124 protein-coding genes, 4 tRNA genes, 1 rRNA gene, 1 other RNA gene and 1 pseudogene are annotated in these 169405 nt (G+C 41.0%); 67 read left to right on the top strand and 64 right to left on the bottom strand.

Annotated elements, in window-relative coordinates; genetic code table 11:
• Window positions 1-283 precede the first annotated feature (283 nt).
• Both rrf and K5Q58_RS03500 read left to right on the top strand, forming a co-directional pair.
• Window positions 284-399, top strand: a 5S ribosomal RNA gene (gene rrf / locus K5Q58_RS03505).
• 854 nt (window positions 400-1253) lie between these two features.
• Window positions 1254-2528: a CinA family nicotinamide mononucleotide deamidase-related protein gene (locus K5Q58_RS03500; protein WP_220752484.1), complete on the top strand. Its 1275-nt coding sequence runs from the start codon at window positions 1254-1256 to the stop codon at window positions 2526-2528.
• A 55-nt stretch (window positions 2529-2583) separates the two neighbouring features.
• On the opposite strand, the gene K5Q58_RS03495 is transcribed toward K5Q58_RS03500, so the two are convergent.
• Both K5Q58_RS03495 and K5Q58_RS03490 read right to left on the bottom strand, forming a co-directional pair.
• On the bottom strand, window positions 2584-3765 hold the full coding sequence (locus K5Q58_RS03495) for a flagellar assembly protein T N-terminal domain-containing protein (RefSeq protein WP_220752483.1): 1182 nt from the start codon (window positions 3763-3765) through the stop codon (window positions 2584-2586).
• Window positions 3766-3768: 3 nt separating this feature from the next.
• On the bottom strand, window positions 3769-4497 hold the full coding sequence (locus K5Q58_RS03490) for a flagellar basal body L-ring protein FlgH (protein WP_220752482.1): 729 nt from the start codon (window positions 4495-4497) through the stop codon (window positions 3769-3771).
• A gap of 381 nt (window positions 4498-4878) precedes the next feature.
• Here K5Q58_RS03490 and K5Q58_RS03485 point away from each other — a divergent pair, with 381 nt between their 5' ends.
• Both K5Q58_RS03485 and K5Q58_RS03480 read left to right on the top strand, forming a co-directional pair.
• Complete coding sequence (locus K5Q58_RS03485) at window positions 4879-5643, top strand: hypothetical protein (protein WP_220752481.1); 765 nt, start codon at window positions 4879-4881, stop codon at window positions 5641-5643.
• Between the two features lie 100 nt (window positions 5644-5743).
• Window positions 5744-6199, top strand: a complete 456-nt coding sequence (locus K5Q58_RS03480; RefSeq protein ID WP_220752480.1) for an LPP20 family lipoprotein — start codon at window positions 5744-5746, stop codon at window positions 6197-6199.
• Between the two features lie 77 nt (window positions 6200-6276).
• On the opposite strand, the gene K5Q58_RS03475 is transcribed toward K5Q58_RS03480, so the two are convergent.
• From K5Q58_RS03475 to argE, 3 genes are all read right to left on the bottom strand, one after another.
• Entirely contained in the window at window positions 6277-6813 is a 537-nt protein-coding gene (locus tag K5Q58_RS03475; protein ID WP_220752479.1) for a DUF1439 domain-containing protein, read from the bottom strand.
• The gene (ppc, locus tag K5Q58_RS03470; protein WP_220752478.1) at window positions 6813-9461 is read right to left on the bottom strand and encodes a phosphoenolpyruvate carboxylase; all 2649 of its coding nucleotides are present in this window, start codon (window positions 9459-9461) and stop codon (window positions 6813-6815) included. Before ppc ends, K5Q58_RS03475 begins: the two co-directional genes overlap by 1 nt.
• Window positions 9462-9610: 149 nt before the next feature.
• Entirely contained in the window at window positions 9611-10762 is a 1152-nt protein-coding gene (argE, locus tag K5Q58_RS03465) for an acetylornithine deacetylase (RefSeq protein WP_220752477.1), read from the bottom strand.
• 261 nt (window positions 10763-11023) lie between these two features.
• Between argE and argC the strand changes: the two genes are divergently transcribed.
• The 5 genes from argC (at window position 11024) to argH (ending at window position 16526) form a co-directional block, all read left to right on the top strand.
• Entirely contained in the window at window positions 11024-12004 is a 981-nt protein-coding gene (gene argC, locus K5Q58_RS03460) for an N-acetyl-gamma-glutamyl-phosphate reductase (protein ID WP_220752476.1), read from the top strand.
• Between the two features lie 14 nt (window positions 12005-12018).
• Window positions 12019-12801 carry an acetylglutamate kinase gene (argB, locus tag K5Q58_RS03455; RefSeq protein ID WP_220752475.1) on the top strand — a complete coding sequence of 261 codons (783 nt, stop codon included), beginning with the start codon at window positions 12019-12021 and terminating at the stop codon, window positions 12799-12801.
• Window positions 12802-12814: 13 nt separating this feature from the next.
• A complete protein-coding gene (locus tag K5Q58_RS03450; protein ID WP_220752474.1) occupies window positions 12815-13720 on the top strand; it encodes an ornithine carbamoyltransferase in 906 nt (301 codons plus the stop codon).
• Between the two features lie 80 nt (window positions 13721-13800).
• Window positions 13801-15021: an argininosuccinate synthase gene (locus tag K5Q58_RS03445; protein ID WP_220752473.1), complete on the top strand. Its 1221-nt coding sequence runs from the start codon at window positions 13801-13803 to the stop codon at window positions 15019-15021.
• A 137-nt stretch (window positions 15022-15158) separates the two neighbouring features.
• Entirely contained in the window at window positions 15159-16526 is a 1368-nt protein-coding gene (gene argH / locus K5Q58_RS03440) for an argininosuccinate lyase (RefSeq protein ID WP_220752472.1), read from the top strand.
• A gap of 172 nt (window positions 16527-16698) precedes the next feature.
• Here the strand turns inward: argH and K5Q58_RS03435 are convergent, their stop codons facing one another.
• A complete protein-coding gene (locus K5Q58_RS03435; protein ID WP_220752471.1) occupies window positions 16699-19302 on the bottom strand; it encodes a penicillin-binding protein 1A in 2604 nt (867 codons plus the stop codon).
• A 187-nt stretch (window positions 19303-19489) separates the two neighbouring features.
• On the opposite strand from K5Q58_RS03435, the gene K5Q58_RS03430 reads away from it, so the two are divergent.
• From K5Q58_RS03430 to K5Q58_RS03390, 9 genes are all read left to right on the top strand, one after another.
• Entirely contained in the window at window positions 19490-20569 is a 1080-nt protein-coding gene (locus K5Q58_RS03430; protein ID WP_220752470.1) for a pilus assembly protein PilM, read from the top strand.
• Window positions 20557-21135: a PilN domain-containing protein gene (locus tag K5Q58_RS03425; RefSeq protein WP_220752469.1), complete on the top strand. Its 579-nt coding sequence runs from the start codon at window positions 20557-20559 to the stop codon at window positions 21133-21135. Before K5Q58_RS03430 ends, K5Q58_RS03425 begins: the two co-directional genes overlap by 13 nt.
• Complete coding sequence (locus K5Q58_RS03420; protein WP_220752468.1) at window positions 21132-21749, top strand: type 4a pilus biogenesis protein PilO; 618 nt, start codon at window positions 21132-21134, stop codon at window positions 21747-21749. The genes K5Q58_RS03425 and K5Q58_RS03420 overlap by 4 nt, the downstream gene beginning before the upstream one ends.
• Window positions 21749-22261, top strand: a complete 513-nt coding sequence (locus tag K5Q58_RS03415; protein ID WP_220752467.1) for a pilus assembly protein PilP — start codon at window positions 21749-21751, stop codon at window positions 22259-22261. Before K5Q58_RS03420 ends, K5Q58_RS03415 begins: the two co-directional genes overlap by 1 nt.
• Window positions 22262-22280: 19 nt before the next feature.
• The gene (locus tag K5Q58_RS03410; RefSeq protein ID WP_220752466.1) at window positions 22281-24329 is read left to right on the top strand and encodes a type IV pilus secretin PilQ; all 2049 of its coding nucleotides are present in this window, start codon (window positions 22281-22283) and stop codon (window positions 24327-24329) included.
• Between the two features lie 309 nt (window positions 24330-24638).
• Window positions 24639-25154, top strand: a complete 516-nt coding sequence (aroK, locus tag K5Q58_RS03405) for a shikimate kinase AroK (RefSeq protein ID WP_220752465.1) — start codon at window positions 24639-24641, stop codon at window positions 25152-25154.
• A gap of 8 nt (window positions 25155-25162) precedes the next feature.
• On the top strand, window positions 25163-26239 hold the full coding sequence (gene aroB, locus K5Q58_RS03400) for a 3-dehydroquinate synthase (RefSeq protein ID WP_220752464.1): 1077 nt from the start codon (window positions 25163-25165) through the stop codon (window positions 26237-26239).
• A 28-nt stretch (window positions 26240-26267) separates the two neighbouring features.
• Window positions 26268-27752, top strand: coding sequence for an ATP-binding protein (locus K5Q58_RS03395; RefSeq protein WP_220752463.1), 1485 nt, complete (start codon window positions 26268-26270; stop codon window positions 27750-27752).
• A gap of 98 nt (window positions 27753-27850) precedes the next feature.
• Entirely contained in the window at window positions 27851-28690 is an 840-nt protein-coding gene (locus K5Q58_RS03390) for a Dam family site-specific DNA-(adenine-N6)-methyltransferase (RefSeq protein ID WP_220752462.1), read from the top strand.
• Between the two features lie 58 nt (window positions 28691-28748).
• Here the strand turns inward: K5Q58_RS03390 and K5Q58_RS03385 are convergent, their stop codons facing one another.
• Both K5Q58_RS03385 and K5Q58_RS03380 read right to left on the bottom strand, forming a co-directional pair.
• Entirely contained in the window at window positions 28749-28931 is a 183-nt protein-coding gene (locus K5Q58_RS03385; RefSeq protein WP_220752461.1) for a DUF2970 domain-containing protein, read from the bottom strand.
• On the bottom strand, window positions 28931-29299 hold the full coding sequence (locus K5Q58_RS03380) for a hypothetical protein (RefSeq protein ID WP_374758472.1): 369 nt from the start codon (window positions 29297-29299) through the stop codon (window positions 28931-28933). Before K5Q58_RS03380 ends, K5Q58_RS03385 begins: the two co-directional genes overlap by 1 nt.
• 308 nt (window positions 29300-29607) lie before the next feature.
• Here K5Q58_RS03380 and rpe point away from each other — a divergent pair, with 308 nt between their 5' ends.
• From rpe to trpS, 3 genes are read left to right on the top strand one after another with little or no spacing between them, the layout of a single operon-like run.
• Window positions 29608-30282 (top strand): ribulose-phosphate 3-epimerase, encoded by a 675-nt coding sequence (rpe, locus tag K5Q58_RS03375; RefSeq protein ID WP_220752460.1) that lies wholly within the window; start codon window positions 29608-29610, stop codon window positions 30280-30282.
• A 2-nt stretch (window positions 30283-30284) separates the two neighbouring features.
• Complete coding sequence (locus K5Q58_RS03370; protein ID WP_220752459.1) at window positions 30285-31025, top strand: phosphoglycolate phosphatase; 741 nt, start codon at window positions 30285-30287, stop codon at window positions 31023-31025.
• Window positions 31026-31059: 34 nt separating this feature from the next.
• Window positions 31060-32061, top strand: a complete 1002-nt coding sequence (trpS, locus tag K5Q58_RS03365) for a tryptophan--tRNA ligase (protein WP_220752458.1) — start codon at window positions 31060-31062, stop codon at window positions 32059-32061.
• Between the two features lie 104 nt (window positions 32062-32165).
• On the opposite strand, the gene K5Q58_RS03360 is transcribed toward trpS, so the two are convergent.
• Window positions 32166-33071, bottom strand: a complete 906-nt coding sequence (locus tag K5Q58_RS03360; RefSeq protein ID WP_220752457.1) for a LysR substrate-binding domain-containing protein — start codon at window positions 33069-33071, stop codon at window positions 32166-32168.
• Window positions 33072-33234: 163 nt separating this feature from the next.
• On the opposite strand from K5Q58_RS03360, the gene K5Q58_RS03355 reads away from it, so the two are divergent.
• Window positions 33235-34107, top strand: a complete 873-nt coding sequence (locus tag K5Q58_RS03355; RefSeq protein WP_220752456.1) for a DMT family transporter — start codon at window positions 33235-33237, stop codon at window positions 34105-34107.
• Window positions 34108-34228: 121 nt separating this feature from the next.
• Here K5Q58_RS03355 and K5Q58_RS03350 read toward each other — a convergent pair whose 3' ends face one another.
• The 4 genes from K5Q58_RS03350 to K5Q58_RS03335 all read right to left on the bottom strand — a co-directional run bounded on the left by K5Q58_RS03350 (window position 34229) and on the right by K5Q58_RS03335 (window position 37640).
• Window positions 34229-34801: a BON domain-containing protein gene (locus tag K5Q58_RS03350; protein ID WP_220752455.1), complete on the bottom strand. Its 573-nt coding sequence runs from the start codon at window positions 34799-34801 to the stop codon at window positions 34229-34231.
• Entirely contained in the window at window positions 34798-35391 is a 594-nt protein-coding gene (locus K5Q58_RS03345; RefSeq protein WP_102527688.1) for a phosphoheptose isomerase, read from the bottom strand. Before K5Q58_RS03345 ends, K5Q58_RS03350 begins: the two co-directional genes overlap by 4 nt.
• A 79-nt stretch (window positions 35392-35470) precedes the next feature.
• The gene (locus tag K5Q58_RS03340; protein ID WP_220752454.1) at window positions 35471-35806 is read right to left on the bottom strand and encodes a YraN family protein; all 336 of its coding nucleotides are present in this window, start codon (window positions 35804-35806) and stop codon (window positions 35471-35473) included.
• 10 nt (window positions 35807-35816) lie between these two features.
• Window positions 35817-37640, bottom strand: coding sequence for a penicillin-binding protein activator (locus tag K5Q58_RS03335; protein WP_220752453.1), 1824 nt, complete (start codon window positions 37638-37640; stop codon window positions 35817-35819).
• An 89-nt stretch (window positions 37641-37729) separates the two neighbouring features.
• Between K5Q58_RS03335 and rsmI the strand changes: the two genes are divergently transcribed.
• Both rsmI and rnpB read left to right on the top strand, forming a co-directional pair.
• On the top strand, window positions 37730-38572 hold the full coding sequence (gene rsmI / locus K5Q58_RS03330) for a 16S rRNA (cytidine(1402)-2'-O)-methyltransferase (protein ID WP_220752452.1): 843 nt from the start codon (window positions 37730-37732) through the stop codon (window positions 38570-38572).
• A gap of 80 nt (window positions 38573-38652) precedes the next feature.
• An RNA gene (gene rnpB, locus K5Q58_RS03325) (RNase P RNA component class A) lies at window positions 38653-39014 on the top strand.
• A 94-nt stretch (window positions 39015-39108) separates the two neighbouring features.
• On the opposite strand, the gene K5Q58_RS03320 is transcribed toward rnpB, so the two are convergent.
• The 3 genes from K5Q58_RS03320 to K5Q58_RS03310 form a co-directional block, all read right to left on the bottom strand.
• A complete protein-coding gene (locus K5Q58_RS03320; RefSeq protein ID WP_220752451.1) occupies window positions 39109-40104 on the bottom strand; it encodes an HlyD family secretion protein in 996 nt (331 codons plus the stop codon).
• Entirely contained in the window at window positions 40104-40442 is a 339-nt protein-coding gene (locus K5Q58_RS03315; RefSeq protein ID WP_220752450.1) for a DUF3302 domain-containing protein, read from the bottom strand. Before K5Q58_RS03315 ends, K5Q58_RS03320 begins: the two co-directional genes overlap by 1 nt.
• A gap of 614 nt (window positions 40443-41056) precedes the next feature.
• Window positions 41057-42340 (bottom strand): carbohydrate porin, encoded by a 1284-nt coding sequence (locus K5Q58_RS03310; RefSeq protein ID WP_220752449.1) that lies wholly within the window; start codon window positions 42338-42340, stop codon window positions 41057-41059.
• Between the two features lie 313 nt (window positions 42341-42653).
• Here K5Q58_RS03310 and rihA point away from each other — a divergent pair, with 313 nt between their 5' ends.
• Together rihA and rbsK are read left to right on the top strand one after the other, a co-directional pair.
• On the top strand, window positions 42654-43586 hold the full coding sequence (gene rihA, locus K5Q58_RS03305) for a pyrimidine-specific ribonucleoside hydrolase RihA (protein ID WP_220752448.1): 933 nt from the start codon (window positions 42654-42656) through the stop codon (window positions 43584-43586).
• Between the two features lie 72 nt (window positions 43587-43658).
• Complete coding sequence (gene rbsK / locus K5Q58_RS03300; protein WP_220752447.1) at window positions 43659-44594, top strand: ribokinase; 936 nt, start codon at window positions 43659-43661, stop codon at window positions 44592-44594.
• Window positions 44595-44677: 83 nt separating this feature from the next.
• On the opposite strand, the gene K5Q58_RS03295 is transcribed toward rbsK, so the two are convergent.
• Both K5Q58_RS03295 and K5Q58_RS03290 read right to left on the bottom strand, forming a co-directional pair.
• The gene (locus tag K5Q58_RS03295) at window positions 44678-44935 is read right to left on the bottom strand and encodes a YdcH family protein (RefSeq protein WP_220752446.1); all 258 of its coding nucleotides are present in this window, start codon (window positions 44933-44935) and stop codon (window positions 44678-44680) included.
• A 240-nt stretch (window positions 44936-45175) separates the two neighbouring features.
• A complete protein-coding gene (locus K5Q58_RS03290) occupies window positions 45176-45508 on the bottom strand; it encodes a TM2 domain-containing protein (RefSeq protein ID WP_220752445.1) in 333 nt (110 codons plus the stop codon).
• A 558-nt stretch (window positions 45509-46066) separates the two neighbouring features.
• On the opposite strand from K5Q58_RS03290, the gene K5Q58_RS03285 reads away from it, so the two are divergent.
• The 3 genes from K5Q58_RS03285 to K5Q58_RS03275 all read left to right on the top strand — a co-directional run bounded on the left by K5Q58_RS03285 (window position 46067) and on the right by K5Q58_RS03275 (window position 52285).
• The gene (locus K5Q58_RS03285; protein WP_220752444.1) at window positions 46067-48403 is read left to right on the top strand and encodes a patatin-like phospholipase family protein; all 2337 of its coding nucleotides are present in this window, start codon (window positions 46067-46069) and stop codon (window positions 48401-48403) included.
• Window positions 48404-48749: 346 nt separating this feature from the next.
• Window positions 48750-49055 (top strand): DUF3144 domain-containing protein, encoded by a 306-nt coding sequence (locus tag K5Q58_RS03280; RefSeq protein WP_220752443.1) that lies wholly within the window; start codon window positions 48750-48752, stop codon window positions 49053-49055.
• Window positions 49056-50155: 1100 nt separating this feature from the next.
• Window positions 50156-52285, top strand: coding sequence for a bifunctional 2',3'-cyclic-nucleotide 2'-phosphodiesterase/3'-nucleotidase (locus K5Q58_RS03275; RefSeq protein WP_220752442.1), 2130 nt, complete (start codon window positions 50156-50158; stop codon window positions 52283-52285).
• A 146-nt stretch (window positions 52286-52431) separates the two neighbouring features.
• Here the strand turns inward: K5Q58_RS03275 and K5Q58_RS03270 are convergent, their stop codons facing one another.
• From K5Q58_RS03270 to K5Q58_RS03255, 4 genes are all read right to left on the bottom strand, one after another.
• Entirely contained in the window at window positions 52432-53043 is a 612-nt protein-coding gene (locus K5Q58_RS03270; protein ID WP_220752441.1) for a hypothetical protein, read from the bottom strand.
• Between the two features lie 37 nt (window positions 53044-53080).
• The gene (locus tag K5Q58_RS03265) at window positions 53081-53776 is read right to left on the bottom strand and encodes a HupE/UreJ family protein (RefSeq protein ID WP_220752440.1); all 696 of its coding nucleotides are present in this window, start codon (window positions 53774-53776) and stop codon (window positions 53081-53083) included.
• Window positions 53777-53929: 153 nt separating this feature from the next.
• Complete coding sequence (locus tag K5Q58_RS03260) at window positions 53930-54358, bottom strand: hypothetical protein (RefSeq protein WP_220752439.1); 429 nt, start codon at window positions 54356-54358, stop codon at window positions 53930-53932.
• Between the two features lie 222 nt (window positions 54359-54580).
• A complete protein-coding gene (locus K5Q58_RS03255; protein ID WP_220752438.1) occupies window positions 54581-55525 on the bottom strand; it encodes a LysR family transcriptional regulator in 945 nt (314 codons plus the stop codon).
• Window positions 55526-55754: 229 nt separating this feature from the next.
• On the opposite strand from K5Q58_RS03255, the gene K5Q58_RS03250 reads away from it, so the two are divergent.
• A complete protein-coding gene (locus tag K5Q58_RS03250) occupies window positions 55755-56837 on the top strand; it encodes an efflux RND transporter periplasmic adaptor subunit (protein WP_220752437.1) in 1083 nt (360 codons plus the stop codon).
• A 3-nt stretch (window positions 56838-56840) separates the two neighbouring features.
• Window positions 56841-59924, top strand: coding sequence for an efflux RND transporter permease subunit (locus tag K5Q58_RS03245; RefSeq protein ID WP_220752436.1), 3084 nt, complete (start codon window positions 56841-56843; stop codon window positions 59922-59924).
• Window positions 59925-60133: 209 nt separating this feature from the next.
• On the opposite strand, the gene K5Q58_RS03240 is transcribed toward K5Q58_RS03245, so the two are convergent.
• From K5Q58_RS03240 to K5Q58_RS03230, 3 genes are all read right to left on the bottom strand, one after another.
• Window positions 60134-61378: an OprD family outer membrane porin gene (locus tag K5Q58_RS03240; RefSeq protein ID WP_220752435.1), complete on the bottom strand. Its 1245-nt coding sequence runs from the start codon at window positions 61376-61378 to the stop codon at window positions 60134-60136.
• Window positions 61379-61431: 53 nt separating this feature from the next.
• Window positions 61432-61785: a cytochrome c3 family protein gene (locus K5Q58_RS03235; protein WP_220752434.1), complete on the bottom strand. Its 354-nt coding sequence runs from the start codon at window positions 61783-61785 to the stop codon at window positions 61432-61434.
• A gap of 72 nt (window positions 61786-61857) precedes the next feature.
• Window positions 61858-63537 (bottom strand): FAD-binding protein, encoded by a 1680-nt coding sequence (locus K5Q58_RS03230; RefSeq protein ID WP_220752433.1) that lies wholly within the window; start codon window positions 63535-63537, stop codon window positions 61858-61860.
• A 425-nt stretch (window positions 63538-63962) separates the two neighbouring features.
• On the opposite strand from K5Q58_RS03230, the gene K5Q58_RS03225 reads away from it, so the two are divergent.
• The 3 genes from K5Q58_RS03225 to K5Q58_RS03215 all read left to right on the top strand — a co-directional run bounded on the left by K5Q58_RS03225 (window position 63963) and on the right by K5Q58_RS03215 (window position 66392).
• Window positions 63963-64682 (top strand): FadR/GntR family transcriptional regulator, encoded by a 720-nt coding sequence (locus tag K5Q58_RS03225; protein ID WP_220752432.1) that lies wholly within the window; start codon window positions 63963-63965, stop codon window positions 64680-64682.
• Between the two features lie 311 nt (window positions 64683-64993).
• Complete coding sequence (locus tag K5Q58_RS03220) at window positions 64994-65590, top strand: TetR/AcrR family transcriptional regulator (protein ID WP_220752431.1); 597 nt, start codon at window positions 64994-64996, stop codon at window positions 65588-65590.
• Between the two features lie 100 nt (window positions 65591-65690).
• Window positions 65691-66392: a haloacid dehalogenase type II gene (locus K5Q58_RS03215; protein WP_259651212.1), complete on the top strand. Its 702-nt coding sequence runs from the start codon at window positions 65691-65693 to the stop codon at window positions 66390-66392.
• 262 nt (window positions 66393-66654) lie between these two features.
• Here K5Q58_RS03215 and K5Q58_RS03210 read toward each other — a convergent pair whose 3' ends face one another.
• The 8 genes from K5Q58_RS03210 to K5Q58_RS03175 form a co-directional block, all read right to left on the bottom strand.
• Complete coding sequence (locus K5Q58_RS03210) at window positions 66655-67635, bottom strand: sensor domain-containing diguanylate cyclase (protein WP_220752430.1); 981 nt, start codon at window positions 67633-67635, stop codon at window positions 66655-66657.
• 186 nt (window positions 67636-67821) lie between these two features.
• Window positions 67822-68475 carry a DsbA family oxidoreductase gene (locus K5Q58_RS03205; protein WP_220752429.1) on the bottom strand — a complete coding sequence of 218 codons (654 nt, stop codon included), beginning with the start codon at window positions 68473-68475 and terminating at the stop codon, window positions 67822-67824.
• A 72-nt stretch (window positions 68476-68547) separates the two neighbouring features.
• Complete coding sequence (locus K5Q58_RS03200) at window positions 68548-69102, bottom strand: carboxymuconolactone decarboxylase family protein (protein ID WP_220752428.1); 555 nt, start codon at window positions 69100-69102, stop codon at window positions 68548-68550.
• A 444-nt stretch (window positions 69103-69546) separates the two neighbouring features.
• Window positions 69547-71628 carry a heavy metal translocating P-type ATPase gene (locus tag K5Q58_RS03195; protein WP_220752427.1) on the bottom strand — a complete coding sequence of 694 codons (2082 nt, stop codon included), beginning with the start codon at window positions 71626-71628 and terminating at the stop codon, window positions 69547-69549.
• The gene (locus K5Q58_RS03190; protein ID WP_055025539.1) at window positions 71628-71942 is read right to left on the bottom strand and encodes a YtxH domain-containing protein; all 315 of its coding nucleotides are present in this window, start codon (window positions 71940-71942) and stop codon (window positions 71628-71630) included. The genes K5Q58_RS03195 and K5Q58_RS03190 overlap by 1 nt, the downstream gene beginning before the upstream one ends.
• Window positions 71935-72240, bottom strand: a complete 306-nt coding sequence (locus tag K5Q58_RS03185) for a magnetosome protein MamC (protein WP_055025538.1) — start codon at window positions 72238-72240, stop codon at window positions 71935-71937. Before K5Q58_RS03185 ends, K5Q58_RS03190 begins: the two co-directional genes overlap by 8 nt.
• Window positions 72237-73118 (bottom strand): YtxH domain-containing protein, encoded by an 882-nt coding sequence (locus K5Q58_RS03180; RefSeq protein ID WP_220752426.1) that lies wholly within the window; start codon window positions 73116-73118, stop codon window positions 72237-72239. The genes K5Q58_RS03185 and K5Q58_RS03180 overlap by 4 nt, the downstream gene beginning before the upstream one ends.
• Complete coding sequence (locus K5Q58_RS03175) at window positions 73115-73417, bottom strand: HMA2 domain-containing protein (protein ID WP_144430204.1); 303 nt, start codon at window positions 73415-73417, stop codon at window positions 73115-73117. Before K5Q58_RS03175 ends, K5Q58_RS03180 begins: the two co-directional genes overlap by 4 nt.
• A gap of 387 nt (window positions 73418-73804) precedes the next feature.
• Between K5Q58_RS03175 and K5Q58_RS03170 the strand changes: the two genes are divergently transcribed.
• Window positions 73805-74164: an HMA2 domain-containing protein gene (locus K5Q58_RS03170; RefSeq protein WP_065110374.1), complete on the top strand. Its 360-nt coding sequence runs from the start codon at window positions 73805-73807 to the stop codon at window positions 74162-74164.
• A 7-nt stretch (window positions 74165-74171) separates the two neighbouring features.
• On the opposite strand, the gene K5Q58_RS03165 is transcribed toward K5Q58_RS03170, so the two are convergent.
• Window positions 74172-74594, bottom strand: a complete 423-nt coding sequence (locus K5Q58_RS03165; protein ID WP_080917065.1) for a hypothetical protein — start codon at window positions 74592-74594, stop codon at window positions 74172-74174.
• A 197-nt stretch (window positions 74595-74791) separates the two neighbouring features.
• Between K5Q58_RS03165 and K5Q58_RS03160 the strand changes: the two genes are divergently transcribed.
• On the top strand, window positions 74792-75739 hold the full coding sequence (locus K5Q58_RS03160) for a LysR family transcriptional regulator (RefSeq protein WP_220752425.1): 948 nt from the start codon (window positions 74792-74794) through the stop codon (window positions 75737-75739).
• Between the two features lie 17 nt (window positions 75740-75756).
• Here K5Q58_RS03160 and K5Q58_RS03155 read toward each other — a convergent pair whose 3' ends face one another.
• From K5Q58_RS03155 to K5Q58_RS03135, 5 genes are all read right to left on the bottom strand, one after another.
• Complete coding sequence (locus tag K5Q58_RS03155) at window positions 75757-76383, bottom strand: putative quinol monooxygenase (protein WP_220752424.1); 627 nt, start codon at window positions 76381-76383, stop codon at window positions 75757-75759.
• Window positions 76384-76472: 89 nt separating this feature from the next.
• Window positions 76473-77492, bottom strand: coding sequence for a zinc-binding alcohol dehydrogenase family protein (locus tag K5Q58_RS03150; RefSeq protein WP_220752422.1), 1020 nt, complete (start codon window positions 77490-77492; stop codon window positions 76473-76475).
• A gap of 205 nt (window positions 77493-77697) precedes the next feature.
• Window positions 77698-80160, bottom strand: coding sequence for a S9 family peptidase (locus K5Q58_RS03145; RefSeq protein ID WP_220752420.1), 2463 nt, complete (start codon window positions 80158-80160; stop codon window positions 77698-77700).
• Between the two features lie 158 nt (window positions 80161-80318).
• Window positions 80319-82394, bottom strand: coding sequence for a winged helix-turn-helix domain-containing protein (locus K5Q58_RS03140; protein ID WP_220752418.1), 2076 nt, complete (start codon window positions 82392-82394; stop codon window positions 80319-80321).
• A 473-nt stretch (window positions 82395-82867) separates the two neighbouring features.
• A complete protein-coding gene (locus K5Q58_RS03135) occupies window positions 82868-86521 on the bottom strand; it encodes a S8 family serine peptidase (protein WP_220752416.1) in 3654 nt (1217 codons plus the stop codon).
• 550 nt (window positions 86522-87071) lie between these two features.
• Here K5Q58_RS03135 and K5Q58_RS03130 point away from each other — a divergent pair.
• From K5Q58_RS03130 to K5Q58_RS03120, 3 genes are all read left to right on the top strand, one after another.
• Window positions 87072-90905 (top strand): S8 family serine peptidase, encoded by a 3834-nt coding sequence (locus K5Q58_RS03130; RefSeq protein WP_220752414.1) that lies wholly within the window; start codon window positions 87072-87074, stop codon window positions 90903-90905.
• 214 nt (window positions 90906-91119) lie between these two features.
• The gene (locus K5Q58_RS03125) at window positions 91120-93057 is read left to right on the top strand and encodes a methyl-accepting chemotaxis protein (RefSeq protein WP_220752413.1); all 1938 of its coding nucleotides are present in this window, start codon (window positions 91120-91122) and stop codon (window positions 93055-93057) included.
• Between the two features lie 228 nt (window positions 93058-93285).
• Window positions 93286-93717, top strand: coding sequence for a DUF6491 family protein (locus K5Q58_RS03120; RefSeq protein ID WP_220752411.1), 432 nt, complete (start codon window positions 93286-93288; stop codon window positions 93715-93717).
• An 81-nt stretch (window positions 93718-93798) separates the two neighbouring features.
• Here the strand turns inward: K5Q58_RS03120 and K5Q58_RS03115 are convergent, their stop codons facing one another.
• Window positions 93799-95319 (bottom strand): ShlB/FhaC/HecB family hemolysin secretion/activation protein, encoded by a 1521-nt coding sequence (locus tag K5Q58_RS03115; RefSeq protein ID WP_259651215.1) that lies wholly within the window; start codon window positions 95317-95319, stop codon window positions 93799-93801.
• 530 nt (window positions 95320-95849) lie between these two features.
• On the bottom strand, window positions 95850-97073 hold the full coding sequence (locus K5Q58_RS03110) for a threonine/serine exporter ThrE family protein (protein WP_220752409.1): 1224 nt from the start codon (window positions 97071-97073) through the stop codon (window positions 95850-95852).
• Window positions 97074-97278: 205 nt separating this feature from the next.
• Here K5Q58_RS03110 and K5Q58_RS03105 point away from each other — a divergent pair, with 205 nt between their 5' ends.
• The 7 genes and pseudogenes from K5Q58_RS03105 to K5Q58_RS03070 all read left to right on the top strand — a co-directional run bounded on the left by K5Q58_RS03105 (window position 97279) and on the right by K5Q58_RS03070 (window position 110743).
• A complete protein-coding gene (locus K5Q58_RS03105) occupies window positions 97279-97674 on the top strand; it encodes an MAPEG family protein (RefSeq protein ID WP_220752407.1) in 396 nt (131 codons plus the stop codon).
• A 213-nt stretch (window positions 97675-97887) separates the two neighbouring features.
• Window positions 97888-100260: a YgiQ family radical SAM protein gene (locus K5Q58_RS03100; RefSeq protein WP_220752405.1), complete on the top strand. Its 2373-nt coding sequence runs from the start codon at window positions 97888-97890 to the stop codon at window positions 100258-100260.
• 195 nt (window positions 100261-100455) lie between these two features.
• Window positions 100456-101004: a hypothetical protein gene (locus tag K5Q58_RS03095; RefSeq protein WP_259651214.1), complete on the top strand. Its 549-nt coding sequence runs from the start codon at window positions 100456-100458 to the stop codon at window positions 101002-101004.
• Window positions 101005-101533: 529 nt separating this feature from the next.
• Window positions 101534-101659, top strand: a pseudogene (locus K5Q58_RS03085) (Mobile element protein); the annotation flags it as partial.
• Between the two features lie 977 nt (window positions 101660-102636).
• Complete coding sequence (locus K5Q58_RS03080) at window positions 102637-103626, top strand: polysaccharide lyase family 7 protein (protein WP_220752403.1); 990 nt, start codon at window positions 102637-102639, stop codon at window positions 103624-103626.
• Window positions 103627-104046: 420 nt separating this feature from the next.
• Window positions 104047-107085: a TonB-dependent receptor gene (locus tag K5Q58_RS03075; protein WP_220752401.1), complete on the top strand. Its 3039-nt coding sequence runs from the start codon at window positions 104047-104049 to the stop codon at window positions 107083-107085.
• 64 nt (window positions 107086-107149) lie between these two features.
• The gene (locus K5Q58_RS03070; RefSeq protein WP_220752399.1) at window positions 107150-110743 is read left to right on the top strand and encodes a VCBS domain-containing protein; all 3594 of its coding nucleotides are present in this window, start codon (window positions 107150-107152) and stop codon (window positions 110741-110743) included.
• Window positions 110744-111551: 808 nt separating this feature from the next.
• Here K5Q58_RS03070 and K5Q58_RS03065 read toward each other — a convergent pair.
• The 6 genes from K5Q58_RS03065 to K5Q58_RS03040 form a co-directional block, all read right to left on the bottom strand.
• Window positions 111552-112130, bottom strand: coding sequence for an ankyrin repeat domain-containing protein (locus tag K5Q58_RS03065; protein ID WP_259651211.1), 579 nt, complete (start codon window positions 112128-112130; stop codon window positions 111552-111554).
• A 150-nt stretch (window positions 112131-112280) separates the two neighbouring features.
• Window positions 112281-113792, bottom strand: a complete 1512-nt coding sequence (locus tag K5Q58_RS03060; RefSeq protein ID WP_299574425.1) for a catalase — start codon at window positions 113790-113792, stop codon at window positions 112281-112283.
• Window positions 113793-114302: 510 nt separating this feature from the next.
• A complete protein-coding gene (locus tag K5Q58_RS03055) occupies window positions 114303-114875 on the bottom strand; it encodes a lipid-binding SYLF domain-containing protein (protein WP_220752397.1) in 573 nt (190 codons plus the stop codon).
• A gap of 258 nt (window positions 114876-115133) precedes the next feature.
• The gene (locus K5Q58_RS03050; protein WP_220752395.1) at window positions 115134-117197 is read right to left on the bottom strand and encodes a S9 family peptidase; all 2064 of its coding nucleotides are present in this window, start codon (window positions 117195-117197) and stop codon (window positions 115134-115136) included.
• 55 nt (window positions 117198-117252) lie between these two features.
• Entirely contained in the window at window positions 117253-118089 is an 837-nt protein-coding gene (locus K5Q58_RS03045) for a hypothetical protein (protein WP_220752393.1), read from the bottom strand.
• Between the two features lie 144 nt (window positions 118090-118233).
• Window positions 118234-118626 (bottom strand): nitrous oxide-stimulated promoter family protein, encoded by a 393-nt coding sequence (locus K5Q58_RS03040; protein WP_220752391.1) that lies wholly within the window; start codon window positions 118624-118626, stop codon window positions 118234-118236.
• Between the two features lie 309 nt (window positions 118627-118935).
• On the opposite strand from K5Q58_RS03040, the gene K5Q58_RS03035 reads away from it, so the two are divergent.
• The 7 genes from K5Q58_RS03035 (at window position 118936) to K5Q58_RS03005 (ending at window position 124731) form a co-directional block, all read left to right on the top strand.
• The gene (locus tag K5Q58_RS03035; protein WP_220752389.1) at window positions 118936-119757 is read left to right on the top strand and encodes a hypothetical protein; all 822 of its coding nucleotides are present in this window, start codon (window positions 118936-118938) and stop codon (window positions 119755-119757) included.
• 247 nt (window positions 119758-120004) lie between these two features.
• Window positions 120005-120343, top strand: coding sequence for a hypothetical protein (locus K5Q58_RS03030; RefSeq protein ID WP_220752387.1), 339 nt, complete (start codon window positions 120005-120007; stop codon window positions 120341-120343).
• A 21-nt stretch (window positions 120344-120364) separates the two neighbouring features.
• Window positions 120365-121921 (top strand): YdiU family protein, encoded by a 1557-nt coding sequence (locus K5Q58_RS03025; protein WP_220752385.1) that lies wholly within the window; start codon window positions 120365-120367, stop codon window positions 121919-121921.
• A 31-nt stretch (window positions 121922-121952) separates the two neighbouring features.
• Window positions 121953-122306, top strand: coding sequence for a DUF3630 family protein (locus K5Q58_RS03020; RefSeq protein ID WP_220752383.1), 354 nt, complete (start codon window positions 121953-121955; stop codon window positions 122304-122306).
• Window positions 122299-123339: a serine/threonine protein kinase gene (locus tag K5Q58_RS03015; RefSeq protein ID WP_220752381.1), complete on the top strand. Its 1041-nt coding sequence runs from the start codon at window positions 122299-122301 to the stop codon at window positions 123337-123339. The genes K5Q58_RS03020 and K5Q58_RS03015 overlap by 8 nt, the downstream gene beginning before the upstream one ends.
• 193 nt (window positions 123340-123532) lie before the next feature.
• The gene (locus K5Q58_RS03010) at window positions 123533-124147 is read left to right on the top strand and encodes a thiol:disulfide interchange protein DsbA/DsbL (protein WP_220752379.1); all 615 of its coding nucleotides are present in this window, start codon (window positions 123533-123535) and stop codon (window positions 124145-124147) included.
• A gap of 371 nt (window positions 124148-124518) precedes the next feature.
• Complete coding sequence (locus tag K5Q58_RS03005; RefSeq protein ID WP_220752377.1) at window positions 124519-124731, top strand: DUF1107 family protein; 213 nt, start codon at window positions 124519-124521, stop codon at window positions 124729-124731.
• On the opposite strand, the gene zapB is transcribed toward K5Q58_RS03005, so the two are convergent.
• A complete protein-coding gene (zapB, locus tag K5Q58_RS03000) occupies window positions 124728-124928 on the bottom strand; it encodes a cell division protein ZapB (protein WP_144211472.1) in 201 nt (66 codons plus the stop codon). The two genes, K5Q58_RS03005 and zapB, sit on opposite strands and share 4 nt — an antisense overlap.
• 361 nt (window positions 124929-125289) lie before the next feature.
• On the opposite strand from zapB, the gene K5Q58_RS02995 reads away from it, so the two are divergent.
• The gene (locus K5Q58_RS02995) at window positions 125290-126375 is read left to right on the top strand and encodes a branched-chain amino acid aminotransferase (RefSeq protein ID WP_220752375.1); all 1086 of its coding nucleotides are present in this window, start codon (window positions 125290-125292) and stop codon (window positions 126373-126375) included.
• A 125-nt stretch (window positions 126376-126500) separates the two neighbouring features.
• Here the strand turns inward: K5Q58_RS02995 and K5Q58_RS02990 are convergent, their stop codons facing one another.
• The 6 genes from K5Q58_RS02990 to K5Q58_RS02965 form a co-directional block, all read right to left on the bottom strand.
• Window positions 126501-130973, bottom strand: a complete 4473-nt coding sequence (locus K5Q58_RS02990; protein WP_220752373.1) for an EAL domain-containing protein — start codon at window positions 130971-130973, stop codon at window positions 126501-126503.
• 386 nt (window positions 130974-131359) lie between these two features.
• The gene (locus tag K5Q58_RS02985) at window positions 131360-132292 is read right to left on the bottom strand and encodes an acyltransferase (RefSeq protein WP_220752371.1); all 933 of its coding nucleotides are present in this window, start codon (window positions 132290-132292) and stop codon (window positions 131360-131362) included.
• A 4-nt stretch (window positions 132293-132296) separates the two neighbouring features.
• The gene (locus K5Q58_RS02980; protein ID WP_220752369.1) at window positions 132297-133193 is read right to left on the bottom strand and encodes an acyltransferase; all 897 of its coding nucleotides are present in this window, start codon (window positions 133191-133193) and stop codon (window positions 132297-132299) included.
• A gap of 161 nt (window positions 133194-133354) precedes the next feature.
• Window positions 133355-134875 (bottom strand): YifB family Mg chelatase-like AAA ATPase, encoded by a 1521-nt coding sequence (locus tag K5Q58_RS02975; protein WP_220752368.1) that lies wholly within the window; start codon window positions 134873-134875, stop codon window positions 133355-133357.
• Window positions 134876-135014: 139 nt separating this feature from the next.
• The gene (locus K5Q58_RS02970; RefSeq protein WP_220752366.1) at window positions 135015-136040 is read right to left on the bottom strand and encodes a M48 family metallopeptidase; all 1026 of its coding nucleotides are present in this window, start codon (window positions 136038-136040) and stop codon (window positions 135015-135017) included.
• 28 nt (window positions 136041-136068) lie between these two features.
• On the bottom strand, window positions 136069-137316 hold the full coding sequence (locus tag K5Q58_RS02965; RefSeq protein WP_220752364.1) for a YjgN family protein: 1248 nt from the start codon (window positions 137314-137316) through the stop codon (window positions 136069-136071).
• A gap of 327 nt (window positions 137317-137643) precedes the next feature.
• On the opposite strand from K5Q58_RS02965, the gene K5Q58_RS02960 reads away from it, so the two are divergent.
• The gene (locus K5Q58_RS02960; protein ID WP_220752361.1) at window positions 137644-138654 is read left to right on the top strand and encodes an ABC transporter substrate-binding protein; all 1011 of its coding nucleotides are present in this window, start codon (window positions 137644-137646) and stop codon (window positions 138652-138654) included.
• Between the two features lie 48 nt (window positions 138655-138702).
• Here K5Q58_RS02960 and ilvY read toward each other — a convergent pair whose 3' ends face one another.
• Window positions 138703-139575: an HTH-type transcriptional activator IlvY gene (gene ilvY / locus K5Q58_RS02955; protein ID WP_220752359.1), complete on the bottom strand. Its 873-nt coding sequence runs from the start codon at window positions 139573-139575 to the stop codon at window positions 138703-138705.
• Between the two features lie 202 nt (window positions 139576-139777).
• Between ilvY and ilvC the strand changes: the two genes are divergently transcribed.
• The 7 genes from ilvC to K5Q58_RS02920 all read left to right on the top strand — a co-directional run bounded on the left by ilvC (window position 139778) and on the right by K5Q58_RS02920 (window position 149739).
• On the top strand, window positions 139778-141259 hold the full coding sequence (gene ilvC, locus K5Q58_RS02950; protein WP_220752357.1) for a ketol-acid reductoisomerase: 1482 nt from the start codon (window positions 139778-139780) through the stop codon (window positions 141257-141259).
• 571 nt (window positions 141260-141830) lie between these two features.
• On the top strand, window positions 141831-143504 hold the full coding sequence (gene ilvG / locus K5Q58_RS02945) for an acetolactate synthase 2 catalytic subunit (RefSeq protein ID WP_220752355.1): 1674 nt from the start codon (window positions 141831-141833) through the stop codon (window positions 143502-143504).
• A complete protein-coding gene (gene ilvM, locus K5Q58_RS02940; protein ID WP_220752353.1) occupies window positions 143501-143764 on the top strand; it encodes an acetolactate synthase 2 small subunit in 264 nt (87 codons plus the stop codon). Before ilvG ends, ilvM begins: the two co-directional genes overlap by 4 nt.
• 46 nt (window positions 143765-143810) lie before the next feature.
• Entirely contained in the window at window positions 143811-144746 is a 936-nt protein-coding gene (locus K5Q58_RS02935; protein ID WP_220752351.1) for a branched-chain amino acid transaminase, read from the top strand.
• A 117-nt stretch (window positions 144747-144863) separates the two neighbouring features.
• Complete coding sequence (gene ilvD, locus K5Q58_RS02930) at window positions 144864-146723, top strand: dihydroxy-acid dehydratase (RefSeq protein ID WP_220752349.1); 1860 nt, start codon at window positions 144864-144866, stop codon at window positions 146721-146723.
• A gap of 43 nt (window positions 146724-146766) precedes the next feature.
• Window positions 146767-148305 (top strand): threonine ammonia-lyase, biosynthetic, encoded by a 1539-nt coding sequence (ilvA, locus tag K5Q58_RS02925; RefSeq protein ID WP_220752348.1) that lies wholly within the window; start codon window positions 146767-146769, stop codon window positions 148303-148305.
• A gap of 279 nt (window positions 148306-148584) precedes the next feature.
• A complete protein-coding gene (locus K5Q58_RS02920; RefSeq protein WP_220752346.1) occupies window positions 148585-149739 on the top strand; it encodes an alanine--glyoxylate aminotransferase family protein in 1155 nt (384 codons plus the stop codon).
• Between the two features lie 169 nt (window positions 149740-149908).
• Here the strand turns inward: K5Q58_RS02920 and K5Q58_RS02915 are convergent, their stop codons facing one another.
• Window positions 149909-150172, bottom strand: coding sequence for an accessory factor UbiK family protein (locus tag K5Q58_RS02915; protein ID WP_220752344.1), 264 nt, complete (start codon window positions 150170-150172; stop codon window positions 149909-149911).
• A gap of 228 nt (window positions 150173-150400) precedes the next feature.
• On the opposite strand from K5Q58_RS02915, the gene rep reads away from it, so the two are divergent.
• Window positions 150401-152413 carry a DNA helicase Rep gene (rep, locus tag K5Q58_RS02910; protein ID WP_220752486.1) on the top strand — a complete coding sequence of 671 codons (2013 nt, stop codon included), beginning with the start codon at window positions 150401-150403 and terminating at the stop codon, window positions 152411-152413.
• Window positions 152414-152454: 41 nt separating this feature from the next.
• On the opposite strand, the gene K5Q58_RS02905 is transcribed toward rep, so the two are convergent.
• Window positions 152455-155112: a diguanylate cyclase domain-containing protein gene (locus tag K5Q58_RS02905; RefSeq protein WP_220752342.1), complete on the bottom strand. Its 2658-nt coding sequence runs from the start codon at window positions 155110-155112 to the stop codon at window positions 152455-152457.
• 207 nt (window positions 155113-155319) lie between these two features.
• Here K5Q58_RS02905 and K5Q58_RS02900 point away from each other — a divergent pair.
• The 4 genes from K5Q58_RS02900 (at window position 155320) to K5Q58_RS02885 (ending at window position 155856) form a co-directional block, all read left to right on the top strand.
• A tRNA-Arg gene (locus tag K5Q58_RS02900) sits at window positions 155320-155396 on the top strand.
• 36 nt (window positions 155397-155432) lie between these two features.
• Window positions 155433-155508: transfer RNA gene (locus K5Q58_RS02895), tRNA-His, on the top strand.
• Between the two features lie 30 nt (window positions 155509-155538).
• Window positions 155539-155615, top strand: a tRNA-Pro gene (locus tag K5Q58_RS02890).
• 164 nt (window positions 155616-155779) lie between these two features.
• Window positions 155780-155856, top strand: a tRNA-Pro gene (locus K5Q58_RS02885).
• Window positions 155857-156032: 176 nt separating this feature from the next.
• Here the strand turns inward: K5Q58_RS02885 and K5Q58_RS02880 are convergent.
• The 7 genes from K5Q58_RS02880 to K5Q58_RS02850 form a co-directional block, all read right to left on the bottom strand.
• The gene (locus K5Q58_RS02880) at window positions 156033-157955 is read right to left on the bottom strand and encodes an EAL domain-containing protein (protein WP_220752340.1); all 1923 of its coding nucleotides are present in this window, start codon (window positions 157953-157955) and stop codon (window positions 156033-156035) included.
• Between the two features lie 8 nt (window positions 157956-157963).
• The gene (locus K5Q58_RS02875; RefSeq protein WP_259651210.1) at window positions 157964-158674 is read right to left on the bottom strand and encodes a transglutaminase-like cysteine peptidase; all 711 of its coding nucleotides are present in this window, start codon (window positions 158672-158674) and stop codon (window positions 157964-157966) included.
• Between the two features lie 25 nt (window positions 158675-158699).
• On the bottom strand, window positions 158700-159296 hold the full coding sequence (locus tag K5Q58_RS02870; protein WP_220752338.1) for an OmpA family protein: 597 nt from the start codon (window positions 159294-159296) through the stop codon (window positions 158700-158702).
• Window positions 159296-160666 carry a TolC family outer membrane protein gene (locus K5Q58_RS02865; protein WP_259651213.1) on the bottom strand — a complete coding sequence of 457 codons (1371 nt, stop codon included), beginning with the start codon at window positions 160664-160666 and terminating at the stop codon, window positions 159296-159298. The genes K5Q58_RS02870 and K5Q58_RS02865 overlap by 1 nt, the downstream gene beginning before the upstream one ends.
• Before the next feature lie 74 nt (window positions 160667-160740).
• Window positions 160741-162123 carry an HlyD family type I secretion periplasmic adaptor subunit gene (locus K5Q58_RS02860; protein WP_220752335.1) on the bottom strand — a complete coding sequence of 461 codons (1383 nt, stop codon included), beginning with the start codon at window positions 162121-162123 and terminating at the stop codon, window positions 160741-160743.
• Entirely contained in the window at window positions 162120-164297 is a 2178-nt protein-coding gene (locus tag K5Q58_RS02855) for a type I secretion system permease/ATPase (RefSeq protein WP_220752334.1), read from the bottom strand. The genes K5Q58_RS02860 and K5Q58_RS02855 overlap by 4 nt, the downstream gene beginning before the upstream one ends.
• A gap of 89 nt (window positions 164298-164386) precedes the next feature.
• Window positions 164387-169387 (bottom strand): S-layer family protein, encoded by a 5001-nt coding sequence (locus K5Q58_RS02850; protein WP_220752331.1) that lies wholly within the window; start codon window positions 169385-169387, stop codon window positions 164387-164389.
• Window positions 169388-169405 lie beyond the last annotated feature (18 nt).

Here is a 169405-nt window from a genome sequence, read left to right as displayed (position 1 = left end):
ATAGGCAGGGTGTGTAAGCGTTGTGAGGCGTTGAGCTAACCTGTACTAATGACTCGTGAGGCTTAACCATACAACCCAGATGAGTTTTTATCTGAGTTGATGGTAACTAGATTTATTACTTACTGTTAAAGGTAAGACTTAGTGAAGAATTTAAAGCGCTTAATAAAGTAAGGTCATAAAATGCTCCTGCATTTATGACATCAAGTACATCCATGTACTTGAAACTCAAAGAAACAGCTTTCCGAATTTAGTTAATTGCGATAAGCGATTAACACCGAATTTGCTTGGTGACAATAGCATTGTGGTACCACCTGATCCCATCCCGAACTCAGTAGTGAAACGCAATAGCGCCGATGATAGTGTGGGGTCTCCCCATGTGAAAGTAGGTCATTGCCAAGCGCCTAATTTCTCTTTTTAAGAGAGCAGATAGCCCGTTACTCACGTAACGGGCTTTTTTGTGTCTGTCATTTAAGATATACATCTTCAGAAACGAAGCTAAAGCTCAAGTTTAGACACATCAACAGCTGATAGTGTGATTGATATGCCCATGTAAAAGTAGGTCATTACCAAGCGCTTAATTTCTCTTTTAAGAGAATCGAGAAAGCCCTGACTTAACAGTCAGGGCTTTCTTCGTTTATAGCGAGTAAGAATTAGTGCAGCGAAAGACAGTGTGATTGATATGCCCATGCAAAAGTAGGTCATAGCCTAGCGCCTAATTTCTCTTTTTAAGAGAGCAGATAGCCCGTTACTCACGTAACGGGCTTTTTTGTGCTTGAAATTTGAGGGGCTGGAGTGCCAGATTAGATAATTAGCAATGATTTACTAGCCGATATTGCCATGTTTTCTAACAAGGTTAAATAAGCAGTCCATTTCAAGTGTTTTGGAGAGTAGCTAGCTGGTTACTCACGTAAGGAGCTTTTTTGTGTCTGAATTTGAGAGGCAGGAATGCCAGAGAAGAAAATTAGCGAAGATTAAGTAGCCGATAAGGCTATGTGTTCCTAAATGGAAAAATATGTAGGCCATTGCTAAATGCCTAATTATGTTTATTCAGTTGTCATTAGTTTCTACGCCCAAGTTTTCTTCGATCTATGTTTTCTACTTTTAAAGTATCCACAAAGTGCCTTAATTCTTTAGTTACTAAATTTAAATATTATATTCTCGTTGATGTTTAACATAGGTCAGCTATCTTGTTAGGCAATTCATTAACTTTTATTAGTTGAGCTAGATTTAAAGTCAGTACTTTAGGGACAAAAATGAAATTAGAAATGATTTGCACTGGTGAAGAAGTTTTATCTGGCCAGATTATTGATACTAACGCAGCTTGGGTTGCTAACACTATGATGGAGTTGGGTATTGAAACCCAACATCGCATTACAGTAGGTGATCGTTTAGAAGACCTGAAAAACGCTTTCATTGACCGAAGTCATCATGCTGATGTTATTATCGTAAATGGAGGTTTAGGGCCGACAAGTGACGATATGTCGGCTGAAGCCATGGCGATGGCCAAAGGCGAACAGTTAGTAGAAAACGTGGAGTGGCGAGAAAAATTAGTAGACTGGTTCGCTCGTAACAACAGACCGATGGCTAAGAGTAATTTAAAGCAAGCATGGTTGCCTGAGTCAGCAGTAATGGTCGATAATCCTGTGGGGACAGCTTGTGGCTTCAGAGTAAAGCTAAATAATGCTTGGTTGTTCTTTACGCCAGGTGTGCCATTTGAGTTAAAGCACATGATTAAAGAACAATTTATTCCGTTTATTAAAGATGAATTTGATCTTAGTGAAAATACCTCATTGAAAAAATTACTCACTATTGGTCATGGTGAGTCTACGCTGGCGGATAGTTTGTCTGAGCTAGCGCTGCCAGATGGCATTACCTTAGGTTATCGTTCATCGATGCCGCACATTGAAATAAAGATCTTTGCCCGTGGTGATAAAGCGATTAGTAGACTCGTTAACGTCACCAAAAAAGTAAAATCAATATTAGGTATAGCAGTGGTTGCTGAAGATAGACCTACTCTAGCATCTGAAATTCATCATCGGTTGTATCAATCTGGCTTTAGTTTGAGTGTCGCAGAATCCTGTACAGGTGGTTTGATAACAAGTCAGTTGATTGATTTTTCTGGAAGTTCATCTTATTTACATCACGGCTTAGTGACTTACAGTAATGAATCAAAAGTTAAAGTATTAGGCGTCAACCCACAAATCCTCGATGACTACGGTGCAGTGTCAATCGCAACTGTTGAATCCATGGCTAGAGGGGCAAGAGAGATCTTAGACAGCGATTTTGCACTTTCGACAAGTGGGATAGCGGGACCAGATGGCGGGAGTGACGAAAAGCCTGTTGGTACCGTTGCCATTGCACTAGCAACCAAGCACGCTGTTTATAGCCAAATGGTGAAATTGCCGAGTAGGTCGCGACAGCTAGTGCGAACGATTAGTGCTGCAATAGCTTATGACATGTTACGCCGTGCTTTGCTCGGTGAAGCGGTGATAGTGGATTATCCTTCTATATCACGATTTGCCAAGTAGTTCGTTCATCTAACTAGCTTGATGCAAATAAGCTAGTTAGATTAATTCTGTACTTTTAAAAGCTAACAGTAGTAACTACATCATATAAATCTATTTGATGCTGATTCATCCCGTTGATGTCTTCATTTTCAGGTGCTTTTAGTAAGCTAATTTTGTTACTAACTTGCACCACTTCGAGTAGGGTTGGTTCTTCTGGTGGCATCAAAGTCGACATGACTGTGTTTCTTACAGGGATATTTTTCAATTTTATATGTTGAAATATATCGCCTTTTTTAACCCCATGCATCGTTCCGATATTGATAGTAATAAATTCATCATCACGATTTATGACAGTCGCTTTAGTGGCTTCACAACTCAATGTTTGGTTGATGTCTTGTGATACTTTAAACAATGTATCGACAATAGCTTGACCATATTCACTACGCCAAAATAGGCTATTAGACATATCTACTTTGGTAAAAGAGTCAAAACTCCAGCCACCTTCTCCGTGGTATTCATCTTCAAGTAAAATACTGTCGCTGATCCTATCGTACATAAATACTTTAATGGTGAAGTTTCGTTTTGGGTAGATAGTATTTTTTAGCAAGCTGGATGTGATTTCATTGTATAGGCCGATATCGCGTATATAGCCGAAGACTAAATATTGGCTTTGAAATTGGCTGTTTAATCCATGAGAAATACCTTGAACTGATTTCAAATTAATACTGTCAAAACTAGAAACAGGTTTAAATACCATTTGCGGTATTAACTCTTCTACAAAAACACTAGGCTGATTGATGAGTTCATCTTTGAACCTTGAAGCTACATGAAAAGGTAGTGAAGAAATATCACCCGGTGTGGCTTGTTCTGGGTTAAGTAATGGGAACTGGGCAATAATGAGCTGTTTGGAATATGCATCTTTAATGCAGTTTGATTTTGAATGAAGGTTTACTTTGAGATTGACCGTTAATTTACCTGCTGTAATAGTTTCATTGAGAATGATAATTTCACTGATTTGTTGTTTTGAAATAACATTACTCTTACTACTTGTAAGAATTCCGTCTCTTACCGTATTTTCGATACTGATATAACTGCTGGCTTGAAGTGACGCATTTTCTATTGCTAGTTCTACGGCTTGCTTGCGTATTTTGTTGTAGTCATCGCCATTATATGTAATTGATGCTTGTCCGACATACCATTGTGCGAATGATGCAGTAGGTATACAGAGCATCATGATAGCAAAGAAGGTTCTCATCATTTATTAACCAAATACGTTTAGCAGTTTCGAGATTAATGAGGGATCTTGATTGTCTTGTTGCTCGCCTTTGCCACTGACTTCGATGACGGTATTGCCAACCATGCTTGAATCTATCGAATGATCAGATGCGATATCTGTAACCCTAATCTCTCCAGAAAAGCGGACATATTCGTCGCCTTTATTCAATTTTAACCATTTTTCGCCCGCAACGATTAAGTTTCCGTTCGGCAGTTTTTCTCTTACTGCAACAGTGATCGTGCCGGAAAGAGAGTTGTTATGATTACTTGCAGAGGAACTATCAAAGTTTTTGTCTTGAGAGTAGTCAGCGCTCAAATTGCTGTCGTCAATGTTGATGTTACCGGCAGTGATGTTAGGGGATAGTTCAAAGTTATTAGAGCTATCTCGTTTGTAGCTAACAGATTTTTTAGACGTCATTTCTTCATTTAGTCTAATTAAAATCATATCTCCAATATCGTATCGATTATTATTTTGATAAATATTATAAACGTTATCGGGGTTAAAGATTGAACCCGTTACCAACTGCGCTTGCTGAATGTTATTGTTTCTAACTGGTCGATACTGCGGATCTCCCTTCATCACTTCGTCAGACGGTTCTGTCACATTCACTGAGGTATTTTCTTTAGTCGGAACTTTAATCTCAGCTACTTCAGTTGTAGTACAGGCTGACATACTGAATAAAATGAATACTGCTAACGGGGTTGTTAATTTCATTTCTTAACTGTGTTGATGGTTTTGCAAATTCTAACTTCAACTTAATACTTAGATCTATACTCTGCACAGTATCTTCATTATCTTTACCCATTTTTACGTTATTAATGGTTATTTGTTACTAACTATTGCTATATATTGTTTTGGTAAGGTGTGAGTGGTGTTTAATGATTTGCAAGATAATGATAATAAATTATTAATGTATTATTCTTATTTTTATATCGGTTTTGTTTTGGTTTTTAAATATGGAATAAATCTTAATGTTTGTCAATTTTATGGATTAATATATTATAGTGGTAAGATCATTGGTTGTATTTAATTATTTTATACAGTGGTGATAATTAGAATATAATATATTTAATTGGGATTTGGTTTAATTATAATATGAGTCAACAAGAATCACTTTCTGTGCTAACAAGTGCAGCTGAGCTCATCAATACGAGTTCATCGGTTCAGTCCCAGTTAAGTGGAGAGTCAGAAAACTTTGCCGATATACTCACAGGTGTTTCTGCTGCAAGTGATGTTGCCAATGTTGCGCTGAATGCAAGCGCTATCAGTGATGTCTTTTCGGTTGATGACATGCAAGAGAAGATACTTGCGGAAGTGGGTTTAGATAACCCTGACATCCTTTCACTTAGCATGAATACCAGTATGATTTCTGAGTTGCAACAAGGCTTGTTATCATCGCTACAGACAAGCATGATAAAAAGTTCACTCAACACAGTGGCTAATATCGCAGCTGACGGTATTCAGGTTTCTGGTGATGATACTTTAGGATCAGTAAGCTCTCTAACAAGCTCTGATGATGTTGAGGATTCTAGTCTTGTAGATGATATTTATTCGTACTCTTTCGGTGAAGATGGTTTTAATCAACAGGATATTATAGATTCAGTTAATATTTTAAACCACACACCAATTTTATCTTATATTTATCAAGAAACAACAAATACTGAAATAAGTCCTGCTGCAACTTTAGCCGGAAGTGTTCTTTACTCTGATTATGTTGGTGCTGGTTCTACTGCTATTAAATTAATTATGGATTACTTTACAGAAAAAAACTCAGACGGTATTGCTGCTGGAGTTAGTTCATTTTTGTCTGATGATAATAATTCCGAGAGTGATATAGCTGAGACAATTGGAAATAGTTAATTCTGTAACTATTTAATTAGCGTTTTATCATAAATTATCACTGTAAATATTTTAATGACTATTTTTATATTAAAATGAAATATTCAGTCTGGTTACTTAAATGAAAAAATTAATATTTATTTTGGGCCTGTTAATAAGTGGTTGTGCCACTTTAGGAAGTGAATCTGAAAAATACCAACCTAGTGATTTTCCAGTACTGAATGCTGTGGGTTACGCGCCTATTGAAAAGCAACCCGCAGAGTTACGCTCAGAGCAAATTTTAATGGCAATGGAAGCGTCAAAAATTTTGGCCTATAGAGAGTTAGCTGAACAAGTCTATGGCTTACAGCTTAATTCGCAAACAGCAATACAAGGACACTCTCTGAATAATATAGCCACGAAGATCAAAGTTTCTGGTGTGATCAAAGGGGCCAAAGTCGTTAAGACTTATCCAATAGATGGTTTTTATGTCACCGAATTGGAGCTAGATTTTAAGCTAGTGCGAGATTTGTACATGCAGTCAGAAAACCCAGTGCATAGTAGTACCTTGGTGGTTGAGCCAGTAAAAAACTTTTAATGTGAGCTTTGACATTTTAGATTACTGATAAAAAATAAGCGCCTTAAGGCGCTTATTTTGCTTGAGGCGATACGATATTAAAACTTAATCACTATTTTGCCTTTTTGAACTTCAATTGCTTTTGTCATCGATGCCATTAATGCTTGGTTCGAGTCATTAGTATCGAGCACGTATACAGGTTGTGATTCTAAAAACGTTCGCAAAAACATCATCAATTGTGGGGTGATGGGTTTCAGCATTTGTTCAATATCCGCAGGTTCTGATTTAACGCTCACCAAGTCCAACTTCTTCAAAAAGATGCTTTTGGTTTCAACGTCATACCAAGGCTCTGCTTCAAAAGTGGTTTCCATGTCAGCAGAAATAGACTTAAATGGATTTTTAACCGCCATTTTTGTCAATGCTGTGACTGAAATGGTATTTGGCTTGTTACCTAACTCCACTTCCATATCATTGAGTTTCAACTGTAGACCAAATATTTGATTGCCTTGAGACACTTCATAGTGCATCTCATTATTCAGATAATCCTCTACTTCTGATTCAGTGATGCTGTACTGACTGGCGCAACCAGTCAGAAACAGCATTAAGCAAAGTAAACTCGTTTTGAATAATGTCATTATCCTGTGTTTCTCATTCCTGCAGCAACACCAGCAATGGTTAGCATTAATGCTAACTCAACCTGTTTAGAAGCTTGTTCTTCATTACGGGTACGTGCCAATAGCTCTGCTTGTAAGAAGTTCAATGGGTCGATATATGGGTTACGAAGCTTAACTGACTCTCTATTCCAAGGAGTATGAGACATTAACTCTTCTGACTCCGTTAAAGATAGAACCGCTTCAGTGCCTAATTGTAGACTTGCGCGGAGCTTTTTACCTAAATGGTGCAAGTTTTCTGGCACTAGAGTACTTTCATAGTATCGAGCAAGATTAGGCTCAGCCTTCATATAAACCATTTCAAGCATCGAAATGCGAGTTTCAAAGAATGGCCATTGTTGCTCCATTTCTTTCAATAGACTCGCTTCGCCACGCTCATTAGCAGCTTTTAGCGCTTCACCAGAACCTAACCAAGCAGGAAGCATTAAACGGTTTTGTGACCATGCAAAGATCCATGGAATCGCACGGAGGCTTTCGATACCGCCATCAACGCGTCTTTTAGCTGGTCGACTACCTAGTGGTAATTTACCCAGTTCAACTTCTGGTGTCGCGGCTCTAAAGTAAGCAACAAAGTCAGGCTCTTCACGAACAATACCTCGATAGGCTTTAACTGAGTCATCAGCAATCCGCTGCATGCATTCACGCCATTCTTGTTTTGGTTCTGGAGGCGGCAATAAGGTCGCTTCCATTACTGCTGAGGTGTATAGCGCTAAACTTTGTACAGCTACTTTTGGTAAACCGAATTTGAAGCGGATCATCTCACCTTGTTCAGTCACCCTAATACGACCGTCTACTGACCCCGGAGGTTGTGACAAAATCGCTTTATGTGCAGGCCCGCCGCCACGGCCAATAGAACCACCACGGCCGTGGAATAGCATTAATTTAACGTCTGCTTTCTTGCACACGGCAACCAGTTGTTCTTGTGCGTGGTATTGGGCCCAAGCAGCAGCCATTACACCGGCATCTTTAGCTGAATCTGAATAACCAATCATCACTTCTTGCATACCTTTGGTGTAACCACGGTACCAATCAATGTTGAGGAGTTGAGTCATGCAATCTGCTGCAGTATTTAAATCACTTAATGTTTCAAATAATGGCACCACACGCATTGGGTGCTGACAACCTGTCTCTTTTAATAACAGTAAAACGGCTAGTACGTCAGATGGTTTACTTGCCATTGAAATTACGTAAGAACCAAGCGCTGTAGCTGGTTGTGTTGCTACAAGCTGACAAGTCTTGATGACTTCAAGTACATCAGCTGATGGCTGCCAATCCGCAGGGATTAATGGTCGGCGGCTGGTTAGCTCTCTTAACAAGAAGGCTTGTTTCTCATTTTCGTCCCAGTGATCGTAATCTCCCATACCTAAATAGCGTGTGAGTTCAGCTATGACATCGCTATGACGCTCTGCATCTTGGCGTATATCTAAACGCAGCATATGAATGCCGAAACAGGCTAAGCGGCGTAACATATCTAATAACAGGCCATTGGCAATTAAACGCATACCTGATTCAGATAAACTGCGGTACAGCAACTCAAGTGGCTGTTTTAAGTCATTTAGCTCCCATACTAAATCGCTGTGATTGACATCTACTTGATGACCTTCAAGGCGGGCATTGAGATAATCAATGGTGTTACGTAGTTTGTGACGTAAGTGTCTGAGGATATCGCGGTAAGGCTCTTTGCTGTTTGGCACAAGTGCCATTAATTCAGCATTGGCATCTTCCATAGACAATTCATTTACTAGCGATACCACATCTTTAAGGTATAGACGTGCTGCTGCATGCCGATTACGGAGTAATACTTCTTCGGTGACGACTGAGGTGACAAATGGGTTGCCATCTCTATCGCCGCCCATCCAGCTTGAAAATCTTACTGGGCAAACGTCAGCAGGAATTTGCTGGCCTGTTTTCGCTTCTACATGGTCGTTTAATTGTCTTAAGAAATCTGGCACGGCTTGCCACAAAGAGGCTTCAATAGTGCTTAATCCCCAGCGCGCTTCATCTACCGGTGTTGGGCGTTCGTTACGGATTTCGTTGGTATGCCATATCTGAGCAATAAGCTGGCGCAGTCTAAGGTGAGATTGATTACGTTCGCGATCAGTTAATTGCTGATTTTCTTGCTCAGTTAAACAGTCGACTACCGCTGAATACTTTTGGATTAAGGTACGGCGTGAAATTTCTGTTGGGTGCGCTGTGAGTACTAAATCAATATCGAGCGTTTTTAAACAATTAATCACGTCTTGTTCATTGGCGTTGCTATTCAGCATTCGTCCCAATAGCTGTTCGACAGGATCGGGTACGCATACAAGCTCATCGCAGTTACGACTGATGGTATGAAACTGCTCTGCAATATTGGCTAAATTCAAGAATTGGTTAAAAGCTTTTGCAAAAGGGACTAATTCTTCGTCAGGTAATGAATTTAGTAAAGTGAGCATTTGCTGTCGTGAGTCAGCATCACCTTTACGAGACTCCTTAGCAAGAATACGAATTTGTTCTACTTTTTCAAGAAAGGCTTCGCCAAGATGATCACGCATGGTGTCACCTAAAACTTGTCCTAAGCTACTCACATTAGAACGCAAAGAAGCGTACATGTCGGCGGTTTGCTCTGCCATAATTACTCCATAATTTTAACTTAAGTAGCCGTTATTATTTTTGACTAGTGCTAGCACAATAGCTAGCTGTAAGGGTATTGGTCAATGGCTTATTTTATTAATTTAAGTACATAATCAATTAACGCTTTTATCATTGATATTTATCACAACTATTTAATACAAGCTTGATAAATAAGCTTTTTCATTAACTCTACTGTAGGAGTTAAATACTCTAAGCCAATATATTCATCCGGTTGATGAGCTTGATTAATACTACCGGGTCCCATGACGAGAGTTTGGCATCCTAATTTTTTGATATAAGGCGCTTCGGTGGCATAGTTAACCACCTCAGGTTGAGTTTTTGAGATTTCTGCAACCAACTCAGTCCAATAGCTATCGACTTTACCAGCAAAAGACTCGGAGCCTGGATATAAAGTCGATATTTCAATACTGCCAGGGTATTGCTTGTTAATTTCTGCTAGGTAGTTAATTACCATCAATTCTAAATCTGCTAGTTCCATTCCAGGTAAAGGTCGAATATCCAAGTGTAAATCGCAACATCCGCAGATGCGATTTGCTGCATCACCACCATGTATATGACCAAAGTTCATCGTCGGGTGAGGGACACTAAAGGCATCTTCACGGTAGTTTTCACTTAAATCTTGTTTAAGTTTCATTAACTGACCGACAACTTGGTGCATGATTTCGATGGCATTGAGCCCGCGAGCAGGATCAGATGAATGACCGCTGCGGCCAATGACTCTTATGCTTTGAGCTAAATGACCTTTATGCATATATACCGGTTTTAAGCTGGTAGGCTCACCAATAATAGCGTAGTCCGGTGCAATGCTTTTGGCATCGGCAAATGCTTTTGCACCGTTCATGGTGGTTTCTTCATCGGCGCTAGCAAAGATATGCAGCGGACGCTTTAACTCATGCAAAGGTATTGTTTTAAGCGCTTCCATTATTAACGCAAAAAAACCTTTCATGTCACAGGTGCCTAAGCCGTACCAACGGTTATCTTTTTCGGTTAGCTCAAAAGGGCTTTGGCTCCAGCGACCTTCATCAAAAGGGACGGTATCAGTATGTCCCGCAAGTAAAAGGCCACCTTTACCTGAGCCAATTGTTGCGACTAGATTTTGTTTACCACGGCTGTCGGCCACGGTATGAACTGTGCATTCAAAACCCATCTCTGAAAACCAAGATTGCAGAAGTTCAATAACTGCATGGTTACTCATATCTTGTTCTGCTTCTAATGCACTGATAGATGGCAATGCAATCAGCTGTTTAAAAGCATTTTTTAGTTCTGGTAATGAATTCATAGGAACCTTTTATAATCTATTGCAATAAATATGTATTCATTATTATTGCATAAGTAATAATTTGTGTTAGTCTAGCAAACAGCTTAGGTAATCACCATAACTTGATAATGATTTAAGAATATAGATATGTATTTAATTGCGATTCAACTCACTGTAACAGATCCCAAGGTAAACTATCTTCGACGATAGTTTTATTCTCGAGCCCCCTGCTCACGTATCGATTTATCTTCAACAGTTTACTTAATTAAAGACGACAAAATAATGAAAAATATCGCAATAATTGGTGCTAGTGGTTATACCGGCGCACAAATCACCGCTCTTATTGATGCAGAAGCATCACTGTCTATACAAGGCTTGTATGTGTCTGAGAACAGTCTTGATAAAGGTCGTTTACTAGCTGATTTGTACCCAACATATCAACATATCCAAATTCCTTTATCGCCTTTATCTGCTGTGGCTAAACAAGATATCGTCGAGCAAGCTGATGCCGTGGTACTTGCCACTGAGCATTCTGTCAGCTTAGAGCTTGCAGCATTCTTTTATCAACAGGGTTTAGCTGTTTTTGATTTAAGTGGTGCGTATCGTTTTGCTGATGTTGAGCAGTACCCTAAATGGTACGGTTTTGAGCATACTCAAGCAGAAGTGCTTGCCGATGCCGTATACGGTCTAGCTGAGTGGAATCACCAGCAAATTGCCCAAAGTAAAATGATTGCTGTGCCAGGTTGTTACCCAACGGCATCTTTAACGGCACTTAAACCTTTAAAATCAATGCTAACTGACGCTTATCCAGTCATTAATGCGGTAAGTGGCGTGACAGGTGCAGGCAGAAAGGCACAGCTGCATACTAGTTTTTGTGAAGTGAGCTTAACGCCATATGGTGTTTTAGGTCATAGACATCAACCTGAAATAGCCACTCACTTAGGGCAAGAAGTTATTTTTACGCCGCATTTAGGTAACTTTAAGCGTGGAATTTTAGCCACCATTACAGTGCAATTAGCTAAAGGCACTACTGAAGCTGATGTGGCTGCCGCATATCAAGTGTATGACGATTGCCCATTAGTTAGCGTTAAGCATAACCAATTCCCTAAAGTGGACGATGTGGTTAATACGCCAAACTGCATATTAGGTTGGAAATACGACCCTCAAAGTAACTATTTAGTGGTTGCCAGCGCAATTGATAATTTAATGAAAGGTGCTGCAAGCCAAGGCTTACAGTGCATTAAAATTCACTTTGGTCTTTAACAGGAAAATATACTATGTCAGATAATAAGCCTGTTATTGTGCTTAAAGTGGGTGGCGCATTACTTCAGTCAACTTCTGGAATGGCTGAGCTAATGTCAGTGGTTGCTAAGATGATGTCTCAAGGGCAGAAAGTCATTTTTGTTCATGGTGGTGGATGTTTGGTTGACGAGCAACTTGCTGCCAATGGTAAAGAAACCATCAAGCTGGACGGTTTACGGGTTACGCCTGCAGATCAAATCCCCATTGTTGTAGGTGCTTTAGCGGGAACCTCTAACAAATTATTGCAAGCTGCAGCTATCGAAGCTGGTATTGTCACGGTTGGAATGAGTTTAGCCGATGGTAATACGGTTGACGCATCGATTAAAAATGAAAACTTAGGTCTAGTAGGTGAAGTCACCCCGAAAGATTCAAGTTATTTGAATTATTTATTATCGCAGGGTTGGTTGCCTATTTGCAGTTCAATTGCTGTGTCGCCTCAAGGCGATATGTTGAACGTTAATGCAGATCAAGCTGCGACGGCGTTAGCTAAATTAGTTAACGGTCAGCTGGTTTTATTATCTGATGTGCCGGGTGTATTAGATGGCAATGGCGAGTTAATTGCGCAATTAAATCAACAACAAATTTCAGATTTAGTTCAGCAAGGCGTGATAGAAAAAGGTATGAAAGTTAAAGTAGAAGCGGCATTAGAAGTTGCTCAATGGATGGGTAAACCAGTGCAAGTTGCATCTTGGAAACAGCCTCAACAATTAATTGCCTTAGCGAACGGACAATCCGTTGGCACTCAAATTCAGCCATAGGAGTTAAATACTAATGGAACATTTATTATCAATTAAAGATTTATCGCAAACTGAGCTATTGGATTTACTGGCATTAGCGAAAAAGATTAAAGCCAACCCAGCAGATTATAACCAAGCATTAGCAGGCAAAAGTGTCGTGATGTTATTTGAAAAGCCTTCGCTGCGAACCCGCGTTAGCTTTGATATTGGTATTAATAAATTAGGCGGTCATGCGGTTTATTTAGATCAACAAAATGGTGCATTAGGCAAACGTGAGCCGGTTTCAGACTTTGCGACGAACATTTCTTGTTGGGCTGATGCCATTGTAGCAAGAACATTCTCGCACACCACTATTGCAGGTTTAGCGGAGCATGCTTCTGTTCCTGTCATTAATGCACTATGTAATTTATATCATCCTTGCCAAGGTTTAGCTGACTTTCTGACGCTATCTGAAAAGTTTGATGATGTGAGTAAGGTAAAATTAGCCTATCTAGGTGACGGCAATAACGTTACTCATTCTTTGATGTATGGCGCAGCAATTCTTGGTGCCACTATGACAGTGGTTTGCCCTCCGGGGCATTTCCCTGATGGACAAGTGGTGTGTGAAGTTCAAGCATTAGCTGCTCAATATGGCGGGGAACTTATTTTAACGTCTGACGTTAATGAAATGGGTCCACAAGATGCAATTTATACCGATACTTGGATTTCGATGGGTGACACCACTTCCATGGAAGAAATTGAAGCAAAGTTTAAACCATACCAAGTGAATATCGAACTGATGACAAAAGTGGGTGCTAACTTCTTTATGCATTGTTTACCTGCATACAGGGAAGTTGAGGCGACTGCTGAAGTGGTGGATGGTGAGGGCTCACTCATTCTGCAACAAGCAGAAAACAGAATGCATGCACAAAATGCAGTACTGGTTACCCTGTTAGGTTAAAAAAACAACATATTTCGTTGGCTGGCTTATGTCATTTGAGCGAGTCAGCATTACACAGTTTACGTTAGGAAGAATTAAAGATGTCTATTGAAAAACAAGCAATCATTAAGAAAGTTGTATTAGCTTATTCAGGTGGTTTAGATACTTCAGCTATTATCCCTTGGTTGAAAGAGACGTATGATAATTGTGAAATTATCGCTTTCTGTGCCGATGTGGGCCAAGGTGATGCAGAGCTTGAAGGTTTACATGAAAAAGCAATCGAATCTGGTGCTTCTGAATGTTATATCGTTGACTTAAAAGAAGAGCTGGTGGCTGATTACATCTATCCAACGATTGCAACGGGTGCGATTTACGAAGGAACTTATTTACTAGGTACTTCAATGGCGCGTCCAATTATTGCTAAAGCACAAGTTGAAGTTGCACGTAAAGTTGGTGCTGACGCTGTATGTCACGGTTGTACTGGTAAAGGTAACGACCAAGTACGTTTTGAAGGCTGTTTTGCAGCCCTAGCACCAGATTTAAAAGTGATTGCGCCTTGGCGTGAGTGGTCAATGGTTAGCCGTGAAGACCTATTAGATTACCTTGCTGAAAGAAACATTGAGACAACAGCATCAGCGACTAAGATCTATAGCCGTGATGCGAATGCATGGCATATATCTCATGAAGGTGGTGAGTTAGAAGACCCTTGGAACGAGCCTAGCAAAGAAGTGTGGACCATGACGGTGGCACCTGAAGATGCGCCGAATACGCCAGAATACGTTGCGTTAAATATTGCGAATGGTCGTGTGACACATGTTGATGGTGTGGCTTTATCACCTTATCAAGCTTTGATGCAATTAAATGATTTAGCTGCTGCTCATGGCGTAGGTCGTATCGATATTACTGAAAACCGTTTAGTGGGTATGAAGTCTCGTGGTTGTTATGAAACCCCTGGTGGCACGGTAATGTTTGCAGGTCTTCGTGCAATTGAAGAATTAGTATTGGATAAAACAAGCCGTGAATGGCGTGAGCAAGTTGGCGCTCAAATGGCTCACTTAGTTTATGACGGTCGTTGGTTTACACCTCTTTGTAATTCATTAATTGCCGCTTCAGAAGCGCTGGCTGAATTAGTGAATGGCGAAGTGGTTGTTAAGCTGTATAAAGGCCAAGCAAGTGTGGTTAAGAAGCGTTCACCAAACAGCTTATATTCAGAAGAATTTGCCACCTTTGGTGATGATGATGTTTACGACCAAAAAGATGCAGAAGGCTTTATCCGTCTTTATTCTTTATCAAGCCGTATCAGAGCACTTAACAGCAAATAAGCTCAGCTGTTAATAAAATATTTAAACGGGGCTTACATCTAGATTCAGATATAAGCCCCGTTTTTCATATTTAGACATCATTTTACTATTATTGCTTTAGCAACATTGATTTAAGAATTGAACAAGAGGGTATCGACATGGCTTTATGGGGCGGAAGATTCAGTCAAGAAAGTAGCGCATTATTCAAATTATTTAATGACTCATTGCCAGTAGATTACCGGTTAATTGAAGAAGATATTGTAGGTTCAATTGCTTGGGCAACCGCAATTACTTCAGTGGGTATTCTGACCCAACAAGAGTGTGAACAATTACATGGCGCATTAAACGAATTATTAGCTGAAGTGGCTGATAAACCAGAAGCCATTATCGCTTCAGGCGCGGAAGATATTCACAGCTTTGTGGAGCAGTCATTAATCGCTAAAGTTGGTGACTTGGGTAAGAAGCTTCATACAGGACGTTCGCGTAATGACCAAGTGGCAACAGATTTAAAATTGTGGTGCAGAAAAGAAGGTGAGCAATCACTTGCGCTACTCAAAAAGCTCAGAGGCGCTTTAATCGATCTCGCTGCACGTGAAATTGATGCTGTTATGCCAGGTTACACTCATTTACAAAGGGCGCAGCCAGTATTATTTGGCCATTGGTGTTTAGCGTATGTAGAGATGTTCGAGCGTGATATTAGTCGTTTAGAAGATGCACTTAAACGTGCAGATACTTGTCCTTTAGGTTCTGGCGCATTAGCAGGAACAGCTTATCCGATGGACAGACATGAAATTGCTAAATCTTTAGGTTTTGCAGCGCCAACATTGAATAGCCTTGACACTGTATCAGACCGTGACCATGTGATTGAATTATGTAGCGATGCTTCTATCAGCATGATGCATTTAAGCCGTATGGCTGAAGATTTAATCTTCTTTAACAGCGGTGAAGCAGGTTTTATTGATTTAGATGATGAAGTGACCTCGGGCTCTTCACTCATGCCACAAAAGAAAAACCCTGATGCGCTAGAGCTTATTAGAGGTAAAACTGGCCGTGTTTATGGCAGCTTAATGGGTATTTTAACCACCATGAAAGCATTACCTTTAGCTTATAACAAAGACATGCAAGAAGATAAAGAAGGCTTATTCGATGTCATGGATAGCTGGGCTATTTGTCTTGAGATGGCTGCACTTGTGTTGACTGGTTTACAAGTTAATCGTGAAAGAACCTTAGCAGCTGCACAGCAAGGTTATGCTAACTCAACTGAGTTGGCTGATTATCTAGTAGCAAAAGGAATGCCTTTTAGAGAAGCGCATCATGTGGTGGGCGAGGTTGTAGTTGCGGCGATTGCCAAGCAAACACCTTTAGAGGAATTGCTGATTTCTGAATTACAACAGTTCAGCCCGATTATTAGTGATGATGTTTATGACTGTTTGACCATTGATTCGTGTTTAGAAAAGCGTGAAGCCTTAGGTGGCACATCGCTTATTCAAGTTAAACAGGCGCTCGCTGCCAAACAAGCTAAGTAGTGTGTGGGTTTATTTTTAAAGTACTCTCTTGCAATCAATATTCGATATTAAAACAATCTGGCTTCTAATCTCGTACCTAGACTTTTAGAATAGAATGTTAAAAAGCCCTAAGTGAAGTTCACTTAGGGCTTTTTATTATGTGGTGTTTTAGTTTCTATCGAAAAATTAAACGCTATTGAAACAAATCATCCGTTGGGTTCTCGATGAAAATGTCGTCGTCAATCACTTCATCTGTTGCGTATTCTCTTGGTTCTGTACCTTCAACAAAATACTCAAAAGAAGTCGTATGATCGGTTTTACGGGTTAACAACCCGGTTGCTAAATCAATGCGAGCCGAGATAATCCCTTTAGGTGGAATAGTCGTCTTTTCCTCAGTGCCTTTTAATGCCTGATTCATAAAGTCGTTCCAGCCTGGTCCTGCTGTTTTTGCTCCCGCTTCGGCACCTGATATTTGGTTTTCAGGCCCATCAGCTACCCAACTTGTTCGTCCAAGCCTACGGCTATGATCGTCAAAACCTACCCAAAAGGTCGATGTTAAAGTTGGATTAAAACCACTAAACCAAGTATCGCGAGATTCATTGGTTGTACCGGTTTTACCTGCAATATCACGGCGTTTAATTAATCTTGATGCACGCCAAGCAGTACCATTCCAGCCAGTGCCTTTACTCCAGTCTCCACCACCCCAAATTACACTTTTTAACGCTTCAGTGATTAAAAATGCAGTTTGTTCTGTAATGATTCTAGGTGCGTAACGGCTGTTTTCATCTCCGCATTGCGTTAGCGCATTTTCTGTATTTGCAATGTCGAAGTTCGCTTTATCTTGAGCTTGTTGGGAGCGAGAAAACTCAGCTGCCATGGCGGCAAAAGGATCATTTTCTTTAGTTGTAGCTTCACTGATTACTTCTGTAGGCTCTTCAGGAGTACAAGCAAGCATTGGGTTGGCTTCTTCGATAACATTATCAAATGAATCAGTGACTTGTTTAATGAAATACGGTTCGACTAAATAGCCGCCATTAGTAAATACATTAAATGCCGTTACTACTTGTAGCGGCGTAACCGAAGGCGAGCCAAGTGCTACAGATTCATTGCGAGGCAGATCTTTTGGATCAAAGCCAAATTCAACTAATTTGGCTATCGTATTATCTAAGCCGATATGTCTCATGGCTCGAACAGACATAACATTGACTGATTGCGCTAAACCAACACGTAAACGGGTAGGGCCACCATAAATATCAGGTGAATTCTTTGGGCGCCATGCTGTGCCTTGCCGGGTGTCAGGCTTATTAATCGGCGCATTATTGATTAATGTCGCGAGGTTGTAATCTTTTTCAAGCGCAGCAGAATATATGAACGGTTTAATATTCGAACCTAACTGACGTTTGGCTTGGGTGACACGGTTATATTGGCTTTGGGTAAAACTAAAGCCACCAACCAAGGTTTTAATTGCACCATCGCTTGGCTCTAAAGATACAGTAGCACTAGATACTTGAGGAATTTGAGATAGTTGCCAATATTCGCCATTATTTCTAATCCAAATTTTTTGGCCAACAGCTAAAATATCCTCAGCTTTTTTTGGTGGCTTTCCTTGACGTCTATCTGTGATAAATTCCCGCGCCCACTTTAACCCATTCCACTCGAGTAAGATCTCTTCGCCTCTGGCGTTCAACACAGTTGCTTGCTGTTCTTCTACTGCAATAACAGCTGCAGGCATGATGCCTTGCACTGGTGAAGTACTTTTAAGGTTACTAATGATGTCGCTGGTGGCCATTGGCTCAGTATTGGTCGCTGAAGGATCTGCAGACCATAACTCCGAGATAGGTCCTCGATAACCATGGCGCTGGTCATAAGAAAATACGTTATTTCGTAACGCACTTTGAGCCTTCAATTGTAAGTCAGACGATATGGTGGTGTAGACATTATAGCCATTGGTGTAGGCGTCTTCTTCGCCATATTGGTTTACCATGTACTCGCGTGCCATTTCAGAAATATAAGGTGCATATAAATCTATTTCGGCGCCATGATACTTGGCAGTAATAGGCGCATTGATGGCTTCTTGGTATTGTGCCTCTGTAATGTTGCGTTTTTCTAACATTCGACTTAACACCCAATTACGGCGGTTTTTAGCGCGCTGGGGGTTTCGAATGGGGTTGGCTGCAGAAGGCGCTTGAGGTAAACCCGCAATCATTGCCATTTCAGGTAATGAAAGTTGCTCTAACTCTTTACCATAATAAACTTGAGCAGCAGCTCCAACGCCGTAAGCTCGATTACCCAGAAAAGAGCGATTTAAATAAAGTGTCAGAATTTCTTCTTTGGAAAGCGCTTTTTCAATTTTTAAGGCTAAGAAAATTTCTTTGGTTTTACGAATATAGGTTTTTTCACGAGAAAGAAAAAATCCACGGGCGACCTGCTGAGTGATAGTACTCGCACCTTGGCTTTTCTTACCTGTCGTTACCAAAATAACTGCGGCACGAACAATCCCGATAGGATCAATACCTTTGTGTTCAAAAAAACGGGCATCTTCGGTATCTAAAACCGCATTAATTAATTGCTCAGGCACATCTTGATATTCAATTGGTATTCTTCTTTTTTCACCAAACTGAGAAATAAGTAGTCCATCGCTACTATAAATTCTTAACGGCGTCTGTAATTTTACTGTTTTAAGAGTATTTACATCCGGTAATTCGGGTAAAAGATAATAATAAGCTGCGACAATTGTGCCGACGCCTAATAAAGTTAAGCTAAATATAGCTATAAGTATTCGTTTTATCCACTTCACCGAATTATTCCAAAAATCATAAATATGCCCGCTAGTATATAAGGGGGAAGGTTTTTGGTGAAGTAAAAACATGAAAACATAAAAAAACAAGTTGTAAAATTTAGAAACATTTTATACAAATACTTATAACGAGTTGATTTTGTGCTAATCTATTTTAAAATATAAAAAATAAATGCGATGACGGAATATGCTTTCTAAATTTTGGAAGCGTCAAGCTCCGCAAATGGTTGGAATCGATATCGGTTCTCATGAAATTAAAGCCATTTTGCTTAGCAAGACCGCTGATGGATATAAAATTCAAAACTATATATCTGCACCTATACGAAAAGGTGCAGTTGTCGATCATGAAATTCGTGATTCAGAAGCTGTGATTGAATCATTAAGACATATTAGACGTGGACTGCCAAAAGGAATTAAGTCTGCTGCTGTTGCAGTCTCAGGTTCTGCTGTAATGACCAAAGTGATTTACATGGATGCTTCGTTAAATGAAGAAGAAATGGAAGCACAGATTGAGATTGAAGCAGATAACCTTATCCCATATTCACTCGACGAAGTGAGTATCGACTTTGAAACCCTGAATGCCAACACAACTGACCCCACCAAAGTTGATGTGCTTTTAAGTGCTTGTCGTACCGATAATATTGATACTCGAATGGATTCACTAGATGCAATTGAGCTTGATACCAAGGTTGTTGATGTTGAAGCTTACGCTTTGGGACGTTCGTCTGAACTAATTCTTGCGCAATTGCCTGAAGGAGCAAATGAGAAATCAGTGGTACTGGTAGATATCGGAGCCAATATGACCACATTTGCCGTGGTTGAAAACGGTGAGACAACATTCATTCGTGAACAAGCATTCGGTGGGGAATTATTCACTCAATCTATTTTGTCGTTTTATGGCATGCAATATGATGAAGCTGAAAATGCCAAAATAACGGGTGAACTACCTCGTAATTATATGTTTGAGGTGTTATCGCCTTTTCAAACTCAATTATTGCAGCAGATAAAACGTACACTTCAAATTTATTGTACCGCCAGTGGTAAAGATAAAGTTGATTATATTGTGCTATGTGGTGGAACGGCAAAACTTGAAGGCATGACGGCATTATTAACGAATGAATTAGGCGTACATTCAATTGTTGCTGACCCATTTCAAGGTTGTTTACATGCCGATGACGATATTAAAAACCAGCTAGAACCAAGTATTAGTAAATATATGGTTGCATGTGGTTTAGCGCTTAGGAGTTACGCTCAATGGCGAACATAAATTTACTTCCGTGGCGTGAAGAAGCTAGGGAAAAACAAAAAAGAGATTACATTGGTATATTAGCATTAGTTTTTTTAGTTACCTGTTTAGTTGTATTTCTTACATTAAGTTTTATTGAAGTTCTCACTGATGATCAGCGTCAACGTAATTCGTATTTGCAAACTGAAATATCTTTATTAGATGCTCAAATTGCGGAAATAAGAAAAATTACGGCAAGAAAGAAAGATATTGAAAGACGGACTAAGATTATTTTAAACCTTCAGCAATCTCGTAATTTGCCGACACATGTTTTGGATGAGTTAGTGAGAATAGTTCCACCAGGAATTTACCTCTCTAGCATAGAGAAGAAAGGTAGCTTGCTTTGGATTGAAGGTAGAAGTGAATCAAATAATAACGTTGCAAACATGATGAGGAAAGTCAAAACATCGCAATACTTGAATGATCCGAGTATGCAATCAATTATTAGCCAAAATGAAAACTTAAGACAATTACAGAAATTCAGACTACGAGTGAGTATCTTTGATGACACTCTACCAATGGATGCAACTGAAGGAGGTCGAAAATGAATCTCGACTTAGAGCAGTTTAATGATATTGATTTTGATAACATTGGTGGTTGGCCTACGTTAGTCAAAGTAGTCTTTGCTGTTTTTCTTTCGCTGACAGTCATGGGGGCAAGTTACTATTTATTTGTTTCAGATGCGTTAGATGTGCTGGACAAAGAAGAAAGAAAAGAAATTACTTTAAGAGATGATTTTCAAAATAAATATCGCTTAGCTGCAAATTTGAAGTTGTACCGTGAGCAACTGGTCGTAATGGAAGCTCAATTTGCGGAATTACTGAAAATGCTGCCTTCTGAAAACGAAATGCCAGGATTGCTAGACGATACAACTTTTGTCGCTACAGATGCAGGCTTGCGAATTAATAGCTTGGATTGGGATACCGAAATTGAACGTGATTTCTATTTAGAGTTTCCAATTAAAATGGCTGTCGTAGGCGACTATCATCAGTTAGGCAATATGGTCAGCGGCGTAGCAAAATTGCCACGTATTGTTAGTTTGCATGATTTTGTTATCAAGCGAGATGATAGTGGCAGTTTATCGATGGACATTCTTGCGAAAACCTATCGATTTAAAGAAGGCGCTAAGCTACCAGCAGAACAAAATAAGGGGAAGAAATAATGAAATTCTTACCTTTATTATTGTTACTGTTATTAACTGGCTGTATTGGTGATCGCAGTGATTTAGAGTTGTTCGTTACAACGACTAAAGCACAGCATATTGCTCGTATTCCTCCGTTAAAAGAAACACCTAAGTTTGAACACTTTGCCTATCAAGCAGAGTTGATGCGCAGTCCTTTTGTACCACCTTCTCGTGAGTTGACAGAGGAAGTGGTGGATACCAGCAGAAATTGTTTACAGCCTGATTTAAAACGTCGAAAAGGACGTTTAGAAACGTATGCAATAGACAATTTGAGAATGCGCGGAACGTTAAGTGAAGATGGCACGACTTGGGCTTTAGTTGAGTCATCGGATTCGAATGTATATCGCTTAGGGGTCGGTGAGTATCTCGGACTTTACCATGGAAAAATAGGTAAGGTTACACCGCAATATATTGAAATTATAGAATTAATTCCTGATGGTTCTGGTTGCTGGGCTGAAAGAGCAAGTAACTTAGAACTAACAGGCAAATAATGCGAAGGATGAGGGAATAATGAAATCTTCTGCCGCGATGCAAACATCGACAAAAAAAGTCTCACTATTTAAAACAATACTTGGTGTTGTTTTAATGGTGGGCGCACTACCAAGTGCAATCGCCGCCAATAAGTTAATGGATGTTAAATACCATTCTGTTGTCGATCACCAATTAGAATTAGAACTTGTTTTTGAATCTGACCTAATGACCCCTGAAGTTGATTTGTCAGGATCACCAGCTCAAATTATTTTAAGTTTTGAGGACAGTATTTCAAATCTAGAAAAAGACGATATAACTATTGATAGAGTGGGTGTTGAAGGACTTAAAACAACTCAAATTGATAGCTCATTAAATGTTGTCGTCGATTTAACTGAAGTCAAACCGTATCAAGGTAAAGTAGTTGGAAATACGTACCGTTTGACCGTGAATGATACTGTTTCTAGCCCCGACGATGCTGGTAACCCTTTTGTAAATGGCATCGAAACTATTGATTTTCGTCGTAATAAAACCGGTGGTGGAGATTTACTGGTTCATTTAAATAATCGCTCTGTAGCTGCAAATGTAGACCAAGTAGGGTCTAAACTTGAAGTGAAGTTCTATAACACTGATATAAAAAATGATCACTTGTATGTAATGGATGTACAAGACTTCAATACACCAGTGACTAGTTTCGAAACATTTAAAGACGATTTAACTTCTCGCATAATGGTTGATGTAGATGGCAACTATGATTACAACTACAAGCAAGAAGGTAACGTTTTTAAAGTTAGTATCAATAAAGTTGAACGAGCTGCGGTAACGAAAGAAGATAAGAAATACAATGGTCGTTCTTTATCACTAAACTTCCAAAATATTTCAGTGAGAACCGTTCTACAAATTATTGCTGATTATAATGATTTCAACTTGGTAACCAGTGATACAGTTGAAGGCAATATTACTCTTCGGTTAGACGACGTACCGTGGGATCAAGCGTTAGATTTGATTCTGCAAACAAAAGGATTAGATAAACGCATTGAAGGCAATATCTTGATGGTTGCGCCAAGCGAGGAACTTGCTACACGTGAAAGGCAAGATCTAGCTAACCAACAAGAAGTAAAAGAGTTAGCGCCACTTTATTCTGAATATATCCAAGTTAACTATGCTAAAGCAACAGATCTAGCTGAGTTAATGAAAAGTGAAGATTCAAGCCTTTTATCAAACCGTGGTAGCGTGGCAGTTGATGAACGTACCAATACACTTTTAGTTAAAGACACTGCAGAATCATTAGAGACTATACATCGCTTAGTTGAAGTACTTGATATTCCGATTAAGCAAGTATTGATTGAAGCACGTATGGTAACCGTGAAAGATAATGTATCTGAAGATCTTGGTATTCGTTGGGGGATTACAGACCAACAAGGTGATAAAGGTACTTCTGGTTCACTTGAAGGGGCCAATGATATTGTATCAGGAGTCGTGCCAGCACTAAGTGATCGTTTAAATGTTAATTTACCTTCGTCAGCAACTAATGCTGCAAGTATTGCATTTAGTGTTGCCAAAATGGCTGATGGAACGGTACTTGATTTAGAGTTAAGTGCACTTGAGCAAGAGAATAAAGGTGAGATTATTGCCAGTCCACGCATTACCACCTCTAACCAGAAATCAGCTTATATTGAACAAGGTGTTGAAATTCCTTATGTTGAATCTGCTTCTAGCGGTGCAACAACAGTAACGTTTAAAAAAGCAGTATTATCACTGAAAGTGACCCCACAAATTACACCAGATGATCGCGTGATTCTTGATTTAGAAATTACTCAAGATACTCGAGGTGAAACAGTTCAAACCGGTACAGGTGAAGCGGTATCAATTGATACACAACGTATTGGTACACAGGTGCTAGTTGATAACGGTGAAACGATTGTACTTGGTGGTATCTATCAACAAAGCTTAATTAGCCGTGTAAGTAAAGTTCCTGTTTTAGGTGACATTCCGTTAGTTGGTTTCTTATTCAGAAATACTTCTGATAGTAATGAGCGTCAAGAGTTACTCATTTTTGTAACCCCAAAAATTGTGACAGAACAGCTATAACTTTAATTGAGACTTATTAGCCATAAAATACCAGCAATTTGCTGGTATTTTTTTGGTTATCGTTTGGTAGCTGATTGATTCTATTAGTAACAAGTTAATCATTTTATTGAGTCGTTAATCAGGTTTTAATTATTCACTGAAATTTATTTTTAAGAATCTTAGGTTAATTCATCAACATGACTTGCAACAATAGCCATATAACTGAGATAATCCGTCGTCAAGTCTCATTAGAGCAAGGTTAAATTATAGGTCGGCTTGAGTTTAAGTCGATAAGGCATACATTTCATATAAGATTCAGACGTATATATAATGGCTGAAAAACGCAATATTTTTCTGGTAGGCCCTATGGGCGCAGGCAAAAGCACAATTGGTCGCCATTTGGCCCAACTGCTGCATTTAGATTTCCACGATTCAGATCACGAGATTGAGAAACGCACAGGTGCAGATATTGCCTGGGTGTTTGACGTTGAAGGCGAAGAAGGCTTTCGTGTACGTGAAGCTCAAGTCATCGCCGACCTGTCGGAAAAGCAGGGCATTGTCCTAGCTACTGGCGGCGGATCTGTACAAAGCAAAGACATTCGCAATCATTTGTCGGCTCGCGGTATCGTTGTATACCTAGAGACTACAATCGATAAGCAAGTTGCTCGTACTCAGCGCGATAAGCGTCGACCTCTTTTACAGGTTGATGATCCTCGTGAAGTGCTTGAGAATCTTGCTGATGTCCGTAATCCTTTATACGAAGAGATTGCTGATGTTATCGTTAAGACAGATGAGCAAAGCGCTAAAATAGTCGCAAATCAAATCATTGAGCAACTCGGTTTCTAGGTAGGTTTATGCAACAAGTTCAGGTTGAATTAGGTATAAGAAGTTATCCCATTTTTATTGGCCAGAATTTATTGCAGCAAAACGCTTACCTCTCCGATTACCTTTCTGGTAAAAAAGCACTCATAGTCACCAACGACACTATAGCTCCGTTGTACTTAGTACAAGTCCAACAAGCTATGGTCAGTTGTGCTGAAGTGAGTGCTGTTGTGCTGCCTGATGGTGAGAAATATAAAGATCTCACCCATTTGGATTTGATATTTTCTGCGCTATTAGAAAATAACTTTGCACGTGATTGTGTGATAGTTGCATTAGGTGGTGGTGTCGTTGGTGACATGGCCGGCTTTGCTGCATCTTGCTATCAGCGAGGTGTTGAGTTTATTCAAATTCCTACCACACTATTATCCCAAGTTGATTCTTCTGTCGGTGGTAAAACTGCAGTTAATCATCCATTGGGTAAAAATATGATCGGGGCATTTTATCAGCCTCAATCAGTACTTATTGACACTGATTGTTTGTCGACATTACCTGCTAATGAGTTTGCAGCGGGGATGGCGGAAGTGATTAAGTACGGTATTATTTGGGATGCTGAGTTCTTTGGCTGGTTGGAGCAAAATGTTGAGCAACTAAAGTCGCTTGATAACGATGCCCTTACTTATGCGATTACAAAATGTTGTCAAATTAAGGCTGATGTTGTTGCTGAAGATGAAACAGAGCGTGGTGTTAGGGCTCTATTGAATCTTGGTCATACTTTTGGTCACGCAATAGAAGCTGAGATGGGCTATGGGGTTTGGCTTCATGGTGAAGCGGTCGCAACAGGTACCATTATGGCGGCGCTAACATCATTAAAGCTCAATTTAATTCAACAGCAAGATTTCGATAGGATCACTCGCATAATGCAAGCGTTTGATTTACCTATTTCCTCTCCAGATACAATGACCTTTGATAGTTTTATCAAACATATGCAACGTGACAAAAAAGTGCTTGCTGGCCAAATTCGTTTGGTATTACCGACTTCTATAGGTACTGCTGATGTATTCTCTGATGTAAAAGAGTCGTTACTCGCAGAAGTCATTAGCCAAGTTTAAGCTAAAGTTTACGTCTAATGGTGGGCTTTTGGATATCCAACAAACGCTATTGTTACCTTCGCAAGAAGCTTTAGTTCAGCGACTAGAACATATCGCGAGTTACAGTGAGCAACTGGTGCTTGTTTCTGGCGCAAAAGGCTCAGGTAAAACGACATTAGTCACTGCGCTTGCGAGTGAGTTAGATAACTATAATTCAGCTTTAGTTATCTGTCCTATGCATGCTGAAAGTGCAGAAATTCGCCGTAAGATTCTCGTTCAATTAATCTCTTCCCCCATTTTCGATGATGCGTTACCTCTGGCTGATACTCTTCTAAGGATCCAGACAAGCTTAACTAAACCCTTGCATATCATTATCGACGACGCACAACATATGCCTCGAGAGTTATGGGCTGAATGTTTAGTATTGACCCAAATAAGATGTGCCGGAAAACCAATTTCAATCACATTCACGATAGAACCGGATTCTTTAGCAGAATTAAACCTCGAATTAACTGAAGCAATGCAAGCGTTACTACTTCATGTAGAAATCGAACCCTTATCATTGGCCGAGCGTGAAGGTTTGTATCGAACATTACTCATTAGAAGTAATAAAACCCCATTTATTCCTCGTGAAATAATTCAAGCGCAAATCGAAAAGCAATCAGGTACCCCAACTGAAGTTTTAGCCCTACTTAAAAAAGCATTAGAAGACAAGCCCGAAGAAATTAGAAAGTGGCCTAAGCATTTGCCTTGGTTAGCAGTACTTTCTGTATTTGTTCTGACAGCTGCTTTAGCTGCAGGAATGTATTTACTTCAAAGTGATCAGCAAATAGAAAATGAATCGGGTTTATTATTTACGGCTTATACAATGCCAGAATCAGACGCGCAGTGGTTTGTTTATCATTATGGGCGCTCAATGGTGACACTCGCTCCCAATCTGAATGTTACCGTGTCAGAGTCAAAACAAGACGTTAAGCTAGATAATCAAATTTTTGCAGATGAGGCGCTTGTTCACCAGAACAATATCGAATCAAGCTTTAGTGAGATGCCTGAATCAAATAATGTAAGAATTAAACCTAAAAAAGATGAAAATGACACTACTGATATCAATGATGTTAGCGAGAATCATCAAGCAGAATTTGAAATTATCGAAAATCCAGATGTGCAGATTACAGATGTTGTTGAAGGCGGTGCAATTGTAGAACGCGACAAACTTGAAGTCAGCACAATTAACGAGTCTGGCAGCCATATCGCGCAATTAACTGATCGAGTCGGGTACACACTGCAGATAGCCAGTGTGCGGGAACCAAAGTCACTTAAAAATATCCTGCTAAAACTTGAAAGCTTCCAGCAAAATGAATCTGAATTAGTACAAGCTAAATTCAAAAAACGCCATATCGTTTTGTTCGGTCAATTTGACAGTGCAATTGATGCTCAGCAGGCATCTGATTTACTCCAACAAGAGCTGGCTTTAACTGCCCCGTGGGTTAGGAAATGGAGCGATCTCAAGGGATATGAAATCAAATCGAATTAAACGCTTAAAAAGCCATTGGTTTAGATGATTCAAACAATGATTATTATTATTAAAAAGAGTACAATCATCAGCTTTAATTTTGCTAGTAACTGGTATTCATGACTAAAAAGCATAGAGCCTTTCTTAAGTGGGCGGGTGGAAAATTTAAACTCGTCGACGAGCTAGCAAAACACTTACCTCAAGGTAAAAGGTTAATAGAGCCCTTTGTGGGAGCTGGATCAGTCTTTTTAAATACTGACTATGAAGAGTACCTGCTATGCGATATTAATCATGATCTGATTAACCTCTACAATATTGTTAAAAATGAACCTGATGCGTATATTGCAGCAGCGAAAGCGATGTTTGTTCCAGAAATGAATGACAAGGAACAATATTACCGCATTCGCACCGAGTTCAATCAAACGAAAGATCCTTTCAAGCGCTCTGTATATTTTCTGTATATGAATCGTCACGGCTTTAATGGCTTATGTCGTTACAATCGAAAAGGTGGTTTTAATGTTCCTTTTGGTTCGTATAAAAAGCCTTACTTTCCTGAAGAAGAGCTTCGTTACTTTTCAGTAAAAGCCCAAAAAGCGACATTTAAATGCGTGAGCTATGAGCAAGCATTCGAAATGTCTGTATCTGGTGATGTGATTTATTGCGATCCGCCGTATGCCCCTTTATCAACAACAGCGAGCTTTACTACTTATGTTGGTCCAGGTTTTAGCTTAGATGACCAAGCCCTTTTGGCGAGGCAATCGCGCCATACTGCACTAGAACGGGATATTCCTGTATTGATCAGTAATCATGATATCCCACTGACTCGAGAACTATACCGAGGTGCAAAACTCGCCTCTATTGCTGTTCAGCGTAATATCAGTCAAAAAGGAAGTTCACGTAAAAAAGTGGATGAAATAATGGCTCTGTATGATCATCATTATCAAGAAGTGATTGATTAATAAGTTTGGTCTTGATTGTGCTTTGAGTGAGAAAAATCAGAAAGGTTTTTAGATTTATTTAGCTTAAGACTTGGTTCACGATAAAAATCAAAGAAAAAATCATTAGTACGGCTAAAGCTATTCCCATAAAAATGAAAGGCAATGGAGAATTGTTTTGGTTGAAATCTCGCTGGCGATTATCTTCAGTTTGCACCCCAAAAAATGCGGCTACAGTGCTGGTAAATACCCGCCAAATTGACATTAAATCGCGTTTGGATTATTTGTTGGCATGTCACTGATAGGTTTGCTTTTTTCGCTACCATGTAACAGCTCTAGTAAATCTAAGAAATGAAACTGACTTGAACGACTATTGCCTGTAACCCAGCTGCCCCAACTGACATCGTCAGATTGAGTTGCACAACGGTTATTAGGGTGGCTGCTTGGTAAGCTAGAATTGTAAGTGGCACTGTCAGAGCAAGCGCAATTTTCAGCGAATAACTGCTCACGATTATCAGATGCCGCAAAGTAAGCTACAAACATTAATGTACTGGCGGAAAAAATACTTAATATAGGCTTTAACGTCACCTTGCCTGTTTGGTAGGTGTTCATTTTTCGCTGATTGCACATCATAAGGGCTGTCCTTGTCTCATACTTTCAGGTTGAATAAATAAACGTGTCCTCAATAGCTGTTATACGATCCATGAAGATGTAAGGATCAAAACTATATATTGAAAAAAGACACAGTGACGTATGTCGCATTATAGCAAATTTGTCTAGTTAATGAACATCTATATACTGTGATCTAGATCAATTTAATACTTACAGGTTATTAAAATTTACATTTATTGACACTAACAAAGTTTTATTACTGTTTGTGACTAGAGCGTTTTCTCTGCAAAGGGTAAAATAAGGCCACTTTTAATAGCTTCGAGAAGACTATGCGTCCATTTCTGATTGCCCCATCTATTTTATCAGCCGATTTCGCCCGTTTAGGTGATGATGTTCAAGCCGTACTAGATGCTGGTGCTGACGTTGTTCACTTTGATGTTATGGATAATCACTACGTACCGAACCTGACAATAGGTCCTATGGTCTGTCAGGCTTTACGTGATTTTGGTATTACTGCGGATATCGATGTGCACTTAATGGTGAAACCTGTTGATCGTATTATTCCTGATTTTGCGAAAGCGGGGGCTTCAATTATTACTTTCCATCCTGAAGCATCAGAGCATTTAGATCGTAGCCTACAGTTGATTAAAGAGTCAGGTTGTAAAGCTGGTTTAGTATTTAATCCTGGTACACCACTGCATTATCTTGATCATGTGATGGATAAATTAGATGTGATTCTACTGATGTCAGTTAACCCAGGCTTTGGCGGGCAATCATTCATTCCATCTACATTGGATAAGCTTAAGCAAGTTCGCGCTAAAATTGATGCAAGTGGTTTTGATATCCGCCTTGAAGTTGATGGCGGTGTTAAAGTAGATAACATTGCTGAAATAGCCGCTGCAGGTGCTGATATGTTTGTTGCTGGCTCAGCAATTTTTAATCAGCCAAATTATAAAACAGTGGTTGATGAAATGCGTGCTGAACTTGCAAAGGTTGATGCTTAATCATGGCTGACCTTACTAAGGTTAAAGCAATTGCTTTTGATTTAGATGGTACGCTTATCGATAGTGTGCCGGACTTAGCTGCTGCAACTCAAGCAACATTAGCTGAGCTTGGACTGGCCAGGTGTTCTGAAGCACAGGTTAGGAACTGGGTTGGTAATGGCGCAAGAATGCTGATGAAGCGCGCTCTGCAGAATGCAAACAGCTTAGCGAATGCTTCAACTGAAAGTACATTAACTGAAAGTGTATCAGCTAATGAAGTTACTGAAGCCGAACTTGATGAAGCAATGCCTGTCTTTATGGTGCATTATCAGCAGCATCTTCAAAAACATAGTCTGCTTTATGATGGGGTAGTTGAAACGTTAACTGCGCTTAAAGCATCAGGTTATCCTTTAGCGATAGTCACTAACAAACCGTATCATTTTACATTGCCACTATTAAAGGCATTCGAAATTGAAACCTTATTTGGTTTGGTACTAGGTGGCGACTCGTTAGCTAAAATGAAACCTGATCCTATGCCGCTCAATCATATTTTGAATGAATGGCAACTTGAACCCGAACAGCTATTAATGGTTGGGGATTCAAAAAATGACATATTTGCGGCAAAAGCCGCTGGAGTAAGCTCAATAGGCTTGACCTATGGGTACAACTACGGTGAAGATATTGGGCTGAGCGGCCCAACTGCGGTATGCGAACAATTTAATCAGATTTTAGCCTTATTACCATCAGTTAAAACTAACGGCTAAAACTAACTGCTAAATCAATGGAGCAATAAAACAAATGACTGCAAAACCTATCGTGTTTAGTGGTGCTCAACCATCAGGTGAGCTAAGTATCGGAAACTACATGGGCGCGCTTCGTCAGTGGGTTGGTATGCAAGACAGTCACGATTGTATTTATTGTGTTGTTGATTTACATGCGATTACTGTCCGCCAAGATCCCGAAAAGTTACGTGCGGCGTGTTTAGACACTTTAGCCATTTATCTGGCTTGTGGTATTGATCCTGACAAAAGTACTGTGTTTTTACAGTCGCAAGTTCCACAGCATACTCAATTAAGCTGGGCACTGAACTGTTACACCCAAATGGGTGAGCTTAACCGAATGACACAGTTTAAAGATAAGTCTCAAAAACATGCTAACAATATCAACGTTGGTTTGTTCGATTATCCAGTATTGATGGCAGCTGATATTTTATTGTATCAAGCGAATGAAGTCCCTGTAGGTCAGGACCAGAAGCAACATTTAGAACTAACCCGCGATATTGCTACGCGTTTTAATAATGCATATGGCGATACGTTTGTTGTGCCTGAGCCATTTATTCCTGAAACTGGCGCACGCGTGATGTCATTGCAAGAACCGACGAAGAAGATGTCTAAGTCGGATGAAAATCGTAATAACGTTATCGGTCTACTTGATGATCCTAAAGCGATTATGAAGAAGGTTAAAAAGGCGATGACAGACAGTGAAGAGCCACCGGTTGTGCGTTTCGATGTTGAAGAAAAGCCAGGTGTGTCTAACTTATTAAGCCTTATGTCAGGTTGTAATGGTCAGTCAATCGAGTCGATTGAAAAAGACTTTGAAGACAAAATGTATGGCCACTTAAAAGTGGCTACAGGTGAAGCTGTTGTTGCTATGCTTGAGCCAATTCAAGAGCGCTTCCATAAGATTAGAGCTGACGAAGAGTATCTAAATTCAGTATTTAAAGCTGGCGCAGAAAAAGCGCAAGCTCGTGCTGAAGAAACGATTAAAAAAGTGTACGAAAAAATCGGCATGATTGTTTAGTTAATCGCTAAAATTGAGTCGCGAAATAGCGACTGACTAAATCGATATTGATGAATAAAAGCCAGCATGAATGCTGGCTTTTTTGTTGATGATGTTTAGCAATTTCATGTTAATTGAGATTGCTGTTTCAACCATTCAATAAAGCTGGCTATTGCAGGCTCTCGTTGTCTGCGTTGCTTACAGCTAAAGTTAAAATTGAAGCCTGTTAATAAATCGGGTAAATCGAGAGCAATTAATCGTCCTGAGTGTATGTCATCTTTCACCATAAAGTCAGATGCGAGTGCAATACCTTGGTGAACAATTGCAGCCTCTATGGCAAATAAGACATGGCTGAATATGTGCTGTTGCTGCTCTTCAGATGGAGTTAAGTGGTTGACCTCGAACCAACGCTGCCAATCAATGCCTAATGCTCCTTCATCAACCGTAAGCAGTACTGCACTAGCTAAGCAACTTTTTAACTCTTGGGTGGAGTGAGCAGGCTTAATTAACCATTTAGCGATGTACTCAGGACTTGCAACTGGAATTAAGCGCTCTTTATGCAAAGTTAAGTGACGGTAACCTTTATGGTTTGATTGGCCTGTAATAAACATGTCAGCGACGCTATCACTTAATTGTGGATCATCGGCAATCATATCCAAACGTAGGTCGATTTGTGGTTGAAGTTGGCGGAACTCACTTAATCTAGGTATGAGCCATTTAACCGCAAATGAGCTGTAGACGGCTAAACGTAACTGTTGATTTTCATCGCCAACTATTTGCCGGCTGATGTCATCAAGTTGATTGAATGAAATCTCTGCTTGGTCAAATAGTAGCGCGCCTTTATCAGTTAATTCTAACCGTCTAGTATTACGAATAAACAGCACTTCCCCATAGTACTCTTCAAGCTGCTTAATTTGATGTGACACAGCACTTTGGGTTATGCAAAGCTCATCAGCAGCTTTCGAAAAGTGCTGCAAGCGAGCTGCTGACTCAAAAACTTGTAAAGACCGCAATGGAGGAAGCTTTCTCATTGTCGTACCACTCAGAAATTATAGATATGAATAAATTATAGATAATAACCATATTGATGAATTTAACTCATGAATGGGTAAGAAACATCATTTCAGTTACAGAAATTTGCTAGATATCATGTTTTCCTTATTGAGGTAGCCTGTTAATTGAGTTTAGAAAGCCATGAAGCCACATGTCGTCATAGCATTATTGATATTAGTACTGGGAAATATTTTCAGCGCCTTATACGATGTATCCATTAAGTGGCTGCCACAAGATGCTGATGTGGTGACATTTTTACTTATACGTCAGTTAGGTTGCGTGTTAATGCTGTTGCCTTTATGGTTTATTGCTCGCAGACCAAACACCGCAGATTTTAAATTACAATTACTACGCTCAAACATAGGTGTTGTGACTTCGATTGCTCTAGTGGTCGGATTATTGTCATTACCTTTAGCAACAGTGAGTTCCTTATTTTTCTCCGCGCCTATTATCATCATAGTATTAGGCCATTTTTGGCTTAAAGAACAAGTGAGAATAAGCCAGTGGCTGATCACTTTACTGGGATTTGTGGGGATTATTATCTTACTTAGGCCTTCAGAAATGAGTTGGGCTGGGCTGGTGGTATTAATTGCCGCAGTGACATTTTCAGTTAATCAAATTACGTTACGAAAATTACCCCAAACTGACTCACCTATTGTGACTTTGATGCTCTATAACCTGTTGAGTATTCCTGTGTTAGTTATCATTGGTGGGAGTATAGGTTTCGGTCACATATCTTGGTCACTGATCGGTTTATCTATTGTCAGCAACATCTTTATTTTGGCTTATCATCTGTGCTGTATTTTTGCATACCGAAATGCGAAAGCCAGTGATATTGCGGTAGCTGAATACACTGGCCTGCTGTTCTGTATCTTCTTCGGTTGGTTGTGGTTCGATGAGTGGTTAGATGCGTTAAGTTGGATTGGTGCTAGCTTAATTGTGCTACCCACCTTAGTTATACCATTTGCTGTGAGATACTTTGCGGCTCGTTCAACTAAAGCTTTAGTAAGCTAACGTTTCGTTAAGTTAACAACAGCTAAAACAAAAAATTCATCGAACCAAGAGTACGATGAATTTAGGGATTAATTTGGGCGGGTAATTAAAGTTTAGTGGTTAGAAGTGTTTAAATATACGCTTAATCAGAGTCTAAATATTCAAATACTTTAATCACTTTTCTCACCCCTGAAGTATTTCGAGTCACTTCGACAGCGAGATCAGCTTGGTCGCGAGCGATTAACCCAAGCAGAAAGACTTCACCATTTTCAGTCACCACTTTTACCCGAGTGACGTCTAAATCAGAATGGTTCAACATACGTGTTTTCACTTTAGTGGTGATCCACGTATCGTTGCTTCGGGTGGTAAAAGAGGTCGGGTTACCGATACGAATTTGATTATGAAGCTTACCGCCAATCTCTAACTCTTGAACCACTTTGATGGCTTTGTCGCGCAACATAGAGTTTGGAGATTGACCAATCATCAACACATTACTGTTCAGCACCACACCGGTAATATTGGTTTGGCTATGAATGTCTTTATGTTTTGATAATGCACTGGTGATTTCAAAATCGGCATTGGTATCACTGATTTGCGTAGACATACTACGCTCATCATTGGCCATTTTTGCACCGCCAACAGCACCAACCATAACAACACCTGCACAACCTTGAAGTAGAAACAGTATTGCTATGGCAAGAACTGCTTTTATCATGCTTGCTCGTCCTGAGGGAACAGAGTACGGTCGATGTTGTCACATAGACAGTGAATCACTAATAAGTGAACTTCTTGAATACGTGCAGTCACATTTGAAGGTACGCGAACTTCAACATCTCCTTCGCTCATAAAGCCAGCCATCGCGCCGCCGTCTTTACCGGTTAACGCAACGATAGTCATGTCGCGACCTAGTGCCGCTTCCATTGCTTTAATCACGTTACCAGAGTTACCACTGGTTGAAATAGCTAACAAAATATCGCCTGGTTGACCCAATGCCATTATTTGCTTTGAGTAAATTTCATCATAGCTGTAATCATTTGCAATAGCAGTAATCGTTGAAGTATCACAGCTTAATGCGATTGCTGGGAGTGGTGGACGTTCAATTTCGTAACGATTAAGTAATTCTGCAGAGAAATGTTGTGCATCACCGGCACTACCGCCATTACCACATGCAAGAATTTTATTACCACTTAGCAGGCATTGAACCATCATTTCAGCCGCTTTCTCAATCGACTCTGGTAATGCTTCTGCTGCATCAATTTTAGTTTGAATTGATTCAGTGAAGCTGTCTTTAATACGTTCTAACATGGTTAAATCCTTACTCGGTAAAGTGTTGCTATCATGCTTAAATCACTATCTTGGCAGCATTATAGCTAAAATTGTCTATTTAAAAACACCCTTGCAGCCATTGTATGTCTTGGCCATTGAAGGCAATCACATCAAAGCGGCATGGGGCATTGATTTTGTTTGTTTGTAAATATTGCTCTGCTGCTTTTCTGATACGCGATATTTGTGCAGCAGATAACGCATTTAATGCGCCACCAAATTGGGTTGATGAACGAAATTTCACCTCAACAAAGACCCAATATTGTTTATCCCGCATGATTAAATCTATTTCACCAAAACGATAACGCTGATTTTGAGTCACAAACTGTAGACCTTGTTGTTCAAGGTAAGTTCGTGCTAATGACTCAGCGTGTTGTCCTTGGCTAGATCCGTTCATAAAAGATGACTCATAAAGGACGAAGTTGTCCTCGCTGGTATTTGCCCCAGCTCAATGTGCGCTCAATAACACCGTCATTATCTACAGATAGTGCGCCACTGCGGCCGTTAAATTGATAACCAGGGAATGCACGCATCTGTGCTAAACGGCTCACAAGTTCTAGTGAATCATAACCCATGATATATAAGCGCTTTTGGCCATTATTCCAGTTACTCCATAGTTGACTCACCATGGTGGTTTCAGGATTAGTACCCATTAACCAAGGGATATCGCTGATCATCAAATTATTAAGCTCTTGTGCTGACTGAGTCGAGTTACCACTTAATCGACTGCGGCTGGTGGTATAAAGCGCTACAGGGTCGGCAAACACACTGAAGTTAACATCTAAAAAAGGCTTCAGCAGTACTAAATCTTTAGAAGCTGAAATCATGTAAATAGCGTCGATATCACGACGTGAACGAAAATCCGCTTCAATATTATTGCCAATCAGTTGTTTCATACGGGCAATACGAGCCTGACTATCTTTAACGCCAAGAGCTTCTTGTACGGTGAGCTTCATTTGATCGCCACCATCGTAATAATGAATCTCGGCGTTTTCTTCAGTCAGCTCAAGCCATTTCTTATTAAAGCTTTCCGCCATGCGCTTACCTGTAGAGTCATTACTGACTAATAACAGTGGCAAACTAATGCCATCATTAAATAAACGCTGGGCAGCATCACTGGCTTCTTGTGCTGGAGACAGCGCAAAATAAAATTGGTCGTTATTGGCGGTAAAGGTTTCAGTTTGATTTAAATAAAGCTGTGGAATGGTCATTAAGCCTTGATCATTCAAGTTTTGCATTTCTTCTACAGCATTTGGTAGTAATGGGCCAATAACAAACTCGGCGCCCGCTTTAATCGCATCTTGATAAGCCTGCTCAACACCTAAATTAGTATCAAAAAAGTTAAGTTCGATTTGATCATCATATGCAGCCATGTAACTGGCTAAAATGCCTTGTCGAATCGGCTCGGCAACTGCAGCTCGTCGCCCTGTAAGCGGCAGCATTACCGCAATATTTTGAGGCTTATAAGGTTTAGCATTAAGGGCTTTTTCTAAATCAGAAGGAAGTTTAACTGCCCCAGGGTGATTTGGGTTAGCCTGTTGCCACTCGCCTAGATAACGAACGAGCTGTGATGGATCAACGGCATAATGCTTAGCAATGTAGGCTAACTGTAACCAACCTGAGAAGGTTGGGTTAGTGGTATCATTCATAAAGCTTTTGATGGTTTCTTCATGAAGTGGATGCAATGTTCTCCAAATCGTGTCATTAACCTCAAAGGCTTGTTCTTTCGGTAAATACAAACTCAGCGAGCTTAGCTGGCGTAATTCATCAATCGGTTGTTTGGTTTGATTAAATAGCCGCGCTTTATATTGATGATAAGTCACACGTTGCCAGTTAGGTAAATTCCATTGGCTCGGATAGTTTAATATAGCTAGTGCATCAGCATCTGAACGCGTTTGCTCAGCGACTCTTGCAGAAAGATACAACCACTCGGCTTGTAGACTCGGTTCAGGCTGTAAATTCGGCTTCATTGAGCTCAATAATTTATCAGCGGCAGAGACGTTGCCTTCATTCACATAGGCATGAGCGGCTAATAGTAAATATCTATCGCGGTCTTGTGGCTGCTCACTGTTACTCGCTGCAGATAAATAAATATTTGCAGTTTGAGTGACAGTCGCTAACGAATTATCAATAGCTTGTTTGTTATCAGTCGTTTGGGTTGCACAACCAAATAATACAGTAGACAAAATGGCTGCGAAAACGAATTTTGTTGTAATCAGTCTTTTTAACACAGGGCTTCACTCTGGTAAGATGCTGTCTCTAGTTTAACCTGCTCTTTCACTTGGCGAAAGTCTTGATGATATTCAATACAGAGGTAGTTATGGACCTATCGGTCGCACTTTATATCGTTCCCACTCCCATTGGCAATTTAGGGGATATCAGCAACCGCGCGATCGAGGTATTAAACAATGTCTCATTGATTGCTTGCGAGGACACGCGCCATAGTGGAAAACTGCTTAGTCATTTCGGAATCGAAACCCGTAAAACTGCACTGCATGATCACAATGAGCGTGACAGAGCGCAGTGGATTATTCAGAAGTTAGGCTTCGGTGAGGCAGTCGCGTTAATCTCCGATGCCGGTACGCCATTGATTTCAGATCCTGGCTATCACCTAGTCAAACAAGTGCGTGAAGCAGGATTTGATGTTATTCCTTTACCTGGCCCATGTGCTGCTATTACCGCGTTAAGCGCATCGGGACTGCCGTCTGACCGATTCTCTTTTGAAGGTTTTTTACCGTCAAAAGAGAAAGGTCGTTTAGATAAATTAGCGGCTGTAAAAGAAGACCCGCGTACACTGATTTTTTACGAATCACCGCATCGTATTGTGCACAGTCTTGAATCTATCGTTGTCGCATTAGGTGAAGAGCGCGAAATTGTCATGGCGCGTGAAGTGACTAAAACCTTTGAAACATTTTTATCAGGTTCAGCAGGTGAAGTGCTGCAGAAAGTGAAAGATGACCCCAATCAGCAGCGCGGCGAAATTGTTTTAATGTGTCATGGGCATCGCACTGAAACGGAGTCAGAATTTTCAACAACTGTGATTAATACTTTAAAAATCCTATGTGAAGAATTGCCATTAAAAAAAGCGGCCGCTGTAGCGGGCCAAATTTATGGTTTGAAAAAGAATGCCTTATATAAGCATGGATTAGAGATCGGACTTTAATTCAGGTTTTAGCCAGCATTTACGCTCATTTAACTATCTTTATGTTGGTTTGTTGCTGGTGGTTAGGCTATAATCCGCGCCGAGTTGGCCAGACAGTTGCTGCGTTCGTAAGAACGGGGAGGAAAGTCCGGGCTTCAAAGAGCAGGATACCAGGTAACGCCTGGGCGGTGTAAACCGACGACAAGTGCAGCAGAGAGAAGACCGCCAACTTCGGTTGGTAAGGGTGAAAGGGTGCGGTAAGAGCGCACCGGACCACTGGTAACAGTTGGTTGCAAGGTAAACTCTATCCGAAGCAAGACCAAATAGGGTCCCACTGCTTACTTAGGTAAGTTAATGCGCTGCTCGCGTTGGGACCGGGTAGGTCGCTTGAGCCTGTGAGCGATTGCAGGCCTAGATGAATAACTGTCCAAGACAGGACCCGGCTTATCGGCCAACTCACCTAATAAAACAAAAAAGCCCGCTTATCGAAAGATAAGCGGGCTTTTTGTTGTCAGTGTTTAAAGGTAGGCATTGATAATTTATTATTGCTGTAGCGATTAGCCTTCAAATACCCAGCTCTGCCAGCTTTGCATACGCAATATTACTTTTCTAATAATTGAAAATGCTTTCCACTTTGGTGAGTAAACAGCCACGTGGGCATCAGTACCAGCAGGCAGCGGCATATTGGCTATCAGTTCTGGTTGCTCTAATTCAACTTTCACTAATATGCGTCCGGGTTGGTGGTTTGTTTCCGGTTGAATGAGGTTGCCAGAAGGGCTTACTGCGCCCTGAGCAAAAATATCGTTAATTTGTACTACTTTGGCTTTAAAAGCATGGCCGGGAATAGTGCTAAAAGTGACTTCGGCGGCATAACCATCTTTTATATATCTCGCTGGCATCTGTTTGAAAGCGGCAAAGATCTGCTTCTCTTCATCATGTACAAACGTGAGGTTTCCCTGAAAGGGAACTGTGCGGCTTTTCATACCGGGTCTCAGTCTAACCTGAGTGACATAGCCGTCGGTTGGTGCCACAACAGTGGTACTTTCCAGATTAAACAGCGCTTCTTCTAAGCTGGCTTGAAGACTAATTTTTTGCTGTTTAGCGTCGATCAACCTAGTATTGAGGCTATCGATTTTCTCATCTGAAGAGAACTGAGATAGCTGCAAATCTTCATAGCGCTTGAGTTCTTTGTCTAAGAAGCTGATTTTTACATCTGTCTCGATAATTTGTGCTGATAACTGATCAACTTGTGCCTGAAAAGGTATTTTATCAATCTGGTAGAGCGCTTGTCCCTTGGTAAGCGGCTGATTATCTTTTACATACACCTCGGTGATTAGTCCACTAATTTGTGAGGTGATTGGCGTTGTCACGCTGTATACCCTTGCCATACGAGATACTGGCTGGTACATCGCCATATACAGAAATATCCACCCCATAAGAAATATGCCAATGACACCCGCAGTTGTGAGGGTCCACTTATTTTTAGGTAGTTTGAATACCCGAAAGGCAATGACGCATAAGCTGATGTAGCTTAACAATATAAGTGTTTCCATTACGCCTCTCCTGCCGTGTTTTGCAGAGTGACCACATCTGCTTTCAGGTCATTGAGCTGGCGCTGTAAATCCTGCTGTTCGCTTAAGGTGAGCCCTCTCACTGATTCGCCTTGAGTTTTAGGGTCATAGTACATAGCCCAGATCCATAGCAAAGGCCACAGTGCATGCATGAAAAACAAACTTATCCAGCCCGTGACATGTATCGCTTCTTGTTGTGGGTGATTGCGTTTTTTGGCAATTTCAAATGGAATATCGTAAATGGCGATAAGGCCATATATCAAAATCAATATAACCAGCAGTAAGATTGCTAGCGATGCATAATCTAATGTTAAATTCATAGTTACTCTCTCAAAGTAAGGTTTAGGAGGAAATCCTTTTCCGTTTCTTTGAGAGAGTCTTCCATAATTGATAGCAAAAACTGCGTCTGGTGACTTGGAGTTAAATAAGGAACTATTTGACTTGTTAACTCTGCTCTACAGACTCTCTCTTTCATTCGAAAAGCAGTTTGCTTGACGTGGAGTTTAGGTTAGCAATGAGCAGAAAAGTCATCGATAGAGCCAGACTTAAAAGCCAATTAAGCTATACTTAATCGGCTAGTTGATATTAGCCATTATCGATATTAAAAATGAAGTATTGTCTATGTAATCAAACCAGTAGCTGGTAAGTTGGCTGCAAAGCCAGAATTTTACTTTTCATGATATTCATCTTCATATTTGCCACTGTTCTGAATGGTCTCCTGTATTTACGATAGAAGAGTTACCTAAGCTGATGAGCAAACTGTTTTAAAATAGTATTTTTATGGGCGCTTATCGTGTGCTTTCGGTTGGTGGCAAGGGTAGTGACGACATTTGTTAGTGAAATAATGCGGTTGAATGCAAAATAAAAAGCCCGCAATTGCAACGTAAGCGGGCTTTTGGGCTGTCAGCTAAATGAACTGTCAGTAAACGATACTTTAGAAATAGTAACCAAAGTTAATATTGAAGCGTTTATTCGTATCACCATCACCAACCATAGTACCGCCAATGAAGGGTTGGTTTTCGGCAACCACATAATCGAAGTAGGTATATAAACCGCCTGCAGAAACCGCCATACCTGTAACATTCATAAAGGTATCTTCTAGTGATGCTGATTTTCCAGTTACTAGTGAATAGTCATTGTAGAAGGTTAAGTTAGATACTGGACCAAAATCAACCGGCAGGCTGTATGCTACGTTAGCGATGTAGGTCGTCGCTTCTGCTGGAATAGAGTCATAGAAGTGGTAAGCAGCAACGACAATACGGTCAACGTCCATGCCGTCAACGTCATAGGCATAATCGGTAACCTGCAATTTCACGTTCCAGCGATCGTAATCAATAATACCGTGAATCGCTGCCGCAAAATTGTCACCATCAGTGCCATTGGCTATTTCCAATTGACCTGCTTGTACTGAGCCACCGAGCTCAAGACCCAGTTTATCAAAGGTAAAATTGTGGGCGTAACGTAAATTAAAGGTATTCACTTCGCCAGCTTCATAACCTGCTGTTGGTGCGTCATAAGCATCTTCGCCATCTAAGCGAATGCCAACAACGTCATAGGCGTAGCGGTCTGTGCGATCAGATACAAACCCATCAATACCGCCTTGCTCATCATTTTTATAGAAAGCTAAGTCAAATTGGTTAACATCACTTTTATAGGTGTAATTTAGGCCCATATCGTGGTCATCTTCAAGACCCAGATAAAAGTTAGAACTGAAAAAGTAGTTGTTTGATGCGTAAGTCAGCATACCGAATGGCACTTGGGTGACACCGATTTTACCTTGTTGATTTTCATCAAAGTTATAACCAATCCAAGCGTGTTGGACAACGTTCATGTATTCAAACCAGCGGTATTGAGCTGAATAGATTAAGTCGCCGTAACTGCCTGATACATCAATGCGGAATAGGTCAAAGTCAAAATCACCACCACGATCGGCATTGGCATCATTGAAATCTTCATAGGAGTAATTGACACGAACAGCGCCACCAAAATTAACTTTGGCTTCTGTTTCTTCAACTATCTCAACTTCATTGACAACTTCATTAACAACCTCAACTTGTAGCAGCTCAGTTGCTTGTGGTTTTTGTGCTTCTTTTTGTTGTGCTTCTAATTGTTCGATACGTTGTTTGAGGGCTTTTAGTTCTTCTTCAACGGTGGTTGCATTGGCACTAGCTGATAACGCTAAAGCAATACAAGAAGCGGCAAGTGTATAACGAGTCATCATATTTCCTATGGAGGGGAGTTAAGGAATGTGAGGTCTATGTTATCATTTTTAAGGTTTTGCTAATAGGATGTTTGCGCCTGGGTGCCGTTATTAACCTGCTTATCTAGGTGATATAGATCACGCTTATGGCATAAAGCGAAGTGCAGCCAACCAATGTTGAAAACGTGGTAGGCCTTTGGTCTTATTCATTGGCATCGTTTCTATTTTCTCAAAAATCCAACTTCAACATCTTCATCATTCTTAGATGAATATCACCTCTCTTAGCTTTCTTTCATGATAATTTTGAGCTCATCTAAAAAAGGAGTAAGCCATGAAGCGCCCTGTAATTCTTGATTGCGATCCCGGACATGATGATGCAATTTCGCTAATCCTCGCATTAAGCTCAACCGAACTCGACGTACTTGCCGTTACCACGAGTGCAGGTAATCAAACTCAAGCCAAAACACTGAATAATGCTTTACGTGTGTTAACGCTATTGGATCGACACGATATCCCCGTTGCTTCAGGTGCGCCTAAGCCTTTAGCGCGTGAGTTAATTATTGCAGATAATGTTCACGGTGAATCAGGTCTTGATGGGCCTAAACTACCTGATCCTGCATTTGCTCCTGTGGCGCAAACCGCAATTGAACTGATTGCTGAAAAGGTGCGTCAAAGTGATACTCCTGTGACCTTAATTCCCACGGGGCCTTTAACTAACATTGCTATTTTCTTAACGGCTTATCCTGAGCTGCATGCCAATATTCACAGCATAGTATTGATGGGCGGCGCGGCAGGTGCAGGCAATTGGACTCCAGCTGCTGAGTTCAATATTTTCGTTGACCCAGAAGCTGCGGATATTGTATTTAAATCGAAACTTCCGATTGTTATGTGCGGCTTAGATGTGACACATGAAGCGCAAATTATGGATGAAGATATTGAACGTATTCGGAAAATTGATAACCCAGTAGCTCAATGTGTCGCTGAGTTACTCGATTTCTTCATGATTTATCATCGCGACCCTAAATGGGGCTTTACAGGGGCGCCCTTGCACGACCCTTGCACCATTGCATGGTTGCTTAAACCAGAGCTCTTTACAACGACAGATTGTTGGGTGGGAATAGAAACTAAAGGTGAATATACCCAAGGTATGACGGTGGTTGATAGATACCAACTTACTAGCAACCCTCATAACGCTAAAGTGCTGTTTAATATTGATCGCCCCGGGTTTGTCGACTTTATCGTAGACTGTTTAGAAAAGTATTAAGTAAATGACTATTAGTCGAGTCAGATTAACTTCGGTTGCATACTATCGTTTGCAACCGGATTAAAGGTAGCTATGAATAAATTATTAGTGATTGGTAGCGCAAATGCAGATCATGTCTTGGCATTTTATTCATTACCTCAAGCAGGTGAAACCTTGCTGAGTCGGGATTATCGCCTTGAACTGGGTGGCAAGGGGGCTAATCAAGCTGTTGCCGCAACTCGACTTAAATCATCAACTCAACAGGTCGATTTTATCTGTGCATTGGGTGATGATGGCAATGGCGAATTGATGCGCAAAGCTTGGCAAAAAGATGAGCTTGAGCTTTCTGGTTGCTACGGCATCGCTGAGCAAAGCACAGGCACAGCGATGATTTTTGTCAGTAGTTCAGGAGAAAACAGTATTGGTGTAGTCGCGGGAGCCAATGCCTGTTTGTCGCCAGAACATATAACAGAGCAACAAGACAAATTTGCTCAAGCAAGTTACTTGTTAATTCAACTTGAAACACCGCTAGATACCGTTTTAGCAGCGTTAAAATTGGCTAAGGAACATTACTGCACCACTATTTTAAATCCCGCACCTGCTGCTAATTTACCTAAAGCCTTATTATCACTTGTGGATATCATCACGCCGAATGAAACTGAAGCCCAAGCCTTAACAGACATCAAGGTGACTGATACAGCATCAGCAGCCAAAGCTGCTGAGCAATTACATGGATATGGTATCAATACTGTTGTGATTACTTTGGGCAGCCAAGGCGCATATTTGAGTGTGCAAACCACCAAAGAAATAGTGAGTGAGCTAATCCCTGCATTTGCTGTAACTGCAATAGATACCGTTGCGGCAGGAGACACGTTTAATGGTGGCTTAATGGTTGCGTTAGATGAAGGGTGTTCTATTAAGGAGGCTGTTATTTTCGCCAATAAAGCATCGGCTATTGCTGTTACTCGCCATGGTGCGCAGCGGGGTATTCCTTATCGAGCAGAGGTTACAAACGAAAGGACTGTTTAAAGTATACTTGGTATTTGAACTGGATTTATACTTTAAACAATAAGGGGAAGTTATCCCCTTATAATAGATGTAACTGAAAGTGGTTAACTCGATTCTTGATCGTGATGTTGTTTTAATTTTTGAAACAACACATCTTTCAAATTTGCACGTTGTACTTTTAGTTGGTGCATATGCTCGTCATCGGTTGGGCTTCCTTCAACTTCTAACTCACGTATTTCATAATCCAGTAAATGATACTGTTTTGATAAAGCTTCAAACTCTTTGTCTTTATGGTTCAAGTAAACAATGTCTTTCTTAAACTCTGGAAAGTCGAAAATAAGTGCGTGATTCTCATTTAACATAGGCAATCCTTGAAATGGTTAATTGAAACTCTTTGCTTTAAAGCTAAAGTCACTATAGCACTATGAAGTTTCACAAAGGGATAAGTTTGAATGGTTTAGCGATCTAGGTAGCAAAAAATATGCGGGTAAAGAAGGGTGCTTTAATACAGTGAAGATTAAAAACGCCTCATTAGTTTTTAACAAGGCGTTGATGACAGTTGATGCAAATGAGTGCTAACTAAAAAGCTTAAAAACAATGAGCTAAATAGCCCGTTTGCTGTACCGCTGTTCAAAATTAAATGAGCTCATCTTCATAGTGCGAATTGAATCAACCCAGCCCATGACCATTGGCACTAAAGTCCAACTGAACACTAAGTAAAGGCTGCCTTTTAGATGTTGGCCTAAATAGAACTTATGCAAACCTAAGCCGCCGAATAAGAAACCAAACCATATTGCAAACTTTTGATTCTTAATACGAATATTGGGGTCAATGCCTGAAAGTGCTTCTAACCCCTGAATCGCCTGACATTGAGGGCAGGTAATGTGGTTAGAATCGATTTTTTGGCTGCATTGTGAACAAGCTATCTGAGGCATTACAAACTCCAATGGTCAATATTGCTAATGAAGTATTATGAGTACATGTGTTCGCTCAGTTCTAGTGTTCTAGATCTCACTATTAAAATAAATAATACGTTAACGAAGATAAATTACTTAAATAGAGATATGTAAATGCTATCGGTCGCCAAATGTAAATTAAATTATAACTTTATCTTACTGTAAATAATGTATTTTTTATTTGGTGTTGGCTGGTGGCTTTCATAGTGAAGTATTTTTGTCATACCAAGCTAGACTGTAATAAAGAGCCAGAAATTAAAGCTGAATTTGTGCTTAAACAGTACGCTTGTTAATTTTGCTTGTCCTAAATGTGATATGTATTAAGACTATTTTGCAGGTTTTACTCGTATCACTCATTATTGAATAGGTAATCAATCCGCAAAGTTCACTATCTAATAGTAAAGTGTGAGCTTTAGATAACAGCATGTCGCATTTATTGTATTGATTATCGAGACAATAAAACTCGTAAACACTCCTTATTTCCTCATCATGTTCTCTCGTAAAATAGCGCCTTCAAATTTTTAAGGTGTTGTTCAATTGAAACAAATTTCTTGGTGGCAAAAAGCATTAGCCCTTTGTACAAAATGTATAGTTTTGGTCTTTAGTTGTTATTTACCGCAAGTATCTGGCCAAGAGCTTGAAGTGGTAGCTAATAACTCTATATCTCAAGCTGAACCTCCTTTACTGGGTTCATCCGTTACACCTAGATTAAAAGTGGGGCTGGCGCTCAGTGGCGGTGGTGCTAAAGGGGCTGCACATGTTGGTGTGCTGCGTTACTTAGAAGCCAATAACATAGCGATAGATTACATTGCAGGAACCAGCATTGGTGCATATGTTGGCGGGTTATACGCATTGGGTTATAGCGCCGATGATATTGAAAACATCATGTTAGGCTTAGATTGGACTAGTGGCTTTGACGACAACGTGCCTCGCAAGGCGCTAAATTATCATGATAAACAGGATTTTGACCGCTTTAATTTACCCTTCGAGTTTGGCTCGTTAGATGGGGAACTCCTCATGCCTCAGGGGGTACTGCGTGGGCAAACGATGGGGAATTTATATATTCGCTCCGCAGGGGTAGTGCCTCAGCAGAAGTCGTTTGATGAGTTAGCTATTCCATTTAAAGCGATTGCGACAGATATCAGTACAGGTAATGCGGTGGTGCTTGAGTCGGGTAATTTGCTCACTGCAATGCATGCATCGGCTTCTGTGCCGGGTATTTTGCAGCCCGTTGAAATCGACGGTAAGTACCTTGCCGATGGAGGAATGGTAAGTAACATGCCTGCTGATACAGTCAGAGAAATGGGCGCAGATGTCGTGATTGCTATTGATATCGGCGCTGAACTTGCGCCAAAGGAACAGCTAAAAGACAGCTTTGCCATACTCGGTCAGTTATCGACGATTATGACTCGCGCGAATGCACTAGAGCAAATCGACAACCTTCAACCCCAAGATATTCTTATTCGTCCTGACATCAGTGAGTTAGACACTACGGATTTCAGCACTATGCCCCTTGGGTTTATTAAAGGTGAGCAAGCGGCTACCTCTTTAAAGCAGCAATTATTACCACTTCAATTAAGCGCTGAATATTATCAAGAGTATCAATCACAGCGTTTAGCCTATAAGCATGCTTTACTGGATTTTCAGCAGCAACCTATTACTCAAGTGACACTCGTGAATAACAGTAAAGTGAACACGAAACAAATCGAGTCCGCTTTAGCCGTTTCAGCTGGCGATAACCCTGATACTGAGGATATTGTAGCGGCAGTTGACCGAGTGTATGCGCTAAATGAGTTTGAGCGGGTAGAAGTAGAAACGATAGATCATGCAAATGATGGCAAAGAGTTGATACTAAAAACACAGCGAAAAAGCTGGGGTCCCAATTTTTTTGATATCGGTTTTTCCTGGGAAGAAGACTTTGCTGAGGTGTCGGATCTCAAACTTGATTTGATGTATTCGATGAATAACGTCGCAGGCACCGATGGACAGTTACGTTTGGAGCTTACTTCAGGTCGCGAAAAACTCTTGGCTGCAGAATACCGTTTACCATTAGATGACTTAGATACATATTATTGGAAAACTCGCTATCAACTTACCCAAGAAGAGCAACTCTATTACTGGGACAATGAACGCGGTTTAAGCACCGATAATACTGCTCATAACCTGAGTATGGCACTTGGGTTTAATGTGGCTAACAACATGATTTTTGAACTCGGATTTTCGGCTGAAACCGGCAGTATTGAGGGGGCTTCGTCGCTTAAATTAGATATCGACTATGATACCTATTCAAGCTTTGCGCTGATAAGTTATGATTCTTTAGACAGTTATAGTTTTCCGAGTGAAGGTACTTTGCTTTACTTGAAAGGTGCCTTTAACAAAGATCAGTTAGATCCTGTCATTATTCCTTTATTAGGGGAGGTGTTAGGTGATACTGAACTGTTCAATTATGATTTTGTCCTTAAACATGCTCAAAGTATTAATCAGCATACTGTCATCGGTAAAGTCAATCTTAGTGGAACTGATAGCAATCAAATTAGCCTTATACATACCCAAAAACTCGGTGGTTTTCTCAATTTATCAGGCTTACATAATGATGCGCTTGTAGGGTCACAACTTGCTTACGGTTCACTGGTATATCAATACCGAATTGACTGGCATGGGATAGGGGGGAAAGCTATACCTATTTATATCGGTGCATCGGCTGAAGCTGGTAATGTTTGGCAATTTAAAAATGAGCGCGATTTAGATGATTTGATATATGCGTCGAGTATTTTTATTGGCACTGAAACAGAATTCGGACCTGCAGTACTCGGAATAGGCTTTAACGATCAGCATCATAAAACAGTCTATTTAACTTTAGGTAAAACCTTTTAAACGAGTGGTTAGTCTAAGCAACTAATCTTTGCTATTAACCTTTGTCACTAACTTTAGTTGCTGGTTTATGAAAACTCAGTTCATTCTGAATTGCCTGATATGATCAACAGCTTAAGCTTGATTTGTGGTAGTTGAAATTCAGGGTTGTAAACTGAGTAAAATAGAGATTGATTGCCAACAAAATGATGCGGGTCACAGTTATCAACCCTTACAACTGCAGAGTGTGAACAATATTACGGTTTGAAGGCGTAAAAGCACGTAGGTTAATCTCACTAAAGATATGGCTCGCCGGAAATATGTCGGCTCATTATTGTCTTATTACTATCTCATTATTAGGGACCTAAGCATGTCAGAATCAAACCAAATGCCAAATAAGGCTTTTTTCGATCGCGCTAACGAAATCATTCAAGTTGCCAATAACCATAACCAAGATCCTGAAACTAAGACTGGTGAAATTAGTGCTTCATTTATGTATGCATTAACTCGATATAATGCTTGGTTTGGTTCAACAGGTTTTTCTTCGGCAGAACAAATGCAGCAGAAAAAATCAGAAATGATGGAATATTACGTTGAAGAGTATCGCAAGATGCTTGAAGGTAATATGGATGACTATATTGCTAATTTCGACCAATACCGCAAAACACAAAAGTAAGACCCTATTTAAGTTAGTGCGTTAAACCTGTCGCTAACTTAATATATAAAGCCACTATTAATCTATTTAGTAGTGGTTTTATTTTTTGTGTCATTCAACTCTTATTTACTCTTTAGTTCCTTCTATGATAACAGTGTTCTTAATTATGGATTGTTAGTTTTAGTTTTTAGTTTATTGCATTTGTTCGAAAGGTAAATATGAGAACATAATAATATTATAATGATTAATTTTTCATGTTCGACATTGGCTATTAAACTTGAAATAAAAATGGCATATATTATTTTGATTTTTATAGTGAAATGTTGCCAAAAGGTTTTCTACTGGTTTTTTGTGTGCAGAGTTTACTTTGTGCCAATGTTAAAGCTGCGTGTTATATAAAAATTAAATAATCTAAATTCTGTTATTTATACTGTTGAATTTGGCCCAATTCAATTTTTACAATCGTTAATGATTCAGTCAGAACTGAAAGTTAATGATCATTTCTATCTTTCGCCCCAATATTTATTGTTTAAAATATCTGCAAATGATGTTTCTTTATTATTTTGAGAAAAATAAAATTACTATAAACTAAATTTTATGTAACTTTTAAATTCTGCGTTCCTATTTATCATTATGTTTTTTTTGGTTTTTGTTGCCTTCTTTGTGGGTGTGTTCATTCAGGGGGACATTAAACTGGCTGTTGGTCGATATTTATCCTTTTGTGAATACTTAAGATTTTATGGCTAACTCAGATAGATTTAACTTTAAAAACATCTTTACGTCATTTTTAATAAATTATTCTTACTTGGTTTAATATTTTTGTAACTTTACTGGTGGATTTTATTGACTGTAATTTGTGCTTTTTATGTAGTTTTATATTTTGCTTTTATTTCTTTATTAAAAGCTATTGTGGAATTAATTGGGTGATTTATTGTTAATTTACTTCTTTTTTAGATTCGTTGTTCTCTTTACTTGTTTATTAATTTTATTTAATTTATGGACGTTTTTAATAGCGTCAACAAAATTAGTTAATAGTTACTGCTTTATTTGGAAATTAGTTAATTCTTAAATAGGCGGTAATGATTTGAGTGAAAGAAATCAAACAATCCTTTGGAGTAAACATGAAATTTAATGCTAAGAAGCTTCTTCTTGTTTCAAGCGTTGCAGCAGCACTAGTTGGTTGTAGTAATTCATCTGACGATAAAAAAGATACTATTAGTATCGATCTTCGTTTAATGGAAACCACTGATATCCATACAAACGTAATGCCTTACAATTACTTTGTTAGCCAAGCTGATAACGAAGCTAACTTACCTGAATGGGGCTTAGCACGTACTTCTTTAGTGATTGCAGAAACGCGCAAAGAAGTGGCTAATAGCATGTTGTTTGACAACGGTGACTTAATCCAAGGTAGCCCAATGGGCGATTACATGGCGGCGCTTGGGGCTGATCACCTTAAAGGTGAAACTCACCCTGTTTACAAAGCAATGAACCACTTAGAGTATGACGCTGCTAACTTAGGTAACCATGAATTTAACTATGGTCTTGAATACTTAGATGAAGCACTTAAAGGTTCAGAGTTCCCATATGTTGCTGCCAACGTTTGGAAAACTGATGACTCGTTAGAAAAAGTGAGCAATGCAACTGATGAGTGTGAAGTTCGCATTACAGAAGATTTCTACGATAAAGCTGAAGGTTTATATGACCCATACGTGATTTTAGAGCGCGAATTCATAGCAGATGATGGTCAAGCACATACTGTAAAAGTGGGTGTGATTGGTTTCACTCCACCAGATATCATGGGTTGGGATGCATCTCACTTAGTCTGTAATGTTGTTGTTTCTGATATTAAGAAAACAGCTGAATATTATGTACCAATGATGAAAGCTGAAGGCGCAGACGTGATTGTTGCAATCCCGCATTCAGGTTTGAACAACAATGATGATGAGTTTGCTGAAAATGCTTCTCTTCATTTAGCGCATGTTGACGATATTGATGCCATTATGTTCGGCCACGATCATCGTGACTTCCCTAACTCAACTGGTGAATACGGTGATATCCCAGGTGTTGACGCTGAAAAAGGTCTAATTAATGGCATTCCTGCTGTTATGCCTGGTTATTGGGGCGCGAAACTAGGTGTTATTGATTTAAAACTTACCTCTAATGATGATGGTGAAACTTGGTCTGTAGATCATAACCATTCAACGGCAGAGCTTCGCTCTTTAGTTGAAGGTTCTGATGGTGCAATTGAAGATTTAGTTGTCACTGAACATGAAGGTACAGTTGAGTTTATGGCTGAAACGATTGCAGAAATCGACGTCAACATGAACAGCTTCTTCCCACAAGTAGTGCCTGATTTATCAATTCAAGTAGTGAATGAAGCTCAGCTTCATCAACTAAACAAGTGGAAAGCTGAAGGTGAGTTTGCTGATGCATCTGAAGATGCGTTATTCCTATCAGTATCAGCGCCATTTAAGTCTGGTCGTAACGGCCCTGAAGACTACACCAACATTCAAGAAGGTGAGCTAACTAACGCATCTGTTGCTGATATCTATGTATTTGATAACAACACTCCAGCCGTTTTAAAAATGACTGGTGCAGATATGAAGCGTTGGATCGAGTGGGTTAACTCTAATGCCTACCGTAGCCTACCTTTATCTGCTGGTGAAACCTTCTTAGTAGAAGAATTCCCTGGTTATAACTTTGACGCATTCTTTGGTGGATTCAGCGAAGAGGGTGAAGGTTTACTTAAGTACACTGTTAACGTTGAAAATGAGTCTAAGTTTATCATTGAAGACTCTGGCTTCACAGAAACTGAAAATGAGCAGTTAACAAGCCTGACTTACGGCGGTGTTGAAATTGCTGATGATGCAGAAATCTATGTAATTACCAACAATTACCGTGCATCTAATACAAGCATGCCTGGTGTTGATAATGCTACTCTTGTAAAAGAAGAAGCTGCGTTTGTTAACCGTGAATTAGTTCAGTTCTACTTAGCTGACCGTTTAGCTGAACAAGAAGGCACTGAGCTTGCTTTCCCTAACGCGAAAGTATTCCAGCTTGAAGCGCCAAATACTACTAGCGTGTCATTTGCTTCTGCAACTGTTGAAGAAGGTTTCCGTTGTGCGACCAACGAAATTACTGGTCTTTCAACTGATAAAGAAGAAGGCACTAAAGAAGGTTCACCTGGTTTCACTATCTACAACTTTAACTTTGACTACAACGGTGAGTTCAACTGTGCAGCTAAGTAATATTTAGCAGACAGAAATTTATCAACTGACGTTAAATGGATACTAGAAACATTTAACTGAAGCGACAAAGCCCTGCTTAGCAATAAGCAGGGCTTTTTATTGCCACTAAATTGATCTTATTTATAAGTGCAAATTCCTCTAACTAATTAACCCTTAATTTTATAGGTGCCCTTCGTGGTTAAGGTCACTGTGACTGGGCTGCTGGTGTTGTTCTTCCAGTACCAACCATGGTTGCCTGCAAATGGGGTGACTAATGAGCCTTTCATTTGATTCGATGTCGTAATCGCATAGCTTTCGTAATAGCCAGTGGTGTCACCTTGTGGCTCACCATGGAAGTCAAAAAATAATGCTGTGCCATCAGTTTTCCACTCATATTCAAAGTGACCATGTTGATTTAATAACAGTTTATATTCCAAGCCTTTATTCGCTGGAATGGTAATGTCGATGACATCAGCACGAGTGCCAGCGTCGATGCGATTTTGTTTAATTTCGCTTACGGTTGGCGCATCAATAATCACTAATTTTTCAATGTCTTTACTTTGAGTCATCTCGGGCACATTACCGTTTTTATAATTGGCAGCTTGAGCTATTTTAGTTAGCCCCGCTGCGCTACCTAACCCTGTAGGATCGATATTGTATTCGGCCGGTAATATGGCTATCAAAAGAACTACAGAGCCAATTAAAGTTGCTGTAACGCAGGCTTTAATTAACGTTGCGGTTGACTGCACTTGCACGTCATTATTGTCAGAATGTTGCATGGTAAATCCTTTCAAATTGTCTGTTTATTCTTATTGGTTAGTTAACGAAGTAGCCTGTTAACTGAAATCCGACTAGCATGACGCCGCCACTCATCAGTGCAGTGTTGGCCGCGACGGAAAACCGTGTAAAGCTGGGACTACGTCGCCAAAAGCTCATGGCGATTAATACCAACCCCAATGCCATAAACTGACCTATTTCTACACCAACATTAAACGCGATAATATTCTCAATAAGGCCTTCTTGTGGCAGGTTAAATTCTTGAATTTTTGTCGCTAATCCGAAGCCATGGAATAAACCAAATATCAGCACAGCGAGTTTGGTATTAGGCTGAAATCCCACTAAACGCTTAAAGCCTCCAAGATTATCAAACCCTTTATAGATGATAGAAAATCCGATAATGGCATCAATGAGATAAGCATTAATATTGATGTCGTTAAATACGCCCCAGAGTAAGGTAACACTGTGGCCTAAGGTAAATAGGCTGACATACAGCAATACATCTTTGGTGCGGTATAAAAAGAAAATCACCCCGACAAGAAACAGTAAGTGATCGTAACCCGTCACCATATGTTTAGCGCCAATATAGATAAAGGGCAGAATTGATACCCCTTGGTTTTGAGTTAAAAACTGTCGAGTAGTTTCATCCACTCCGTGGGCATAAATTGAAAATGATGTCATTAACCCTAGCAATATCAAAGATATCTTTAAGGTATTCGCCAAAATTTGGCTCATTGTGTTACTCCAATAAGTCATTGAGTATCTACGTAAACGGCCGATAAATTCAGCTTAATCTAGACGTGATACAGCACAAATGAGTGAAAGCTATCGAGGTTATTTAACCTTGATTCGATACACACTCATGATTCGTTTAAAACGGCTATCGACTTATTGATGTGGTGGTGGGATTGGTGGCGCGTAATGCACGGTAGCATAAGCCGTTTTATTATCGCTAATGGTGCTGGTATGAGTAAATTCTGCCACAAATACAGACTCTATAGGAGGGTGTGATGGAGCGTGTGAATGGCTACTGTGTTCGTGATCGGTTTGTGTACTATCGAGCAAAACTGTATCGGTGGCAGTAGATTCAAGAATATCTTGTTGAGTTTCAGTCGCATTAAAGCGTAATTCGCCTTGGTGCGAATGCTGGTGGATAGGTGAATTTGCGTGTTCGTTATCTTCGTGAGAAAAATGACCATGATGATGATTCACCTGACTACCTGATGGGTGTTCACCATGAGGGTATTGCACTGAAAAAGCCGCACTACTAGTGGAAAACTGACACAAGAGTACCAATAACACAATAAGTAGCGTCATTGATGATGGTGAATTAGCGACTCGCAAAGAGCGCTGTTGATAAGACTTATCGGTCAGTTTATGTTTCTCTGTTGGCTCATGCTTATTGGTTTATTGATGGCTAGATTGATATCTAAGCTAGCCGATTAAAGCAGAATTAGTCGCTAACCGCCAGTAGATAAAGGCGATTTAGCGTCTTATTATTGTTAGGTTTTAGGTGCCAATTTTGATTATTTAACTTACTTAGATTAACGGTTTAATCGCACCACGAATCTTAGCAATTTGGTTACAGGTTCCCGTTTGTGAACAGTTTTCTAGTTCGATGAGCATATGATCAATAAAACGTTGGCTGGCAAGGCTAATGTATCGTCTCGATGGGTAGACTAAATAGCACTTTCCTTCATAAGGGGCTGAGTCTTTGAATAGCATTTCTAATTGACCTGTTTTGACATAATCTTGGCAAAAAGGTAATGGCATCATGGCGATACCTGCTCCTGCTAAAGTGGCTTCTAAGCAAACAGAGAGGTTGTTGACACATAAATTCCCTTTTACTGATAAAACCATGTCTTGGCCGAATGGGACTTCATTAAATATTCGTCCATTTGGGTATCGAAATAAAATTGAATTGTGCTCGCTAATTTCTTCAGGGGTTTGGGGCGTTCCAGCTCGGGCAAGGTATTCAGGGCTTGCAAAAAAATGTACTGTCTCGCTCATGATGTGCCTAGCAACCATTTCATTTTCATTAAATGAATCTTCCAACATAAACGCCAAATCAATATTGTTGCGGATCATATCTTGAGGTTCGGCGCTGACAATAATTTCAACTGTGATGGAAGGATGCAGATACATAAAATGTAAAATGCCTTGGGTTATTTGCAATAACTCAGGAATAGGGAAGACAAGAATTCGTAAATGACCACCGACATCGGTTTTCTCATTAGTCAGTTCTGACAAGGTTTCTTCTAATGAAGACATCATTGAAGTGGTTTTATCGTAAAAGTGACTGCCCGATGCCGTTAATGTCATTGAGCGGCTTTGGCGGTGAAAAAGCTTTACCGATAATTCATCTTCTAATGCCTGTAAGCGTCGACTCAAGGTTGATTTAGGTAAGTTCAAAATGTCTGCAGCCTCAACAAGGCTGCCGGTTTCAACGATTCTATGGAACAGCGAAATATCTTCAGTTTTCATCTAGATGACTCTTTAAATTGTATTTAACTTATCCATAGTGTTAACAAAGTCCTGACTATCTATTATCAGTTTGCACACACAATTCAGTATATAGCAAGCGAATATAGTTTCATTTAATGGAACCTGTAGTTCCAAATCATTCCATTTTATTCAACCATAATCACTGATATCTTTGCGCCCTGTTTACATCAAGGTTACATGACTTTGTTTCGCTATTGGGAATTCGAAAATGAAACACCTCCTACTACCATTTTCACTTTTATTGTTCATTCTGATGACATCGGGTTGTACTGCTGAGTCTATTGAAACGCCTCCACCGACAATTCGGCCAGTGAAATTGCTAACAGTGACAGATGTTAATGCTGGCTCCATTCGCGCTTTCCCAGCAAAGGTCGCTGCGACTAAACAAGCTAACCTTGCTTTTCGAGTCTCAGGTCATTTAGTTGAGTTGTCGTTATTTGAAGGGCAGCAAGTGCGAAAGGGGGCTGTACTTGCACGCCTTGATGATCGAGATGCACGTAACACGTTATTAAACCGCGAAGCCGATCATGAGCTTGCGGCAGCTGACTTCAAGCGCAAAGGTGAGTTATTAAGACGTGAGCTTATTTCTGCCGCTGAGTATGATTTAGCAAAGGCCCAGCTTAAATCAGCTGAAGCGAATCTTGCGAATGCAAAAGATCAATTAAGTTACACAGTTTTGAAAGCGCCATACACAGGCACAATTGCCAAAATTGATATGGACAACTATCAGATGGTACAAGCGAACCAAGCCATTTTAGTTCTGCAAAAAGACAGCAACATTGATGTGGTGATTCAAGTACCTGAATCATTAGCGAGCACGGTAACGAGATTTAATCCTAATTCTAGTTTTATTCCTCAGGTGCGCTTTGCTAATAATCCTCAAAAAGCATACCCAGTAAAATTGAAAGAACATGCAACGCAAATTACGCAAGGCACTCAAACCTATGAAGTGGTATTTACCTTGCCACGGCCGCAATCTATCACTGTTTTACCTGGCATGAGCGCTGAGGTGAGTATTGATGTGACTGGGACAGAGCCAAGCTCTATCACTGCAATTGTTCCTGCCAATGCTGTGTTTAAGCGTGATGCAGATGGTCAAGATGTTGTTTGGTTATACAGTGACGAAACGGGTACGGTGAATCAGCACCTAGTGACCATAGGTAATGTTACAACCCAAGGTATAGAAATTATTGAAGGCATCAATATTGGTGATCAAGTTGTTGTCGCTGGTGTGCAGTACCTTGCTGAAGCGCAAGCTGTTAAACCTTTACGTTGGCAACGAGGTGTGTAAACGATGAATTTTGCAGAGTATTCGATCACTCATAAGGTGATCAGCTGGATGTTCGCGTTACTGTTGTTGGTTGGCGGTAGTTTTTCATTTTTTAGTTTAGGGCAGTTGGAGTTTCCTGAGTTCACCATTAAAAATGCCTTAGTGGTGACCGCATACCCAGGCGCATCGCCTGAGCAAGTGGAAGAAGAAGTCACTTTACCGCTGGAAGATGCTTTACAGCAGCTTGATGGAATTAAGCATATTGTTTCGATAAATAGTGCTGGCCTGTCTCAAATCGAAATCGAGATTAAAGAGCAATACGACAAAGACGCTTTGCCACAAGTGTGGGATGAAGTGCGCCGTAAAGTGAATGACAAAATTGGCGAGCTGCCACCTGGTGCTTATACCCCAAGTGTTATTGATGATTTTGGCGATGTTTACGGCATTTTACTCAATGTCAGTGGTGAAGGTTATAGCAACCGTGAACTGCAAAATTATGCTGACTTTTTACGTCGTGAATTGGTACTGGTAGATGGGATTAAAAAAGTTACCATTGCAGGTCAAATTAGCGAACAAGTCGTCGTGGAAATTTCACAGCAGAAGCTAAATGCCCTTGGATTAGATCAAGATTATATTTATGGGCTAATTAACAGCCAAAATGTGGTATCCAATGCCGGCAGTATTCGTGTTGGTGATAACCGTATTCGTATTCATCCCACTGGTGAGTTTGATAACGTCAGTGAAATGAAACGCTTAATGGTCAGTGCCCCAGGCAGCGCTAAATTAGTCTATTTAGGCGATATTGCCGATGTATATAAGGATGTCGAAGAAACACCAAGCAATGTGTACCACGCTAATGGCAAGAATGCGCTATCAATTGGTATCTCGTTTTCGAGCGGTGTTAACGTGGTTAAAGTGGGTGAAGCTGTTAATGCGAGAATGGTTGAGCTTAATGGCGAATTACCCATAGGTATGCAGCTAGAAACCGTTTATGACCAAAGCAAAATGGTGGATCAAACCGTCAATGGTTTTTTGATTAACTTAGCTGAGTCCATCGCCATTGTGATTGGTGTATTGCTGATATTTATGGGCGTACGCTCTGGCGTATTAATTGGTTTAGTACTCCTGCTGACAATCTTGGGCACCTTTATCGTGATGAAAGTGCTTAACATTGAATTGCAGCTGATATCACTGGGTGCGCTGATTATTGCATTGGGGATGTTGGTGGATAATGCCATTGTGGTTACCGAGGGGATATTGATTGGTATCAAACGAGGTAAAACTCGCCTTGAAACCGCCAAAGAAGTCGTGAGCCAAACTCAGTGGCCGCTGCTGGGCGCCACCATTATTGCCATCATTGCTTTTGCGCCAATTGGTTTGTCGGATACTGCGACAGGTGAGTTTTGTGTGTCGCTATTCCAAGTGCTATTAATCTCACTATTTATCAGTTGGATTACCGCAATGACCTTGACGCCGTTCTTTTGCAATATGATGTTTAAAGATGGTGAAATCAGTGCAGACGAAAGCCAAGATGATCCTTATAAAGGTTGGTTATTTCAAAGCTATCGAAGCAGCTTAAATCTCGCTATGCGTTTTCGTAGTGTGACAATCGTATTGATTATCGCTGCATTGCTGAGCTCGTTATATGGCTTTGGCTATGTAAAGAACGTGTTTTTCCCTGCATCAAATACACCGATATTCTTTGTGGATGTGTGGATGCCAGAAGGCACAGATGTTAAAGCGACTGAAGCCTTCTTACATAAAATAGAGGCCAATCTGTTAGCCGAGCAAGCAGAAAAAGCTGTCGGGATGGTTAACTTAACCACAGTATTAGGCCAAGGTGCACAGCGTTTTGTTTTACCTTACGTACCGGAAAAGGGCTACAGCGCATACGGTCAGCTCTTGATCGAAATGACTGATTTAACCACAGTAAACAGCTATATGCGTACGCTTGAGAAAGAGTTAAGTCAGCGCTTTCCTGAAGCTGAATACCGTTTTAAATATATGGAAAATGGCCCGAGTCCAGCCGCTAAAATTGAAGCCCGCTTTTATGGTGAAGACCCTAAAATATTGCGTGAATTGGCAGTGCAAGCCGAAGCGATTTTAAAAGCAGAACCAACGGCAGTGGGCGTTCGCCATAATTGGCGCAATCAAGTGCCGATGATCCGCCCTCAATTAGCATTAGCGCAGGCCCGTGAAACAGGCATTAGCAAGACAGATTTAGATGATGCGTTATTGACTAACTTCAGTGGTAAGCAAGTGGGCGTTTACCGCGAAAACAGTCACTTATTACCTATAGTGGCACGCGCACCAGCGAGTGAACGTTTAGATGCTGAAAGCATTTGGAAGCTGCAAGTGTGGAGCTCTGAAAATAACACATTCGTGCCAGCAACACAGGTGGTATCAGGGTTTGATACTGAATGGGAAAACCCTTTGGTGATGCGCCGTGATCGCAAACGAGTACTATCTGTTTTGGCTGACCCAGTTAACGGTACAGACGAAACCGCTGATTCAGTATTTCGTAAAGTTCGCCCAGCAATTGAAGCTATCGAATTACCAGCAGGCTATGAGCTAGAGTGGGGCGGTGAGCATGAAGTCTCTGTTGAAGCACAAGAGTCGGTATTTAGCTCTTTGCCATTAGGTTACTTAGCCATGTTTTTAATTACGGTCTTATTGTTTAACTCTGTCAGACAACCGTTAGTGATTTGGTTTACCGTGCCGCTAGCATTAATTGGTGTGGTGTCCGGCTTATTGTTATTTGATGCGCCCTTTAGCTTTATGGCGCTACTTGGGTTACTCAGTTTAACTGGGATGATCATTAAAAATGGCATCGTGCTGGTGGACCAAATCAACGTAGAGCTCAGAGAGGGCAAAGACCCTTATCAAGCGGTAGTGGACTCGTCGGTTAGCCGCGTACGACCAGTGTTAATGGCGGCAATTACCACCATGTTGGGGATGATCCCGCTGTTAAGTGATGCCTTTTTTGGCTCGATGGCAATTACTATTATCTTTGGTTTGGGCTTTGCGTCGATTTTGACATTGATTGTTTTACCTGTGGCGTACACCATCGCATTTCGGATCCCTTATCAGGCCACAGCGACTAATTAATTATGCAGCCGGTTAATTAATGTCGAAGGCTTGTTGTATCGTCATCGCTGCTATTACAGCCGCTTAATGCAAAGGATAAGGTAATAGAAAGCGCAACAGTGCTTAGTTTCATCTTCATGAGAAACTCCAGTTGTATTGATTGTTTTAAAAAGAAAAAAGGGCCTATAGGGGAGGCGGCCCTTTTATTTTAGAGATGATGTAAATAGAGCTTAGATTTCAAATTTATAGTAGACGTAGAAACGGGTATCCGTTAAATCGTCACCAGTGCTGTAATTTACAATGGCATGACGAGCTCGTAGACTGAGTCCTTCTACATATTCTTTCAGGTCGTAACGTACAGAAATATCAGTTTCATCAATGTCTTGACTCGCGTCACCATCGACTTCGTAGTTTGCCCAGTTTAGATATGCGCTAACGCCATTAAGTGCTGAGCTTGGTGCAAAGCGGTAGGCAAGTTGCGCAGCATACACATCTTCATTTGCGCGGCCAGATTGAACAACTTGTTGAATAACCACTTTTTCATCGCCAAACGGTGCCACAATATCGCCATCACCCGTTTCAACGTATTTAACTGTTGCATCAAAGCCATTCCATTTCATACCAAGGTGAAAACCAGCTTGATAGGTATCGAATTGTGCTTCGGTGCTACTTAAACTCCCTTGGGAATCTTGTTTTAAATAAGATGGCTTGAAGTACCAGTTTGTCGCACCTAACTCACCGCTCATCGTAAGTTTGAAATAGGTTTGTTTGTATACGTCTTCCATGTTGTAGTGCCAAAGGCTTGCTTTCGTTTTCACCTTTTCAAACGGTAAGGTGTAATCAAAACCTAGAGCCAACATTGGGTTATCTTCAACATCAACGATAACACCTTTACGAGCAAACTCCCCCTTTACACCATCAGAAGCATTGGCAAACTCTTCATCGGTCCAGCCCATGTAATCAGTGATATATAAAGCTGAAATGGCTAAATTGTCGATTGATGTATTTTTAACACTCGCGCCACGGTAAGTGAAAGGGATCGCTCTTAATGGAAACGGGTTCATCATTGGCGTGCGAAGTTCTTGTGCACCAAGGGTTATTTTTGTGTCGTACCAGTTGCCACTGACAAAGTATTCTTGCAAGCGGTTAACTGAGTCTCGCTCGTTTGAAGTGCCCGGAGCACCGCCACCCACTAGACCATAAATGGCATCGTTGCTATCCCAAATTGGGTTTGCAGAGGCGAATGAACCCCCAAAGCTGACCCCATTTGATTCACCTGAACGTAGGTAAAAAAGTCCGCCAAAAGAGGTGTCACGTCTATCAGCGGTTTCGCCATCAAAATCGCGCTGAAAATCAAATAACTGTAGTTGCCCTTTGAACGTTGCATCGTTGAATAAATTTGCAATAGGCTCTGCTGCAAAGGCTGGGCTAGCCGCTAAACAAGCTGCGACTACTGGTAGTAGTTTTGTGTTCATATTTATCATCCATGTTTATTGGTTTAATTTTTGCCGATATTCATTGATTTCGATTAAGGCGTGACGAAGTCAAAACGTTGATGACAGCCTTCGCAGTAGTTCTCAGACTCTTTATGTTGGTGGTGACAATAATTACAGTTCGTTTCGGTATCGAAGTGACGGTTTTTATGAGGGTTTGTTGGCTCAAAGTCAGCCGTTGCTTCTGCTAAATCAGCAGTGTCATGACATGCTAAGCACTTAGTTATGCGAACTTCTTCTTTCTTACTTTTGGCATGACAATCATTACACACAAGCCCTGCATTTTTGTGGGTGACTTCTAGTAGTTGCGCGTCATTAGCCATTGCATTACTGGCCAAGAAGCTGAATGCAAGAGAAAATATAATGTTGTGGATAGTTAAGTTTTTCATTGCTTTATTCCATGATTTCATTTTGGAAGGCTGCCTGAATAACAGGCATTCACTTTGTTGTCGTTATGGCGCTTATAGCTTGGCAACGTATTTGCCTGCTAAATAACCAAAGGTGTAGCAGCGACCAAGTGATAGACCGAAAACAGTGAGTGGGTAATCAACGCCACCGTAGAAGCCGCCACCTAAATTACCGATGACGAATAGACCACCAATTTTGTTACCGTCAGCATCTAGTGCCTGGTGGTTTTTATCGACTAACATTCCTGAGCAAATGGTGGAAACACGCATACGGCGGTGAATGCCATAGAAAGGAGCTTTAACAATCGGCAGCATTTTAGATGAAGGTTTGCCAAAATCGTCATCTTGCCCTGTTTTGCATAGCTCGTTATAACGCTTAACATTGGCAACGAATGTTTTAGGATCACATTCCAGTTTGACTGCTAACTCTTCCAATGTATTTGCTGAGTAAGTGTTTGTGAGTGAGGCGTAAACCCCTTTTTTCTCGGCTGGGTCTTCAGGCATGTATTTTTTCATTTGCTCTGGAGAATAAAGTTTGCCCGGCCAATCAGCAGCTTGTTCCATGTAGTTAGCGTCAAATACTTGCGAGTAATGACCTGCATTTTCTTCATCACGTAAGTAGTTGTTCATCAATGACATTGCTACGGTTTCATTGACGAAACGATTGCCTTTACGGTTAACCGCAAGGAAAGGCATATCACACATTGAAGCTGGGCCTGCATCAAAATCGTGCAGCATTTTAGTGTGTCCTACAGGCTCGATTACGCCGCCAGCCCAATAGGCCATAGAGAAACCATCACCGTTACGATCCATTTGCTTACGTTCAAAGTTCTTTAAGTCAGGGATAAAGAAGTCACACATTGCTTTGTTGTTCTGGTAGTCACCAGCAGACAAAATCACGCCTTTTTTAGCCATAAACTTGTGGTAAGAACCGTCACGATTCTGAGCGATGACACCAATCACCTTGCCTGATGCATCTTGGATCAGTTGGTTTGCTGGCGTATTGAAGAAAAACTCTACTCCTGCTTTCTCGGCTGTCTTAGCAAGATCACGCATGCCGTCACCAGTGGTGTATGGCTTAGGCCCAAAATATGAGGTCACAAAGTTAAGTTTGTGTTCAGTTACACCATGAATACCATGCTGTGGGCCAGTACCTTGATCGACAACTTGTGCGCCGCCCTTTTTAGCGCGATCAATAACCCAAGATACGGCTTCGCCTGAGTTATAAGCCCACTCTCTTAATAGCTCTGGGCTGCAGCGATGTGCACTGTCACTCATAAGACGGGCAACCATAGCTTCAACACCTGCTTTATCACAGTTCGCCAAATCAAGGCCTGAGCCAGTATTCCCTTGAGAAACAACAATGGATTGTTTTTGTAGTACCGCAACTTTAGCGCCATTCTCAGCAGCCGATAGCGCAGCAGGTACACCTGAAGCACCAGCGCCGACAACAACAACATCGAATGTTTGTGTAGAAGAAATTTGACTATCTTTGATTGGTTTTGGCTTCGGCATGAAGTCTAGAACAGCACCACCATCAGAACTTTTTGCGAGATTTTCTGTATCACTCGCCGTGGCTGCTTCCGCACTAGCACTTGATAAACCCGTAAATGCGACTGCACCAGTTCCCATTGCTGCTCGGGACAGAAAGCTTCGGCGCGAAATACCATGCTGCAAAACGTGACTCGTATATTGATCCATGACTTTGGTTTCTGGTGATTTGTTTTTACTCATTTTCCTACTCCTTTGCCCTAGCGGCTTAGGGTGATGACCACACCGCTAACAGCGCACTTGAACTTCTACCTGCTTAGTGAATTAGGGTTTGCGGTAGCTTGATATTGGCCAAACTTCTTTCCGCTTTACCAATTGTCAAATGTATGACGTTTGATTGGTGAAATGTATGATATTTAATTTTGTAAGTACATAATGTTGAGTTAAAGTTGTAAAAAGGGTCACAGATTCAGTTTTTTTCAGTGTGAGTTCACTAAAATAAAATTTGATTAACATTAACTGGAGTTAGGGTGTTGTTTTTATAAACACAACTGGGTAGGAAGTACTCACTTAGTAACAATATTGATAGTGGGATAAGCGGTTGAGAACACTGCTCAATAACAATGGGTGTGATACTATTAATCATTAAAATATTTTAAGGGTTTGTCTTGAGTAACTTTAAACCAATCAAGCAAGTAAAGGCCTCTGATGAGGTTTTCAATCAATTAAAATCTGCCATTTTTGATGGTCAGTATTGTGCTGGTGACAAGCTACCTTCAGAGCGAGAGCTGATTGAAACCTTTAGTGTTAGCAGAACGGTCATTAGGGAATCATTTAAAGCGTTAGAAGCCAATGGTTTGATTGAAATTAAACAAGGGGCAACAGGTGGCGCATTTGTTAAACAAATGACCTTTGAGCGCTTAACCTCGGCGACGAAAGATTTGTTTTTTCTTAACCAAATGTCGTTTAGGGAAATTTGCGAAGCGAGGCTTGAAATTGAGCCAATGGTGGCCCGTTTGGCAGCTGAGCATTGTACTGAAGAGCATAAAGCCTTGTTGTTAGATGCCTGTGCACACGAAAGTGACTCATTACAATATCCTGAAACGGTGCTGTTAAGAAGCCAAGTTCACTACATACTGGCTGACATGTGTGGCAATCGTTTTTTGACTGCAATTGATAAATCTTTGATTCAGTTGGTTGGGAGGATTGCACATAAATTTCAACCTGATACAGACAAGATTCATCCAGCAGGTATGCATGATGATTTGGTTCAAGCTGTGATCAATAAAGATGGTGATACTGCTGAGAAGCTAATGCATTTTCACTTAAAAGACTTTTTAGATATTTTGCAAAAGATTGAATCAGATTTCAGAGAAAGTCATAGTTAACCCTTCTTATTCAGTCTGATTTCAAACACTAAGTGATTATTTACTATCACTTAGTGCTCTACTGCCAACTCACTTAATCTTGACTATTGTTAAAGAGAAACCAAGCGTCTCATTATGGTTAAAGCCATTGAGTCGTGTGAAGGGCACCGCCTCAATCTAGACTTGAACAGTCGTTCATTGTAAAATTGAATTAGGTGCTTTATGCGCCATGTAATCATCCCATTGTAAGGACGTATTGTGCTTAAGGTGTTGTTTTGTCTTTGTCGGCCTTTAACTAACTGCCACCCATTAATTGCGCTGAGAAAAGTATTATGAGTAAACCTGCCAAATTTAACCGTGAAGAGACCATTCAAAAAGCGGCCAATTTATATTGGCAAAAAGGCTTTCACGCTACATCGATGCGTAACCTTCAAGAAGTGATTGATATGCGTCCTGGCAGTATCTATGCAAGCTTTGGTAGCAAAGAAGGGCTATTTAAAGAAGCACTACAGCACTATGCAACATCAGGTATTGTTCAGTTAAACCAGTGTATCGCCGATAATGATTCTCCTATTGCAGCGCTTAAACAATTTGTTGAAACTGCTGTGCTGGCTAATCGTAATTGTGCCCCGAGTGGCATGTGTATGCTTGTTAAAACGGTGGCGGAATTGACTGACGAAAATGCAGATTTACTTGAACAAGCAAAGCGGTCATTAGTGATGGTTGAGACAGCATTTGCCGAGTTATTGGCGCAAGCACAAGTGCAAGGTGAAGTAGACACTCAGCAGACACCTCAAGCACTGGCACGTTTTTTACAAATACAGATTATTGGTATTCGTACGTATGCCCATGCCAACAGCGACGATAATACGATTCAGGATTTTATCGACGCAATTTTCAGTAATCCGCCTTTAGCCATGCAGAGTTAATAGGACTTTTCATCGTTGAAGCGATGTTATTGAAGGTGCTGTTATGAAAAGCTCAGCTATTTACTGAATACATGTCATTAAAGGGTAAGGAGTGAGGAAGGTGAAAGAAAATCTAAAACGGCCAGACATCACCTTGGCTTTTGATGTGTATGGCACCTTAATTAATACTCATGGCGTGTTAATCCTGCTCGAGACAATGATAGGCGACAAGGCTAAAGCCTTTTCCACTCGTTGGCGTGAAAAGCAATTAGAGTATTCCTTTCGTCGCGGGTTGATGAAAAACTATGTTCCTTTTAGTGACTGTACCCGCCAAGCACTTGAATATACCTGCGATTATTATCAAATTTCCTTATCTACTGAACAAAAAAATGCGCTGATGGAGTGTTATAAAACCTTACCCAGCTTTGAAGATGTTAAGCCTGCCTTGATAGCATTGAAAGCCCAGGGTTATCGTATGTTTGCTTTTTCAAATGGCACTAAGCGTGCCGTTGAAACATTACTGCATGCTGCGGGAATAGATGCATTGTTTGAAGGGGTCGTCAGTGCTGACGAGATAAAAACGTTTAAGCCTAACCCAGATATTTACCAACACTTTTTACAGGCAACTGAGTCGAAGGCAAGTGATACTTGGCTGATATCAAGTAATCCGTTTGATGTGATTGGTGCAATAGCGACGGGGCTTAAAGCGGCATGGATTAAGCGAACTGAAGGCGCTGTATTTGACCCGTGGGAAATGCAGCCTAACGTGATTGTTGCTGATTTACAGCTGCTTGATTCTGCAGTTAACGAGTGTGTTAAATAGGTGCAAAGCTAACTCGTAAGCGAGCTGATAACTAGGTTGTTATTAACGAGTAATATACGATAATCACTGATAATAAGTCACTGATAGTAAGTAACTAGTAATAAGTAACTAGTAATAAGTAACTAGTAATAAGTAACTAGTAATAAGTAACTGGTAATAAGTAACTGGTAATAAGTAACTGGTAGTAAATAAAATAACTGGTAGTAAATAAAATAACTGATAGTAAATAAAATAACTGATAGTAATTGAAGCCTTAGTAGAATTAAGCAACTCGCTTTTTATTTTTAAGCATTTCTTGATCGGCTTTATCGAGTAAATCAGTAAAACTGGCATGTAAATCGACTTCGATACTACCAATAGAGACTGAATACTCAGGTAAATGTTTCGCGCGTTTCGCGCAGCAAAAACCAACTTCTAAACGTTGCTTGAAGGCAACGAGATCGGATTCACGCTCTAACATAACTAGTGCGACAAATTCATCCCCGCCAATACGGCCAATCACATCACTTTGACGCACGGTATTCTGTAATACTGTGCCAATGTGCTTAATCATATCGTCACCCGTTTTATGGCCATATTGGTCATTAATAAGCTTAAAGTTATCGACATCTAAGTAGCAAAGTCCCAGCTTAGCTTGGTTACGTTTGGCTAGCGCAATACGTTGCTGACTCAGGGTTTCAAAGCCACGGCGATTATTAATGCCTGATAAAGGATCTGTAATCGCCAGTTGCTGCATTTGGCCGTATAAATCGATTAAGGCGAGATCAGATTCAAGAATGTCTTTTAATTGTTCAATAAGCTCTAAGTAACTGTCCTCATATTCTGTTTGCTTATAATCCATGACACAGAATGTTCCGAAAGGGTGCCCGTCAGGCCAAAAAACGGGGACGCCCAAATAAGACGTAAAGCCATCGTTGTGGACTTCTGGGTTGGTATCCCAACAAGGGTCTATCGGGGCATTGGGCACATATAGCGGATTGCCAGTTTCAACGATACGGCGACAGAAAATATTGGCTTCGGGTTCTATGACAATGCCTGCTGCATAGGGATTACTGTCTTGCTGACTTGAGATAGTGACTTGAAAGCCATCATCAGGGGTAAACTGAACTAAAAAACCGGCAGGAGCATGAAATACCTTAGCAAGTAAGTTGACCGTTTTCTGCCACTTATCTAATGATATGAGCTCATTAGGATTATCAAGAAGGAATGTTTTGGGATCAAATATTGGTTTTTTTTTATTCATTGATAAACCCATTATGCTTTTTCAATGAATTAATTATAGTTCAAGATTTCAGATTCGAGGTATTGCCAGTCAGCGCGAGCGTTGAGACAAGGATTTGAATATAAACCGTGAAGGCAAATCTATATAACTTTTTGTCGCTCAATAGATTTGCCGAACACAGACGTCATGTAGAGTAACGATGACAAGTTAGTTAGCGGACTCTTCAAGTAACTGAGCCAGCACTTGCTTATAAGAGTCAACAGGGTGCGCACCGTTTAGCGCGCTGGTGCGGTTAAATACCACAGTGGGAACAGATGAACTACCCGCCGCTGTCCATCGGCCTTTTTCCATGTTGATGCGCGTTCGCACCTCAGGGTTATCCAGTAGCGCCATTGCTTCATCAACTTGTAAACCGACAGCGGCTAACTCTTTAGCCAACACTGCTCTGTCTGAGATATCTTTATGTTCAGTGAAGTAGGCAGAAAATAATCTTAGCTTGAGCTGGGTTTGCTTATCGAATTGTTTGGCATAATCTAACAATATGTGCGCATCGAAGGTATTCACTATGTGCATGTTATCGCCAAAGTTAAATTCAAAACCTAACTCGGCGCCACGAGCGGTAATATTGGCGCGGGCTTGGTCACTCTCTTCGCGGCTCGAACCATATTTGCGTGCCACGTGAGCACGTAACTCTTCACCTTCTGGTGGCATGTTTGGGTTAAGTTCAAACGGTTGCCACTCAATATCGACTTTATCTGCAATATCCAGCTCGCGAATCGCTTGTTGTAAGCTTTGATAACCAACAATGCACCATGGACAAACAACATCTGACACGATATCGAGTTTAATTTTATCTGACATGCTTAGCCTTGTTTTTGTGGTGATGAAACGCAAACCAGCGAAAGCAGATAGTGCTTTCGCTAGTGCTATGTTTTACTTGTTATCTTGCCATGCAAATGGCTGAAATGGCGCATCTACTGGAGTATGTGCAATGTGATTAACGTAGTTGCTGATCACTTTTTGCGACAAACCTAGAATAATTTCCAGTAACTGTTGTTGACCATAACCTGCCGCAAAGAAGGCGTCCATTTCTGCATCGGACAATAAACCACGTTTACGAACCATGAGTAATGTGGTGTCGTGCAGTGCTTGTAACTTTTCAGTTGGCATAGCAGTGCGGTTTCTTAGTGCTTCGGTTAATCCACTATCAACCTTCATCATTCCTGCAATAGCGGTATGTGCTGGGACACAATATGTGCAGCCATGCTCAACATTAATGGTTTGCCACACTACGGTAAGCTCTTCGGCGTTAAATGATGAGTTAGTAAATAGTTTATGCAGCTCTTGATATGCCTCAAATGTTGCAGGAGACTCAGCCAGCACACCATGTAGGTTGGGGATCATGCCGTTAGCTTTTTTAGATTGCGCTAAGAAATCTTTACTTGCTTCAGGTGCTGTTGCTAGGTTGTGGATAGTAAACTTGCTCATGGTGCTCTCCAGAATTTATATCATTCAAATGTGTTTAATTAATTCAAATATTATTAGCAGTAATACACCATGTTGTTGGCGTACATTTGCTTGGCTTGGTTAAAATATAGAATGAATTGAACGGTCGTTCAAGTTTTATTTTGAACAATTGTTCAAATTGGTGGGGTTATTTTCCTAAGGCTATGAAAAAATAAAATAATTATTTTTAGAAGAGTATTTCAGGAATGGTTTTGAAATAGGTTGGTGAAGCTGCTTGGAGCGTAGTGTCAGTCCGAAAGGAGAATTTAATTTTGCAGTTTTTTACAAGGCAGGCGGTCGATGAATTAGTCTTATATCAGTTAAAAACTAAGTGGTATTGGACAATAGGTGCCAATAAAAAAGCCCAGTTACACCGGGCTTTTTTGTGGTTAAAACAGGATGTTTTAGATCGCGGATTGGCGAGAACTAGCCGATCCGCGGGCCATTCTTGATGGCGACCGAACGAGCCAGAATCCCTAACGTTGTCCCGTTATGCAATAAAGCACTCATGGTTGGATTAAGCCAGCCAAGTGCAGCAGCGAGCATAATGCCACTGTTGACGTATTCAGCGACTTTTATGTTGCTGTTGATCATCTTCATTGCGATTTGAGACAGCTGATAGGTTTCAGCAACACCGTATAACCTATCTTGCAGTAACACGACATCGGCAGCTTGTCTGGCAAGCTCTGTGCCTTTGCACATGGCTACACCAACGTTAGCTTTGGTCAGGGCTGGAGCATCATTGACGCCATCACCCACAAACATCACTTTATGGCCTTGTTGTTGTAAAGACTCAATGATGGTGGACTTGGTTTCAGGTGTCGCTTCGGCAAACACTTTATCTAATTTAAGATCATCGCCCAGCATATTGGCTTTATAAACACTGTCGCCAGAAATCATCATTAAATGCTTGATACCAAGTTGCCTTAAGTCCTCAAGGGTTTGATGAACATCTTCACGTAAGTGATCTCTAAGGCCAATCATTCCCATCAGTTCGCCTTGATGAGAGATGAAAATTAAATGACGCCCTTTGGCTTCATATTGACGAATTTCTTCTTCATAGATCTCAAAGTTGACGTTTTCATGTGACTCTAGGAAATGACGGCTGCCCATAACAAGGCAGTGTTCATTGACTGTACTTTTAAGACCATGAGCAATGACATATTCGACTTCACCGTGATCAATATGGGGTAGTTGATGATGTTTGGCAGCATTCACTACCGCTTGTGAAAGCGGGTGGTTACTGTGTTCTTCAACTGATGCGGCAATGGCCAATAAATCTCGAGCGCAGTGTTCACCTTGGCAATTGAATGGCACCACGTCGGTGACCTCCATATCGCCATGGGTTAAGGTGCCAGTTTTATCGAATACACACACATCGACTTCGGCTAGCTTTTCAATGGCGCTACCGCCTTTGAGTAAGATGCCTTGCTGAGCGGCGCGGTACATAATGGACTTGAACGTCACTGGTGTACTGAGTTTTAGCGCACAGGAGTAATCGACCAAAAAGACAGATGCGACACGATTAATATCTTGAGTCAGTGCAAATACTGCAGCACCGATCCCTAAGGTAATTTTTACGCGGCGATTCGCCATGTCTTGGGTGACTTGCTGGATCTCGCTTTTTTCGCTCAGAGAGTCGTAAATCAGTTGGGCAATTTTAGCTGTAGTCGCTTCACTACCGACCTTATCAACTCTGACCTTAATCGTGCCTTCATGCACGCTAGAACCTGAATACACAACGGCATCGAGTTCTCGTCGAATAGGAACACTTTCACCCGTCAACGCTGACTGATTAATTAGCGCAGCGCCATCAATGACAACGCCATCAATCGGAACAGGGTCACCTGGAACTAATTCGATAATGTCGTTCACCGCAAGTTCAGTTGAGCTCACCTGCAAGCGAGTGCCATCAGGCATGATCTGCCAAACGATAGACTCTTGTGGGATCATCAAATCAGCGAGCAACTTGTCACTTTTACGACAGGTTTCTTGCTCCATGAATTCGCCAAGACTAATCAGCGTTTGGGTCATCATCGCAGTGCGATAATCTCCGCGATAGGCTGATAAACCTACGGCGATAGCATCAAGCACTTCAACTGATACACGTTTTTGCTTCAGCTCTGAAATGCCTTCAGCAAGGGTCGGTGCTATCAGAGTGGCAGTGGTCAAAGCCCCCCATTTATTAGGCAGCAAAGCCGCTGATAAAGTACCAATGACATTCATGGCAATGTCACCACGAGTAAATTGGTGTTCAGACTCTTCAAGCTCAGCTTCGCTAAGATCAATCTGGGTTAGCCTAGCCTCGATAGTGTGAGGCTCAAGCAAGTTGTCATCGTAATCAATCACAATCGAGTGAGCGGCTTCATTGACCCGCACAGCACTGACGCCTTGGATCACCATGACGCTTTTTTTGATCCACTCGCCAGTATCTTCAAGCTTGGTTGCGCGATTGAGCTTGAAGCGTATACGACCCGGAATATGGTGCTTAATTCGCAACGGGATCATTATTCACCTTTATGCAGATTACGGTAATAATCTAACTCAGCTTGGGTGTCTTCTAAGCGCTCTTTAAGCTCTTCAACTTCTCCGCGAACTGTAGACCAGGCTTTTTCGCCGGTTGATGCCACGCTTTGTTGCACCTTTTTATTGCTGATCAAATACGCCACGGCAGCGCCTGCGGCTAATCCCATCATAAAGTGGGTTTTGGTGTTTTGTGCTTTATATGGTGCAGCGTTTTCAGTCGGAGCAGACTGTGCCTGTTGAGCCTGACCTGCTGGGCCATAACCGTAACCATAGCCATAAGGAGGATAATTATTCATGGTGATTTTTTCCTGAAAATTGATCGACGAGGTAAAGTCCCGCTGCGCCTGCAGCCAAAATCGTCATTAATGACAAGACTGGACGGCCAGCCATTTTACCAGCAGCATAAGTGGTGAGCCCACTGATTGCCGCCGCTTGAATGGCTGATTTAGTCGCCTTAGACACCATCATTTCTGCTTCTATCTCACCTTGTTTGTAAGATTTCCACTGGGTAGCGACCGAGGCGCCACCGCCTACCATGGCACCGACAAGCAAAGCACGGCTGGCAGGGCTTAGTTGGCTGTATGTATTACTCATGCTGGTTTCATTTCATCTGATGATTGCGTTGCTAGCACTGGTGCTTCTTCAGTTGGAGCTGGCTCTGCTTCAGCAGTCGCTTCTTCAGCTGGTGCTTGATAATGACGCTCTACCGATGCTTGAAAACCTTCTTTACCCGCACTGTAGGTGTCTTTAAAGATTTCACTGCTGTTAGTCACGTTTTCTTTAACGCTACTCGCTGTTTGGCTTGCGGTTTCTTTTACTTTACCGCCACCCGTTTTGAGCATGTCACCTGCGCCAGATACTACGTCCATTAACTTGCCACGGACTTTATCATTGCTAAGTAATAATGCGGCTGCAGCGCCAATCATTGCGCCTTTCCAAAATTCTTTATCGTTCATACCTAAGCTTCCTAATATGTCTTTAAACATGCCTGCGTCTTCACCTAATGCTTGTTCGAGCATGGCTTGCGCCTGTTCCATAAATGGATCGTTTTGCTCTGCATTTGCGTCAGCTTCTGACTGAGGTGGCATGTTAGGGTGAGGATAATATGCGGGGGGCATCATGTGCGGTTGTGACCACATTGGATGATGTTGCGCATAGGGTGAGTGATAGTGTGGATGCCCGTGTGGGCCATTAAATCCTGGGTGCATATGCGGATGGTTATGCTGCATGCCTTGATGCATGCCCGGATGCATATGAGCATGAGGGTGTTGCATGTGAGGGTAGCCTGCATTTGGCGGCATACCGTAACCATAACCTGGAGGCATATGTGATTGGTAAGGATTCATTTCTGGTGGTACTTGAGCCTGCTGTGGCTGAGCTTGCGGATTTTGCTCTTGTTGAGGGACGCTTTGATTGTCGCCTTGTTGAGCATACTGTGGGGCATAACCCTCGGATGTGTATTTATGGCTCATGTTCTAATTCCTTCGGCATTTAAGTACTGAGCAAGGGCGAAATAAGCGTGTTCTGCCTGCTCATCTGTTCCTGCGAAAAGATCATCAACCAGCTCAGGTTTGACGAGATTGGCGTTGTATTCAATGACGATGCTACCAGTCGATTTATTGATCTTATAACTGACAAAAGCGGGTACTTGAGCAATCACATCGTCAACATTTTGCAAATTAAACTGCATCAGGTGTGACATGATCCCAAGCTTGTATTTGAGACGAATTCGGCCGGGAATATGATGAGCTATCATGACCCAGCGTCTCATTTTGATAACTTTGTTTAGATATTTGTCCATTCGAGCATTATACGAACCGAAAATCTTGAGTTATTTGTTTGAGATCACGTTTGAGTGAATTTTTATGGCAGGGATCGTTTATCATCCGTTTAAATTTGAAGTTGAGCGAAAAAGTGCTGTAGGGAGTGGTATTAAGTTGATGATATTGAATGCTTTAATCAATTTATGCTGAAACAAACTTGGTTTTGTAAGTTTTGTAAAGATTGTGCGGAAAAGGGGTGTGTTATTGAAGCAAGCAGAACAGAGATAAAGAAATAATGTTTGAAGGTCAAAAATGTGATCGAGTGCTTTACGTACAATTGCTGTCAGTGATAACATTAGTGTAATGATAATGATTATCAATTATAGAGGTGTGCGATGAGTGTTTATGTTCATAAAACAAAGCAAAGATTAAGAGTGAGATCTGAATATATTCGCCACAATAAAGATCAAGTTGTTGAGCTTATTGAGCAGCTAAATGAAATTGATGCTATCAAACATATTAAACACCAATGCCATGCTGGTTCAGTTGCAATTACCTTTGATGATAATGAGCTTGATTGTGAAAGCTTGTTAGAAATTCTAGAAAGTCATGATTGGCTAGTTGAAAGCGGTAAGTCATCATTCGTTGAGAGTGCTGTTATTGCGGGTACTAAAACGCTAGTAAAAGGAATGGCAGGTATTGCATTATCTCGCCTCGTTGGGCCATCAATCAGCCGCGTCATTCTAAGCGTTTAATGGGTTATTAATTCAGATTAAATTTTTTCATCGCACATTTACAATTCCCCCCAGCGAGTGCTGGACAGCGTTTACAAGGTGGCGTTTTTAGCGGCAGTTGCGCAATCGAACGTGGCTGAATTTGGACGGCGTTTGTCGCTGCTGGTTTTGCTGTAGAGATAGGCATTTTTACGCGGCTAACAGGCGCAATATGAGATGGCTGCCCACTGTCATTAAACCATGATAAAACTGGATTGAGTGGCTGAATAAGTTCCGATACAACATTACCAACAACTTGTCCTGACAACTGATTAAGCTCTTGCTTTAGTTGCGGATTAAGCAAGGTGACTTTACTGGTGTTTGCCGTTAACGCATTCAATTGCTTTAATGACTTATTGGTCAATTTTTTTGACTTCTTCTTTAGCTTTTTTAGCGCGCTTTTTGAACTCACTGTAATGCCTACTACGTCATGGACTTGATGATAAAATAGCAAAATTTACAACGTAAATAAATATTATTCTCATTTAGTTGTGGTTTTTTTATACTTGCTAAGGTTATTCATTCCAGAACATTTTATAAATTGACTCCCTAAGTTGGACTAATTAGGTCATTATTAGTCACACATCGAATTAAATTAACGGTAATTTCATGTCTTTAACCAAACAATTGGCGCTATTTGTTGATGTCGTTCAGCAAGGCTCGTTTACCAAGGCTGCAACTTTGCATGACATGGACAATTCGTTGCTGTCTAAACAGATTAAAAAATTAGAAACGGAACTTGGTGTGCAGTTATTGAATCGTTCAACACGTTCGTTTTCATTAACCTCTGCTGGAGAAGAGATTCTAGCCCAAGCGCTGCAACTCACCGATACCTTATCGCAAATTCAAAATATTGCAGATTCATACCAGTCAAAGCCTAAAGGGATAATTCGAATCACTTCTGGGATCTATTTTGGCCAATTGTATTTGCAGCCAGTGATATCTCGTTTTATGAAGCGATACCCTGAGGTAAAAGTGACTTTAAATTTAGATGATAAACGCACTGATATCATCTCTGATCATTTTGATGTGGCATTTCGAGTTGGCAAACTCACTGAGTCGAATCTAATTGCACGGAAAATTGCTAAAACTCACTTTGCCATTGTGGCGTCAGAATGTTTTATTCAAGAACATGGCATGCCTATGACACCAGAAGAGCTAATTCAACTGCCCGCAGTGGTCTACGGCAATGGTAACGTGAATTTAGATCAGATGTGCTTAACTGAAACACCCCATGGCGATTTGTATAAAATGTATAAAATGCGTGGTAATTATAAAGTCAGTGATGTGCGAACGTTAATCGATGCAGTTAAGTCTGGACTCGGTTACAGCTTGATTGATTTGTTTAATTTAGAAGAGCCTATCGCGCAATCTAAGTTAGTACCATTACTGACTAACTATGGTTTATCAACGATGGATACAGGCATATATGCGGTATACCCACATCGAAAACAGACCTTATTAGTCAGTGAGTTTATTAAGGCGGTGCAAGAATATATTGGTACACCGCCATTTTGGCTTGATCATGTGCCTGATTTTAAAAATATGTATAAATAATTAAATCAGCACCAAGTTCATGCGTTAATTTCAGTGACAAAGTTCATGTATTGATTCATGTCACCCACTACTGCTTGTTCCATTAATGCCCCCGTCACTTTTGAGTATGGTTGGTTAAAATGGATATCCCAAACGTCAGACTCTTTGCGCCAATGCTCGTACACAGCAATCGTATTGTCATCACCTTCTACAGTGTATAAATCAAATAGTAAGTTACCTGGCTCAGTTCGAGTATGGTTAATATGTTGCTCAAATTGAGTCAGTAATTGCTGACGCATTTGTGGATTTATTTTGAAAATAAAGATGATAATAAACACCTCATCTTCTGGATTTGCTGGTTTTAGAGCAACGGGGACTGGGTTTGTTTCACCCAAATTAAACAGCTCAACAGGCTTATCGAGTGCAGAGTCAAATAACGCAATCATGTCAGCAGTATAAGGCATGGCCATATGTTGTTCTAATGCTTGTTGGTTTGCCCAGCGCTCATAAGCAAAAAAGACATTTGGGTTGTTATTATCCACAAATATGGACATTTCTATATTGCCAGCCTCATTGGTCGTGCCGCGTTTATTAGTCACTAAGGCTGCTTTAAACTCAGTTTGGTATTCTGGTTTTACAGTGAACTTTATGATTTGATTTAACATGGTCTGCTCCTATCGCCGCATAATAAGCATACTAGTACGGCGTTTGTGGGATATTGGGTGAAGTGTCAAAGTTATACCGATAAGGAGTTCTAAAAACCTTCTAATACAATCTTACCTTTGGCTGTTCGGGTCTCGAGTAACTGATGCGCTTTGCGAAGGTTTTCAGCATTAATTTTGCCAAAGTTATTGCCAACAGTCGTTTTTAATACATTGTCATCAATGAGCTTTGCGACAGCATTGAGTAACTCATGTTGGGCTTGCATATCTTCAGTTTGAAACAGTGAACGAGTAAACATTAGCTCCCAATGCACTGAAATCGACTTCATTTGAAATGGCACAATATCGAGCGTTGCAGGATCATCAATCAAGCCAAATTTACCCTGAGGTTTAAGTACTTTCTCAATTTCGACGAGGTGCTGCTCGGTATTATTAAGACTGACAACATAATCCACAGCAGGTAGTGAGTAAGCTGTAAATTCATCACTTAATGGGTTGCGATGATTGATAATATGGTCTGCACCTAAATCTTCTAACCATGAAACAGTTTCAGGTCGAGATGCGGTCGCAATAACTTCAAGGTTGGTTAACTGCTTTATAAGCTGAACCATCACAGAGCCGACACCACCCGCTGCGCCAATAACTAAGATACGTTTTTTAGATGATGTACCGGCGAGCGATTGCGCTATCTGCAAACGGTCAAATAACAATTCCCAAGCAGTAATTGTGGTTAACGGTAAAGCTGCTGCTTCTGGGTATGAAAGTGAGTGGGGCATATGACCCACAATGCGTTCATCAACTAATTGATACTCAGCGTTACTGCCTGTTCGAGTCACATCTCCTGCATACCAAACTTTATCTCCCGCTTTAAATAAACTGACTTTATCGCCTACAGCTTTAACAACACCAGCAGCATCCCAACCGAGCACATTCCACTCGTTAGTTTCAGCAGGTTTATTTAGGCGAACTTTATAGTCGGCAGGGTTAACAGACACGGCTTTCACTTCTACTAAAATGTCGTGACCACTCACTGTGGGAGTCGCTAACTCAATATCTTGTAGTGAGTTAATATCTGTGACGGGTAGGTTGTGTTGATATCCGATGGCTTTCATTATTTAGCTCCAATGTCTGTTCGATGGAGCCATAATGACGTGTTTGTGTATGTTGAAAAAGAGACATAACGACCAATTATTATGGACTAAAATGTCCTTAATGCTAGCCTGTCCTTGGTCTTTTAAACCTCAATTTAAATGCAAGTGTAAAAATAAATTACAAAAAAGCCCCGCTGTTTGCGGGGCTTGAGGCATCACTTGCTATTTACTCTTCAGCTTCAGATGAAGCAGTTTCAGGGTAAAGCTTGTTCCACCATTGTGGTTCATCTTTAAGGTGTAAATCGAACCATGCTAATGTTGCATCCCACCAATCAAAACGTGCTTGGCGACCATTAATATGGTGGTCTTGGCCGTTGAACTCTATCAGTTCAACGGGCTTATCAAGCATCTTTAATGCGGTATACATGTAGTGGCTTTCGCCTACAGGAACGTTGGTGTCAGCATTGCCGTGCAGCAGTAACATTGGCGTGTTGATTTTGTCTGCGTTATACAGCGGGCTGTGTTCAACATACAAATCACGGTTATTCCAAGGGAAACTGCCTTTACTGGCAACGCCCGAATAACCGTAACCCCACCAACCATGGCCCCAGTAAGCTGATAAATTACTGATCCCAGCATGTGCCATTGAAGCGGCAAAAATGTCAGTTTTAGTGGCTAAATACATGGTCATAAAGCCGCCGTAAGAGGCGCCCATGTTACCCACACGTTTAGGGTCGACAAAGTTATGTGCCTTCAAGAAGGCTTGTGTACCTTCGATAATGTCATCAGCGCTGTAGTCGCCCCAAGCGTTAACGTGACGACCACTAAACGCTTGACCGTAACCTGTTGCACCATTGGGTTGTAGTACATACACGACATAACCTTTCGCAGCCCATAGGTTAAATGGCCAACGACCAGTAAAGTTACGGGTTACTGGCGATGTACCGCCATAGTAATAAACAAGTGCTGGGTATTGTTTATTGGCGTCAAAATCAACAGGCAGATAGACACGGCCATCAATGTAATGGCCATGTTTGTTGGTAAAATCAAAATCTTGAATATCACCTAAGCGTGTATCAGCATAACTGGCTGCTTGGCTATCAAATAGCAGTGACTTTTTACCCGATTTCATCAAGTAAGCTTTTTGTGGCACGGTGGCAGAGGTGCCAGCATAAGCAATAACAGGTTTTGATAAGTCGCTGGCTACGCTGAAGCGATTAACCATATCCATGCCTGCATTAATTTTATTAAAGCGCTTTTTGCTAATATCGAACAAATATAATTGGCCACGGTCGCCTTCGCCAACGCGCAATACTAAGTCATCATTACTCAGTTTTGCTGCGCCGCCAATAGCAGGATCAAAGTCTTTGCTGAGAGCGGTGACTTTACCTTCGTTACTACGCCAGTAAAGCTGACCATCATAGTTATTGACAACCACGCTAGTGTCTTGAACCCCTAGACCGTTCATAAAATCAGGCCCGGCCATGATGTACATTCCATCATCAGTATAAGTGGCTGAATTGAAAGTACGGTATTCACCAATGAGCTTTTCAGATAGGTCTTTTATATTGAGCTCAACCAGTTGAGTTAACCCATGAGCAGGTTCTTTATAATCAACAGGTGAACGAGTCAGCAGTAGTGTTTCTTTATCGGCATGACTGTCGAGCAAGTAGCTGCTGAGTTTGTCATTGGTTAACTGGCGAATGAAGCCTGATTTAACATCTAATTGATAAATTTGGCTGTTGTTACGCCAGTAACTCCATCTATCTTGCAGGGCTTGGAAGCGTTTATTGGTTGCTTTCTCGTCTGCTTTATAGGGCTTCTCCCAGCTAAATAGTAAGTTATCGCCGTACCATTGAAGGCCCGAGACGTTTTCCATGTCATTAGCGAGGATATCAAGGTTAATGCCATCTACAGTGAGCAGTTGTATTTGATTGTCGGCAACAAAAGCCAATTGTTTGCTGTTATTTGCCCAAGCGGCACTTGCTGGAGCACTGTGCTGCCAACGATAAAGCACATCTTTACTTGAGGTACTGATTAACTCGGTGACACTGACAGGTTTATTGTCATTATTGGCCGGATAATGGCTTTTGCTTTGGAGTAAGTATTTGCCATTTGGTGATAGGTTCAGACTCGTGACGACTTCAGAGTCAAACAACTGCTCAGGAGACACTCGATGGGTTTTAGTTGCTGTAAAACTCGGATTATCAACATCTGACTTACCTTGCCAGTCAATACTGAACTCAGATTCATCATCACTGCCATCGGCTAAAATCATGAATTGATAATCGCCACTTTGCAGTGCGATTTCAGCTTTAGCAGATGCTTCAAGTAGCACACCGTTAAGGTATATCTGCGGCTCATTAAGGCCTGAAACCGTTAATGTACCTCGGGTAAATCGCTCTGCACTAAGCTGGACTTTATAGCCAACCCAACCGGCTGCTGTTTTAGTATCAACAGCTTGCCATTGGTAGCTTTTACCAAAAATATCGATATCACTATTAGCAGACAAGCTTGATGCAAGGTTGGCTCTTAGAGCATCACTGTGACTGCCAGCCGATAAAGATTGTGAGGTGGGAATGGCGACAGGGCCAAATTGTTGAATATGACTATGGTCGATTTCTGCGCTGTGGCTGAATCCTGAAAACGCCAAAGCGATACTGGCACAAACCAGTGAAAGTGCTTTCATGGGGCATCCTTGTTGTTATTAATTCTTTGCTTGAATATAAACCCAATTTTTAGCCATACAGTGTGTCAAATATTGTCCAGATATGCACCTGATTTTACTGAATAGATGATGGGGGTTTGCAAAGGAATGTGTCAGTAATGACTGACACATTCTTTTAATTATTGAAGTGGAATGCGGTAGATGTCGGCGTCATTGATCCCTTGCATACTGACAATTAAACTGTCGTCTTTACCTGATGCCAAACTGCGTTCATTACGAATACTCATTGCAGGGAGCTTAAAGGCTGTGGTGACTATACCTTGTGAATCTAATGCTCGGATAAGGTCATTTTCATCACTTCGCTCAAGGAAATATAAGGTGTTATTTTGGTAGAAAAAGCTGCCCCAGTCTTTTGCTCGCAGGCTGTCATTCACTTTATCGTGTTGATTCGTTTGTCGGTTCCAATAATAGATCCCCGACACATTATCTAAGGTGTAATACAGGCCATTATTATCATCTTCAATGGCGTATTTGATGTTTTGTTTCAGTAATAACTCAACTTTATTGGTGGCTAAATTGTAATTGTATAACCCCCAATCTCCATCAACAAAAGATGAGTAATAGATGTTGTTGCCATCGGTAGAAAAAGAAGCATAACGAACATTGCCTTTGACAGGCTCTATTTTAGCTAAGGAGTTGTTTTGAGTGTCACCCAGATATAGCTCATTATATTCAAGCCCTTTGGTTCTAATGGGTGCTACATATAACGAGCTAACTGGCGAAGGCGCAGGAATGGTTACCATGCCAATATTATCGGTGAGCATGATATTGTCACTTTGCTGCTTTAACCACAGCTCCCAATCACCTGAGCGGTTTGATAGAAACAGCAGCTCATCAGTGGCAGGTAAGTATTGACCGTATAAATCCCGAGATGAAGAGATAAGTTGCCTGATAATACTGCCATCTATCAGCGAGCGATGAGTGATATGTTCCTGCGAGATATGACGCGCATAATACAGGCTATTGCTAGTTTCACTTATTGTAATGCTGCTGATGGTTTCATCTTGATGAAAGCTTGTTAACGCTTGTGACTCAACATTATATTGTTGGATGACGAAATCAGCTTCTCTGAGCGCGGTAAAATACAGTTGATTACTGCTGTGCTCCCAATCTAAGCCGATGACTAATGTCTCGTCACTGATAATGGTGGTTTCGCTGTCATCTGAGAGTGAGTAGAGTAAAATTTTTGCAATCATATTCTCTTGAGAACGCATTACAGCCAATTGTGAAGCATCTGCTGACCACGTCATCATTAAGTCATGCTCTCCAGGGGATGGCGATGTTAAAGCTTGCACTTCATTACTATTAAAATGATACAGGTGAATAACAGAGCGATCATCAACAGCCTTTGAATACGCTAAAGTGCTGCCCTCTGGTGACCATTCAAGGCTATGCAAATACCCTTTACTAACACATCCTGAGTCGAGCTGTTTGTCTTGATTACTGATTAAATCCCTTACATGGACAAAGCACTGGTTATCGCTGGTGGTTCGAAGGTAGGCGAGTGATTGTCCATCAGGAGACCAGCTTGGCACCGCTTCTGTGTCATGACTCATTGATATCTGTCTTAATGGTGCTGACTCATCTTGTAAATCTTTGATGTACAAATGTCCTTTAGCACCTTCTTTGCGCCACTGAAAAGCCATTAATCGACCATCAGGCGAAATAGCTGGCCGCTCTTCAACACCTTCAAAATTAGTAATTCTTTCAGGTGCGACATTGATTCTTGTTGGTGGCGTGGTTAATTCCGTCGCTTTTTGGTTAATAAAAAAAGCTAAACAACTTATAAATAGCACTGTAAGCGCGATAAAAGCGGGCTTTTTATGGTCACTCTTTTGTTGGCTTTTAATGGTTGCTGACGTTATAGGAGTAGGGGAGATAAGTAATTGGTAACCGACTTTATTGACGGTTTTAAAGTAGTCCTCAGGCTGTTCTCCGAGTTCAGAAAATGATTTTCTTAGTTGCCATATGGCATTGCCTGTCCCACGCTTTCCTACCTCAATATTACCTTGCCAAACCTGTTCGATAGCTTGTTCTTTAGTCACGGTTTGAGCAGGGTGCTGAATCAACAATTTTAAAAACTCGAACACCTTGGCTGGCAAGGAAACGGTGTTATTTTGAGCTGTAATAGTCATGTCATAACAATTAATGACACATTGACCAAGTTGATATCGTTGATGAGGAAGTGAAATCATTGCTGCAGAATAAACTCCTGAGTTTTGTTTTTATTATTATGTTTTCAGTTGAATATAGCGTTTGTTGTAGTGTAAACCTGCGAAATATCGGACTAATGCATGATAGGCATCGGTATATAGTCGATAGCTAACATAACTGATTTATTGATTAAGTGAACAAGCTATGAGTTTTGGAATAAGCCAATAAATGAGGTGGTGATGGGATTTTTTATTAAGATTCAAGTGGTTATGGTTTGTTTGTGGTTTGTTAAATTATTGTTTCAATTTGTATCTTTTGTGGGCGGAAATACTCACTTGGCTAGTGGCATTATTGCCAATTTTAAAGCTCTCAAGTGGAAGTATCTATCGGCAGATAAAAATCAATAAAAATGCGCTAAGGTTTTTAATTCTTAGCGCATTTTATTTTAATGATAAATCCAGACTCTAGATTGAGCTAAAAAGACTGACTCAACATACCCTAGATACTTAATCGGTTATTTATTCATTTTGCGTCTAAACCCAAGTAATGCCAGTAAACTTAAGCTTAAGAAACCTAAGCTACCGCCATCATCGTCATTATTTGGCTCTGGTGCGGCTTCTACAACTGGTGCATTAATGGTCATCGTAAAGCTGGCTTCGGTTTTATTGACCATGTCATCAGCTGTTACAACCACCTCATAAGTCCCAGCAGCTGCAGTACCAGTAATCATACCTGTTTTACTGTCGATACTGATGCCTTCAGGTAGACCCGTCGCGCTAAATGTCAGTGCATCACCTTCAGCGTCGCTGAAATACATTGAGGCATCAATTTCAGCCGATTGTTGATCCTCCATGGTGACTGCTGGCATTTCAGCGACAATTACTGGCGCAATATCATTAACGTTATTAATGTTAATCGTCACTGTCGATACCGCAGTGTATGCGTTACCTTGATAGCCAATGACTTCTAAGTCATAGCTCATGTGGCCTGCATCATAGTCGATAGCATCAGGGTTGTTGACGGTGATTTCTCCGTTATTTGCAATCGAGAAAGGATCGCCTGGAATTGCTTGTGCTAATGCCAGTGTATATGGGGACCATTCAGCTTCGTATTGACCATTAGCAAAAAAGGTTTCTGCATCGAGTTCAACATGGGCAACCACTTCACCCATCTCTGCATCTTCATTTATGCTGTGACTTTGGCCGTCCTTTGGATGTGGAATAAAGGCATAATCACCTTGGCCCATAGGCGTCGCCATTGCCCAGTTATTTTCAAGACTTATGAGTAACATACCGTCATTTTGACAGCCACCTCCACCAAAACCGAAAGAGAAATTACACTCACTTGCCATCGCAAGTTCGGCTGTTTCGCCAGCGGCTAGAGTGACCATCGGGCTGTAATCTTTGGCTTCACCTTCTTCCACTAAGCGAGAGATTAATGGTAGTCCACCATCTTTACTTTGTGTTTCGACCATTTCGCCGGTAAACCAGTCGAAATACTCAGTTGTGGTTGTCTTACCATATTGGACTGGATTAAACAGAATAATGGGTTCACCAAGGTTAGCCAAAGCGTCGCGGTCGGTGCCAAAAAGCCAGCCTTGATTTTGGTCAAAGTCCTCTAGGCTTGCCATGCTTTCGCCGTGATATAACTCATCAACACAGTATTGCGCGATAAAGTTTTGGCCATGACCTGTGACATACGTTGGTAAGCTTGATTTTGTGTAGCGACCATAGTGATCTGTCCAGTCGTACTCTTTATTAAAATCAATGTAGTACGCATGTGGCTGACCATTTTCATCAACTTCAATAAAACCACTCATGACCATTTGAGTCGCTTCATCCCAAGCATAAGGGTCGCCATTGACTGCTTTATCGAGTTCGTTGTCGATAACAAACTGCTCTTGGTAAGTACTCCAATAGACAAGTGCAGCGCCCGCTTTGTCGAAATGGTTCGCCATCCCGACATCATTTGGTTCAAAGAAGCGGCCAGCAACAACCATTTTTTTACCTGACGAACACATCGCTTCATCATAAATACCACCAGCAACCGTGTTGAGCATATTACCTTTGGTATGCTCTTTACCAACATTGATGTTGGGTTGATGTTTCATGGCAGGAAATACGGCAAACGTTGTTTCTGTTTCACTGTCATTGGTAAATTGCTGTGCATAAGCACCAGCTGTTTCGCTAAATTTTTGAGTAAACTCAGTACCGTATATTTCTTCATACGTATCAAAGTGACGGGTGATAGAAGTTTTCGCGCGTGGTTTGGCAAGCCAATTCACACTCAGTGTTGGTAGTTCTTCAGCCATCAATTGTAGCTGCCCCGAAAGCTCGATTTTTTGCCAGTTGTCGATGGATAAATCGCTGCCCATTTTCATCGGCCAGTTAGCCAGTTTGGTGTAATCAACAACCATAGTGACAGGGAAGACGACCGTTTGTCCTGCTGGAATGCTAATATTGGCTGGATGCTCCCAAGTCAGCGCCATGTCGCCATCTTTGCCCATGCTTGTTAGGGCAACATCGTATGTGACGGTTTCTTCTGAAAGGTTTTTTAACTGCACTTCTTTGGTATAACGCTGCGTGCCAGTGCCTTCTGAAAAGCCAAAACTGAGGTTAGGCTGATATGAGCCTTTTTCCCAGGCTACGGCTGCAGAAGCTAATGCGTCTTCAAGGTTTTCAGCGCCACTACCAATAAGCGTTAATTCGCCTTGTTTGTTGTTTAGGTCCATGACTTTGTTGTTGGCAGTATTCATAAGCAGTGCTTTGATTTCAGCCATAGACAATGAAGGGCGTTTTGATTTTAATACCGCAGCGGCAGCAGCCATGCGGGCTGCTGCCATGACAGTGTCAGATTGGGTGTCCATTTCATCACCACCACCCACAACGGCGACTTCGATATCTTCAGCGTAGCTGACCATATCAGGTTTACTGAATGTTGATGCACCACGAACTGGGCCATATGGGGTCTTTTCTGTGACCATCATATTGCCTTCTTCGTCAGCAACCATGCCACCAACCGTTAATGCACTCGGCGCGGCGCCGCGCCATGTCATATTAAAACTATTGTCGTACCATTCTCCGCCATTACCAGCGTTAACCACCACTAAGCTACCTAATGCCGAAGCCATTTCAATCGCATAAGCTTCAATTACTGCACCTGATACACCATCATCATGTTCAGCATAAAATGCATTACCACCTAATGAATCTACGACGATGATATCTGCTCGATCATCAAAGCTACCGTCTTGGTTTGGATCGAGAGCATATTCTAATGCCATCATAAAAGTGCTTGAGGTTTCTGATGACAAGCTATAGCCATAACCATATGGATCTGACACATTCGAGGTTTTGTAAGCAGCAATTTTTGCTGCAGGAGCAAGAGCATGAACAACACTGGCAAGGCGAGTACCGTGACCAGTATTATGGGTAGCTCCGTCGTAATCACGGGTAAAATAGATATTCTGATCGATTGGATTTGGATCGAGCCCCCAGCCTGCATCACTGGCTAAATCCATCCCTTCAACAACCACATCAGTTGGGAATCCGTCAAAAGCATTAATTGAATTTTCCATTGCTGCGGCATAGGTTTCTGTCTTGCCGTCGCCACCTAGCCCTGTGTGGGTGTAATCCACACCACTACCAATGATAGCGACTTTAACACCTTCACCTGCAGTCATATCATCTGATAAAGCAGGCGCAGATGCTGGAGTGATAGAGTTAACCGAAGGGCTTGTTGCTGTACGAAGTGCATTTGTTGGCACACTAATAGGTGCTGTAGCGACAACAACGGCTTGTACACCATCAAGTTGTTTAATTTTTTCAATATAGCTGCTGTCGGCTTGTACTCGAATAAAGTTACTTACGAGTTTGGAACCAGGAAGCGTCTTGATATTGCCATCAAGCGCCAAAATATCACTGATCACATTTTTTTGGCTTGCTTCTACCTGTTGTAGGCTTTTTGCGAACTTGGCTTTGTTATTGATAGTTGCTTTGGTTAATGAGCCAGTATCAGATAAGTAAACAAACAAGGTAGCGTTTTCAGTTTGTTTTACTGATGAAGAATAGGTGGACAATACATCCGTTTGGTTGGTTGCATAAACAGCGGCAGGCATGATGGATGCGAGTGCAATACACGTCGCTAATTTTGACTTTTTAAATGACATTGGCTTTCCCTTCAATTTATCGTTTTATTGTTTTTGTTTCACTTGAGTCGCCTGACTCTGGGGCTTATTAAGTCAGGTGAGTTATCTGCTCAACACTTGTACTTAAGGACTCGTACATAAGGTTTTCAGTGAAACCCAACAAAACCTCAAGTAAATGGCTGTTGATTTTGTTTCTTTTATCTTTCATTAAGTTTTCATTTTCTTTTAAAACAATGAGATAGGTTTATTGTTTTGCCATCGATATGATGAGGTAAATCATCATCCAGTCATAAATCGATGATATAGAGCTCATTTTGAGAGAAAGACTTATTGTTGATACATTTAGATACAGGTTGTATTTATAAATAATTGAAAAATAAGTAATTGAAATAAAATTGAAGCTTAAATGAAATGGAATAGTCGCTGTATATTTGCCAGTGATTAAATCTTTCGAGTATCAAGGTTATAGCCATCGCTAGAGCAGCATAACGCTGCGATCTGTAACGGTAGTTTTGCTAACGACAACAGATAAAAAGGCGAGAGACATAATAATTAGAACGAGGAAGATTCCGTGACATCGATATATAAAAAAAGCATCATTGCAGCTGCATTATCGCTAGCTTTAACTCCGACATTAAGTGCTAATGTTATTGATACTCGAGGTTTAGATACCGACAGTGGCCAACGCACTAATCAGCCTTCTCCAATCAAACAGCGTCATATTGAAAACCTGTATATGGTGTTACTTGATGATCAGCCTTTGGCAACGTATCACGGTGATCAAGGCAACCTTAAAGCAACCAGTATTTTATCTAATCCAAGTAATAAGGCGGCTAAAAGCGGCACCTTAGACGTTAACAGTGCAGTTAGTCAGCAATATGTTCAATACCTTAGTAGTCAGCGCAGTAAGACGCTAGCTCAAGCTAAATCTCGATTAAGTCGTCAGTTAACTATCCACGCTGACTATCACATTGCATTAAATGGCTTTAGTACTGAATTATCAGAAAAAGAAGCGCAAATGCTGGCCTCTGTTGCGGGTGTAAAAAGCGTTCAAAAAGTCGAACTGCGTCATCTTAATACCGATTCAGGCCCAAAGCATATCCAAGCACCAAGTGCTTGGGATGGCTCTGCAACGGGCGTAGGTAGTATGGGGGAAGGTGTCATCGTCGCAATCATGGACACCGGAATTAACCATACAAGTGCCTCTTTTGCTGATATTGGTGGCGACGGTTATGACCACGTGAATCCGCTCGGCGAGGGCACTTACTTAGGTCATTGTAGCGATTCTGAATTAGCTCATTACTGTAATGACAAACTGATTGGTATTTGGGCGCATGAAGCTATTTTAGATGATTACACCCCAGAAGGTGATGATCGAATTGGTATTGACCATAATGGTCATGGCTCTCATGTTGCTTCAACCACAGCAGGTAACATCGTTAAAGATGTGACGGTTTACAACGCTGTAGGCGACGAAGCTGAGTTCAGTTTTGGTCAAATCAGTGGTGTTGCTCCTCATGCCAATATTGTGTCTTATCAAGTGTGTGCCGCTGATGCTGGTTGTTGGACTGATGTGACAGCTTTAGCTGTTGAACATGCTATCGCCAACGGCGTGCAAGTGATTAACTACTCAGTGGGAGGTGGTGCAAGTGACCCTTGGAGTGACACTGACGCGCTGGCCTTTCTTGCTGCACGCGAAGCAGGTATTCATGTTGCCGTTGCTGCAGGTAACGATGGTCCAGGCGCCGAAACAGTCGGTTCACCAGGAAATGCACCTTGGTTAACCACGGTGGCAGCTTATACACATGATCGCAGCTTCACAGACAAGGAAGTCACCTTTACTGGCGGCGATTATGATCTTGATATGCTCACAGGTAAAGGGGCGACAAGCGGTATTACAGGTGAGATTGTTAGCGCTGCAGATTTTGGCCAAGCTGGATGCTTAGACCCATTTGAAGCAGATACTTTCACAGGCAAAATTGTGGTTTGTGATCGTGGTGATATTGCTCGAGTTGCTAAAGGCAGCAATGTGCTTGCTGGTGGTGCAATAGGGCTTGTTTTAATCAACACGGATGGCGGGGATGAAACCGTTGATGCAGATTTACATGTGCTACCAGCAGTGCATTTAGACGCCACTCAAGGTGCAATGTTGACTGATTGGTTAGCATCTGGTTCTGATCATACTGCAAGTTTTAATGCCTCTGTACTAGAAAGCGATCCTGCTAAGGCAGATATTGCCGCTTCATTTACGTCTCGAGGCCCCGAGTCGATAATGAACCGTTGGTTAACGCCGCACATCTCAGCTCCAGGGGTAGAAATCTATGGTGCCAATACCGAATATCAACCTTGGCGATCTGACGTAGATAAATCTGAATCACCAACTACCTTTATGAGCGGTACCTCGATGGCGAGTCCGCATATTGCTGGCGCTTACACTTTAATTGCAGCTTTAAAACCTGAGTGGTCACCAGCAGAGGCGCAATCAGCATTAATGCTCAGTGCTGAAACTGATACTTTAATGGATGATGGCGTAACACCATCTAGTTTGTTTACCGGTGGCGCAGGTAGCGCTCGAATTGCCAGTGCGCTTAACGCTGGTTTAGTCATGGACGTGACATATGACGAATATGTTAATGCTAATCCAAATCTTGAGGGTACTCCTGAAAACATGAACTTACCTTCTGCATTGATGAATGAATGCATGATGGAGTGTTCTTGGACTCGCACGTTCACAGCGACAGCTGCTTCAACTTGGACTGTAAGTGATATGACCGATACCACAGGGTTATCGATCACAGCTTCACCATCTAGCTTTACCTTGAGTGCAGGCGAAAGTATCAGTTTAGATATCACTGCAGCGATTAGCGAAGGCTTTAGTTCTGAGTATGGCATGGGTTATCTAGTGTTAACGCCAGAGAACGCTGCGTTGACTACATCAAAGATGCCTGTCGTGGGAACTTTTGTTGCAGGTAGCTTTCCTGATGATGTGATGTTAACTACAGGACAAGACCGTGGGAGTGCTGACATTGAAGGCATAACCACAGTGGGTTCTAGTGATATCCAGATAGGGGTGTTTGAGCTCGCTGAAGTCGAAGTGATTGAAACTACAATCCCACGTGATGATAGCGATACCGCATCTTGGCCAACAAATGTGTATAACGACAGCAGTAAATTCTACTCTCGTTTAATTAATGTGACGCCAAATACCAAGCGTATAATTGCAAGAGTGAAGCATACAACATCACCTGATTTAGATTTGTACATCGGTCGAGATGACAACTATAACGGTCAGCCTGATAACGCAATGGAAATGGATCCATTAACATGTATGAGTGCGACGGAAACAGCTTATGAATCATGTGAGATCAATGACCCTCAAGCTGGTTCTTATTATATCACTGTGCATAACTATGGTGATACTTCAGCACCATCGGATATAGAAGATGATCTCACGTTTGAATTGGCGATTATCGGCAAGGATGATGAAAGTATCACAGTAGACTTTAAGTCAGCAGTGGCCGGAAACGAAGACATTGATTTAGTATTGAACTGGGATAAACAGCTTAAATCGGACACTTTATACACCACAGTGCTTGAAATCGGCACTGGCGCAGATGCTAAAGATAATGTGGGGTTAATGCCTATCGAGCTTTATCGCAGTGCTACTTACGCGCAAAGCAGTGTGGATGTTGAAGCTATTGATACTGGCGATATGGTCACCCTGTCAATTGTACTGGCTGATAATGACACCGATGAAGAAAGAACTATAACCGTGTCGACTTCAATCCCTGTAGGGTTAACTATCGACAGTGATAGTCATCAAGGTGTACTAGAAGCAGATACCGTAACGTGGGAAATGGTGCAAGCAGCTAATGAAATTGGGCAAACTATTGTGCTAGCAATGGATACTCAAAATTTAGTTATGTCGCAATCTCTTAATTTCAGTGTATCTCATACTTTAGGTGATATGAGTAATACCGAGTCGTTAACACCTGTAATGTTGGAAGGTATTCCAGTCGCATTAATCAACGGTGAGCCGTCAGTTGCAATAACTGCTGATGAAGCAACGACTGTAACACTTTCTGCAGCAGCAAGTACTGCACCGAATATGGATGATGAGCTTAGCTACTCTTGGGTACAAGTATCGGGTCCAGTGGTGACATTTGCTGATGATACTGCGCAAACCACAGAGCTGACTCTACCAGCTGTAGATGCCGATGGTTCAGCTGTGATTGAGCTGACTGTTAGTAATGGAACTAAAACGGCAGTGGCAGCAACAGCATCAATCGCAGTTGTCGCTGAATATATTGCACCAGCGCCTGAGCCAAAGTCTGATTCGAGTGGTGGAGCTATGGGCGTATTAGTCTTATTGGCTGGCTTACTTGGCTTTAGACGTCGTAAATAACATTTATTTATAGTGTGTTCCCAATTGCCGCATTAATTCTTTGATGCGGCTTTTTTATGGAATATTTAAATATATTACTAAGGAGAACGAATACAATTTGTAAGATTAGCTCGTAACTTTTGTGAGGTTGGTCATTATTTACTTCATTTGAATACATTATTATTGATTGAATTCGTAATAACTATAATGCACTCAATAATAAGAATATGTTTCTATGAAATTACGTAATAAATTTAATTTACTGCTTGTTCCTACAGTCGTTTTTGGCTTTTTTGTGCTGGCGTCTTTTACCATTTTTTTAAGCCTAGGGACGATGAAGTCAACTTCAGAAAATACCGTCAGTGGTAACAGTGCATTGCTTGAAAAAAACATTATAAGCTGGATAAGTTATAACCAAAAAATTATTGAATCACTGGCAAAAAGTCCTTTTGTGTTACATGAGCTAACGGGTCAACAAGAGGGTAATAATCAGCTTTCAGCACACTTTTTAGCGTTAGCACAGCAATTTGAATTTCGTAATTTAGCTTTGTTAGATCAACAAGGCATAGCCATCGCAGCAAGCAACCAACAAAGAATAGGGAAAAATTATCAGCAACTGGATTATGTAAAACAGGCAATGGGCAGTCGCTATATTGTGGTATCTGACCCTAGAGTGAGTCGAGTCGATGGCAAACTATTGGTGACCATTGCGCAGCAAGTAAATGGTTTAGGGGTGATATTTGCCAGTGTGCCATTAGACGGTTTTTATCAAAAACATGTCGATGTCAGCCAATTTGATGAGCATAGCTATGCATTTATTTTATCAGCACAATGTGAACTGATTGCACATTCATCAATTGGATTGGGTATAGATCATAGTAAAGTTGATCGTGCATCCCATGCGCCTATTTGTATGCAAAAAAATGGATTGATTGAATTTAGTGAGAACGGTAATGAGTACTTAGGATTTATCAGGCAGCAAGCAGATACCGGCTGGATTGTTGTCAGTGCGACTAACAAAAAAGTGATGCAAACGAGCCAGTCCCAGTTAATCACAATTAGTAGCGTGGTCGCGCTACTGTCACTTTCGGTTGTGGTATTAATCATTGTGCTGTTAGTTAACGCAATAACCAAGGGGTTAAGTACTATAGTGACGGCGGTGGATGACCTTTCTGTTGGCGATATACAACTTACCCATTTAAACCAAGATAAATGGCAGTCAATATTAAAACGGCAGGATGAATTGGGGCAGATGAGTCAGTCAATGCTATCCCTCATTACCATGCAGCAAAAACAAGTCATTGCGGCTGAAACCATTGCAGCAGGTGACCTTACCTGTATCCCTTATGTGGCAAGCGAGCGAGATTTACTTGGTCATGCTCTAGTGGAGATGGTTAATAATCTCACCGTTTTAGCTACGTCAGTTCAGAGTAATGTTCAGGAAATCATTACAGCAACAACGGGGTTAAATAGTAACAGTCATAGCTTAGCTGACAGTGCCTCTGAACAACTGGCTTCGGTGAGTTCGATTAGTGCAGCGCTTCAAGAAATTGATAGTCAGATTCAAGTGACAGCTTCAGCATCTGATGACATGAATATTAAAGGGCAGTCAGCCTATCAAGAAGCAAAAGCGGGTAATGAGAGAATGCAGGCTTTGACGATATCTTTACAAGAAATTCAAATTTCAGGTGAGCAAATCGCTAATATCATGCGTGAAATTACTCAGATTGCCGAGCAAACGAACTTAATTGCGTTAAATGCGGCAATTGAAGCCGCCCGAGCTGGAGAATTTGGCCGTGGTTTTTCTGTGGTTGCAGATGAAGTGCGAAATTTAGCAAGTAGAAGCGCAGAAGCTGCAGCTAAAACTGTAAAACTGACACAGCTATCATTAGTGAAAATGACTGAAGGCAATATGATTGCAGAGCAAACGGCGACATCCTTCCATGAGATTGTTGAACATATGAGTTTCTCTGCCGAACAGCAGCATTTTATTGCTCAGGCAAATAGAGAGCAAGCTCTAGCTACATCAGAATTAACCGAGGGCTTAGCAATCATAGATGAAGTAGGACAGTATGTGGGGACTATTGCCCATGAAGTTGCTGAACAATGTCAGGGACTGTCATGTTTGAGTTCCCACCTTAAGTCAGCGAGTGATAAATTCACGATAAACTGATGTGTAAATCTGTGAGTGAATACTGATGTTTGACTGTCGCAACATTCTCTCTAGTTCACCTATTAAGTCAGCTGAATTTAATAGGAGGCTTTGGTTAGCTGAACTGGGGCTGTCTGTCTTTAAAAATTAATTGGTCAATATATCCTTTTGATGGTTATAGTTATTATTAAGTCTTATGACTGATTTGCTTCACTTCACAACTAATAATCACAAATAAAGGTATATGGCATGCGATTAAATAACACCTTGAAAACATTGATTACAGCTGGTTTCATCTTATTAATTGCGGGTTGCAGTGCATCTGAAGCAGCCAAGCAAAAAGCAGCGCTTTATCAATTTGATGAGTTAACTGAAGTGACGACCATTGATAATTTCCGTATGGATGGTTGGCGCACTATGGATAATCGCACTGTGTTTGTGGATAGCCGTCCTCGCGAGACTTACCTGCTAGTGCTCAATGGTGTTGATAGTAATTTAAAGTTTGCTAAAGCGTTATTGGTGTCTTCAAGAATGGGCAAAGTCACAGTGGGATTTGACTCGGTAGCGACAGACGAAAACCCAAAGCTAAGAACCCAGATTAAGAAGATTTATCGTATTGAAAGTAAAGAACAAGAGCAGCAAGTTCGTCAGAAAATTGAGTCGTTTTCAGGCAAAGAGTAATCAATAAAGCCGTTATTTAAACCCAAAAGTCATACCGCTAACAGTTGAGCGTTAAAGTCTAATGATAAATTAGCGGCATGGCTAGAAGCGGTTTTTTACCTGAAAACGCCATTCCCAGTCATCGACATTTTCTCCATTGGTAAAAGGTACGGCTAAATCAATATGACCGACACTGCCATAGCTTGATTTTGACGAGTAAACTCGCGCGCCAATGCCAATACTGCCGATGGGAGAGTTGACTTCATTATTATCGTCAGGCCCACCAAAAGCTTGCCCCACATCCACAAAGGTCGCCCACCCCAACTCTGCTAACTGGTATAAATTAATGTTGGGGTAATAGCGCACTTCACCTGTCACCAGCCATTGATTATCACCATATTGATAATCATTTGGGTAACCGCGCACACCTGTTTCATCACCTAATGCAAAAGGTTTATCGAGGTAGTTATTTTTAGAGGCCGCGAGACGGGTTTTGGCATATGCAGCCCACTTGGGGTGAATTTTATAAAAGTACTCAGCTTGAGCGCTAACATTATAAAAATCCTTTTGGGTAGTATTAAAGCTGGCTTGGCCTACAAAGTTAAACAAGATTAAGTTGTCACCTTGTTGATAGCCTCGACTGGTGCTCAAATTAAGGTGATAACCTAGCTCACTGCCTTCAGCAACGTCATTGGTTTCAAAGCCGACTCTGCCGTAATGACGCCAACCTAAATTGAAGTCTTCATTATTGTTGATCAGGTGAATATTGGTAAAAACTTTGTAGTCGTCTTGCAGGTATTCAAAACCGATCCACGGATAGATAAAATCTCTATCTTGAGGTAGCGGGCTGTCAGGAAAGGTTTCGCTTGGTCCAAATTGATGTTTATCCTGGGTAATACCGAGTGTTACTCTTGAAAGATCAGCGTCTGTTTTATCTAATAACCAACCAAAAGACAGGGCTGCATAATCAACGTTATGTTCGAATTCATTAACGTCCTCACCATTTTGTCTCAAAGTATCAATACGTTGATCAGTTAAGTACTCTGCAAAATACTGATCTTTAGTGTCCAGTGAGTAAAACGGTTTGTTGAAATAAAGGTGGGTCGCTTGCCCGTCACTGTTATCGTAGATGTTGGCCGAAACCGTGGCGTGTTGAATAATTTTAAGGGGCGCGGTAATGCCAAATTTATAGCCCGTTCTGTCAGCATTAGACTGGTATTTTAGGCGTGTTTTTATTCCTAAACCCATCAGATTATCTTCTTTAATCCCTACTGAGTATTTAGTTTCGCCGCCACTGGAACTTAAACTAAACGTCGGCAGTAATGACCAGTTATCCCAGGTTTCGACCACCACTGTTTGTTCATTGGTATCTGAGTCAGGGGCTTTTTGTGACGCGTAAATTTTAGCGTCTCGTAAGTAGGGTTCTGCGCGCAAAAGTCGTTGTGATTCAGCAAAGGTTTTTTGGGTGACAGCATCCCCTTCTGCAAAAGTAAGCTTGTCTAGAATGGTGGGTTCAGTGGTATTGATATGGAGGAAATTAGCCCAGTGATGAATGAAAAAGGCATCAGGGTCGCTTTCATCAAAAATAGCATTACTGACCACCACAATATTATCAACGGTCATGGGACCTTGATTATCTGTGGTCGTCGGTGTCAATATTTCGGTTGATTCGATTGTACTGACAACCACTTTATTTGCCGCTGGTTGTTGTTTGCTGGGCACTTCTGCCTGAGCAATCGAAGGAAATATAACTGTGACGACGAAAATGATTACCATAGCGCAAATGGTCATATTCATCGTTCCTATTTGCTAGTGCTCTAACTAGTGTTCTTATTAGGTTTTTGTTAGTTCTATTATTATTTCTGCAATTAGACCTTGTATTAGATACTTATCAATTCGCTTTATATTCGATACGTTAATTAAGCTTATTTGGATTTAATTCATCAAGGCTATATTAGCTAAAAGTGTTTTTAAGCTGTTGAGTCAATAGCGATTTATCTTGTAGCGTTTTGTTTGCTTTGATTGATTTAAGTATGGCGCTAATTTTAAAAAACGGCAGGATATTTTATTAAAAAACCAATAATGATTGTTGTCGCGCATAAAAAAGGAGCCTTAGGCTCCTTTTTTATTGAAAGATTTAATCGCTCGTTGAGTTATAGGCTTCTTCGTGGTGGCACAATAACGTTGGCAAAAATCAGTCCTGCAATCAGTGACATGAAAATCAAGAATACTTGGGTACCTAAATGAGCTTGATTGAGCATCGTTTCACCCGAAATCATCGCATTTAATCCAATGTAGGTTTTACTTCCCGGTACCAAGATAACAATACCTTGTAGCAGGGCAATAGATACAGGGGCTTTCATCCACCGAGCATAGAGGTTTGAATATATACCTACGGCCAATGCACCGACGAAAATACCAATCGACTCTCCTAAATAAAGGCCGCCAAGCATAGCGGAGAAATACGCCACAATGCCTGCGCAAATTCCCCAAGGTGAATCTTTGATACGTGCTTTAAAGATGATAACGAGTGCCATTGAAAGCAGAGGCACCGCAGCCCAAGAGGCGTAACGAGGTAAAGCATCTGGCTCAATATATACTGACTCACCAAACATCACTTTACCCAGTGTCATCCCAAGTACTGCGCCAAAATACAACTTAAATAACAGCATTATCGCATCCATGATGCGCGCGGTGCCGGATATTAAATCTCGCGCAGCCAGTTCAGCAAGGCCAAGGGTTAGTGCTAAACCCGGCACAAAGATAATGATGCCCGATAAAATCACCACCGGGATATTAATACTGGGGTCAATGCCTGCAGCAATGCCACAGGTTAAAATGGCGCAAACCACTGCAGCTAACGGCTCGAGCATTTCTGCTACTCGCTTAGATTTTTCAGCCCAAAAAACTAGACCGTAAACTAATAAACCTAACATGCCAGACCAAAAAACATCGTTCCAGCTGGTGTCCATTAGCATGGCAAAAGCGCCAGCACTGATGCCAAATGACATTAAGGTTAAACCGTGACCATAAGGGTTAGGCTTGTTGGCTATTTCTTCTAATCGTTCTAGGGATTCTGCTAGGGTACGTTGGCCTGTGCTGAGCTCTTCAACCAAATCAAAGGTGCGGGCAAGAGAGCCTAAATCTAAGTCGCCAGGTTTAACGCGGGCAACATGATTGTATTCTTGTTCAGTATCGTGCTGGAGCACAAAGGTCATCGAAGTGGGTGAAATCAAAAAATACCCTTCGATTCCAAGAGTAGATGACACCGTTTGCAGGTGCGACTCTAGTCGATATGCAGGGGTTCCAAATTTATGCAGGGCTTTGCCTAATCTTATGATAAATCTGCGTTTTTCAATGAAGCTGGAATCGTTCATTAGGCGTGTATCACTCTAGTCTATTTGGGTAGTGGTTCATTGGCGCGAATAGTAACCGAAATGGGGTTGGCTGAATACCTTCAATTCATCAAATTTATGTTAAAAATGTGATAATTCCATTTTGATGTAATGTGTATAGAATGAATACTCCATTGTAGTCAATTTATGGCTTACTGCAGAAAATAACAATAAGGAAATGCAACACATGTCATTGATGATTTCAGGATTTTACGCCAGCTTAACCGCGCTACTTGCGATAGGTTTATCTATTCGAGTCATAAAGCAGCGTCGAATCAATAAAGTTGGTATTGGGACTGGTGGAAATTCTGATTTAGCCCTCGCAAAACGAGTCCATGAGAATTTACTTGAAAATGCACCCATGGCGCTGATTTTATTTATGCTGGCTGAATTTAATGGCTTATCACCTGCAATATTGCATTGCTTTGGCACCATTTGGATAGTTGCTAGGTTATTGCACGCAATTGGGCTGACTGTGGGCAAGGGCGGAATACATTTTGGCCGTAAATGGGGTGTGTTACTGACTTGGTTAGTGGTCATCGGCTTAGCGGTTGTTAATATTGGCTTTTTTATTGGTTTATAAACTTATAGCCAAAAGTAATAAGTAAAGTCATTGTTTTTAATAAGGTTATAAGGCGAATTAAATACCTTAAAAATCTTATTTTGCTGTTTTTTTAGTCACACTTAGTGTGGTGTAACTGCTATACTCCGCCTCCATAAAAAAGTTGGGTGAGTTGGACTAAACTTTATGTAGTTCAATTCACCATAATGATGATGTTTATTGTAGGCAAATCTCATGCAAGTTGAATCCACGTTATTTAATTACCCAAGATACTGGGCCGAATGCTATGGCACGGCACCGTTTCTTCCTATGTCTCGCAAGGAGATGGATCAACTTGGTTGGGATAGCTGCGATATTATTATCGTCAGTGGTGATGCTTACGTGGATCATCCAAGTTTTGGTATGGCAGTCATCGGTCGTATGCTTGAAGCGCAAGGGTTTCGAGTGGGGATCATTTGTCAGCCTGATTGGTCAAATAAAAATGACTTCATGAAGCTCGGTCGCCCGAATTTATTTTTTGGGGTGACAGCCGGCAACATGGATTCGATGATCAACCGCTACACCGCAGATCGCCGTATTCGTAGTGATGATGCTTACACACCAAATGATGAAGGTGGTAAACGCCCAGATCGCGCTGTGACGGTTTATACCCAGCGCTGTAAAGAAGCCTTTAAAGAAGTGCCAGTCGTCATTGGTGGTATTGAGGCAAGCTTACGTCGTATCGCTCATTATGATTATTGGTCTGATAAAGTGCGTCGCAGTGTTATTTTTGATGCCAAAGCCGATATCTTAATTTACGGTAATGCAGAGCGTCCGCTGGTGGAAGTGGCACATCGTATTGCTAACGGTGAGAAAATGACTGACTTGCACGATATTCGTGGTACAGCCGTCATTCGTCATGAGCCTTTGCCGGGTTGGAAAGGCATGGATTCTCGTAAGCTCGACCAACTTCATAAAATCGATCCTATCCCCAACCCTTATGGGGCTGATGATGTTGGCTGTGAAAAGTTGTCAGGGCCAACCGATAAAAAGATTTTTGATAATGATGCACCTAAAGCGATTAGTGTGCAGCCTGCTAGACCTAAGCCATGGGAAAAAACCTATGTGCTGCTCCCAGCTTATGAAAAAGTGGCTGAGGATAAATTCTTATATGCCCATGCTTCACGTATTTTGCATCAAGAGCAAAATCCGGGTTGTGCCCGTGCGTTATTTCAAGCTCAAGGCAACCGCTCGGTGTGGGTAAACCCGCCAGCATGGCCATTAAATACTGATGAAATGGATGCAGTATTCGATTTACCGTATCAGCGTGTGCCACATCCAAGCTACGGTAAAGCAGTCATTCCAGCTTACGACATGATTAAAACCTCGATTAATATCATGCGTGGATGTTTTGGTGGTTGTTCGTTCTGTTCTATTACCGAACATGAAGGGCGAATTATTCAGAGTCGTTCACAAGAATCAATCATCAAAGAAATTAAAGATATTCAAGAAAAAGTACCAGGCTTTACTGGGGTGATTTCAGATCTTGGCGGCCCAACAGCCAACATGTATCGTTTAGGTTGTACCAGTGTAAAAGCGGAAACCACGTGTCGTCGTTTATCTTGTGTTTATCCAAGTATCTGTGGCCATTTGGGGACAGACCATAAGCACACCATTGATTTATACCGTGCAGCACGTGACGTACCGGGCATTAAAAAAGTATTGATTGCCTCTGGTGTACGTTATGACTTAGCCACTGAAGATCCACGCTATGTTAAAGAGCTGGCTAAGCATCATGTAGGCGGCTATTTAAAAATTGCCCCAGAGCATACCGAAGATGGCCCACTCAGTAAGATGATGAAGCCGGGTATGGGCAGTTATCATAAATTCAAAGAGTTATTTGATTTTTACTCGAAAGAAGCGGGTAAAAAGCAATACCTGATCCCGTACTTTATCTCGGCACATCCGGGCACGACTGATGAAGATATGTTGAATTTGGCATTGTGGCTAAAGTCAGAGAAATTCAAACTGGATCAAGTACAAAACTTCTATCCATCGCCAATGGCGAATGCCACTACGATTTACCACACTGAACTGAACTCGTTGAAAAATGTAAAACACACCAGTGAAGAAGTTACCGTACCTAAAAAAGGTCGTCAGCGCCGTTTACACAAAGCATTGCTGCGTTACCATGACCCAGCAGGTTGGCCGCTTATTCGTGAAGCGCTGGTTGCTATGGGCAAAGAACACTTAATTGGTAATGGTGCGCAGCACATCGTGCCGCCAGAGTCGCGCAACGAGCGTCAAGGTTATCGAAACGGTAAGGGGGGCGGTAAGAATGATGGCAGTAAAAAAGCTTTCACTCGTTTCTCGGGTAACCAGTTCGATGATAGAAAATCCTCGGGTAAGAAACCGACCACTGCCAATAAAGCTAAGGCAGCCGCTGAAGGTAATGGCGCTGGTAATGCTGGTGGAAAAAGTAAACCTGCAGGTAATGGCAAAGCGTCGAATAGCAATGGTTCTGGTAAATCTAAAATTGGTTGGTCGCAAAATAAAAAGCCATTTGGAGCTAAAACTTCTGGTAATTCAAACAATAAGCAAGGTAAACGTCCTGCTAAGGCAAAATAATACCAGTTTATTCGCACTTATTTTTTGCTTAAGTTAACCGAAATACGCTTTAATAAAAAACCGCCTTTATAGGCGGTTTTTTTTCAGGTTAAATTAAACAATCACTGTTACTGTGGTTTGTTAGTAAAAGTTAATTGATCGATACCAAAAGGAATAATAATGAAAAAAATATTGGTCGCTGGTGTAATCAGCAGCATGGCGCCAGCTATTGCAATGGCACATGCCCCTCAAGAAAACCCGCAACATCAATATTTTGATGCTATCGCAGCTTATTGCGGTAAAGCTTTTGCAGGTAAAGTCACTGCTGGCAATGAAGCAGATTCAGCATTCAGCAATAAAGCATTAGTGATGCATGTGCGTGAATGTAGCGACACAGAGCTTAAAGTTCCTTTCCATGTAGGTGATGACCATTCACGTACTTGGGTGATTACCAAAACAGAAACAGGCTTGCGTCTAAAGCATGATCATCGTCATGAAGATGGCACTGAAGATAAAGTCACTATGTATGGCGGCGATACTGCTGACATGGGCACCGCCACTCAGCAATCATTTCCAGTCGACCAAGAGTCTATTGATAACTTTAATGAAAACGGCTTAACGGCGTCAGTAACTAACGTGTGGCACATGTATATTGAACCAAACGTATTCACTTATCGCTTAACCCGTGAAAATCGTGACTTTAGAGTCGACTTTGATTTAACTAAACCAGTGGCACTGCCGCCAACGCCTTGGGGTCATGAATAATGTCACTGAAAGCATACATTGACATAAGATAACCATAGTCTGACAAATTTAACAAAACCTCGAGCAACACCAGTACACTAAATGTACTGGTGTTGCTCGAGGTTTTTGTACATGTATATAAGGAATTTACGTAAGCCTTCGCCCAATAAAAACGTTTTTAAATTCGCGAGTGCAAAAGTGAGCGAAACAATAATGTGTGAAAGCACGTTGGAGTTCGACGCATGTTTTCATCATGAATATAATGAAACAATTGCGACTTTTGGCAGTCAACCAAAAAAATACATAGACACCCATAGTTAATGGCATCAATCGTGAATTCCTACTAAGCTTGATTTGAGCATTAAACAAGGAGGTTATGATGCCGCGCCCTCGTAGAAGCCAAATTAGCCTTGAAGACACCCCTTATTATCATTGCTGTAGCCTTGTGGTTCGCCGCGCTTTCTTAAAAAATACGTAGACACCCATAGTTAATGGCATCAGTCGTGACTTCCTACTAGGCTTGATTTGAGCATTAAACAAGGAGGTTATGATGCCGCGCCCTCGTAGAAGCCAAATTAGCCTTGAAGACACCCCTTATTATCATTGCTGTAGCCGCGTGGTTCGCCGCGCCTTCTTATGTGGTGATGATAAATACACAGGTAACAACTATGACCACTGACGAGGATGGATTGAATCACTCATTCTTGAACTGACGGATGTGTTTGCCATTGTTGGTCAAGGACATGTCGATAGACCTATTTACAAGTGAATGTGCAACCCATTGCGGTCGAGTTTCACGGTGCTCCACGAATGTAAGGCAATCAAACTGGCAAAGTAGCGCTTCAAATCATCGGTTGAAAGGTTATTAGGACATGCATCGAAATAAGCACTAATGCGCCTGACAGCGTAGCTTCGTTCAACAAGAGCATTAATGATAAATCACAATCAATACGAATTATCGTACAGCTTATTATCTGCATATTAGTTCTGAACTGTAATCTCATTACATCACCTATTGGTAATGCCTATATTTAAATTGGTAATGATCAGGCTTGCAAATTGGTAATACATTTTGGCCGCTGACTAACTTTGTTCTGTTATTTGGTAATGTTGCCATATTCATTGGTAGTGAATATAAAAACTATTCAACAAAAATAGCTCGTTATTTTCGTAAGCTATTGTTTATTTTGCTTCTTTTTGTTGTGTAGAGAATGTGTCAAGCCAATGCGTTAGTCTTTTTTATACTCTGATTACTACCAATTTTGGTTTTTGGTAATACTTTAGGTTCTATTTTGGTTGACAATGATGTGTTGTGATGGTTATATTTTGTTTAATATAAAGTTACAGTTGTGAGTAAATTGTTAACCATGCAGCTGTATTGGGTAAGTTATGTATGATTCTATGGGTAGCAATTAATCATAGCTCTTTGATCATATACAACAAAGAGTTCTGCTTCTTTTTACAACGAAATTAGATAATTTTTGGTGTTAATTAGAAGCAAAGATTTACCTATTTTTATTACGTTTTTCAGGGGTCGTTAAGTTCATGTGTAGGTGCGCCACTATATGCTGCACATATACAACAAAGAGAGCGTAAATTATAAAGGATTTCAATATCAACACGCATAAATCTTACCGACATTTTCAAAAGAAAATGTGTGACGTTTTCGCTGTGCTATTTTTTGCTTTAGCTGTTTTTAGCGCATCACTCAATGCTCAGGAAATTGAGGGGAATACGCTTATTCCTAAGTCACACACTAGCCTTGCTGAAGGTGTTTTACTGGGGGATTTGTCAAAACTCGATCCGCTTAAAAAGCCAGGTGAAAACTTTGACTTACTCGATTGGTCATTAACGTTGCCAACCGATCTCAACGAAGATAAAAAAGCTGATACCGTCTATGAGAAATCATTAAGTAAAGGCTTTAACTTAAAGCCATTTTTTTATACAGCAGATGATGGTGGCTTGGTATTCGCTTGCCCAAACGTAGGTGCCAAGACCTCAAAAAATACAAAATATGCGAGAACCGAACTACGCGAAATGCTACGTAGAGGTAATAGTCGAATAAAAACGCGTGGCCTGACTAAAAATAACTGGGTTTTCAGCAATGCGCATGGTTCGGCGAAAGCTAAGTCTGGGGGAGTTGAAGGCAGTTTGGAAGGGACTTTGGCAATAAACCGAGTATCTACCACTGGTGATGAAAAAAAGGTCGGACGCGTGATCATCGGCCAAATTCATGCCACTGATGACGAACCCATCCGTTTATATTACCGAAAATTACCTGGCAACTCGAAAGGGTCTATTTATTTTGCCCATGAAATAAATGATGGTGATGATATTTGGATAAATATGATTGGCTCACGTTCACATACGTTATCAGATCCTGATGACGGCATCGCCTTAAACGAAAAGTTCTCTTATAAAATTTCCGTCGAAGATGAAGTGTTGTTCGTCACTATAATCAGGGAAGGTAAGCCTAATATTACTAAGTACTTTGATATGAAAGATAGTGGTTACAGTACTAGTAACCAGTATATGTATTTTAAAGCGGGTGTTTATAACCAAAACAATGGCGGCGCTGATGGTGATTATGTGCAAGCTACTTTCTATCATATTCATAACATGCATAAAGGGTATAAATTTTAGCGCAGTTAATACATCAATTTAAAATTCGTAACTCGTAACTACAATTATTGGTTGTATTTTTATTTAAATTAATAGGTTAAAAATTTTGTTTGGGTTTCGTTTGTTGAAATTAATATAACTCTAATTTAAATATAAGAATTTAAGGTAGTCACCTGCTTGCAATAATAAATATAAGAATTTAAGGCAGTCACCTGCTTGCAATAATAAATATAAGAATTTAATGGCAGTAACCTGCTTGCAATAATAAATATAAGAATTTAATGGCAGTAACCTGCTTGCAATAATAAATATAAGAATTTAAGGCAGTTACCTGCTTGCAATAATAAATATAAGAAGTAAATGGCAGTAACCTGCTTGCAAAAAAAATATACCAATAAATGGCATTAACATGCTTATTAAAATACTAAGGGGAAGTACGGTATGTCGACGAAGTTAAGTAAAAAAACAAAACCCATCCATAAAATAGGGAAGTTCAAGCTTTCACCTATAGCAAAATGGATGAAGCTTGCTGCATTTACTTCTGTAACCAGTTCTTTTGCATTTTCGGCAATAGCACAAGAAGCCGAAACTGAAAATCTAGATAAAGTTGATAATGATATAGAAGTTGTTGTCGTTACTGGTACACGTAAAACAATTCAAGACCAAATTTCAATAAAGCGTGAATCTACCACTGTTGTTGACGGTTTATCTGCTTCAGATATTGGTGATTTACCTGCACTTTCAATTGGTGAGGCGCTAGAAACATTAACGGGTGCATCATCTCACCGTGAAAATGGTGGTGCTACTGAAATCAGTATTCGTGGTTTAGGTCCATTCTTAAGTGCCACTAACATCAATGGCCGTGAAGCGACCAATGGTAGTGGTGACCGTTCAGTTAACTTTTCTCAGTTCCCATCAGAGTTGATGCAGAAAGTCGCTATTTATAAAACACAAGACGCTTCCATGATTGAAGGTGGGGTTGCCGGTGTTATTACTCTGGAGACACTTAAGCCTTTAGATTTTGGTAAGCAACGTTTTCAGGCTGAAGTAAAAGGTAACTACAACCCAGACCAAGCAAACGTTGACAATTCACTTCAAGGTGATTTGGGCTACCGTGGAACACTAAGTTATGTTGATCAATTTGAGTTTGATAACGGTCAAGCATTTGGTTTGAGTGTAGGTTTGCAGCGTCAAGATATTAGTCAGCCAGAAGCTGAATATAGAAGCTCAAGCCCAACGGGTTCATCTTTGTGGGCATGTTTGAATGATCCAACCGATACCAATACCGGTTTTTTCCGTAGCTCAGCGGGCGATTGTGAAGATGAAATTGTTGGCTCAAATAACCAAGGTTATAATAATGATATTGATCCAGACACAGGTCTTGCAGTAGATGATGGTAGAGAATACGCATGGACTGGCTCAAGCCGAAGCTTCCGTCAAAATGAAACATCTGATGAAAGAGACGCTTTATTCTTTGCTTTACAATACCAACCCTCAAATAAATGGGATATCAATTTTGACGCGCAAATTTCAGATCGTACCCAAGCAGAAGCGCGTCATGATTTAATTTTCTTACAAAAGCGCGTTACACCGGGTGTAACGGGACAAAATCTGATCACAAACGATGTTGGCGGTATTCTACATTGGGAAGGTGAAGAACGCATCGAGTCTGCGGGCGAGCAATTTTCGCGTGAAGAAAAATATCGTGGATATGGCTTGAACGTTGAACATTTTTTCTCTGATGATCTAAAGATTAGTCTTGACCTTGGCTATTCAAAAACCAGCCGTGAAGAACTACAAATAACAAACCGAGGAAGAACGAGCTCTCGTCCTTTCTTATCTTGGGATTTAGGTGAATATATTCCTCATTTCACAGTGACTGATTTTGATGTGACTGATATTTCCAATTTTACTGATAGCCTTCGTACTCGTATCGACAGAGAAAATGTCCGCGACAACGAAATTATGGGTGCACGCCTTGATATTGATTATATTCTAGACAGTGATTTTTTTAGTAGCGTTCAAGCTGGCGTTCGCGTTTCTGAGCTAACATTTGTTCAATTTGGTGGCACGAACGGTAATGGCTCAAGAACTACATATAATTTAGATGAATCTGCAACATCGGCCATCGATGTACTTGAAGGTTGCCAAATAGCCTTCCCTGAGACTGATTTTTTATCCAGTGTTTCTGACGGTGATATTATCACCCATGTTGACAGTTCAGGTAATGTTGTAGAAAGCGGTACAGGCGCTTCGTGGGCAACTTACAATAACGAGTGTTTCTCTCAAGCAGTAGCAGCATCAAACGGCGGCGAATTCGCATACCCAGAGGTTACATACGAGAATGCGGGTACTATTGACGTAACAGAACAAACTACCTCTGCTTACGCCATGCTTAATTACGACACTGAAATGTTTGGTAAGTATATTCGTGGTAACTTTGGTGTTCGTGTAGTGGATACTGACGTTACCTCTATTGGCTTTAGAGAAGGTTTCGACGTTGTCACTGATCCGGCGACAGGTATCGTCGAATTGGTACCAAACGGAAGTATTGAAAAAATTGAAAGTGGTGGTGACTACACTGAAGTACTACCAAGCTTTAACTTAGTCGTTGATTATGATGACAATATTCTCCTAAGGGCCGGTATTTACCGAGGTATGTCACGTGCAGATCCATCTGATCTAAGTTATAGCCGCACATTCGTAACCGATGACTCGGATGACCCTGAATCAGTTGAAGACTTGTTGGTTGGTGTTAATGGTTCAGGTAATCCTGATCTTCAACCATTAATGTCTTGGAACTATGACGTTGCTTTTGAATGGTATCCAAGCGATGACTCTATGGTAGCGCTAGGTGTTTACTACAAGCAATTCAATGGCGGTTACCAACAGCAAACACAGTTAGAGAATTTTATCGTTGACGGTGTGGAAGTTTCTTTACCTATTACTAATTCAGTCACTACTGACGAAAACAGTGACCTTTATGGTTTCGAAGCGACATTCTCGTATCGTTGGGATTTAGGCATTGGTGTGAAGTTTGGTTATAACTACGCGGACACAACCTATGAGTTTGAAGACAGTAACTACGGTAATACCTTTACTACTGATTTAGACGGTGTAACCAGTCAGCTTACCGCAGGTATTGTTCCACCTGCCTCAGTACCTGGATTTTCTGAGCATGTATTCAATGGACAGCTTTACTACCAAATAGGCGATTTTGATACAGCTCTTATCTACAAGTATCGTAGTGAATACTTCCAACCATACACTTCTAACGGCACAAGACTGCGTTATGTTGATGAGGCAGGTATTTGGGAAGCTCGTGCTGCTTACAAAATCAATCAACACCTTCGCATTAAAGTTTCAGCAATTAACTTGTTCAGTGAGCCTCGCAGTGATGACTTCTATACCCAAGGTAACTTGGGTCAAGTAAGTGATTACGGTCCTCGCCTGTTCGCAGGTGTCAGCTTTAAGTACTAGCCAAGTCTAGTACTTAAATAAAACAAGCTAAATTTGGAAAAAGAATCTTTTTGGAGTCATAAAAATGAATAATAAATCTCTTATACCGCTCATCATTGCGACAGGCCTATTAGGTTGTGGTGGTGATGACGGTGCTGAACTCGATGGTAATACTCGCGGTAGTATAGCAATAACCGGAAGCAATTTTATCGCTGGCGAAACAATCTCTGCAGCAGCTACTGATGCTGATGGAATTCAAGCAGACACCATTACCTATGTTTGGTCTACAGGTACTATCGGCACATCTTACACAATTACTGAAGCTGACGAAGGCACTGTCATTTCTGTTTCTGCTAATTATACCGATGATGCAGGCTTTACCGAAGGCGTAGGTGCATCTACACCCACTATCAATCCAACCTTAAATGTTTCAGCTAGCATTATTAAAGGCCCTATTGATGGTGCAACTTGTGACATATTTAAAGTTGATGATAGTGGTGCTGCGGTTCTTCCAGAGCAAGGCACTGCAACCTCTGACACTTCAGGTGGCGTTACATTTAGCAATGTACATTTCGAAGGTGCGGGTTTAATTGCATGTACTGGCGGTACTTATACGGACGAATCAACAGGTTTAACCTTAGATGCTCCTCAACTAAGATCTGTAGTGAATGTAGTTGAAAATATAATTGAGACTGATGAAGAGGGGGTGGAAACCATACTACCACCACCTACCTATGTTGTTTCTCCTTTAACCGAAATGGCTGTTCAAAACGCGGGTAGTGATTTAAACCAGTTTGCTGACGCAGCTGAAATAATTAATGCACGTTTTGGTATTCGTTTTGATACAACAGAAGTGCTTCCTACTTTAGTTGGTACTGTTGAACTTGGTGCTGATGGTGCTGAAGATGCTGATAGATATGGTTCTGTGTTAGCGCTACTATCACAAGTTGATGCAGACAACGCAGACGCAGATTTATCTACCGTTATGGAAGATCTTGCTAGTGACGTCGCTGATGGTTCTTTTTCTGAAGAGTCTTTAGTTACACTTGAGACAGCACAAATTAATTTGCAAACTACTTCACAAGTTGCTAGTTCTGTTGATGAGGAGTTACTGGATGTAATTGGAGCCGCTGTTGGTTATAACAATGACCCTGTTGCAGCAATCATCGAAGGTGAATTTGGCGGTACTGTTCAACATACTGCTACGGATCCATTAACTGGTTCACTAACCATTATTGATCCAAACTTCGAAGAAGATGCTTTTGTTGCTCAAACTGATGTGACACTTGATTATGGTACATTTAGTATCAGTGCCAACGGTAGTTGGTCTTACTCGGTTAACACTGCAAATGATACTTTAGCGAACCTTGAACTAGGTGACTCTGTAAGTGATTCAATCACTATCGCTTCTATTGATGGTACCACTGCTGAAATTAATATTCGTGTTGCTTCGCTTACTCAAGTTGTAAAAATAAGCGATACAGGCGGTGATACGGGTGAGATTAGATTTACCGTTGATAACCTTCGTCAAGGTAAGCTGAGTGCATCAATATCTAAAGAGGTTGCGCTTGGTAGTGATGGAAATATTAAAGATGCTTACATTACGCTTTATGGCTCATCTGGTAGTTCTAGTGAATCGCTTATAGATTTGCGTATTCAAGGAACTCAAATTCAAGACGACGGCACCGTAATTGACCCTCGTTTCTTTGTTCGAAATACTGACAGTGACGCTTACCCTGGCAATATAATCACTGCACCATTTGTTGAAGAGCAGTTTTATGATGTAGCAATCACATGGGACTTAGATCAGGCAGATCAAATCACCGTGACTATTGATGGTGAAGTGATTGGTGGAGGTTCATTCTCTACTGCAGCAGTTGTTGACTCTGATTATACAGGATTAGACCAGTGGTTCGCTGATGGTGTTAAAGCTATCCAATTTAGATTCGGTGATAATGATAGAACGATTCCTTTCGGTTCTTTCTATGCTGATAACATTGAAGTATTTTCTGATACCGCTGGCACTACAAGTATATTTTCAGATGACTTTGAAGGCTATGATGCAGGTGAAACTTTAGATGGTACAGACAGCAAATATAGCTTAGCTATTTACGCTGAAGTGTCTGTATTTGATGCAGGCGATGGCACAGAAGAACCTACGCCAGCAGTATTCTTTGATTTAACTGGAAGAATTGCAAGTGATGAGGCAACGGCAGCAGGTGCTGTAAGTGTACTTGACCCAGATGATGGCGAAGCTTTTATTGTTCAGACAACCTTAATGGGTACATACGGTACATTAGCAATTTTAGAAGATGGCTCTTGGACATATACCCTCGATACTGCTGATGCCACTATTGCTGCACTTGTTGTGGGTGAAAGTGAACTCGATACCTTTACTATTGAATCTTTTGATGGCACTACCGCTGAATTAGCAATCACAATTACAGGCACAATTGTTGTTGATACTGGAGCAAACAATGTTGCCAGAATGGCAGATACATCATTAACTGCTGACGCTGAGTTACGTTTAACAACGGATCCACTTGCTGAAGGTTCTATTTCTACAACCATTAAGCTACAAGCAATTTCTGGCTTCACTGCTACACCAGAAGTTTCTGAAGATAATACCGCTTACATCAGTATCTATGGTGGCTCTGCTTCTTCAAGTAACTTAACGGGTGAAATTGTCTTTGCTAAAGACGGTGCTGTTAAGTATCGTGATGCAAATAAAGATCAACAAACCATTGATGGCTTAACTTATTTTGATGATACAGATATTGATGTAGTTCTAGCTTGGACAGCAACAGGTTATTCACTTTCAATTGATGGTGGTACTACGTTCTACGGTCCTTATGAAGCAATCAATACAGGTACAGCGACTGAAACGTATCAAATTCGTATTGGTAGCTCTTCGAAAGAGTCAGCAAAAGAATTACTCGCTGATGATATCGTCATTGCTGATGAGAGCGATATGGCAGTGCTATCTGAAGACTTCGAAACTTATGCTGAAGGTGAAGATTTAAGTGCAATGTATTCAAGTTCTGCTGAAGCAACCGTTAAGACCATAGCGGGAAGTAGTGTAAATAAAGTTGCCCGAATGGCTGACACATCACTAGACGCTGACGCTGAGTTACGCTTAATCACGACTCCACTTGCTGAAGGCTCTATTTCAACAACCATTAAGTTACAGGCGATTTCTGGCTTTACTGCAACACCAGAGGTTAGCGAAGATAATACCGCTTATATTAGTATTTATGGTGGCTCTGCCTCTTCAAGTAACCTAACGGGCGAAATTATCTTTAGTAATGATGGTAGTGTTAAATATCGTGATTCATCTAAATCGCAGCAAATCATTGATGGCTTAACGCATGCAAATGATACCGATATTGATGTAGTTATAGATTGGACTGCAACAGGTTACTTTTTGTCAATTGATGGCGGTACAATGTTCTACGGTCCTTATGAAGCAATCAATACAGGTACAGCGACAGAAACGTATCAAATACGTATTGGTAGCTCTTCGAAAGAGTCAGCAAAAGAGTTATTAGCTGATGATATCGTGATTGCTGATGCAACAGATACGGCGATTCTATCTGAGGACTTCGAAAGTTATGCGGTGGGTGACGATCTAAGTACGACTTACTCTAGTTCTGCCGAAGCAACAGTGCAAGAAGACTAATTAACTTGCAGTTGTAAATTAATGTTTTAAACAATGTGTTAAAAATGCCGCTTATTGATAGCGGCATTTTTTGTACTTATTTTGTAGACCAAACTGTGCTATTTGAATACGACTTTCGCTCTTTTAAAAGTGATAAATAGCAAAGTATCTATTTTCCTCTTTATCTTTTTCGTCTTTAGCGAGTTTTTTAAATATCAAGCTATAAGCATTTTAACAAATAGGTGAATGAAAATAGCAGATTTTAGATCAAGCTTTTAGAGCGCTTGAGGTAATTAAATGAAAGGCAACCATACAATAAAGAGACCTTTATGCCGTACCTGAAATATCGGCCAAAATTGTTAACTTATCAGTATTAGATAATGACTTGATTGATCTCGTCACTGTAATTAAATAGCCACTCATTTTCTTTGCTTTACTTTTACACTCATTATGCTTAAACATCTCAATAATATTACTGATTGACGTTCCCATATAAATCAAGAATATCTTGGGTCAGTGTAAACTTTAATTTATTACCATACATTTTCTAATCTCACAGCTCACTTTTAGAATTTCTGCATTAACTTACTTTTGTCCAAAAGTGAGCTAGAAAGAGCTAATGTCTTATTAGTAATAAAAGAACATGACACTATTCTCGTTTATTAGTGAATATTACTATTTGTCAGCTTATGGTTATATCTTTAAGCTAAGTGATTGAAAGTAAAATAAGGGTAATGTCAGCTTATGCTTGCAGCGAAAATAAGTTAAGTTCATATTAATTCAATCGGCAAGTTTCCGTATTAGATAACTCTTACACCATCTGACATCATCATTGTTTAATAGGGCTGTTAACCAAAATAGCTCTGCTTAATTTATCACTTTGTCCCCAATATTCTGCAAAATCCTTAAGTGTCATGCCTGATTTATTCGTCAGGTTTGCGTCGCATTCATGGCTATATAACTGCTTAATTATTGTAAATTCTGCCTTAATTACAGCGCCCATTATTGCAGTGTTTCCTCGCTTATCCTGTAAGCAAGCATTGGCGCCCATTTCAAGCAATGCTGATGTTGCTGATGGATGGCCGTTGTACGCTGACACCATTAAGGCGGTGTAACTTTGGCTATTACGTTGATCTATAGGGAAGCCTGCTTCAATAAAGTGGGTTAATACTTCTACATCGCCCGTTCTGGCCGCTGCAAAAAAGTAATCCATTAATAGCTGTGTTTCTTTATCAATATCTTGACTGGGCGTAATAGATTGAGCCGCATCATTCTTGCTCAAATCATCAATATTGCTTGTCTCTACAGGTTGAGCTGCTGAGTAAGACAATAATAAATAAGCCATAACAAAACTGGCTGAAAAGCCGATTTTTAATAAGTTCGGGATAGATTTTAATGAGGTCGACATATAGTAAGCATCCATGCGAATAAAAAATGGATAATGAGGATGGCCTACAAGACGCACTCTAAACGGGCAGAAAAGAGCACAATTACGTCTTGCAGGACTTACTCTGTTGTCTAACGCTGGCCCAATGCGTTAGTTCAATACAATGAGAGTTTAAATGTTGGCTCTTTTTTTCACCTCTTTAAGGTTACCGTCAACAGCTTTGGTTAAACGTTCTCCAAACTCTTTATCTGCTTGATAGAAGTAACTGAGCATTTGATGTTTAACATTTGCGTCTGCCACTTTGCCTAAATCGCCTGACAAGTTGGTGATAAGGTCACTTTTATCTTGTTTGCTTAAACTTCTATACAACACACCTGCTTGAGTGAAGTTATCTTGTTTTGCAATCACGGCTTGTTGCACTGTGCCTGATAAAGGCGTGTTCACAGATTTAAAACGAGCATCATCACTCAAAGGCAGGTTTCTGCTTGGTTGATAGTTAATATCAGACTTAGTATTAGCGTAATTAGCTGCGCCTTCTTGATTGTGATTGGCTACAGTCACTTTTGCTTGGTTAATCGGTAACTGAGATAAATTAGCGCCTAAACGGTAGAGCTGTGTATCTGCATAAGAGAAAATACGCCCTTGAAGTAACTTATCTTCTGATGGCTCAATACCTGGAATTAAGTTAGATGGCGCCATTGCCACTTGTTCCGTTTCTTGGAAAAAGTTATCTGGCACGCGGTTTAGGGTCATTGTGCCAACAGTCGTTTCTGGCACATCAAGCCACATCTTGGTTGCGTCGAGCGGGTTGTAAGTGAAATTATTGAGCTCACTTGGGTTCAATATTTTTACTTTTAAATCCCATTTAGGGTAGTTACCTTTGCTAATCTCACTGTAAAGATCATCAGTTAAGTGATTGAAGTTTTTCCCTTGCATTGCGGTGACTTCGTCAGGTCTTAATCCTTCAACACCTTGTTGGCTTACCCAATGAAATTTAACGTAGTTAACTTGATTTTCATCATTAATAAATTTGTATGCATGAACACCCCAACCATCCATTTTACGGTAGCTAGAAGGCGTACCTAAGTTGGTATAAACCCACGTTAGCATGTTAGTTGCCGTTCCTTCATGGCTGAAAAAATCGAAGAAACGATTAGGATCTTGAAGATTAGTGACAGGAGATGGTTTTAGTGAATGAACCATGTCAGGAAATTTAATCGCATCACGGATGAAAAATACAGGCAGGTTGTTACCTACAAGATCCCAGTTTCCTTGATCTGAATAGAAACGAGTCGCGAAACCACGTGGGTCACGTAAGGTTTCTGGCGAGCCTTTAGAATGGACAACAGTAGAGAAACGTACAAAAACAGGTGTGGTTTTACCTTTTTCAGCAAAAGGTGCTGCTTGCGTTAGGTTACTTAAATCAGTACTGGCGACAAACTCACCATGGGCACCAGTCCCTCTTGCGTGTACGACACGCTCTGGAATTCTTTCGCGAGCGAAACGTTGTAACTTTTGAATCAAATGGACATCTTGCAGAAGTACGCTGCCATTACTGCCCGCAGTGATTGAGTTTTGGTTATCTCCTACAGGAGCACCATTGTCACGGGTTAATGTTTCTGCTTGAACACTAAATGCCAAACTCATTGATAAGATTAAACAGCTTTTTTTTGTTATATCCATGGGATTCTCTCAATTAACAACTCACGCTCTTTCTGCCTGTTAATAATGTAACCGCAAAAAATGATTGTTTGCAGTGGTATTAATCGATTAATCGAATCGGTTAATTGAATCAACAAATGCTGTTCAGCTAAATTAGCGCTATTGGAATGTATTCAGGAACTTGAGGAGAAAGTGGATCTGAGTTAGAGCTAAGAAGGAATAGAGTGGCCTAGTTTAGAACCTATAGTTTAGAACCTATAGTTTAGAGCCTAAGTGAATTTGTCCACCTCGTTAGAGGTGATGTTTAGTCCTCTATGACCCAAATTTGCTTTGATGATTTGGAAATAAAGCTAACCCTTATTTGTAAAAACTACCTGTTAGATGCATGACGTTTTATTAGTTTTTAGAATTTGTCAGCTTATGCTTTTAGCGACAGATATGCTCAAAAGAGTTCGGCTTTTATTTTAGTGAGTAAAAAGGCTGCTATTGCAGCCATTTTTAATGGGTGACAGTTTTATTGTCTAAATAAGCTTATTTCGCATCAAAGCTAAAAGCTTGACCGGCAATGGCCGCTTCATACATTAAGCCGCCTTTTGCAGCAGTAAATATCGCCATGCCATTCATGTAATTAGCTTTTGCTGCGGTGCGATTTCCGGCATTACCAGCTGCTGCTGAGTTACCTGTCGACCCAACCTGTGCATTGGCACCTACTGTAATAGCTACTGCTGAAGCTTGAGCGCTAAACTCAAAGGTACCGCTGGTGAAGTCATCATAAGCGGCTTTGTTTTTGAAGAAGATAATCTCGCTGTAAGCTTGGCCGCCTAACTGAAAGCCAATTGATAATTGAGATAACGTTGAGTCACCAGTGTGGATACCACCTTTATACACTCGGCCTGCACCATAAGCTGCGCCGATGCCGATGCCACCTTTACCGACGGTTGGATAAATCGCATAGCCGTATGCATTACTAAAGAAGTTTTGTACTTCTGGTGCTTTTCTAAAGTCTTCGACAGTTTTTGAGTATTTATCAGCTCGAGCTGAAGTTGAAAAAGTCAGTCCTATTAAGATGAAGGCGACGGACAACAGTGACAATATGTTTTTCATATTTACTCCTACTGAAATGATAAAAATATGCTTATTGATTAATGGTTGTGAATTATCACAAAGTGATAATCGACTCAGATTAGCAGCATAACAAAGCCAGTGTCATAATCACAAAATAAAACGCCTAATGACAGCTATTGTTCAGGCTGGATCATTAGGCGTATTTAAGTTTTAAGCTCAACTAAAGTCATTTAAGCATTGAGTTAAGCACGTGTCTTATTCTTTAATTCTTGCTCTTCAATATTTGCTCTTCAATATTTACTCTTCAATACCTAACACATAAAAGTCGAACCACTTTTTATCCCATTCCATTTTGGCTTTGCGGTGCTTATAGTGACTCAGGCCGTGGCCTTCACCAGGGTAAACTATCAATTCAACAGGCACATTTAAGTAATGCCTCAAGGCACGATATAGTCCTTGCGCATGGCCAACTGGCACACGCTGATCGTTCTCACCAATGTGAATAAGAGTTGGGGTAGTGATGTTATTCGCTGTAGTTAACGATGACCCATGAGAGTATGCCTCTGGCTTTTCCCAAGGTAGACCTTCCATAAAGTTTACGACATGGCCGGGGGTGTCTTCAAGCATCCACTGCAGGCGTTGATCAAATACACCAGCTCCTGAACTCGCAGCTTTAAAGCGGTTTGTGGTGCTAATGAGTGCATTGGTGAGGTAGCCACCATTACTCCAACCCATGACCGCCATTTTGTCACCATCAGCAATGCCTTGCTCAATTAAGTGATCGACACCAGCCAAAATATCTTTGACTTCAATATCATGTTCGCGGCCCACAAGTTGGGTTAAAAATTCATCGCCATAGCCAGTAGAGCCACGGTAGTTTGGCGATAAAATTGCCCACCCATCGGCAGTAAACGTGCTGCGGCCGTATGAACGATGTTGCAGTGCATAAGGTGTGGCGGAGGTCGGCCCGCCATGGATTTGTACCACAAGAGGCAATCGACCTTGAGGTTTGCTGTAGCCGTGGGGAAGTTCTAAAATACCTTCTACTTGGCTACCATCTGGTGCATTCCATTTTACGATTGATATTTGTGGTAATTGCCAATCACTCACTTGGGCATTGATATCGGTAATACGTTTAATTTTAGCGCGACGCTTGTTGGCATCAGCAATAAATAAATCACTAAAGTGAATTAAACCATTATGAGTGAGCGCCAGTTGTTTTCCTGATTGGCTAAAATCATAGCTGCCAGAGACGATATCGGCGTCTATAACACTGCGAGTATCTTGCTGTTTACCGTTTTCAAATTCGCTGCAGTAAATTTTTACTTTCGCTTCGATGGCGCCGCGGTAACACACTTCGTCACTGTTAGGGCGCCACTTAACATCGTCACCATTTAAAGTGACTTTATCGGGACGAGCTAATTCGGTTATTTTGGCTTTTTTCTGGCTCACATCGGCGATAAATAATTTACCGGGATGGCCATCAAAATCGATTCTAAAAGCAAGTTGTTGATTGTTTTGATGCCATGCTAAACCAAGTAACCACCCGTAAGGGGATGGGGCTTGTTGTCGCCATTGGGTATCTTGCAAGACTCGATGAGTGCGACTGTTTACATCGTATACATCAATATCTGACCAGCCTTCCAATTTGACCAGTTCATTGTCGTCAGTGGTGATACGGGCGATTTTTGATTGATTTTGATTAACACTAAATTGCCAGACTACTTTACCGTCATCAATCAACGTTTTTTGCTTATAGTGCTCTAAGTCGAGCACATGTAATGGGTTAGATTCGTGAGAGCCGTGACCGTAATTAGGGGCGCTATGGCTATTACGCATGGCGCTCCATTGGTCTGTTTCTTCAACAGTCTTATTGCCGATAAAATAAAGATTTTTGCCATCTTGGCTTAACTGAAATGCATTTACGCCTTCAACTTCTTTGGTTATTGGTTGAATGTCATTGCCATTACTGGTCATTCTGAAAACTTGGTTTTTACCGTTGAATGGCGCTTTTTCGTTGGCATCGCTGCGTTTGGTTAAGAAATAAATAAATTGTCCATCAGGGCTCCAAACTGGACTTGATTCATTTTCGTTACTAAATGTCAGCCTTTGGGTTTGGCGGGTTTTAGTGTCGACTTTCCATAGATCTGCTTGCGACTTATCAAGTTCTTTGTCCCAGCGACTTTCTACCCATATGGCTTGTTTTGCATTGGGACTAAAACTGACTTGTTTCATGATGCCAATATCGAAGAAGTCATCAATGGTTATTTTATGCTGAGGAGAGTTGGCGATAGCTTGAGTCGATAATCCGAGTAAGCCAAGTAGCCCAATATGGCGAAATGTGAATGTTGATAAAGTCATGGAGCTCCGTTCCTTGTTCATCATCTACGTGATGGTTATTTATAATTGTATGTTGTTAATTGGGTCGCTTTTCGGGTGTAGCATCCTCGATCATAATGCTTTGAAGGTAATTTAATTCTTCGGCATTCAGCAATTGTTCACTGGCTTTTTGTGGCTTGCTACTATCGTTGGAATTGGCTTTATTATTCACATTGCCACGAAGGTAAGCTGCGCGGGTTATTTGATGTAACCCATATAAAGCAAAGCCATAGACGGTGACTAATAAGGATAATCTGGCGATCGTGTGGGCTAACACAGAGATAGAGTCGCCAAAATAAAATGGTACTAACACCATCATAATACGTAAGACCCAATTCAGTAAGATCCCACCCGTTAAAATGAGTAACCAGCGAAAGCGAATGTCTTTTAAGCTTTGTTGTGTAGTGAGTTTGAAGCGCTTTTTATGTTTATTGAGGGTTTTGAAAATTAAGCCAAAATATAAGCAACTCTGTAAAATAATGAATACTGGCATGATTAAGGCAACGCGATTGATATGACTTAATTCAGAGAGGGTATTAATAGGCTGTTTTGACGCTGTAGGGTCTAGACCAATATTAAAAAGTACCGCAATCACAATGAAAAACATCGACACAAATGTTGGCATGAGATGTTTGACAATATTGCCATCTGACACTGGTATTTTTAGGCTCGCTTTACAGTAGGAATAAAGTAAAGGCATTAATAAGAAATAAAACGGTACCATTAAGGTCAAAATAAAATGGATTTGAATAGGGGCGTTCTCGCGAGTGACTGCTCCGATGGCAAAAAATAGTGCGATGAGAATGAATAATGAGCCCAGTAAACGATTGCTTTGGGTGGTATCTGGATCGTTATTGGCGTAGATATAACGCACATATAATCCTACCCCGAAGCAATGTATACCGCCGAGTAAAGATAACCAGATATAAGCTTGAGAAAAAAACGGTCCGAATTCGATTAGTTACCCCTTATTAAAGTTAAGTGATAATACCTTTAAGCGACCCTTTCAACCAGTATCCTAAGGTTTTTTTTGCTTTCGCATATGACGGTTTGAGGCAGCTTCGGGTGGCTTACCAGGGGCAGGCTTTCGTTCAGACAATAAATGCTTAATCGACATAATTGGGTGAGGGATCAACATACGCGGGCCCGAGTAGATCATTATCTCTCTGACTTTTTGTTTCATATGGGGTTTATAGCAATGAACAGGGCATTTATTACAGGTTGGTTTATCTTGGCCGTATGGGCAGCGATCTAATCGAGTTTCGGCATATTCAAGCAATGAACGGCATTCTTCACACAGTTCTTCACCTTGTGTCTGTTGATGATGAGCACGACAATATATGCCAGCCATGGCTGTCATTGTGTTGAGCTCAAATAACAATTTACCTGAAAGAATTGAAGGTTCAGACATTAATAAATACCTTAGTAATTTACTCGGGTATGGCTAGTGTAACTAGCTTCAAACAATGAGTTCAATTTAGGTGATAATAAGCTTGAGCTAAAGCACAAAAATGTCAAAATTTGAATTTATCCCCAGTTATTGGGCTTAATGGCACAAAAGCGTGATAAATACTTGATTTATTGCCATACAATAGCTTATTAATACTAGATGTGTTGCTTAAAAATGCAGCGTAGAAGTCACTCTCTCTTAAATAGGCTTTGACCATTACTTTAAGGCTATTTAACCATACACAAACATGACACAGGCATGGTGTTATCAATGAAAATTATTGTCATTATTTTATTAGTTCTACTAGGTGTGTATTTATACCGTCGAACTCAGAATGTTGCTCAACAAGAATTAGACCAAACAGACACTGCTGATAATGCTAAAACCTCTGACAGTGTCATTGATGGTGAAGCTGAAACTGTAGTTGTCGCTGAAGATGAAAAATCTGATACTGTGCCAGAGCCAGAGCCAGAGCCAGAGCCAGAGCCAGAGCCAGAGCCAGAGCCAGAGCCAGAGCCAGAGCCAGAGGAAAAAGTTGATGCTCAAGAGCCTCAAACAGCAGTTGTCGAAGAGGCTAAAGTCGAAGAACCTAAGGTTGAAGAGTCAAAAGTTGTAGAACCAGAAACTAAAAAGCCTGCAGCAGTTGCAACAGCGGAAGTGAAACCAGCCGATAACGATGCAGATTTGAGTTTACCCGCAACTGGCGCATGGGCGGGCGATGTATTTGCTGATTTAGTAGCGAAACATGCTAATCAAGTGGATACGAGTGCTCAGCACCAGAGTTTACTGAATATTATCGGTCACAGCTACAAGCTGCGTAAGCAGGCTGAGTATTGCCAATATGGCGCACAATTAACTGATGTGTATTTATCTGTCTTTGAGCTGTATCAGCAAGACAATAAAGTGGCTGTCGATGAAAAAGGCCCAGGCTTTATGCAGCTTTCAACTATGCTTAACGATACAAAACAGTTTGATAAAGCGATATCGGTTTGTCAGCAAGCCATGACTTACCAATTAAGCGATGGAACTGTAACGGGTTTTGAAGGTCGAATTAAACGTATTGAAAAAGCCAAATCTAAATCAGGTGATTAAATTCTTACTCATCTAGCTTATGAGTGAGCTTACGATTGAGTATACTCACAATTAATTAGCTATAGATTGATATAAAGCGGACTCAGGTTCGCTTTTTTTATTGCTAAAAATGCTGATTTATATAGACAAATCACCCTATGTTGCCATTATAGGGCGCGTTAAAATTAGCCATGGTGAACCATACAGTCATGGCAAGCATTTTCATCTTAATAGCGTGTTGATTTTAAGAAAGAAATAAGAGGTTTTTATGAATTCCAAAGTGCTGATTAAAATAGTTTTTTTATTGGGCTTAGTCAGTTTGACAGGTTGTTTACGTACACCTGAATGGACACTTTTTTATTATGCTGACGAAGCTAAAAAGCCACAAAATCCAATAAGCGCAGATTTTATCGCAGGCTATTACGACACCCTTGAGCAATGTCAGTTAAAGGGAGATGGTATGCTGCGCTTGAGTGGTAAAAGTTATGTAGAAATGGACAATCGAGCCCTTGAAAACGCAACAGCGATTCCAGTGGCAATTGAGAAAGGATATCAATGTGAGCAGCTATGTGAAGTTAATGACGACGATGTCATTATCTGTAAGTAGGCTGTTCTAGGGAAAGGCTTAATGCAGTTTAAACAGGATTTTTTTGAGCAACTTGAGGGGTTTTACTCGCAAGTTTACCCTTTGCCAATCAGTAATCCACATTGGCTTGCGTGGAGTGATGATGCTGCAAAACTCATTGGGCTAACAAAGCCCAATGATGAATTGCTAATGCAATTGTCAGCTAACCATGCAGTCCCTGGCGCAAGTTATTATGCGCAAGTGTACAGTGGTCATCAGTTTGGTGGTTATTCACCACGGTTAGGCGATGGACGATCAATCATTCTTGGAGAAGCCTTTAAAGGTAAACTTGCTGACAAACATCAAGCATGGGATGTGGCATTAAAAGGGGCTGGACCGACTCCGTATTCTCGCCACGGCGATGGCCGCGCTGTTATGCGCTCAGCTGTACGCGAGTTTTTAGCGTCAGAAGCTTTAGCTGCATTGTCCGTACCGACGACTCGCGCCCTTGCGGTTATTGGCTCTGATTTACCAGTGTGGCGTGAGTCCCAAGAAACCGCTGCAATTACCGTAAGGCTGGCTAAAAGCCATATTCGTTTTGGCCACTTTGAGTACTTTTGCCACAGTGACCAAGGCGGTAAAGACAAATTAATCCAATTACTTAACTTTACCATTGCTCAGCATTATCCACATTTAACTCAAGATGGCCAAGGCTATAAAGCTTGGTTTACTCAAGTGGTTAAAGATACTGCTATTCTCATTGGTCATTGGCAAGCGGTTGGTTTTGCTCATGGTGTGCTAAACACCGACAATATGTCGATTCTTGGTGACAGCTTTGATTTTGGGCCTTTTGCTTTTCTAGATACCTTTAAAGAAGACTTTATCTGTAATCATTCTGATCCCGAAGGGCGATATGCCTTTGGCCAGCAACCTGGCATTGGGCTTTGGAACCTACAACGTTTAGCCCAAGCGCTCACTCCGGTGATAGAGTCAGATGATTTAGTGGCGGCGCTAAATACCTATCAAGCTGAGTTAGTGAAGCAGTACTTGTTATTAATGCGCGCTAAAATGGGCTTTGCTGCAACAGATTTATCGGCACTATCAGTTGATAAAAGTGCTTCGTCATTAGCTGAAATACAGGCAGAACAAGATAAAGGTGATTTAGACTTAATTGGCCGATTTTGCGCTGTGATGCAACATAATATGCTTGATTATACCAATACTTTCCGGGCTCTTGGTCGACTGGATATTACCAGTCACCAATCTAATATTGCTGATGAAATTATTGACCGACCACAGTTTGATACTTGGTATAAAGATTATCAGCAACGTGTGGCTGCTAATGTAGATGGCACTGAGGGCTCTGGCACTGAGGGCTCTGGCAATAAGATAGATATTGAGAAGTGGCAAGCAGATAGAGATGCAGTTAACCCTAAATACATATTACGCAATTACCTTGCTCAAGAAGCGATTGTCGCTGTTGAAGAAGGTGATAACAGTAAACTTGTAGAGTTACATCAGTTACTGACAAACCCTTATGCCGAACAAATTGATAAAGCACATTATGCTGAACGTCCGCCGCAGTGGGGGCAGGGCTTGATTATGTCTTGCAGTAGCTAGCAAAATATTTAATAGATTTTTAAGGAAGTGTATGAACTCAGGTTCATTAGAAAAAATTAATCTCAATACAGTAAGCATCAAAGAAGCTAAGTTTGATAGCGATGCCATGAGCATTTTGATAACTGCTGATATTGATTTTGAACGTTTTGAAGTGTTTGCTACGCCCTTTGCAGCAGCATTAGATTGTGAAGTGCGTGAGCGCCAATGGGGCGCAGATCGTCACCAGTGGTTATTGAATTTTGAAGGTAGTCAGTTGTGGCTGAATTATGAATTTTACGGTGATATTTGTTGGTTAGCCACTGAAACTCAGGCCGATGTTGAAGTGCTAAGCTATTTGATGACATTAATACGACCACTAGTTGCTGTTAAGGGAACTCATGAGTAATCGCATTGAAGAACCTGCATCTGTTCTGATACAAACGCCTAGTGAACACGACGCCTCGTTTCATTATCAGGCATTAACGCCTGACTTAATTCTTGATGCCATTGAAAGCCTTGGTGTCTATCCTGAGACGGGATTGTTAGCACTAAATAGTTACGAAAACCGCGTATATCAATTTAGATGTGATCGCGGCAATCGCTATGTGGTGAAATTTTATCGCCCTCATCGTTGGAGTGAGGAGCAAATTCAAGAAGAACATGATTATGCACTGGCGTTAGCGGCTGAAGACATCCCTATTGCGGTGCCATCGATTATAAACGGTAAAACCTTGCATCATTATCAAGGTTACAAATTTACCTTGTTTCCATCGATTGGTGGCCGCGCCTTTGAAGTCGATAATTTAGATCAACTTGAGTCGGTCGGACGTTTCATCGGCCGTATTCATCAATATGCCAGTAAACAACCGTTTCAGTACCGTGAACCGCTTTCAAGTAAGATTTTAGGTGATGATGCTCTGGCATTCTTAAAGCAGTCTGGGCAAGTTTCTGATGGCATTAGCCAGCAATTTTTTACTGTGGCAGAGCAGGTACTAGATAAAGCTAAAAGTATTTTTTCAGAGCACGAATTTCCTACCATTCGTCTACACGGTGATTTACACGCGAGTAATATTTTATGGACGCCTGACGGGCCAGGCTTTGTTGATTTAGATGATGCTCGCCAAGGTCCTGCAGTTCAAGATATCTGGATGATGCTCACAGGCGATAGACAACAGCGATTATTACAGCTTGATGTTTTGCTTGAAGGCTATCAAGAATTTTATGATTTTGATCAGCGCCAGCTTAAGCTAGTAGAGCCTTTACGAGCGTTAAGAATGTTGCATTACAACGCTTGGTTAAGCAAAAGATGGCAAGATCCTGCATTTCCAATGAACTTTCCGTGGTTTGGTGATATCAAATACTGGGAACAACAAACCTTGGCGTTCAAAGAGCAGTTAGCTGCATTGGATGAAGCCCCTTTAAGCTTGATGGGCTACTAAGGCGATTAACAACTCAATTGTAGATTGTTACAAATGATCTTGATAAGGTCTTGAGATACGAAGATAACCTAATTTATGATAGGTTTAGCAAATAACTAATTTAGTTATGCGAATCGGCTGGTTTAGTCGGTGGCATAATACAGATGGCAAGTTTTAAAAATCATTTTTAAGATTGCCCACTAAAGGAAGCAAAATGAAAAAAGCACTATTAATGGCAGCAGCACTACTTTTAGCCCCAATGGCTGCATCTGCTGCAGATTATAAAGAAGGTGTGCATTACACCGTGATTAACGAAGGCCCAGCGACATCTAAGCCTGAAATCACTGAGTTTTTCTCTTTCTTTTGTGGCCACTGTTATAACTTTTCAAAAACAGTAGTACCAAAAATTGAAAAAACATTGCCAGAAGGCGTCACGTTCAATCAAGCTCACGTTGAGTTTATTGGCCGAGAAATGGGCACTGAAATGTCACGTGCTTTTGCTATCGCTCATCAGTTGAATGTTGAAAAGAAAATTGAACACGCTATTTTCACTGCGATCCATGATTCTAAGCAACGTTTCACCAGCCAAAACGATATCCGTATGGTATTTATTGCCAATGGTATTGATGGTAAAGATTTCGACGCTGCAGCGAATTCATTCATGGTAAACGCGCAAATGTCTAAAATGAAGCGTGATACTGAAAACGCTAAGTTATCAGGTGTACCAGCATTAGTGGTTAATGGTAAATATCGTGTTGAGACAGGTTCAATCAAGTCTTACGACGAATTATTAGATATTGCTTACTACTTAACGACTGTAGATAAGTAACCTTTCATTGGCGCTTAGCCTACCGAAAATTAAGTTGTATAAAAGGAGCCGTTATTGGCTCCTTTTTTGTGGCTTTTACATCACACTTCCTGAGTAAATTACTGAAAAAAAGCAAAAAAAAACCGTAGGTTTTAAAATTTAGCATTTTAAAACAATACGGTGATGAGCCAACTGGCTCTTTATTTACCCTGAGTAACGTGGTTACTCTATCAAAGCGTCAAAAAAATGGCAAGTGTCATTTTTATGTTGTTTTAAGGTGTATGTAAATTTGCAGATATTTAGATAAATAATGTTTAATTTAATGAAACTCTTTATGACTTTATAATGTCCAAAATTGAGTCAATAACAAAACAACATGCTTAGGAGTTCTCATGAGACGCTTTCCAGTTTACGCGCCAAAGCTAATTGTAAAACACGCTAGAATTTTTGTGACGGGAGTCATTTGGGTTAAAGATTTAGGCTGTATTGAGTTCAACCGAGGGCGTTTTGTGATGCCGAAAAAAAGCCTGCCAAAAGTGAAGCAGGCTGTTTCAGAACTTAATGAGCTACTTGCAGCTCAACATCTTGAAGCAAGTGCAGTTTAGCTTTCGCTATTAAGCAAACCAACAAGGCCGTTTACTTTGTCGTTCCACGAGTTTAGGTCTTGTTGCAGTTGTTGATTAGACTCAGTCAACTGAGCATTCTTTTGCTTCTCTTCTTCAAGCTCCATTTTTAGTAGCTCAGCATTTTCAAGAGTAGCCTGGATTTTGGCTTCCAGTTGGGACAATAATTCAAGGCTCATATCGGGAGTCCTAATAGTTTCTGGATGGAATGCTGATTCTAGCAGCGACTGGGGTTTAAGGAATAGACAAATCTGTTAAGTGGTTAAAAAAAGTACCACTTTTACTACTATTTTCTAAGCTTTAATATTCAGCTGGTTTTTTTCCCCTGTTTTTACCCATATCACCCCAGCTATTTGCCTATTAGTGCTGAATTTCTAGTGATAATGTTTTTAACGTTCTTTAATTTTTTAGGCATCATTTTTGCGGTATGTATTTATGTGCACTTCAATTGACGGTTAAATTTACTCCACATTGTCCATTTGCTTGACATTGCAACTGATGATTCATAGTCTGCAATCTCTGTTTTCAAGGTGGTATCAAATGGACATCAAACATAATTTAAAATCGTCACGCCGTACTGAGCAATTTCAACCTGAAGGTAATGTTGGCTTTGGTAATCTCAGAACTGATCATATGTTTTTAATGGACTATAGAGATGGCCAATGGTGCGATCCTCGCATCGAACCTTATGCTCCTTTTGAAATCGCCCCAGGTGCAATTTCACTGCATTATGGACAATCAATCTTTGAAGGCGCAAAAGCCTTTATGCATGATGATGGTGAGATCTATACTTTTAGATTGAACAAGAATGCGGAGCGTCTAAATACCTCAGCAGATATTTTATGCATTCCTAACCTTGATGAAGAAAAGCAACTGGAAGCGATTAATGCATTGATTGATGTCGATCGTTTGTGGTTCCCAATGCAAGATGGCGCATGCTTGTACATTCGTCCGTTTATTTTTGCAACGGAAGATCGTTTATCGGTTAGCCCAAGTTTGAACTTCACCTTCTGCGTAATATTAAGCCCAAGTGGTGCTTATTATGCAGATGGCGTGAGCAAGGCTATTCGTTTACTAATTAGTAAAAAATTCCACCGTGCAGTGTCTGGTGGTACAGGAGCATCAAAAGCTGCTGGTAACTACGCTGCTTCATTACGTGCGGGACAAGCGGCGGCTGAATATGGCGCTGCGCAAGTCTTATATCTTGATGCCAATAATCAGCAGATTGAAGAAGTAGGCGCGATGAACCATTTCCACGTGCTAAAAGATGGCACTGTGGTTATTCCAACGTTTACTGATACGATTTTAAAATCGATCACTTCGCAGTCAATGCTGGAACTTGGGCATATTTTAGGTTGTGAAGTGCGCCAAGAGACTATCATGCTGGATAAGTTTATTGCTGATATCGAAGCGGGTGAAATTGTCGAAGCAGGTGGTTTTGGTACTGCTGCGGTTGTATCGCCAGTGGGTTCGTATATTTTTGAAGATGGGCGCATTGTGACTGTGGGTGACGGCGAAGTCGGTCCAAGCATTAAACGTATTTATCAAATCTTTACTGAGCTACAAAATGGTCAGCTTGAAGGCCCAGAAGGTTGGGTTAAACGCGTTGAGCGTGTTGCGCCATAGCTTATAGCTCTTCGTTCATAGTATTGAATTTAGTATAAAAAAGGCGATAGCTCCTAGGAGCTATCGCCTTTTTTATTGATTGTTATTTAAAACGTTAATCGACTCAGTGTTGGGTTCAATGTGGATTATTGCTCACTGACCACATCGGCATTCTTTTCACATTTATCTTGCTTAAGTTTTTCTAAGCAATCATCAGCGGTTAATGGTTTACTGAGTAAGAAGCCTTGTACTTGGTCACAACCTTCATCTTTAAGGAAATCTAATTGCTCTTGAGTTTCTACCCCTTCTGCCACTACGTTTAATTCTAAACTGTGGGCGAGGGTAATAATCGCACTGGTAATAGCGGCATCATCAGGATCTTCAATAATATCGCGTACGAACTCTCGGTCGACCTTAAGGGTATCGATAGGGAAGCGTTTTAAGTAACTTAAGCTTGAATAGCCTGTACCGAAGTCATCAATGGCAATGGTAAGTCCTAGGGCTTTTAGCTGTGATAATACTTTTACCGAATCTTGTGGGTTACCCATAATCATTGATTCAGTCAGTTCAAGTTCTAAGGCGCTTGCTGGCAACCCTGAAACCGCTAAGGCAACTTCAATGGTAGAAATAATGTCGGCTTTAAGCTGTCTTGCTGACAAGTTAACTGCAATCGAAATGTCTTCGAAACCTAACTGATGCCAACTGGCAAGCTGGTTACAGGCCTCATCAATGGCCCAATGACCAATGGCGTTAATCATACCGGTTTCTTCGGCGAGTGGAATAAACTCGACTGGTGAGATAAATCCAAGTGTTGCACTATTCCAGCGCAATAGGGCTTCGACGCCTAGAATTCGTTTGGTTTTGATATCGTATTTGGGTTGATAAACCAAATACAGCTCATTATTTTGAATCGCCTCTTTAAGTCCTGCTTCCAGTTCAACATGACGTGTCGCATATTGGTTCAGCTCTTCTGTGTAGAATTGGAAGTTATTGCGGCCTAAAGATTTAGCATGATACATCGCGGTATCGGCATACTTAATCAGTGACGTAGTATCATTAGCGTCATTTGGAAATAAGCTGATACCAATAGACGGCGACACAGTGATGTTTTTACCTTCCAGTAAGAACTGTGCTTTAAAGGCTTTAAGTACTTTTTCGGCAATAATAGTGGCGGCTTTTAGCTTAGCGACGCCTTCCAGAATAATGGTAAACTCGTCGCCGCCTAATCGGGCAACGGTATCACCATCACGGATGGCATTTTGCAGTCTTGATGCCACGGCTTTTAGCAATAAATCACCCACATGGTGACCCATAGAGTCATTAATGTGTTTAAAGCGGTCTAAATCAAGGAATAGCAGCGCCACAATTGATTTTGAACGATGTGCCTTAGTGATGGCTTGATTTAATCTGTCCTGAAATAAGGTGCGGTTAGGTAGACCTGTTAATGGGTCAAAATTGGCTAAAATTCGTAAATCTTCTTCGGCTTTTTTACGCGAGGTAATATCGGTGAATACCGCAACGAAGTGGCTGGTTTCACCTTTGGTATCGATGACTTGATTGATCTCAAGCCAAGCTAGAATGCCTTTTTTGTCTTTGGTGCGAATGTTGATTTCGCCAGCCCAATGTTTGTTACGCAGCAGCTGTAATTCAACATTGTGATAAAACTCTCGTGAGCGTTTACCGTGAGCTAAATATAAAAAGTGTTTACCTGCAATCGCATCATGATCGAAACCTGTGATACGACTAAATGCTGGGTTTACCGTACGCACGCGATAGTCGAGCTCGCCCACCACAACGGCTTCATTCATACTGTGAAGCACTTGAGTCGACAGTTTGAGTTCGTTTTCTGTTTCTTTACGAATGGTAATATCTTTATGGGTCCCCGCCATACGTATAGGTCTGTCTTGTTGGTCCCATTCAACGACTTTGCCGCGATCAATCAGCCAAATCCATTTACCTGCCTGCTTTTCAACTCGATATTCTGCTTCGAAAAACTCAATCTCACCGTCTAAATGTCGATTTAGAATTTTAGAAACACGACTCTTATCTTCTGGGTGAATATTGTTAATTAACGCTTGGGTTTCGTTACCTAACATAAGTGGTGGCACCATGTCAGTTCGGTAGACTTTATTTTCACGGATATTCCAGTCCCACATGCCATCGCCTGAGGCCCAAAGTGCCAATTTAAGGCGTTCTTCAGATGCACGGATACTCATTTCAAACTCGCGTTGCTTTTCACGCTTGAGTTGTTTTAAGTACACAATAATGGTCAATACCAGCATAATTAAAATGCCATAAATGACATAAGCGCCTTTGCTTAAGTAAAACGGCGGTACCACAGTAAATGTAATAGAAAGCGGGGCTTGTTGATAATTGTTATCCGTTAATGTGTAGCGAACCAATAGTTCATAGTCTTTAGGGGCAAGGCTAGTAAAGGTAATCTCATTGGTTTGATGTAGGTCGATCCATTTATCATCTTGGCCGAGCAATTTGTAGCCAAATTGGTGTAAACCAGGGTAGTTAAACTCTAATGCACTGATGTCAAAGCGGATAATTTTGTTTTCAAAGGGCATGAGTAACTCTGGAGGTGCCATTAAATCATGTAGTTGATGGCGCTCTTCGCCAAATGTATAACTTGTGAGGGCGAGTTTGGCATCGGGTCTTACTGTTGGCACATTTTCTGGCATGAACTGGTTTAGACCATTGATGCCGCCAAACCAGAGTTCCCCGTCGAGATCTTTAAATTTAACGCCACCATTAAATTCATTGGATTGGACGCCGTCATACTCGTTATAGGTAATTAAAGTTTTTTCTTCTAAGCCTAGGCGAATGATTCCTGAGTTAGAGCTGAGCCATAGGTCGTGGTTGTTGTCTTCAAGAATGGCATAAATCGTATGCTTTTTTATTTGCTCATTGAGGGCTTCAAACTGGATGGTGCCATCTTCTGTTTCAATGATTTTGTCTACGCCACTGTGAGTCGCCATAAGAAATTGATCATCACTAGTGACAATAAAATCTCTAATTCGGTTATCACTTAATGTAGATTCATCGGCTGGTTGTCGTGACTTAAAGGTCAGTTGTTGCTGATCCGGCTTTAAGCGCACAAGCCCTGCCATTGTGCCAATCCACAAACTGTCATTATGATATTTTAGCGACAGGATCGTTTGTTTTTTAGGTGAGTAGTCAGGTTGGAAATCAAATTGATAATGATGTAATACGCCTTCACCAGGTAGCACGAAGTATAGGCCATTACTACTGCCTATCCATAGACGTTGTTTATCGTCTAGCGCTAAAGCACGAATGCTCAGTGTGTGTGGCAATAAATGATCAAATGCAGGTAAAAAGGTGAGTTGCTGATCTGCGGTGAGTTTTGCTAAACCGTGATCGGTGGCAAACCATAAGTCGCCATCTTCGGTTTGTTTAATGGAATGAACCGTAAGGTTAAGCTCATTTTCATTAAGGTTTAGGGCTTTAGCGAACAAATCGTTGTAGTAATAAAATTGACCTTGTTGTTCATCAAAACTTTTTAATCCAGCGCTTTCAGTGCCAATCCATAAACGTTGTTGCTTATCACGAAAAATGGCACGGATCATATTAGCCATTTTAGGTTTAGATGGGTGCATCTCAAATATATGATTAAAATATACCTGATTCAAATTAAGCTTGTTGATGCCTGAATAACGGGTGCCTAGCCATAAGGTACCATCACGGGCAAGCATGATGCTTTGTAGGTTGTTCTCGCTAATTGAATTACGGCTATTAGGCTCATACTTGTGGACTCTGCTTCGCCATTGACCATCGATTTTATCGAGTTGAATTAAGCCTGAATTAGCGCCGATGGCCCAAACCTGTTGGCTGCTATTGATAACAAAGTCTTTAATTTCGTTGAATATAGTAGGTTGTTCATTAACCCATACCACGGTTTTTTCATGAGTTTCTAAATCATATCGAATTAGCTTATTTTCAATGGCTAACCAAACCGAGCCATCAAGGTTATTGGTTTGAATGCTGTTAACCTTTAAATTTGACTCAATATCGAGTCGAATAATGGTATTACTATCAATTGCGAATGTGCCGCTTTTTTCGGTGCCAACAAATATGTACTTGTTATCCACATTTGCCACACTGGTAATGTGAGGGTTAAGGTTATTACTGAGGCTAATTTTAGTGATTTTATTTGTTTTAAGCGAGAGCGTGTATAAACCAGACTGAGTGCCTATCCATAACGAATCACCAATGATGCTTAACTTTGAAAGATGTAAATCATTAAGTCCTTGCTTTGTTCCATAATTGGTAAATTTACCTGTGGTGAGATCTAATCGACTTAACCCTTGAGAAAATGTCGCCACCCATAAATTGTCATCATTTGATTGAAGTATATCTATGATGTAATTGCCAGCGATACTGTGTGGATCATTACTGTCATTGAGAAAGACATCAAATTGAATACCATTATAGCTGTGTAGTCCATCTTGAGTACCAACCCATAACATTCCCGCTTTATCCATGAATAACTTTGTCACAGAGTTTTGGTTTAACTCATTAGCAGCTTCGAACTGTTCGAAAGACAGTAGGTGATTATCATTTTGAGGAGTGATGGCGAAAACAGAAGCAGACATTGAGGTAACAAGAACCCAAATGAACAAGCATGCTCTCAATGTTATGGATAAAGGTAAATTCAATCTGCACCTATTGTTATAAATATGAGCATGGGAAAAAGGTCCTGCTGGGTTGCATATTGTTAGCTTGGAAATAATGTTTTAACAATGATAGTAAAGCACGACTAAAATGGCTCATTACTTAAGCAGTATTTGTAAAGAAACTACTGCATTTCTAGTTCTAGTAACCTCCATATTACGTAGCTATGTGTTTTATTTCAAATTAGATTTCAGTTTTGTTATTTGGCAAATGTTACAAAGCAGTTTGCTTGTTAACATTTGCAAATGTTAAGGCTGTAGAAACAAAAAAACACGCTATTTAGCGTGTTTTTAAACTTGATTGTTAATTACTCTTTGTGGGTTATTTCTGCAGCATACTTTTTGAAAATATCATCAAGTTGTTGGTCTTTTTCAAGCCAAACTTGATTGAGCCAGCGCTGGAACTCTACGCGGGTTTCTGCCTGAGAAAAATACACTTCTGAATCTACAGTTGGGACTGGCATTTGCTCAACTCTGACGACAATTTTTTTCACCCGTCCTGACATCACTTGGTAAAGCACACCTTCTTTTGAAGCTAAATCTGCATCTGGGTATGCCAGTGTCATATTCAGCAAGCCTGTAAATTGTTCACCCATTGCTGACAGGGTAAAGGCAATACCGCCTGCTTTAGGACGTAATAAATGGCGATAAGGTGATTGTTGACGGCGTCGTTTGTCTTCAGTAAAGCGACTTCCCTCAACATAGTTAATAATTGAGGTCGGCGTATTTTTAAACTTCTCACAAGCTTTTCGAGTGGTTTCTAAATCCTTGCCTTTAAGTTTTGGGTTCTTCTTAAGCTTGGCGGGACTGGTTCGGTTCATAAATGGCATGCCAAGCGCCCAACAACCTAAACCTAGAAAAGGGACAAATATTAGCTCACGCTTTAAGAAAAACTTCAGCATTGGAATGTTATTACGCAGGATGTAGGTTTGTGCTGCAATATCAAATCCACTGACATGGTTACTGATCAGTAAATACCAGCCTTTTTGATCAAGGTCGTCTAGACCTTCGATATCCCATTCAACCTTAGTGATTAAGGCAAGAATGCCACCATTGCATGTTGCCCAAGCCCACATAAAACGATTCATTAAACTGAGTAGGGCATTACTCGGTGCCTCAAAAGGAATAAATAGTTTAATAATACCGCCAATACTGATTAATCCAGCCCAGAGGACAGTATTAAGGATCAATAAAAAGGTACTGATAAAAAAGATAATTGGACCTGGTAAAAAATTTAGCATGGAGCTAAATACCTCTATTGTTTTTTTCAGCCATTGAGCTGATTTTGTTGTCTTTTTCTAACCAGAGTTGATTAAGTTGATTTTGAAAATCAATTTTAAACTCACGATCTTTACTGTAGTCACCACGCATTGCATCAGGTATATCAGTAATTTGGATATCCACGTGCACTTCATCTAAACAGTTACAAATATATTCCCAATATGAAGGTATTTTGTCTGGATAGTAAATAGTGACATTAACTAACTTGTTTATTTGGCTGCCCATTGCATCTAAGGCAAAAGCCATACCGCCGGCTTTGGGCTTGAGTAAATGTTTAAAAGGCGAATTTTGTTTCTGATGTTTACCAGGATGGAATCGAGTTCCTTCTACAAAATTCATCACACTGACAGGCTTATGCTTAAACTTTTCACAAGACTTACGAGTAATTTCGGTATCTTTGCCTTTTAGTTTCGGGTTCTTCTTTAGTTGTGCAGTCGAGTAACGACGCATAAATGGGAAGTCTAATGCCCACCAAGCTAAGCCCAATATAGGTACATAGATAAGCTGTTGTTTTAAGAAAAACTTTAAAAACGGAATTTTTCGGTTAAACACGCGCTGTAAAATTAGGATATCTACCCAAGACTGATGATTAGCTATCACCATGTACCATTCTTTTTCTGAGAATTGGTTATCACCCGTTAACTTAATCTTAGTTGGATGCAAAATGGCTTCAATAATGCCATTAACACTGATCCAAGCGCTGGCGCAGTTATCTAAAATATAACTGCAAACTTTGCGGATAAAGTTAATTGGCAACACCTTGAATATACTGAAAATAAGTATAGGTATTACCCAGAAGATAGTATTTATGACGTAGCAAATAAATGCTACAGATCCTTTAATTTTTGCGAACAGCGGCATCTAGCTCTCCTGTAAATGGAGGCTTATGTTACTCCGTGACAAGCTTATGCTCAATCCGCAGGACAATAATATCGCAATTTTTACTAAAAAATTACATGCTAATTAATCTGTATCGAACTGAAATACCGACTATTTATAGTTCTTGAAACTTCGTTAGCTGATTACTGTTGCCTTAAACGACTCATTAATCTATCCATGGCTCGATATCCTAATGCTTGAGCAATATGACGTCTTTCAGTCGTTTTGGATTGCTGTAGGTCAGCGATGGTTCGAGCAACCCGCTGGATCCGATGAAAGCTTCTCACAGATAAACCGAGCTGCTGCACACTTGCGTCTAAAAACTCTAAGTCAGCTTGGTTCATGTTTAAATACTGCTTTAACAGTGAAGGGGACAGTTCACTGTTGAGCAAACCTGCGCGCGATAACTGTATCTGTCTTGCTTGATTGACCCTTTTGGCAATGCTTGCACTGCTTTCAGCCGTTTGCTGGGGTTGGGTGAGAGTGCCTGCTGGCAGTTTAGGGACTTCGATTGTTAAATCAAAACGGTCTAAAAATGGACCTGAAAGTTTAGATAGATAACGCTGAATTTGGTCAGGAGTTGAGCGGGCATTATCTACATCGCCACAAGGGCTTGGGTTCATGGCTGCAATCAGTTGAAAACGACTCGAGAATTTTACTTTTGCTGCTGCGCGAGAAATGACGACTTCGCCAGACTCCATAGGTTCACGTAGGCAATCTAATACTTTTCGTGGAAACTCGGCTATTTCATCTAAAAACAATATTCCTCTATGGGCTAATGATATCTCCCCCGGCTTTGGGATGCTGCCACCGCCAACTAATGAAATTGATGAGCATGTGTGATGCGGTGCTCTAAAGGGACGTTCAAGAAAAGCGTTAGGTTTGATGTTTAACCCTGCGACAGAATGAATAGCGGCAACATCAATAGCTTCTTCATAACTGAGCTTGGGCAATAGCGGAATGATTCGGTTAGCGAGCATACTTTTGCCGGTGCCGGGAGGGCCTAAAAATAGAGTGTTGTGCCCACCTGCTGCTGCGATTTCTAACCCTTGCTTGGCCTGATATTGGCCAATGACTTCGCTTAAGCATAACTGCGGGCCTGTTGCTTCATCTTCAAACCATTGCGGTTGCTGGTCAACAAGTGGTAATTGAGCTTGGCCATGCATAAAGGCAGCTAGGTGTTGTAAATGGGCAACAAAATGAGTTTGCTCAAAGCCGACTAACTCCGCTTCTCGTCTGTTTTCTAAAGGGATAAACAATTGATGTTGTTGGTTCTTGGCTGCAATGATTGCTGGCAGTATGCCAATACATGGACGAACCTCCCCTGATAGCGCCAGCTCTCCAATAAATTCACTGTGAGCCAATTTATCCGACGGCACTTGGCCTGAAGCCGCTAAAATACCGATTGCAATGGGCAAGTCATATCGACCTCCTTGTTTGGGGAGGTCGGCTGGAGCGAGGTTAACGGTAATGCGCTGCATGGGAAACTCAAAGCCAGCGTTGATTAATGCACTTCTAACCCGTTCACGGGCTTCTTTAACTGAGGTTTCTGGTAATCCGACTAAATTAAAAGCAGGTAATCCATTACTTAGGTGAACTTCGACTGTGACTTTAGGAGCTTCAACGCCGCAGCAAGCACGAGTGACAACGCAGGCAATCGCCATAAACAAATCCTTTTGTTTTTCGTTTACAGATATTTAATGACACTTAATGAGGTTATTAAGCCCATTAAGTGTAGCAGGTAAATAAATCGCTGTAGTCAAACCCCACCAATGACAAAAATAAGCGGGTTAGGATGATTATTTATTTAATAGAATCAGAGCGTAAGGTTTCGATGCGTTCGTCAATGTCGGGGTGAGTGCTGGCCCAGTCTGGTATGTCGAGATTATGCTCAGCTTGCAGCAACTGGTATAGCTCGACGATAGAGTCGGTATTCTTGTACCAAGTTTGAAGTTGCAATGCTGCAAACTGGTCGGCTTCTCGTTCATGATTTCGAGAATAGGTTAAGCTGGTGCCTAATACCGTGACACTGACAAGCATATCCGAGATCCCGCTGGCATCACCGACAATTAGCGCTGCTCCAACAGAGAGGAGTGATGATTGTATTAACGTTGTGAGTACATGCCTGTGATGAACATGACCCAGCTCATGCAAAATAACCGCTTCAAGTTGTTGGTCGTTTTTCGCAAGGTTAATCATGTCATCCGTTAATATAATTTGACCGTCTGCGAGTGCAAAAGCATTAGCACCATCTTTGCTGCTATAGATTAGCAAAGAAGGTTGGATTGAAAATACTATTTGCTCTTGATGCAGTTTATCTAATGTCTGCTGAAATAACTGCTGCAGTTCAACTTGTCTTTGTGGCTTGATTTGGCTTTCGGTGAATCCCATGGACTCCACTAAGCTGAACGTTTGCTCACCGACTTCTTCCACCACAGTATCTGGTAATAATTGGGCGATGGTTTTAGAAACGGCAGGTATGCCATGTACAACAATAAAATACAGCGCAGCTAGCGAAACCAAGGTTGCAATAATAATCAGTCCAAGGTTTTTTTCTAGCTGGGCTATCCAGCTTTTTTTAGCGTGAACATTGAGCCATTGATTAAGCTGTTGAGGATTTGTTGAGACAAAAACATGTCCGCTGGAAAAAGTGATATGACGAGCCATATTACCTATAGGATCTGTAACAATGGTTTGGTCTAGTTGAAATTGCCCTCGGTGAACGTCGGAGGACAATGTCAGCATTCCATTTTTACCCAGCACTAATGTAGCTGGGTATTTTGTGGCTTGTTTAGGGGCAAGAATATGCCCATTAACTTGTTCTATCACAGCTTTATTCCAGCAGACCTTGGCATTGTTAAACTATGCCAATATTAATATCAAAGGCATCTGCCACTTCATCTGCTACAGCGGTACTACTTTGCTCATTATGGTCATGAGCTGTGAAAGCATCTAAGTTTCCTTCAACTGCAGTGACTTCTGCCATGTACTTAGCAAAACGGACATCAGCCCAAGCTTTACCCATGCCAAAGGTGAACATGACAAGCAGTAGATTAGTGACAACTAAGAATAAAAAACTTGAGGTTTTCATTGTCGATGTCATTTGTAAGTCATCATTAATAGATGTTTGGCTAAAGACATAATTGCGAACACAGACTCGAACATAGGCAGCGATGAGCATCGATAGAATAAACATGAAGAAGTATCCGAAGAACACCATGCCTATCAACGAAGCATTATTTTTAAATGCTTCTTCAGAGGCGCCACTTTGAATGAGCTCAACAATCGACCCCATCATGCCAAAAGCAAATGCAAAAACTGAAAAAAGTAACCCTGCACCGAAGAATAATCCAATGGCGGTGACGGCAATTTTGGCATACTGATTGATTTCAAGTTTGGCATTAAATGCCTTATCGCCATAGCGATAACCATTGATTAAGTATTGCGCCATTCCAGCACTAACCCATGCGTAAGAGTAAATAGCAGCAACAAAGAAAAATACCACGCCCGCGGTAATTGCAATGCCGATAGCAATGGGGTTATCTGTCATTAACCTTGTAACAACACCAATACCAAATCCACCCGCGACAACGATAATATATGCCGCAATGGGTTTTAGCAGTAGATTGATATATGCACTGCCATAAGAGCCTGCAAAATCAAATCTAACATTGCGAAAACGTGTCATACGAGCATCAAAACGGGCATTTCTAACGGCTAGAAATGGTACTGCTAACATGAATATGATGGCTAATGCGACAGCGACAAGAGGCATAGTGCTACTGAGCACTGACCATGTAATCAATAGAAAAATGGCAATAATTCGGCCAATTAAGATTTGCATTGGCTTGGCAAGATATTCGAATCTGTCGCCGCCTAATTCAGTATTTCCGTAAAAGTAATTATTGGTTCTCACTTTAGCCCAGGCTGAGTAAATGCCGAATGTCACCATGGTGAGTAAAACGTTGACTATCCAAATACCAAAAAATTCACCGCCAATACCGTGAAACTTAAATGGAGTACTGGTTGTTGATGCGTCTGAAGATATTGTTGATGTCGAAGCTGTAGAGGCGGTACTGCCTTGTGATGAGTCTATGGTACTCATTTAGATTTCCTTCCGTTGGAATTAAGCTGGTTATTAAAACTTTAAAAACGATATAAATCAATATTTTTAATCATATTTTTGTCGCTTGTTTTGTCCATTACATTTAGTGACAAGAAGCGGTTTTGGCGGGATGTTTTTTATCAGTAGCATATTGAAGGGTGAGTAGGCTTTTCACAGAACATAATCATGCAAGATGTGATTTTTACAGACATAATTTAGTTAAATGGCATTCAAGCTCCAGTCTGCGGAGGCGAATCACTACTCAAATAGACTATGCTTTATTCAGATAACTGCGATAGGTATTTTTTTGAAAAAGGACATGTCATTATGCGAGCTTTGCTCATTATTATGCTTCTCATGCTCTCAAATTCGGTGCTGGCGAGTACTAATGTGATGTTTTTAAATCCCGGTGCGGCCGATGATTCATTTTGGCGCCATATTGATAATGTCATGCAAGCTACAGCGCAAGATCAAGATTTTAGTTTAACGATACTGCATTCAAATCGTGACCGTAATTTGCTTTTAAGTCAAGTTGTTGAAGTTTCTAATTATGCACATTTACCGGACTACCTTGTCATGGTTAACGATAAAGACGTTGCCAAAAAAGTGCTTGATATTTTTTATCAAAAACCCGTTCACATCATTTTTATGATTAATGATATTGAGCAGCCGCTTAGGTTGCAGTTAATGAAGGATCCCCATTGGAAAAAGCACTTATTACCTGCAGTTATTGAAGACAATTATCATATTGGCCGTGAGTCTGCTGCAGCATTAACTCAATTATTTACGACTACCCCCGCGCATGTATTGGCTGTAGCGGGGGATGATATAAGGGAAACATCGCTACTACGCACAGAAGGAATGGAAGGGTATTTTAACCTGCACTTGAATACCGTGTTAGAGCAAGTCGTATACGCTGATTGGCAAGCCAATAAAGCCTACGAACAAACGCATATATTGCTGAATCGTTTTCCTGGGGTAGATGGCTTATGGATTGGAAATGATGAAATGGCAGTTGGGGTCGTTAAAGCCCTAAAAGAAACCCATCGAAAACCGGGTGAAGATATTAAAATATTGGCGATTAACCCGTCGTTATTGTCATATGAGTTACTTAAAAATGGTGAAATCAATGCAGTAGGGGGAGGCTCATTTTTATTGGCAGGTGTGGTTGGGTTGAATATTGTCCGCCATCAAAAAAAACAAGCGTTTGACCTATGTTTTGGCCATGATTTTTATCGACATTTAACCCTTGAATGTCCATTATTCAGTATGATTGTCAGCAATCAATGGCACCAAATCCTTGAGCAAGAAATCAAAGCTGTGTGCAGCGTCAATTAACATACTTTGTTCAGCCTGCTAACCTAGTAAATTAATCCAGTCTAGTGATTAAATGATCTCTAAAAATGCTTTTAAAATAGGTTCTTGAATACGTTTTTGTTTACAACAACAGCCTAGCTCAAATGGCGGAATGGCTTGTGGCGATTCAAGTTTTACTAAGCGTTCGCGAACTGGGCTATTTTCTACCACAACTTCAGGACTGATGCTTACGCCACAACCTAATGCAACCATAGAGGTTATCGCTTCTTGTCCCGATACCTGCGCATAAATATTAGGTTTGAACCCCATTGCTTTAAACCAGTTGTCAGCTCGGCGTCGTCCTGGACCATGATCAGGTACTATAAAAGGCAACTGCGCCCAATCTATAGGTGTTTGATTGACCATTTGTTGTGCTTGGCAATGTATGGTTGGTGCGTATACGTGTAGAGGCACTCGATCAATTTCTTCAAAATGTAGGCTTGTCGGCAATGAATCCGGCAGTGCGATTATCGCAACATCGGCTCGATTGTGCTGAATTTCATCGACTGCGTTAGCGGCATCACCGGTATTGAGGGCAATCTCGACTAATGGATGTTCTCGTCTAAACCTATCCAATAAAGCGGGCAAATGGCTATAAGCGGCAGTCACAGAACAGTACAGGCTAATTCGACCATGCAATAAAGGTTGGTCGGGATCAATACGGCCTTTTAAATTGAGCCATTCAGACAATGTCTGCTCGGCAAAACGTTTAAATTCGTTACCCGCATGGGTTATGTTGACGCTGCGATTATCTCGCTCAAATAATTTACATCCGACTTCTTCTTCAAGACGCTGCAGGGCGCGACTTAAGGTTGATGGGCTGACGTGAGTTTGTTCTGCTGTTTTACCAAAATGCAGGCTATCGCACAGGTGTAAGTAGAGTTTTAACGCACGAATGTCCATGATCTCACCTATATTTAATCAGCAAATTTTTCGTTCATTTTAGCGAATGGTTTTACGTTGCATAAAGTGAAATGTAATATCCCGAATATATCATTTTAAGCAACAACGAGCTTACGCTATAGTGATTTCAATCACAACTTTTGAGCAACTAGACTGCCAAAATGTTGTGTCTCAAATTTCTGAATTAAAGGTGGTATCTCAGATGGCTAACTATTTTAACTCTCTGAATTTACGTCAACAATTAGCTCAATTGGCACAATGCCGCTTTATGGACCGTACCGAATTTAGTGACGGTTGTAATTTTATTAAAGATTGGAACATCGTGATCTTAGGTTGTGGGGCGCAAGGCCTAAACCAAGGTCTGAACATGCGCGACTCAGGTTTAAATATTTCTTTTGCGCTTCGTCCACAAGCGATTGCTGAAAAGCGTGCTTCATGGAAACAAGCTACTGACAACGGTTTTAAAGTCGGTACGTTTGAAGAACTGATTCCAGATGCAGACTTAGTATTGAATTTAACCCCAGACAAGCAGCACTCAAACGTTGTTAATGCGGTTATGCCATTGATGAAGCAAGGTTCAACATTATCTTACTCACACGGTTTTAATATCGTTGAAGAAGGTATGCAGGTTCGCCCTGATATCACGGTTGTGATGGTTGCACCTAAGTGTCCAGGTACTGAAGTACGCGAAGAATACAAACGCGGATTTGGTGTACCAACACTGATTGCTGTTCACCCTGAGAATGATCCAAAAGGTGACGGCCTAGCAATTGCTAAAGCATATGCAAGTGCAACAGGTGGCGACAGAGCTGGTGTTTTATTGTCTTCTTTTGTTGCTGAAGTTAAATCTGACCTAATGGGTGAGCAGACGATCCTTTGCGGTATGTTGCAGACTGGTGCCATCTTAGGTTACGAGAAAATGGTTGCTGATGGTGTTGAGCCTGGTTACGCAGGTAAGTTAATTCAACAAGGTTGGGAAACGGTTACCGAAGCGCTTAAACATGGCGGCATCACTAACATGATGGACCGCTTGTCAAACCCAGCCAAAGTAAAAGCATTTGAAGTTGCTGAAGAATTAAAAGTGATTCTTAAGCCGTTATTTGAAAAACACATGGATGACATCATTAGCGGTGAGTTCTCTCGCACTATGATGGCTGATTGGGCAAATGACGATGCTAACTTATTACGTTGGAGAGCAGAAACAAACGAAACAGCGTTTGAAAACTCGCCAGCATCTGATGAATACATCGATGAGCAAACTTACTTTGATAAAGGCATCTTCTTAGTCGCCATGATCAAAGCGGGTGTGGAATTAGCATTCGATACTATGGTTGCTGCGGGCATCATTGAAGAGTCGGCTTATTACGAGTCACTGCATGAAACGCCATTAATTGCTAACACCATTGCTCGTAAGCGTTTATACGAAATGAACGTAGTTATTTCTGATACTGCTGAATACGGTTGTTACTTATTCAACCATGCAGCAGTGCCATTACTCACTGATTACGTTAAGTCTATGTCATCAGAGTTACTTGGCGCTGGCCTGAAAGAAGGTTCAAACAGCGTTGATAATAAGCGTTTAATTGAAGTAAACGAAGCGATTCGTCATACCGATGTTGAGTTTATTGGTGCAGAGTTACGCGGTTACATGACTGATATGAAAGGTATTGTTGAAGCTAGCTAATATTTGTTGATTGTGTTGTGAAGTACCTGTTCAGCTAGGCTATCGAGCAGGCATCAAATCTACTTTCAATGAATGATAAGTAGAAACAATCTATAGATAATTAGGAGGGTAATTTAAGTTCGATAGTGAATTTAATCTTACCTTCATAGCTTTAGATTTTTGTTGTTGTTTGCATTGTCTCGGCAGGGAAGCTGAATTTTTTTTACAACACAGGATTTTTTGTTGTGTTTATAAATCACTTTATGGTACTCCTATAGAGGATAAATAATAAACAAGTCTGGCATAGAGCTAGATTGAACAGAAAAGTTAACAAATATTTTTTAGGACTCAGTTATTAATGTTTAACCAAGCTGCCCAACTCATTATTGTGATTATTACCGTCGTGATTATTAAGTCACCGCGGGGGTGGCGTTTGGCAACGAGACTGAGTTAAGAGTCAGAATTTGCAAAAACCCCCGCTCCGAAAGGACCGGGGGTTTTTTGTTTTATGGGCTTTAAATCCGAATGCTGACTTTTCAATTTATCACTAAATATTACATTTTAAACGCAGACCAAAAACGAGAGTATCAATATGGAATCAGGGCAGAAAATGCGTGGTGCAGACGCAGTTATCAAAGTACTAGCCGCACATGGGGTTACCACTGTATTTGGTTATCCAGGTGGTGCAATTATGCCGATTTACGATGCGCTTTATGGTCATCCAGTTGAGCACCTATTAAGCCGACATGAGCAAGGCGCTGCATTTGCAGCTGTTGGCTATGCTCGAGCAAGCGGTAAGACAGGCGTCTGCTTTGCCACATCAGGCCCTGGTGCTACAAACCTTATTACGTCTTTGTCCGATGCGTTATTAGATTCAGTGCCAGTGGTTGCTATCACAGGCCAAGTATCGACTGCGGTTATTGGAACCGATGCCTTTCAAGAAATTGATGTATTAGGCATGTCATTGTCGTGTACCAAACACAGCTTTATGGTCACAGATATTAATGAATTAATTCCTACGCTGTATAAAGCGTTTGAAATCGCGGCATCAGGTCGTCCAGGCCCTGTATTGGTCGATATTCCAAAAGACATACAAATCGCTGAGCTTGAATATAAAACCCCATTACTGACCGTGACAGAAGATCCTGCACCAGAAGCCACGGCTATAGAAGCTGCACGTGCTTTATTACAACAAGCTAAAAAGCCCATTTTATATGTAGGCGGCGGGGTTGGCATGGCTGGCGCAGTGGATCAGTTACGTCAGTTTATTGATAAGACAGGTATCCCATCAGTTGCAACACTAAAGGGATTAGGCGCTATTGAACATGGCACTAAAGGCTACTTAGGCATGTTGGGTATGCACGGTGGTAAAGCGGCTAATTTAGCGGTGCAAGCTTGTGATTTGTTGATTGTTGTTGGCGCACGTTTCGATGATCGGGTGACAGGCCGATTAGCGACATTTGCTGGTAACGCCAAGGTTTTGCATCTCGATATTGATATCGCCGAAATTAATAAATTGCGCCAAGCTGATGTGGCTATTTCTGCTGATTTTCGTCAAGTGTTACCTGCGTTGTGCATGAATCTTGAATTAGGCCAATGGCTACACGAAGTAGAAGAGTTAAATCGTGAGCATCAATGGGACTATCAACACCCTGGCGAACTTATCTATGCCCCTGCGATGTTACGTCGATTAGCTAATAAATTACCTGAAGACAGTGTCGTGAGTTGCGATGTGGGTCAACACCAAATGTGGGTTGCTCAACATATGTGGTTTCGCCGTCCTGAAGACCACTTATCAAGTGCGGGCCTAGGCACTATGGGCTTTGGTTTGCCTGCAGCTATTGGTGCCCAAGTTGCCCGCCCAGACGCAACAGTAGTGACGGTATCAGGTGATGGCTCATTCATGATGAACGTGCAAGAACTGACTACGATTAAACGTCGTAAGTTGCCAGTGAAAATATTGCTTATTGATAATCAAAAGTTGGGCATGGTGAAGCAATGGCAACAACTGTTTTTTGAGCAACGTTATAGCGAAACCGATTTATCCGATAATCCTGACTTTGTATTAATGGCATCAGCGTTTGATATTCCAGGTCGCACAATTCATCGCGCTGAAGAAGTAGAAGGCGCGCTTGATGAAATGCTAGCAACGACAGGACCTTTTATGCTGCACGTGGCCATTGATGATGCCTTTAATGTATGGCCGTTAGTCCCACCTGGGGCGTGTAATAGTGACATGATGGATCAAATGGAGAAGCAAACATGATGCATTCAGTTGAATTAACATTAAAGCAGCAACCAGAAGTGCTTGAGCGCGTATTACGGGTGACGCGTCATCGTGGTTTTACCATCACAGAATTAACCATGACCGTAAATGAAGACAGTACATTGAAAGTGAATTTTGATGTCAAAAGTGAGCGAGTGATAGGGCTGCTAACCCATCAATTAACAAAGTTATTTGATGTGCTTGATTGCCAAGTTATCACCAGCTCAGTAGCACAAACAGAGGCTGAGTTATCAGCTTAAACTAGTGCTTAAAACAGTTTCATCAATATTCAATAAGGGAAAGACTATGGCAGCTACACAATCAGAACTCATATGGTTTAATGGTGAAATCATGCCTTGGCAGAATGCCAGAGTACACGTTATGACTCATGCGATGCATTATGGTACCTCAGTATTTGAAGGCATTCGTATTTACGATACTCATCTTGGCCCAGCAGGTTTTAGGTTAACCGATCATGTACAACGTTTATTTGATTCTGCCAAAATTTACCGCATGAATGTCCCTTATAGTTTTGAGCAAGTGATGCAAGCCTGTAATGATTCAGTGATGAGTAATAATTTACCCAGTGCCTATATTCGGCCGTTGATATTTCTTGGTGATGTTGGCATGGGGATCACCCCGCCAATCGACGCGCAATGTGATATGGTCGTAGCTGCTTTTGCATGGGGTGCTTACCTTGGTGAAGACAGTATGGATGCAGGTGTTGATGTTGCAGTGACTTCTTGGCAGCGTCTTGCACCGAATACAATTCCTACTGGTGCCAAAGCCGGTGGCAATTACCTATCATCATTACAAATTTCGACAGAAGCTAAACGTAATGGCTTTGACGAAGGAATAGCACTCGACACCAATGGTTTAGTTAGCGAAGGCGCAGGCGCAAATTTATTTGTGGTTAAAAATAATAAGATTTATACCCCGCCAGCGACCGCAGCGATTCTTAAAGGTATTACCCGAGATACCATTATGGTATTGGCTAAAGACTTAGGCTATGAAGTGATTGAAGAAGCCATGGCACGGGAATTTTTATACGTAGCAGACGAAATTTTCATGACAGGAACAGCGGCTGAAATTGTTCCAGTTAGAAGTGTTGATCGCATTGAAGTAGGGGCGGGTAAACGCGGCCCAGTAACCAAGCAAGTTCAAAATAGCTTTTTTGGTTTATTTAATGGCGAAACTGAAGATAAATGGGGCTGGCTTGAGCCGCTCAAAAAGTCAGTATAAAACTGGCTATCAACAATAATCATAATATTGGTGAGTCGTAATAAGTGACTCAAATAAATTAACTGTATTTGCTTGTTCCATTACTGATTAATGGAATGATGAAGGAAGGAAAAGACAATGCCTAAATTACGCTCAGCAACCAGTACAGAAGGTCGTAACATGGCAGGTGCCCGTGCTTTATGGCGTGCAACTGGTGTAAAAGAAAAGGATTTTGGTAAACCGATTATTGCTGTTTCAAACTCGTTTACTCAATTTGTCCCAGGCCATGTGCATTTAAAAGACATGGGTCAATTAGTGGCTGGCGCAATTGAAGAAGCAGGCGGTATTGCAAAAGAATTCAATACCATCGCAGTTGATGATGGTATCGCAATGGGTCACGGTGGCATGCTTTACAGCTTACCGTCTCGTGAACTGATTGCCGACAGTGTTGAATACATGGTTAATGCCCATTGTGCCGATGCATTAGTGTGTATTTCAAACTGCGACAAAATTACTCCGGGCATGTTGATGGCTGCACTTAGACTTAATATCCCAGTGATATTTGTCTCCGGTGGCCCGATGGAAGCAGGTAAAACTAAGCTTTCAGACAAAATCATTAAACTTGATTTAGTCGATGCGATGGTTGCTGGCGCTGATACGAATGTCAGCGATGCAGACAGTAAACAAATTGAACGTAGTGCTTGTCCTACTTGTGGCTCATGCTCAGGCATGTTCACTGCAAACTCAATGAACTGTTTAACGGAAGCGTTAGGCTTATCATTGCCAGGTAATGGTTCTCTTTTAGCTACGCATGCGGCACGTCGTAATCTATTTTTAGAAGCGGGTCGTCGCATCATGGATCTTGCGACACGCTATTACCGTGACGATGATGACAGCGTATTACCGCGTAATATTGCGTCTTTTAAATCATTTGAAAACGCTATGGCACTCGATATTGCGATGGGCGGTTCATCAAATACCGTTTTACATTTAATCGCAGCAGCCCAAGAAGGTGAAGTCGACTTCACTATGGATGACATCGACAGAATGTCTCGTCTTGTGCCGCATTTATGTAAAGTTGCTCCTTCTACACCTAAGTACCATATGGAAGATGTTCATCGTGCAGGTGGTGTAATGGGCATTTTAGGTGAACTTGATAGAGCCGGTTTATTGCATACGGATGTACCCCATGTGGCGGCAGATAATGGCGGTAACTTAAAATCAGTGTTAGCCAAATATGATATTGCCCAAACTCAAGATGAAAGCGTGCGCCGTTTTTATAGTGCAGGCCCTGCTGGTATTCCAACACAAACTGCATTTAGCCAAGATTGTTATTGGGACAGCGTCGATGATGACCGTCAAGAAGGTTGTATTCGTACTCGTGAAAATGCCTTTAGCCAAGAAGGCGGTTTAGCTGTGCTGTCAGGCAACGTCGCTGAGAATGGCTGCATCGTTAAAACCGCAGGTGTTGACGAAGAGAACCTGACCTTTACTGGTAGTGCTCGCATATATGAAAGCCAAGATGATGCTGTTGACGGTATTTTAGGTGGCGAAGTAGTAGCGGGTGACGTGGTTGTTATTCGTTATGAAGGCCCTAAAGGTGGCCCTGGGATGCAAGAAATGTTGTACCCAACCACTTACCTTAAATCTCGTGGTTTAGGTAAAGCCTGTGCCTTGATTACTGATGGCCGTTTTTCTGGTGGTACGTCTGGCTTGTCTATTGGTCATATTTCGCCTGAAGCCGCTGCTGGTGGCACCATTGCCTTAGTTGAAAATGGCGATCAAATTGAGATTGATATTCCTTCTCGTAGTATCAAACTGGCGGTTTCTGATGCTGAGCTTGCTAAGCGTAAAGCTGCGATGGAAGCGAAAGGTTTACAAGCTTGGAAGCCCGTTAGCCGTGAGCGTTATGTGTCGTTAGCACTGAAAGCTTATGCCTTGCTTGCGACCAGTGCCGATAAAGGCGCAATTCGCGATCGCAGCAAGCTTGAAGGTTAATTATTTCTAACGTCAATTATCAGCAACTGATGGAACTAGGCTTATGTCTATAGCACAAGAATATTTACAGAAAACCCTGCTGTCATCAGTCTATGACGTGGCGAAGGTAACCCCTTTGTCGAGCTTGAATAAGCTGTCTGCCCGTTTGGGCAGTCAGGTTTATCTTAAACGTGAAGACATGCAGCCAGTGCATTCGTTTAAATTACGTGGTGCTTATAATCGCATGGCGCAGTTAACGCCGCAGCAATGTAAAGACGGCGTAGTCTGTGCTTCAGCAGGCAACCATGCCCAAGGTGTGGCAATGTCAGCTGCCAGTCGCGGTATTGATGCTGTGATTGTGATGCCGGGAACAACGCCTGAAATTAAAATCGATGCAGTAAAGCGCCTTGGCGGAAATGTGGTGTTATTTGGCGAAGCATTCGATCAAGCTAATGAGCACGCAAAGCAATTAGCGGAAACTGACAACCGCACTTATATCGCCCCTTTTGATGATGAAGCCGTGATTGCGGGTCAGGGGACGATTGCTCAAGAAATGCTACAACAACAGCGTGATATCGACACTGTCTTTGTGCCAGTCGGTGGTGGTGGACTGATTGCGGGTATTGCTGCGTATTACAAAGCTGTGATGCCACAAGTTAAAATTGTTGGGGTTGAACCTGAAGATGCTGCTTGTTTAAAAGCGGCAATGGAAGCAGGCGAGCCAGTAACATTATCGCAAGTCGGCTTATTTGCTGATGGCGTCGCGGTTAAACGTATTGGCGAAGAGCCATTTCGTGTGGCAAAAGATTACGTTGATGAAGTAGTGACGGTCACGTCTGATGAAATCTGCGCAGCTGTAAAAGATATTTTTGAAGATACACGAGCGATTTCAGAGCCCGCTGGCGCATTGTCAGTTGCTGGGCTTAAAAAGTATATTCAGCAACACCCTAAAGAAGCGGGAAAAGGTGAGAGAGTTGCTGCCATTTTAAGTGGCGCTAATGTTAACTTTCACAGTTTGCGCTATGTGTCTGAACGATGTGAGTTAGGTGAGCAAAAAGAAGCTGTATTAGCAGTTAAAGTGCCTGAGAAACCAGGGAGCTTTTTACGTTTTTGCCAGATCTTAAATAAGCGCGCCATGACCGAGTTTAACTACCGCTTTAGCAGTCGTGACAGTGCTGTAGTGTTTGCGGGAATTCGGATTAGCCAAGGCCAAGCTGAATTAGATGACATCATCGCTCACTTAGAGGCTGAAGATTTTCAGGTTCAGGATTTATCAGAGGATGAAACTGCCAAGCTTCATGTTCGTTATATGGTTGGTGGCAGACCGCCAGAGCCATTAGATGAACGTCTTTATAGCTTTGAGTTTCCTGAGCACCCAGGCGCATTACTTAAGTTTTTAACGACCTTACAAAGCCAGTGGAATATCAGTTTATTCCATTATCGTAACCATGGCGCCGCATTTGGCCGCGTGTTAGCTGGGTTTGAAGTGCCTGCTAGCGATGAGACTGCATTTGCAAAGTTTTTAACAGATTTAGGTTTTGTATATCAAGAAGAAACTAATAGCCCTGCTTATCAGTTGTTTCTGAGCTCGGGATCTAAATAGTTAATTGTGCAGTAACCTAATCAAGCTTGATAATAAATAGCTTCCTAAGGAAGCTATTTTTGTTGCTGAGTTACACCAGATTGTCTTATAAGAAATAGAGTTTTTAGCTAATAAATTTCATACAGATAGCGCCTTTTAATCTATCTGTGTGTTATTGTCGTTCCAGCCTACAAAGGCGAGACAGCCACAAACGAAATGATATTCGGTGGCGATAAATACAACGAAAAATGTAGGTTTCATTGAGCTATTACAAATTGACCTCGAGCCAAGGAGACTTTGATGTTATCTGTACCAACAATTTCTGCACCTAGTATTACTGCTTTTAATCCACCACGACGGACACTCATGGGCCCAGGTCCTTCAGATGTGTATCCTGAAGTACTCGCTGCACAAGCAAAGCCGACCATAGGCCATTTAGACCCATTATTTGTCGCGATGATGGATGAACTTAAGTCTCTTATTCAATATGCATTTCAAACTGAAAATGAAATGACCTTAGCAGTTTCGGCGCCAGGCAGTGCGGGAATGGAAACCTGTTTTGTTAATTTAGTTGAAGCGGGTGAGAAAGTTATCGTGTGCCGTAATGGCGTATTTGGCGAACGTATGCGCCAAAACGTTGAGCGCGTTGGCGCTACTGCTGTTGTGGTTGACAATGAATGGGGTGAACCTGTTTCTGTTGAGGCGGTTGAAGCTGCTTTACAGGCTAACCCTGATGCAAAATTTCTGGCATTTGTGCACGCTGAAACATCCACTGGTGCATTATCTGATGCTAAAAGCTTATGTGCATTAGCGCAGGAGCATGATTGCATCTCCATTGTTGATGCCGTGACTTCACTAGGCGGTGTTGAACTACGTGTTGATGAGTGGGGAATTGACGCGATTTATTCAGGTAGTCAAAAGTGTTTATCGTGTGTGCCTGGTATATCACCTGTGTCATTTTCTGCTAAAGCCGTTGAGAAAATTAAAAGTCGCACCACACCAGTTCAAAGCTGGTTTTTAGACCAAACTTTAGTGATGGGGTATTGGGGAAGTAAAGATAGCGGCGCAAAGCGCAGCTACCACCATACCGCTCCAGTGAACGCATTATATGCACTGCATGAGTCGCTACGTTTGTTAGCGAGCGAAGGGTTAGAAAATGCGTGGCAGCGTCATGCTGATATGCATCAGTTATTACGCGCGGGTCTCGAGCAATTAGGTTTAAGCTTTGTGGTTGATGAATCGTGCCGTTTACCACAGCTTAATGCTGTGTATATTCCTGATGGGGCTGATGATGCATTAGTGAGAAAGCAATTGCTTGAAAGCTATAACCTTGAAATAGGTGCAGGTCTTGGCGCATTGGCGGGTAAAGCGTGGCGTATTGGCCTGATGGGTTATGCTGCTCGTCGAGAGAATGTGGCTTTATGCTTACGCGCATTAGATGAAGTGCTTAATTAGTTTCAAGTTGATTAAGTATAGGCAATAAAAAATGGCATCCTAGGATGCCATTTTTAGTTTCAAATCTGGAGAATAGTTATCGATTTTAGGAGGCTATTTTCAATTCCTAATTTCTATTAGCTAATTTCGAACAGCCTGTATAAAAAAAACTACTTCTTCATTGCTGTTATTACTTACCGCAATCTTCAGAAGAGCACTTTGCTTCTAGTGCTTCAACTTGTGCTTGCAGTGCTTCCAGCTTTTCACGGGTTTTTAATAACACGTGTTGCTGTACTTCAAATTCTTCGCGAGAAACCACATCTAACTTCATCAGTTGGCTTTGCAATACTTGTTTTGAGCGCTCTTCAAACTCGCCAGCAAATTGCTTTACACCACTAGGAAGATTATCACTAAGCTGCTTAGCCATTTCTTCAAGTTTTTTTGGATTAATCATCATCAATTCCATATTAAATTAGGTTTCTTATCTATGACCTAATTGTACCTCAGCAGTCATACATATCCAATGTTATCAATTGAGCATGTGCACTTGTTCACTTTGAAGGACAATACGCACTGAATAAGCGTATTGATCGCTTTTGAAGATTAAAATTTTTAATTGTCGATCGCGGCTTTCTGGTATGATCGCACTCCATTTATTTTCGTTATTGGTAAAGTCGACAGCATGAAGTTAAATCCTGGGCAAAATGATGCCGTTCACTATGTTTCTGGACCTTGTTTAGTATTAGCTGGGGCAGGCAGTGGTAAAACTCGGGTAATTATTAACAAAATTGCATACTTAGTTGAAAAGTGTGGCTACAAGGCGCGCAATATTGCTGCCGTTACCTTTACCAATAAAGCAGCGCGCGAAATGAAGGAGCGTGTGTCGCAGTCGATGGGACGTAAAGAAGCGCGAGGCTTATGGATTTCAACTTTCCATACCTTAGGTTTAGAAATCATCAAGCGTGAACATAAAGTGGTGGGTTTAAAAGCCGGTTTTTCACTGTTTGATGATCAAGATACGTTTGCGCTTTTAAAAGAGCTCACTGAAGACGAGCTTGAAGAAGATAAAGATCTAATTAAAGCCCTAGCTAGTGCAATATCAAACTGGAAAGGCGATTTGGTCATTCCAGATCAAGCATTAAAACGTGGTGGCGATGAGCAAACCCAATTGTTCGCTAAATTATATCAACGCTATGCTCAGCATATGAAAGCCTATAACGCGTTAGATTTTGATGATCTTATTTTATTGCCAACATTACTACTGCGTAATAACGAAGAAGTCCGAACGCGATGGCAAACCCGTTTTCAATATCTGCTGGTGGATGAGTATCAAGATACCAATACCAGCCAATATGAATTGGTAAAGTTATTGGTTGGCGATCGCGCTCGATTTACAGTGGTAGGTGATGACGATCAATCGATTTACTCTTGGCGCGGTGCTAAACCGCAAAATTTAGTGCTGTTGGGTAAAGATTTTCCTCAATTACGCTTAATTAAGCTTGAGCAAAACTACCGTTCTAGCCAACGAATTTTACGTGCAGCCAATATTTTAATTGCTAATAACCCCCATGTTTATGAGAAAAGGCTGTTCAGTGAATTAGCTTATGGCGAGCCACTAAGAGTGCTTTTTGCTGCTAACGAAGAACAAGAAGCCGAGCGAGTGATTGCTGAAATCGTTCGTCATAAGTTTATGGGTAAAACTAAGTTTGGTGACTACGCGATTTTATACCGAGGTAACCATCAGTCACGATTATTAGAACGTGCTTTGATGACTAACCGTATCCCGTATAAGTTATCAGGCGGAACCTCATTCTTCGCTCGTGCTGAAATCAAAGACATCATGGCTTACTTACGCTTAGTGGTAAACCCGGATGATGATAATGCCTTCTTACGAGTTGTGAATTTGCCTAAGCGTGGTATTGGTCCTGCGACATTAGAGCGTTTAGGTAATTACGCCAACCAAAAGCATATATCGATGTTTGAAGCGATTTTTCAGGCGGAACTGAATCATCATTTAGCGCCAGCTGCTATGGCTTCTTTGTATCAGTTTGGCAAGTTCATTGTCGATACTGGCGAAATTGCCACCCGCGGCGAACCTGTAGATGCGATTAAACAGCTTATTCGTAAAATTAATTACGAAGACTATCTGTATGAAACCAGTACCAGTGCTAAAGCGGCTGAAATGCGGATGAAGAACATTTCAGAATTATATCGTTGGGTCACTGAGATGCTTGAAGGTGACGAACTAGATGAGCCGATGACATTACCAGAAGTTGTGACTCGTCTTACGTTGAGAGACATGATGGAGCGTAATCAAGAGGACGAAGGTGGCGATCAAGTACAATTGATGACACTTCATGCTTCTAAAGGCCTAGAATACCCTTATGTGTTTATGGTGGGGACTGAGGAGCGCATATTGCCGCATCAATCGAGTATTGATGAAGATAACGTCGATGAAGAGCGTCGTTTAGCTTATGTGGGCATTACGCGAGCACAAAAAGAATTATGGTTTACCATGTGCCGAGAGCGTCGTCAGTTTGGTGAAACTATGCGCTGTGAGCCAAGCCGTTTCTTGATGGAGTTGCCACAAGATGATTTGATTTGGGAAAACCGAAAACCTAAACAAACAGAGCAAGAAAAAGCGCAATCTGCTAAAACCAATATTGCCAATATCAGAGATATGTTTAAAAAGTAGCCTGACTAACCTTTTTAGTGTATTAATTTAGAGATGTTAACTCAGATTATGATTTCAGACGCTAGCGCAGGCGTTTCGACTTGCTCTGTATGCTGAGTTAGCACTAAGTTTGCTAAGGAAAACACTTCTCCTTGACCTTGGTGGTAACCTAAATTTTCCAACGTTTTCTTTTGTTCAGGCGTATTCACGCCCTCTGCATAAATTTCAAAACCTAGGGTCGTCGCAATTAACTGATATGCTTTAGCAAGTTGTAGTTGCTTATCATTAATTAAATGCTGGCTAACATCTGCATCAAGCTTTAACGCTTTAATAGGTAAAAAGCTTAAACTGCTGAGTGAGCTATACCCAGTGCCAAAGCCATTAATTCCGATATTAACCCCGAGTTCGACTAGTGATTCAAACGCACTAATATGATGAGTGCTGTCTTTAACGAAAGACTTTTCATGAAAAAATATCCATAACTTTGAGGCCGAAATTTGACTGCGCTTAATGGTATTCTTTAAGCTGCGAAGTCCATATTTATGCTTTATATGTTGACTAGAAAGTGGGATATGAATTTGTATTCCATCGCCTAACCCGCTGGCAAGCGCTTTATAATGATGGTCGATATATTTAAAAATATAGTCATCTAACATCATCATGGTTTGAGTTTGATTCGCGAGTGTTGATAACTCGTTATTGTCGATTAAACCTTGAGAAGGATGTTGCCAATGACTGATAGGCTCATAAGCTAAGATATCAGAGTCGGCAAAAGACACTATGGGAGTTAACTCGACGACAATGTCGCCGTTTTCTAAGGCATTTAAAAAATCCTGTTCTAACTCGATACGCTGATTGAAGTGATACTCAGTCTCTCTGTCAAAAATAACATAGCAGCCTTTGCCTTTAGATTTTGCTTGATACATTGCGGTATCGGCATTTCTGAGAATAGACTCACTATTATCAGATGCATTGAGGCAACTAAACGCTACGCCAATACTTGCTCCTGAAATAACTTGCTGATGTGCTAAAACATATGGCTCAGAAATCGTTTGTAAAATTCGCTCACACACTTCCTCTGCATCTTTAAGATTGTGGATTGAGTCTAATAAAATGACAAATTCATCGCCTCCAAGACGCGCTAAAGTATCATTTTCTCTAATACATAGTTTAAGACGAGTAGAGGTTTCAATTAGAAACCTATCGCCCTCTAAATGTCCCAAAGTGTCATTGATTTGTTTAAAGCCGTCTAAATCGATAAAAAGCAGTGAAAATTGTTCATCTTGATGACGACGAACATGCTTAATGGCTTGAGACAACCGCTCCATAAAAAAGCTGCGATTAGGTAAGCCTGTTAAGTTGTCGTGCTTAGCATCGTATACCAATTGGGCTTCCATTTTCTTGCGCTGCATGATTTGACGTTGCAAGTTGTCATTCATTTCAGCAATCGCTTTTGTTCGTTTTTCTACTTTATCTTCTAATAACTCGTGGCTACGCTTTAATTGCTCAACGGCAAACTTACGCTCAATCGCATTGGCAATGTGCTGCGAAACAAACGTGAGCAGTTCTAGATCTTTTGCCTCGTATGAGTTTTGGTCGGTGAGACTGTAAATCGTTAAACCGCCAGCAATTTCACCATGGATAAATAATGGGATACCAATCCATTGTTTCATTGTTTGGGTGTGGTTAAGCGCTGGGTTGGTGCCGTAAATTACACCGGCTTGAACCATGTCTTTAATATCTTGTTGGCTTAATAGTTTGGGCTGTTGATGCTTCAATATAAATTCGGTTAACCCATCTTGCATTGCCCTTGGTTTTGGTGGCTCGCCACTTAATTGCGATACATAAAAAGGAAATGATAAAGTTTTCGATGCTTTATGTACTAACGAAATAAAACAATTATCGGCAGGTAATAATTGGCTTATGACTTGGTGGATTTGGGGATAGAAATCTTGGCCGCTGATGTTTGATGCTGAAAGATCGGCTATTTGAAATAAGGACTCTTGTAATTTTTCTGCTTTCACTCTTTCTTGAACTTCAAGCTTAACTTTGTCGTAGGCTTGGCTGAGTTCTTTAGTGCGTTGAATAATCGCAATTTCTAGTTCTTCATTATGTCGAAGGCGCTCCATTACTCCGGAAATGTGATGACAAATAAACCCCATTAACTCTAGTTCTAATTCACCGTAACTGATGTCGTTACTGTAACTTTGAACCACCAATACACCTGACACGATATTATTATGCTTGATAGGAAATCCAAGCCATTGCAAGCAAGGGGAGCCAAGATCATCAATTTTCCCTTCAGCGACGAGCTCTACAAATCGTTGCTCATCACAAAAGAGTGGTTCACCTGTCTTTAAAACGTACCCTGTAATACCACGTTGTAATAAAGAAGAGATTTCTTCATCAGGATAGAGTTCAGAAGGGTGAGGATCTTTTTCATCGGCAAAAAAAGGTAGACTGATGTTACCAGTGTTATTGTCGACGGAGGCGATGAAAAAGTTATCAGCAGGAATCAGGCTTTGCAGATGGTTATGCACACCTTGGTAAAAAGCATCAAGTGACACCACGTGGGTAGCAATGTTGGAAATTTCTAATAAGGCGTTTTGAATGATTTCAGCACGTTTATATTTTGTTGCTAATCGCCTTAATCTTGAAACCCTTCTTTGAAGGTGTTCGATATTATTGCAACTAACTGAAGGGAGTTTCCTCTTTTCCATCATTCTCCCTTAATCCTTTTGAGGTCAATATCCATCATCGAGTATATGAAAGTTCGCTCACAAAGGGAACTATCAACAGTTTAAAATGAAAAATGCTTAAAAACATCCCAATTTACTCAAAACTTGAGCAAACAAACAAAAAAGTTATAAACAAAGGTGGACGTGAAGGTGATTTATCCCTATTATGTGCGTCGCTAACCAAGGCGAGCGCCCATAGCTCAGCTGGATAGAGCGTACCCCTCCGGAGGGTAAGGCCGAAGGTTCGAATCCTTCTGGGCGCACCATTCGGTAACGTTCGTTAGCAAGATTGAAATTCAGTGGTGATTGTAGCTCAGTTGGTAGAGCCCCGGATTGTGATTCCGGTTGTCGTGGGTTCGAGCCCCATCAGTCACCCCATTCAATCTACATTCTATTTATAGAATATCTCGGTGATTAGCGCAGCCCGGTAGCGCATCTCGTTTGGGACGAGAGGGTCAGAGGTTCGAATCCTCTATCACCGACCAAATTTTAGTATTCCAATTAGTGATTTATTTTGATCCTATCAAATTGGCCTACCGTATTAAAAGTTACGTTTAGTGAATTACGTCGTTTGATAACGTGTCACTCACTCTTTATTAGAGTGGAGCAGAGAATTTTCTCTTAAGACTCAAATATCAGAACAGATTTTCGGTGATTAGCGCAGCCCGGTAGCGCATCTCGTTTGGGACGAGAGGGTCAGAGGTTCGAATCCTCTATCACCGACCACATAAACAAAAAAGCCACTCAATGAGTGGCTTTTTTGTGTCTGAAATTAATCATTTGGGATTTATTTTACACTCTTAATCGCGACCTTCATGGATGTTTAACTGATGAGTTATCTTGTGGCCTACAACTTGACATAATAAAGCCACGCTATTGCGTGGCTTTATTTAAAGCATATGTTACAGAGTGATTGCGATGGGCGGTGCTATAAAGCCTTGGTAGGCATCTAATCGCATAGAGGTAAAGCGATCAAGTTGGGTTTGTTGCTGAATACCAGTCACAATGACTTGTATATCAAGCCCTTTAGCAACATTTGCCAAGGCACGACATAGTTCAGTATTGTGTTGGTCATCTTCCATATAGGCAAAGGATTGATCTAACTTCACGTAGCTTGGTCGTAAGCTTTGTAAATAACTCATCGAACCAAACTGTCTACCAAAGTGATCAATACCAAATTTTGCGCCATTATCTCGAATGATATTACATAAGTTTTCGCAGTTTTCTAAATCACTGTAAACACTGGCTTCAGGTATTTCAAAGCATATTCGCTCTGGGAAATTACAATTTCGAAGTAGGTGTTGAAGCCAAGTATGGAACAATGGGTCGCTGATACTTTGGAACGTTAAGTTGATGGCTAACGGTTCGTAATTACGCTCTAATAAACGATTTTCAATGACAGTCTCGATTAAGCATTGGTCTAATAATGTACCTAAAGAGAGTAGTTCAACGTACGGCATGAATTGGCCCGCGTGTTGGAGTTTATCATTGACCTGTAACTGACAATATACTTCACGTTGGCAAACTTCTTCATTCTGAGTAAGTAATACTGGTTGCCATCTAAACTGGAATTTTTTGTTTTGTATGGCATCAGTTAAATTGTCTCGCCATTGTTCACGACTAAACAGTTGGTGCTCTGTGGTTTCAAACCAGTGGAATACTTTATTGTCAGTTAATGATTTTTGCAGTGCATTATCAGCTTGCGCCAAAATGTCACTGACAGTCATATTGCCAGTACGCTCAGCAACACCGATAGCAAAGCCTTCATTTGGTTTGCAACCCGCCTTTGAAATCTCTTTGTTTAGGGTTCTGAGTAAGGTTTGCAAATATTTAGTTAGTTGATCATGTTCAATCTCTGTGATCAAAAAAGCGAACTCATAAGCGGCAATTCTGGCAATCACTGAAGGCGCAACTTCATCTAAATAATGTTCGAGCTTTTGTGACAGTAACTTAATGGTTTCATCACGGACTTGATAGCCGTATTTACTGTGCACTTCTTCTAGCCAGTCAAATTTAGCGAGGAAAATTGCCCCACTACTTGGCTCGGCTAACCACCCATTAATACGGCTCACCATATATTGTCGATTAGGAAGGCCAGAAACTTGGTCTACGAGGTTTTTCTTACGTAGAGCAGATACTTCTTCATCTAATGAGCTGAAAACCTGTTTAAGCTGAGTTGACATGCTATTGAATGCACCAACAAGTTCTTTGAGTTCCTTGGTTTTAGGTGTGGGCATATCCGGGCCGAATTGGCGATTGGCAATCTGTTGAGCGTGTTCTGATAGAGTATGAAGAGGTTTTAAAATATAGCTTAGGCCGAAACGAGCACAGACTATTGCTAGTAAAAAAAGAATTGAAAATATAATGATAGTATTAGATATGATCCGCCACAATTCATGATAACCAAACCCTGGATGAGCAGTTATTTCTATTTTAGCAAGTTGCAACCAACCAGAAGTGATAACACTTTCTTTGGTGATGGTGCTAAATAAATTTAAATCGATAAACCACTGAGGTACTCCCTCAATTCGTATTGCGTTATTCCATACCTGCTGCTTTCCATCAACGAGCCAAGTGAGTTTTATTTGTTGGTAATAACCACCTTCAAATATAACGTTTACTAAGGTTTCGGCTCCAACATCATCTCCATTTTCTAAAGCTGGGACTAACATAATACCAAGTGAATGACTGGCGTTATTTAAGTCGGATTCCATCTGCTTGATGAGAAAACTTTGGGTTTCTGTAAACTGCACGTAACCTAGGCTGGTTACTACCAGTAAAAATAAACCAAAAAGTAACGCATAGATTTGGCGAAAAAGGGTCATCTTGGCCACTACTCCATTTTTTGCTTGGGTTGACGTAATCTGTCTATACCCAACCTAAGTTTTAAATCATTCCATTTTTCAAGACGTGAGGATGAACCTGCAAGTACGCCTCGGCCTTTCTCTTTGTTTAGCCATAACTGTTTACCGTTAAAGCTATAAACAGGTAATAAATCACCCCTTTGGGTTGCAGGCTTTATTACCGGGTCTAGGTTATCTAGTACTAGTGGTACTGAGCCTGGTGTTTCATAGTAAGCCAGTACCATGTGGTATTGATTCACAGACGTTGCTTTAACCATGGTGATTCTGAGTTTATCTTCAGGCACTCCCACTTGTAACAAGGTGAAATATTTTGCAATAGAAAAATCTTCACAATCCCCTGCATTTACACCGATAAACTCCATTGGGGAAGCCCAATAATTGGACTCTCCCCACAGTACATGATCATCGACAAACTTGAATAAATTGAAAAAGCCGTTTACTTTTTTCAGTTTATCAATGTCATCAAGCTTTTGAGCATCGTTAACGATTTTAAACCATGCTTTAGCTCGCTTTTCTGCACGCTCACCATATTGATTTGATAGAGCGCTAATAGTTTTCTGTACATCTATTTGAGTTGGGGCTGCTGCAAAAAGTCCTGATACGATAAATACCGATGCCAGCAAAGGGTAACGGTAAATACGTTTTAAACCGATTAAATATATACGGCCCTTTCCCTGCAAACCCTCACTCCTTCATATGGCAGTTTTACTGATCAACGGTGTAAATATGCCACTTCATATCCGCTTTTGTATCATCACCTGTTACTTCAGCTATGACTCGTCGATTTAGCTCATTTGCTGCAGTTGTATTAGATGTATCAATTGGTCTGTCAAAACTATACCCGATGGCAGTTAAACGAGAGGAGTCAATACCAAATGTATCTGAAAGAACTTTGACCACATTATCTGCTCTAGCTTGAGATAGGGCTAAATTATGCTCATAGGAACCTGTTTTACTACAATGTCCCTCAATAGTCACTTGAGTGTTAGGGTAGTAGTTCATTAAATCTGCAACTTTTTCAATTTGCTGATAATAACGATTATTGATGTAGTCTGAATCATTCTCGAACATAATTTTCAGTTCTTGACGCTCATTTATTTCATTAACAGTGCCACAGCCATAGTTGTCAATGCCAGCTCCATTAACTGTATCAATACATCTCTCTCTTGCCATGATGACGCCATCTTTATCATTATCATTTAGATCAAAATCTTGATCAGTTTGAGAGTCCATCGACGTTATATCACGCATTGAACAGCCAAAAGTTAGCGAAATAGCTAGTAGTAAAAGTATGTATTTCATTACTTTACTCCTCCTTCATAATCACGTTCACCTTGCCAAATATCTGGACGAGTAACTCGAAGAGAATCAAGTAATTGGCCTGTAGCATTTAATACTCGATATTTTGCTATTGTTTCGTCAAAATCAGCTTGTAGATAATCTTGACGAGCTTGGAAAAGCTCATTTTCCGTATCAAGTAAATCCAATAAACTTCGTTGACCTAAATTGAATTGCTGTGAATAAGCTGTTTGAGTATCTTTTGAAGCAATGACATGTTGACGTATATATTGCTTTTGGGGGGCTAACATTTCATACGCATTCCAAGATAAATGCACACCTTCTACAACTTGACGATGAGCACGCTGACGAACTTCTTTTGCTTCATTAATTTTGTAGGCTGCTTCTTTTTCGCGGGCTAAATCTTTACCACCTGCAAATAAGTTGTATTTAACGCGCACCATACCTACAAGATCATTACTATGACCGTTTACGTAAGGATCAAAAGTAGACCCCGTACCATAGCCGTCTTCACCGTCAACATCATTATTCCAATTACCATTTAATTCTAATGTGAACTCAGGGTAATAGTTTGATTGTGCGGAGCTGCGTTCTTTATCCGCCGCTTTAATATCACTACTGGCAGATTTTAGAATAGGATGGTTATCTTGGGCTTTAACGATACTTTCAGCTACGTTTCGAGGTAGAAAGTCCATGTCTGGCACTGGTACCACAAGATTTTCAGGATCTTGCTCAACAATACGTATGTACTGAGCTTTGGCATCATACAGATTATTTTTGGCTGCCATGAGGTTTGCATTAGCACGTGCTAAACGGCCTGATATTTGAGATAAATCAGCTATAGAACCAAGACCTGAGTCTGTTCGTTCTTTGATTTGATCATAAATATCTTGATGGCTCTTTAGATTTTTTTCAGACAAAACCAGCAGTTGTTCAGCTTTAATAAAATTTACATAAACCTTACTAACTTCAAGTGCTATATCTTCTGCCGCTGCAAACAGTGCCCATTGATCAGAGCTGGCTTCAAAAGAGTAGCGATCGACTTCACTGCTAGTATAGAAGCCATCAAACAGCATTTGTTTAATACTAAACCCTGCTTCTCCACGCTCTAACTCCATAACGCCTTCATCTAAATTATCGTTACCAGGTTGGTTCTTACGACGAGTTGAAGGGCTATCTGTTTGCTCCCATCCATAACCACCTGTTAAATCAACAGTTGGCATGTAACCGGCTATGGCTTGATTAACTTGCTCTTCTCGAGCTTTAAAGCGGTTAAACGCAATTCTAATCTCTGGATTGGTATCTAGAGTATGTGCCACGGCCTGCTCTAACGACTGCGCGTTCAGCGTAGATGTTACAAAAGTTGCAGACATTGCCAACGCGAATACGCTCAATCTATTGCATTGGTTAATGTTGATTTTCATGAAAAAACCCTCCCGGTTTTTTGCTAATTCTCTCTAAGTGCTGTCTCTTTTGCCCGTAAAATCGGGTTCAATATATACTCAAGGATAGTTCTTTTTCCGGTAATAACGTCCACAGAAGTGAGCATACCTGGAATAATTGGCATCTTTGTGCCATCGTTTTTTACTAAATTTGATTCAGCAGTTCGAACACGAATCGTGTAAAAACTGTTTCCTTCTTCATCTTGGCTTGTATCTGCACTAATATGCTCAACTGTGCCTTTCAGTCCACCGTAACGAGTGAAATCATAAGCCGTTACCTTAACAATAGCAGGTAAACCAGGGTGTAAGAATGCGATGTCTTGAGGGGTTATTTTTGTTTCAATTAGCAACTGGTCTTCTGATGGAACAATTTCAATAATTTCTTCACCAGGCTGCACGACACCACCTAAGGTATTAATGTGTAGTGTTTTTATGGTTCCGTTTACTGGGGAGGTAATAACTGATTTATTAATCTTATCAAAAGCACCTATTTGTGCTTGATTCATTCTTGATAATTTAGTTTGCATCTCATTTAAATTGGCACGCAAATCGGCCGCATAGACAAAGACTGCTTCACGTCGTTTTAGGATGGCCTCATCCATTGAAGCTTTTAGCTTCGGACGAAGCAGGCGCATTGTTTTCAGCTCGCCTTGGATATCGTTGACTGTTCGCTCAAGTTTTAATAATTCAACTTCAGGTACAATGCCTTTTTGCGCTAAAGGCTTTGTTAGTTCAAGCTCACGTGAGATAAGCTGGAAGCTTTTAGTCAGAGTCGCAATTTTTGAGGTTAGCTCTTCCGTTTCTTGTTGACGCTGTTGAATTTGTCGAACGAGTATTTCGAGTTGGTTACTCAAGTTGTCTAAGCGACCTGAATATTCTTCTTGCTGGTTTTTAACTAAGGCAGGCTCTTGCTGAATAATTTCATTAGAAAATATTAACGGTTGCTTGGTTATTTTGACTTGCTCTCGCCAATTTGATGACATACCTGAAATCACAATACTATCGAGCTCAGCGCGCATGCGGATCACGTTAGTTTGTAGGCTATAGACTTCTTGCTCTTGTTGTGCAAAATCAGAACGAAAACGAATATCGTCAATTTTAACCAAAGGCTGATCTTTAGTGACAATCATACCTTCTTGAATATATATTTCTTGCAACACACCGCCATCAAGGCTGTCGATTAGTTGGATTTGTGATGACGGAATAACCTTGCCCATGCCAGATGTCACTTGATCCAATTCAGAAAAATATGACCAAATAAAAAAGCAAACTACCATTGCGCCAAGTGACCAAATTATCAAACTATGACCACGTGGGGCATCAGTCATCATTGCGCCATAAACATCATCAACCATGTCTAAGTCATGACTTGTTAACTTATTACTCATGATGGACGGCCCCCAGTGAGTAAACCATTATTGAGCTTATCAATAATTTTGTCTTTAGGGCCATCGGCAACGATATGACCTCTATCAAGCACAATAATGCGATCGACTAAACGTAATAAATGCATCTTATGGGTGATAAGTAGTAAGGTGCGGTCTTTAGTGACATGTTCCATTGAGCGGATAAATTGCTTTTCTGCTCTAGCATCGAGACTTGCTGTTGGCTCATCCATTAATAAAATCGGTGGGTCATTAAGGGTGGCGCGGGCGAGGGCAACAGTTTGACGTTGTCCACGACTTAAGGACAGTCCGCCTTCACCAACTTGCTGGTCAAGTCCTTCCGATTCAAGATTGGTAAACATGCTTACACCAGAAAGTTGTACAGCACGTATTAGCTGATGTTCAGTAACTTGACGAGTGCCGAATAAAATATTGTCTTTGATTGAGCCATGAAACAAGGTCACATCTTGCGGTAAGTAACCAAAATTACTGCGTAAATCACTTGGGTGAATTTGCCCTGCATCTAAGCCGTCATAACGAAGGCTGCCTTGAGTGGGTTTGTATAACCCCACAAGTAGTTTGGCTAAAGTACTTTTACCTGAACCATTTCGACCAATAATGGCCACTCGCTCGCCAGGGGTGATACGAATAGATAATGGGTGTAAAACGGGCTTTTCTGCCTCAGGAAAGCTAAATGCGACGTTATCGGCATCAATTTTACCATGTAAGCGCTGCTTACTAACTAGGTTGCCTTTATTCTCAAACTCTTCCTCTTGGTTCATCACCTCGTCAAGTTGGCGTAAAGAGCTGGCGGTTTGGTTTCCGCGTGTGATTAAACCGGCAAGTTGTGCCATCGGTGAAATTGCACGGCTTGAAAGCATTACCGCTGCAATAATTCCACCCATAGATATTTCATTTTCTGCGACGCGATACACGCCTAAAATAACGACGGAAACCACTGTTAATTGGACTATAAAATTAGCGAGATTACTCACCGCGTTTGATAGTTTTTTAGACTTAAGTTGCCAGTTAGCTGTGTGGCCAATCATTTGTTGCCAGCTTTTTTGAACAAGTCCTTCGGCACCATTGGCTTTAATTGATTCAAGGGCAGTTAAGCTTTCAATTAAGTGTCCATGTTTGAGGCTAGAAAATCGATTACTTTCTTCAATTGCAGCTTTTAGTTTTGGCTGAATATATAAAGTAAAACCAATGATAATGATGCCGCCAATAACTGGAATAATGGCTAAGTCACCTGCAACAATATAAATGATGGCTACAAAAAGTAACGCGAAAGGTAAATCTACTAACGTGGTGATTGTCGCTGAAGTGAGAATTTCTCGAATACTATCGAATTCACTGAGTTGGCGAGCCATACCCCCGACGCTTGGTGAGCGTTTGGACAGAGGTATACCTATTGCTTTAGCAAAAAGTTTAGATGATACAATGATGTCAACCTTTTTACCGGCTATATCAATTAAGTAGCTTCTTAGCTGTCGTAGTATTAAGTCAAATAAATATGCTATTCCTGCACCAATTGCTAGAACCCAAAGAGATTCAAATGCTAGATTTGGCACCACTTTGTCATAGACATTCATGATGAATAGCGGTGAAACAAGAGCGAATAAGTTAACCAAGACTGATGCAATTAAGGCATCACGATATATAGGGGCAGAGTCTTTAATACTCTGAAGTAACCAATGGGTGGTGTTATCGTGAATGTGGACATCAAAACTATTATCCCCACGAAACTCTTGTTTAATTAAAAACAGATAACCTACATAGAGGGTCTCTAATTCCTCTATCATCAGCGTTTCCTGACCGCCACTTTCAGGAAGTTGGATTACTGCTTTATCAGCATCGATATCTATACTGCGAAGAATGCAGGCTTTTTTGTCTTTTAACAACAAAATACAAGGCAATAAAATCTCTGATATTTGATTGAGATCTTTACGGGTTAATTTAGCAGATAACCCACCTCTGGAAGCTGCTTGAGGCAATAACTCAGGGGTGATGACAGCGCTAGTCAAAGGTAATCCTGCCGCAAGTGAATCGCTTGAGCAAGGGGAACCAAAATGTTCAGTCATTAATACTAAACAATCAAGTAATGGGTCGACCGTGGTACGTTGAGAGGCCGAAATAGTCCACTGCTCTTGATTATCAGAGACGGTTGCTGGCACGTATTACTTATCCTTTGTAATTATAATTATGTTAAAAACAATAGGTTGACGCTATTATATTACTACAAAGCGTCAACAGATTGTTGTATTTAAGGAATAATATTACCATCTGGTACATTTTCTAACGGGTCTATAGCTGCGACATTCTGCGCTGGTGTTGCATCTGTAGCATCGACAATTAAGGCACCATCATCTAGTAACCCATTGATAATTACACCGTCATCATTGCTGTTGTAAACATCAGTTAAATTAACGCCATCCAACACAATCTGTTGCTCGAATGAACCATTGTTATCAGCATCTATATCAATAGTTGTATTGGTGCCATCGTAGCTAAAGTTAAGCATGTCATCTAAGCTAGCAAGGTTTTCATTAACCAATAAGTCACTTAAATCTAAGCTATCTTTGCTAGTATCAAAATCAACAATTGTGTCAGTACCGAACTCATTTGCATTCCACACAAAAATATTATTACCTTCACCACCACTTAACAAATCATCGCCTAAACCACCACTTAATAGGTCGTCACCCAACCCGCCTATGAGGATGTCGTTCCCATTGCCTCCTATGAGTACATCATCGCCTGCGCCGCCATCAAGTACTGCATCGCCAAAGTGCAATTGACCTGTAGCACCAGAATTTCCATCAGAAATATATGTACCTGTCTGGGTGGTTCCGTCGCTTAAGGTAATCGTAAATGTAGCGCCTACCAAACTTGCGCCAGTGTCACTACCTAAATTATCGGTGTCAAATGCAAACCAGAACTCATCTCCATTGGTGAAGTCTCCAGCGCTAAATATTGCTGTTAGTGTTCCGCTATCTTGCGTCATATTGGCAAAAATATCTGAATTACTATCATTAATACCAACGGAGTCACTACCTTTCACTAGGTTCGACTGGCTGACATCCACTATCGCATTTGTATCCCCCCCACCTCTGAGGTTGATTTCTATTTGGGTGATCGATATTCCTGCTGCGAGCAATGCTGCTTCAAAACCGAATTGGTTAGAAGCATTATAGGTATTCCCTGATTTCACCGTTGCTTTAACAGAACCTGATGCCAAGTTATTGGCTGTTGAGTTGGCAATAATGATGTCGTTTTCATGTGTTCCGATTAAAGTAGAGGAGCTTTGATAATCAATGATTACCTCTGCTGAATCAGATACACCGTTTGCTGTTAACGTGTAATCAAAGCTGTCACCGTCATTAGCATTGGTAATAGTTACTACATCATTTGCAAGGCTCGTGTTGCCAGCACTTCCTGCGGTGACAGAGCTTAGTGTCCCATTGTCAGGCAATGCATCGCCATGAGTGAGATATTCAGTTGAAATGGTTAAATCACCTTGAGCTTGATTGGTAATGATATTGTTTACGTTGGCATCTAATGATGCGTAATAATCAAGATTTATTTGCAAGGTTAAAGAAGCAGAGTCTCCATCATTATCCATTATTGTTACATCAATTGACTCTTGTTCATTGAGTACATTCGTGGAGGCGTCTAAGAGGTATTCGTATTCGCCTGTCGCGAAGTTAATCTCGAATGTTGCACCTAGATTAGTGCTGATAACTTGAATTGGATTAATAGGATCATAAGTGTAGGTAACACCATCAATTGAAATTGACTGAACATAACCTCCGTCAGCTCCCACGAGAACTCCAGTTGCAGAGTTACTAATTATGCCTAAACTACCGGTCACAGTATTTGAGTCAAAGAAATCTAAAATAGTGTTGGTGAGATCGTCAGCATCATTAACAATAATCGCATATTCTTCATTTCCATCCTCAGCATTTGGATAGGCAATTGGGTTGATGAAGTCTAAGCTCGCATTCCCAATACCGATACCAAATGAAATGTCATAATTGTCATCAATATAATCTTGCCACGCAGCCTCATCTACAGTTCCTTGAGTTGGTCTGCCATCTGAGATGAAATAAACAAAGCTTTTATCTGCTGTAGGCATAGTGCCACTACCCATGACATTTTCTAGTGCTGCTTCATAGTTGGTTCCGCCGCCGGCTTGTAGACTGTTTAAGTAATTTATCGCGCCGTCTATATCATCAATTAACCAAGTTGAATTTGTGGCAGAACTTGAATAAGTAACGATCTGTATATTGACATTACCAGAGGCATCAACTTCGTTAATGAGTGCAGTTAAAGATTCAACAGCAGTTTCTAGGTATGATTTACCGTTTCCTGCACTGTTGTCCATACTTCCTGATACATCAAGAATGAAGGTCAAATTGGTTATTAATGTTTCTGGATTTGTTTGTAGATTTTGAGTAATGTCTTCAACAACTGGCGCATCATCAATAATGTTGATAGTTAAGCTGCCACTATCGCCAGAGTTAAGTGCATTAAGTATAGAATAAGTAAATGTTTCAGAAACATCATCACCACTAGTGCTGAAATTTAGGGTGTACTCATAATCGCCTGCGCGATTACTTACAGTATCTTCGGTATATACTTTCAACTCACCAATTGCAGTTGTAATGGTAATAATACCATTAACTGGCGCAACACCATTAACCTGGGTTATTTCTGTTGAGCCACTTATACCTTCATCATTATCAAGTAAATTACCAGTAGTGATATTACTACCACTGCCCGATAATGTGCCGTCAGTTAAACCAGACTCTGCAGCACTAGTGACATCATTGTTAACCGCAGGGCTTGAGTCTTGAACGATTCTTAACCTTGCTTCACTCGAGTCACCATCGGCATCAGTGAGGGTATAGAAAATATTACTCAAGACACTTTGTTGTCCATTAACTTCCGGAACCGATGAAACAAAATTATAACTACCATCTTTGTTGATAGTGATGGTGCCTCGATTCGCTATAGTAACAATGATATTGCCATCAGCATCAAAGGTGTCGTAAGTTGTACCTGCAATTCTTATGCTAGTTAACTCTGTTAAATCTGCGCCAATGTTATCTATACCGCTACCATCAGTGCCAGCTCCTGTGATGACACTACCGTAAGCCGTGCCACCAAAACCAACACTGTCAACATCATCTTGTGCAACAGGTGCTGTGTCATTAACATCGATCAGTACCTGAGTCCAAGATGATGTACTTGTACCGTCACTTGCTTGATAATAGAAGCTGTCGACGAGGGTATCGTTACCGGTATGGTCAAGGTTTAGTGGGGCTTGATAGCTGTAACTACCATCACTGTTAATGGTGATGATACCGCCCAGTGAAGTAGTGAAGCTTTGTCCTGCTTGGGTTGCATCAATACTACCCAAATCAGCATTTCCTGGTGCAAAACGAGTAACTGATAGGCTATCGTTTTCGGCATCATTGTCATTACTGATAAGGTCAATGGCACCGAAGGTAATGGAGTCCCCCTCAAGTACACTTAATTGATCTGCACTAGGTTCAGGGGCTAAGTTCACGCCAACAATGTTGATAGTGACAGTTGCAGTATCAACAGCACCAAACTCATCAGTTAATGTATAAGTGAAAGTATCTGAGCCTAACTCACCAGCATTCAAGCTATCAAAGGCACCATTCACATCGTAAGTGTATGTGCCATCGACATTAATAATGATAGTTGCACCGCTTGCAAGAGTGATTTGTTGTCCGTAGGCGTAAGTTGAACCATTGATATGAGTGATATCAAAGTCATGATTTTGCTCATCACTATCGTTAGCAAAAAGACCTTCGGCTATATCTGTTATAGCCAGTACAGCATCTTCTTGCACAACGTAAGCATCGACTAATGCTGGGCCTGTAACGGTAACAGAGTCTAAGTAGTAATCAGATGAGTCTGCGAGTGCTGCGCCGCCGTTGGCTTCGCTAATTGTTGGCGCTGCCTCAAAGACTAATTGGTCAAATACCAGGTTACCGGTATTGATGCTAAAACTACCTGTTGTACCGGTTGAGGTTGTGAAGGTTTCAGAAGCCACTAATTGGCCATTATAGTAAGCGTACCATGTACCTTGTTCACCACTATTTTCATCAGCGAACATACGTGAAACGCTAAATTCTGCTTGATTAACAAGACCATTGAAATCAATGATTATGGCTTCAGATGTGCCTGTTTCAGAGTCATATTCAATTTGTCCTGAAATTTGACCAGCAGATCGTGGCGAACCAGCTACACCTATGTGGTTATTATCGGCATTGACTGAGATTGCGCCAACGCTGCCATCAGCATTTCTTGCGCTGATAGTAAAGTCGGCTTCTCCATCAGTATTTACCGGGCTTACCCAGTTATTGGCTGAGTCAGCTGATGTTGTGAATACAGTGCCAACAGGATCATCCACGGCATCGACCGTGTTAATTGTCGCAGTGTCTGCAGCTGTATTTGATTCATTACCTGCTGAATCTGTCTGAGAGATACTAACTGTAATAGTTTGATTTTCTTCAGGTACATCTATTGTCCAAGTTATTGACCCATCATTATAAGCAAAGGTTGGTACAGAAGCTGAACCATCTAAATTAACAAGTTCATCATTAACCAATTTTAAATCGAAAGAGACTGAAGCCCCATCAATGTCTATTCTGACAGTTACAAAACCACCTAGTTGTAAATCTGTATTATCAACATTTGCTTCTAATTGAATACCAGAACCATTTGAATTAATTTCTGATTGATTTAACCAACCATCCCCAGGTAAGCCATCATCAGTAATTATGATAGCTGGATTACTCGGTTGAGTGTTATCCACGCCTTTCATGTCCGTGGCCACGCCCGAGGCGTTGCCCGCGGCATCAATCACTTGCGCGTCCACATTCACTTGGGTATCGCCGTCAGCCACAGGGACTTCCACGGCTTGACCATCATCAAGCATCGCTTGAGTCACCAGACCATTAAACAGCTCGTTGCCATCGGTGTCGGTGATGATCAAGGTGTCACCGACTTGGGTGCCGGCAGCTAAAGTGACGGTTGCGGTGACGGTGCCATCGGCGCCAATCTCACTGCTACTGTAAATGCCATCATCGCCCATGCCGCTGAACGACACTTCTGGGGTTGGTGCATCGGTGTTATCCACACCTTGCATGTCCGTGGCCACGCCCGAGGCGTTGCCCGCGGCATCAATCACTTGCGCGTCCACATTCACTTGGGTATCGCCGTCAGCCACAGGGACTTCCACGGCTTG

This window comes from Shewanella sp. KT0246, from assembly GCF_019654955.1.
Classification (GTDB): domain Bacteria; phylum Pseudomonadota; class Gammaproteobacteria; order Enterobacterales; family Shewanellaceae; genus Shewanella; species Shewanella goraebulensis.
This window is presented reverse-complemented; position numbering and strand designations above follow the sequence as displayed.

Bases quoted from the DNA above. Each gene is read 5' to 3' on its own strand.
- K5Q58_RS03155 (WP_220752424.1), bottom strand. From the start codon at position 76,383: ATGTTAAATCAAATCATAAAGTTCACTGTAAAACCAGAATACCAAACT.
- K5Q58_RS03060 (WP_299574425.1), bottom strand. From the start codon at position 113,792: ATGGATATAACAAAAAAAAGCTGTTTAATCTTATCAATGAGTTTGGCA.
- K5Q58_RS03355 (WP_220752456.1), top strand. From the start codon at position 33,235: ATGAAGCCACATGTCGTCATAGCATTATTGATATTAGTACTGGGAAAT.
- K5Q58_RS03295 (WP_220752446.1), bottom strand. From the start codon at position 44,935: ATGTTAAATGAGAATCACGCACTTATTTTCGACTTTCCAGAGTTTAAG.
- K5Q58_RS03245 (WP_220752436.1), top strand. From the start codon at position 56,841: ATGAATTTTGCAGAGTATTCGATCACTCATAAGGTGATCAGCTGGATG.
- rpe (WP_220752460.1), top strand. From the start codon at position 29,608: ATGCGTCCATTTCTGATTGCCCCATCTATTTTATCAGCCGATTTCGCC.
- K5Q58_RS03055 (WP_220752397.1), bottom strand. From the start codon at position 114,875: ATGAAAAACATATTGTCACTGTTGTCCGTCGCCTTCATCTTAATAGGA.
- K5Q58_RS03110 (WP_220752409.1), bottom strand. From the start codon at position 97,073: ATGAACGATTCCAGCTTCATTGAAAAACGCAGATTTATCATAAGATTA.
- K5Q58_RS03420 (WP_220752468.1), top strand. From the start codon at position 21,132: ATGAATCTCGACTTAGAGCAGTTTAATGATATTGATTTTGATAACATT.
- K5Q58_RS03050 (WP_220752395.1), bottom strand. From the start codon at position 117,197: ATGACTTTATCAACATTCACATTTCGCCATATTGGGCTACTTGGCTTA.
- K5Q58_RS03320 (WP_220752451.1), bottom strand. From the start codon at position 40,104: ATGGAAACACTTATATTGTTAAGCTACATCAGCTTATGCGTCATTGCC.
- K5Q58_RS03290 (WP_220752445.1), bottom strand. From the start codon at position 45,508: ATGCCTCAGATAGCTTGTTCACAATGCAGCCAAAAAATCGATTCTAAC.
- K5Q58_RS03235 (WP_220752434.1), bottom strand. From the start codon at position 61,785: ATGAAAAACTTAACTATCCACAACATTATATTTTCTCTTGCATTCAGC.
- K5Q58_RS03120 (WP_220752411.1), top strand. From the start codon at position 93,286: ATGCGATTAAATAACACCTTGAAAACATTGATTACAGCTGGTTTCATC.
- K5Q58_RS03255 (WP_220752438.1), bottom strand. From the start codon at position 55,525: ATGAAAACTGAAGATATTTCGCTGTTCCATAGAATCGTTGAAACCGGC.
- ilvM (WP_220752353.1), top strand. From the start codon at position 143,501: ATGATGCATTCAGTTGAATTAACATTAAAGCAGCAACCAGAAGTGCTT.
- ilvG (WP_220752355.1), top strand. From the start codon at position 141,831: ATGGAATCAGGGCAGAAAATGCGTGGTGCAGACGCAGTTATCAAAGTA.
- K5Q58_RS03185 (WP_055025538.1), bottom strand. From the start codon at position 72,240: ATGAGTAATACATACAGCCAACTAAGCCCTGCCAGCCGTGCTTTGCTT.
- K5Q58_RS03205 (WP_220752429.1), bottom strand. From the start codon at position 68,475: ATGTCAGATAAAATTAAACTCGATATCGTGTCAGATGTTGTTTGTCCA.
- K5Q58_RS03490 (WP_220752482.1), bottom strand. From the start codon at position 4,497: ATGAAATTAACAACCCCGTTAGCAGTATTCATTTTATTCAGTATGTCA.
- K5Q58_RS03445 (WP_220752473.1), top strand. From the start codon at position 13,801: ATGTCTATTGAAAAACAAGCAATCATTAAGAAAGTTGTATTAGCTTAT.
- K5Q58_RS03030 (WP_220752387.1), top strand. From the start codon at position 120,005: ATGAATTCCAAAGTGCTGATTAAAATAGTTTTTTTATTGGGCTTAGTC.
- K5Q58_RS03315 (WP_220752450.1), bottom strand. From the start codon at position 40,442: ATGAATTTAACATTAGATTATGCATCGCTAGCAATCTTACTGCTGGTT.
- K5Q58_RS03140 (WP_220752418.1), bottom strand. From the start codon at position 82,394: ATGATTTCACTTCCTCATCAACGATATCAACTTGGTCAATGTGTCATT.
- K5Q58_RS03210 (WP_220752430.1), bottom strand. From the start codon at position 67,635: ATGAATAAAAAAAAACCAATATTTGATCCCAAAACATTCCTTCTTGAT.
- K5Q58_RS03145 (WP_220752420.1), bottom strand. From the start codon at position 80,160: ATGAAAGCACTTTCACTGGTTTGTGCCAGTATCGCTTTGGCGTTTTCA.
- K5Q58_RS03360 (WP_220752457.1), bottom strand. From the start codon at position 33,071: ATGAGAAAGCTTCCTCCATTGCGGTCTTTACAAGTTTTTGAGTCAGCA.
- K5Q58_RS03035 (WP_220752389.1), top strand. From the start codon at position 118,936: ATGAAAATTATTGTCATTATTTTATTAGTTCTACTAGGTGTGTATTTA.
- K5Q58_RS03180 (WP_220752426.1), bottom strand. From the start codon at position 73,118: ATGAGCCATAAATACACATCCGAGGGTTATGCCCCACAGTATGCTCAA.
- K5Q58_RS03370 (WP_220752459.1), top strand. From the start codon at position 30,285: ATGGCTGACCTTACTAAGGTTAAAGCAATTGCTTTTGATTTAGATGGT.
- K5Q58_RS03005 (WP_220752377.1), top strand. From the start codon at position 124,519: ATGAGACGCTTTCCAGTTTACGCGCCAAAGCTAATTGTAAAACACGCT.
- K5Q58_RS02990 (WP_220752373.1), bottom strand. From the start codon at position 130,973: ATGTCTGCTTCTGTTTTCGCCATCACTCCTCAAAATGATAATCACCTA.
- ilvY (WP_220752359.1), bottom strand. From the start codon at position 139,575: ATGGACATTCGTGCGTTAAAACTCTACTTACACCTGTGCGATAGCCTG.
- K5Q58_RS02985 (WP_220752371.1), bottom strand. From the start codon at position 132,292: ATGCTAAATTTTTTACCAGGTCCAATTATCTTTTTTATCAGTACCTTT.
- K5Q58_RS03125 (WP_220752413.1), top strand. From the start codon at position 91,120: ATGAAATTACGTAATAAATTTAATTTACTGCTTGTTCCTACAGTCGTT.
- ilvC (WP_220752357.1), top strand. From the start codon at position 139,778: ATGGCTAACTATTTTAACTCTCTGAATTTACGTCAACAATTAGCTCAA.
- K5Q58_RS03430 (WP_220752470.1), top strand. From the start codon at position 19,490: ATGCTTTCTAAATTTTGGAAGCGTCAAGCTCCGCAAATGGTTGGAATC.
- ppc (WP_220752478.1), bottom strand. From the start codon at position 9,461: ATGGCAGAGCAAACCGCCGACATGTACGCTTCTTTGCGTTCTAATGTG.
- K5Q58_RS03065 (WP_259651211.1), bottom strand. From the start codon at position 112,130: ATGTCGACCTCATTAAAATCTATCCCGAACTTATTAAAAATCGGCTTT.
- K5Q58_RS03485 (WP_220752481.1), top strand. From the start codon at position 4,879: ATGAGTCAACAAGAATCACTTTCTGTGCTAACAAGTGCAGCTGAGCTC.
- K5Q58_RS03450 (WP_220752474.1), top strand. From the start codon at position 12,815: ATGGAACATTTATTATCAATTAAAGATTTATCGCAAACTGAGCTATTG.
- K5Q58_RS03280 (WP_220752443.1), top strand. From the start codon at position 48,750: ATGTCAGAATCAAACCAAATGCCAAATAAGGCTTTTTTCGATCGCGCT.
- K5Q58_RS02995 (WP_220752375.1), top strand. From the start codon at position 125,290: ATGGACATCAAACATAATTTAAAATCGTCACGCCGTACTGAGCAATTT.
- K5Q58_RS03270 (WP_220752441.1), bottom strand. From the start codon at position 53,043: ATGCAACATTCTGACAATAATGACGTGCAAGTGCAGTCAACCGCAACG.
- argE (WP_220752477.1), bottom strand. From the start codon at position 10,762: ATGAATTCATTACCAGAACTAAAAAATGCTTTTAAACAGCTGATTGCA.
- K5Q58_RS03480 (WP_220752480.1), top strand. From the start codon at position 5,744: ATGAAAAAATTAATATTTATTTTGGGCCTGTTAATAAGTGGTTGTGCC.
- K5Q58_RS03265 (WP_220752440.1), bottom strand. From the start codon at position 53,776: ATGAGCCAAATTTTGGCGAATACCTTAAAGATATCTTTGATATTGCTA.
- K5Q58_RS02870 (WP_220752338.1), bottom strand. From the start codon at position 159,296: ATGAAATACATACTTTTACTACTAGCTATTTCGCTAACTTTTGGCTGT.
- K5Q58_RS03260 (WP_220752439.1), bottom strand. From the start codon at position 54,358: ATGACGCTACTTATTGTGTTATTGGTACTCTTGTGTCAGTTTTCCACT.
- ilvA (WP_220752348.1), top strand. From the start codon at position 146,767: ATGTCTATAGCACAAGAATATTTACAGAAAACCCTGCTGTCATCAGTC.
- rbsK (WP_220752447.1), top strand. From the start codon at position 43,659: ATGAATAAATTATTAGTGATTGGTAGCGCAAATGCAGATCATGTCTTG.
- trpS (WP_220752458.1), top strand. From the start codon at position 31,060: ATGACTGCAAAACCTATCGTGTTTAGTGGTGCTCAACCATCAGGTGAG.
- K5Q58_RS03495 (WP_220752483.1), bottom strand. From the start codon at position 3,765: ATGATGAGAACCTTCTTTGCTATCATGATGCTCTGTATACCTACTGCA.
- K5Q58_RS03200 (WP_220752428.1), bottom strand. From the start codon at position 69,102: ATGAGCAAGTTTACTATCCACAACCTAGCAACAGCACCTGAAGCAAGT.
- K5Q58_RS03095 (WP_259651214.1), top strand. From the start codon at position 100,456: ATGGCGCCAGCTATTGCAATGGCACATGCCCCTCAAGAAAACCCGCAA.
- aroB (WP_220752464.1), top strand. From the start codon at position 25,163: ATGCAACAAGTTCAGGTTGAATTAGGTATAAGAAGTTATCCCATTTTT.
- K5Q58_RS03385 (WP_220752461.1), bottom strand. From the start codon at position 28,931: ATGTCAATTTGGCGGGTATTTACCAGCACTGTAGCCGCATTTTTTGGG.
- K5Q58_RS03100 (WP_220752405.1), top strand. From the start codon at position 97,888: ATGCAAGTTGAATCCACGTTATTTAATTACCCAAGATACTGGGCCGAA.
- K5Q58_RS02935 (WP_220752351.1), top strand. From the start codon at position 143,811: ATGGCAGCTACACAATCAGAACTCATATGGTTTAATGGTGAAATCATG.
- K5Q58_RS02980 (WP_220752369.1), bottom strand. From the start codon at position 133,193: ATGCCGCTGTTCGCAAAAATTAAAGGATCTGTAGCATTTATTTGCTAC.
- K5Q58_RS03425 (WP_220752469.1), top strand. From the start codon at position 20,557: ATGGCGAACATAAATTTACTTCCGTGGCGTGAAGAAGCTAGGGAAAAA.
- argH (WP_220752472.1), top strand. From the start codon at position 15,159: ATGGCTTTATGGGGCGGAAGATTCAGTCAAGAAAGTAGCGCATTATTC.
- K5Q58_RS02915 (WP_220752344.1), bottom strand. From the start codon at position 150,172: ATGATTAATCCAAAAAAACTTGAAGAAATGGCTAAGCAGCTTAGTGAT.
- K5Q58_RS03250 (WP_220752437.1), top strand. From the start codon at position 55,755: ATGAAACACCTCCTACTACCATTTTCACTTTTATTGTTCATTCTGATG.
- K5Q58_RS02860 (WP_220752335.1), bottom strand. From the start codon at position 162,123: ATGAGTAATAAGTTAACAAGTCATGACTTAGACATGGTTGATGATGTT.
- K5Q58_RS03025 (WP_220752385.1), top strand. From the start codon at position 120,365: ATGCAGTTTAAACAGGATTTTTTTGAGCAACTTGAGGGGTTTTACTCG.
- argC (WP_220752476.1), top strand. From the start codon at position 11,024: ATGAAAAATATCGCAATAATTGGTGCTAGTGGTTATACCGGCGCACAA.
- K5Q58_RS03500 (WP_220752484.1), top strand. From the start codon at position 1,254: ATGAAATTAGAAATGATTTGCACTGGTGAAGAAGTTTTATCTGGCCAG.
- K5Q58_RS02965 (WP_220752364.1), bottom strand. From the start codon at position 137,316: ATGAGTACCATAGACTCATCACAAGGCAGTACCGCCTCTACAGCTTCG.
- K5Q58_RS03040 (WP_220752391.1), bottom strand. From the start codon at position 118,626: ATGTCTGAACCTTCAATTCTTTCAGGTAAATTGTTATTTGAGCTCAAC.
- K5Q58_RS03345 (WP_102527688.1), bottom strand. From the start codon at position 35,391: ATGTTAGAACGTATTAAAGACAGCTTCACTGAATCAATTCAAACTAAA.
- K5Q58_RS03220 (WP_220752431.1), top strand. From the start codon at position 64,994: ATGAGTAAACCTGCCAAATTTAACCGTGAAGAGACCATTCAAAAAGCG.
- K5Q58_RS03275 (WP_220752442.1), top strand. From the start codon at position 50,156: ATGAAATTTAATGCTAAGAAGCTTCTTCTTGTTTCAAGCGTTGCAGCA.
- K5Q58_RS03150 (WP_220752422.1), bottom strand. From the start codon at position 77,492: ATGAAAGCCATCGGATATCAACACAACCTACCCGTCACAGATATTAAC.
- K5Q58_RS02865 (WP_259651213.1), bottom strand. From the start codon at position 160,666: ATGTCTGCAACTTTTGTAACATCTACGCTGAACGCGCAGTCGTTAGAG.
- K5Q58_RS03310 (WP_220752449.1), bottom strand. From the start codon at position 42,340: ATGACTCGTTATACACTTGCCGCTTCTTGTATTGCTTTAGCGTTATCA.
- K5Q58_RS03475 (WP_220752479.1), bottom strand. From the start codon at position 6,813: ATGACATTATTCAAAACGAGTTTACTTTGCTTAATGCTGTTTCTGACT.
- K5Q58_RS02880 (WP_220752340.1), bottom strand. From the start codon at position 157,955: ATGACCCTTTTTCGCCAAATCTATGCGTTACTTTTTGGTTTATTTTTA.
- K5Q58_RS03340 (WP_220752454.1), bottom strand. From the start codon at position 35,806: ATGAACGGATCTAGCCAAGGACAACACGCTGAGTCATTAGCACGAACT.
- K5Q58_RS03190 (WP_055025539.1), bottom strand. From the start codon at position 71,942: ATGAATAATTATCCTCCTTATGGCTATGGTTACGGTTATGGCCCAGCA.
- argB (WP_220752475.1), top strand. From the start codon at position 12,019: ATGTCAGATAATAAGCCTGTTATTGTGCTTAAAGTGGGTGGCGCATTA.
- K5Q58_RS02975 (WP_220752368.1), bottom strand. From the start codon at position 134,875: ATGGCGATTGCCTGCGTTGTCACTCGTGCTTGCTGCGGCGTTGAAGCT.
- K5Q58_RS03105 (WP_220752407.1), top strand. From the start codon at position 97,279: ATGTCATTGATGATTTCAGGATTTTACGCCAGCTTAACCGCGCTACTT.
- K5Q58_RS03015 (WP_220752381.1), top strand. From the start codon at position 122,299: ATGAGTAATCGCATTGAAGAACCTGCATCTGTTCTGATACAAACGCCT.
- K5Q58_RS03390 (WP_220752462.1), top strand. From the start codon at position 27,851: ATGACTAAAAAGCATAGAGCCTTTCTTAAGTGGGCGGGTGGAAAATTT.
- K5Q58_RS03020 (WP_220752383.1), top strand. From the start codon at position 121,953: ATGAACTCAGGTTCATTAGAAAAAATTAATCTCAATACAGTAAGCATC.
- rsmI (WP_220752452.1), top strand. From the start codon at position 37,730: ATGGACCTATCGGTCGCACTTTATATCGTTCCCACTCCCATTGGCAAT.
- K5Q58_RS03410 (WP_220752466.1), top strand. From the start codon at position 22,281: ATGAAATCTTCTGCCGCGATGCAAACATCGACAAAAAAAGTCTCACTA.
- K5Q58_RS03080 (WP_220752403.1), top strand. From the start codon at position 102,637: ATGTGTGACGTTTTCGCTGTGCTATTTTTTGCTTTAGCTGTTTTTAGC.
- K5Q58_RS03160 (WP_220752425.1), top strand. From the start codon at position 74,792: ATGTCTTTAACCAAACAATTGGCGCTATTTGTTGATGTCGTTCAGCAA.
- K5Q58_RS03350 (WP_220752455.1), bottom strand. From the start codon at position 34,801: ATGATAAAAGCAGTTCTTGCCATAGCAATACTGTTTCTACTTCAAGGT.
- K5Q58_RS03195 (WP_220752427.1), bottom strand. From the start codon at position 71,628: ATGATCCCGTTGCGAATTAAGCACCATATTCCGGGTCGTATACGCTTC.
- K5Q58_RS03240 (WP_220752435.1), bottom strand. From the start codon at position 61,378: ATGAACACAAAACTACTACCAGTAGTCGCAGCTTGTTTAGCGGCTAGC.
- K5Q58_RS03075 (WP_220752401.1), top strand. From the start codon at position 104,047: ATGTCGACGAAGTTAAGTAAAAAAACAAAACCCATCCATAAAATAGGG.
- K5Q58_RS03135 (WP_220752416.1), bottom strand. From the start codon at position 86,521: ATGTCATTTAAAAAGTCAAAATTAGCGACGTGTATTGCACTCGCATCC.
- K5Q58_RS02960 (WP_220752361.1), top strand. From the start codon at position 137,644: ATGCGAGCTTTGCTCATTATTATGCTTCTCATGCTCTCAAATTCGGTG.
- K5Q58_RS03380 (WP_374758472.1), bottom strand. From the start codon at position 29,299: ATGATGTGCAATCAGCGAAAAATGAACACCTACCAAACAGGCAAGGTG.
- zapB (WP_144211472.1), bottom strand. From the start codon at position 124,928: ATGAGCCTTGAATTATTGTCCCAACTGGAAGCCAAAATCCAGGCTACT.
- K5Q58_RS03070 (WP_220752399.1), top strand. From the start codon at position 107,150: ATGAATAATAAATCTCTTATACCGCTCATCATTGCGACAGGCCTATTA.
- K5Q58_RS03170 (WP_065110374.1), top strand. From the start codon at position 73,805: ATGAGTGTTTATGTTCATAAAACAAAGCAAAGATTAAGAGTGAGATCT.
- K5Q58_RS02905 (WP_220752342.1), bottom strand. From the start codon at position 155,112: ATGGAAAAGAGGAAACTCCCTTCAGTTAGTTGCAATAATATCGAACAC.
- K5Q58_RS03115 (WP_259651215.1), bottom strand. From the start codon at position 95,319: ATGACCGTTGATAATATTGTGGTGGTCAGTAATGCTATTTTTGATGAA.
- K5Q58_RS03230 (WP_220752433.1), bottom strand. From the start codon at position 63,537: ATGAGTAAAAACAAATCACCAGAAACCAAAGTCATGGATCAATATACG.
- K5Q58_RS03415 (WP_220752467.1), top strand. From the start codon at position 21,749: ATGAAATTCTTACCTTTATTATTGTTACTGTTATTAACTGGCTGTATT.
- K5Q58_RS02920 (WP_220752346.1), top strand. From the start codon at position 148,585: ATGTTATCTGTACCAACAATTTCTGCACCTAGTATTACTGCTTTTAAT.
- rihA (WP_220752448.1), top strand. From the start codon at position 42,654: ATGAAGCGCCCTGTAATTCTTGATTGCGATCCCGGACATGATGATGCA.
- K5Q58_RS03175 (WP_144430204.1), bottom strand. From the start codon at position 73,417: ATGAGACGCTGGGTCATGATAGCTCATCATATTCCCGGCCGAATTCGT.
- aroK (WP_220752465.1), top strand. From the start codon at position 24,639: ATGGCTGAAAAACGCAATATTTTTCTGGTAGGCCCTATGGGCGCAGGC.
- K5Q58_RS03010 (WP_220752379.1), top strand. From the start codon at position 123,533: ATGAAAAAAGCACTATTAATGGCAGCAGCACTACTTTTAGCCCCAATG.
- ilvD (WP_220752349.1), top strand. From the start codon at position 144,864: ATGCCTAAATTACGCTCAGCAACCAGTACAGAAGGTCGTAACATGGCA.
- rep (WP_220752486.1), top strand. From the start codon at position 150,401: ATGAAGTTAAATCCTGGGCAAAATGATGCCGTTCACTATGTTTCTGGA.